Source organism: Asanoa sp. WMMD1127 (assembly GCF_029626225.1).
GTDB lineage: Bacteria > Actinomycetota > Actinomycetes > Mycobacteriales > Micromonosporaceae > Asanoa.
On record NZ_JARUBP010000001.1, the window covers coordinates 2,789,616 to 3,017,677 of the forward strand.

208 protein-coding genes, 1 tRNA gene and 3 pseudogenes (2 of these 212 cut by a window edge) are annotated in these 228,062 nt (G+C 72.0%); 108 read left to right on the plus strand and 104 right to left on the minus strand.

What is annotated here, in order from left to right; translation table 11 throughout:
• From O7635_RS13390 to O7635_RS13405, 4 genes and pseudogenes are all read right to left on the minus strand, one after another.
• A protein-coding gene (locus O7635_RS13390) for a GNAT family N-acetyltransferase (RefSeq protein ID WP_278080734.1) crosses the window boundary here: on the minus strand, nt 1-706 show its 5' portion. Its footprint begins 476 nt before the window's first position; 706 of the gene's 1,182 nt are visible here — the first part of the coding sequence; it begins with the start codon at nt 704-706; its stop codon lies beyond the left edge, outside the window.
• 20 nt (nt 707-726) lie between these two features.
• Nucleotides 727-1,287: pseudogene (locus tag O7635_RS13395) on the minus strand (GtrA family protein); the annotation flags it as partial.
• Nucleotides 1,288-1,357: 70 nt separating this feature from the next.
• Nucleotides 1,358-1,909 carry a GtrA family protein gene (locus O7635_RS13400; protein WP_278080735.1) on the minus strand — a complete coding sequence of 184 codons (552 nt, stop codon included), beginning with the start codon at nt 1,907-1,909 and terminating at the stop codon, nt 1,358-1,360.
• Nucleotides 1,910-2,021: 112 nt separating this feature from the next.
• Nucleotides 2,022-2,777: a sigma-70 family RNA polymerase sigma factor gene (locus O7635_RS13405; protein ID WP_278080736.1), complete on the minus strand. Its 756-nt coding sequence runs from the start codon at nt 2,775-2,777 to the stop codon at nt 2,022-2,024.
• A 403-nt stretch (nt 2,778-3,180) separates the two neighbouring features.
• Here O7635_RS13405 and O7635_RS13410 point away from each other — a divergent pair, with 403 nt between their 5' ends.
• The 5 genes from O7635_RS13410 to O7635_RS13430 all read left to right on the plus strand — a co-directional run bounded on the left by O7635_RS13410 (nt 3,181) and on the right by O7635_RS13430 (nt 8,506).
• Entirely contained in the window at nt 3,181-5,010 is a 1,830-nt protein-coding gene (locus tag O7635_RS13410) for a phosphoenolpyruvate carboxykinase (GTP) (RefSeq protein ID WP_278080737.1), read from the plus strand.
• Nucleotides 5,011-5,058: 48 nt separating this feature from the next.
• Nucleotides 5,059-5,916, plus strand: a complete 858-nt coding sequence (locus tag O7635_RS13415) for a hypothetical protein (protein ID WP_278080738.1) — start codon at nt 5,059-5,061, stop codon at nt 5,914-5,916.
• Nucleotides 5,916-7,070, plus strand: coding sequence for a geranylgeranyl reductase family protein (locus tag O7635_RS13420; protein WP_278080739.1), 1,155 nt, complete (start codon nt 5,916-5,918; stop codon nt 7,068-7,070). Before O7635_RS13415 ends, O7635_RS13420 begins: the two co-directional genes overlap by 1 nt.
• Before the next feature lie 10 nt (nt 7,071-7,080).
• Entirely contained in the window at nt 7,081-7,851 is a 771-nt protein-coding gene (locus O7635_RS13425) for an isoprenyl transferase (RefSeq protein WP_278080740.1), read from the plus strand.
• 181 nt (nt 7,852-8,032) lie between these two features.
• Entirely contained in the window at nt 8,033-8,506 is a 474-nt protein-coding gene (locus O7635_RS13430) for a hypothetical protein (RefSeq protein WP_278080741.1), read from the plus strand.
• 89 nt (nt 8,507-8,595) lie between these two features.
• On the opposite strand, the gene otsB is transcribed toward O7635_RS13430, so the two are convergent.
• From otsB to O7635_RS13445, 3 genes are all read right to left on the minus strand, one after another.
• Nucleotides 8,596-9,420: a trehalose-phosphatase gene (gene otsB / locus O7635_RS13435; RefSeq protein ID WP_278080742.1), complete on the minus strand. Its 825-nt coding sequence runs from the start codon at nt 9,418-9,420 to the stop codon at nt 8,596-8,598.
• Between the two features lie 74 nt (nt 9,421-9,494).
• Nucleotides 9,495-9,851 carry a hypothetical protein gene (locus tag O7635_RS13440; RefSeq protein ID WP_278080743.1) on the minus strand — a complete coding sequence of 119 codons (357 nt, stop codon included), beginning with the start codon at nt 9,849-9,851 and terminating at the stop codon, nt 9,495-9,497.
• 163 nt (nt 9,852-10,014) lie between these two features.
• Nucleotides 10,015-10,452 (minus strand): XRE family transcriptional regulator, encoded by a 438-nt coding sequence (locus O7635_RS13445; protein WP_278085471.1) that lies wholly within the window; start codon nt 10,450-10,452, stop codon nt 10,015-10,017.
• Nucleotides 10,453-10,719: 267 nt separating this feature from the next.
• Here O7635_RS13445 and O7635_RS13450 point away from each other — a divergent pair, with 267 nt between their 5' ends.
• The 3 genes from O7635_RS13450 to O7635_RS13460 all read left to right on the plus strand — a co-directional run bounded on the left by O7635_RS13450 (nt 10,720) and on the right by O7635_RS13460 (nt 13,204).
• Complete coding sequence (locus O7635_RS13450; RefSeq protein ID WP_278080744.1) at nt 10,720-11,076, plus strand: hypothetical protein; 357 nt, start codon at nt 10,720-10,722, stop codon at nt 11,074-11,076.
• Nucleotides 11,077-11,092: 16 nt separating this feature from the next.
• Nucleotides 11,093-11,425, plus strand: a complete 333-nt coding sequence (locus tag O7635_RS13455) for a hypothetical protein (protein WP_278080745.1) — start codon at nt 11,093-11,095, stop codon at nt 11,423-11,425.
• A gap of 387 nt (nt 11,426-11,812) precedes the next feature.
• On the plus strand, nt 11,813-13,204 hold the full coding sequence (locus O7635_RS13460) for a PhoH family protein (protein ID WP_278080746.1): 1,392 nt from the start codon (nt 11,813-11,815) through the stop codon (nt 13,202-13,204).
• Nucleotides 13,205-13,244: 40 nt separating this feature from the next.
• Here O7635_RS13460 and O7635_RS13465 read toward each other — a convergent pair whose 3' ends face one another.
• The gene (locus tag O7635_RS13465; protein WP_278080747.1) at nt 13,245-13,835 is read right to left on the minus strand and encodes a dihydrofolate reductase family protein; all 591 of its coding nucleotides are present in this window, start codon (nt 13,833-13,835) and stop codon (nt 13,245-13,247) included.
• Between the two features lie 220 nt (nt 13,836-14,055).
• On the opposite strand from O7635_RS13465, the gene O7635_RS13470 reads away from it, so the two are divergent.
• The 4 genes from O7635_RS13470 (at nt 14,056) to O7635_RS13485 (ending at nt 17,287) form a co-directional block, all read left to right on the plus strand.
• Nucleotides 14,056-14,739 (plus strand): lytic transglycosylase domain-containing protein, encoded by a 684-nt coding sequence (locus tag O7635_RS13470; protein ID WP_278080748.1) that lies wholly within the window; start codon nt 14,056-14,058, stop codon nt 14,737-14,739.
• A gap of 83 nt (nt 14,740-14,822) precedes the next feature.
• Nucleotides 14,823-15,617: a serine protease gene (locus O7635_RS13475; RefSeq protein ID WP_278080749.1), complete on the plus strand. Its 795-nt coding sequence runs from the start codon at nt 14,823-14,825 to the stop codon at nt 15,615-15,617.
• A 27-nt stretch (nt 15,618-15,644) separates the two neighbouring features.
• Nucleotides 15,645-16,247, plus strand: coding sequence for a rhomboid family intramembrane serine protease (locus tag O7635_RS13480; protein WP_278080750.1), 603 nt, complete (start codon nt 15,645-15,647; stop codon nt 16,245-16,247).
• A gap of 71 nt (nt 16,248-16,318) precedes the next feature.
• Complete coding sequence (locus O7635_RS13485) at nt 16,319-17,287, plus strand: NAD(P)/FAD-dependent oxidoreductase (RefSeq protein WP_278080751.1); 969 nt, start codon at nt 16,319-16,321, stop codon at nt 17,285-17,287.
• Between the two features lie 10 nt (nt 17,288-17,297).
• Here O7635_RS13485 and glpX read toward each other — a convergent pair whose 3' ends face one another.
• Complete coding sequence (glpX, locus tag O7635_RS13490) at nt 17,298-18,320, minus strand: class II fructose-bisphosphatase (protein ID WP_278080752.1); 1,023 nt, start codon at nt 18,318-18,320, stop codon at nt 17,298-17,300.
• A gap of 218 nt (nt 18,321-18,538) precedes the next feature.
• Here glpX and O7635_RS13495 point away from each other — a divergent pair, with 218 nt between their 5' ends.
• Nucleotides 18,539-19,093 (plus strand): DUF4245 domain-containing protein, encoded by a 555-nt coding sequence (locus tag O7635_RS13495; RefSeq protein ID WP_278080753.1) that lies wholly within the window; start codon nt 18,539-18,541, stop codon nt 19,091-19,093.
• Here the strand turns inward: O7635_RS13495 and O7635_RS13500 are convergent.
• Together O7635_RS13500 and O7635_RS13505 are read right to left on the minus strand one after the other, a co-directional pair.
• A complete protein-coding gene (locus O7635_RS13500; protein ID WP_278080754.1) occupies nt 19,090-19,749 on the minus strand; it encodes a hypothetical protein in 660 nt (219 codons plus the stop codon). The two genes, O7635_RS13495 and O7635_RS13500, sit on opposite strands and share 4 nt — an antisense overlap.
• A 77-nt stretch (nt 19,750-19,826) precedes the next feature.
• On the minus strand, nt 19,827-20,606 hold the full coding sequence (locus O7635_RS13505; RefSeq protein ID WP_278080755.1) for a hypothetical protein: 780 nt from the start codon (nt 20,604-20,606) through the stop codon (nt 19,827-19,829).
• Nucleotides 20,607-20,659: 53 nt separating this feature from the next.
• Here O7635_RS13505 and O7635_RS13510 point away from each other — a divergent pair, with 53 nt between their 5' ends.
• Genes O7635_RS13510 through O7635_RS13520 form a run of 3 tightly spaced genes read left to right on the plus strand, consistent with a single transcriptional unit; the run spans nt 20,660 to nt 22,919 of the window.
• A complete protein-coding gene (locus tag O7635_RS13510; RefSeq protein ID WP_278080756.1) occupies nt 20,660-21,835 on the plus strand; it encodes a DNA recombination protein RmuC in 1,176 nt (391 codons plus the stop codon).
• A gap of 14 nt (nt 21,836-21,849) precedes the next feature.
• Complete coding sequence (locus tag O7635_RS13515; protein WP_278080757.1) at nt 21,850-22,293, plus strand: hypothetical protein; 444 nt, start codon at nt 21,850-21,852, stop codon at nt 22,291-22,293.
• A gap of 29 nt (nt 22,294-22,322) precedes the next feature.
• Nucleotides 22,323-22,919, plus strand: a complete 597-nt coding sequence (locus tag O7635_RS13520) for a PH domain-containing protein (RefSeq protein WP_278080758.1) — start codon at nt 22,323-22,325, stop codon at nt 22,917-22,919.
• On the opposite strand, the gene O7635_RS13525 is transcribed toward O7635_RS13520, so the two are convergent.
• Nucleotides 22,908-23,900: a 4-hydroxy-3-methylbut-2-enyl diphosphate reductase gene (locus O7635_RS13525; RefSeq protein ID WP_347405332.1), complete on the minus strand. Its 993-nt coding sequence runs from the start codon at nt 23,898-23,900 to the stop codon at nt 22,908-22,910. The genes O7635_RS13520 and O7635_RS13525 overlap by 12 nt on opposite strands.
• Before the next feature lie 95 nt (nt 23,901-23,995).
• Here O7635_RS13525 and xseA point away from each other — a divergent pair, with 95 nt between their 5' ends.
• Entirely contained in the window at nt 23,996-25,240 is a 1,245-nt protein-coding gene (xseA, locus tag O7635_RS13530) for an exodeoxyribonuclease VII large subunit (protein WP_278080759.1), read from the plus strand.
• On the plus strand, nt 25,237-25,443 hold the full coding sequence (locus O7635_RS13535) for an exodeoxyribonuclease VII small subunit (protein ID WP_278080760.1): 207 nt from the start codon (nt 25,237-25,239) through the stop codon (nt 25,441-25,443). Before xseA ends, O7635_RS13535 begins: the two co-directional genes overlap by 4 nt.
• A 9-nt stretch (nt 25,444-25,452) precedes the next feature.
• On the opposite strand, the gene O7635_RS13540 is transcribed toward O7635_RS13535, so the two are convergent.
• The 10 genes from O7635_RS13540 to O7635_RS13585 all read right to left on the minus strand — a co-directional run bounded on the left by O7635_RS13540 (nt 25,453) and on the right by O7635_RS13585 (nt 37,967).
• Complete coding sequence (locus O7635_RS13540) at nt 25,453-26,226, minus strand: hypothetical protein (RefSeq protein WP_278080761.1); 774 nt, start codon at nt 26,224-26,226, stop codon at nt 25,453-25,455.
• Between the two features lie 110 nt (nt 26,227-26,336).
• Nucleotides 26,337-28,886, minus strand: coding sequence for a valine--tRNA ligase (gene valS / locus O7635_RS13545; RefSeq protein WP_278080762.1), 2,550 nt, complete (start codon nt 28,884-28,886; stop codon nt 26,337-26,339).
• Nucleotides 28,849-30,969, minus strand: a complete 2,121-nt coding sequence (locus O7635_RS13550) for a transglycosylase domain-containing protein (RefSeq protein WP_278080763.1) — start codon at nt 30,967-30,969, stop codon at nt 28,849-28,851. Before O7635_RS13550 ends, valS begins: the two co-directional genes overlap by 38 nt.
• A gap of 119 nt (nt 30,970-31,088) precedes the next feature.
• Entirely contained in the window at nt 31,089-31,463 is a 375-nt protein-coding gene (locus O7635_RS13555) for a hypothetical protein (protein WP_278080764.1), read from the minus strand.
• Between the two features lie 75 nt (nt 31,464-31,538).
• On the minus strand, nt 31,539-32,030 hold the full coding sequence (locus tag O7635_RS13560; RefSeq protein WP_278080765.1) for a helix-turn-helix transcriptional regulator: 492 nt from the start codon (nt 32,028-32,030) through the stop codon (nt 31,539-31,541).
• An 18-nt stretch (nt 32,031-32,048) separates the two neighbouring features.
• Nucleotides 32,049-32,438 carry a hypothetical protein gene (locus tag O7635_RS13565; RefSeq protein WP_278080766.1) on the minus strand — a complete coding sequence of 130 codons (390 nt, stop codon included), beginning with the start codon at nt 32,436-32,438 and terminating at the stop codon, nt 32,049-32,051.
• Nucleotides 32,435-34,273 (minus strand): ABC transporter ATP-binding protein, encoded by a 1,839-nt coding sequence (locus tag O7635_RS13570; protein ID WP_278080767.1) that lies wholly within the window; start codon nt 34,271-34,273, stop codon nt 32,435-32,437. The genes O7635_RS13565 and O7635_RS13570 overlap by 4 nt, the downstream gene beginning before the upstream one ends.
• Nucleotides 34,270-36,033, minus strand: a complete 1,764-nt coding sequence (locus O7635_RS13575) for an ABC transporter ATP-binding protein (protein WP_278080768.1) — start codon at nt 36,031-36,033, stop codon at nt 34,270-34,272. The genes O7635_RS13570 and O7635_RS13575 overlap by 4 nt, the downstream gene beginning before the upstream one ends.
• 27 nt (nt 36,034-36,060) lie before the next feature.
• On the minus strand, nt 36,061-36,537 hold the full coding sequence (locus tag O7635_RS13580) for a methylated-DNA--[protein]-cysteine S-methyltransferase (protein WP_278085473.1): 477 nt from the start codon (nt 36,535-36,537) through the stop codon (nt 36,061-36,063).
• An 11-nt stretch (nt 36,538-36,548) separates the two neighbouring features.
• Nucleotides 36,549-37,967 carry a DNA-3-methyladenine glycosylase 2 family protein gene (locus O7635_RS13585; protein ID WP_278080769.1) on the minus strand — a complete coding sequence of 473 codons (1,419 nt, stop codon included), beginning with the start codon at nt 37,965-37,967 and terminating at the stop codon, nt 36,549-36,551.
• A gap of 120 nt (nt 37,968-38,087) precedes the next feature.
• On the opposite strand from O7635_RS13585, the gene O7635_RS13590 reads away from it, so the two are divergent.
• Together O7635_RS13590 and ychF are read left to right on the plus strand one after the other, a co-directional pair.
• The gene (locus tag O7635_RS13590) at nt 38,088-39,179 is read left to right on the plus strand and encodes an MBL fold metallo-hydrolase (RefSeq protein ID WP_278080770.1); all 1,092 of its coding nucleotides are present in this window, start codon (nt 38,088-38,090) and stop codon (nt 39,177-39,179) included.
• 952 nt (nt 39,180-40,131) lie between these two features.
• A complete protein-coding gene (ychF, locus tag O7635_RS13595; protein ID WP_278080771.1) occupies nt 40,132-41,217 on the plus strand; it encodes a redox-regulated ATPase YchF in 1,086 nt (361 codons plus the stop codon).
• Between the two features lie 5 nt (nt 41,218-41,222).
• Here ychF and O7635_RS13600 read toward each other — a convergent pair whose 3' ends face one another.
• Nucleotides 41,223-41,687 carry a GNAT family N-acetyltransferase gene (locus tag O7635_RS13600; protein ID WP_278080772.1) on the minus strand — a complete coding sequence of 155 codons (465 nt, stop codon included), beginning with the start codon at nt 41,685-41,687 and terminating at the stop codon, nt 41,223-41,225.
• Between the two features lie 29 nt (nt 41,688-41,716).
• Between O7635_RS13600 and O7635_RS13605 the strand changes: the two genes are divergently transcribed.
• Complete coding sequence (locus O7635_RS13605; protein ID WP_278080773.1) at nt 41,717-41,977, plus strand: YciI family protein; 261 nt, start codon at nt 41,717-41,719, stop codon at nt 41,975-41,977.
• Here O7635_RS13605 and O7635_RS13610 read toward each other — a convergent pair.
• Nucleotides 41,970-42,338: a PH domain-containing protein gene (locus O7635_RS13610; protein ID WP_278080774.1), complete on the minus strand. Its 369-nt coding sequence runs from the start codon at nt 42,336-42,338 to the stop codon at nt 41,970-41,972. The genes O7635_RS13605 and O7635_RS13610 overlap by 8 nt on opposite strands.
• A gap of 46 nt (nt 42,339-42,384) precedes the next feature.
• Here O7635_RS13610 and O7635_RS13615 point away from each other — a divergent pair, with 46 nt between their 5' ends.
• Entirely contained in the window at nt 42,385-43,143 is a 759-nt protein-coding gene (locus O7635_RS13615; RefSeq protein ID WP_278080775.1) for an SDR family oxidoreductase, read from the plus strand.
• Here the strand turns inward: O7635_RS13615 and O7635_RS13620 are convergent.
• Both O7635_RS13620 and O7635_RS13625 read right to left on the minus strand, forming a co-directional pair.
• The gene (locus tag O7635_RS13620; protein WP_278080776.1) at nt 43,115-43,312 is read right to left on the minus strand and encodes a hypothetical protein; all 198 of its coding nucleotides are present in this window, start codon (nt 43,310-43,312) and stop codon (nt 43,115-43,117) included. The two genes, O7635_RS13615 and O7635_RS13620, sit on opposite strands and share 29 nt — an antisense overlap.
• Nucleotides 43,313-43,319: 7 nt before the next feature.
• Nucleotides 43,320-43,631 carry a 4a-hydroxytetrahydrobiopterin dehydratase gene (locus O7635_RS13625; protein ID WP_278085474.1) on the minus strand — a complete coding sequence of 104 codons (312 nt, stop codon included), beginning with the start codon at nt 43,629-43,631 and terminating at the stop codon, nt 43,320-43,322.
• Between the two features lie 180 nt (nt 43,632-43,811).
• Here O7635_RS13625 and O7635_RS13630 point away from each other — a divergent pair, with 180 nt between their 5' ends.
• Nucleotides 43,812-44,249 carry a (deoxy)nucleoside triphosphate pyrophosphohydrolase gene (locus O7635_RS13630; RefSeq protein ID WP_278080777.1) on the plus strand — a complete coding sequence of 146 codons (438 nt, stop codon included), beginning with the start codon at nt 43,812-43,814 and terminating at the stop codon, nt 44,247-44,249.
• 46 nt (nt 44,250-44,295) lie between these two features.
• Here O7635_RS13630 and O7635_RS13635 read toward each other — a convergent pair whose 3' ends face one another.
• From O7635_RS13635 to O7635_RS13660, 6 genes are all read right to left on the minus strand, one after another.
• A complete protein-coding gene (locus tag O7635_RS13635; RefSeq protein ID WP_278080778.1) occupies nt 44,296-45,345 on the minus strand; it encodes a succinate dehydrogenase/fumarate reductase iron-sulfur subunit in 1,050 nt (349 codons plus the stop codon).
• Nucleotides 45,345-47,255, minus strand: a complete 1,911-nt coding sequence (locus O7635_RS13640; protein WP_278080779.1) for a fumarate reductase/succinate dehydrogenase flavoprotein subunit — start codon at nt 47,253-47,255, stop codon at nt 45,345-45,347. The genes O7635_RS13635 and O7635_RS13640 overlap by 1 nt, the downstream gene beginning before the upstream one ends.
• Before the next feature lie 10 nt (nt 47,256-47,265).
• Entirely contained in the window at nt 47,266-48,069 is an 804-nt protein-coding gene (locus O7635_RS13645) for a hypothetical protein (RefSeq protein ID WP_278080780.1), read from the minus strand.
• A gap of 120 nt (nt 48,070-48,189) precedes the next feature.
• Nucleotides 48,190-48,807, minus strand: coding sequence for a hypothetical protein (locus O7635_RS13650; protein WP_278080781.1), 618 nt, complete (start codon nt 48,805-48,807; stop codon nt 48,190-48,192).
• A gap of 10 nt (nt 48,808-48,817) precedes the next feature.
• The gene (locus tag O7635_RS13655) at nt 48,818-50,200 is read right to left on the minus strand and encodes a metallopeptidase TldD-related protein (protein WP_278080782.1); all 1,383 of its coding nucleotides are present in this window, start codon (nt 50,198-50,200) and stop codon (nt 48,818-48,820) included.
• Nucleotides 50,200-51,627, minus strand: coding sequence for a TldD/PmbA family protein (locus O7635_RS13660; RefSeq protein WP_278080783.1), 1,428 nt, complete (start codon nt 51,625-51,627; stop codon nt 50,200-50,202). The genes O7635_RS13655 and O7635_RS13660 overlap by 1 nt, the downstream gene beginning before the upstream one ends.
• Before the next feature lie 202 nt (nt 51,628-51,829).
• On the opposite strand from O7635_RS13660, the gene O7635_RS13665 reads away from it, so the two are divergent.
• From O7635_RS13665 to O7635_RS13675, 3 genes are all read left to right on the plus strand, one after another.
• Entirely contained in the window at nt 51,830-52,849 is a 1,020-nt protein-coding gene (locus tag O7635_RS13665; protein ID WP_278080784.1) for an ABC transporter permease, read from the plus strand.
• Nucleotides 52,850-52,858: 9 nt separating this feature from the next.
• Nucleotides 52,859-53,854, plus strand: coding sequence for an ABC transporter permease (locus tag O7635_RS13670; RefSeq protein WP_278080785.1), 996 nt, complete (start codon nt 52,859-52,861; stop codon nt 53,852-53,854).
• Between the two features lie 126 nt (nt 53,855-53,980).
• A complete protein-coding gene (locus O7635_RS13675) occupies nt 53,981-55,744 on the plus strand; it encodes an ABC transporter substrate-binding protein (RefSeq protein WP_278080786.1) in 1,764 nt (587 codons plus the stop codon).
• A 44-nt stretch (nt 55,745-55,788) separates the two neighbouring features.
• Here O7635_RS13675 and O7635_RS13680 read toward each other — a convergent pair whose 3' ends face one another.
• Together O7635_RS13680 and O7635_RS13685 are read right to left on the minus strand one after the other, a co-directional pair.
• Entirely contained in the window at nt 55,789-56,592 is an 804-nt protein-coding gene (locus O7635_RS13680) for a DNA-formamidopyrimidine glycosylase family protein (protein ID WP_278080787.1), read from the minus strand.
• A 2-nt stretch (nt 56,593-56,594) separates the two neighbouring features.
• On the minus strand, nt 56,595-58,592 hold the full coding sequence (locus O7635_RS13685) for a prolyl oligopeptidase family serine peptidase (protein ID WP_347405279.1): 1,998 nt from the start codon (nt 58,590-58,592) through the stop codon (nt 56,595-56,597).
• A gap of 78 nt (nt 58,593-58,670) precedes the next feature.
• Here O7635_RS13685 and mshB point away from each other — a divergent pair, with 78 nt between their 5' ends.
• From mshB to O7635_RS13705, 4 genes are all read left to right on the plus strand, one after another.
• Nucleotides 58,671-59,564 (plus strand): N-acetyl-1-D-myo-inositol-2-amino-2-deoxy-alpha-D-glucopyranoside deacetylase, encoded by an 894-nt coding sequence (gene mshB, locus O7635_RS13690; protein WP_278080788.1) that lies wholly within the window; start codon nt 58,671-58,673, stop codon nt 59,562-59,564.
• 5 nt (nt 59,565-59,569) lie between these two features.
• Nucleotides 59,570-60,028, plus strand: coding sequence for a hypothetical protein (locus O7635_RS13695; RefSeq protein ID WP_278080789.1), 459 nt, complete (start codon nt 59,570-59,572; stop codon nt 60,026-60,028).
• A gap of 174 nt (nt 60,029-60,202) precedes the next feature.
• Nucleotides 60,203-62,104: a VanW family protein gene (locus O7635_RS13700; RefSeq protein WP_278080790.1), complete on the plus strand. Its 1,902-nt coding sequence runs from the start codon at nt 60,203-60,205 to the stop codon at nt 62,102-62,104.
• A 42-nt stretch (nt 62,105-62,146) separates the two neighbouring features.
• On the plus strand, nt 62,147-62,611 hold the full coding sequence (locus O7635_RS13705; protein ID WP_278080791.1) for a hypothetical protein: 465 nt from the start codon (nt 62,147-62,149) through the stop codon (nt 62,609-62,611).
• Here the strand turns inward: O7635_RS13705 and O7635_RS13710 are convergent.
• Complete coding sequence (locus O7635_RS13710; RefSeq protein ID WP_278080792.1) at nt 62,580-63,563, minus strand: GNAT family N-acetyltransferase; 984 nt, start codon at nt 63,561-63,563, stop codon at nt 62,580-62,582. The two genes, O7635_RS13705 and O7635_RS13710, sit on opposite strands and share 32 nt — an antisense overlap.
• An 81-nt stretch (nt 63,564-63,644) precedes the next feature.
• Between O7635_RS13710 and fdxA the strand changes: the two genes are divergently transcribed.
• From fdxA to O7635_RS13725, 3 genes are read left to right on the plus strand one after another with little or no spacing between them, the layout of a single operon-like run.
• Nucleotides 63,645-63,971 (plus strand): ferredoxin, encoded by a 327-nt coding sequence (gene fdxA / locus O7635_RS13715; RefSeq protein ID WP_239126749.1) that lies wholly within the window; start codon nt 63,645-63,647, stop codon nt 63,969-63,971.
• A 5-nt stretch (nt 63,972-63,976) separates the two neighbouring features.
• The gene (dapC, locus tag O7635_RS13720) at nt 63,977-65,080 is read left to right on the plus strand and encodes a succinyldiaminopimelate transaminase (RefSeq protein ID WP_278080793.1); all 1,104 of its coding nucleotides are present in this window, start codon (nt 63,977-63,979) and stop codon (nt 65,078-65,080) included.
• The gene (locus O7635_RS13725; RefSeq protein WP_278080794.1) at nt 65,073-65,771 is read left to right on the plus strand and encodes an SIMPL domain-containing protein; all 699 of its coding nucleotides are present in this window, start codon (nt 65,073-65,075) and stop codon (nt 65,769-65,771) included. Before dapC ends, O7635_RS13725 begins: the two co-directional genes overlap by 8 nt.
• On the opposite strand, the gene O7635_RS13730 is transcribed toward O7635_RS13725, so the two are convergent.
• On the minus strand, nt 65,729-66,049 hold the full coding sequence (locus O7635_RS13730; RefSeq protein ID WP_278080795.1) for a nitroreductase/quinone reductase family protein: 321 nt from the start codon (nt 66,047-66,049) through the stop codon (nt 65,729-65,731). The two genes, O7635_RS13725 and O7635_RS13730, sit on opposite strands and share 43 nt — an antisense overlap.
• Nucleotides 66,050-66,134: 85 nt before the next feature.
• Here O7635_RS13730 and O7635_RS13735 point away from each other — a divergent pair, with 85 nt between their 5' ends.
• Nucleotides 66,135-66,761, plus strand: coding sequence for a nucleoside/nucleotide kinase family protein (locus O7635_RS13735; protein WP_278080796.1), 627 nt, complete (start codon nt 66,135-66,137; stop codon nt 66,759-66,761).
• On the opposite strand, the gene dapD is transcribed toward O7635_RS13735, so the two are convergent.
• Nucleotides 66,758-67,708: a 2,3,4,5-tetrahydropyridine-2,6-dicarboxylate N-succinyltransferase gene (dapD, locus tag O7635_RS13740; RefSeq protein ID WP_278080797.1), complete on the minus strand. Its 951-nt coding sequence runs from the start codon at nt 67,706-67,708 to the stop codon at nt 66,758-66,760. The two genes, O7635_RS13735 and dapD, sit on opposite strands and share 4 nt — an antisense overlap.
• A 24-nt stretch (nt 67,709-67,732) precedes the next feature.
• Here dapD and dapE point away from each other — a divergent pair, with 24 nt between their 5' ends.
• Nucleotides 67,733-68,806, plus strand: coding sequence for a succinyl-diaminopimelate desuccinylase (gene dapE / locus O7635_RS13745; RefSeq protein ID WP_278080798.1), 1,074 nt, complete (start codon nt 67,733-67,735; stop codon nt 68,804-68,806).
• On the opposite strand, the gene O7635_RS13750 is transcribed toward dapE, so the two are convergent.
• Nucleotides 68,803-68,964 carry a hypothetical protein gene (locus O7635_RS13750; protein WP_278080799.1) on the minus strand — a complete coding sequence of 54 codons (162 nt, stop codon included), beginning with the start codon at nt 68,962-68,964 and terminating at the stop codon, nt 68,803-68,805. The two genes, dapE and O7635_RS13750, sit on opposite strands and share 4 nt — an antisense overlap.
• Before the next feature lie 182 nt (nt 68,965-69,146).
• Between O7635_RS13750 and O7635_RS13755 the strand changes: the two genes are divergently transcribed.
• Both O7635_RS13755 and O7635_RS13760 read left to right on the plus strand, forming a co-directional pair.
• Nucleotides 69,147-69,944, plus strand: a complete 798-nt coding sequence (locus O7635_RS13755; protein WP_278080800.1) for a TIGR00730 family Rossman fold protein — start codon at nt 69,147-69,149, stop codon at nt 69,942-69,944.
• A gap of 3 nt (nt 69,945-69,947) precedes the next feature.
• On the plus strand, nt 69,948-70,484 hold the full coding sequence (locus O7635_RS13760) for a TIGR00730 family Rossman fold protein (protein WP_278080801.1): 537 nt from the start codon (nt 69,948-69,950) through the stop codon (nt 70,482-70,484).
• A 52-nt stretch (nt 70,485-70,536) separates the two neighbouring features.
• Here the strand turns inward: O7635_RS13760 and O7635_RS13765 are convergent, their stop codons facing one another.
• Nucleotides 70,537-71,715, minus strand: a complete 1,179-nt coding sequence (locus O7635_RS13765; protein WP_278080802.1) for a Fic/DOC family N-terminal domain-containing protein — start codon at nt 71,713-71,715, stop codon at nt 70,537-70,539.
• 122 nt (nt 71,716-71,837) lie between these two features.
• Between O7635_RS13765 and O7635_RS13770 the strand changes: the two genes are divergently transcribed.
• Both O7635_RS13770 and O7635_RS13775 read left to right on the plus strand, forming a co-directional pair.
• Entirely contained in the window at nt 71,838-75,302 is a 3,465-nt protein-coding gene (locus tag O7635_RS13770) for an ATP-dependent DNA helicase (protein ID WP_278080803.1), read from the plus strand.
• Complete coding sequence (locus tag O7635_RS13775) at nt 75,299-78,613, plus strand: UvrD-helicase domain-containing protein (RefSeq protein WP_278080804.1); 3,315 nt, start codon at nt 75,299-75,301, stop codon at nt 78,611-78,613. Before O7635_RS13770 ends, O7635_RS13775 begins: the two co-directional genes overlap by 4 nt.
• Here O7635_RS13775 and O7635_RS13780 read toward each other — a convergent pair.
• The gene (locus tag O7635_RS13780) at nt 78,585-79,181 is read right to left on the minus strand and encodes a TetR family transcriptional regulator (RefSeq protein ID WP_278080805.1); all 597 of its coding nucleotides are present in this window, start codon (nt 79,179-79,181) and stop codon (nt 78,585-78,587) included. The two genes, O7635_RS13775 and O7635_RS13780, sit on opposite strands and share 29 nt — an antisense overlap.
• A gap of 63 nt (nt 79,182-79,244) precedes the next feature.
• Between O7635_RS13780 and O7635_RS13785 the strand changes: the two genes are divergently transcribed.
• On the plus strand, nt 79,245-80,054 hold the full coding sequence (locus tag O7635_RS13785; RefSeq protein ID WP_278080806.1) for an SDR family oxidoreductase: 810 nt from the start codon (nt 79,245-79,247) through the stop codon (nt 80,052-80,054).
• Here O7635_RS13785 and O7635_RS13790 read toward each other — a convergent pair.
• On the minus strand, nt 80,051-81,244 hold the full coding sequence (locus O7635_RS13790; protein ID WP_278080807.1) for a M20 family metallopeptidase: 1,194 nt from the start codon (nt 81,242-81,244) through the stop codon (nt 80,051-80,053). The two genes, O7635_RS13785 and O7635_RS13790, sit on opposite strands and share 4 nt — an antisense overlap.
• A 10-nt stretch (nt 81,245-81,254) precedes the next feature.
• Complete coding sequence (locus tag O7635_RS13795; RefSeq protein ID WP_278080808.1) at nt 81,255-81,662, minus strand: pilus assembly protein CpaE; 408 nt, start codon at nt 81,660-81,662, stop codon at nt 81,255-81,257.
• A 35-nt stretch (nt 81,663-81,697) separates the two neighbouring features.
• Here O7635_RS13795 and O7635_RS13800 point away from each other — a divergent pair, with 35 nt between their 5' ends.
• Genes O7635_RS13800 through nudC form a run of 4 tightly spaced genes read left to right on the plus strand, consistent with a single transcriptional unit; the run spans nt 81,698 to nt 86,164 of the window.
• Nucleotides 81,698-82,543 carry a hypothetical protein gene (locus tag O7635_RS13800; protein ID WP_278080809.1) on the plus strand — a complete coding sequence of 282 codons (846 nt, stop codon included), beginning with the start codon at nt 81,698-81,700 and terminating at the stop codon, nt 82,541-82,543.
• A gap of 50 nt (nt 82,544-82,593) precedes the next feature.
• Nucleotides 82,594-83,889 (plus strand): pitrilysin family protein, encoded by a 1,296-nt coding sequence (locus tag O7635_RS13805; RefSeq protein ID WP_278085475.1) that lies wholly within the window; start codon nt 82,594-82,596, stop codon nt 83,887-83,889.
• Complete coding sequence (locus O7635_RS13810) at nt 83,886-85,205, plus strand: pitrilysin family protein (protein WP_278080810.1); 1,320 nt, start codon at nt 83,886-83,888, stop codon at nt 85,203-85,205. Before O7635_RS13805 ends, O7635_RS13810 begins: the two co-directional genes overlap by 4 nt.
• On the plus strand, nt 85,202-86,164 hold the full coding sequence (gene nudC, locus O7635_RS13815) for an NAD(+) diphosphatase (RefSeq protein ID WP_278080811.1): 963 nt from the start codon (nt 85,202-85,204) through the stop codon (nt 86,162-86,164). Before O7635_RS13810 ends, nudC begins: the two co-directional genes overlap by 4 nt.
• 18 nt (nt 86,165-86,182) lie before the next feature.
• Here the strand turns inward: nudC and O7635_RS13820 are convergent, their stop codons facing one another.
• Entirely contained in the window at nt 86,183-86,428 is a 246-nt protein-coding gene (locus O7635_RS13820; protein WP_278080812.1) for a mycoredoxin, read from the minus strand.
• A 72-nt stretch (nt 86,429-86,500) separates the two neighbouring features.
• On the opposite strand from O7635_RS13820, the gene O7635_RS13825 reads away from it, so the two are divergent.
• The 3 genes from O7635_RS13825 to O7635_RS13835 all read left to right on the plus strand — a co-directional run bounded on the left by O7635_RS13825 (nt 86,501) and on the right by O7635_RS13835 (nt 89,562).
• On the plus strand, nt 86,501-88,681 hold the full coding sequence (locus O7635_RS13825; RefSeq protein ID WP_278080813.1) for an ATP-dependent DNA helicase UvrD2: 2,181 nt from the start codon (nt 86,501-86,503) through the stop codon (nt 88,679-88,681).
• Nucleotides 88,682-88,806: 125 nt separating this feature from the next.
• The gene (locus tag O7635_RS13830) at nt 88,807-89,058 is read left to right on the plus strand and encodes a hypothetical protein (RefSeq protein WP_278080814.1); all 252 of its coding nucleotides are present in this window, start codon (nt 88,807-88,809) and stop codon (nt 89,056-89,058) included.
• A gap of 132 nt (nt 89,059-89,190) precedes the next feature.
• The gene (locus O7635_RS13835) at nt 89,191-89,562 is read left to right on the plus strand and encodes a WhiB family transcriptional regulator (protein WP_278080815.1); all 372 of its coding nucleotides are present in this window, start codon (nt 89,191-89,193) and stop codon (nt 89,560-89,562) included.
• A gap of 1,382 nt (nt 89,563-90,944) precedes the next feature.
• Here O7635_RS13835 and O7635_RS13840 read toward each other — a convergent pair.
• A complete protein-coding gene (locus O7635_RS13840; RefSeq protein WP_278080816.1) occupies nt 90,945-91,556 on the minus strand; it encodes a hypothetical protein in 612 nt (203 codons plus the stop codon).
• Between the two features lie 15 nt (nt 91,557-91,571).
• Entirely contained in the window at nt 91,572-92,102 is a 531-nt protein-coding gene (locus O7635_RS13845; RefSeq protein WP_278080817.1) for a M48 family metallopeptidase, read from the minus strand.
• Between the two features lie 515 nt (nt 92,103-92,617).
• Here O7635_RS13845 and O7635_RS13850 point away from each other — a divergent pair.
• The 3 genes from O7635_RS13850 to O7635_RS13860 all read left to right on the plus strand — a co-directional run bounded on the left by O7635_RS13850 (nt 92,618) and on the right by O7635_RS13860 (nt 95,608).
• Nucleotides 92,618-92,785, plus strand: a complete 168-nt coding sequence (locus O7635_RS13850; protein WP_170215861.1) for a DUF5679 domain-containing protein — start codon at nt 92,618-92,620, stop codon at nt 92,783-92,785.
• A 212-nt stretch (nt 92,786-92,997) separates the two neighbouring features.
• Nucleotides 92,998-94,242 carry a hypothetical protein gene (locus O7635_RS13855; protein WP_278080818.1) on the plus strand — a complete coding sequence of 415 codons (1,245 nt, stop codon included), beginning with the start codon at nt 92,998-93,000 and terminating at the stop codon, nt 94,240-94,242.
• Nucleotides 94,243-94,279: 37 nt separating this feature from the next.
• On the plus strand, nt 94,280-95,608 hold the full coding sequence (locus O7635_RS13860) for an AarF/ABC1/UbiB kinase family protein (RefSeq protein ID WP_278080819.1): 1,329 nt from the start codon (nt 94,280-94,282) through the stop codon (nt 95,606-95,608).
• Between the two features lie 41 nt (nt 95,609-95,649).
• On the opposite strand, the gene O7635_RS13865 is transcribed toward O7635_RS13860, so the two are convergent.
• Entirely contained in the window at nt 95,650-96,930 is a 1,281-nt protein-coding gene (locus O7635_RS13865) for a zinc-dependent metalloprotease (protein WP_278080820.1), read from the minus strand.
• 103 nt (nt 96,931-97,033) lie between these two features.
• On the opposite strand from O7635_RS13865, the gene O7635_RS13870 reads away from it, so the two are divergent.
• The 6 genes and pseudogenes from O7635_RS13870 to O7635_RS13895 all read left to right on the plus strand — a co-directional run bounded on the left by O7635_RS13870 (nt 97,034) and on the right by O7635_RS13895 (nt 106,115).
• On the plus strand, nt 97,034-98,047 hold the full coding sequence (locus tag O7635_RS13870; protein ID WP_278080821.1) for a PDZ domain-containing protein: 1,014 nt from the start codon (nt 97,034-97,036) through the stop codon (nt 98,045-98,047).
• 55 nt (nt 98,048-98,102) lie between these two features.
• Entirely contained in the window at nt 98,103-101,108 is a 3,006-nt protein-coding gene (locus O7635_RS13875; protein WP_278080822.1) for a UPF0182 family protein, read from the plus strand.
• A gap of 80 nt (nt 101,109-101,188) precedes the next feature.
• Nucleotides 101,189-101,262: transfer RNA gene (locus O7635_RS13880), tRNA-Met, on the plus strand.
• Nucleotides 101,263-101,497: 235 nt separating this feature from the next.
• Nucleotides 101,498-102,665 (plus strand): annotated as a pseudogene (locus O7635_RS13885) (IS3 family transposase).
• 191 nt (nt 102,666-102,856) lie between these two features.
• Complete coding sequence (locus O7635_RS13890) at nt 102,857-104,491, plus strand: hypothetical protein (protein WP_278080823.1); 1,635 nt, start codon at nt 102,857-102,859, stop codon at nt 104,489-104,491.
• A 4-nt stretch (nt 104,492-104,495) separates the two neighbouring features.
• The gene (locus tag O7635_RS13895; RefSeq protein WP_278080824.1) at nt 104,496-106,115 is read left to right on the plus strand and encodes a hypothetical protein; all 1,620 of its coding nucleotides are present in this window, start codon (nt 104,496-104,498) and stop codon (nt 106,113-106,115) included.
• Nucleotides 106,116-106,154: 39 nt separating this feature from the next.
• On the opposite strand, the gene O7635_RS13900 is transcribed toward O7635_RS13895, so the two are convergent.
• Nucleotides 106,155-109,247 (minus strand): BTAD domain-containing putative transcriptional regulator, encoded by a 3,093-nt coding sequence (locus tag O7635_RS13900; RefSeq protein ID WP_278080825.1) that lies wholly within the window; start codon nt 109,245-109,247, stop codon nt 106,155-106,157.
• A 200-nt stretch (nt 109,248-109,447) separates the two neighbouring features.
• Between O7635_RS13900 and O7635_RS13905 the strand changes: the two genes are divergently transcribed.
• A complete protein-coding gene (locus tag O7635_RS13905; RefSeq protein WP_278080826.1) occupies nt 109,448-115,600 on the plus strand; it encodes an RHS repeat-associated core domain-containing protein in 6,153 nt (2,050 codons plus the stop codon).
• Between the two features lie 44 nt (nt 115,601-115,644).
• Here the strand turns inward: O7635_RS13905 and O7635_RS13910 are convergent, their stop codons facing one another.
• The 8 genes from O7635_RS13910 to O7635_RS13945 all read right to left on the minus strand — a co-directional run bounded on the left by O7635_RS13910 (nt 115,645) and on the right by O7635_RS13945 (nt 125,038).
• The gene (locus O7635_RS13910; RefSeq protein WP_278080827.1) at nt 115,645-118,866 is read right to left on the minus strand and encodes an FG-GAP-like repeat-containing protein; all 3,222 of its coding nucleotides are present in this window, start codon (nt 118,864-118,866) and stop codon (nt 115,645-115,647) included.
• A gap of 81 nt (nt 118,867-118,947) precedes the next feature.
• A complete protein-coding gene (locus tag O7635_RS13915; RefSeq protein WP_278080828.1) occupies nt 118,948-119,769 on the minus strand; it encodes a MetQ/NlpA family ABC transporter substrate-binding protein in 822 nt (273 codons plus the stop codon).
• A gap of 13 nt (nt 119,770-119,782) precedes the next feature.
• Entirely contained in the window at nt 119,783-120,424 is a 642-nt protein-coding gene (locus O7635_RS13920) for a methionine ABC transporter permease (protein ID WP_347405333.1), read from the minus strand.
• Nucleotides 120,425-120,435: 11 nt separating this feature from the next.
• The gene (locus O7635_RS13925) at nt 120,436-121,410 is read right to left on the minus strand and encodes an ATP-binding cassette domain-containing protein (protein WP_278080830.1); all 975 of its coding nucleotides are present in this window, start codon (nt 121,408-121,410) and stop codon (nt 120,436-120,438) included.
• Between the two features lie 160 nt (nt 121,411-121,570).
• Complete coding sequence (locus O7635_RS13930) at nt 121,571-122,800, minus strand: ABC transporter permease (protein ID WP_278080831.1); 1,230 nt, start codon at nt 122,798-122,800, stop codon at nt 121,571-121,573.
• Nucleotides 122,797-123,453, minus strand: a complete 657-nt coding sequence (locus tag O7635_RS13935) for an ABC transporter ATP-binding protein (RefSeq protein WP_278080832.1) — start codon at nt 123,451-123,453, stop codon at nt 122,797-122,799. The genes O7635_RS13930 and O7635_RS13935 overlap by 4 nt, the downstream gene beginning before the upstream one ends.
• Entirely contained in the window at nt 123,450-124,517 is a 1,068-nt protein-coding gene (locus O7635_RS13940; protein ID WP_278080833.1) for a peptidoglycan-binding domain-containing protein, read from the minus strand. Before O7635_RS13940 ends, O7635_RS13935 begins: the two co-directional genes overlap by 4 nt.
• Entirely contained in the window at nt 124,514-125,038 is a 525-nt protein-coding gene (locus tag O7635_RS13945; protein ID WP_278080834.1) for a hypothetical protein, read from the minus strand. Before O7635_RS13945 ends, O7635_RS13940 begins: the two co-directional genes overlap by 4 nt.
• Before the next feature lie 134 nt (nt 125,039-125,172).
• Here O7635_RS13945 and O7635_RS13950 point away from each other — a divergent pair, with 134 nt between their 5' ends.
• The 5 genes from O7635_RS13950 to O7635_RS13970 all read left to right on the plus strand — a co-directional run bounded on the left by O7635_RS13950 (nt 125,173) and on the right by O7635_RS13970 (nt 130,399).
• Nucleotides 125,173-125,829: a response regulator transcription factor gene (locus O7635_RS13950; protein ID WP_278080835.1), complete on the plus strand. Its 657-nt coding sequence runs from the start codon at nt 125,173-125,175 to the stop codon at nt 125,827-125,829.
• A complete protein-coding gene (locus tag O7635_RS13955) occupies nt 125,826-127,022 on the plus strand; it encodes a HAMP domain-containing sensor histidine kinase (RefSeq protein ID WP_278080836.1) in 1,197 nt (398 codons plus the stop codon). Before O7635_RS13950 ends, O7635_RS13955 begins: the two co-directional genes overlap by 4 nt.
• Before the next feature lie 89 nt (nt 127,023-127,111).
• Nucleotides 127,112-128,500, plus strand: coding sequence for a serine/threonine-protein kinase (locus tag O7635_RS13960; RefSeq protein ID WP_278080837.1), 1,389 nt, complete (start codon nt 127,112-127,114; stop codon nt 128,498-128,500).
• Nucleotides 128,501-128,514: 14 nt separating this feature from the next.
• Nucleotides 128,515-129,801 (plus strand): hypothetical protein, encoded by a 1,287-nt coding sequence (locus O7635_RS13965; protein ID WP_278080838.1) that lies wholly within the window; start codon nt 128,515-128,517, stop codon nt 129,799-129,801.
• Nucleotides 129,782-130,399, plus strand: coding sequence for a class F sortase (locus O7635_RS13970; protein WP_278080839.1), 618 nt, complete (start codon nt 129,782-129,784; stop codon nt 130,397-130,399). Before O7635_RS13965 ends, O7635_RS13970 begins: the two co-directional genes overlap by 20 nt.
• Here the strand turns inward: O7635_RS13970 and ligD are convergent.
• The gene (ligD, locus tag O7635_RS13975) at nt 130,396-131,820 is read right to left on the minus strand and encodes a non-homologous end-joining DNA ligase (RefSeq protein ID WP_278080840.1); all 1,425 of its coding nucleotides are present in this window, start codon (nt 131,818-131,820) and stop codon (nt 130,396-130,398) included. The genes O7635_RS13970 and ligD overlap by 4 nt on opposite strands.
• Entirely contained in the window at nt 131,817-132,005 is a 189-nt protein-coding gene (locus tag O7635_RS13980) for a hypothetical protein (protein ID WP_278080841.1), read from the minus strand. The genes ligD and O7635_RS13980 overlap by 4 nt, the downstream gene beginning before the upstream one ends.
• Before the next feature lie 83 nt (nt 132,006-132,088).
• Here O7635_RS13980 and O7635_RS13985 point away from each other — a divergent pair, with 83 nt between their 5' ends.
• The 5 genes from O7635_RS13985 (at nt 132,089) to O7635_RS14005 (ending at nt 137,046) form a co-directional block, all read left to right on the plus strand.
• The gene (locus O7635_RS13985) at nt 132,089-132,943 is read left to right on the plus strand and encodes a helix-turn-helix transcriptional regulator (protein WP_278080842.1); all 855 of its coding nucleotides are present in this window, start codon (nt 132,089-132,091) and stop codon (nt 132,941-132,943) included.
• 74 nt (nt 132,944-133,017) lie between these two features.
• On the plus strand, nt 133,018-133,953 hold the full coding sequence (locus O7635_RS13990; protein ID WP_347405280.1) for an NADP-dependent oxidoreductase: 936 nt from the start codon (nt 133,018-133,020) through the stop codon (nt 133,951-133,953).
• An 87-nt stretch (nt 133,954-134,040) separates the two neighbouring features.
• A complete protein-coding gene (locus O7635_RS13995; RefSeq protein ID WP_278080844.1) occupies nt 134,041-134,580 on the plus strand; it encodes a PadR family transcriptional regulator in 540 nt (179 codons plus the stop codon).
• The gene (locus O7635_RS14000; protein WP_278080845.1) at nt 134,577-135,290 is read left to right on the plus strand and encodes an ABC transporter ATP-binding protein; all 714 of its coding nucleotides are present in this window, start codon (nt 134,577-134,579) and stop codon (nt 135,288-135,290) included. Before O7635_RS13995 ends, O7635_RS14000 begins: the two co-directional genes overlap by 4 nt.
• 1 nt (nt 135,291) lies before the next feature.
• Nucleotides 135,292-137,046, plus strand: coding sequence for an FtsX-like permease family protein (locus O7635_RS14005; RefSeq protein ID WP_278080846.1), 1,755 nt, complete (start codon nt 135,292-135,294; stop codon nt 137,044-137,046).
• Here the strand turns inward: O7635_RS14005 and O7635_RS14010 are convergent.
• Together O7635_RS14010 and O7635_RS14015 are read right to left on the minus strand one after the other, a co-directional pair.
• On the minus strand, nt 137,043-137,489 hold the full coding sequence (locus O7635_RS14010) for a GyrI-like domain-containing protein (protein ID WP_278080847.1): 447 nt from the start codon (nt 137,487-137,489) through the stop codon (nt 137,043-137,045). The genes O7635_RS14005 and O7635_RS14010 overlap by 4 nt on opposite strands.
• Before the next feature lie 313 nt (nt 137,490-137,802).
• Nucleotides 137,803-137,934 carry a hypothetical protein gene (locus O7635_RS14015; protein WP_278080848.1) on the minus strand — a complete coding sequence of 44 codons (132 nt, stop codon included), beginning with the start codon at nt 137,932-137,934 and terminating at the stop codon, nt 137,803-137,805.
• 143 nt (nt 137,935-138,077) lie between these two features.
• On the opposite strand from O7635_RS14015, the gene O7635_RS14020 reads away from it, so the two are divergent.
• Together O7635_RS14020 and O7635_RS14025 are read left to right on the plus strand one after the other, a co-directional pair.
• The gene (locus O7635_RS14020; protein ID WP_278080849.1) at nt 138,078-138,830 is read left to right on the plus strand and encodes a sensor domain-containing protein; all 753 of its coding nucleotides are present in this window, start codon (nt 138,078-138,080) and stop codon (nt 138,828-138,830) included.
• A 331-nt stretch (nt 138,831-139,161) separates the two neighbouring features.
• Nucleotides 139,162-139,581: a hypothetical protein gene (locus O7635_RS14025; RefSeq protein ID WP_278080850.1), complete on the plus strand. Its 420-nt coding sequence runs from the start codon at nt 139,162-139,164 to the stop codon at nt 139,579-139,581.
• 4 nt (nt 139,582-139,585) lie between these two features.
• Here the strand turns inward: O7635_RS14025 and O7635_RS14030 are convergent, their stop codons facing one another.
• Together O7635_RS14030 and O7635_RS14035 are read right to left on the minus strand one after the other, a co-directional pair.
• Entirely contained in the window at nt 139,586-139,870 is a 285-nt protein-coding gene (locus tag O7635_RS14030) for a hypothetical protein (RefSeq protein WP_278080851.1), read from the minus strand.
• Nucleotides 139,867-140,730 carry an alpha/beta hydrolase gene (locus O7635_RS14035; protein ID WP_278080852.1) on the minus strand — a complete coding sequence of 288 codons (864 nt, stop codon included), beginning with the start codon at nt 140,728-140,730 and terminating at the stop codon, nt 139,867-139,869. The genes O7635_RS14030 and O7635_RS14035 overlap by 4 nt, the downstream gene beginning before the upstream one ends.
• A gap of 98 nt (nt 140,731-140,828) precedes the next feature.
• On the opposite strand from O7635_RS14035, the gene O7635_RS14040 reads away from it, so the two are divergent.
• Nucleotides 140,829-141,329 (plus strand): CGNR zinc finger domain-containing protein, encoded by a 501-nt coding sequence (locus O7635_RS14040; protein WP_278080853.1) that lies wholly within the window; start codon nt 140,829-140,831, stop codon nt 141,327-141,329.
• Here the strand turns inward: O7635_RS14040 and O7635_RS14045 are convergent.
• The gene (locus O7635_RS14045; RefSeq protein WP_278080854.1) at nt 141,326-141,871 is read right to left on the minus strand and encodes a TetR/AcrR family transcriptional regulator; all 546 of its coding nucleotides are present in this window, start codon (nt 141,869-141,871) and stop codon (nt 141,326-141,328) included. The two genes, O7635_RS14040 and O7635_RS14045, sit on opposite strands and share 4 nt — an antisense overlap.
• Before the next feature lie 83 nt (nt 141,872-141,954).
• Between O7635_RS14045 and O7635_RS14050 the strand changes: the two genes are divergently transcribed.
• Nucleotides 141,955-142,389, plus strand: a complete 435-nt coding sequence (locus O7635_RS14050; protein WP_278080855.1) for a hypothetical protein — start codon at nt 141,955-141,957, stop codon at nt 142,387-142,389.
• Here O7635_RS14050 and O7635_RS14055 read toward each other — a convergent pair.
• Complete coding sequence (locus O7635_RS14055) at nt 142,337-144,241, minus strand: BTAD domain-containing putative transcriptional regulator (RefSeq protein WP_278080856.1); 1,905 nt, start codon at nt 144,239-144,241, stop codon at nt 142,337-142,339. The genes O7635_RS14050 and O7635_RS14055 overlap by 53 nt on opposite strands.
• Before the next feature lie 83 nt (nt 144,242-144,324).
• Here O7635_RS14055 and O7635_RS14060 point away from each other — a divergent pair, with 83 nt between their 5' ends.
• Complete coding sequence (locus tag O7635_RS14060; protein ID WP_278080857.1) at nt 144,325-145,200, plus strand: alpha/beta hydrolase; 876 nt, start codon at nt 144,325-144,327, stop codon at nt 145,198-145,200.
• 96 nt (nt 145,201-145,296) lie between these two features.
• Nucleotides 145,297-146,241 (plus strand): hypothetical protein, encoded by a 945-nt coding sequence (locus tag O7635_RS14065; RefSeq protein WP_278080858.1) that lies wholly within the window; start codon nt 145,297-145,299, stop codon nt 146,239-146,241.
• Here the strand turns inward: O7635_RS14065 and O7635_RS14070 are convergent.
• The gene (locus O7635_RS14070; protein WP_278080859.1) at nt 146,238-147,545 is read right to left on the minus strand and encodes an ABC transporter substrate-binding protein; all 1,308 of its coding nucleotides are present in this window, start codon (nt 147,543-147,545) and stop codon (nt 146,238-146,240) included. The genes O7635_RS14065 and O7635_RS14070 overlap by 4 nt on opposite strands.
• Nucleotides 147,546-147,583: 38 nt before the next feature.
• Nucleotides 147,584-149,650, minus strand: a complete 2,067-nt coding sequence (locus O7635_RS14075; RefSeq protein WP_278080860.1) for an NPCBM/NEW2 domain-containing protein — start codon at nt 149,648-149,650, stop codon at nt 147,584-147,586.
• A 91-nt stretch (nt 149,651-149,741) separates the two neighbouring features.
• On the opposite strand from O7635_RS14075, the gene O7635_RS14080 reads away from it, so the two are divergent.
• Nucleotides 149,742-150,638, plus strand: a complete 897-nt coding sequence (locus O7635_RS14080) for a sugar ABC transporter permease (protein ID WP_278080861.1) — start codon at nt 149,742-149,744, stop codon at nt 150,636-150,638.
• The gene (locus tag O7635_RS14085) at nt 150,635-151,450 is read left to right on the plus strand and encodes a carbohydrate ABC transporter permease (RefSeq protein ID WP_278080862.1); all 816 of its coding nucleotides are present in this window, start codon (nt 150,635-150,637) and stop codon (nt 151,448-151,450) included. The genes O7635_RS14080 and O7635_RS14085 overlap by 4 nt, the downstream gene beginning before the upstream one ends.
• On the opposite strand, the gene O7635_RS14090 is transcribed toward O7635_RS14085, so the two are convergent.
• The gene (locus tag O7635_RS14090) at nt 151,418-151,912 is read right to left on the minus strand and encodes a hypothetical protein (RefSeq protein ID WP_278080863.1); all 495 of its coding nucleotides are present in this window, start codon (nt 151,910-151,912) and stop codon (nt 151,418-151,420) included. The two genes, O7635_RS14085 and O7635_RS14090, sit on opposite strands and share 33 nt — an antisense overlap.
• Nucleotides 151,913-152,122: 210 nt before the next feature.
• Between O7635_RS14090 and O7635_RS14095 the strand changes: the two genes are divergently transcribed.
• The 3 genes from O7635_RS14095 (at nt 152,123) to O7635_RS14105 (ending at nt 155,235) form a co-directional block, all read left to right on the plus strand.
• Complete coding sequence (locus tag O7635_RS14095) at nt 152,123-153,793, plus strand: metallophosphoesterase family protein (RefSeq protein WP_278080864.1); 1,671 nt, start codon at nt 152,123-152,125, stop codon at nt 153,791-153,793.
• 90 nt (nt 153,794-153,883) lie between these two features.
• Nucleotides 153,884-154,483 carry a hypothetical protein gene (locus tag O7635_RS14100; protein WP_278080865.1) on the plus strand — a complete coding sequence of 200 codons (600 nt, stop codon included), beginning with the start codon at nt 153,884-153,886 and terminating at the stop codon, nt 154,481-154,483.
• Nucleotides 154,480-155,235, plus strand: a complete 756-nt coding sequence (locus O7635_RS14105) for a sulfite exporter TauE/SafE family protein (protein WP_278080866.1) — start codon at nt 154,480-154,482, stop codon at nt 155,233-155,235. The genes O7635_RS14100 and O7635_RS14105 overlap by 4 nt, the downstream gene beginning before the upstream one ends.
• Here O7635_RS14105 and O7635_RS14110 read toward each other — a convergent pair.
• The 5 genes from O7635_RS14110 to O7635_RS14130 all read right to left on the minus strand — a co-directional run bounded on the left by O7635_RS14110 (nt 155,232) and on the right by O7635_RS14130 (nt 160,464).
• Nucleotides 155,232-155,978, minus strand: coding sequence for an SDR family oxidoreductase (locus O7635_RS14110; RefSeq protein ID WP_278080867.1), 747 nt, complete (start codon nt 155,976-155,978; stop codon nt 155,232-155,234). The two genes, O7635_RS14105 and O7635_RS14110, sit on opposite strands and share 4 nt — an antisense overlap.
• Entirely contained in the window at nt 155,975-157,315 is a 1,341-nt protein-coding gene (locus O7635_RS14115; protein WP_278080868.1) for an MFS transporter, read from the minus strand. Before O7635_RS14115 ends, O7635_RS14110 begins: the two co-directional genes overlap by 4 nt.
• Nucleotides 157,312-158,406: an Ldh family oxidoreductase gene (locus tag O7635_RS14120; protein WP_278080869.1), complete on the minus strand. Its 1,095-nt coding sequence runs from the start codon at nt 158,404-158,406 to the stop codon at nt 157,312-157,314. The genes O7635_RS14115 and O7635_RS14120 overlap by 4 nt, the downstream gene beginning before the upstream one ends.
• 152 nt (nt 158,407-158,558) lie before the next feature.
• The gene (locus O7635_RS14125; protein WP_278080870.1) at nt 158,559-159,305 is read right to left on the minus strand and encodes an IclR family transcriptional regulator; all 747 of its coding nucleotides are present in this window, start codon (nt 159,303-159,305) and stop codon (nt 158,559-158,561) included.
• A gap of 10 nt (nt 159,306-159,315) precedes the next feature.
• The gene (locus tag O7635_RS14130; protein WP_278080871.1) at nt 159,316-160,464 is read right to left on the minus strand and encodes an erythromycin esterase family protein; all 1,149 of its coding nucleotides are present in this window, start codon (nt 160,462-160,464) and stop codon (nt 159,316-159,318) included.
• Between the two features lie 119 nt (nt 160,465-160,583).
• On the opposite strand from O7635_RS14130, the gene O7635_RS14135 reads away from it, so the two are divergent.
• Nucleotides 160,584-163,973, plus strand: a complete 3,390-nt coding sequence (locus O7635_RS14135) for a phosphodiester glycosidase family protein (RefSeq protein ID WP_278080872.1) — start codon at nt 160,584-160,586, stop codon at nt 163,971-163,973.
• Here O7635_RS14135 and O7635_RS14140 read toward each other — a convergent pair.
• Nucleotides 163,957-164,430 (minus strand): Lrp/AsnC family transcriptional regulator, encoded by a 474-nt coding sequence (locus O7635_RS14140; RefSeq protein WP_278080873.1) that lies wholly within the window; start codon nt 164,428-164,430, stop codon nt 163,957-163,959. The two genes, O7635_RS14135 and O7635_RS14140, sit on opposite strands and share 17 nt — an antisense overlap.
• A gap of 112 nt (nt 164,431-164,542) precedes the next feature.
• Here O7635_RS14140 and O7635_RS14145 point away from each other — a divergent pair, with 112 nt between their 5' ends.
• Nucleotides 164,543-165,790 (plus strand): amino acid permease, encoded by a 1,248-nt coding sequence (locus O7635_RS14145; RefSeq protein ID WP_278080874.1) that lies wholly within the window; start codon nt 164,543-164,545, stop codon nt 165,788-165,790.
• A gap of 294 nt (nt 165,791-166,084) precedes the next feature.
• A complete protein-coding gene (locus tag O7635_RS14150) occupies nt 166,085-167,134 on the plus strand; it encodes a LacI family DNA-binding transcriptional regulator (RefSeq protein ID WP_278080875.1) in 1,050 nt (349 codons plus the stop codon).
• Here O7635_RS14150 and O7635_RS14155 read toward each other — a convergent pair.
• Entirely contained in the window at nt 167,131-168,165 is a 1,035-nt protein-coding gene (locus O7635_RS14155) for a substrate-binding domain-containing protein (protein WP_278080876.1), read from the minus strand. The genes O7635_RS14150 and O7635_RS14155 overlap by 4 nt on opposite strands.
• 14 nt (nt 168,166-168,179) lie before the next feature.
• Nucleotides 168,180-170,561, minus strand: a complete 2,382-nt coding sequence (locus O7635_RS14160) for a glycoside hydrolase family 3 N-terminal domain-containing protein (RefSeq protein ID WP_278080877.1) — start codon at nt 170,559-170,561, stop codon at nt 168,180-168,182.
• Between the two features lie 341 nt (nt 170,562-170,902).
• Between O7635_RS14160 and O7635_RS14165 the strand changes: the two genes are divergently transcribed.
• From O7635_RS14165 to O7635_RS14180, 4 genes are all read left to right on the plus strand, one after another.
• Nucleotides 170,903-172,240 (plus strand): extracellular solute-binding protein, encoded by a 1,338-nt coding sequence (locus O7635_RS14165; protein ID WP_278080878.1) that lies wholly within the window; start codon nt 170,903-170,905, stop codon nt 172,238-172,240.
• Nucleotides 172,237-173,163, plus strand: coding sequence for a sugar ABC transporter permease (locus tag O7635_RS14170; protein WP_278080879.1), 927 nt, complete (start codon nt 172,237-172,239; stop codon nt 173,161-173,163). The genes O7635_RS14165 and O7635_RS14170 overlap by 4 nt, the downstream gene beginning before the upstream one ends.
• A 1-nt stretch (nt 173,164) precedes the next feature.
• Complete coding sequence (locus O7635_RS14175; RefSeq protein ID WP_278080880.1) at nt 173,165-174,064, plus strand: carbohydrate ABC transporter permease; 900 nt, start codon at nt 173,165-173,167, stop codon at nt 174,062-174,064.
• A 72-nt stretch (nt 174,065-174,136) separates the two neighbouring features.
• On the plus strand, nt 174,137-176,011 hold the full coding sequence (locus O7635_RS14180; protein ID WP_278080881.1) for a transketolase: 1,875 nt from the start codon (nt 174,137-174,139) through the stop codon (nt 176,009-176,011).
• On the opposite strand, the gene O7635_RS14185 is transcribed toward O7635_RS14180, so the two are convergent.
• From O7635_RS14185 to O7635_RS14195, 3 genes are read right to left on the minus strand one after another with little or no spacing between them, the layout of a single operon-like run.
• Nucleotides 176,008-176,421 carry a VOC family protein gene (locus O7635_RS14185; RefSeq protein WP_278080882.1) on the minus strand — a complete coding sequence of 138 codons (414 nt, stop codon included), beginning with the start codon at nt 176,419-176,421 and terminating at the stop codon, nt 176,008-176,010. The genes O7635_RS14180 and O7635_RS14185 overlap by 4 nt on opposite strands.
• 10 nt (nt 176,422-176,431) lie before the next feature.
• Nucleotides 176,432-176,857: a helix-turn-helix transcriptional regulator gene (locus O7635_RS14190; protein WP_278080883.1), complete on the minus strand. Its 426-nt coding sequence runs from the start codon at nt 176,855-176,857 to the stop codon at nt 176,432-176,434.
• Entirely contained in the window at nt 176,854-177,756 is a 903-nt protein-coding gene (locus O7635_RS14195; protein ID WP_278085476.1) for a hydroxymethylglutaryl-CoA lyase, read from the minus strand. Before O7635_RS14195 ends, O7635_RS14190 begins: the two co-directional genes overlap by 4 nt.
• 158 nt (nt 177,757-177,914) lie before the next feature.
• Between O7635_RS14195 and O7635_RS14200 the strand changes: the two genes are divergently transcribed.
• A complete protein-coding gene (locus O7635_RS14200) occupies nt 177,915-178,199 on the plus strand; it encodes an adhesin (RefSeq protein ID WP_278080884.1) in 285 nt (94 codons plus the stop codon).
• Here O7635_RS14200 and O7635_RS14205 read toward each other — a convergent pair.
• Both O7635_RS14205 and O7635_RS14210 read right to left on the minus strand, forming a co-directional pair.
• Nucleotides 178,195-178,989: pseudogene (locus O7635_RS14205) on the minus strand (pentapeptide repeat-containing protein); the annotation flags it as partial. The gene O7635_RS14200 and the pseudogene O7635_RS14205 sit on opposite strands and share 5 nt — an antisense overlap.
• A complete protein-coding gene (locus O7635_RS14210; protein WP_278080886.1) occupies nt 178,989-179,336 on the minus strand; it encodes a helix-turn-helix domain-containing protein in 348 nt (115 codons plus the stop codon). The gene O7635_RS14210 and the pseudogene O7635_RS14205, both read right to left, overlap by 1 nt.
• Before the next feature lie 78 nt (nt 179,337-179,414).
• Here O7635_RS14210 and O7635_RS14215 point away from each other — a divergent pair, with 78 nt between their 5' ends.
• On the plus strand, nt 179,415-179,951 hold the full coding sequence (locus O7635_RS14215) for a TetR/AcrR family transcriptional regulator (protein ID WP_278080887.1): 537 nt from the start codon (nt 179,415-179,417) through the stop codon (nt 179,949-179,951).
• 7 nt (nt 179,952-179,958) lie between these two features.
• Here the strand turns inward: O7635_RS14215 and O7635_RS14220 are convergent, their stop codons facing one another.
• Nucleotides 179,959-180,573: a DedA family protein gene (locus tag O7635_RS14220; RefSeq protein WP_278080888.1), complete on the minus strand. Its 615-nt coding sequence runs from the start codon at nt 180,571-180,573 to the stop codon at nt 179,959-179,961.
• 93 nt (nt 180,574-180,666) lie between these two features.
• Here O7635_RS14220 and O7635_RS14225 point away from each other — a divergent pair, with 93 nt between their 5' ends.
• Entirely contained in the window at nt 180,667-181,017 is a 351-nt protein-coding gene (locus O7635_RS14225) for a UBP-type zinc finger domain-containing protein (RefSeq protein ID WP_278080889.1), read from the plus strand.
• A gap of 43 nt (nt 181,018-181,060) precedes the next feature.
• Here the strand turns inward: O7635_RS14225 and O7635_RS14230 are convergent, their stop codons facing one another.
• The 7 genes from O7635_RS14230 to O7635_RS14260 form a co-directional block, all read right to left on the minus strand.
• Nucleotides 181,061-181,906 (minus strand): xanthine dehydrogenase family protein subunit M, encoded by an 846-nt coding sequence (locus O7635_RS14230; RefSeq protein WP_278080890.1) that lies wholly within the window; start codon nt 181,904-181,906, stop codon nt 181,061-181,063.
• Complete coding sequence (locus O7635_RS14235; RefSeq protein ID WP_278080891.1) at nt 181,903-184,278, minus strand: xanthine dehydrogenase family protein molybdopterin-binding subunit; 2,376 nt, start codon at nt 184,276-184,278, stop codon at nt 181,903-181,905. Before O7635_RS14235 ends, O7635_RS14230 begins: the two co-directional genes overlap by 4 nt.
• 10 nt (nt 184,279-184,288) lie before the next feature.
• Complete coding sequence (locus O7635_RS14240; protein ID WP_278080892.1) at nt 184,289-184,891, minus strand: (2Fe-2S)-binding protein; 603 nt, start codon at nt 184,889-184,891, stop codon at nt 184,289-184,291.
• Between the two features lie 205 nt (nt 184,892-185,096).
• Nucleotides 185,097-186,209: a VWA domain-containing protein gene (locus tag O7635_RS14245; RefSeq protein ID WP_278080893.1), complete on the minus strand. Its 1,113-nt coding sequence runs from the start codon at nt 186,207-186,209 to the stop codon at nt 185,097-185,099.
• A complete protein-coding gene (locus O7635_RS14250; protein ID WP_278080894.1) occupies nt 186,206-187,120 on the minus strand; it encodes a MoxR family ATPase in 915 nt (304 codons plus the stop codon). Before O7635_RS14250 ends, O7635_RS14245 begins: the two co-directional genes overlap by 4 nt.
• 26 nt (nt 187,121-187,146) lie before the next feature.
• A complete protein-coding gene (locus O7635_RS14255; protein WP_278080895.1) occupies nt 187,147-190,206 on the minus strand; it encodes a hypothetical protein in 3,060 nt (1,019 codons plus the stop codon).
• Nucleotides 190,203-193,226, minus strand: coding sequence for an FtsX-like permease family protein (locus O7635_RS14260; RefSeq protein WP_278080896.1), 3,024 nt, complete (start codon nt 193,224-193,226; stop codon nt 190,203-190,205). Before O7635_RS14260 ends, O7635_RS14255 begins: the two co-directional genes overlap by 4 nt.
• A gap of 115 nt (nt 193,227-193,341) precedes the next feature.
• Here O7635_RS14260 and O7635_RS14265 point away from each other — a divergent pair, with 115 nt between their 5' ends.
• Complete coding sequence (locus O7635_RS14265) at nt 193,342-193,590, plus strand: hypothetical protein (protein ID WP_278080897.1); 249 nt, start codon at nt 193,342-193,344, stop codon at nt 193,588-193,590.
• Between the two features lie 4 nt (nt 193,591-193,594).
• On the opposite strand, the gene O7635_RS14270 is transcribed toward O7635_RS14265, so the two are convergent.
• Nucleotides 193,595-194,875: an ABC transporter substrate-binding protein gene (locus tag O7635_RS14270; protein WP_278080898.1), complete on the minus strand. Its 1,281-nt coding sequence runs from the start codon at nt 194,873-194,875 to the stop codon at nt 193,595-193,597.
• A gap of 87 nt (nt 194,876-194,962) precedes the next feature.
• Between O7635_RS14270 and O7635_RS14275 the strand changes: the two genes are divergently transcribed.
• Nucleotides 194,963-195,793, plus strand: a complete 831-nt coding sequence (locus O7635_RS14275) for a phosphoribosylaminoimidazolesuccinocarboxamide synthase (RefSeq protein WP_278080899.1) — start codon at nt 194,963-194,965, stop codon at nt 195,791-195,793.
• A gap of 8 nt (nt 195,794-195,801) precedes the next feature.
• On the opposite strand, the gene glpK is transcribed toward O7635_RS14275, so the two are convergent.
• Nucleotides 195,802-197,259, minus strand: coding sequence for a glycerol kinase GlpK (gene glpK, locus O7635_RS14280; RefSeq protein ID WP_278080900.1), 1,458 nt, complete (start codon nt 197,257-197,259; stop codon nt 195,802-195,804).
• 47 nt (nt 197,260-197,306) lie between these two features.
• On the opposite strand from glpK, the gene O7635_RS14285 reads away from it, so the two are divergent.
• Nucleotides 197,307-198,242 carry a ribose-phosphate pyrophosphokinase gene (locus O7635_RS14285; protein WP_278080901.1) on the plus strand — a complete coding sequence of 312 codons (936 nt, stop codon included), beginning with the start codon at nt 197,307-197,309 and terminating at the stop codon, nt 198,240-198,242.
• Here the strand turns inward: O7635_RS14285 and O7635_RS14290 are convergent.
• A complete protein-coding gene (locus tag O7635_RS14290) occupies nt 198,239-199,201 on the minus strand; it encodes a hypothetical protein (RefSeq protein WP_278080902.1) in 963 nt (320 codons plus the stop codon). The genes O7635_RS14285 and O7635_RS14290 overlap by 4 nt on opposite strands.
• 505 nt (nt 199,202-199,706) lie before the next feature.
• On the minus strand, nt 199,707-200,585 hold the full coding sequence (locus tag O7635_RS14295; RefSeq protein ID WP_278080903.1) for a LysR family transcriptional regulator ArgP: 879 nt from the start codon (nt 200,583-200,585) through the stop codon (nt 199,707-199,709).
• Nucleotides 200,586-200,656: 71 nt separating this feature from the next.
• Here O7635_RS14295 and O7635_RS14300 point away from each other — a divergent pair, with 71 nt between their 5' ends.
• Both O7635_RS14300 and O7635_RS14305 read left to right on the plus strand, forming a co-directional pair.
• Nucleotides 200,657-201,253: a LysE family transporter gene (locus tag O7635_RS14300; RefSeq protein WP_278080904.1), complete on the plus strand. Its 597-nt coding sequence runs from the start codon at nt 200,657-200,659 to the stop codon at nt 201,251-201,253.
• 167 nt (nt 201,254-201,420) lie between these two features.
• A complete protein-coding gene (locus O7635_RS14305; protein ID WP_278080905.1) occupies nt 201,421-201,942 on the plus strand; it encodes an SsgA family sporulation/cell division regulator in 522 nt (173 codons plus the stop codon).
• Here the strand turns inward: O7635_RS14305 and O7635_RS14310 are convergent.
• Both O7635_RS14310 and O7635_RS14315 read right to left on the minus strand, forming a co-directional pair.
• Nucleotides 201,927-202,298 (minus strand): STAS domain-containing protein, encoded by a 372-nt coding sequence (locus O7635_RS14310; RefSeq protein ID WP_278085477.1) that lies wholly within the window; start codon nt 202,296-202,298, stop codon nt 201,927-201,929. The genes O7635_RS14305 and O7635_RS14310 overlap by 16 nt on opposite strands.
• Before the next feature lie 2 nt (nt 202,299-202,300).
• Nucleotides 202,301-202,780, minus strand: coding sequence for an ATP-binding protein (locus O7635_RS14315; protein WP_278080906.1), 480 nt, complete (start codon nt 202,778-202,780; stop codon nt 202,301-202,303).
• A 146-nt stretch (nt 202,781-202,926) separates the two neighbouring features.
• Here O7635_RS14315 and O7635_RS14320 point away from each other — a divergent pair, with 146 nt between their 5' ends.
• The 3 genes from O7635_RS14320 to O7635_RS14330 are packed head-to-tail and all read left to right on the plus strand — an operon-like array spanning nt 202,927 to nt 207,141.
• A complete protein-coding gene (locus tag O7635_RS14320) occupies nt 202,927-205,191 on the plus strand; it encodes a SpoIIE family protein phosphatase (protein ID WP_278080907.1) in 2,265 nt (754 codons plus the stop codon).
• 18 nt (nt 205,192-205,209) lie between these two features.
• Nucleotides 205,210-206,493: a DUF5931 domain-containing protein gene (locus O7635_RS14325; protein ID WP_278080908.1), complete on the plus strand. Its 1,284-nt coding sequence runs from the start codon at nt 205,210-205,212 to the stop codon at nt 206,491-206,493.
• A gap of 9 nt (nt 206,494-206,502) precedes the next feature.
• A complete protein-coding gene (locus O7635_RS14330; protein ID WP_278080909.1) occupies nt 206,503-207,141 on the plus strand; it encodes a response regulator transcription factor in 639 nt (212 codons plus the stop codon).
• 9 nt (nt 207,142-207,150) lie between these two features.
• On the opposite strand, the gene O7635_RS14335 is transcribed toward O7635_RS14330, so the two are convergent.
• Nucleotides 207,151-207,750 carry a DUF5709 domain-containing protein gene (locus O7635_RS14335; protein WP_278080910.1) on the minus strand — a complete coding sequence of 200 codons (600 nt, stop codon included), beginning with the start codon at nt 207,748-207,750 and terminating at the stop codon, nt 207,151-207,153.
• Nucleotides 207,751-208,006: 256 nt separating this feature from the next.
• On the opposite strand from O7635_RS14335, the gene O7635_RS14340 reads away from it, so the two are divergent.
• Nucleotides 208,007-209,164, plus strand: coding sequence for a SigB/SigF/SigG family RNA polymerase sigma factor (locus O7635_RS14340; RefSeq protein WP_278080911.1), 1,158 nt, complete (start codon nt 208,007-208,009; stop codon nt 209,162-209,164).
• Here the strand turns inward: O7635_RS14340 and O7635_RS14345 are convergent.
• The 6 genes from O7635_RS14345 to aroA all read right to left on the minus strand — a co-directional run bounded on the left by O7635_RS14345 (nt 209,152) and on the right by aroA (nt 215,145).
• Entirely contained in the window at nt 209,152-209,862 is a 711-nt protein-coding gene (locus O7635_RS14345; protein WP_278080912.1) for an ATP-binding protein, read from the minus strand. The genes O7635_RS14340 and O7635_RS14345 overlap by 13 nt on opposite strands.
• 65 nt (nt 209,863-209,927) lie before the next feature.
• Nucleotides 209,928-210,803: an SDR family NAD(P)-dependent oxidoreductase gene (locus tag O7635_RS14350; protein WP_278080913.1), complete on the minus strand. Its 876-nt coding sequence runs from the start codon at nt 210,801-210,803 to the stop codon at nt 209,928-209,930.
• 110 nt (nt 210,804-210,913) lie between these two features.
• Nucleotides 210,914-211,870, minus strand: coding sequence for a hypothetical protein (locus tag O7635_RS14355; RefSeq protein WP_278085478.1), 957 nt, complete (start codon nt 211,868-211,870; stop codon nt 210,914-210,916).
• 161 nt (nt 211,871-212,031) lie between these two features.
• Nucleotides 212,032-212,826, minus strand: coding sequence for a histidinol-phosphatase (gene hisN / locus O7635_RS14360; RefSeq protein WP_278080914.1), 795 nt, complete (start codon nt 212,824-212,826; stop codon nt 212,032-212,034).
• Nucleotides 212,827-212,840: 14 nt separating this feature from the next.
• The gene (gene rsgA / locus O7635_RS14365; protein WP_278085479.1) at nt 212,841-213,854 is read right to left on the minus strand and encodes a ribosome small subunit-dependent GTPase A; all 1,014 of its coding nucleotides are present in this window, start codon (nt 213,852-213,854) and stop codon (nt 212,841-212,843) included.
• A 10-nt stretch (nt 213,855-213,864) separates the two neighbouring features.
• On the minus strand, nt 213,865-215,145 hold the full coding sequence (gene aroA, locus O7635_RS14370) for a 3-phosphoshikimate 1-carboxyvinyltransferase (RefSeq protein WP_278080915.1): 1,281 nt from the start codon (nt 215,143-215,145) through the stop codon (nt 213,865-213,867).
• A gap of 88 nt (nt 215,146-215,233) precedes the next feature.
• On the opposite strand from aroA, the gene O7635_RS14375 reads away from it, so the two are divergent.
• The 7 genes from O7635_RS14375 (at nt 215,234) to O7635_RS14405 (ending at nt 219,550) form a co-directional block, all read left to right on the plus strand.
• Nucleotides 215,234-215,947 (plus strand): SOS response-associated peptidase, encoded by a 714-nt coding sequence (locus tag O7635_RS14375; RefSeq protein ID WP_278080916.1) that lies wholly within the window; start codon nt 215,234-215,236, stop codon nt 215,945-215,947.
• Between the two features lie 227 nt (nt 215,948-216,174).
• Entirely contained in the window at nt 216,175-216,564 is a 390-nt protein-coding gene (locus O7635_RS14380; RefSeq protein WP_203708743.1) for a WhiB family transcriptional regulator, read from the plus strand.
• 30 nt (nt 216,565-216,594) lie between these two features.
• Nucleotides 216,595-217,209 (plus strand): alpha/beta family hydrolase, encoded by a 615-nt coding sequence (locus O7635_RS14385; protein ID WP_278080917.1) that lies wholly within the window; start codon nt 216,595-216,597, stop codon nt 217,207-217,209.
• 274 nt (nt 217,210-217,483) lie between these two features.
• The gene (locus tag O7635_RS14390) at nt 217,484-218,320 is read left to right on the plus strand and encodes a sigma-70 family RNA polymerase sigma factor (protein ID WP_278080918.1); all 837 of its coding nucleotides are present in this window, start codon (nt 217,484-217,486) and stop codon (nt 218,318-218,320) included.
• A 6-nt stretch (nt 218,321-218,326) separates the two neighbouring features.
• Entirely contained in the window at nt 218,327-218,587 is a 261-nt protein-coding gene (gene rsrA, locus O7635_RS14395) for a mycothiol system anti-sigma-R factor (protein WP_278080919.1), read from the plus strand.
• A gap of 250 nt (nt 218,588-218,837) precedes the next feature.
• On the plus strand, nt 218,838-219,053 hold the full coding sequence (locus tag O7635_RS14400) for a biotin/lipoyl-binding carrier protein (protein WP_278080920.1): 216 nt from the start codon (nt 218,838-218,840) through the stop codon (nt 219,051-219,053).
• Nucleotides 219,050-219,550, plus strand: coding sequence for an N-acetyltransferase (locus tag O7635_RS14405; protein ID WP_278080921.1), 501 nt, complete (start codon nt 219,050-219,052; stop codon nt 219,548-219,550). The genes O7635_RS14400 and O7635_RS14405 overlap by 4 nt, the downstream gene beginning before the upstream one ends.
• On the opposite strand, the gene O7635_RS14410 is transcribed toward O7635_RS14405, so the two are convergent.
• Nucleotides 219,540-220,094 (minus strand): TetR/AcrR family transcriptional regulator, encoded by a 555-nt coding sequence (locus O7635_RS14410; RefSeq protein WP_278080922.1) that lies wholly within the window; start codon nt 220,092-220,094, stop codon nt 219,540-219,542. The genes O7635_RS14405 and O7635_RS14410 overlap by 11 nt on opposite strands.
• A 110-nt stretch (nt 220,095-220,204) precedes the next feature.
• On the opposite strand from O7635_RS14410, the gene O7635_RS14415 reads away from it, so the two are divergent.
• Nucleotides 220,205-221,818, plus strand: a complete 1,614-nt coding sequence (locus O7635_RS14415) for an MDR family MFS transporter (RefSeq protein WP_278080923.1) — start codon at nt 220,205-220,207, stop codon at nt 221,816-221,818.
• 51 nt (nt 221,819-221,869) lie between these two features.
• Here the strand turns inward: O7635_RS14415 and O7635_RS14420 are convergent, their stop codons facing one another.
• Together O7635_RS14420 and O7635_RS14425 are read right to left on the minus strand one after the other, a co-directional pair.
• Complete coding sequence (locus O7635_RS14420) at nt 221,870-222,166, minus strand: hypothetical protein (RefSeq protein WP_278080924.1); 297 nt, start codon at nt 222,164-222,166, stop codon at nt 221,870-221,872.
• A 49-nt stretch (nt 222,167-222,215) separates the two neighbouring features.
• Nucleotides 222,216-222,536 carry a hypothetical protein gene (locus O7635_RS14425; RefSeq protein WP_278080925.1) on the minus strand — a complete coding sequence of 107 codons (321 nt, stop codon included), beginning with the start codon at nt 222,534-222,536 and terminating at the stop codon, nt 222,216-222,218.
• Nucleotides 222,537-222,694: 158 nt separating this feature from the next.
• On the opposite strand from O7635_RS14425, the gene O7635_RS14430 reads away from it, so the two are divergent.
• Both O7635_RS14430 and O7635_RS14435 read left to right on the plus strand, forming a co-directional pair.
• Entirely contained in the window at nt 222,695-223,729 is a 1,035-nt protein-coding gene (locus tag O7635_RS14430) for an SIS domain-containing protein (protein ID WP_278085480.1), read from the plus strand.
• A gap of 19 nt (nt 223,730-223,748) precedes the next feature.
• A complete protein-coding gene (locus O7635_RS14435; protein WP_278080926.1) occupies nt 223,749-225,251 on the plus strand; it encodes a sensor histidine kinase in 1,503 nt (500 codons plus the stop codon).
• A gap of 32 nt (nt 225,252-225,283) precedes the next feature.
• Here the strand turns inward: O7635_RS14435 and O7635_RS14440 are convergent, their stop codons facing one another.
• Entirely contained in the window at nt 225,284-226,738 is a 1,455-nt protein-coding gene (locus tag O7635_RS14440) for a glycosyltransferase family 39 protein (protein WP_278080927.1), read from the minus strand.
• A 331-nt stretch (nt 226,739-227,069) separates the two neighbouring features.
• Between O7635_RS14440 and O7635_RS14445 the strand changes: the two genes are divergently transcribed.
• Nucleotides 227,070-228,062 carry the 5' portion of a nitrite/sulfite reductase gene (locus O7635_RS14445; RefSeq protein ID WP_278080928.1) on the plus strand. 693 nt of this gene lie beyond the right edge of the window, so the window shows 993 of its 1,686 coding nt (coding positions 1-993); its start codon is at nt 227,070-227,072; its stop codon lies off the right edge, out of view.

A 228,062-nucleotide genomic window follows, 5' to 3' on the forward strand; every position in this document is an offset into this window, starting at 1 on the left:
GCGGGCCGGTGTGCAGCAGGGTGTCGGCCGACAGCTCGCCGAGGTGGTCGTCGATCCGGTACGACAGGGCGCCGGCGACCTCGCCGTCGACGTGGGCGGTGACCACCCATTTCCGGTCGTCCCGCAGGGAGACGGCGCGGAAGTCGGGGAACACCGCGAAACCGTGCCGCTCGTCGAGCAGCCGCAGGGTCAGCGCGCGCAGGTCGGCGTAACCGTCGGCGATCCGGCGCCAGCGCAGTTCGCCGGGCAGGTCCGCCCGGAGCAGGTCGCCGAGACCGTCGGGGGAGAACGTGGCGGACCGGTGCTGCGGCAGGCTCACGTAGCCGAACCGCGCGTAGAAGGACGGTCGGAACGGGTAGAGCGCGGAGACCGGGTTGCCCTCGTCGCGCATCTCCTCGAGGAGCTGGTTGAGCAGCGCGCGGACGAAGCCGCGGCGGCGGGCCAGCGGGTGCGTCGCGACGCCCGCTACGCCGGCCATCGGCAGGACCATGCCGCGCACGTTCTGCTGCATCGGGATGGCGGACGCGGCGGCCAGCGTGACGCCGTCCTCCTCGGCGACCAGCGTGTGGTTGCCCGAGTGGTAGGGCAGGAACTCGCGGTAGTGCGCGGAGACGGCCTGCTCGGTCGGCGACTTGTCGAACGCGTACGACTGGAGCGGGAACGACGTGGTGAGCCGCTCGTCGCCGCTGACCCGACGGATTCTCAACGGTGGCGGCGGGCCGTGCCGGCGGACTCGAACTCCTCGACGACCTCGGCCAGCTCGGCGACCGGGTCGAAGGTGGCGATCACGTCACCGTCGACGGGGTGATGGCTGTGCTGCCTGACCGGAGCGACCGCCGGGGCAGCCGGCTCGGCCGCCGGCCGGAACACGAAGGTCCGGTAGGTGTAGAACCGGAAGATCGTGGCCAGCCCCAGCCCGAGGAACTTGAAGACGTTGAGCCAGAGCAGGCTGTGCGTGCCCAGGCCGTATTTCGCGATGCCCAGCACGCCGAGCTCGATCACCAGGCCGGTGGCGTTGAACAGCACGAAGAGCGCGGTCTCGCGGCGCATGGCCGACTTGGGCCGGTCGCGGTAGGTCCAGTGCCGGTTCATGAAGTAAGACGTGATCGTCGCGAAGACGGTCGCGACGACGTTGGCCTTCAGCTGCCCGTTGTGGAAGACGGTGAGGGCCAGGGCATTGAACACCACGAAGTTGATGACGGTGTTGATGCCACCGACGATGCCGAACTTCAGCGCCTCACGAACGAGTTTGTTCCAGCGCTCAGGCAGGTGTCGGTCCACGCGCATTGGGCCACCTTACGGGAGATGGGCGGTTCAGTTGGGGCCAACGGTGGTGGTTGCGGGGGAACTCACTCCCCTAGTCACCCTTGGTCACGGGCACTGAAGCGGACGGTGTCGGTGGTGCTGCCGCCGCGTCGATGAAAACGAACCGCCGGTAGGACCAGAAACGGAAGAGGGTGCCGACCGCCGTGCCGATGAACTGGCCGGAGATGTTGTCGGCGAGCGCCGTCTGGAACACGCTCGGCCAGAAATTGCCGAGGATGTAATGGCTGATGCCCAGGCAGGCCAGGCCGATGCCGAGACCGACGGCATTGAAGAAGAAATAGAGCACGTATTCGCGGCGCAGGCCGTTGCTGGCGCGGTGTCGCCAGGTCCAGAACCGGTTGCCGACGAAGGCGAGGCTCGCGGCGATGACCGTGGAGATCGTCTTCGCGATCAGCGGCGGGGTGCCCGCGCCGGAGATCAACAAGTTGAAGATCAGCAGGTCGACCAGGAACGCGATGCCCCCGACCGTGCCGAATTTGCCGAGCTCTTTGACCAGGTGACCGAACCTGTCGCGCAGCCGCGCCACCACCCCTTGCGGGGCGGCCGAAGATGACGACTCGTCGTCGGCAACGGTTGCGGACACGGCCCGAGACTACCGTCTGTGCGCATCCCTCGTTCGGTACGCCGGAAACGTTAACCAGACGGTGATCCACGCCGGGCGGCGACGGGATTGGCCCCGGCGCCGCCCGAAACGATCACCCCGCGGCGGGCAGGTCGGCGAGCTCGTCCAGCGCGGCCCGGCAGTCGGCGCAGGTGGCCAGGTGGCCGTCGACCGAGCTGCGGGCCCGCCGGGCCAGCCGCCCGCGGAGGTAGCCGGCGAGCCGCGCCGCGACCTGCCGGCACGCCGGCGCGGCGGCCGGCGCCACGTGCTCCTGCAGGTAGATCTGGCGCAGCCGCTCCCGGGCACGGAAGGCCAGCGCGGCGACCCCGCCCGGGGTCAGGCCCAGCCGGCCCGCCACCTGGGCCGCCGACTCGCCCTGGACGGCGGTGTGCCAGAGCACCGCCCGCCAGCGCTCGGGCAGTCGGGCGAAGGCCCGGGCCGCGTAGAGCCGGTCGAGCTGAGCCACCGTGGGGTCGGCGAAGGGCACGCCGGCCTCGTAGCGGCTCAGGTCGTCGGTGAACTCGACCCGCTGTTCGGCGCGGAGCCGGTCGTACCGCAGGTGCTTGAGCGTTGTGTAGAGGTAGGGCCGGAACGCGCGGGCGGGGCCGCGACCGGCACGGAGCGTGGCGAGCACCTTGGCGAACGTCTCGGCGACGAGATCGTCCGCGTCGGCCCGGTTGCGGACCAGGGTGCCGGCGAGCCGGCGGACCCCTCCCGCGTGTCGCACATAGAGAGTGCCGTAGGCGCCGGTATCGCCGGAGCGCACGGCTTCGACAAGATCCGCGTCGGTGGGCTCGTCGTCGCCGTCGGTGGGTTCCGGTCGCTGGTCGGTGGTGGTCGGGCTGGTCATGCCGCCTCCAGGGGGAGGAATGGGGCGGAAATGCCTATTTGGAACGTGAGGGAGAAAACCCTCGTTATGAGGAAAAGCGTAGGTCACTCCGTAGCGTGAGGGAAGAGGCGTTTTGGCAGCCCGGGGCACCGATGGGTGGGTCTCCGGTGTCCGCTGCGCACAGATGTCACCGACCCGGATGAGGGACGTCGATGGGCCGCCTGCGCGAATCTGCGCGGAAGAGCGCGACTTCCAGCGTGGAATTCCAAACCCACCGTCCCTTGTGCAGATTTTCACAACCGGCCACGCTGCCCTTAACGAGCATTCGGTTTAGTCTGAGTTGAACCCCGAGATGCACTGGCGTGGCGCGAGCCCGCCCTGGTTTGTGCACCCATAGGTCAGCGTCGACCGCTAGGAGTTCACAATGACTGCAAGTCCGGCCACCCTTCCCGGCGCCGACGAAGCCCCGACTTCGCATCCCCGACTGCTCGCCTGGGTCGCAGAGGTTGCCGAGCTCACCACACCCGATCGCGTGGTGTGGGTCGACGGGTCCGAACAGGAGTGGACCCGGCTGACCGACGAGCTCGTCGAGGCCGGCACGCTCGTCCGTCTCAACCAGACAAAGCGTCCCAACTCGTTCTGGGCGCACACCGACCCGACCGACGTCGCCCGGGTCGAGGAGCGCACCTTCATCTGCTCGGTCGACGAGGCCGACGCCGGGCCCACCAACAACTGGATGGCGCCCGACGAGATGAAGCGGGTGATGACGGACCTCTACCGCGGCTGCATGCGCGGTCGGACGATGTACGTCATCCCGTTCTGCATGGGACCCCTCGAGGCCACGAACCCCATGTTCGGCGTCGAGATCACCGACAGCGCGTACGTCGTGACCTCGATGCGCATCATGACGCGGATGGGCACACACGTTCTCGAGGCGATGGGCGACGACGCCGACTTCGTGCCGGCGCTGCACTCGCTGGGCGCGCCGCTCGAGTCCGGCGAGGCCGACGTGCCGTGGCCGTGCAACGAGACGAAATACATCTCGCATTTCCCGGAGACCCGCGAGATCTGGTCGTACGGGTCGGGCTACGGCGGCAATTCGCTGCTTGGCAAGAAGTGCTACTCGTTGCGAATCGCCAGCGTGATGGCGCGTGACGAGGGCTGGCTCGCCGAGCACATGCTCATCATGAAGCTGACCTCGCCCGAGGGTGTCGTCAAATATGTCGCGGGCGCGTTCCCGTCGGCCTGCGGCAAGACCAACCTGGCGATGCTGGAGCCCACCATCCCGGGCTGGAAGGTCGAGACGATCGGCGACGACATCGCCTGGATGCGGTTCGGCGACGACGGCCGGCTCTACGCCGTCAACCCGGAATATGGTCTGTTCGGCGTCGCGCCGGGCACGGACTACCGGACCAATCCCAACGCCATGCGTACGCTCGCCCGCGGCAACTCGGTCTTCACCAACGTCGCGCTGACCGACGACGGCGACATCTGGTGGGAGGGCATGGGCGAGCCGCCCGCGCACCTGACCGACTGGAAGGGCGGGTCCTGGACGCCGGACTCCGGCGAGCTGTCGTCGCACCCCAACAGCCGGTTCTGCACGCCGATCGAGCAGTGCCCGATCATCGCGCCGGAATACACGGACCCGAAGGGCGTGCCGATCGACGCGATCCTGTTCGGCGGCCGGCGCAAGACCACCGTCCCGCTGGTGACCGAGGCGCGCGACTGGGTGCACGGCGTCTACCTCGGCGCGACGCTCTCCTCGGAGACCACCGCCGCCGCGGCCGGCCAGGTGGGCGTGGTGCGCCGCGACCCGATGGCGATGCTGCCGTTCATCGGCTACAACGCCGGCGACTACTTCGCGCACTGGATCGAGATGGGCAAGGGCGCCGGCGCCGACACGGCCAAGCTGCCGAAGATCTTCTACGTCAACTGGTTCCGGCGCGACGCCGACGGCGGCTTCCTGTGGCCCGGCTTCGGCGAGAACTCCCGCGTGCTCAAGTGGATCGTCGAGCGCATCGAAGGCCGTGGCCAGGCGGTCGAGACCGCGATCGGCCACGTGCCGACGCCGGAGGCCCTCGACGTCTCGGGCCTCGACATCGAGCCGGCGCAGCTGGCGGCCGCGCTGCGCGTCGACGCCGACGAGTGGCGGGCCGAGATCCCGCAGATCACCGAGTGGTTCGAGAAGTTCGGCGACAAGCTGCCGGGCGTGCTCTGGGCCGAGCTCGACGCCCTCAAGGCCCGCCTGACCTGATGTCGCTTCGGGAGGCCCTCTTCGGCGGGCCTCCCTACACTCACGGGCATGCCCCCGACGGTGCGCGCGCTCGTCGCGCTCCTCTATGCCACGGCCGCCGCCACCGTCGTGGTCGAGCTGGTCAACTGGGCGTACGCGCCGGAGCAGGGGTTCGGCCTGGCAGTGCGCACGGGCTGGGCCCTGCTGCGTTCCTTCGGCTTCCTGATCCTGGTCTGGCACGTGCGCCGCGGCCGGGCCGGCGCGCGCCCGCTGGGCCTCATCCTCGCCGTCACCACCGTCTTCGCCGTCGGCCGGCTGATCGTGCCGCGCTCGGGCGTGCCACCACTGCCCGGCGCGGTCGGCTTCGCGCTGCTGACCGCGCTCTGCGTGGCCGTGGTGGTGCTGCTCTACCGCGCGCCCGCCGTCGGCGCCCACCTCGTGCGGCATCCGAGCCGTCTGGTCATCGACCGGCGCGGCATCGGCTGGCAGGAGGGCGTGCCGCGGCGCCCGCCGGTTGCGGCCTGGACGCTGACCGCCCGGGTCGCCGCCTTCACCTATCCGGCGCTGATGACGGTGCCGGCGCTGTTCGCGCTGGGGCACGGCGGGCTCGACCGCCTGCCGCTCGTGCTCGGGTGGCTGGTGTTCGCCGTCGCGGTCGGCAACGTGCTGCTGCCCATCGCCATCTTCCTGATGCGCGACCGGGCCTGGGCCCGGGTCTCGTTGGTCGTCGTCACCCTCGTCGTCGTGCTGGTCGACCTGCCACTCTGTTATGTCCTACTCGGACTCGACGGCCTCGTCCGCGACGGCGGCCCGCTGCTCGTCGCCGCGGCCGTCACGCTCTGGGGCGTCGCGCGCTCGCGCACGGCGGCGAGCGCCCCGGTTCCCGCGCCGCGCACGGAGGCACCCATGCCGGATACGGTTCGCTGATGATCGATTACGACGTGCTCGTCGTCGGCGCCGGCCCGGCCGGCGCGACCGCGGCGGTGGCCGCGCGCCGCGCCGGCGCCTCGGTGCTGCTGCTCGACCGCGCCAGCTTCCCGCGCGACAAGACCTGCGGCGACGGCATCGCGCCGCACGTGCTGGACGTGCTCGGTGCGCTCGGCGTCGAGGACGTCGCGGCGGGCTACGCCCCGGTGCGGTCGCTGAGCCTGGAGACACCGGACGGCACCGCCGGCGGCGAGCTGCGCCGGCCGGACTACACGATCCCGCGGTACGTGCTGGACGCGCGGATCGTCGACGCCGCCGTCGACGCCGGGGCGGAGCTCCGCCGGCACGCGGTCCGCGCGATCACGGTCGAGGCCGACCGCGTCGTCGTGGACGACCGGTTTGCCGCGCGGGTGGTGATCGGGGCCGACGGGGCCGGCTCGGTGGTCCGGCGGGCAATCGGCCACCGGCCCAACAAGGGTCGCCACCTGGCCGTCGCGATGCGCGGTTACGTGGCCTTCCCCGGCTTGGCCGATCAGCGGATCGTCACCTCGGGGCCGCGGTGGCCCGCGTACGCCTGGGCGTTCCCGATCGGCGATGGCACGGCGAACGTGGGCTACGGCGAGGTGATGCGGGGTCGGCCGCTCAGCCGGGCGCACCTGCTCGAGCGGATGGCCGAGCTGCTGCCGGAGATCGACCTGGCCGACGTCACCCGCCTGCGCGCCCATCACCTGCCGCTGTCGACCTGGCGGCCGCCGCACCGGGCGGGGCGCGTGCTGCTCGTCGGCGACGCCCAGTCGTTGATCAACCCGTTCACCGGCGAGGGCATCTTCTACGCGGTGCTGTCGGGCTCGCTCGCCGGGCACGCGGCCGCGGTGGCGCCGGCCCGGGCGGCCCAGGTCTACGCGGGGGCGCTGCGCCGGCGGCTCGGCCGGCACCTGCGCCACAGCGCCGCGGCGGCCTGGCTCGCGCGTACCCCGGCGGTGATCCAGGCCGCGGTCCGGGCCGCCGGCAACGACCGCCAGGTCTTCGACTCGATCGTCGAACTCGGTCTTGGCGACGGTCTGTTACAGGCCCGTACGCTGGGGCGCATCGCCCGCGAGTTGACCGTTCGGACAGAACAAGCTCGTCCGTTCGTCCATGGCGGAGGTCGCTAGTCTGCAAGTGATGAATCTGCGTGATCTCGTCTATTCGATCTACGAACGGCGGCTGACGTCCCGGCTCGCCGGCAAGCCGGTGCCCCGGCATGTCGGCGTGATGTGCGACGGCAACCGCCGGTGGGCCAAGGAGATGGGATACGTCGATCCCAACGACGGCCACCGGGTCGGCGCGGCGAAGATCAAGCACTTGCTCGGCTGGTGTGACCAGGCGGGCATCGAGCACGTCACGCTCTATCTGCTGGCCACCGACAACCTCCGGCGGCCGGCGGCCGAGCTCGACCCGCTGGTGCAGATCATCGAAGACCTGGTCGTCGAGCTCGCCGAGGACGCCAACCCGTGGCGGCTGCGCATCGTCGGCGCCCTCGACCTGCTGCCGGCCCAGACCGCGGCCACGCTGAAGGCGGCTCAGGAGCGCACCCGCGACCGGGTGGGCGGGGCCGAGGTCAACATCGCGGTCGGCTACGGCGGCCGCCGCGAGATCGCCGACGCGGTGCGCTCGCTGCTGACCGAGCACGCCTCCCGCGGCGGCACGCTCGAGGAACTGGCCGAGGTGCTCGACGTCGACCACATCGCGGAGCACCTCTACACCCGGGGCCAGCCCGACCCCGACCTGGTCATCCGCACGAGCGGCGAGCAGCGCCTGTCCGGCTTCCTGCTCTGGCAGTCGGCGCACTCCGAGTTCTACTTCTGCGACGCCAACTGGCCCGACTTCCGCCGCGTCGACTTCCTCCGCGCGCTGCGCTCCTACGCAAGCCGCCAACGCCGCTACGGCGCTTGATCTCTGCCGTCTTTCGGCCGCTCGATCGGTTGTCCCTTGCTCTGCAGCCAGATACGCAACACCCCTCGGCCGGCCTGTTGCGTGTATGGCTGCAGAGCAAGGGATGCCAGCGGTTTGCGGGCGGTTGGAGGGCCCGGACGCCCCTGGCGTCCGTCGATGCCGCACGGCACACTTGCTCACCATGAGGCTGCGCGGGGTCGTCCAGGTCGCTCTCGTGATCACCGCCGGCGCACTGGCGCTCGGCTGCACGTCCGCGGTGGACCGTCAGGCGGCCCCGGTGCCGTCGTCGTCCGCGCCGCCGGCTGGACCGACGGCGGCCGCGCCCACGGCGCCGGCCAGTGGCGCGCCGACCGCGACCAGCGTGCCGGGCACCGAGATGACCCCGCCTCAGGACCGCAACGTCTGTGGGCGGGTCCGCACGGCCAGCAACGACTACTCGCGCTCCTATGACAACGCGGCCCAGGCCGACAAGGCGATGGTCGGCAGGAAGTGGTCGGGCTTCATCCGCGAGCGGGCGGGGGAGGCGGTCGACCCCAAGCTGCGGGCGGACCTGACCAAGGTGGCCGACGAGATCGACCGCTGGCGGCCGGGCCAGCCCGATCTCCGCGCCTACACCAGCCTGCTCAACACCGCCTGCGCCCGCTGGGGCGTCTAGCGTCTGTCCTGCCGATCAACGGTGAGCCGAGACGGAGTCCAGGCGGCAGCTCGGTCCGTCGCAGGCCGCGTTGACCGGCCGGGCCGGCCTTAGGGCGCCACTGAGCCGGCGGCCTCGTCGAGGAAGTCGCCCAGGGCCTCGGGGGAGTCGAAGGTCAGGTCGGCGGCGCTGGCCACCGCCTGGCCGGTTTCCGGGTTGGCGACCGCAACGCAGACACCGAAGAACGACGGGTCGCCTTCGGCACGGTCGCGCAGGGCCGCGAAGGCCTTGAGGTCGGAGACGTCGTCGCCGAAGTACCAGGCGCAGCCGGCCGACGCGACCGCTTCGCCGATGACGAGGCCCTTGTCGCGGTCGACCGGTGGCTTGAGCTCGAGCACCATCCGGCCGACCTGGACCCGCAAGCCCAGCCGCTCCGCCTCGGCGTTGCCCCAGCGCTCGACCTCGTCGGCCAGCTCCGGCGCGGTGCGGTAGTGCAGCGCGACCGACAGGCGCTTGTATTCGATGAGGATCTCGGCCGGCAGCTCGGCCCGCGCCCGGTCGGCCAGGTCGGCCATCGCCGGCACCCACGGCAGGGCGGCCGGCTCCGTCACGGTCGGCCCGGCGCCGTGGCTGTGTTCGAGGCCGTAGAGCCCGTAGAGGTCGACGTCGGCCTCGCCCAGGCGGTCGCGAAGGAAGTCGACCGGGCGGGCGGAGACGATGGCGACCCGGCGGACGACCCGGGCCAGTGACGAGATCGCCGACAGCGCCGCGGGCACGGGGCGAACCGCTGTCGGGTCGTCGGCCACCGGGGCCAGCGTTCCGTCGAAGTCGAAGAAGAGCACACACTCATCGGCCCGGTCGGCGGTCAAGCGCCATGCGCTCTCCGCACTCAGCGGGCGGTCATCGCGCCCGTGGCCCTGTTCTGACCCCCGCACAGGAAAAAGCCTACCGGGTGATGCGCGCCGCCGGACCCGACGGATCACCCGGTTGACAATGGGCTGCTGTGCAATTACCGATCTTGCTGTCGGCCCGCCCGCTGGGCGAACGGGACGACGGCGCCCGCTTCCGGGTCGTGGCTGAGCAGGTAGCCCTCCACGAATCCGGCGTTGCGGTCGCCCGTGTGCGCGTCGAGCTCGTTGAGCCGGGCGGCCACGAACTCGGCCAGTGCGGTGATCCTGGCGGTGACCCGTGCGTACATTTCGGCGAGCACCGCGACGACCGCCCCCACCGACGCCGCCGCGATGGTCGCCATGTTGAACGCGGTCGGCATTTCGCTAGTTTCCAGTACCCCGACAGTGATGTTGGCGGTCGCGAACAGCGTGACCGAGACGGCCGCGATGACGACCGCCCCCCATTTCAGGGCCATGAGACAGACCCCTCCTCCTGTGTCCCGCAGGGCTTGGTTGACCTCCCGGTGCTCCCCACCCGACCCGAGCCCAAGCAGTACAAAGGCGCACGCTACTGCGCTGCGCCGCTAAAGATCGTGCCAATCGCCACATGCGTCGCAGCTTTGTTCACTATTTGCGGAACTAGACGGCCTTTCCGCGCCGATACCGGCCCGATGGCGGCAATGGCCGATACGCGAGATAACGAATGGTTTCCCTAATGTGGAACTTTTCCGCGTCGGGAACATTGGGGTCGACCAGCCGGCGCAGCAACGCCTCGACGTCAGGGTCCATCGGCGGCGCGGCGGGCGTGGGCCGGCCCGGGGTGGTCGAGTCCCAGCCGAGCACGCCGAACGCGACCGTCGGATTGAGGCCCAGGCCGGTGCAGAAGGCAACCACCCGCTCGGCCGCCGGGTCGCTGGCCCAGTCGGCGCGTACCCACCGGTTGATGGTCTGTCGGGACACGCCGGTGCGACGGGACACTTCGGACCCGCTCCAGGCGCGGGTGGCCCGCGCGTCGTCGAGCGCCTTGCGGACGAATGCGGCGAACGCCATCTTGCGCCCGGGGGAGGTGTCAGGCACCGGGTGACGGTACGGCCAGTTCTCGATCTTCCCACCCGTCGAGCGAGGCGTGTAACGCGTGCGTGACGGGCCGAACTGCTCGCCGGTAAACGATCGGCGGGGCTCCGCGGGCGGCGTCACGTGGTCAGACTAGGCCGACGGGGGTTCCGTGCTAATCGCCCGAAAAGCCGATGCTGTCACGTGCGTGATACGCCTTACCCTCTGTCACGTGAACGAGACGATACGTGCCAATAGGCGTCACGTGAACGTGACAGAGAGGTCCCCACGATGAGCGAGCTGGCCACCCGGGAACAGGCGTTCGGGCTGATCGCCGCCGGCGTCGCGGCCGGCATCACCGCGCCATGGCGGCTCTACCTGGCCCGCGGGGCCCGGTACGTGTCGCTGCAGGTCGCCGACATGACGGAGTGGGACGCCTGGCGGCTCCACCTCGGCTGCCCGGACCTGCGCATCCGGGTGTACGACACCGGCGCCGAGCTGCGGCGCACGTCGGTCGCCGAGGTGGTCATCGACCGCTGCCGGGTCGCCGTCGAGCTGGTCGAGGAGGTGGGTGTCGACGACATCGACCACCTGCTGGCCGGCCATCCGCACCTCGAACAGGCGCCCCGCTACCCCGACGAGCGGTGAGGGGCAGCACGTACCGATGACGGTCTACTTCTCCATCATGCTGGTCCTGGTCCTGGGCTCGGGCAGCTACGCCGCCGGGCGGCTGCACGGGCGGGTCGGCTACCGGACGGGATACCGGCAAGGCTTTTTCGACGGCGACCGGGGCGCAGTGCATCGCCGGCGCCGGGAGGTGCGAGCGGTGGACGGCACGAACCGGGCGGGACCGCGGCAACGGTCCGCATCGGACGCGCCGACCACCAGGATCGGTTCGGGAACCACCTATCTGAGCGCCTCCTTCGTGGAGACCACAACCGACGGCGGACGGCATTCCGCGGGGGCTCGCGTCATCGCCAGCCAGCCCGCGGGGTGAGTGGTCATCCACGAGCGCTGACCGTCCCGTGGCAGGACGGTTCAGCGCACCCAGGGATCGGGCCAGTCCGGTGGCCTTGATCCCGACGGCCGCGACGCGTGAGGGGCGCGCGTCGCCGCCGGTGGCCGGCCCGGCACGCGCCAGCCGGGCCGGCCAACCCCAACGCGAATTCGGGGTAAACGACTGGCCCTTACTTCGGCGTGTACTTCCCCCCGATGGCTTGCGCCGGTTAGCGTCTAGCCATGGCGAGGGGTCATCCCACGCCAGCCGGCCGGCCCGGACCTGCGACGACATCGCCACGGGGCCCGCATCCGACCCCGTGCTCCCGGGCACCGGACGAGGCGGAACACGCGGGCGGTCCGGGTGCACGCTCGCCGGAGCAGGCCTGTGACGACTCAGCGCACCACTTCCCGGGCCACCCAGGACACCACGGCCGCGGCCGGCCGCGCCCCGCGCGGGCGCAAGGCCGCCGCGAAGGAGGACGGGCCAGCCCGGCCGGTCTACGTCCTGGACACCTCGGTCCTGCTGTCCGACCCCGCGGCCTTCCGCCGCTTCGACGAGCACGAGGTCGTGCTCCCGCTGGTGGTGATCACCGAACTCGAGGGCAAACGCCACCATCCTGAGCTGGGCTGGTTCGCGCGGCAGTCGCTGCGCATGCTCGACGAACTGCGGATCAAGCACAACCGGCTCGACCAGCCGGTGCCCATCAACGACCTCGGCGGGACGCTGCGGGTCGAGCTCAACCACTCCGACGACGGGGTGCTGCCGCCCGGCTTCCGCAACGAGTCCAACGACGCGCGGATCCTCTCGGTGGCCCTCAACCTCGCGGGTGAAGGGCGCCAGGTGACGCTGGTCAGCAAGGACATGCCGCTGCGGGTCAAGGCGGCCGCCGTGGGCCTGCTGGCCGACGAGTACCGGCACGGTCAGGCCAGCGATCCGACGTGGACGGGCATGGCCGAGATCGAGGTGACCGACGACGACGTCAACGAGCTCTACGGCGGCGCCGACCTGGCCCTCGACGCGACGGCCGAGCTGCCCTGCCACACCGGCCTGGTGCTGCATTCGTCGCGCGGCTCGGCGCTGGCCCGGGTGATGCCCGACAAGGTCGTCCGGCTGGTGCGCGGCGACCGCGAGGCGTTCGGGCTGCGGGGCCGCTCGGCAGAGCAGCGGATCGCGCTCGACCTGCTGCTCGACGAGTCGGTCGGGATCGTCTCCCTGGGTGGACGGGCCGGCACGGGCAAGTCGGCGCTGGCGCTGTGCGCGGGGCTCGAGGCCGTGATGGAGCGGCGCCGGCACAAGAAGGTGATCGTCTTCCGCCCGCTCTACGCGGTCGGCGGCCAGGAGCTCGGCTACCTGCCCGGCAGCGAGACCGAGAAGATGTCGCCGTGGGCCCAGGCGGTCTTCGACACGCTCGGCGCGGTCGTGCACGAGAACGTGCGGGAAGAGGTGCTGTCCCGCGGGATGCTCGAGGTGCTGCCACTGACCCACATCCGGGGCCGGAGCCTGCACGACGCGTTCGTCATCGTCGACGAGGCCCAGTCGCTGGAGCGCGGTGTTCTGCTCACCGTGCTGTCCCGGATCGGCCAGGGCTCGCGGGTGGTGCTCACCCACGACGTCGCCCAGCGCGACAACCTCCGGGTCGGCCGGCACGACGGCGTGACCGCGGTGATCGAGGCGTTGAAGGGCCATCCGCTCTTCGCCCACGTCACGTTGACCCGCTCCGAGCGCTCGGCGATCGCCGAGGTGGTCACGGACCTGCTGGAAGACATCCCGAACTAGGTGGGGGAGGGCCCCGGGCAGCCGGGGCCCTCCGTCCCCACTACTTCTTGACCTTGAAACGCAGGTGGGTGACCCGGTTGCCCTGCACGGCCTCCAGCGGCCCTTCCAGCTCCACCGGGATGTTGCCCAGTTGGCTGAAGAACGGCGTGCCGCCGCCCAGGATCACCGGGACCAGGTCGACCCAGACCTCGTCGACCAGCCCGGCGTCGAGCGCCTGGCTCGCGATCGTGCCGGAGTTGAGCCCGACCGTCTTCCCGCCACCGAGCTCGTACGCCTTCGTGATCGCGGCCTCGATGCCGCCGGTCTCGAACGCGAACCACTTGTTGTCCTCGAAGCCTGCCGGCGGGTTGTGGGTGAGCACCACGGTGGGCACCTGCAGTGGGTGCATGCCGCCCCAGGCGTTGGTCATGTCGAACAGCTTGCGGCCGACGACGAGGGCGCCCATCTCGCCGGTCCACGCCTTCTGGTGGTCGTAGCTCTGCTGGGTCATGCGGAACGTCATCTCCGGGTTGCCGGTGGGCATCTCGACGTCGCCGTTGCCGTACCAGGCGAACAGGTGCTCGAACCCGGTCTCACCCGGGCCCGAGACGTAGCCGTCGATCGACATGCTGGCGCCGGTGCTGACCTTCATGGTGGATCCTCCTCGATGGATGACTCGCTTCTGCCCATGCGTCGCCCGGGGAACCCGCAGATCGACAGGTAACCGAAGATTTTTTGGCCGCGGGCAGTTCGCCCGATCTTGTACGCCTTTAACCCGTGACCCAGATCACACAATGGTCTCCCTATTTCCCTCTGGACTCACTGTGCGCAATGGTGTCTGGGTTCTTGTCCCCGACGAAGGGAACCACTTCGTGACTCGGCTTTGGAGCCGGTACGGGGTTCGGGCGTTGGCGGTCGGCATCCTCGTCGCGGGGGTGGGAGGCGGCTACTACCTGGGCCAGGACCGGACAGTCCAGCAGCAGGGGATCGATGCGCAGTTCGCCGCCGAGGCACAGCAGGCCGAGAACGCGCTGCTGAAAGAGCACCACCTCGACCACGAGTCGATGATGGCCCAGCGCCGTGACGCCGAGGCGCTGGCCGCCAAGCGCGCGCAGGCCGCGGCCAAGGCGGCGGCGGAGCGGGCCAAGCGGGCCGAAGAGGCCAGCCGCAAGAAGCGCGAGCAGGCGAAGGAGGCCGAGGAGCCGCCGAAGGCCAAGCCCTACACCGGCCCGATTCCGGAGTCCTGCAACGAATACAGCGGCAACCGCAAGATCGGTTGCGCGATGCTGCTCGACTCCGGCTTCAAGATCGACCAGATGCCCTGCCTCGACAAGCTCTGGAGCCGGGAGAGCGGCTGGAACGAGAAGGCGCTCAACGAGGGTTCCGGCGCCTACGGCATTCCGCAGGCCAAGCCCGGCAACAAGATGGCCACGGCCGGCGACGACTGGCAGACCAGCCCGGCCACCCAGATCAAGTGGGGCCTCGGCTACATCAAGGGTCGCTACGACGACCCCTGCGGCGCCTGGGCGCACTCGGAGGACGAGGGCTGGTACTGACCGGCTCTGCAAAACCTGAGGCAGAGGGTGCGAACACTCGCGTTCGTACCCTCTGTGGCATTTGTGGGCTCTAGTGTCAAGCCATGCGGGGGTGGCGTTTTCAGAGCGCGTTGCTGGTGACCATGGCGGCGATCCTGAGCCTGGTCGGCGGGCCGGCGTGGGCGGACGACGGTAACGAGCGCATCGTCGGCGGCAGTCGCGTCGACGAAGGCACGTACCCCTGGGTGGTCCGCCTCTCCGTCGGGTGTGGTGGCTCGCTGGTCGCGCCGCAGGTGGTGCTGACCGCCGGGCACTGCGTCAAGCGGACCGGCGCCGACACCAGCATGCGGATCACCGGCGGCTCGGTCGACCTGGAGTCCGCCCAGGCCAGGACGATCCGCTCGAAGTACGTCTACCGGGCGCCGGGCTACATCGACGCGGCCCGCGGTGACGACTGGGCGCTGATCCAGCTCGAGCAGCCGTTCGACCTGCCGACGCTGACCCCGGCCCCCGACGCCACGTACGACGCGGGCCGGTTCACCGTGATGGGTTGGGGTTCGACCCGCGAGGGCTCGCTGACCCAGCAGCGCCGGCTCCGCGCGACCGAGGTCGACTTCGTCGCCGACGCCTCCTGCGGCCGCAAGTACGCCCGGATCGGCATGGAGATCGTCGGATCCGACATGATCTGCGCCGCCCGCAGCGGCAAGGACTCCTGCCAGGGTGACTCCGGCGGCCCGCTGGTGCGCCTCGACGCGACCGGCTCCTGGCTGCAGGTCGGCATCGTGAGCTGGGGCTACGGCTGCGCCCGCAAGAACTACCCCGGCGTCTACAGCCAGGTGTCCACGTTCGCACCGGAGATCGCGGCGGGTCTCGCGGTGCTCCGGGCCCGCTTGGCGTGAACGGTTCTCGCCTGGTACCCCTTGTGCGTGTCCCAGGACTGGACGACCGAACCGGACCGGCTGCGCTTCGGCAGCGAAACGTTCTATGCCGCCGTCGGGCGGGCGTTCGTGGCGATGTGCGCCGTCGTGCCGGTGCTGTTCGCCATCGAGGCCCTCGACTACTGGCTGGGCCTCGGCCTCGACCCGCGGGGCGGGATCATCCCGCGCAACGTCTACGGCCTCGACGGCATCGTCTTCTCGCCGCTGCTGCACGCCGGCTTCGACCATCTCTACGGCAACAGCATCCCGCTGATCCTGCTCGGCACGTTCGTGCTGGCCGCGGGCTCCCGCCGGTTCATCTGGTCGACCGCGTTCATCATGCTCGTCAGCGGTCTGGGTGTGTGGATCGTCGGCGACCCCGGCACGGTGGTGGTCGGTGCCAGTGGGGTGATCTTCGGCTATTTCGGGCTGCTGTTGGCCCGGGGGATCGTGGAACGCACGTGGTGGAACCTCGGGGTCGTGGTGCTGGTCGGGCTCCTCTACTGGTGGCAGCTCTTCGGCATCCTCCCGTCGGACCCGCACGTCTCGTGGCAGGGCCACCTGTTCGGGTTCCTGGGCGGCGCGGTCGCCGCCGTGGTGTTCCGCCGCTGACGGGTCCTTGCCGGCACGGCGGCGCTGTGCCTACCGTCGATGTCAACCTCCCGGAAGGGCATTGGTGAGCCATGCGGGAAATCGACGTCGCGATCATCGGCGCGGGTCCGTCGGGACTCTTCGCTGCCTACTACGCCGGCTTCCGTGGGCTGTCGGTCGCACTGATCGACAACCTGCCGGAGCCGGGCGGCCAGGTCACCGCGATGTACCCCGAGAAGCAGATCTACGACGTCGGCGGCTTCCCGAGCATCAAGGGCCGCGAGCTGGTCGCCAACCTGGTCGAGCAGGCCGCGCCGTTCCGGCCCGAATACCTGCTCTCGACCCGGGCCGATCACCTGTCGTACGCCGACGGCCAGCCGGTGCTCCGCCTGTCCAGTGGCGACGACGTGCGTTGTGGCGCCGTGCTCATCACCGGCGGGATGGGCAGCTTCAAGCCGCGCCCGCTGCCGGCCGCCGAGACGTTCGCCGGCACCGGCATCGTGTTCTTCGTGCCACACCTCGCCGACCTGGCGGGCCAGGACGTGCTGATCGTCGGCGGCGGCGACTCGGCGTTCGACTGGGCCTTGGCCCTTGAGCCGCTGGCCCGGTCCGTGACGCTGGTGCACCGGCGCGACCGGTTCCGGGCGCACGCCGCCACGGTCGCCCGGGTGCAGGACCTGAGCGTGCGGATCGTGGTCAACGCCGAGGTGGCCAAGATTCACGGCGAGAACGCGGTGACCCACGCCGACATCGCGGTCAAGGGCGGCGAGACCGAGACCATCCCCGTCGACACGGTGGTGGCGGCGCTGGGCTTCACCGCCGACCTCGGACCGCTGGCCGACTGGGGCCTCGACCTCGACAAGCGGCACGTCAAGGTCGACAGCACGATGGCCACCAACCTGCCGCGCGTGTTCGCGGCCGGCGACATCACCGAATATCCGGGCAAGGTGCGGCTGATCGCGACCGGCTTCGGCGAGGCGGCGACCGCGGTCAACAATGCCGCGGTCGCGATCGACCCGGACGCGCACCTCTTCCCGGGTCACTCGTCGGACAACGGCTAGGCCCCCTGGCTCAGCTCAGCTCCGCGATCGGCCGGCCGTCGAAGTCGACGGATGAATAGAGCGCCAGCTTCTCGAGCTGGTGATAGGAGTCGATGATCCGGATCGTGCCGCTCTTGGACCGCATCACTATCGACTGGGTGTAGGCGCCGCCCGCCCGGTAGTGCACCCCGCGCAGCAGGTCGCCGCCGGTCACGCCGGTGGCGACGAAGAACGCGTTGTCACCGGACACCAGGTCGTCGGTGTGCAGCACCCGGTCGAGGTCGTGCCCGCCGGCCAGCGCCTTCTCCCGCTCGGCGTCGTCGCGCGGCCACAGCTTGGCCTGGATCGCGCCGCCCATGCACTTGAGCGCACAGGCCGCGGTGATGCCCTCGGGCGTACCCCCGATGCCCATCAGCACATCGACCTCGGAGCTGTCGCGGGCCGCGTAGATCGCGCCCGCGATGTCGCCGTCGGAGATGAACCGGATCATGGCGCCCGCCTCGCGCACCTCCTGGACCAGCCGCTCGTGCCGCGGGCGGTCGAGGATGCAGACCGTGACGTCGGAGACGCTGGACTTCTTGACCTTGGCGATCCGGCGGAGATTTTCGCCGACGCCGGCGTTGATGTCGACCACGTCGGCGCAGTCGGGGCCGACGGCCAGCTTCTCCATGTAGAAGACCGCGCTCGGGTCGAACATCGCGCCCCGCTCCGCGACCGCCAGCACCGCCAGCGCGTTGGGCATGCCCTTGCTCATCAGCGTGGTGCCGTCGATCGGGTCGACGGCCACGTCGACCTCGGGGCCGGTGCCGTCACCGACCTCCTCGCCGTTGAACAGCATCGGGGCGTTGTCCTTCTCGCCCTCGCCGATCACCACGACGCCGCGCATCTGGATCGAATTGATCAGCTTGCGCATCGCGTCGACAGCGGCGCCGTCGCCGCCCTCCTTGTCGCCCCGGCCGACCCAGCGGCCGGCGGCCATCGCCGCCGCCTCGGTCACCCGGACCAGGTCGAGAGCCAGGTTGCGGTCGAGATCCTGCGGAACGCGTTCACTCATGCCGCCGCCTCCCTTCGGTCGGCTGAGCAAGAACACGGTCGGCTGAGTTGACTGCGCTCACTTCGTTCGCTCATGGCGGCCTCCTCGCGTCGCGGCGCTGCAGTAAGCGGGTCGGTCGTTACCTGTGATCCTGGCATGACCGCCCGCTGAACGTCCGTTCGGGTCGGCGTGTCGACCCGGTGTGGTCGCGCCGGCCGGCGCTCGGCACAATTGCCTTCGTGGAGCAGCAGGCCAGCCAGAGCGAGGTCGTCGAGTCGGCCCAGCGCAGCGAGCGCCGGCCGCGCGACATGGTGATCTCGATGCTGGTCCTGCTCGTCCCGATTCTCCTGGCGTTCGGCGTCTACCGGGTGTTCTTCGACGGACACGACCCGATCCCGGTCGACGCGTCCGTGGCGATCGACGACGCCCGGCACGCCAACGCCTTCCCGGTGCTCGTGCCGGCCGGGCTCGGCGACGACTGGGTGACGGTCAGCGCCCGCTGGCAGGAGGTCGACGGCGGCAAGGCCCTGCGCCTCGGCCTGGTCACCCCCGACGGCGACGGCGTGCAGGTCGTGCAGACCGACGCCGAGCCCACGGCCTTCATCCCGGCCGAACTCACCGCCGACGCCCGGCCCGAGGGCGCGGTCGACGTCGCGGGCGGTTCGTGGCAGTCCTACTCGACCCGGCCGGGCGAGCGGGCCCTGGTCAAGCTCGACCCCGACCGCACCGTGATCGTCGTGGGCGAGGCCGACGACGGCGAACTGCGCACGCTTGCCGCCGCGTTGAAGCCCTAGAACCACCAGCCGCGCAGGAAGCGGACGCCGAGCAGGATGGTGACCAGGCCGGGGCCGGCGGCGAGGGCGGCGGCGGACACGCGATAGACCATGCGGTGCCGCACGAGCTCCGCGCCATTGCCGACGACGACCACGCCGGCCGCGACCATGAACCAGGCCCACCAGCGTGGGCTCGGGTCGAACCAGCCGAAGCGCATCGCCTGGAACGCCAGGCCGAGGCCGACCGCGACGGTGGCCAGCATCACCAGCGTGCGGTGGAACGAGCGGCCCAGCGGGTCGTCCGGGCGCCAGTAGTAGCTGCCCGCGATGGCCGCCGCCGGCAGCGCGATCAGCAGCGGCCAGAACCGCGGCACGTCGCCGAACATCAGCATGACGCCCACCGCGAACGCGATCAGGCCGAGACCGGCGACCGCGTACGCCAGGATGCCGCCGCCGCGGCGCACCAGCGAGACCAGGCCGGCCGCCGCGATCAGCGACGTGGGGATCACCACGAACAGTGACCACCAGCGGAAGTCGTGCGCCGCCTGGGCGAGGCCGCTGACCAGCGCGCAGGCGAGCAGTGCGAGGCCGCCGCCGGCCAGCCAGGGGGCCGCGCCGCCGGTCGCCCGCCGCGGTGCGGGGGTCGGGGTCGAGGTCTGCGGATAGGTCGTGGTCACGTCACCTACTGTGCCGACCGCGAACCCCCGGCACCATCCCGCTAGCCCTACCCGGGTGGGTCGGGCCGGCGGGTGGATCAGAAGTCGCCGCCCCCGAAATCGCCGCCACCGAAGTCGCCGCCGCCCCAGTCGCCGCCACCGCCGTCGCCCCCGTCGTAGCCGCCACCGTCGCCGCCGTCACCGCCGCCGTCGTCGTAGCCGCTGCCGTCCTGGAAGCCCTCCTGGTAGCCGGCGTCGTAGCCGTAGCCGGGATCCGCGAACGCCGGCGAGAAAAGCGCGTCGGCGATCAGCAGGCCACCCACCGCGCCCGCGGCGCCGGCTAGCGCCGGGCGCCACCAGGGCTGGGAGTACCAGCCGGAGGGGACGGGACGGCCCTGGTAGTGGCCGCCGGGGTAGTAGTAGGGCGTTCGGTTGCTGGGCTGCGGGCCCGCGCTGAACGGCTGGCCCTGCACGTCGACCGTGCGCTCCTTGGTGAGCGTGCCTACGCCGCGCGCCGACGCCAGCTGCGGCAGCTCGGGACCCGGGTCGATGCCCATGGCCGTGCGGGCCGCGCGGATGTAGGTGAGACCTTCGAGCGCCGTCTCGCGGGCCAGCTCGTACTGCCGGGTGGACCGGGCCTGCTCCAGCTGGCTGCCCGCCGCCGTGTAGCGCTCGCCGGCGTCGGCCAGCGCCTGCCGGACGGCCGGCTCGTCGCCGTGCAGGTTCATCACCTGCCCGCCGAGCCGCTCGTACCAGCGCTGAGCCTCGGCCCGCGCGTCGCCCAACTCCCGTTCGCGGCGGCCGGCCACCGCCCGCTGGTAGTAGAACACCAGCGCGATGACGATCACCAGAAGCGCGATCAACCACAACCAACCCATGACACGACGGTACCCATCCTTGTCATGTCGTACCTGTTTGGCAGAGTTACCGAATGGACCTTTCGACGGTGGTCGTGGTGGTTGTCTGCCTGGCCATCGGCGCCGCGGCGGGGTGGTTTGCGGCGGTTTCCCGGTCCGCGACCCGGATTGCCCGACTCGAGGCGACCATCGACTCGGCCCGCGAGGGCGAGGGACGCCTGGAGCAGTCGATGCGGGCGCTGTCGTTCGAGGCCACGGTGCAGTCGCAGGAGGCGGTGGCCCGCGCGGTGGCGCCGCTGCACGAAACCCTCCACCGCTACGAGCTGCGGGTGGCCGAGCTGGAGCGTGACCGGGTCGACGCCTACGCCGAGCTGCGGGAGCAGGTCCGGGCCATGTCGAGCGTCTCCGGCGAGCTGCGCACCGAGACCAAGCAGCTGGTGGCCGCTCTGCGGGCGCCGCAGGTGCGGGGGCGCTGGGGTGAGCACCAGCTCCGGCGGATCGTCGAGGCGGCCGGCATGCTCGAGCACTGCGACTTCTCCGAGCAGGTCACGGCCGCGACCGACCACCAGGGCGTACGCCCGGACCTGGTCGTGCGGCTCCACGGCGGCCGCAGCGTGGTGGTCGACGCCAAGGCCCCGTTCGACGCCTACCTGACCGCGATGGAGGCGCGCGACGAGCGCACCCGCGACCACCACCTCGACGCCCACGCGCGGCAGCTCCGGGCCCACGTCGACGGGCTGGCCGCCAAGTCCTACTGGGCCGCGTTCACCCAGTCGCCCGAGTTCGTCGTGCTGTTCGTGCCGGCCGACCCGTTTCTCGACGTGGCGCTGCAGCGCGACCCGACGCTGCTCGAGCACGCCTTCGCCCGCAACATCGTGCTGGCCACGCCGGCGACGCTGGTGGCGCTGCTGCGCACGGTCGCCTACTCGTGGCGGCAGGAGGCGCTGGCCCGCAACGCGGTGTCGGTGCACGAGCTGGCCCGCGAGCTCTACGGCCGGCTGGCCACGCTCGGCGACCACGTCGGCAAGCTGGGCTCGGCGCTGGGCACGGCGGTCACCTCCTACAACCGCGCGGTCGGCTCGCTCGAGGCCCGCGTCCTGGTCAGCGCGCGCAAGCTGGCCGATCTCGGCGTCTCCGGCGACGACCTGGTCGCGCCGCCGCAGGTGGAGACCACCCCGCGCCAGCTCCAGGCGCCCGAACTCGTCGAAGGGGGAACCGAGCCGGCGGTGGCGCGCGTCCCATTCCAATGACACACTTCGACGTCATGCGACGGCTCACGGTGCCACTCGTGGCGGTGTTGGTGGCGGCGCTCGCCGGCTGCTCGGCGAGCCGGGGTGGCGGCGGGCCGGCGCCCACACCGCAGCCCTCGGTCTCGACGTCGACCGCGCCGGCCGGCACGCCGAGCCCGTCGCCGTCCTCCGCGCCCGCCACGGCGCCGCCGCCCACCGGCCGCATCGCGTCGCCCCGGCCCGAGGGCCCGCGCCCGTCCGGCGCGCAGACACCCAAGACGGTCAACGTGACCGGCACCGTCACGGCGGGCACCGAGCCGGGCTGCCTGCTGCTGGAGGGCTACCTGCTGGTCAACGCGCCGACGAGCCTCGTCTACGAGGGCGTGCGGGTGAAGGCGACCCTGGAAGTGCGGGGCGATCTGGTCAGCACCTGCATGCAGGGCACACCGGCGATGATCACGTCGGCACAGCGCCTATGACATTACATCCGTAATGTAAACTGGGTGGCGTGAACCTGCTTCGCACCGCCATGACGTACGAGCGCGGGGTCTGGGTCAGCCTCTTCCGCTGGATCCTCCGCCGCCCCGACCCGGCCGGTCCCGGCGCCCGGTTCGGCTACAGCGCCACGACCACGCCAGTGCTGCTTGCGTTCATCGGCGTGTCGATCGTGGAGATCCCGATCCTGCACTTCCTGCTGCCGTGGCGGACCGTGCAGATCGTGGCGTTCGTGATCAGCGCGTGGGGCCTGCTGTGGATGGTCGGGCTGCTGGGTGCGCTGCGCGTGCACCCGCACCTGGTGCAGGCCGAAGGCATCCGGGTGCGCTCGGGGTTCACCGTCGACGCGTTCGTGCCCTGGTCGGCGGTCGCGGAGATCCGCACCCGCAACCGGCCGCTGGAGAAGAGCAAGGGCCTGCAGTACGAGGAGACCGCGGGCGGGCTGATCGGCAAGGTGGTCGTGCTGGGGCAGACCAACGTGGAGCTGGTGCTGACCGCGCCGACCGAGGTCGGCCTGCCCCGCGGCCCGATCAGCGAGCTGCACTTCTGGGCCGACGACCCGCGCGACCTCGTGGCCGCGGCCCGTGGGCGTCTGGTGTCAGTCGGCTGACGCGGCGGCGGCCCGGGCGGCGGCGGCCGCCTTCATGTCGCGCTTGAGCTCCTGCGGCAGCGAGAATGCCAGCCGCTCGTCGACCGTGGTGACCTCGGAGACGTCCGCGAAACCGCGCTCGACCAGGTGGTCGAGGAGCTGGTCGACCAGGTCTTCCGGGACGCTGGCGCCGGAGGTGACGCCGATCGTGGTGGCGCCGGCCAGCCAGGCGTCGTCGACCTCGGTGGCGTAGTCGACCAGGTGGGCCGCCCGCGCACCGGCGTCGAGGGCGACCTCGACGAGCCGGACCGAGTTGGAGGAGTTGGTCGAGCCCACGACCAGCACCACGTCGCAGTCGGGCGCGATCTGCTTGACGACCTGCTGCCGGTTCTGCGTGGCGTAGCAGATGTCGTCACTCGGCGGCGACTGCAGCAGCGGCAGGCGCTGCTTGAGCCGGCCCACCGTCTCCAGGGTCTCGTCGACCGACAGCGTGGTCTGCGACAGCCAGACCACCTTGGCGGGGTCACGCACGGTCACCTTGTCGACGCCGTCGGGGCCGTCGACCAGCTGGATGTGCGCGGGCGCCTCGCCGGAGGTGCCGATCACCTCTTCGTGGCCCTCGTGGCCGATCAGCAGGATGTCGTAGTCGTCGGCGGCGAACCGCCGGGCCTCCTGGTGGACCTTGGTGACCAGAGGGCAGGTCGCGTCGATGGCCTTGAGCTGGCGGGTCTTGGCCTGCTCGTAGACCTCGGGCGCGACGCCGTGGGCCGAGAAGATCACGGTGGCGCCCTCGGGCACCTCCTCGTTCTCCTCGACGAAGATCGCCCCGCGGCGCTCCAGCGTGGCCACCACGTGCTTGTTGTGCACGATCTGCTTACGCACGTAGATGGGCGCGCCGTAGAGGTTGAGCGCCTCTTCGACGGTCTGCACGGCGCGGTCGACGCCGGCGCAGTAGCCGCGCGGGTTGGCCAGGAGCACACGCTTGCGGGTGGGTTCCTCGATCACCAGCCAATCGTACGTGGCGGGTGCGTCCCCGGCAGAATGTCGTGCGCCGGCAGTGCGCACCGCCACCCCCTGCCCCGCCGTAGGGTGGTGCGGTGACCACGCCCGAGCCCAACGGCATCCCGAAGAGCACCGCGGAGGAGCCGTGGCCGGTGCGCGTGGTGAGCCAGAAGATCAGCGGCTGGATCGCCAAGCTGGGCTGGGTCTGGGTCGACGGCCAGGTGGCCCAGATCAGCCGGCGGCCGGGCGCGACCACGGTGTTCCTCACGCTGCGTGACCCCTCGGCCGATCTCAGCCTCACCGTCACCACCAACCGCGACGTGCTCGACCTCGGCGCGCCCAACCTGGAAGAGGGCGCCCGGGTCACGCTGCACGCCAAGCCCGACTTCTTCCCGGCGCGGGGCACGCTCAGCCTGCGGGCCGACGAGATCCGCCAGGTCGGCCTGGGCGAGCTGCTCGCCCGGCTCGAGCGGCTCAAGCGGCTCCTGGCCGCCGAAGGGCTGTTCGACCCGCGGCGCAAGCGGCGCCTGCCGTTCCTGCCGGCCCGGATCGGGCTGATCACCGGCCGCGCCTCGGCCGCCGAGCGCGACGTGCTGACCAACGCCCGGCGGCGCTGGCCGTCGGTCGAGTTCCGGCCGGTCAACGTGGCCGTGCAGGGCCCGACCGCGGTGCCGCAGATCGTCGACGCCCTCAAGGTGCTCGACGCCGACGAGACCATCGACGTGATCGTCATCGCCCGGGGTGGCGGCGGGGTCGAAGACCTGCTGCCGTTCTCCGACGAGGCGCTCTGCCGGGCGGTGTTCGCCTGCCGTACGCCCGTGGTCAGCGCCATCGGCCACGAGACCGACACGCCGCTGCTGGACTACGTCGCCGACGTGCGCGCCTCGACCCCGACCGACGCGGCCAAGCGGATCGTGCCCGACCTCGGCGAGGAGATCCGGGTCATCGGCCAGGCCCGGCAGCGCCTCGACCGGGCCGTCACCGGCCTGCTGGACCGCGAGCAGCACCGGCTCGAGGCGATCCGCTCCCGCCCGGTGCTGGCCCGGCCCGACGTGATGATCGAGCAGCGGGCGCTCGACGTGTCCGCGCTGCGCGACCGGGCCGGGCGGAGCTTCGACCACCGCGTCCGCGCGGCCGACGACGAGCTGCGGCACACGGTGGCCCGCCTGCGCGCGCTGTCGCCGGCGGCGACCCTCGACCGCGGCTACGCCATCGTGCAGAACCGCGCCGGCCACGTCGTCCGCACGGCGACCGAGGTGGCCAAGGGCGACGTGTTGCGGGTCCGCCTGGCAAGCGGCGAACTGTCGACCACAGTGGACGAAACTGAGGAGCACGGGTGACCGACGAGAAGCTGAGCTACGAACAGGCGCGCGCCGAGCTGGCGTCGGTCGTCGAGAAGCTCGAGGCGGGCGGCATCTCGCTGGAGGAGTCGCTGGCCCTGTGGGAGCGCGGCGAGCGCCTCGCCGACATCTGCCAACACTGGCTCGACGGCGCCCGCGAACGCCTCGACGCCGCCCGCCAACGAGCCGGCGCCGAGGCGTAGCGGGGCGGCTCAGCTCTCCTTGATCTGATCGGCCGGGGGCGCCTTGGGCTGCGTGACGTTGTCGAAGTCGAAGAACTTGATCGTCGTCTGCTGCGCCTTGATCTTGCCCGCGCCCGGGATGTCCAGCACCATCGAGCTGAGCCGCTCCTCGCTGTCCAGCGTGATCGTGACCGGCACCGCCTTGGCCTTGTCGCCCAGCGCCGCGAGCGTCTCCGCGTCGGTGACGTCGAGGTCGTTGCTCTTGGTCAGATCGACGGTGCCGGTGAAGGTGTTGGGCGCCGTCTCCTTGAGCTCGGTGACCTGCTTGGCGATGCTGCTGCCCATGGCCTGGGCGCCCGCGGCCGCGAGCGAGCCGACGTCGGCCTTGGCCTGCTCCTGCGTGATGTGCCGCCACCCGCTCAGGGCGTCGGCGAAGCCCTGCAGCTCAGGGTCGTCGCCCGGGTCCAGGCCGAAGTCCATCTTCATGTAGATGTCCTTGCTGATCTGGACCATCTCGATGGTGAACTCCTTGCCCTCCGCGGCGCCCTTCATCGTCATCGACATGCTGTCGGACGGCTGGTGCCGCACGCCTTCGGCCTTCATGCCGGCGGCGTCGATGCTGAACTTGAAGCTGCTCTGCTCCATCTTCTTGCTCGCGGCGTCGATCCGGGCGGCCGGGTCGGCGGGCGCGGACGTGGTGGCGGCGCCCGGCGAGCCGGCGCCCGACGAGTCGTTGGCCTGACCGCAACCGGTCAGCGCGATCAGAACGGCAGCCGAAACGACCGCCAACTTGGGCGTACGCAAGGAAAGCTCCAGGGAATCTGCGACGTGGAAGTGCCGTAGCGTAGCCGCAGCCCCGTGCCCCCGGTGCCCCGACGGACAAGCCGGGCGGGCTTCCGTCGGGGCTCGCTCGATCAGAACGCCGAGGCGACCACGAGTTCCGTCGTGCGGTCGGGGAGCAGGTCGAGCTTGCCGATGCGGCCCGCCGCCTTGAGGTCGTCGGCGGCCTGGGACAGCAGCTCCAGCATCGCGGCCGGGCCGAGCACCTCGGCCAGCGGCACCTCGGTGCGCATCGACACCTTGCGCTCCGACTTGGCCCGCCGCACCTGCGACAGCGCCTCGCCGGTGAGCTGCAGCAGCTCCGGCGTCGCGTCACCGGCCGCCGCTGCCACCTCGTGCACCGTCGGCCACGGCGCCCGGTGCACAGATCCGTAGCGCCACCACGACCAGACCTCTTCGGTGACGAAGGGCAGGAACGGCGCGAAGAGTCGCAACTGGACGGACAGCGCGGTGGCCAGCGCCGCCCGGGCCGAGCCGCAGGCCGCCGTGTCGCCGTATGCCCGTTCCTTGACCAGCTCGATGTAGTCGTCGCAGAACCGCCAGAAGAACGACTCGGCGACCTGCAGGGCGGTCGTGTGGTCGTAGGCCTCGAAGGCCGCCGTGGCGGCGCCCACCACCTCGCGCAGGCCGGCCAGCATCGACCGGTCGAGCGGCTCGGTGACGCTGCCGCCGGCCGCGCCGAGCCCGAGGGCGAATTTCGACGCGTTGAGCACCTTGGTGGCCAGCCGCCGGCCGATGCGGATCTGCGTCGGGTCGAACGCCAGGTCGGTGCCGGGCCGCCCGCTCGCCGCCCAGTAGCGCACCGCGTCGGAGCCGCTGTCGACCAGCAGGCCCATCGGCGTGACCGTGGTGCCCTTGCTCTTCGACATCTTCTTGCGGTCGGGGTCGAGGATCCAGCCCGAGAGCACGGTCTCGCGCCAGGGCAGCACACCGTGCTCGAAGTGGGACCGCACCACCGAGGCGAACAGCCAGGTGCGGATGATCTCCTGGCCTTGCGGTCGCAGGTCCATCGGGAACACCCGGCCGAACAGGTCGGGGTCGGTCTCCCAGCCGCCCACGATCTGCGGCGTCAGCGATGAGGTGGCCCAGGTGTCGAACACGTCGGGATCGGCCGCGAAGCCGCCGGGCACGCCCCGCTGCTCGTCGGTGTAGCCCGCCGGCACGTCGCTGGACGGGTCGATCGGCAGCCGGTCCTCGGTCGGCGCCAGCGGGCGGTCGTAGTCGGGCCGGCCGTCGGCGTCCAGCGGGTACCAGATCGGCACCGGGACCCCGAAGAAGCGCTGCCGGCTGATCAGCCAGTCGCCGGTGAGCCCGCCCACCCAGTGCTCGTAGCGGTGCCGCATGTGCGGCGGCAGCCAGCGCAGCTGCCGGCCCCGCTCGAGCAGCGCGTCGCGCAGGTCGGCGTCGCGGCCGCCGTTGCGGATGTACCACTGCCGGGTGGAGACGATCTCCAGCGGCGAGTCGCCCCGCTCGTAGAACTTGACCGGGTGCGTCACCGGCCGCGGCTCGCCGATGAGGTCGAGCGACTCGGAGAGCAGCCCCACGATCTCGCGCCGGGCCTGGTTGACCGTGCGGCCCGCGAGCGGCGCGTAGCGCTCCGGGTCGACGCCGGGCGGTGGCTCGGGCAGCAGCCGCCCGTCGCGGCCGATCACCACCCGGGTGTCGAGCCGCAGCTCCCGCCACCAGGTCACGTCGGCGAGGTCGCCGAACGTGCAGACCATCGCGATGCCGGTGCCCTTGTCCTTCTCCGCCAGCGGATGCGCGTGCACGGGCACCTCGACACCGAACACCGGCGTACGCACGGACGCGCCGAACAGGTGCGTGTAGCGCTCGTCGTCGGGGTGCGCCACCAGCGCCACGCAGGCCGGCAGCAGCTCGGGCCGGGTGGTCTCGATGTAGACCGGCTCGTCGCCCGGGCCGTGGAAGCGCAGCCGGTGGTAGGCGCCCGGGCGCTCGCGGTCCTCGAGCTCAGCCTGGGCGACGGCGGTGCCGAAGCCGACGTCCCACAGCGTCGGCGCCTCGGCGGTGTAGGCCTCGCCGCGGGTCAGGTTGCGTAGGAAGGCCCGCTGCGAGGCGAGGCGGGCGTGGTGGCCGATCGTCGTGTAGGTCATCGACCAGTCGACGGACAGCCCGAGCCTGCGCCACAACGCCTCGAACGCCTGCTCGTCCTCGACGGTCAGTCGCTCACACAGCTCGATGAAGTTGCGCCGCGAGATGACCGCCGGGTTCTTGCGGTCGGCGTCGTCGACCGGCGCCGCCGGTGGCACCCAGGACGGGTCGTAGGGGAGTGACGCGTCGCCGCGCACGCCGTAGACGTTTTGCACCCGGCGCTCGGTCGGCAGGCCGTTGTCGTCCCAGCCCATCGGATAGAACACCGTCTTGCCGCGCATGCGCTGGAACCGGGCCACGGTGTCGGTGTGGGTGTAGGAGAAGACGTGGCCCATGTGCAGCTCGCCGGATACGGTCGGCGGAGGTGTGTCGATCGCGTATACGTCGGACCGGGCCTTCGACCGGTCGAACGCGTACGTCCCCGCCTCCTGCCACCGGCGCGACCATTTCTCCTCGAGACCGTCCAGGGACGGCTTCTCAGGGATACCGGCGCGCCTGTTCGCCGTATCCGTCATGGGGCCAGGGTACCGCCGGGCTCGAGCCATTTTCGAAGGCCACGGCCGTGCTCGGCGGGGTGAAACCCCGTTCCGGCTGACCGTTGACGGCCCGGCCGAGCACGTGGGCGACGGCGGCGATGACGTCCTGCTGCACGGCCGCGCCCACGCCGTCGGCGGGCCGGCTCGGGTTCGCCGCGATGCCGGCGACCGCGGCCTGCGGCGTGAAGCCGACGAACGACTCCGTGGCGTTGCCCTCGGCGCTGCCCGTCTTGCCGGCCACCGGCCGTCCGCCGAGCATTGTGGACACCTGGGTGGCGGTGCCGCCGTCGCACTGGCCGAACGCGCCCCGCTGGCCGACCGGGCACCGGGCGGCGTCGACGGCGGCCCGGGCCACGTCGGGCTCCAGCACCCGCTTGCAGGTCGGCTCCGCGGCCGCCACCTTCTTGCCGTTGGCGTCGGTGATGCCGGTGACCGGTAAGGGAGCGCAGTAGGTGCCGTCGGCCGCGATCGTCGCGTACGCGTTGGCCAGGTCCAGTGGCGTCGTGTCGGCGACCCCGAGGGTGAAGGATCCCCAGTCGTCGGCGTCGTTACTGGCCCGCTCGGCGTCGGACTTGGCCCGGAACTGGATCCCGAGCCGCTGCGCCATCTCGACCGCCTTGGCCGCGCCGACCTGCTCCTCGAGGCGCACGAAGTAGGTGTTGACGGAACGACCGAACCCGGTCCACATCGTACGGTAGCCGTCCATCCATGATGGATTGTCGTTGGCCGGGCAGTAGAAGCCGTCGCAGGAGGCGGGTCCGCCGTCGGCCCAGTGCGTCCTCAGCCGGCTCGGCGCGTCGAAGCCCGTGTCGAGTGTCTGCCCGGCCTCCAGCGCGGCCAGCATCGTGAAGAGCTTGAACGTGGAGCCGGCCTGGTAGCCGGTGACCGACGACCCGCCGGCCACCAGCTGGTCGACCGTGTCGCCGGGCTTCTTGTCGAGGCTGTAGTGGCGGTTGACGGCCAGCGCGAGCACCCGCCCGGTGCCCGGTTGCACGGCGGCGATGGGCAGGGCGCGGGGCGAGTCGTAGTCGTACACCTCGGTCGCCGCCTTGGTCGCGGTCTCCTGCACCTCGGGGTCCATCGACAGCGTGATCCGGTAGCCGCCGTCGCGCAGGGCCGCCAGCCGTTGCTGCGGAGTGTCGCCGAACGCCTTCTGCTGCTGCCACCACGACACGAAGTAGTCGCAGAAGAAGCGGCTGTCGGCCGGGGTGGCGGCGGTGCAACCGTTGGGCACGCTGCCGGGATCGAGCCGCAGTGGCTGGCGCTTGGCCTGGTCGGCGTCGGCCGCGCTGACGTGGCCGGCCTTGACCATCGAGTCGAGCACGTAGCCGCGGCGGGCCTGGGCGGCGGCCTGGTCGCCGTGGATGGGGTCGTAGGCGTCGGGGGACTGGACGAGCCCGGCGAGCAGGGCGGCCTGGGGGAGGGTCAGCTTGTCGGGCGTGGTGGAGAAGTAGGTCTGCGCGGCGGCCGCGATGCCGTACGCGCCGGCGCCGAAGTAGACGATGTTGAGGTAGCGGGCGAGGATCTCGTCCTTGGTCAGGGCGTGCTCGACCGCGACGGCGTACCGCATCTCCTGGATCTTGCGACCCACGCTGTCCTGCGTCGCCGCGGCCCGCTCCTCGTCGGTGGCGCGGGGGTCGGTCTTGAGCACATTCCGGACATATTGCATGGTCAGCGTGGACGCGCCCTGCTGAGTCTCGCCGCTGCGCCCGTTGGCGACCAGGGCCCGCAACACGCTCCTGGGGTCGACCGCGCCGTGCTCGTAGAAGCGGGTGTCCTCCGCGGCGACGATCGCCTGCCGCATGACGGGCGCGACGTCGGCCAGGGCCACGTCGGTCCGGTTGAGATCCGCGAACGTGGTGATCAAGGTCTTGCCGTCGGCGGCGTAGAGCCGGGACGCCTGCGGCACGCTGGGCTGGGCCAGCGCGGTCGGCAGGTCGGTGGTAGCCACCGCGACCCGGGTGGCGACAAACCCGGCCAACAGCCCACTCGGCAACGCCGCGGCCGCCACCAGCACTCCCACGATGCCGGCCCCGATCGCCAGCCGCGTCCACTTCGCCATGGGCGCCCCTCCCCGAGTGATCCCTCACTCAGGATCGGCACCTTCAGGTGGAATGCCCAGCTATCGGGCCAAACTCACACCGCGCTGCCAGCAACCGCCCAGCCGCCTGTCAGCGCAGGTCAAGAGCAGGTCGACACGATCTCCGGGTACGCCTGGCGGTGCGCGCACGCGACGCATTCATAGACGTGGTGCCCGCCGCAGGCGCACGGCCGCCACCAGCGTCGCGGCCCGGCCAGGGAGAAGGGCTCGCCGCAGCCGAAGCAGTTCGCGGGGCTCGCGTCCATGCTGAGCAGGTCCCGCCGCGCGAAGCGGTAGCTGACCAGCCGCGGGTCGGCCGAGTAGCGCACCATGCTCCTGGCGAGGTCCGCCGGGTCGTCGACGACGAGGTGGGTCTGCCGACCTGGGCCGCAATCGGACCGCCAGGTCAAGGTGATGTGCCAGGTGCTGCGCCACACGTCCGCCGGCGCGGGAATCGTGGCGGGTCTGAGATCCATGAGGACGATCGTCACGGTCAACTCCATTGAGGTGCCGTGCCCGGGCACCGTGAGATGCCCGGGCACGGCGGTTCGTCAACTGAGAGGCACGGTGGGCACACGCCGGCGACTGCCCCTCGCCGATGTGGTCATCGTGCGCAGGCCGGGTTCGGCCTTGCCGGCCGGGCGACCGAGCCGGGCGTGCCAGGCCTGGTGCGCTCGGGCGTCGCCAATCACCGCGCCGCACTCGCCGCAGATCCGGTCGGCCGGACGGGCGATCAGCCGACGCAGCGGCCGGTCGGGTTGGTCGATCGGGTTGACCTTGTTCTGCGCCCTGGCCCAGAGCGGGTACCAGACCGACTCCAGCTCATCGGGCTCGACGCCCAGCGTGTTGAGCAGGATCTCCAGGTTGCGCCACTTCGGTGGCTTGTCGGCGTTGAAGATCCGGCTGATGGTGGACGCCGAGATCCGCCGTCGGCACTGGGCCGCGATCTCTCGGTACGCCGGCTCCTGGGCGCGCCGATAGGTTGCCCGCAACAGTCGCAGCAACTCGTCGAGGTGCTCGTTGGGTTCGATTGGTTTGACCATGATGCGCGGATCCCGCCGCTACACCTCCGTCCGACGCGCGTCGGCGGTGGAGAGCCGGCCGGCCACCTCACCGGCCACCAGGCCCGCGAGGCCGGCGCCCAGCGCCGCCTCGGCGAGCCCGTAGCCCAGGAGGACGAGGACGGCGCCGAACACGGCGATGGCCGAGCCGACGACAACGGTCGGCGCAGGGCCGGAGTCTCTGATGATCCGGCGAGCGACCTGGTTGCCGACCAGGGCCAGCCCAGCCGCCCAGAGCAGCGCGTCCTGCAGCGGATGCCCCGCCACCAGCAGCGCCGTCGTGGCGCCGAGCACGAGCAGGGCCGGCAGGACGACCGGCCACGTGGAAGCGGGTCGGGGCCGTGGATCCGCCGAAGCGGCGCGGGTTGCGCGCCCCGCCGGGGGTTTCACAGCAGCGAGTCCTGCCACTGGCTGTGCAGGCGGGCGTAGCGGCCGCCGCCGGTGATGAGGCGGGAGGGTGGGCCGTCTTCGACCACGCGGCCGTCGTCGATGACCAGGACGCGGTCGGCGATCTCCACCGTTGACAGGCGGTGGGCGATGACCAGGGCCGTGCGGTCCCGCAGGATCGTCCGCAGCGCCCGCTGGACCAGGCGTTCCGTCGGCACGTCCAGCGACGACGTCGCCTCGTCCAGGATCAGCACCCCCGGGTCCGCCAGGAACGCCCGGGCGAAGGCCACGAGCTGGCGCTGGCCCGCCGACAGCCGGCCCCCGCGGCGGTGCACGTCCGTGTCGTAGCCCTGGGGCAGCGCGGCGATGAACTCGTGTGCGCCGATCGCGCGGGCGGCCGCCACCAGGTCCGCGTCGGTCGCGTCCGGGCGGCCGAACCGCAGGTTGTCGGCGACCGTGCCGGCGAACAGGTGGTTCTCCTGCGTGACCATCACGACCGCGCGCCGCAGGTCGGGGTCGGTCACCTCGCGCAGGTCGACTCCGTCGAGCCGCACGGTGCCGGCCACCGGGTCGTAGAAGCGGGCCACCAGCTTGGCCACTGTGGACTTGCCGGCGCCGGTCGCGCCGACCAGGGCCACGATCTGGCCGGCCGGGATCTCGATGCTGAAATCGCGCAGCACCGGCGGGCCGTCGCGGTAGCCGAACGTCACCTGGTCGAACAGGATCGCCCGACCGCCGGCCACCACGGGCAGCGGCGTCGCGCGGATCGGCTCCGGCACGGCCGGGCGCTCGTCCAGCACGCCGGCCAGCTTCTCCAGGGCCGCCGTCGCCGACTGCAGCGCGTTGTAGAACTGGCTCAGCTCCTGCATCGGCTCGAAGAACCGCCGCAGGTAGAGCAGGAACGCCGCCAGCACGCCGATCGCTGTGCGGCCGTGCAGCACCTGCCAGCCGCCGAACGTCAGCACGCCGGCGATCGCCACGTTGCCGATCAGCTTGATGCTCGGCGAGTAGACCGCGATAAGGCGAAACGCCTTCAGCGACGCGCCGCGGTAGTCGTCGTTGAGGACGTCGAAGATCTGCTGGTTGCGCGGCTCCCGACGGAACGCCTGTACCGCCCGGATGCCGCCCAGGGACTCCACGAAGTGGACGATCACCAGGGCCACTGCTTCCCGCGTACGGCGGTAGGCAATGGCGGAAGCGAGCGCGAACCAGCGGGACAGCCAGAGGAGGAACGGGAACGTCAGCAGTGTCACCAGGGCCAGCGGCGGGTCGAGGTAGAGCAGCACGCCGGCCACCGACAGCACCGACAGCCCGGCCAGCACCAGGTCGTCGATGCCGCCGTCGACGAGCTCGCTGATCGAGTCCATGTCGCTGGTCAGTCGGGCCACCATCCGGCCCGACGTGTAGCGCTCGTGGAAGCCGATCGACAGCCGCTGGAAGTGGTCGTAGACCCGTTGCCGCAGGTCGCGCAGCACGTCCTGGCCGATCCGGGCGGAGAGGCGGAGGAAGCCGCGCTTGCCGAAGTATTCGGCCAGGGCGGCCGCCACGAAGGCCAGGCCGACCTGGACCAGGATCGTCGGGTCACCCTGGCGCAGCGGCGGAATGCCCCGGTCGATCGCGAGCATGACGAGGAACGGGCCGGCCATGCCGGCGGCGCTCTGCAGGAGGAGCAGGGCGATCGTGGCGGCCAGGGCGCGCCGGTGGGGGCGCACCAGCGATGCCAGCAGCGACCGGCTGCGGACCCGCAGGCGCGCGACGGCCGCCGGGTCCGCGGCTTCCGCGGCGGTTCGGTCCGCGTCGAGCTCGGCGGCGCGGCCCCGCCACGAGTGCACCGTCATGCGGCGTCCGCGATCGCCGCCGCTTCCGAGAGCACCGCCCGGTACGCCGGCACGGTGGCCAGCAGCTCCGAATGCGTGCCGACCGCGGCGATCACCCCGCCGTCGAGCAGCGCCACCCGGTCCGCCAGCGCGATCGTCGACGGCCGGTGCACCACGAGCAGCGCGGTCGTGTCGGCCAGCACGCCGGCCAGCGCCTTCTCGACCAGCGCCTCCGTGTGCACGTCGAGGGCCGACAGCGGGTCGTCGAGCACCAGCACCCGCGGTCGGCTGAGGATCGCCCGGGCCAGCGCCAGCCGTTGCCGCTGGCCGCCGGACAGCGACAGGCCCTGCTCGCCGACCCGGGTGTCGAGGCCCCACGGCAGGTCGTCGACGAAGTCGGCCTGGGCCAGCGCGAGCGCCTCGTGGATCTCGTCGTCGGTGGCGTCCGTGCGGCCGAGCGCCAGGTTCTCGCGCACCGACATCGAGAACAGGGTCGGCTCCTCGAACGCCACCCCGACCACCTCGCGCAGCGACTCGAGCCGCAGGTCGCGGATGTCGCGCCCGTCCAGCGTGATCCGGCCCGAGGTGACGTCGTAGAGCCGCGGCACCAGCGAGACCAGCGTGGTCTTGCCGCAGCCGGTGGTGCCGACGACGGCGAGCGTCTCGCCGGGGCACACGGTCAGGTCGATGCCCCGCAGCACTGGCACGTCACTGCCCGGATAGCTGAACCGGACGTCGTCGAAGCGGACCTCACCGCGTACGGCACCGGCCGGTCTCGCGTCGGGCCGGTCCACGATGGATGGTGGTGCGTCCAGCACCTCGTAGATCCGGTCGGACGCCGTCATCGCCTCCTGCGCGTTGCCGATGATCCAGCCCAGCGACTCGATCGGCCAGATCAGCATCAGCTGCAGCGTGACGAACGCGACCAGCTCGCCGATCGTCAGCCGGCCGGCGGCGACCTCGACCGCGCCGGCCACCAGCACCGCGGCCAACGTCAGGTTGGGCACCAGGTCGAACTGGGCCGACGTGCCGGCGAGCTGGCGACCCTTGTCGACGGCGGTGTTGCGCAGCCGGTCGGCGCCGACGCCGAACTGCGCGCTCATGAAACGTTGCCGGCCGAACGACTTCACCGTGCGCAGGCCGCGCGCCGTCTCCTCGACCTGGGTGGCCAGGTCGCCCTGCTCGTCCTGCATCCGGCGCGAGGTGCGCAGGTAGGTGCGGGTGAACCGCCGGCTGACGATGGTCAGCGGCACGGCGCTGCCGGCGACCAGCAGGCCGAGCGGCCAGTGCAGGCGGATCAACAGGCCCACCACCACGGCGTACGTGGCGAGGTTGACGAACAGGAACAGCAGGCCGAAGGAGAGGAAGCGCCGGATCACCGAGAGGTCGGCGGTGACCCGGGCCAGCAGTTGGCCGCTCTGCCAGCGATCGTGGAACGCGACCGGCAGCCGTTGCAGGTGGGCGTAGATCTCCTGCCGGATCGTCGCCTCCATGCCGAGCGCCTGGCTCGACTGCGACCAGCGCCGGATGAAGGTCAGGGCGGCCTCGGCGATGCCGAACAGCAGCGCGAGCCCGCCCAGGAGGAACAGGCCGCGCGCGTCGCGGTGGGCGATCGGACCGTCGACCACGCGCCGGACGACCAGCGGCACCGCGATGCCGACGGCGGTGCCGGCCAACGCGGCGAGGATCAGACCGACGAACTGCCGCCGGTACGGGCGGAGGTAGCGGCGCAGCCGCCACAGGTTGCGTACCCCTGACTGATGGTCACGTCTGGTACGCACCCCGTGACGGTAAACGCTGCGACCGGCCTAACGCGACTCGTGCCCGAGAAGCCACTTTTTCACTTCGAGCCCGTAGCGGTAGCCGCCGAGCGTGCCGTCGGTGCGCAACACCCGGTGGCAGGGCACGAACGGCACGATCGCGTTGCGGGCACAGGCCTGCGCGGCCGCCCGGATCGCGGTCGGGTTGCCGACGAGCTCGGCGAACTCGCGGTAGGTGACAGGTTCGCCCGGCTTGACCGTGCGGAGCGCCTCCCAGGCGGGACCGAGGAACGTGCCGCCGCTGCGCTGCTCGACCGGCACCGCGTCGAGCGCCGTGAGATCACCGTCCAGATAGGACGTCACGGCCGCGGAGATCGGGCCGAGGTCCGCGCGTGGCCGTGGTTGCCCGCGCAACGAGGGGTGTACGAGGGCCAGGAGCTCGTCGACGTCCGCGGTGAAGCCGGCGGCGCGCACCACGCCCGCGTCGGTCGCGACGATGGTCAGGGGGCCGGTCGGGGTGGTCATGGTGGTCGTGTTCACGCGTTCCTCCAGAGACGGATCAGGGCGTACGAGCGCCAGGGCCGCCAGCTCGCGGCGTGCGCTTCGAGGGCTTTGGGCTCGTCGGGCAGGCCGAGGTGCTGCGCGCCGCGGCGCACGGCGAGATCGGTGGGCAGGAAGACGTCCGGGTCGCCGGCGGCCCGCATGGCCACGTAGCCGGCCGTCCAGGCGCCGATGCCGGGCAGGGCGACCAGGCTGTCGACCAGCTCCTCGCGGTCGGCGCCGAGGTCGAGGTCGACGGTCCCGTCCGCGACCGCGCCGGCCAGGCCGCGGATCGTCGCCCGGCGGGCGGCCGGCATCGGGAACGCCTCGTCGGGCAGCGCGGCGACGGTCGCCGCGTCCGGGAAGCCGGGTTGGCCGGCGCTCTCCGCGATGCGGCCCAGGATGGTACGGGTCGCGGCGACGGAGATCTGCTGCCCGACGATCGCGCGGACCGCGGTCTCGAAGCCGTCGACGGCACGGGGTACGCGTACGCCCGGCTCCTTCTCGACCGTCTTGGCCAGCGCCGGGTCGGCCTTGAGGGTCGCGTCGACCGCCTCGGGGTCCGCGTCGAGATCGAGCAGCCGTCGGCAGCGGGCGACCGCGGGGGCCAGGTCACGGACGTCCTTGAGCTTGAGCGTGGCCGCCACGTGAGCGCCCGAGCCCTGGCCCGGGATCGGCGTCAGGGCCACCTCGCCGCAGCCGTGTGGGAGCGTCAGGGTGCGGCGGTACGTGCCGTCGGTCACCTCCTCGACGCCCGGGATCGCGCGGTCGGCCAGGAACTCGAGCAGGGCCGAGGCGTGCAGCGGTGGGCGGTAGGCGAGGCGCAGGTTGACCACACCCGCCTCGCCCGGCTTCTGCTTCGCCTGGCGCAGCGTCGAGGGCGGGCCGCCGTACACCTCCTTGATCGTGTCGTTGAACTGCCGCACGCTGCCGAAACCCGCCGCGAACGCGATCTCGGCGAGCCCGAGGTCGGTCGTCTCGACCAGGATCCGGGCGGTCTGGGCGCGTTGGGCCCGAGCCAACGCCAGCGGGCCGGCGCCGAGCTCCTCGGTGAGCATCCGGTGCAGGTGGCGCTCGGTGTAGCCGAGTCGGGCGGCGAGCCCCGGCACCCCCTCGCGGTCGACCACGCCGTCGCCGATCAGCCGCATGGCCCGGCCGACCGTGTCCGCTCGGACGTCCCACTCGGGTGAGCCCGGCGCGGCGTCCGGCCGGCACCGGCGGCAGGCCCGGAAGCCGGCCCGCTGGGCGGCGGCGGCGCTCGGGTAGAAGCGCACGTTCGCCCGCTTCGGCGTGATGGCCGGGCACGAGGGCTTGCAGTAGATGCCGGTCGACGTCACGGCCGTGTAGAACCAGCCGTCGAACCGCTGGTCGCGGCTGTCGACTGCCCGGTAGCAGCGCTCGAACTCCAGTTCCATGCTGTCGATCCTGCCTGCTTCGGGCCCGGATGGCTCGCGGGTTTCGGACATCGCCGTGGCCGCGCCTCGGCTCAGCGGAGGCTCAGGTTTTTGTCGGGGCGTTGTTGCACACTTGTGGTCATGGCGAAGAAGTCGGCATGGACAGCAGTGGGCCTCCTGGGTGCGGCCGCGGCGGCGCTGGCCTGGGCGGCGCGCGACGTGCCGCGGGCGATGGGCGCGCGCCCCGACGAGCGTCGGGTCGCCCCGTCGCCACAGTGGCGCGACGGCAAGTTCCACAACCGGGTCCCGGCCCGCACGATCACCCAGCCGGCCGGCTCGATGCTGGGCTCGTTCCTGCGCGACCGCGAGCGCCGCAAGCCCCGCCTGCCGATTCCGCTGGTCGCGAGCACGGGCGCCACGTCGACGGGCCTACACATCACCTGGTACGGGCACTCGTCCGCGCTCGTGGAGATCTCCGGCGACCGGGTGCTGTTCGATCCGGTATGGAGCGACCGCTGCTCGCCGTCGCACCTGGTCGGCCCGCGCCGGCTGCACGAGCCGCCGGTGGAGCTCCACGAGCTACCCGCCCTGTCCGCGATCGTGATCTCCCATGATCACTACGACCATCTCGACCTGCCGACGATCCGCGAGCTGTCCCGCACGTCGTCGGCCCCGTTCGTGGTCCCGCTGGGCGTGGGCGCCCACTTCGCCCGCTGGGGCATCCCGGCGGAACGCGTCATCGAGCTCGACTGGGACGAGTCGATCACGGTCGCCGGCCTGACCCTCACGGCCACGGAGGCCCGCCACTTCTCGGGCCGAGGCCTGAACCGAGACGAAACCCTGTGGGCGTCGTGGGTGGTCAAGGGCCACGGCCGCTCGGTCTTCTACACGGGCGACTCGGGCTACTTCGACGGCTACGCGGAAATCGGCGCGGCCTACGGCCCGTTCGACGTGACCCTGATGCAGATCGGCGCCTACGGCGACGGCTGGCCCGACATCCACATGACCCCGGAAGACGCGGTCCGAGCCCACCACGCGGTCCGCGGCAACCTCATGATCCCGCTGCACTGGGGCACCTTCGTGCTCGCCTTCCACGACTGGTCCGAACCAGCCGACCGCCTCTGGTCCGAAGCCAAAGCCGAGGGTGTGACCTTGGCCGTCCCCCGCCCCGGCGAGCGAGTCGACGTCGACGCTCCGCCAGCGGTCGACGGCTGGTGGCAGTCGATCGCCTGATCTTTGGTCCAAGGTCGTCGGGCGGCACCGTCTGGATCACCTTCACGCCCGATCCCAATGATCAAGCGCTAGGCGTTGCTCGCCAGCGACCTGTCGACTTGCCCGCACCCCCACGCCCTCTCGAGAGCGGGACGCGCGGCTGGCCGTGATCGCTGGTTGCCGTGGCAGCCGGACCTCGGCGGGCGTCGGGCAAGAATCAGGCGGCCTAGCCGACTCAGTGCACCCCCGGACGACCCACCGCCCTGCACCTCCGCGGGGCCCTGGTTGTCCGGGAGCGGCCGGACCCCACGGGCGTTGGCAGGATTCTGACAGGCCGGGCCGACCCCGCCCTTTCGAGTTCGGCGTGTGGCCGGCCCCGGCCCGTGCGCTGGCAAAAGTTCGCAGGCCACGATCCACCACCCTGGTTCTCCCGAGGCGCGGGTTCGTGGTCGGCCCGTGATCGCTGCTTGCTGCGGCGGCCGGACCTCGGCCGGCGTTGGCAAGATTTAGGCTGGCCGCCAGCCAAGACCGGGGCCCGTCGCGCCGGCGTTTGTGGCCGTCCGCGTGATCTGCGGGCGGGCGCACCGTGGCCCTCACCACATGCGCTTGCAGCCGGATGGGTGGCGGCGGGCGTCATTGCTGATCTGCGTCGAGGTGGGCGCGCGCGCCATGATCAAGTGCGACGCGTTCGGTGATGAGCCGATTCGATCAGGGCACCCGTCGCGGACCCAGGCAAGCCGCGCAGCCGGCGGAGCCACCTTCCGCGAGCGCACATGCTTTGGCATGTGCGTACATGCCAAAGCATGTCGGCTCGTAGAACACCACCGCCGGCCGCGCGCTCAACGCGGCCCGGATGATGCGTCGATCGCCTTCGCCCGTCCTGGGCATCGGCCGCGGAGGGCACGCATGATCGCCCAGCAGGTGGCGCAGCCGCGGGCGACCCCTTCGAGAGCGCTGCGTAAGCTGGTCTGTTGTGAGTCTGACCATCGGGATCGTCGGCCTGCCCAACGTCGGCAAGAGCACGCTGTTCAATGCGTTGACGAAAAATGACGTGCTGGCGGCGAACTACCCATTCGCGACCATCGAGCCGAATGTCGGTGTCGTCGGGCTGCCCGATGGGCGGCTGGCCAAGCTGGCCGCTCTCTACGACTCGCAGAAGATCGTGCCCGCGCCCGTGTCGTTCGTCGACATCGCGGGGCTCGTGCGGGGCGCATCGAAGGGGCAGGGGCGGGGCAACGCGTTCCTCGCCAACATCCGCGACGCGTCCGCCATCTGTCAGGTCGTGCGGGCCTTCTCGGACCCCAACGTGGTGCACGTCGACGGCAAGGTGTCGCCCGCCGACGACATCGAGACGATCAACACCGAGCTGATCCTCGCCGACCTGCAGACGATCGAGAAGGCGCTGCCGCGGCTCGAGAAGGAGGCGAAGCTCCGCAAGGACCGCGCCGGGATCGTGGCCGCGGCCAAGGCCGCGGGGGAGCTGCTCGACCAGGGCACCACGTTGTACGCCGGTGCGGCCGCCGCCGGCATCGACGTCGCCGAGCTGCGTGAGCTGCACCTGCTGACCACCAAGCCGTTCCTCTATGTCTTCAACGTTGACGAGGAGGAGCTCAACAACGCCGCGTTCCTCGACGAGCTGCGGGCCCTGGTCGCCCCGGCCGAGGCCGTCTTCATGGACGCCAAGGTCGAGTCCGAGCTGATCGACCTGCCGGAGGACGAGGCGCGCGAGCTGCTGGAGTCGATCGGCCAGCCGGAGCCGGGCCTGGACCAGCTCATCCGGGTGGGCTTCCGCACGCTGGGGCTGCAGACCTACCTGACCGCCGGCCCGAAGGAAGCCCGCGCCTGGACGATCCCGACCGGCGCCACCGCCCCGGAAGCCGCCGGCGTCATCCACTCCGACTTCCAGCGGGGCTTCATCAAGGCCGAGATCGTCTCCTACGACGACCTGATGGCCGCGGGCACCATGGCGGCAGCCAAGGCGGCGGGCAAGGTCCGCATCGAAGGCAAGGACTACATCATGCAGGACGGCGACGTCGTCGAGTTCCGCTTCAACGTCTGAGCCGGCTACAGGCCGATCCGGTATTCCACCAGGACCGGGTGCGGAGCGAACGGACTCCGGCTGCGTCGCTCCGTCGCGGACCAACCCATCTTCTCGTAGAAGCGACGGGCCCGATGGTTCTGTTCGAAAACGCGCAGCCACGCCGACGGGTGGCCGGCCGCCACGAAGCGTTCGATCAGTTCCGCATGGACCTCCCCGGCCAGGCCGGTGCCCCACGTCGACACGGCCGTGCCGAAGTGGAGCAGCTCGTCGGAACGCATGGCCGCGAACGCCTCGATGGGGTCGCGGCCCACGACGAGGACGTCGACGTCCGGGCTCGCCACCTCGGCCGCCCAGCGCGCCGAGATCGCGGCGCGCGGGAACGGGTGCTGGGACTGCGGGAAGATGTGCGCCAACGCGAGCTGGGCACCGGCCTGCTGCACGTCGACGAGTCCGGCGACGTCAGCCAACGTGGCCTCACGGAGCAGCATGGGGCATCCAACGTACCTAGGATGGGCGGATGTTTCTGCTCGAACTCGCTTTCGACGACAACCCGGAGCGGCTGCGGCACCGGCCCGCTCACCGCGAGCTGCTCGCGGACCTCAAGAAGCGTGGCCTGGTCGCGATGGCCGGCCCCTACGCCGACGAGTCCGGTGCGCTGCTGATCTTCGACGTGGCCACCGAAGCCGAGTTCGAGGAGTTGGTCGCGGCCGACCCCTACTACCGCGCCCCCGGTGTCACGATCGCCGCCAAGCGCGAATGGAACCCCGTCGTCAGCTGATGTAGTGCAGCACCACGTTGTGCACGTGGTGGGCCTTGTCGGCGCCGCGGAACTCGACCTCGTAGGTGTGGGCGCCCACGTTGATCGCGATCGAGCCCGTGGAGAAGAACGCGCCGCCCCAGGACTTGTTGGAGACCACGCTGACACTGGTGATCTTGCCGTAGGGGACGCTGGTGATGGCGACCTTCTTGCCCACGAACGACTTGTCCTGCACGATCACCCGGCGGCTGGTGAGGCCGATGAAGCCCGTCCCCGTGCCGATCGCGTCGTAGACCGCGATCACTTCCTCGCCCGGCAGCAGCCCGCTCTCGATCTGCCGCAGCTGCTCTTTCCGGTCGTACTTGGCATTCGTGGCCGTCATGTTTCTCACGCTAGGCAGCACGGTCAAGCCCCGGCATGCTGTCGCCATGAGTCTTGACGGTGTGGTGGCCCTGGTGACCGGCGGCTCGCGGGGCATCGGGCGGGCGACCGCCCAGCGGCTCGCAGAGCAGGGCGCGACCGTGGTCGTGCACTACGGCTCCGACAAGGCCGCCGCCCAGACCACGTTGGACAGCCTCCGAAGCGGGAACCACGAGATGCGGCAGGCCGACCTCAAGGACCCGCACCAGATCACGGACCTCGTCGACCAGATCGTCGCCACCCACGGGTCGATCGGGATCCTGGTCAACAACGCCGGGGTGTACGAGCGGCACGCCGTCCTCGAGACCGACTACGCGCAGTGGCAGGACGCGTGGCGGCGCACGCTCGACACCAACCTGGTCGGGCCGGCCAACCTCATCCACGCCGTCGTGCCGCACATGGTCGCCGCCGGCGGTGGGCGGATCGTCAACGTCACCTCGCGGGGCGCGTTCCGGGGCGAGGCCACCCACCCGGCGTACGGCGCGAGCAAGGCGGGACTCAACAGCCTCAGCCAGTCGCTGGCCAAGGCGCTCGGGCCGCACAACATCTTCGTGACCGCTGTCGCGCCCGGCTACGTCGACACCGACATGGCGGCGCCCTATCTCAACGGGCCGCGTGGGCAGGAGATCCGGGACGAGACGGCGATCGGGCGGGTGGCGACGGCCGAGGAGGTGGCGAGGCTGATCGTGTTCCTGGCGACCCCGGGCACCGAGTCGATGACCGGCGCGGTGGTCGACATCAACGGCGCTTCCTACCTGCGTACGTGACGGCGATCGCGGCGACCAGGGCGGCGAGGCAGCCGCAGAGGCCGGCGGTGCCGATCGCCGAGTCCGTGGCCTCGTAGCCGTCGGTGAGGATCCACGGCGAGGCGGCGCCGATCAGGCAGCCGAAGAGGGTGGCCGCGAGGACCCAGAGGAGCTGGCGACGATAGGCCACCGGGTGACTACTTCTCGTCGAGAACCAGCCGGTAGGCGTCTTCGATGCGCGCCGCGAGAGTGACCTCGCGCTCCGTGATCGACACCCCGTCGGCCGCCGCGAGCTTGACCTGTGTGTAACCATCCAGACGGCGGATCTCAGCGCGCAGGTGCAGGGCGTCGGCGCAGACCTTCACCCGCTCAGTGAGGTCGCTGTGTTGCGAGTTGTCGAGCAGGAAGACCCGCTTGAGCTGCTTGTCTTCGCGCGTCCAGCCGGCCAGCAGGGCGAGCGCGTCGGATAGGTAGTCGCCACGGGACCGCCCGTTCCACAGGGCTCGCATCCACACCTCCCAGGCGTCGTTGCCGGCTTGTGGCCAAATCGTCGCCATCTCGTCATGGTTCGGTGCCCTAAGTCTTTCGCTGACCGGCCCCCATGTCCACGCCCACATTTCCCCCTTGTGGTGACCTAGGGGACGGCTCCGGCACCCGAAACGGCAATTCGTCTGGCACCCTGGTTGGTCGTGCACGCCGAACGTCCTAGCCCGTCCGCCAGCCGGGGGAACGCTGCCATCCGCGTCATCGTCGGTGCCGCTATCGTTGCTGAGCGTAAAGTTTTGGCCTGCGCCCGGGCACATCCTCCCGAATTAGCCGGCATGTGGGAGTTCCCCGGGGGCAAAGTCGAGCCCGGTGAGTCCGAAGCCGAGGCACTCGTGCGGGAATGCCAGGAAGAACTGGGTGTGCGGATCGCGGTTCGTGATCGCATCGGCGACGATATCCCGTTGGGGCACCGCCGTACCGTATTGAAGATTTTCGCCGCACGACTGGTTGACGGGCAGCCGAGCCCGCTGGAGCATGCGGCGCTGCGCTGGCTGACCCGCGACGAGCTCGACGACGTGCCCTGGCTCCCGGCCGACGCGCCGATCGTGGAAGCTCTCCGCGCCGGCCCCTGGCTCGAATAGCGCAACGGCCCCCGGCCGAAGCCGGGGGCCGCACGCAAAGGAGAGCTCAGTCCTGGTCGGGGTGCGCGTAGTTGAGATCGCGCGGACGCAGCGGGAACTCCACGTCGTCACCGAACGGCGACGCGGCGCCCGAGCGGTCGAACGCGGCCTCGCTGACGCCCAGGCGGCCGTTGGCGCCGACCGCCGGAAGCTGCGCCGGCGCGAGCCGCCGGTGCCAGTTGACGCCTCGTTCCACTTCCTGCTCCTCGCTGCGTTCGTGTGCGTCGGGCAGGTCCACGCCCGTGCCGGAGGGACCACCGGGCACCGAGTGGGCCGAGCCCGACTGCACCAGCTCGTCGTCGTCGGGGTGCCGACGGAAGATCTTGCTGCCCAGCCACACCAGCGGATCGAACTTACGGTCCACCACGCGCTCCTTCATCGGGATGATCGCGTTGTCGGTGATCTTGATGTGCTCAGGGCAGACCTCGGTGCAGCACTTGGTGATGTTGCAGTACCCGAGACCCTGATGCTGCTGAGCGTACGTCTTCCGGTCGTCCCGCGCGTCGAGTGGATGCATATCCAACTCCGCGGCGCGGATGAAGTAGCGCGGGCCCGCGAACGCCTTCTTGTTCTCCTCGTGGTCGCGGACCACGTGGCAGGTGTTCTGGCACAGGAAGCACTCGATGCACTTGCGGAACTCCTGCGAGCGCTCGACGTCGACCTGCTGCATCCGGTACTGGCCCGGCGCCAGGTCCTCCGGGGGCGCGAACGCCGGCGTCTCACGGGCCTTCTCGTAGTTGAAGGAGACGTCCGTGACCAGGTCGCGGATCACCGGGAAGGTACGCAGCGGCGTGACCGTGATGGTCTCGTTCTCCTCGAACGTGGACATCCGGGTCATGCAGCCCAACCGCGGCATGCCGTTGATCTCCATCGAGCACGACCCGCACTTGCCGGCCTTGCAGTTCCAGCGGCAGGCGAGATCCGGGGCGTCGGTGGCCTGCAGCCGGTGGATGATGTCGAGCACGACCTCACCCTCGTTGACCTCGACCTGGTAGTCCTGCAGGTCGCCGCCGGTCTCGTCACCCCGCCAGACCTTGAATTGGCGCTTCGTTCCCATTACTTGCTCACCTTCTGCGCCGGCGCGTCCAGGTCCGCCAGCTCCGCCTCGGTCACGTACTTCGCCAGCTCGGTGCGGTCGAACAGCTCGGCCAGCTCCGCCCGCATCTTCGGCAGCGGCTTGTGCTCGAGCCGCACCTTGTCGCCGTCGAGCGAGCAGACGAGGTTGACGGTCCGCCACTTCGCGGACATCGCGGGGAAGTCCTCGCGGGTGTGGCCGCCCCGCGACTCCTCCCGCTCCAGCGCCGCCTTCGCGGTGCATTCCGAGACCACCAGCATGTTGCGCAGGTCGAGCGCCAGGTGCCAGCCCGGGTTGTAACGCCGGCCGCCGGCTGCGCTCACCTTGGCGACCCGCTCGCGCAGCTCGGCCAGTCGGGCCAGCGCGTCCTCGAGCTCGCCCTTGCGGCGGATGATGCCGACCAGGTCACCCATCACGGCCTGCAGATCCTGCTGCAGCTTGTACGGGTTCTCGCCGGTGTCCCGGGACAGCGGGGCGAGCGCCGTGTCGACGGCCGCCTCCACGTCGGTCGCCGCCACCGCCGGGCGCTTCTCCATGCCGTCGACGTAGCGGGCCGCGTATTCGCCGGCGCGCTTGCCGAAGACCAGCAGGTCCGACAGCGAGTTGCCGCCGAGCCGGTTGGAGCCGTGCATGCCGCCGGACACCTCGCCGGCCGCGAACAGGCCCTGCACGTGCCCCATCGCCGCGCCCGAGTCGGGGTCGACCTCGACGCCGCCCATCACGTAGTGGCAGGTCGGGCCGATCTCCATCGGCTCCTTGGTGATGTCGACGTCGGCCAGCTCCTTGAACTGGTGGTACATCGACGGCAGGCGCTTCTGGATGTAGTCGGCCGAGCGGCGCGACGCGATGTCGAGGTAGATGCCGCCGGCGGGCGTGCCACGGCCCTCCTTGACCTCGTTGTTGATCGCGCGGGCAACCTCGTCGCGGGGCAGCAGCTCCGGCGGGCGCCGGTTGTTGTCCGGGTCGGTGTACCAGCGGTCCGCCTCCTCCTCGGTCTCCGCGTACTGCTTGCGGAAGACGTCGGGGACGTAGTCGAACATGAACCGCTTGCCCTCGGAGTTCTTGAGGACGCCGCCGTCGCCGCGGACCGACTCGGTGACCAGGATGCCCTTGACCGAGGGCGGCCAGACCATGCCGGTCGGGTGGAACTGCAGGAACTCCATGTTGATCAGCGTGGCGCCGGCGCGCAGCGCGAGCGCGTGGCCGTCGCCGGTGTATTCCCAGGAGTTCGAGGTGACCTTGTAGGAGCGGCCGACGCCACCGGTCGCCAGCACCACCGCCGGCGCCTGCAGCAGCAGGAAGTCGCCCGACTCGCGGTAGTAGCCGAACGCGCCGGCCACCTTGTCGCCGTCGAGCAGCAGCTCGGTGATCGTGGTCTCGGCGAACACCCGGATGCGGGCGTCGTAGTCGCCGAACTCCTTCTTGTCCTCCTGCTGCAACGACACGATCTTCTGCTGCAGCGTGCGGATCAGCTCGAGGCCGGTGCGGTCACCGACGTGCGCGAGCCGCGGGTACTCGTGGCCGCCGAAGTTGCGCTGCGAGATCTTGCCGTCCGGCGTGCGGTCGAACAGCGCGCCGTAGGTCTCCAGCTCCCAGATCCGCTCCGGGGCCTCCTTGGCGTGCAGCTCGGCCATCCGGAAGTTGTTGAGGAACTTCCCGCCGCGCATGGTGTCGCGGAAGTGCACCTGCCAGTTGTCGCGCGCGTTGGCGTTGCCCATCGCTGCGGCGGCGCCGCCCTCGGCCATGACCGTGTGGGCCTTGCCGAACAGCGACTTGGAGATGATGGCGACCCGCTTGCCGGCCAGCCGCGCCTCGATCGCCGCCCGCAGGCCGGCGCCGCCGGCGCCGATCACGACGACGTCGTAGTGGTGTCGTTCGATTCGCTCAGTCATGTCAGTCGCCTCAGTTGATGAACCGGGGATCGCCGAACCAGCCCGCCGAGACCGCCATGACGTAGAAGTCGGTGATCGCGAGGGTGGCCAAGGTGATCCACGCCAGTTGCATGTGCCGGGTGTTCAGCTTGGACACGAAGGTCCAGAAGCGGTAACGCACCGGGTGGCGGGAGAAGTGCTTCAACCGGCCGCCCGCGATGTGCCGGCAGGAGTGGCAGGAAAGCGTATAGGCCCAGAGCATGACCACATTCCCGATGAGAATGAGGTTGCCGAGCCCGAAGCCGAATCCCTCGGGGCTGTGGAAGGCCTTAATGGCGTCCCAGGTGTTGATGACCGAGATGATGGCGGCGGCGTAGAACGCGTAGCGGTGGGCGTTCTGGAAAATCAGCGGGAAACGCGTCTCGCCGGAGTAGGTCTTGTGCCCGTCGGGAACCGCGCAGGCCGGCGGCGACAACCAGAACGAGCGGTAGTACGCCTTGCGGTAGTAGTAGCACGTCAGCCGGAAGAGCAGCAGGAACGGCAGCGTGAGGGCCGCCTCCGGGATGATCCACCAGCTCGGCAGGAAGGTGCCGAACTCCGCCGCCTCGCCACACCGATCGGTGAGACAGGGCGAATAGAACGGAGTCAGGTAGTGGTAGTCCTCGACGAAGAACCACTTGTGCATGTAGACCCGGACGGTCGCGTAGATGACCCAGGCGCTCAGCCCGATCACGGTGATGAGGGGCGCGAACCACCATCGATCCGTACGCAACGTCCGAGCCGAAATCGAGGCGCGCGCCCGCGCCCCGCCCGGCCTCGTTGCCGTTGTCGTCATGAAGTCTCCCGCAAGGTTCTTTGGGCCGCTGGCCGGCGCGTGACGGTGCACACGTTACGCGCAGGAAAACGAGCGGCTCGCAGAGGTGCCAGCGGGTGTGATCAATCTGGTGGAGCGCGCTCAGAGATCGGGCGCGGCGAGTCGGCGCACCGTCGCGGCGCAGTCCCAGTGGCGGTCCTCGAGCCGGCCCACGACCGGGTCGCCGTCGTCGTCGACGGGCGCGACGAAGAACGCGGGAGCGCCGGTGGCGACCTGCCGGTCGAGTGCGTCGGCATAGGCGGTGCGGGCCGTAACGAGCGCTGACCACCCCTCGGCGACCCGGTCCGGCCGGTCCTCGTCGGTCCGCCGGCTGATCTCGTCGAGGAACGGCTTGACCGCCGCGTTCTCGTTGCGGATGGCGACGGCCCGCTGCCGCGGGTTGGCCGCGGCGCCCGGCGGGGCGACCCGGTTGAGCCGCACCTCCAGCGCCCGGCAGGCGTCGCCCATCCGCACCCGACCGGATCCGCCGTCGCCGACCGCGTCGGCGACCCGCACGAGCCCGACCGCGCCGGCGCCGCAGGCCACGAGCACCAGCACCACCGCGGCGACGACCCCGCCGAGGATCAGGCGCCGCCGCCGCTTGTCCACATTGTCCGTTTCGGGGGCATCGGCAGGCGGCTCGGGCGCGGGCGAGATCGGTGCGGTCGCCTCGGGCTCGCTGGGCGACCTCGGGTACGGCGGGGGCGGCGGGGTCGTCATGCGGATCAATCTATCCCGACGCGCCACCCGTGAAGTTCCACGAAGCCAGCCGCAGCGACGGGCCGGTGAAGCCGAAGACGTCCCAGCTGTCGGCCGGCGTGATCGCGTTGCCGCCCACCCCGAGCACGGCGCCCGGACCCAGCGCCAACGGATAGGACTGGGTGAACCGGAAGTTCCGGACGGGCCGGGTGATCTCCCCGTTCTCCACCAGCCACACCCCGTTGCGGGTCAGACCGGTCACCACCAACGTCTTCGGGTCGAGCACCCGGGTGTACCAGAAGTCGGTGACCAGCAGCCCACGCTCCATCGTGGACAGCAGCGCGGCGGTGTGCCCGTCGGCGGCCGGCCCGGCCACGGCGGCGGTCGGCGCCGCATCGTCGGGCACGAGCCGCAAATTGGTCGGGACGGGACCCCATGAGCTGCTGCCGCCCCAGCTGTGCCCGGTGGAGACCGCGTGCCCCTCGGCCGCTGTGCGTCGGTCGTGCGCGACACCGAGCGTGATGCCGTCGCCGACGAAGGTCACGGCCCGCTTGGGCGTCCCCTCACCGTCGAACGGGATGCCGGCGCCCGCCGTCATCGTGACGTCGTCGGAGATCGTCACGGCCGGGTCGAACTGCGCGGCGCCCAGCTCGGCGAACGAGCGCCGCTCGTTGTGCAGCTTGCCGTTGAACCCGTACATGGCGAAGTTGGCGAGCAGGTCGGCCACGGCGGTCGGTTCGAGGACCACCTCGTAGCGGCCGGGCGGCAGCTCGATCGGATCGGCGCCGGCCCGGGCCTTGCGGGCGGCCCGCTCGCCGAGCACCGCGCCGTCGACGTCGGCGAGCCGACGCGAGCCCAGCCGGGCGACGCCGTCAGCGCCGGGCACCCGGGCGATGCCGTCCATCGCGACCTCGGTCGCCCGGCCGTGCACCGCTTGGCCCGCACTGTTGCCGAACGCGCCGGACCACAGCAGGGTGCGGCAGTAACCGGCGGTCTCCAGCCCTTCGGCCGCGTCGACGAACGCGCGCACCCGCTGCGCCCGGTCCGCCGGGGTGGCCTGCGCGGTGGCCTCGTCCCACGCGCCGTCTGCGGGCAGCGGCGCGGCGGGCGCGAGGCCGGGCCAGCCGGGGTCCACCGGGGTCAGCGCGGCCGCCGCGATGGTGCGCTCGACCAGGCCGGTCAACCCGGTCGCGTCGACGACGGTGGTGGAGCCGCCGACCGTGCGGCCGTCGAGATGCACCCGCAGCCGCACCGTCGTGGTGGCGTCGGCGACGTTCTGGTGGATCCCGGAGTTGGCGAACCGGGTCAGCGCCAGCGTGGTGTGGTCGACCAGCACCTCGGCCTGTGCGGCGCTGCCGGCCAGCCGCTGGACCAGGTCGACCACCCGGCCCGCGAGTTCGAGTTCCGCCGACATCAGCCCGTCACCCCCACGCGTACGCCGGTGAATCGCCCAGGTGCCGCCGGGTGACCTGTGTGCCCGGTCTGACCGGGCTGGCCCTTGCCGCAGTTCGGGATGCCCCAGTCCGTCACCTCCGACGAGAGCATGTCCATGGACTGCCAGAACGTCGGGCCGATCCCGGTGTAGGTCGGGTTGCGCAGCATCCGGCCGATCCGGCCGTTCTTGATCTCCCAGCCGATCTCGCAGCCGAACTGGAAGTTGAGCCGTCGGTCGTCGATCGACCAGGACCGGTTGGTGTCCATGAAGATCCCGTCGTCCGTGGCGGCGATGATCTCTTCGAGCGTGTGCGGCCCTGGCTGGAGGCCGACGTTGGTCATCCGCACCATCGGCAACCGCGCCCAGCCGTCGGAGCGCACGCTGCCGGCGTAGTCGAGGCCGGCCACCGACGCGGAGTCGCGACCGGACAGCACGCCGACCCAGACCCCCTCGTGCACCGCGTAGCGGGCGGCCGCGGGCGTGCCCTCGTCGTCGTAGCCGAAGCTGCCGAGCGCGCCCGGGATCGTCGGGTCGATGGCGATGTTCATCAGCTCCGAGCCGTAGCGCATCGAGCCGAGCCGGCTCAGGTCGAGCCACGAGGTCCCGGCGTACGCGGCCTCCCAGCCGAGGATCCGGTCGAGCTCGATGGCGTGCCCGACGGACTCGTGGATCTGCAGCGCCATCTGCTCGCTGCCGAGGATCAGCGTGGTCTCGCCGGCCGGGCACGGGTCTGCGGTGAGCAGCTGGCGCGACTCGACGGCCACGCGGGCCGCGTTGCCCGGCAGGTCGAGGCCGGTGAGCAGCTCCCAGCCCCGGGTGCCGTACTGGTTGCCGTAGGACCGGCGCTGTGACTCGCCCTCGCCGATCGAGGTCGCCGCGATCCCACCGCCGCACTCGCGGAACCGCTGGTCGATTCGCGCCCCCTCGCTGGAGACGAACCATTTCGCGGTGTCCCAGATCCGGTAGTGGCTCTCGGCCTGGTCGGCGCCGTGCTCGCGCATCGTGGCGGTGAGCCCGACCAGCAGGTCGGCCTTCTCGGACAGCGGCACGCTCAGCGGGTCGACCTCGCAGGGCGACGACCACGAGCCGGACGCCGGCGGCAGGGGAATGAGGCCGGTCGCCGGACCGGGCACGCGGGCGCTGGCCGCGGCGATCTCGGCGGCCCGGGTGCCGGCGAGGCGGGCGGCCGCGTCGGTCATGTCGGGCACGGCGAAGAAGCCCCAACCGGAGCCGACCAGCGCGCGTACGCCGACTCCGGCGTCCTCGTCCTGCGACAGCTCTTCGATGTCACCGTTGCGCGCCGACATGGACTCGGTGCGGCGATGCATCACCCGGGCGTCCGCATAGCGCGCCCCGGCATCCAGAGCGGCCTGGACCGCGGCGGCAGCCGCGTCGAAATGGGTCACCCGGCGGAGCCTAAGTCACGATTGCGTCGCGGTCGCGAACCTTCTCGCCACATTCCGCGTCCTCGATGCAGAGTCGTTACCACGCACCAGGCTGACAGGGTTGATCGCTGTAGCTTACTTTCAGCGCCAACGGTCGGATGCAACTTCCTTTCGCGGTCGAAGCGTCCACTGCACAGTGCACGACCCGGAAGGGAGGTGACCGATGACCGATGGCGCCACCGGGCCGACCGGTCTCGCGGTCGCGTCGCCCGAGGAGCCCATCGGCGGCCAGCCGGCCGCCGGCGCCGACAAGTCCGTCGTCGGCCGCTCGCCCGGCCAGCTCGCATGGCTGCGCCTCCGCCGGGACCGCACGGCCTGGGCCAGCGGCATCGCGCTGCTGGTCTTCGCCCTGCTGGCGATCGCCGCGCCGCTGATCGAGCGGCTCTACGGCAAGGGCCCGCTCGACCGGTTCACCGACAAGCTCGACCGCAACGGCAACCCGCTCGGCTACCTCGGCGGCATCAGCGCCGAGCACTGGTTGGGCATCCAGCCGCGACTCGGCCGCGACATCTTCATCCAGATCATCTACGGCATGCGTACGTCGCTGATCGTCGCGCTGACCGCCGCGTTGTTGACCATCGTGCTCGGCGTGGTCATCGGCATCGTCGCCGGCTACCTCGGCGGCAAGGTCGACGCGGCGCTGAGCTGGCTGACCGACCTGACCCTGGCGTTCCCGTTCTACATCTTCTGCTTCGCGTTCGTGCCGATCGCGGTCGCGCAGCGCTACGGGCCGACCGACCAGGAGGACTCCTGGTTCAGACCCCTGCTGCTGATCATCGTTTTCGTGCTCTTCAACTGGACCTACAGCGCCCGGCTGGTGCGCGGCCAGGTGTTGACGCTGCGCGAGCGGGAGTTCGTCGAGGCGGCCCGCGCCTCCGGGGCCCGGCTGCCGCACGTGCTCTTCCGCCAGCTGCTGCCCAACCTCTGGGCGCCGATCCTGGTCACCTTCTCGCTCAACGTGCCGGCGCTGATCACCGCCGAGGCGGCGCTCTCCTTCCTCGGCATCGGCATCCTCGAGCCGACGCCCGACCTCGGTCGCCTGATCTCCGACAGCGTCAACTACATCCGTGACGACCCGGCGTTCACGCTGACCGGTGGCATCACGCTGTTCGTCCTGGTGCTCGCGTTCAACCTGTTCGGCGACTCGCTGCGCGACGCCCTCGACCCGAAGTCCGACCGGTAGGGGGCGACGGTGCTGCGGTTCTTCGTCAAGAAGGCGCTCCTCGCGGTCGCCACCCTGTTCACCGTCAGCGTGCTGACCTTCGGCCTGTTCTTCGCGGTGCCCAACAACCCGGCCGAGCTGATGTGCGGCAACCGCAAGACCTGCACCCAGCAGCAGCAGGAGAGCATCGCCCGCCGGATGGGCCTCGACAAGCCGGTGGTCCAGCAGTACGCCGACTTCATGGCCGGCATCGTCAAGGGCCGCACGTTCGGCGAGGGCGACGCGACCCGGGAATGCCCGGCGCCGTGCCTGGGCTACTCGTTCCGCAACGACGAGCCGGTCCGCGACATCATCGGCCGCACGCTGCCGGTGACGCTGTCGATCGTGTTCGGCGCCGCGGTGGTGTGGCTGCTGATCGGCGTCTCGGTCGGCATGATCTCCGCGCTGCGCCGGGGCACGATCTTCGACCGGGGGGCGGTCGGGTTCTCGCTCACCGGCGCCTCGATGCCGATCCTGCTGTTCGGCCCGCTCCTGTTGATCATCTTCGTCTACGAGACGGGTCTGCTCGGCTATCCGAGCTACACACCGATCACCGAGAACCCCGGCAAGTGGGCCGCGGCGATGCTGCTGCCCTGGCTGGCGCTCGGTTTCATCAACTCCGCCAGCTACGCGCGGTTGGCCCGCGCGCAGATGCTGGAGACCCTGTCCGAGGACTTCGTGCGCACCGCGCGGGCCAAGGGCATGACCAAAATGCGGGTGTACGGGCGACACGCACTGCGGGCCGCGATCACGCCGATCGTCACGATCGCGGGCCTCGACCTGGGCACCTACCTCGGCGGCACGGTGGTGACGGAGACCATCTTCGGCTTCACCGGGCTGGGCAAGGCATCGCTCAACGCGGCGATCAACCTCGACATGCCGCTCGTGATGGCGACGGTGCTGCTCGCCGCGCTGTTCATCGTGGCGGCCAACTTCGTCGTCGACGTCCTCTATTCGTTCATCGACCCCAGAGTGCGACTGGCATAGACCTCACGGGCGCGTGTCGGCGTGGGCCGTGCCGACACGCGCCCGTGACCTGAAAGAAATGTTCGTCCTAAAGGCTCAGTGCGGAGGTTTCTTGCGAACCTCCGAGGGATTGGGAGGGAGTGACCGATGCGTCCACCACGGACGTTGCGGCGGTTGACCGCCGCCACCGGCGCCGCGCTGCTGCTGGCGGCGACGCTGGCCGCCTGTTCGAAGAACACCGGCGAGTCCGGCGAAGAGAACCAGGATGTGGTCGAGAGGACCGGCGCCATCTCGACCGACCCCAAGGAGTCGCAGGGCCCCGCGCCCGAGGTCCAGGGCGCGACCAAGGGCGGCATACTGAAGATCATTCAGCAGGCCGACATGGAGCACATGGACCCGCAGCGGACCTACGTCGTCAACGCGATGGCGCTGCAGCACCTGATCGTCCGCAACCTGACCCAGTTCCGTGAGGACGGCAAGGGCAAGCTGACGCTGGTCGGCGACCTCGCCGAGGACCCGGGCAAGGACGTCAACGGCGACTGCAAGACCTGGGAGTACACGCTCAAGAAGGGCGTGAAGTACGAGGACGGCACCGAGGTCAAGGCCTCCGACGTGGCCTACGGCATCGCCCGGTCGTTCGAGGAGACGATCGACGGCGGCCCCACCTATGTCCAGGAGTGGCTGGCCGACAACCCGACCTACAACGAGGTCTACAAGGGCCCCTACACCTCCGGCAACACCAACGTGCCGGGCCTGACCGTCAACGGCGACTACGGTCTCAAGTTCGAGTTCAAGAACCCGCACTGCGACCTGCCGTTCGCGCTGAGCATGGGCACCTCGGTGCCGGTTCCGCCGGCCAAGGACACCAAGCTCGACTACGACAAGCGGATCTTCTCGTCCGGGCCGTACAAGATCAAGGAGTACGTCAAGGACAGCAAGATCGTCCTTGAGCGCAACGAGAACTGGGACGCCAACACCGACCCGATCCGGCACAACTACCTCGACGGCGTCGAGGTCGAGATCGGTCCGGACGACGCGGCGCAGACCGAGCGGGTCATCGCCGGCGGCGCCGACGCCAACGCGATCGCGTACGACAACGTGCCGCAGTCGCTGGTGAGCAAGGTGCAGGGCGACCCGGCGCTCAAGGAGCGGACGATCGACACGCCGAACCTGTTCGTCTGGTACCTGGCCATCAACAACCAGAAGGTCACCGACATCAACGTCCGGCGCGCGATCGGCTGCGCGCTCGACAAGCAGGGCATCCTGCTGACCCAGGGCGGTGACGCGGCCGGCCGGTTGACCAACAACCTGCAGGCCGACACGACGATCGGCTACACCGAGATCGCCGACCCGACCGGCTGCGGCCCGACCGGCAACCCGGAGAAGGCCAAGGAGATGCTCGGCGGCAAGAAGATCAAGCTAGCCTTCATGTCGCGTGACACGGCCTTCGGCCAGCAGACCGCGCCGGTGCTCAAGGACAGCCTGGAGAAGGCCGGCTTCGAGGTCGTCGTCTCCTACATCGCGCAGCCGAACCACAACCCGACCGCGCGTACGAAGGACAACCCGTACGACATCTACATCAGCAACTGGGGCGCGGACTGGCCGAGCGGCGCGTCCACGATTCCGGTGCTGTACGACGGTCGCAAGATCGGCCCGCAGGGCAACTCGAACGTGTCGTACTTCAACGCCGACGACGTCAACTCGGCCATCGACGCCGCGTCGGCGCTGCCGGCCGGCGAGGCGGGCGACGACTGGGCCAACATCGAGAAGACCATCGTGGAGAAGTACTACCCGGTGGTCCCGATCTACCAGTCCAAGACCTTCCTGGTCATGGGCGACAAGGTCGGCGGGGTGTTCCACTCCGACTCGATCGGCACGACGGTCTACTACAACGCCCACATCAAGCAGTAACCGCCGTTGAGAGAAAGAGGGGCGTCCAGCCGGGCGCCCCTCTTTCACAACTTCTGGTCGACCGGACAGAACCAGGTCGTACGCCCGCCGTAGACGCCGTGGGCCATCGCCGCGCCGTCCCGCGGGCACCGGGCCTCCGGACCGCGCAGCTTGAGCGTCGGCAGGGTGTGCACACCGCCGCCGGCGACCGAGGTGCGGATCGCGTAGCGGGTCGCCCGCAGCAGCGCCGCCACCTCGTCGGCGGTGAGCTCGTCGACCGGCTTGCCCGGGTGCACCTTGGCCCGCCAGAGGATGTCGTCGGCCAGCAGGTTGCCGATGCCGGCGACCGCGTGCTGGTCGAGCAGGCGGGCCTTGACCGGCGCGGTGCCGCGGCCCAGCATCCCGCGGAACTGGGCCGGCGTGATCTCGGTGGCGTCGGGGCCGAGCAGCTCGACCGGCGGGTCCAGCCGCACGCGGCCCAGCCGGCGCGGGTCCACCAGCATCAGCCGGCCGCCGTCGGCGAACATCAGCGCGAACCGCGCGTAGCGGTAGTCGCCCGCCGCCCGGCCGCGTTCCCAGTAGTCGCCGCCGTCGACCTCGGCGCCGTCCGGGTCGGCCACCACGATCTTGCCGGACATGCCGAGGTGGATGCCGAGGACCGGGCCGTCGCCGGACGTCTCGCACCACATGCTCTTGCCGCGGCGGTGCGCGACCGTCAGCCGGCGGCCGAGCAGCGCGGCCCGGATCTGCCCCGGCGGGTGCGGCCGGCAGACCCAGGTGTCGTGGTCGTCGACGTCGACGATCTCCCGGTCGAGCGCCGCCCGCGCGATCACCGACCGCGCGTTCTCGACCTCGGGAAGCTCCGGCACTCTCAGACAGTACGGCGGAGGAAGTCGAGCTCGGCCGGCAGGCGGCGGGCCGGGTCGGCTTCGCGGAGCAGCTCGTGCGGGCGGTTGGTCCGCGTGAGCACCGTGGACAGCCGCTTGACCTGGTCGGACTCCTCCGGGTCGCCGGGGTCCGCCACGATCAGCAGCGGGCGGGCCGACGAGCGGTCGGTCGCCGGCTCGCCCGCGACCTCCAGCAGCGAGTGGTGCGCGTAGATCTCCGGGCCGTCGACCGGCTGACCGAGGTAACGCTCGGCGTAGGCCGTGCCGCACAGCGCCCAGTCGACGATCGGTCCCTCGGCCACCGCGCAGGTGAACACCTCGGGCCGGCGCAGCACCGCGAGCGTGGCCAACCAACCGCCGAACCGCCGGCCGCGCACCGCGACCCGGGCGAGATCGAGGTCGGGGTGCTTGCCGCTGAGCGCGGCCAGCGCGTCGGCCTGGTCCGTGAGCATCACGTCGGCGAGCCGCCGGTGCACGACCTTCTCGAACGACGGCGCGACGCCCGGCGTGCCCCGGTTGTCGACGGTGACCACCGCGAAGCCGTTGTCGGCCCACCACTGGCGCTCGATCCAGGCGCTCCGCTCGGCCCGCACCTCCTGGTGCCCCGGGCCGCCGTCGATGTCGAGCAGCACCGGCAGCCGGCGTCCGGCCACGTGCCCGGTCGGGTAGACCACGGCGGCCGGCAGCCGACGGTCGGTGACCCGCTCCAGCGCGGGGCGGGGCGTGGCCGGCGGTTCGGCCGAGCGCGGTTCGAGCCGCGCGACCTGGTGGTCGCCCTTCCAGACGGTCCACCGCGTGCCGGTGTGGTCCAGCGAGCGGGCGCCGATCACCAGCACGTCGCCGCCGACCGCGCCGGTGTGCCAGCCCGGAGCCGTGGTCAACCGGCGTGACTCGACGCCGCCACCGCCGATCGCCGTGCGTACGCGGAAGAGGTGTTGCTCGCTCGGCTCGCCGTCGCTCGCCTCGACCAGCAGGTCGGGAGAGCCGCCCGGCCCGGGCATCCGGCCCACCACCCGGCGCAGGTAGAGCGAGGGCGGGGTGAGCAGGGTGCCGTCGGCGAACAGGCAGCGGGCGTCGTAGCCGTCATGGGCGAGCTCGCCGCCGACCAGCACCCGGCCGTCGGGCAGGTGGCAGGGCGTGCCGGCGACCGGCTCCACCCAGCGCGGGTCGGCCAGCTCGGCATGCACCTGGGTCTCGCCGGTGCGCGGGTCGACGGCCAGCACCAGACCGTGCTGCTGCATCCGGCGCAGCACCGTGATCAGCGGACCGCCCTCGACCCAGTCGACGGCGACCAGATAGGGATAGGTCTCCCGGTCCCAGTGCACGTCGACCCAGCCGCCGTCGAGGTCGAGCAGGTGCAGGCTCACCTCGGCGTTGGTGCCGCCGGCCAGGGGACGGGCGATGGTCACCGGTGGCTCGCCGACCTCGACCCGGGCGACCCGGGTGTCGTCGACGCGGGCGGCGAGCAGGGACTGCCCGTCCGGCGACCACCAGTAGCCGCGCCGCCGGTCGAAGTCGCGCCGGGCGACCTCCTCGGCGCGGCCCCAGCTCACCCGGGTGCCCTCGCCGGCCAGCAGCACGTCGCCGCCGTCGGGCTCGATCACCCGCAGCTCGCCGGCCGCGCTCAGGTAGGCGATCCGGGCCCCGGTCGGGTCCGGTCGGGCGTCGGTGACCGGGCCGCTCGCGGTCACCTCGGTGACGGCGCCGGTGCGCAGGTCGACCCGGCGGAGCGTGCCGTCGGTGACGAGGGCGGCGACCCGGCACTGTGGGTCGGCCGCGTACGCGTCGACGGGGCCGTCGGCGACCAGTCGCTCGGTCGCGCCGTCGGCCGACAGGTCGAGCGTCCAGAGCGCGTCGGTGGGATCCTCGGGGCCGGCGGAGCGCAGGAACAGCACTCGCGAACCGTCGACGGCGACGGTGACCTGGTGCGGCGCGCCACGGGTGAACAGTGCGGTCCGGGCTGCCAGCTCGGGAAACTCCACATCCCGGATCGTATGGGGTCCAAGGGGCTGGTGAGAGTCGTTCCCGGAGGCCGCCGAAGACCCGCGTAGAGTGGCCCGGTGGCTCGACGACTACTGCTGGTGCACGCCCATCCGGACGACGAGTCGATCAGCACCGGCGCGACGATGGCGCACTACGCCGCCCAGGGCGCACAGGTCACGTTGGTGACCTGCACCCTCGGCGAAGAGGGCGAGATCTACGTTCCTGAGCTGGCGCTGCTCGCCGCCGCGGAGGCCGACCAGCTGGGCGGCTACCGGGTGGCCGAGCTGCGGGCCGCGTGCACCGCGCTCGGTGTCGCCGACGTCCGCTTCCTCGGCGGCGCCGGCCGCTACCGCGACTCCGGGATGATGGGCCTGCCGACCAACGACAACCCGCGCGCGTTCTGGCGGGCCGACCTCGACGAGGCCGCCGGCTACCTGGTCGAGGTGATGCGGGAGACCCGGCCGCAGGTCATGATCACGTACGACGAGCACGGCTTCTACGGGCACCCCGACCACATCCAGGCCCACCGGGTCGCGATGCGGGCCGCGGAGCTCGCCCGGGCCGAGGGCGTCGGGCCGCAGAAGATCTACTTCCTGGCGATGCCGAAGAGCGTGCTCGAGGCCGGGCTGCACGCGTTCGCCGACTCCGTGGGCAACCCCTTCGAGGGCGTCGAGAGCGCCGACGACTTCCCGTTCGGCACCGCCGACGACCAGATCGCCGCCCGGATCGACGGGACCGAGCAGCACGACGCCAAGGTGGTGGCGCTCAAGGCGCACGCCACCCAGATTCCCGACTCGTCGTGGCTCTACGCGCTGGCCGGCGACTTCGGCAACGAGTTCATGGGCGTCGAATACTTCACGCTCGCGCTCGGCGAGCGCGGCCCCGGCGACGGGCCCAACGGCTGGGAGAGCGACCTGTTCGCCGGCATCGCCGCCGACGAGCCCGCCCCGGCGGAGGCCGGCTCGAGGTGAGCAGCGTGTCCAGCCCGACCGAGCACATGTCACCGGCGGAGCCGCCGGAGCCCGCGGCGCCGCGGCCGAGCCGCGACCGCGGTGTGGTGGCCGTGCTGCTGACCATCGCCGGCTTCCTGCTCACGCTGCTGCTGTCGGCGCTGACCGCTGTGCTCGAGCTGCTGCTGATCAGCGTGCGGATCGGCGGCCAGCTGATCGGCGTCTCGGCCGTGCTGGCCCTCGTCGGCAACCTGTTCGTCGGCTGGTTCGCCTACCGGTCCACCAAGAGCAAGTGGGCGGTCCTGCCGGCCGCCCTGATCTGGCTCGCGATCACCCTGCTGGCCGCCGGTCGGACTACAGAGGGTGACTATCTGATCACGTCGGATAACTGGGTGGGCTGGGCGATGATCGGCCTCGGGTCGCTGGCCTGGACCATCGTCGGCATCCGCCTTGTGTCTTCCCCACCTGCGAAAACGCTGTACTGAACCCCGCGTTTCGGCAGCCTCACGGATGGTGAGCGGCGCCACCTGAGGGTGTCAGTCCCGAGATCTTTTCGTTACAGTCGGTGGCGGCCTGACAAGTCCGACAAATGCTTCTTGCGCTGATCTGTGCCCGCCAGCGGTCCAGGTGCCTCGGGAAGCAGAGCCTTGAGGGAATCCATGCAGACCGCCCCCCAGAGCAAGAAGCGTCGCCGGCTAGCCGTCGGCGGCGCCCTGCTCACCCTGCTGCTGATCGCCATCGGCGTACTGGCCGGCTTCGCGTACAAGGGTGACGTCCCCCGCGGCACCTCCGTGCTCGGCGTCGACATCGGCGGCCTGAGCCGCTCGGCCGCCACCGCCCGCCTGCACAGCGGCCTCGACGGCCGGCCCGGGCTGGACAAGCCGATCACGGTGCACGTCGCCGGCGACGCCAGGTCGGTCGACGCCCAGGTCACCCCCGACCAGATCGGCCTCGCGGTGGACGTCGACGCGACCGTGGCCGCCGCGGCCGACGGTGGTCCGCACCTGTGGGGCGGCAACACCGTGACTCCTACGGTCAGCCTCGACAACGCCAAGCTCGACGCGGCCCTGCGGCCCACGGTCGAGCGGGCCACCTTCGACGCCGCCACCCCTGCGTCGATCACGTTCGACGGCGTCACCCCCAAGATCACCTACCCCTCGCCGGGCAAGGCCGTCGACCTGCCGAAGGCGGCCGACGCCGTCAAGTCCGGCTGGGTCGACTCGATCACGGCCGCGGGCGTCGCCGCCGGCGGGACCGTCCCCAGCCCCGGCCAGCCCGGCGCCACCAGCGTCTCGGTGCCGCTGGTCGAGGTCGACAACGCCAAGGGCCGCGCCGCGGTCGACCAGCTGATGGACTCGCTGGTCGAGCCGGCCGTCGCCGCCCCGGTGACGGTGCACTCGCCCAAGGGCGACGTCAGCATCACGCCGGACATGATCGCCAAGAGCCTGAAGATCACCGGCGCCGCGGACGGCACGGTCACGCCGTCGGTCGACCCGGGCGCGCTGCGTACCGCCATGGGTCCGGCCATCTCCAAGATCGAGTCGTCGCCGCCGTCGGCGGTCAAGGGCGAGGGCGCCACCCAGCAGGTGCTGGTCAGCGCGGCCGGCGGCGAGTACGTCGACGGCGGCAAGCTCGCCACCGACGTGCTCGGGGTGCTGCCCAAGAGCGGGCCGCGCACCGTCGACGCCACGCTGAACCCGGCGCCGGCCCAGGTCGCCGACGCCAACCTGGCGAAGATGGGCGTCAAGGAGAAGGTCTCGACGTTCACCACCAAGTTCACCGGTGGGCTCGACGAGCCGCGGGTGAAGAACATCGTCCAGGTCGCCAAGAAGGTCGACGGCGCGGTCGTGAAGCCCGGCGAGACGTTCTCGCTGAACGGCTACACGGGCTGGCGCGGCTACGAGCAGGGCTACGTCGACGCGCCCGTGATCGACAACAACAAGCTCGTGCCCGCGGTGGGCGGCGGCATCTCGCAGTTCACCACCACGCTGTTCAACGCCAGCTACTACGCCGGCCTGAAGGACGTGGAGCACAAGCCGCACTCGTTCTACATCTCGCGCTACCCGTCGGTGATCGAGTCGACGATCTTCTGGCCGAACCTGGACCTCAAGTTCCAGAACACGACGCCGTACGGGATGTTGATCGACACGTCGTACACCAACGACTCGATCACCGTCTCGATGTGGAGCACCAAGGTCTACGACAGCGTCAAGACCGAGTGGGGCCCCAAGCGCGACGTGACCAAGCCTGAGAGCAAGACCCTGCCGGCCGGCCCGCAGTGCATCGCGACCTCGGGCAGCGACGGCTTCACGCAGGACGCCTACCGCGTCATCCACAAGGACGGCAAAGAGGTGCAGCGCGAGAAGTTCAGCTGGCGCTACGATGCGGAACCGCGTTACGTCTGCGAGAAGCCGTCCGACGAGGCCAAGGCGACGACCGAGTCGCCCGACAGCCAGTCGGAGCAGCAGTCGACCGACGAGCCGGTCGCGCCGGTGACGCCACCGACCGACTCGGGCTCGGGCACGAGCTCCGGCTCGGGCTACGGCGGCTGGGGCAACTGACGCCGACTTGACGCGAGCACGGCATCGCGTAGGAGGCGTTGGATGAGAAACCGCTGGCTGCGGATCGGCGCACTGGCCGGCGCGCTGTTCGCGATCAACCTGGTTGCCAGGGGGGTCGCGAACTTCGCGTTCGACGGCGACACCGACATGCAGGACCGCACCTCGCTGGTGTTCTTCGGGGTCGTCGCCCTGGTGCTGGCCGCGGTCGCGTTCCGGTGGGGACGCGACCGCCCGGTCGGGGTGTTGCTGGCCGACATGGCCGCCGCGGTGCTGATCGCCTGCCTGGCGACGGTGCTGCTCGGTCCGGCGGTGTTCGGCGCCAACCCCGTCGGCGGCGGCGCGGGCGAGTTCTTCGCCCAGATCTGGCTCTACGCCGGGTTCAGCGCCGCCGGCTTCCTGCTCGGCTACCTGCTGCTGGTGGTGCTGGCCAAGGACTACCGGTCGCGCCAGCTCGCCGCCTATTCGAAGGCCAAGCTCAGCAAGCCCCGTCGGGTGGTCCGGCGCTGACCGCGCCGGGCTGCTCGCGGGTCAGATAGCTGTGGTGGGTGGTGAAGCCCAACGTGCCGTAGAGCGCGACCGCCGCGGTGTTGCGCTCCTCCACCTGGAGGAAGGCGTGGGTCGCGCCGAGCTCGGCGGCCCACCCGGCCAGCGCGGCGGTGACCGTGCGGGCCAGGCCCCGCCGCCGGTGTGACGGCACCACCTCGATCGAGGCCAGGTGCAACCAGCGCCGCTCGTCGCCGACCACCGCGCCCCGACCGGCGGCGACCAGCGTGTCGCCCTCGTGCAGGCTGGCGAACCGCACCTCGGGCGGCGCGGTGAGCACGTGCCGGGCGGCGGGCGGGAGGCTCCGCTTGCGCGCCTCGTAGATCGCCAGCCACTCGTCGCTCGGCGCCTTGGCCAGCGACACGCCCGGCTGCTCACCGTCCCGAACCAGTGGCGCGAGCGGCGCGGTCTGCACCAGGGTGAGCGGGCGGGCGGTCCACCCGCGGGCGTCCAGCGCCGCCCCGACCGGCGCCGCGAGCGGCAGCGGCGTGTTGATCAGGGCCGGCTGGCCACGTTCCGCGTACCACGCCTCGATCGCGTCGATCGCGGCCTCCAGCGGCCGGTCCGGGTCGCCGATCGGCAGCGCGGAGTTGGCCCGCCCGGTCCAGCCGTCGGCGCTGCGCAGCAGCCAGTCGCCCAGGTGGCCGCGGATCGGCGCGGGCCAGGCCGCGTCGGCGGCCAACTCGAGCGCGATCACGTCGGCGGCGGTCGGGCGCCGCTGCGGCGGCACCCGCTTGGCCCGGTGCACCTCCGACAGGGGTACGACGATCGTGCCGTTTGCGGTGGCCACCGTGAGGTTGCTCTCGTCGACCGCGACCAGCTCACCGAGCGCGTCTGAGTAAAGCGGACGACCCTCGCGCATACCGACAATCCGCCGGATCACCACACGGTGTCCCACATCCTGCCGTCGGAGCACGATCGACCCCCCTCCACGCGAGATACTAGGCTCTTGAACGTCGCGGGTGATCGCGGCGTGGCTTGCGGAGGAGAGAAACCCGTGACCTACATCATCGCGGAGCCGTGCGTCGATGTGCTCGACAAGGCGTGCATCGAGGAGTGCCCCGTCGACTGCATCTACGAGGGCAACCGGATGCTCTACATCCACCCCGATGAGTGCGTTGACTGCGGGGCCTGTGAACCGGTCTGCCCGGTCGAGGCGATCTTCTACGAAGACGACGTGCCGGAGCAGTGGAAGGACTACACCACGGCCAACTACGAGTTCTTCGAAGATCTAGGTTCGCCCGGTGGCGCCTCCAAGGTCGGCAAGATCGAGAAGGACCACGCCGTCGTGGCCGCGCAGCCGCCGCGGGAAGGCGAGCACTGACCGGCGTGCGGGTCTCGGCCACCCTGCCGGACTTCCCGTGGGACCTGCTGGAGCCGGCCAAGGCGGTCGCCGCCGGGCATCCGGACGGCATCGTCGACCTCTCGATCGGCACGCCGGTCGACCCGGTGCCGCCGGCGATCCAGGAGGCGCTGCGCACCGCGGCTGACGCGCCCGGCTACCCGCTGACCGCCGGCACGCCGGCCGTGCGCTCGGCGATCCGGCGGTGGGTGGCCCGGGCCTGCGGCGCGACCTTCGACGACATCGGCGTGCTGCCGACGATCGGCTCCAAGGAGCTGGTCGCCGGGCTGCCGGCGCAGCTGGGGCTCGGCGCCGGCGACGTCGTGGTGATCCCGCCGGTCTGCTACCCGACCTACGAGGTCGGGGCGCGGCTGGCCGGTGCCAAGGTCATGCGGGCCGACTCGCTGGTCTCGCTCGGCCCGGCGACCGACGTCAAGCTGATCTGGGTCAACTCGCCCGGCAACCCCAACGGCCGCGTGCTGCCCCCGGCCCACCTGCGCAAGGTGGTCGACTGGGCGCGCGAGCGGGGCGCGGTGGTGGCCAGCGACGAGTGCTACCTGACGCTCGGCTGGGAGGTCGAGCCGACATCGATTCTGTCGCCGTCGGTCAACGGTGGCTCGCTCGACGGCCTGCTGGCGGTGCACTCGCTGTCGAAGCGGTCCAACCTGGCCGGTTACCGGGCCGGCTTCGTGGCCGGCGACCCGGCGCTGGTGGGTGAGCTGCTGGCGGTGCGCAAGCACGCCGGCCTGATCGTCCCGCAGCCGGTGCAGGCCGCGATGGTGGCCGCGCTCGACGACGAGACGTCGGCGACCGAGCAGCGCACCCGCTACGCCGCCCGGCGTGGCGTGCTGCGCGACGCGCTCGAAAAGGCCGGCTTCGAGATCTCCCACTCGGAGGCCGGGCTCTACCTGTGGGCGTCGCACGACGAAGACTGCTGGTCGACGGTCGACCGCCTGGCCCGGCTCGGCATCCTGGTCGCGCCCGGCGCGTTCTACGGTCCCACCGGTGAGCGGCACGTGCGGGTGGCGCTGACGGGCAGCGATGAGCGCATCGCCGCGGCCGCGGAGCGCCTATCCTCAGTGGATGGCTGATCCGGTCGTCGCGGTGCGGGGCGAGGCGGTGCACGAGGTGCCGCCGGAGCTCGCCCGGTTCTCGGTCACGGTGGTCGCGCGCGACAAGGACCGGGAGACGACGCTGCGCCGACTGGCCGAGCGCGCCGACGCCACGCGGGCGTTGATCGACGGCTACGGCGCCGCCGTGGAGCGCCGCGAGTCCGGCAACCTGCAGGTCTATCCGGAGCGCAAGCGGGCCGGGGAGAAGGTCGCCGCCTACCACGGCAGCGTGACCACGACCGTCACCGTCACCGACTTCGGTGTGCTCGGCGACCTCATGCTGCGGCTGGCCGACCAGGACCAGACCTCGGTCGGTGGCCCGTGGTGGGAGCTGCGACCGGGCAGTCCGGCGCACCGGGCCGTGCGACGGGCGGCGATCGACGACGCGATCGTCGTCGCCCGCGACTACGCGGCCGCCCTGGGCGCGCGGATCACCGCGCTGGTCGAGGTGGCCGACGCCGGGATGCGGCCACAACCCATGTACGCACGGGCGGCCGCGACCGACGCGATGGAAATGGGCGGCGGGGCTCCGGTGGTCGACCTCGATCCGCAGGTGCAGACCGTGCACGCCGCGATCGAGGCCCGCTTCACGATCAGCGAGCCGACCGCGTTAGCCCAGACCGCCGGTCACGAGTCCCGGACCTCGACCGCCACGTCGACGCCGGGGTAATAACGCCGCACATCGGACGCGCCGTACTTGGTGCTGAACTCGCCGACCACCCGGTCCACCTGCTGCTGGTCGGTGATTAGGCGGGCCTTCGCCGAGGCGGAGTTGAGCTTGATCGTCGGGTTCTCGCGGAGGTTCTTGTACCACTGGCTGCCCGCACCGCCGACCGGCAGCAGGAAGGTGGACTTGCCTTCCCGGACGAACCACACCGGGATCGAGTGCCCCTGCCCGGTCCGCCGGCCGATGGTGGTGATCTCGATCTCCGTCGCTTCCGCTGCCATCGCACACACCTCCTACCGACCACGGTAGGTCGGTGACCCCCCAGGCGCGCCGATACGCCGTAACGGGCGTGCGATAGTTCCACGCGTGACGGCGTACCCCCTCGACGAGCTCGTGGCCCGGGCCGCCGCGCTGGCCGATCTCGGCCCGCGCCGGCTCCTGGGGATCGTCGGCGCTCCCGGCGCCGGCAAGTCGACGCTGGCCGCCCGCCTGGTCGAGGCGATCGGGCCGACGGCGGTGCTGGTGCCGATGGACGGCTATCACCTGGCCGAGGCCGAGCTGCACCGGCTCGGCCGGCACGAGCGCAAGGGCGCGATCGACACGTTCGACGGCGCGGGTTACGTGTCCATGCTCGGCCGGCTCGCCGCGGGCGGTCCGGAGACGGTCTATGCGCCACAGTTCCACCGCGAGATCGAGGAGCCGGTGGCCGGGTCGATCCCGGTGCCGCCGGAGGTCCGCCTGGTCGTGACCGAGGGCAACTACCTGCTGGTGCCGGAGGAGCCGTGGTCGGGCGTACGGCTGCTGCTCGACGAGGTCTGGTACCTCGACCTCGACGAGCAGGAACGCCTGCGGCGGCTGGTCGCCCGGCACATGGCCTACGGGCGCAGCCAGGCCGAGGCCAAGGCCCGCTCCTACGGCAGCGACCAGGTCAACGCCGAGCTGATCGCCCGAACCCGCAACCGCGCCGACCTTGTCGTGCGACTGACCGGTTAGTCGTTGGCGTGCAGGGCGGCGTTGAGCTCGATGCCCTTGCCGGCCCGCGGACGGGCCTCCAGCGCGCCGGTCACCGAGTTGCGCCAGAACAGCAGGTTGTCGAGGCCGGCCAGCTCGCGGGCCTTGACCACCCGGCCGTCGGGCAGCGTGATCTTCGAGCCGGCGGTGATGTAGCAGCCCGCCTCGACCACGCAGTCGTCGCCGAGCGAGATGCCGATGCCCGCGTTGGCGCCGAGCAGGCAGCGCTCGCCGATGCGCAGCTTGTCCTTGCCGCCGCCGGAGAGCGTGCCGAGGATCGACGCGCCGCCGCCGATGTCGGAGCCGTCGCCGACCACCACGCCGGCCACGATCCGGCCCTCGACCATCGACGTGCCGAGCGTCCCGGCGTTGAAGTTGACGAAGCCCTCGTGCATCACGGTCGTGCCGCTGGCCAGGTGGGCGCCGAGCCGCACCCGGTCGGCGTCGGCGATCCGGACACCCGCCGGCACCACGTAGTCGATCATGCGCGGGAACTTGTCGATGCCGTAGACGGTGAGCTGGCGGCCGGCCAGCCGCTCGGCGACGCGCAGCTCGTCGACCCGGTCCGGCGGGCACGGCCCGGCCGAGGTCCAGGCGACGTTGGCCAGCATGCCGAAGATCCCGTCGAGGTTGAGCTCGTTGGGTCGGACGATGCGGTGGGAGAGCAGGTGCAGCCGCAGGTACGCGTCGGCGGCGTCCTTGATCGGGTCGGCCAGCGAGCCGAGCTCCACGACGACGATCTCGGTGCGCAGGCCCGGCAGCGCGCGCTCGCCGACCGCGCCGGCCGCGGGGCCGAGCAGGGCGGCCGGATCGCCGGCGGGGCGGGCGCCGAGCCCCAGGTTGCCCGCCGGGAACCAGGCGTCGAGCACCTGGCCCTCCGCGGTGCTGGTCGACAGGCCGATTCCCCAGGCAGGCTGCTCGCTCGTCACGGTTATGACGGTAGCGTGCGAGATATGACCAACCCGCTTACCCCCGCCGTGTTGTCGGATCCGGTCGAGCTGACCCGCGTGCTGGTCGACATCGAGTCGGTGTCGCTGCACGAGAAGGTCATCGCGGACTGCGTCGAGCAGGTCCTGCGCGGGACGCCGCACCTGCGGGTGGAGCGGTTGGGCAACACGGTGATGGCCCGCACGGAGCTGGGTCGGTCGCAGCGGGTGGTGCTCGCCGGCCACCTCGACACGGTGCCGATCGCCGACAACCTGCCGGCCCGGATCGAGGGCGACATCATGTACGGCTGCGGCACCTCCGACATGAAATCCGGTGTCGCGCTCGCCCTCCAGCTGGCCGTCGAGCTGCCGGCGCCGCGCTACGACCTGACCTACTTCTTCTACGAGGCCGAGGAGATCGACTCCGCGTACAACGGGCTGACCCTGGTGTCGAAGAGCCATCCCGAGTGGCTGGCGGCCGACTTCGCGGTGCTGCTGGAGCCGACCCACGGCGTGGTCGAGGCCGGTTGCCAGGGCACGATGCGGGTCTACGTCTCCACGGTCGGCAAGCGGGCCCACGCGGCCCGGTCCTGGCGCGGCGTCAACGCGATCCACGCGGCCTCGGGCATCCTCGATCGGCTCGCCGACTACGAGGCGCGCCGGGTCACGCTGGACGGTTGCGACTACCGCGAAGGGCTCAACGCGGTGCGGATCAACGGCGGAGTGGCCGGCAACGTGATCCCGGACCGGTGCGAGATCGAGGTCAACTACCGGTTCGCGCCGGACCGGTCGGTCGAGGAGGCCGAGGCCCACCTGCGCGAGCTCTTCGACGGCTACGAGATCACGATGATCGACGCGGCGCCGGGCGCGCTGCCGGGTCTGGGCGCGGCTCCGGCTCAGGAGTTCCTCGACGCGGTCGGCACCGACCCGATCGGCAAGCTGGGCTGGACCGACGTGTCACGGTTCGCCGCGATGGGCATTCCGGCGCTCAACTTCGGACCGGGTGACCCCAACGTGGCGCACGCGGTCGACGAGCGCGTGGAGATCCCACTGATCCGCGAGGGTGCGGCGACCCTGCACCGCTGGCTGGTGGACGGCTAGGAGGCCGTCGGCACAGCGTCGGTCGGGTGCATCTCGATCGTGGGCTCGTCGTCTTCGTCGGCGATCGGCGCGATGCGGGTGAGCCGGCGCTCGGCCACGACCGCCCGGATGCGGCGGTGCATTTCGCGGCGCTGGCGGATCTGGTCGAAGCGGGTCATCGTGGCTCTCCTCCCCCCAAGGTGCCCGGCCAGGCCGGGCGGCCCTGCATACCCGGTATTCGAAAGATAAGACGCCCCACAAGCGAATTCGGTTGCGGTTACACGGGTGTGAATTTCTCGCCGCACCCGGTCGGGCGGGCCGGAACCCGGCCGTCGGGTCGCGTTTGGCTACCGTGGTGACCATGACCTACGGAAACCGCGCTCCGGAGCGCCACCGCGGCGCGGTCACGCTGCGCCGCGACGCGATCCCGGGCAGCACCGCCGACCAGCGCCTGCTGGACTCCCGTACCCGCGCGGACTGGAAGACCAAGGACGCCTGGCGCGCGCTGCGCATCCTCTCGGAGTTCGTCGAGGGCTTCGACACGCTCGCCGACCTGCCACCGGCGGTCAGTGTGTTCGGCTCGGCGCGGAGCAAGCCGGAGAGCCCGGAATGCGTGCTGGCGGAGCAGGTCGGCGCCGCGCTGGCCCGCGCCGGCTACGCGGTGATCACCGGCGGCGGCCCGGGCGTGATGGAGGCGGCCAACCGCGGCGCGACCGAGGCCGGTGGCCTCTCCGTGGGCTTGGGCATAGAGCTTCCGTTCGAGCAGGGCATCAACGACTGGGTCGACATGGGCATCGACTTCCGCTACTTCTTCGCGCGGAAGACCATGTTCGTCAAGTACGCGCAGGCGTTCGTCGTGCTGCCCGGCGGCTTCGGCACGATGGACGAGCTGTTCGAGGCGCTGACGCTGGTGCAGACCGGCAAGGTGACCCGGTTCCCGGTCGTGCTGATGGGCGAGTCCTACTGGCAGGGCCTGCTGGAGTGGATGCGCACCACGCTGCTGGCCGACGGCAAGATCGGCGAGGCCGACCTCGACCTGGTCTGCGTCACCGACGACATCGAGGCGGCCGTCCGCTACATCGTGGACGCCGACGCGGCGCTGGCGGCCGAGCAGGAGGCGCTGCAGGAGGCCGCGGCCAGCCGGCGCGGCGACAGCTGAGCCATGGCCGCCGTCTGCGTGTTCTGCGCGTCGTCGCAGACCCTCGACCCGCGCTGGACCGACCTGGCCCGCGAGGTGGGCGGGGCGCTGGCCCGGGCCGGCCATGTGCTGGTCTCCGGCGGCGGCCGGGCCGGCATGATGGGCGCGGTCGCCGAGGGCGCCCGCGCCGCCGGCGGCCACACGATCGGCATCATCCCGCAGTCGCTGGTCGACCGGGAGATCGCCGACACCCACGCGGCTGAACTGGTCGTCACCGACGGCATGGCCAGCCGCAAGAACCTGATGATCGAGAAGTCCGACGCGTTCCTCACCCTGCCCGGCGGCATCGGCACGCTGGACGAGCTGTTCGAGGTCTGGACCACCGGGATGCTGGGCGTGCACGACAAGCCGGTCGTCCTGCTCGACGCCGACGGCTTCTACGCGGGCCTGCGCACCTGGCTGGAGTCCCTGGCACCGACCGGCTTCGTCCGCCGGGAGTCCTTGGACCGCATGGTGGCCGTCGGCACGGTTGCCGAAGCGGTGGCGGCCCTGCCGCGCTAGGGGGTGTCTCGTGGATCATGCCGGGGCACCACCCTGACCCACGAGACACCCCCTAGTCGGACTCGATGATCCGGAGAACTTCGGGCGCGGCGAACACGCGCCCGTAGCGGCGACCGGTGCGCTCCCGAAGTATGCCGAGTTGAACGAGGCGGTTGATGGCCTTGTTGGCACCCGGATATGTCGCGTTGTAACGCGCCGCCGCGACCTTCGGGGTCAACAGTGGATATCCGATCAAGTCCTCGGTGATCGCGGAGACCAGCCGCCCTGAGGCGTCCGAACTTCGGATGGTGTTGAGCGCGCGGTCGCGCCAGTCGTGGAGTGCTTCGATCTTGGTAACGGCGCGGGCTGCTTGCGCTCTCGCCGCTTCGCTGAAGAACCTGACCCACGCGTCGAATTCACCGGTGATGCTGCACTGGAGTAAATGATCCTGGTAATCACGACGTCGCCGCTCCAGCCATGGCGACAAGTTCAGGAGGGGAAACCGAAGCTCCCCTGCTATCGCCAACTGCAGCACGCACACGAGCCGGCCAAGGCGGCCGTTGCCGTCGTTGAACGGATGCAGCGTCTCGAACTGGTAGTGACCGAGAGCCATCTTGACGATGATTGGGTAGCTGTCGACGCTGTTGATCCACTCAGCCCACCCCTCCACGCCTGCTCTGAGCTGGTCACCCGGCGGTGGAGGGACAAATCGCGCGTCGGTGACTCGTCCGCCGTCAGTTCCGATGAAGACCTGAGTCGTACGAACGCGGCCGGCTTCACTGGTGTCCGCGCGCGTTCCGCGGACCAGAACTCGTTGGAGGCCCTCCAGCATGCCAACGGTGATGGGTTTGTCCTCAACCCATTGAAACGCCATCTCTGCCGCTTCGACGTAGTTGACGACCTCCGCGACTGAGGCCGACAGCTCGTCTCGGTCCAGAAAGTCGGCTTCGAGAACGTCGTCCAGGGCGGCGAACGTTCCTTCCAAGGCTGAGGTGCTGACCGCCTCGCGGCGGATGGCCGGACGCGCCAGGAGTGCGGGATTGGGAAGCCGTAGGGCCGCTTGATCGAGGCGGGCAACCGCCGCCGTGGCCTGGGTGACCGCGAGGTAGGTCTCCTGCGACAAAGGCAAGGTCGATGGCAGCGGATGTGGCAGGAACGCGACGTGATCGTACTGTTCGTCGTATCTGGGGTCCCAGCCGCTGATCTGGACAAGCTCCCCGACAGGGGATGTTTCGAACGGCTTCGCAAGCACGAATTAAACTATCGCGTCCCAAAGTTTATTTCTAGTCCGTCAAATGAAACTCGCGCTGAGGTCGTCGCTGGGACGGGTGGGGCTGGTGTGGCTTGTCGGACCCGCGTGGTTCGATGGGCGGCATGCAGGCGTACCGGCTGGTTCGCCGGGCGCCCGCGCCGGAGGAGCCTCGGGCCGACCGGCTCGACCCCCTTCAGGCCAACGTGGTCGCGCACACCGACGGCCCGTTGCTGGTCTTCGGCGGCCCCGGCACGGGCAAGACCAGCACCCTGGTCGAGGCCGTGGCGGCCCGGGTGGCGTCCGGTGTGGATCCCGAGCGGGTGCTGGCGCTGACGTTCAGCCGGCGCGGCGCCGGCGCGTTGCGTGACCGGATCGAGGCGCGGATCGCCGCCGGCGACGGCCGGGTCGTCCACGAGCCGCTGGTCCGCACGTTCCCCGCCTACGCGTTCGGCATCCTGCGCCGGGCCGCCGCCCTGCGCGGCGAGCCGTCCCCCCGCCTGCTCACCGGGCCCGAGCAGGACCTGGTGATCCGCGAGCTGCTCGACGTAGTCGGCCCCGACGGTGAAGCGGACGACCCGATCGGCTGGCCCGAGCACCTGCGGCCGGCGCTGCGCACCCGGGCCTTCGCCGAGCAGCTGCGTGACCTGCTGATGCGGGCCGCGGAGCGGGGGATCGGCCCGGTCGAGCTGGCCCGGCTCGGCGAGCGGCTCGGGCGTGACGACTGGCCGGCGGCGGCCCGGTTCCTGCGCGAATACGTGGCCGTGCTGGCGCTGCGCGACGTGACCACCCGCGGCTCGGTCGCCTACGACGCGGCCGAGCTGGTGCGGGCCGCGACCGGGCTGCTCGACGACGACCCGGAGCTGCTCGCCGCCGAGCGGGGCCGGCTCGACATCGTCTACGTCGACGAGCTCGCCGACACCGACCCGGCCCAGCTCGACCTGCTGCACCGCGTGGCCGGTGGCGGCCTGCCCCTGGTGGCGTTCGCCGACCCCGATTCCTCGACGTTCGCCTTCCGGGGCGCCGACCCGGCCGGGGTGGCGGGCTTCGCCCACCGGTTCCGCACCGCCTCGGGCGCCGTCGCGCGTACCCTCACGCTGCGCACCGACTACCGCTCGGCCGGGCCGCTGTTCGAGGCCACCGGCCGGGTCGCCCGCCGGCTGCGGGGCCCGGTCGGCCATCGCCGCGCCCTGCCCGCCCCCGACGCGCCGCCCGGCTCGGTCGAGGTGCGCACGTTCCGCTCCCGCACGAGCGAGGCCGCGTTCCTCGCGCACGCGCTGCGCGAGGCGCACCTGCTCGACGGTGTGCCGTGGTCGCGGATGGCGGTGCTGATGAGGTCGACCACGCTGCAGCTGCCGGCGCTGCAGCGGGCCCTGCACTCGGCCGGCGTGCCGACCGTGGTGCACGCCGAAGACCTGCCGCTGCACCAGCAGCCGGCGGTCGCGCCGCTGCTGCTCCTGCTGCGCTGCGCGCTCGAGCCGGAGCGGCTCGACGAGGAGGCGGCGGTAGCCCTGCTGCACTCGCCGCTAGGTGGCGCCGACCCGCTCGCCGAGCGCCGCCTGCGCCAGGGCCTGCGGACCCTCGCCCTCGCCGCCGGCGACCGGCGGCCCTCCGGCGAGCTGCTGGTCGAGGCGCTGCGCGACCCGGCCGAGCTGGCCGCCGTCGAGCGCCGCTGGGCCGCGCCGGCCAAGTCGGTCGCCCGGCTGCTCGCCACGGCCCGCGAGGCCGCCGCCGAGCCCGCCGCCACCGCCGAGGACGTGCTCTGGGCGCTGTGGCGGGCGACCGGTCTGGGCGAGAGGTGGTACGGCGCGATCGTCCGGGCCGGCCGCGCCACCGGCGAGCCCGACAACGGCCCGCGCTGGCGGGCGGCCGCGGCCGATCGTGACCTCGACGCGGTGGTGGTGCTCTTCGACGCGGCCGCGCGGTTCGTCGACCGGCTGCCCGGCGCCCGCACCGAGGTGTTCCTCGACCACGTGCTGGGCCAGCAGCTCCCGGCCGACACGATCGCGCCGAGCGCCGACCGGGGCGCGGCCGTGCGACTGCTGACCGCCCACGCGGCCAAGGGTCTCGAGTGGGACCTGGTGGCGGTGGCCGGCGTGCAGGAGGGTGTCTGGCCCGACCTGCGGCTGCGCGGCACGCTGCTCGGCTCGGAGCGGCTGGTCGACGTGGTGTCCGGGCGGGCCGACGAGACCGGGGTGGCCGCGTCGCTGGTCGGTCAGGCGTCGGCGCTGCTCGACGAGGAGCGCCGGCTGTTCTACGTGGCCGTCACCCGCGCCCGGCACCGGCTGCTGGTCTCCGCCGTCAACTCGTCGGCCGTGGGCGGCGCCGACCACGAGGAGCAGCCGAGCCGGTTCCTGCACGAGCTGCTGGGGCCGGGTGGCGGCGGCGAAGGCGAGGCGCCCGACGAGCCACCCCCGGACGAGCCGCCCCCGGGCGGCGAGCCCGACGACGATCTGCCGCCGGACCCCGACGACCTGCCGGTGGACGCCGACGGCCGGGTGGTCTGGCCCGACGACGAGTGGCCCGAGGTCACCCCGCCCGGCGGCGCCGCGCGGGCCCCGGCGCCCCGCGAGGCGGTCGACGACGACACCGACGACCTGCCGCTGGCCCGGCCGCCACGGGCGATGACGCTGCCCGCGTTGGTCGCCGAGCTGCGTACCGCCGCCACCGACCCCGCCGCGTCACCCGGCCGGCGGCACGCCGCGGCGGCCGAGCTGGCCCGCCTCGCCGCCGCCGGCGTGCCGGGCGCCCACCCCGACGACTGGTGGGGACTGCGCCCGCTCTCCGACGACCGCCCGCTGGCCGACGAGGGCGAGCCGGTGCGGGTCACGCCGTCCACCATGGAGAGCGCGCTGCGGTGCAGCCTGCGCTGGCTGCTCGAGCGGCACGGCGGCGCCGGTCCGGCCACCGCGGCGCAGGGCATCGGCAACCTCGTCCACGCGGCGGCGATGCTGGCCGAGGACGCGGCGGCCGACCGCGAGCGACTGATCGAATACGTGTCGGCCCGGTTCGACGCCATCGACCTGGCCGCGCGCTGGCTGGCCGGCTCCGAGCGCGAGCGGGCCGAGGCGATGGTCGACAAGCTGCTGGTCTGGCTGGCCGCCAACCCGCGCCGGCTGCTGGCGATCGAGCAGGAGTTCGCGGTCCGGCTCAACGACCCCACGCGCGACATCGAGCTGCGCGGCCGGGTCGACCGGCTCGAGGTCGACGCCGAGGGCCGGCTGGTCGTGGTCGACCTCAAGACCGGCCGCACCAGCTCGACCAGCGAAGATCTGGCCGAGCATCCGCAGCTCGCGGCCTACCAGGCGGCGGTGCAGGCGGGCGCGTTCGACGCGCACGGCTCGCAGCCCGGCGGCGCGGCCCTGGTGCAGCTGGGCACCAGCGCCAAGGCGGCCAAGGAGCAGGTCCAGCCGTCGCTGGCCGAGCACGACGACCCGGGCTGGGCCCAGGCGCTGGTGCGCCGCACCGCCGACACGATGGCCGCGTCGACGTTCCACGCGATCGCCAACAGCCGCTGCCGGGTGTGCCCGGTGCGCACGAGCTGCCCGATCTCGGGCAAGGGACGCCAGGTCGTGGAGCCGCCGTCGTGAGCCAGCCGTCGTTGTTCGCCACCGCGCCCGCCCCGCGCCGGGCCGCGTCGGCCGGGCCCCGCTACACGCCGGTCGAGCTGGCCCGCCTGCTCGGCATGCGCTACGCGCCGACACCCGAGCAGTCCGCGATCATCTCCGCCCCGGTCGAGCCGCTGATGGTCGTGGCCGGCGCCGGTTCGGGCAAGACCGAGACGATGGCAGCCCGGGTGGTCTGGTTGGTGGCCAACGGCTACGCCACCCCCGACCAGATCCTCGGCCTCACCTTCACCCGCAAGGCGGCCGGCGAGCTCGCCCACCGGGTGCGGATGCGGCTCGGCCAGCTGGTACGCCGGCTCGGGCGGGCCGGCGACCTGTCCGGCGAGGCGACCATCTCGACCTATCACTCGTACGCCGCCCGGGTCGTCACCGAGCACGGCCTGCGCTCGGGATACGAGCCGGCGACGCGGCTGCTGACCGAGGCGTCCCGCTGGCAGATCGTCGACCTGATCGTCCGCAACTACGACGGCGACATGTCCGATGTGGAGCGGGCGGCCAGCACGGTCACCGACGCCGTCCTCGCGCTCTCGGCCGAGCTGGCCGAGCACCTGGTCACGCCCGACGAGCTGGCCGGCTGGACGGGCCGGTTCTTCGCCGAGGTGCAGGGCCGGCCCGGTCGGGTCTACGCCGACGTCAAGAAGGCCCTCGGCACCCAGCAGGCCCGGCTGGCCCTGCTGCCGATGGTGCGCGCGTTCGCGCAGCGCAAGCTCGACTTCGAGGCGATGGACTTCGGCGACCAGATGGCCCGGGCGGCGCTGGTCGCCCGCGACCATCCCGAGGTGGGCACGATCGAGCGGGCCCGCTACCCGATCGTGCTGCTCGACGAGTTCCAGGACACCAGCCACGCCCAGGTGGTGCTGCTGCGCTCGCTGTTCGGCGGCGGCCACCCGGTGACCGCGGTCGGCGACCCCTGCCAGTCCATCTACGGCTGGCGTGGGGCGAGCGCGGGCACGCTCGAGCGGTTCCCGCACGAGTTCGCCCGCGCCGACGGCCGGCCGGCCCGGTCGCTGACGCTGACCACGAGCTGGCGCAACCGGCCCGAGATCCTCGGCGTCGCCAACCAGCTCTCCGCGCCGCTGCGGGCCGCCGGCGCCCAGGTCGCCGAGCTCGCACCGGCCTACAGTGTCGACGAGCCGATCCGCGGCCGGGCCACCGTCCACTGTGCCCTGCTGCCGACCGTGGCCGACGAGGCGGGCTGGATCGCCGACAGCGTGCTGGCCGCCTGGCGCGGCGCCGCCCGGATGGCCGACGCGCTGCCCGAGGACATCCCGCTGGAGCGCCGGCCCACCACCGCCGTGCTGGTCCGGGTGCGCAGCCAGATCCCGATGATCGAAAACGCGCTGCGCTCCCGCGGCCTGCCGGTCGAGGTGGTCGGCCTCGGCGGCCTGCTCGACACCCCCGAGGTCCGCGACGTGGTCAGCACGCTGCGGGTGCTCGCCGACCCGACCGACGGCGCGTCGCTGCTGCGGCTGCTGACCGGCGCCCGCTGGCGGATCGGCCCCCGCGACCTGGTGGCCCTGCACCGGCGGTCCCGCTCGATCGCGGCGGCCCGGCGCGACCTGGCGGCGCCCGAGGGCGAGGATCCGGTCGTCCCGGACGCGCTCGACGAGGCGACCCTGGTCGAGGCGCTGGCCGATCTCGGCCCGGCCCAGCTCTACTCCGCCGAGGGCTATGCCCGGCTCCACGCGTACGGCCATGAGCTGGCCCTGCTCCGTTATCGCATCGACCAGCCGCTGCCCGACCTGATCGCCGACGTCGAACGGACCATCGGGCTCGACGTCGAGGTCGCGGTCCGCGCCGGCACCGGCGGCCGGGGCGGCGACGCCGGGCTGGCCCGCGGCCACCTCGACGCCCTCGGCGACGTGGCGGCCCGGTTCGCCCGCGACAGCGACGGCGGCGCCCTGCCCGGCTTCCTGGCCTATCTCGCGGCGGCCGAGGACGAGGAGCGCGGCCTCGAACCCGGTGAGGTCGAGGTGGTCGAGGGCGCCGTCCAGGTGCTGACGGCGCACGCCGCCAAGGGTCTCGAGTGGGACGTGGTCGCGGTGGCCGGCCTGACCCGCGGCGTCTGGCCCGGCGTGGCCCGGTCGTCCGACCACTACCTGCACGGGCTGGGAGTGCTGCCGTTCCCGCTGCGCGGCGACGCCGGCGGGCTGCCCCGCTTCCCGCTCGACGACGCCGGCGACCAGCGCGAGGTGATGGCGGCGCTGACCGAGTTCACCGACGAGTGGAAGGCCCACGACGAGCGCGAGGAGCGCCGGCTGGCCTATGTGGCCGTCACCCGGCCGCGACGGCTGCTGCTCTGCTCCGGCTACTGGTGGGGCGAGGGCGTCAAGCGCCCGCGCGGGCCGTCCCGGTTCCTGGTCGAGGTGCACGACGCCTGCGTCGCCGGGGGCGGCGAGGTCGACGCGTGGGCGCCGGAGCCGGCCGGCGAGGCAAACCCGCTGGCCGACGAGACGCCGCGCGCCGAGTGGCCGGGCGACCCGCTCGGGCCGCGCCGCCCGGCGATGACCGAGGCGGCGGCCGTCGTCCGCCGGCTGATGACCGAACCCGACGCCGACGCGCTGCTCGACCCGGAGGCCGCCGACGACGCCGACCGCTGGCGCCGCGAGGTCGACCTCCTGCTCGCCGAACGCGACCGGCTGGTCCGCGGCCCCGGTCCGCTCGAGGTGGTGCTACCCGACCACCTGACCGTCTCGCAACTCGTCCTGCTGCAGCGCGACCCGCAGGCGCTGGCCCGCACGCTGCGCCGCCCGATGCCGTCCCGACCCGACCCGTACGCCCGCCGGGGCACCGCCTTCCACACCTGGCTCGAGCAACGGTTCGGCGCCGTCCGGCTGCTCGACGTCGACGAGCTGCCCGGCGCGGCCGACGAGGACGCGGCGCCCGACGAGGCGCTGGCCGAGCTGCAGGAGCTCTTCCTCGCCAGCGACTGGGCCGACCGCACCCCGGTCGAGGTCGAGGTGCCGTTCGCCACGGCCGTGGGCGGCGTCGTGCTGCGCGGCCGCATGGACGCCGTCTTCGCCGACCCCGGCGGGCGCTTCGACGTCGTCGACTGGAAGACCGGCCGCCGCCCGACCGGCGCCGACGAGCGGGCGGCCGCGATCCAGCTGGCCGCCTACCGCCTGGCCTGGGCCACCCTGGCCGGCGTGCCGGTCGACCGGGTCCGCGCGGCCTTCCACTACGTCCGCGACGGCGAGACGGTCCGCCCGGTCGACCTGCTCGACGCCGACGGGCTGGCCGCCCTGGTCACCGCCCTACCGACCGTGGCGACCTGATGGCGGCGACGGCCCGGTCATAGAGCTCGCCCAGGTCGGCCTGCCCGTCGGCGGCGATCCAGGCGTCGGACGCGGTGTCGACACAGGACAGCACCGCCGACACGATCGCGGAGGCGGCGAACGCGGCGTCGGGTCCGGCGATGTGCCGGGCGACCAGCGGCACGAGCGCGTCGCGCCAGTGCTGGCGCTTCTCGAAGAGGCGGGCGCGCAGCGACGGGGTCTCGTGCATCATGCGGGCGATGGCCAGGTCGGCCACCGGGTCGTTGAACGTCTCCGGCTGCGCGTCGACCAGCGCGCCCCGCAGCGCGTCCCACGGGTCCTCGCTGTCGGGTCGCACGGCCAGCGCCCGCGCGACGGCATCGCCGCGGGCGGCCAGGTCGCCCAGCAGCACGTCTTCCTTGCTGCCGAAATAGCGGAAGAACGAGCGGCGCGAAATGCCGACCGTCTCGACGATCTGGTCGACCGTCGTGGCGTCGAAGCCCTGCCGCACGAAGAGCGCGCGGGCCGTGGCGGAGATCTCCGAGCGGAGCGCGGCCCGCTGGCGCTCCCACGCGGTCGTCTTCGCCATGGCACCGATCTTACATACGATGTCATCTTGGCACTGAGTGCCAACTAGGCGTACGGTGTCGGCATGGCCATCGCCTATGCCACCCAGACCGTCCTGATCACCGGCGCGAGCTCCGGCATCGGCCGCAGCTTCGCCGTCGCCCTCGCCGCTCGCGGGGCGGACCTCGTCCTCGTCGCCCGGCGCGCCGACCGGCTCGAGAGCCTCGCGGCCGAGCTGCGCGCGCGGCACGGCGTCACGGTGCACGCCATTCCCTTCGACCTGTCGGCGCCGTCGGCCGGCGCCGACCTGCGGGCCGCCACGACCGCGCGCGGCATCCGCTTGACGAGCCTCGTCAACAACGCCGGCTTCGGCTCGTTCGGCCCGTTCACCGACGAGGACCCGGCGCACCTCGCGCGGGAGATCGCCGTCGACGTCTCCGCGCCGGTCCAGCTCACCGCGGCGTTCCTGCCCGAGATCCTGGCGACGGGCGACGGCTTCGTCATCAACGTCGCCAGCCTGGCGGCCTACGCACCGTCGCCGCGGATGGCGGTCTACGGTGCCGCGAAGGCGTTCGTGCTCAGCTTCACCGAGGCGCTCTGGGCGGAGCTGCGCGGCACCGGCGTCACCGTGTTCACCCTGTCGCCCGGGGCCACGAGCACCGAGTTCAACCAGGTCGTCGGCACCGACGACGCGACCGCCGGCGCACGGATGCGCGCTCCCGAGGCGGTGGTGGCCACCGCGCTCGCCCACCTCGACCGGTGCGACCCGGGCCCGAGCGTCGTCGACGGGCGCGGCAACCGGCTCAGCGCCGCCGCCGCACGCCTGCTTCCTCGTCGCACCACCGTCAGCCTGATGAGCCGCATCACCGATCCACGGCGGCGGGCCCGCGCCTAGGGCTCGCGGGCCAGCCGGCGGAAGGCGAGCTCGGCTAGCAGGGCGCTGCCGTCGGGGACGACGGCGTCGTCGAAGAGGGCGTCGGCCGAGTGGTTGGTCGGCGCGGTGGCCGGGTCGCGGTCGGGCGGGCAGGCGCCCAGGTTGAGGTAGGCGCCCGGCACCTTCTCCAGCACGAACGACATGTCCTCGGAGCCGGTCTTCGGGTTGAGCAGCCACTGGTAGCGCTGGTCGCCGAAGACCTCGCTCGCCGTCGCGGCCGCGAACTCGGCCTCGGTCATGTCGTTGACCACCGCGGGATAGCCGCGCTCGAACTCGACGTCGACCTCGAGGCCGTGCGCGGCGGCCAGGCCGCGGACGACCTCTTCGGTGCGGCGCACCAGCTTCTCCCGGGCCGGCGCGGAGAACGAGCGCAGCGACGCCGCGAACTCCGCGGTCGCCGGGATGACGTTGTCGACCGTGCCCGCGTGGAACTGGCCGACCGTCAGCACCACCGGGTCGAAGACGTCGAACCCGCGGGTCACCATCGTCTGCAGGGCCAGCACCATCTCGCAGGCGGCCGGGATCGGGTCGCGGGCGCGGAACGGCGTGGACCCGTGCCCGCCGGCGCCGCGTACCCGGATCTTGCAGGTGTCGTGGGCCGCGCCGAACACGCCGCGTCGCCCGAAGAACAGGCCGCGCGGGAAGACCGCTGAGACGTGCAGGCAGTACGCGGCCACGGGCGGCGCGCCGGCCGCGGAGAGCAGCCCCTCGGCGAGCATCGGCTCCGCGCCGCCGGGGCCCTCCTCGCCCGGCTGGAACATGAAGACGACGTCGCCGGGCAGCTGGTCGCGGACGGCGCTGAGCAGCCGGGCCGCGCCGACCAGGATCGCCGTGTGCAGGTCGTGGCCGCAGGCGTGCATGGCGCCCGGCACCGTCGACGAATAGGGGAGCCCGGTGCGCTCGGTCACCGGCAGCGCGTCCATGTCGCCGCGCAGGAGCACCGCCGGGCCGGGGCGACCGCCGCGCAGCACCGCGACGACCGAGCTCAGCGCGCGCCCGGTGGTGACCTCCAGCGGCAGGGCGGCCAACGCGGCCAGCACCGTCGCCTGTGTCTCCGGCAGGTCCAGGCCCACCTCGGGTCGCTGGTGCAGCCGGCGGCGCAGGTCCACCAGCTCCGGGCCGATCTGTTCGGCGGACTCCCGGAAGTTCATCGGGCTCCTTTCAGTCGACGCCCAACCTGATCAGGTCCAGCAACGCCGTGCCGTACGCCTCCTCGGCGGTGGCGGCCTCGAACGCGAGCCGGCGGCCGCCGACGGTGATCTCCACCCGCCAGCCGGCGCCCGTGCGTTCCAGCAGGTGGAACGTCCCACCCAGCAGTTCGCGGAGCTGGTCCTCCCGGGGCAGCCAGATCGCCTCGTCCTGTTCGAGATCGTCCATTGCCCACTCGGTGGTGCCGTTGAACCCGATCATCGGGCCCTCGGGCAGGTCGTGCACGGCGATGACCATGTTGCTGAGCACGAAGACCTCGTCGTCGAGGTCGCGGTCGGGGATGGCGAAGCGGTCGCCGGGCGCGGGCTTCCAGCGCAGGCCGGCGTCGCGCAGGCGGAGGGCGAGCGGCACGGGCAGCACGCCCTCCATGGTGCCTCGGGTGCTTCACTAGGCGTATGCCGAACGCCGAACGCTTCCCCTCGGGTGCGGTGACTCGGCTCGGCCCGCCGCCGCCGGACCTGCCGCCGCCGCCCGAGGCACCGTCCGATGGCACGCCGCGGCGCCGGCTCTGGTGGTTCGCCGGTGTGGCCGCCCTGATCCTGGTCACCGGCCTGGTCGCGGTGCTGGTGGCCCGGCCCGGCAGCGGTGACGGCCTGCTGGCGGACAAGCCCGAGGCGCCGGTCGACGCGCGGCCGCCGCTGGCCCGCGCGTGCCCGCCGCCGCCCGACGCGCCGAGCGGCGCCGCGAGCGCCCCGCCGGCGCCGTCGCCCGCGCCCACCGGCGCGCGGACCGTCGACGAGACCACCGGCATCTCGTACCCCGCCTACGGGCCGCCCTGGGAGGCGTGGACCACGGTGTGGAACGCCGGTGAGCTGGAGGTGCCCTACAAGGTCGGGCAGCACTTCGTCACCGAGCAGGACTACGACGGCGCGAGCGACTACCACGCCTCGGTCCTCTCCGGCGCGGTGCCGGCGGCGACCAACGACGCGTTCACCTTCGACCTCGAGTGCGTCGGCCGGCAGGTGGCCGCGGACGCCCGGGCGCACTACTACCCGCAGCCCAACGAGCAGGAGCTGATCCGCGACGAGCGCACCGTCCTGGGTGGACGGCCGGCCTGGGTGACCGTGTTCCGGCTGCACTTCTCGTCGCCCGGGCTGCGCGCCCGGTCCGAGCTGGTGGCGCTGGCCTGCATCGATGTCGGCAAGCCGACGGCTGCGGTGCTCTACGTCTCGGTGCCGGAGACGCACCGGCAGTGGGACTGGGTCGCCGACGACGCGTTGGCCGGAATGCGGCCGGTCTGACGGTCGCGTTCGCCGCCGAGCGCGCTAACCTCGGCCGTGTGGCCCGCAAAATGAAGATCCCGGCGACCAAATATCCGGTCGAGCGGTTCACGCTCGACAACGGCCTGCGGGTGGTGCTGGCGCCCGACCGCAGCGCGCCCGTGGTCGGCGTCGCCGTGGTCTACGACGTCGGCATCCGCAGCGAGCCTGAGGGGCGCACCGGTTTCGCGCACCTCTTCGAGCACCTGATGTTCCAGGGCTCCGAGAACCTCGAGAAGCTCGCCCACTTCCGGCACGTCCAGGGCGCGGGCGGCACCTTCAACGGCTCGACCCACCTCGACTACACCGACTACTTCGAGACGCTGCCGTCCGGCGCGCTCGAGCGGGCGCTGTTCCTCGAGGCAGACCGCATGCGCGGCCCTCGCCTGACGGAGGAGAACCTGCGCAACCAGGTCGACGTGGTCAAGGAGGAGATCCGGGTCAACGTGCTCAACCGGCCCTACGGCGGCTTCCCCTGGCTGAAGCTGCCGCCGGTCATGTTCGACACGTTCCCGAATGCGCACGACGGCTACGGGTCGTTCGAGGACCTGGAGAGCGCCACGGTCGCCGATGCGGCCGAGTTCTTCTCCCGCTACTACGCCTGCGGCAACGCGGTCCTCTCGGTCGCCGGCGACCTCGACGTGGCCGAGGCCACCGAGATGATCCAGCGGCACTTCGGCGACGTGCCGGCCCGGCCCGCGCCGCCGCGGCCCGACTTCGACGAGCCCGACCTGACCAGCGAACGACGCGAGTCGTACGCCGATCGCCTGGCCCCCTTGCCGGCGGTCGCCGCGGCCTGGCGCGTGCCGAACCCGATCGACGACTTCGCCGCCTACCTGCCCTACGTGGTGCTGGCCGAGGTGCTCACCGACGGCGACGCGTCGCGACTGGTCGAGCGGATGGTGCTGCGCGACCGCACGGTCACCAGCCTCGGCGGCTACCTCGGGTTCATGGGCGAGCCGTTCGAGGTGCGCGATCCGACCGCGGCGCTGCTGCAGTTCCACCTGCCGCCCGGCGGCGACGTCGACAAGGTGCTGCGCACCGCCGACGAGGAGCTGGAGCGGCTGGCCGGCGACGGCATCGGGGCCGAGGAGCTCGGCCGCGTGCAGGCCCGGATGGCCACCCACCTGCTCCGCGACACCGACGCGGTGCTCGGCCGGGCGCTGCGGATCGCCGTGCTCGAGGAGCAACGCGGCGAGCCCGAGCTGATCAACGAGCTGCCGCGGCTGATCGGCGAGGTCACGGCGGACCAGATCCGCGCGGCCGCGGCCACCCTGACCCCGCAGCGCCGGGCGTCCATCGAGGTCATTCCCGGAGGCGGACAGTGAGCGATGTGAAGCGGTCGTTGCCGGCCCTGCTGCCGGCGGCGCCGATCAAGCTGCCCGGCGAGGCTGAGCGGCGGCTGACCAACGGGCTGACCGTGATCGCGATCCGTCGCCCGGCGGTGCCGCTGGTCGAGGTGCGGTTGCGCGTGCCGTTCGCCCGTGCCAACCTGGCCCGCGGCGCGATGCTGTCGCAGACGCTGTTCTCCGGCACGGCCGAGATGTCCACCGTGGACATCGCCGCCGAGCTCCAGGCGGTCGGCGGCGGGCTGGCGGCGTCGGTCGACCCCGACCGGCTGATGATCAGCGGCAACGGCCTGGCGGCCGGCCTGGGCCGGATCCTGGAGATCATGGCCGAGGTGGTCGACGGGGCCGCGTACCCGAGCGACGAGGTCGCCACCGAGCGGGACCGGCTGGTCGACAACATCCAGGTCGCCAAGAGCCAGCCCGCCCACCTGGCCCGCGAGGCACTGCTGCAGCGGGTCTACGGACGCCACCCGTACGCGGTGCAGACGCCCGAGCCCGAGCAGGTGCGCACGGTGCGGCCGGCCCAGCTGCGCGCGCTGCACGCCGAGCGGGTCCACCCGGCCGGCGCGACCCTCGTGCTCGTCGGCGACTTCCAGGTGAAGCGGGCCCTCGACACGGCCGAGGCGGTGCTCGGCTCGTGGAACGGCGGTGGCAAGGACGTGACGCTGCCCGCCGCGCCGGCGCCCGCGCCCGGCCCGGTGCTGGTGGTCGACCGGCCCGACTCGGTGCAGTCGTCGCTGCGGATGGCGTTGCCGGCGGTGCCGCGCACGCACCCCGACCACGCCGCGCTGCAACTGGCCAACCTGGTGTTCGGCGGCTACTTCTCGTCGCGCTGGGTGGAGAACATCCGCGAGGACAAGGGCTACACGTACGGGCCGCACTCCTTGGTCGATCACTCGGTCGCCGGCTCCGTCGTGCTGGTCTCGGCCGAGGTGGCCACCGAGGTGACCGGGCCGGCGCTGCTGGAGACGCTCTACGAGCTGGGCCGGCTGGCGACCACGCCGCCCGGGGCCGAGGAGCTGGAGCAGGCGCGGCAGTACGTGCTGGGCACGCTCAAGCTGGGCATGTCGACGCAGGCGGGGTTGGCCAGCCTGGCCAGCACCTACGCCGGCGCCGGGCTGCGCCTCGACTTCCTCAAGGACTACACGGCGCAGCTCACGGCCGCGACCCGGGACGACGTGGCCGCGGCCGCGGCGAAATACCTGGCGCCGTCGGGGGCGACCACGGTGATCCTCGGCGACGCGGAGAAGATCGAGGCGCCGGTCGCGACGCTGCGCGAGGTGGAGCTGGGATGACCGGCGCGCCACCCCTGGCCCGGGCCACGCTCGACCGGGCGGGGCACCGGCGTTCGGATCCGCACTGGCTCGAATCCGCCTGGCCGACCGCCCGCCTCCTGCCCGTGGACTCGTCGGCCGGCACCGCGCTGTTCCGCGACGTGGTGACCGGCGACGCCGCCGACGCCGCGGTCGGCGCCGTGCTGTCGGTGGTGCTGCTCGACACGTCCGGCGTCGACCGCTCGGCCGCCGTGTTCCTCGGTGTGGAGCCCGACGGGGTCGCGGTGTTCGCGATCGACGGGCCGCTGCCGGACGTTCCGGGGACCCGGCCGGCGAACCTGCGCGACGTGGGGCACCGGCTGGACGACCGGGACGCCGGGCTGCTCACCACGGCGCTGGCGATCGTCAACTGGCACGTCCGGAGCCCGTACTCGCCGCAGACGGGGCAGCCGACCACGGTCGGCGAGGCCGGGTGGTCCCGGGTCGACGCGGCCGGCAACCAGACGTGGCCGCGTACCGACCCGGCGATGATCGTGTTGGTGCACGACGGCGTCGCGGGGCCGGACGGGCGCTGCCTGCTCGGCAACAACGCGACCTGGCCGAAGCAGCCGGGGTTCCGGCGGTTCTCGTGCCTCGCCGGTTACGTCGAGCCGGGGGAGTCCGCCGAGGCGGCCGTGGCGCGCGAGGTCGCGGAAGAGGTCGGGTTGACGCTGGACCGCATCGACTACGTGGCCAGCCAGGCGTGGCCGTTCCCGGGGTCGCTGATGCTCGGCTACACGGCGACCGCGGACGCGGCGCAGCCGTTGAAGGTCGACCCGGCCGAGATCACCGAAGCCCGCTGGTTCACCCGCCGCGAGGTGCGCGCCCTGCTGGGCGGCGAGACGGTCAACCTCGGTACGCCCGACGAGCCGGCGGTCATGACGCTGCCGATGCAGGTCTCGATCGCCTATTACCTGATCACCACGTGGGCGGGTGCGTGACCCGCCCACGCGCCTGGTCTATGCCGCTTCGAGACTCGACAGGTGCTGCTTGACCTGGGTGATCGAGGGGTTGGTCATGGCGGTGCCGTCGTCGAAGCGCAACGTGGGGACGGTCTGGTTGCCGCCGTTGACGCTCATCACGTAGTCGGCCGAGGCCGGGTCCTGCTCGATGTCGATCACCTGGTACGCGATGCCCTCGCGGTCGAGCTGGGACTTCAGGCGGTGGCAGTAGCCGCACCACGAGGTGGAGTACATGGTCAACATCGAGTGTTCCTCCGGGGGTAGGGGGGTCTCCATTCGAGAGAACGTCAGACCGGGCTGTCATGATTCCTGACTGTGGCGGTTGACTCTCCGGCGGAGCAGGTCCTGGCGGGCCTCGACCCCGAGCAGCGCACCGCCGTGACGGCGCCGGCCGGCCCGGTCTGCATCCTCGCCGGCGCCGGCACGGGCAAGACCAGGGCGATCACTCACCGGATCGCCTACCGGACGCTGCGGGGCGAGACGGCGGGGCGGCACGTGCTGGCCGTCACGTTCACCGCGCGGGCGGCGGCCGAGATGCGGGCGCGGCTCGCGGCGCTGGGGGTCGCCGGGGTGCAGGCGCGCACGTTCCACGCGGCGGCGCTGCGCCAGGTGCGCTACTTCGCGCCGCGGCTGCTGGCCGGGCGCGAGCTGCCCGAGCTGATCGACAGCAAGGCGCGGCTGGTCGGTTTGGCGGCGGCACGGGTCGGCGTGCGCACCGACCGCACCGGCGCCCGCGACCTGGCCGGCGAGATCGAGTGGGCCAAGTCGTCGCTCGTCGAGCCCGGCGAATACGTGGTCGCGGCGGCCAAGGCGACCCGCGAGACGCCGTTCGAGGCCGGCAAGGTGGCCGAGGTGTTCGCCGCCTACGAGCAGCTCAAGCGGGGCAACGGGGTGATCGACTTCGAAGACCTGCTGCGGGCGGCGGTCTGGGGGATCGAGGAGCACTCCGACGTCGCCGAGCAGGTGCGCGCGCAATACCGGCATTTCGTGGTCGACGAATACCAGGACGTCAACCCGCTGCAGCAGCGGCTGCTCGACGCGTGGCTCGGCGGGCGCGACGACCTGACCGTGGTCGGCGACGCGTCGCAGACGATCTACTCGTTCACCGGGGCGACCTCCGCCTATCTGATCGACTTCCCGCGGCTGCGGCGGTCGCCGGTGGTGGTGCGGCTGGTCCGCGACTACCGGTCGACGCCGCAGGTGGTGGGGCTGGCCAACGCGGTGATCCGGCAGGCCCGGGGCGCCGAGGCGCGGCTGCGGCTCGAGCTGGTCGGCCAGCGACCGTCCGGCGCCGAGCCCGAGCTGCGGATCTTCCAGGACGAGCCGGGGGAGGCGGCCGCGGTGGCGGCCCGCTGCCGGCAACTGATCGCGTCGGGCACCCCGGCGCGCGAGATCGCGGTGCTGTTCCGGACCAACGCGCAGTCCGAGACCTACGAGAAGGCGCTGGCCGAGGCCGAGGTGCCCTACGTGGTGCAGGGGGCCGAGCGGTTCTTCGAGCGGTCCGAGGTGCGGCAGGCGCTGGTGGCGCTGCGGGCCGCGACCCGGTCGGCCGACCCCGGCGAGCCGCTGGTGCGGTCGGTGGCGGCGGCGCTCGAGGCGGTCGGCTGGGCGCCCGACCAGCGGCCCGGCGGTGGCGCGGCCCGGGAGCGGTGGGAGGCGCTGGCGGCGCTCCTCGCGCTGGCGGAGGAGTTCGGCGCGACGCCGACGCTGCTGCCGATCGGCGAGGGCGCGGTGTCTTCGCGACCGCCGACGCTGGCCGACTTCGTCGACGAGCTCGGTCGGCGGGCGGCCGCGCAGCACGCGCCGACCGTCGAGGGCGTCACGCTGGCGTCGCTGCACTCGGCCAAGGGGCTCGAGTGGGACGCGGTGTTCGTGGTGGGGCTGTCGGACGGGACGCTGCCGACGACCTACGCCAAAACGCCCGAGCAGGTCGAGGAAGAACGCCGGCTGCTCTATGTCGGGGTGACGCGGGCCCGGGAGTGGCTCTGGCTCTCCTATGCGATCTCCCGCTCGCCGGGTGGCCGGCCGCGGCGGCCGTGCCGGTTCCTGCCACAGTTCGACGGGCGTTCGGGGGGCGGCGCGGGCGGTGGTCCCGGCGGCTCGGCGGTATCCCGGTTGAGTCGCAAACCCGACAGCCGGCCGCCGCGGATCGTCTCGTGCCGGGTCTGCGGCGCCACGCTGCTGGGCGGCGCCGACCGCAAGCTCGGCCGGTGCGCGACCTGTCCGTCCGATCTGGACGAGGAGCTCCTCGACCGGCTCCAGCGCTGGCGGGCGCGCGTTTCCGCAGGTCAGCGAGTTCCGGCATACGTCGTCTTCACTGACGCGACACTCGTGGCCATCGCCGAGCGCAAACCGGCGGCGCGCGCCGACCTGATCGCCATCGCTGGCATCGGCCCGCGCAAGCTCGCCCTCTACGGCGACGCCGCGCTGGCCCTCGTAGCGGGCGCGGCGGTTGATGATCTTGAGCCAGAAAAAACTTCTGCGAATGACCCGTAAAACCGTTTGCCCTCCCGAGAGGGGGAGGCATAGCCTCAGAGCACACCTGGGGAGAGCGCTGCTCAACCCTGGTTAGGCAGAAGATCTACCGGCGCAAGACGAGTCCGCAGAAGGAGGTGGCCCCGGTGGCGATCAACAACACGACCCGACCGTGGTCGCCGAGCGCTGCCGTGAGCCCGATGGAGGCCACGCGCCTTCACTCGGCCACGTTGGCTCCGATCGCTCCGGCATATCAGGCCCAGGCTCAGGCCGAGCTGCTCCTGGTGCCCGCTGCCGTCGCGTTCAAGGGGACCAATGTGTCCACGGTCAAGGGTATTCGGGCCGCCCAGGGCGGCATGGATGTCCGCGGCGTTCCACCTCGAAGTAGGCCGGTCTAGCAGACCTAGACCTCCGGCTCACTTCGAGGCCGCGGAACCCGCAAACCGGGATCCGCGGCCTCAGTTTTTTGCTCCACCAGTTGTTCCAAGACCGGTCCACAAGACCGAACGCGAGAGAGAGGTGACCGGGCGATGAGCCTGGCCTTGGCCAATCCGGACGCGAAGAGCGTCGGGTTGGACGCGGAACTGCCCTGTCGGAAGTTCGACCCGGACCTGTGGTTCGCCGACGCCCCGACCGAGCTCGAGCTGGCCAAGTCGCTCTGCGGGGACTGCCCGCTGCGCGTCGAGTGCCTGGCGGGCGCGGTCGAGCGTGCCGAGCCCTGGGGCGTCTGGGGCGGCGAGATCTTCGAGCGCGGTGCGGTCGTGCCCCGCAAGCGGCCCCGTGGTCGCCCGCGCAAGGAAGACGTCGCCCGAGACGCCGTCCTCCGAGTCGAGGTAGAGGCGCGGTTGGCAGCCGAAGGGCTCGCCGACCAGCCGCGCGTCGCCGTCCGACTGGCGGCCTGACATGCCGACGGTCCGCGAAACCCCCACCCATCACGAGAAGCCGAGATACGCAGCCATGACCACCACCGTGAACGGAGCCACCGACATGAATCTCATCCAAGAAGCGTTGTCACGAGCGCGAATGCGCCTGCCTCAGACCGGCAGGAAGACGCGCTCTGAGGCAACCCGATCCGCCCGAACCATCGCCATGCAGGCCCGCCACCAGTCGGCGCGCCAGATGGGCGGCTGGTAGTCCGGATCCCTTTCCCGCGCGGCCCGCTCCCTTCATCGGGGGCGGGCCGCACCCTTTCTTCAAGATCGAAGATCGCGGTCCCGGGTCCGCGGTGGTCCGGACCGTCGCTCCCGCCGGAGACCGTTCGCTCCGCTTCACTGCCACCTCCGCCGTGGGTCAACCCCTGCCGCGCGTCTGATCGTGTGCGTCCCGCCAGGGCGAACGACCGCGACGCCCACGATCAGGTGTGGCGCACCTGGGCGACACGCCGTGGGATCCCCAGACGGGATGCACAGGATCAAGCGGGTGCCGCTCTGGTCTCCTGGTCCGCCGCACATGATCATCCGGCCTGCCACGGCCGCCGCGAGGTCGACGGTCCGCGGCCCCCTCGTCGTTCGGCACCTCGGCGGAGACCGCGTCGAGGCATCGGTCGGCACCGGGTCCCGCAGCCGGCCGCGGTTTCCCGCGGGTGAAGTGGCCGATGTGGCCAGATGGCTCGGGCCGGCCAGCGGCGCCACCTTGGTGGGGGCGTGCTGTGCCGGTTCTTGGTAGGCGCGTGCCGTGGCAGCTTCTCGGTGGCGAAGCTGGCCCAAGCACCCGCCGCCCGGCCTGCCCCGACGCGCTGCTGCCGGCCCGCGAGGCTGGCGGCCTGGCTGTTCCTTCTCGTCGGCGTCGCCCTTGGCCGCGCTACGGGGTGAAGGGCAAGCCGAGTGGACCGGCACCGGCGATGAGCAGCGCCCGGCGACGCAAGCCCATCGGGCCGAGGGGTCTTGCCTCCGGCGCACACGTGAAAACACGTAGGCACATGCTTCGGCACGTGCGCCCGTCAGGCGTAGTGGTCGCCCGGGGCGAGCGGTGAGATCATCCAGCCGGTTCGGGGGGTGACCTCGACCTCCTCCGACCGCCACCGGAACGACCCGGCGTCGCCACGACCTAGGCGGCGGAGAGGCTGCCGGGACGACCGACCGGGCGTCGCCAGGACCTAGCGGGGGAGAGGCCGCCGGGACGACCGACCGGGCGTCGCCAGGACCTAGGCGGGGGAGAGGCCGCCGGGACGACCGACCGGGCGTCGCCAGGACCTAGCGGGGGAGAGGCCGCCGGGACGACCGACCGGGCGTCGCCAGGACCTAGCGGGGGAGAGGCCGCCGGGACGATCTCGCGTCGCCGAGACCTAGGCGGGGGAGAGGCCGCCGGTGAGGAGGGCGCGGGTGGCATCCCAGCCTTCGACGGCCGGGTCGAGGGTGGGCAGGTCGGCCGGGCCGCGCAGGCGGCGCCACGGCGGGGCTGTCGCGACCTCGGCCGGGTTCGGGGCGTGCGGGCGGATCGACGTCGCGGCCGTCTCGCCGTCGAGGTCGATCTCCGGCAGCCAGGCCGGCGCCGGCAGGCGGGAAGCCACCCCGAGCAGGCCTGGGCCCTCGGCCGGGGCGATGGCGAGGGTCTTCGTGGTCAGCGGCCGGAACAGCTTGCCCAGGATCAGGCCGGGCAGGTCCGGGACGTCGGCGGCGATCACGGCGGCTTGGTCGTAGCCGTCGGCCGCGGCCGCCGCGAACGTGGCGTTGACGGTGGTGTCGGGTACCTCGTACACCTGCATCGAAGGCCAGGCCACCGCGTCGGCGAGCGGACGGTCGGCGGGGGTGGCGGCGATCGCCGGGTCGACCTCGTTGAGGGTCGCGAGCAGGTCGACGACGTCCTCGGCCAGGGCGTGCCGCCACTTGTCGAGGCCGATGCCGGGCGGCGCCCAGACGACCGGGGTGAGCAGGACGACGATCACGCGACGGGTCACGAGACCCAGGTTATTTCAGTCGGCGAGTACGAGGCCCGTCGTGGCCGCCACGCCTTCGAGGTAGCCGCGCGCCCGCTCCGTCTTCGGGTAGCGACCCACGAGAGCCCAGAAGCGCGTGTTGTGGCTGGGGACCACGAGGTGGGCGAGTTCGTGGAGGAGCACGTAGTCGATCACCCAGTCAGGCATCTCCTGAATCCGGTGCGAGATGCGGATCGTGCGGTCGGCGGGCGTGCAGGACCCCCAGCGGCCGTTCTGGTTGGTCACCCAGCGGACGCTGGCCGGTTGGGCGGCCCGGGCGTACTCGGCCAGGTACTGGCCGATCAGGCGCTGCGAACGGGCCTGCAGCTCGGCGTCGCTGCGGCTGAGGCGCTGCTCACGGGCGGCCAGGCGGGCGAGCATCTTGTCGACCCACTCGGTCTCCTCGGCGCGGGAGAACTGGTCGGGTATGAGCACGACCACGCGCTCACCGTCGCGGTAGGCGGACACCGTCCGGCGCCGGCGCTGAGAGCGCCGTACCTCGACGACCGGCTTCCGCGTGGCGGCCATTACCGCACCCCGGAGCCCCGGGTTCCGTTCACGAAGGCACGCTAACCGGTAGGTGCCATGCCGCCGCAAGGGCCAACACACACGGTCACGCCGGGAAAGTGCTGGTTCACGGCGGGGCGTCCGGAAAAAATTTCGCGGGTACGCCGGTGGCGGTGGGTCCGCTGCGCCCCGAGGGACCTTACGGCACACGGTAGGGGATCCCGGGGGCGGATGTGCCGTAATCGGCGTGATCCCGCTCGCAGGAGGGCTTTGGTCGGCGTGTCCCGAGCGAATCTGACTAATCCGGCCGAGTCCGACATGCACACTCGTCCCCGTCAGGTGTCGCATCGCACTACCTGCGGGGCCCCGCCGCTGGTGATGATCGGGTTCCTGACATGGAACCGCCCGCATGTGGGTAGGGTCCGCGGACCGGCGGTCACACGTGTGACCGCGGAGAACGCCCCGACGCCGGTGCACGTGTGCCGCGCCCGGGCACTCGCCGGGACCAATCCGGCGAACAAGACTAGGAGGGCATCGTGGCCGACAAGGCCCAGACCTACAACGGGTACTGCGTCAAGTGCAAGGAAAAGCGCGACTTCACGGGCACCGTCGAGGTGTCGAAGACCGGTATGAACATGGCCAAGGGCAAGTGCCCGGTGTGTGGCACCACCGTCAACCGGATCCTCGGCAAGGCGAAGGTCTGACCGGGAACCGCGTTTCGCGGGAGGGGGCGGCCGTCACGGTCGCCCCCTCCGGCGTATCGGACAAACACGCAGTGTCATGAAAATCGGGTGCCCCGATTACCGGCTGGTTGTGGATAACTCGCCGGAAGCTGTGGATAACCCCGTGTACAGGACCCGCCACCTGTGGACAACGAGCCGAATGGCCCCAGGTGACGGTGACATTCTGTTACTCCGTGACGACGATTGGGTTGCTCCGCCCAACGCTCCTGCCGGGCCTCACCCGCATCCGCCGCGGCCCGCGCACGATCCAGTTCGGCACCGACGCCTGGGGCGCGGTGCTGGTCGAGCTACCTGACGAGCGCGCCGCCGCGGTGCTCGACCTCCTCGACGGCGCTCACACCGAACGCCAGGTCCTGGCCACGGCCTTACGCCGCGGCGTGCGCCCGAGCGACACCCGCGAACTGCTCGCCACCCTGCACGCCAGCGGTCTGGTCGTGCCCGCACACACCCTGGCCACCACCGCACCCCACCTCCGCGCGGAAGCGGCCGCCCTGGCCCTCCGCCAGGCGGCGCAGCACCTCTCCGGCCAGTGGGCCCGGCGTGGCCCGTTGCCCGATCGCCGCGATGACCGGCCGGGGTCGCCGTCGGTGACCCGACCCGCTCCGCACGGCTCGGCCGCGGTTGGGCGTGGCTCCGGGCTGGTGGGGTCGGCAGGAGAGAACACGCTCGGTGGGCGCGGACCCGGGCAGGGTGTGGCCGCGTGGGAAGGCGAGTCCGGCTCGCACCCGCCGACATCGCCACTGACGCCGGCAGAGACCTTGCGGCGGCGGGCCGCCGCGAGGGTGCTGGTCAGCGGTCGCGGACGGCTGGCGGCGCCGATCGCGCTCACGCTTGCCCGCTCCGGGATCGGCCAGGTCCGGCCGGACCTGCCCGGGACGCTCGACCCGGCTGAGGCGGCGGCGGCCGGCCTGGACCCGGCCGCGGTCGGCAAGCCGAGAAGCCAAGCCGTAGCGGCGGCGATAGCCGCGGCCGGCGCGCGCCCGGGCACCACGAAGCCACAGGTCGTCGTCCGGGTCGGCGCGGATCAACCGGCCCAGCTCGCCGCCGCCGCGGCCCGGCGGCGTGGTCAGGCGATGCTTTCCGTCGAGGTCCGCGACGGCATCCCCGAGATCGGCCCATTCGTCCCACCGGACGGATCGCCGTGCCTCGCCTGTCGAGACCTCCACCGCACCGACCGCGACCCGGCCTGGCCGGACATCGCCGCCGGGCTCGCCACCAGCCGATCCGAGGAGGAGGCCTGCGACCTCGTCACGATCATGGCGGCCGCGGCGTTCGCGGCGGGTCAGGTGCTCGTCTGGACCGACGGCGGTGACCCTGTGACAACCGCCACGGCCGTGTCGCTGGTCACCCTCGCCGACCTGCGATGGCGCCGTTGGCCGGCACATCCGCGATGTTCCTGCGTACGCAGCGAATTTTGATCTTGGGTGTCCGTAAACTGTCAGTCACAATGATCTGGTGAGCGACATCCCTCGCCAGGCCGTCACCCGGGCCGCCAAGCTCGCTTCCCTGCCACTCGGCTTCGCCGGGCGGTCGATGTTGGGGTTCGGCAAGCGGATGACGGGCATGGCGTCCGATGCCATCTCCGCCGAGCTGCAGCAGCGCACCGCCGAGCAGGTGTTCAGCGTGTTGGGGCAGCTCAAGGGTGGTGCGATGAAGTTCGGGCAGGCGCTGTCCGTCTTCGAGGCGGCGCTGCCCGAGGAGATGGCCGGACCCTACCGCCAGGCCCTGACCAAGCTGCAGGAGGCGGCCCCGCCGCTGCCCGCCGCCAGCCTCCACGGGGTGCTGGCCGACCAGCTGGGCCCGGAGTGGCGCAACCGGTTCCTCGAGTTCGACGACACGCCGACGGCGGCCGCGAGCATCGGTCAGGTCCACAAGGCGCTCTGGAAGGGCCGCACGAAGGCGGGCCGGCCGGTGGCGGTCAAGATCCAGTACCCGGGCGCCGGTGACGCTCTGCTGTCCGACCTCAAGCAGATCTCCCGCCTGGGCGCCATGTTCAAGGCGATCCAGCCGGGCCTCGACATCAAGCCGCTGCTGGCCGAGATGCGCGAGCGGATCAGCGAGGAGCTCGACTACGAGCTCGAGGCGAAGGCGCAGAAGGCGTTCGCCGCGGCCTATGCCGGCGACGACGAGATCCTGATCCCCAAGGTCGTCGCGGCGGCGCCGCGGGTGCTGGTCACCGACTGGATCGAGGGCACGCCGCTCTCGAAGATCATTGCCGGCGGTACGGAGGAGGAGCGCGACCTCGCCGGCGCCCGCATGGCGACCCTGCACTTCTCGGCGCCCGCCCGGGCCCGGATGCTGCACGCCGACCCGCACCCCGGCAACTTCCGCCTGATGCCCGACGGCCGCCTGGGCGTGGTCGACTTCGGCGCCGTCGCCCGGCTCCCGGAGGGCCTGCCGGAGCCGGTCGGCCGCCTGACCCGGCTGGCGCTGGCCCACGAGGCCGACGCGGTCGTCGAAGGGCTGCGGGCCGAGGGGTTCCTCAAGCCCGACCAGGAGATCGACGCGGAGGCGGTGCTCGACTTCCTGCTGCCGATGCTGGACCCGCTGGCCCACGACGACTTCCGGTTCACCCGCGCCTGGCTGCGCGCGGAGGCCGCCCGCCTGGCCAGCCCCAAGTCGCCGGCCTTCCAGCTGAGCCGCCAGCTCAACCTGCCGCCGTCGTACCTCCTGATCCACCGGGTGACCCTCGGCTCGATCGGCGTCCTCTGCCAGCTCGAGGCCAGGGCTCCCTATCGCGCGATCCTGGAGAAGTGGCTGCCGGGCTTCGCTCCCGTGGCATAGCGAAACGGCCCGGCACACCGCCGGGCCGTTCGCACGAAAAGCTAATCTTCGTCGCCCTTTGTCGGCGGGTTCTCCTTCGGACCCTCGCCGCCGAAGTCGATGTCGCCCAGGTCGTCGAAGTCGCCCAGACCGCCGTTGTCGAACTGCGAACGGGCGAACGCCTCCGGGTCGGCGAAGTCCTCGCCCGACGGCAGCAGGTCGGGGTGGTCCCACAGGCCGTCGCGGCCCTGCACGCCCCTGTGCTCGGTGACCGCCGCCCACAGCGCCGCGGCCTCGCGCAGCCGGCGCGGCCGCAGCTCGAGACCCACCAGCGCGGCGAACGTCTGCTCGGCCGGCCCACCGGCGGCCCGGCGGCGCCGGAACGCCTCGGCCAGCCGCACCACGTTGGGCAGCCGGTCGCCGACGGCCAGGTCGACCACGTGCCCGACCCAGCCCTCGACCAGGGCCAGGGTGGTCTCCAGGCGCGCCAGCGACTGCTTCTGGGTGGGCGAGTCCTCCGGCGTGAAGATGCCCTCCAGCGCCAGCTCCTGCATCGACTCCGGGTTGGTCGGGTCGATGCGACCCATCGCCTCCTCGATCGCCTCACGGTTGACCGTGATGCCGTTGGCGTAGGTCTCGACCGCGTTGAGGATGTGGCCCCGCAGCCACGGCACGTGCTCGAACAGCCGCTGGTGGGCGGCCTCGCGCAGCGCCACGTAGAGCCGCACCTCGTCTTCGGGCAGCTCCAGGCCCGCGGCGAACTCGCGGATGTTGGCCGGGATCAGCGCGCCGGTGCCGGCCGGGCCCAGCGGCAGGCCGATGTCGCCGGCCGAGAGCACCTCCGCGGCGAGCGAGCCGAGCGCCTGGCCGAGCTGGCCGCCGAACAGCGCGCCACCGAGCGTGGTGACCATCGACTGCATCGGGCCGAGCTGGGCCCGGGCCTCCGGCGGCACCAGGTCGCCCATGGCGTTGACCATGCGGCCGGCGACCGGGTTGCAGAGCTTCTGCCAGACGTCGAGCGTCCGGTAGATCCACTCGTTGCGGTTCCAGGCGACCGCGGTCTTCACCCCCGACGGGAGCGCGACCGCCTGTTCGAGCCAGAGGTCGGCGAGCCGGAGCACCTCTTCCACCGCGTTCCGCTCATAGGGCGAGACGGCGGGGTCACCGGCCTGGGACAGCTGTGCGGCGGCTACCTGGCGGGCCAGGTCCCAGTTGACCGGGCCGGAGCCCGGCGCCGCGAGCAGCTGCTGCAGCTGCGCCATGAACTGCTGCATCTGCTGCGGGTCGTTGGGGTCCGGCGGCTGGCCGCCCGGGAGCGCGAAGCCAAACGGAATATCAGGCACATGTCAACGGTACGCGCGTCGAGCGCGGGCGACCGTACCGCATGCTTAAGCCCAGGGAGAACTCGGGGAACGCCATTCAGGGACGCTCGGTACGCTTCCCGCCATGAAAAGTCGTGGCGTGACGGTTCTGCTCGGTGCCGTGATCACGGTGCTGCTGAGCTTCGGGGTGCTCTCCGCCCCGGTTCCGTACGTCGTGCTCAGCCCCGGCCCCACCGTCAACACCCTGGGCAAAGAGGCCGACAAAGAGGTCATCCAGATCACCGGTGCGCAGAGCTACAACTCGGCGGGGCAGCTGCGGCTGACCACGGTCAAGGTGGCGCCCGAGACCAAGCTGCTCCCCGCGATCGCCGGCTGGTTCTCCGACGACGAGGCCGTCGTACCCCGGGAGTTGATCTATCCGCCCGACCAGACCGAGCAGCAGGTCGAGCAGCAGAACGCCGAGGACTTCCAGGCCTCGCAGACCAGCGCCGAGACGGCCGCGCTGACGGAGCTCGGCTATCCGATCCAGGTCGCGGTCAAGACCGTCGCCGGTGACGGGGCGGCCTACTCGCTGCTCAAGCCCGGCGACGTGATCACCTCGGTCGACGGCAAGCCGGTCCGGACGGCGCCCGACCTGACCGACGCGATCCGGGCGAAGCCGGCCGGCAGCTCGGTCACGGTCGGCTACACCCGGGCCGGCCAGGCAGCCGAAGCGAAGATCACGCCGAAGACGGTCGACGGGCAGCAGCGGATCGGCGTCGAGATCGAGCAGAAGCAGCCGCACCCGTTCGACCTCAAGTTCGACCTCGAGGACATCGGCGGTCCCAGCGCCGGCCTGATGTTCACCCTCGGCATCATCGACAAGCTGGGCGCCGACGACCTCACCGGCGGCAAGATCATCGCGGGCACCGGCACGATCGACGACCAGGGCAACGTGGGCCCGATCGGCGGCATCCCGCAGAAACTGGTCGGCGCCAAGGACGCCGGCGCGGTCGCCTTCCTGGTGCCCGCCGACAACTGCGAAGAAGCGAAGAAGAACGCGGTCGACGGCCTGCCGCTCTACAAGGTGGGCACGCTCGACGAGGCGCTCAAGGCGCTCAACGCGCTGAAGAGCGGCAGCACCGCCCCCATGTGCTAACCCCCCGTAGTCTGAACACCGCCCCCTGAGCTAACCAAGCGTTGCGGAGCCAACTGTGGTCATGCGTAGCAGTCCCCTGCCGAGAATGAGCCGCCGTGGCCGCGTGACGGTCGGCGTGCTGGTCGGCGTCTTCGTGTTGTTCACCCTGCTCGGCTGGGGCGTCAACGCGTGGACCGACTGGTTGTGGTTCGACGAGGTGCACTACACCGGCGTCTTCAGCACGGTGCTCACCACCCGCCTGCTGCTGTTCCTCGTGGTCGGCGCGGCGATGGCGGTGGTCATCGGAGGCAACCTCTACCTGGCCTACCGGCTCCGGCCGCTGCTGCGCCCGCACTCGTCGGAGCAGCAGACGCTCGACCGCTACCGGATGGCGCTCTCGCCTCGGATCGGCATCTGGATCACCGTCATCTCGGTGGTCGTCGGCCTGTTCGCCGGGCTCTCGGCGCAGGGCCGCTGGGACACGTGGATGCTGTTCCGCAACGCGCAGCCGTTCGGCACGAAGGACCCGATCTTCAACATCGACATCGGGTTCTACGTCTTCCAGTACCCGTTCTACCGCTACCTGCTCGGCGTCGGCTTCACCGCCGTCGTGCTCGCGGTCATCGGCTCGCTGGCGGTCCACTACATCTTCGGCGGCGTGCGCCTGCAGGGCGGCGGCGACCGCATCACCAACGCGGCCCGCGCCCACCTGACCACGCTGGTCGCCGTCTTCGTGCTGTTCAAGGCCGTCGCCTACGTGCTCGACCGGCGCGCGCTGCTGCTGTCCTACAACGAGGGGGCCAAGGTCTACGGCGCCGGTTACGCCGACGTCAACGCCCTGCTGCCGGCCAAGGAGATCCTCGGCTACATCTCGATCGTCGTCGCGATCGCGATCATCCTGTTCTCCAACGCCATCATCCGGAACCTGGTGTGGCCGGGCGTCTCGCTCGCCCTGCTCGGCATCTCCGCGGTCGCGATCGGCGGCATCTACCCGTCGGCCGTGCAGAGCTTCGAGGTCAACCCGAGCACGCTCGACAAGGAGCGGCCGTACATCAAGAACAGCATCGAGGCGACCAGAGCCGCGTTCGGGATAGACAAGGTCGACATCAAGGCCTATCCCGGCGTGAGCCAACCGCCACCGGCGAGCCTGGCCACCGACACGTCGATCGTGCCGAACATCCGGCTGCTCGACCCGCAGCTGCTCTCCGAGACCTACACGCAGCTCCAGCAGGCCCGCGGTTTCTACAACTTCGGCGACAAGCTCGACATCGACCGGTACAACGTCAGCGGCAACACCCAGGACTACGTCGTCGGCGTACGTGAGATCAACTACCGCACGGGCCTGACGGCGCAGCAGAGCAACTGGCTCAACCGGCACACCATCTACACCCACGGGTACGGCGTGGTCGCCGCGCCCGCCAACCGGGTCTGCAACGAGCAGCCGTACTTCGTTTCCGGCTTCCTGGGCGACGAGGGCAGCGACGGTTGCCAGTCGGCGACCGAGGAGATCAAGACCAGCCAGCCCCGGATCTACTACGGCGAGCAGATGGAGGACGGCGACTACGCCGTCGTCGGCTCGCGGGGCAACGGCAGCAACGCCGAGTTCGACCGGCCGACCGGCAACAACGAGCAGTACTACACGTACGACGGCACGGGTGGTGTCCCGATCGGCTCGTTCGTCCGCCGGCTGCTCTACACGGTCAAGATGCAGGAGACCAACTTCCTGCTCTCCGAGGCGGTCAACGACAACTCGAAGCTGATGTACGTGCGTAACCCGCGCGACCGGGTCGCCAAGGTCGCCCCATTCCTCAAGCTCGACGGCGACCCGTACCCGGCGGTGGTCGACGGCCGGGTGGTCTGGATCGTCGACGGCTACACGACCGCCGCGACCTACCCCAACTCGGAGCGGGTCAACCTCCAGTCGGTGACCAGCGACGAGCTGACCGGCAGCGGCGCCGTGGTGGCGCAGGCCCGCGAAGAGATCAACTACATCCGCAACTCGGTGAAGGCGACCGTCGACGCGTACGACGGGACGGTCAAGCTCTTCGAGTGGGACGACCAGGACCCGGTGCTGAAGGCGTGGAACAAGGCCTTCGGGGGCAACCTGATCACGCCGAAGGCGGAGATCCCGCAGGAGCTCAGCGACCACCTCCGCTACCCCGCCGACCTGTTCAAGGTGCAGCGCGACCTGCTGGCCCGCTACCACGTGAGCGAGCCGAACGAGTTCTTCTCGGGCCAGGACTACTGGGAGGTCCCGAACGCGCCGGACGACCCGGACAGGGGCCAGAAGCAGCCGCCGTACTACCTGATGACCCAGCTGCCCGGGCAGGACGACCCGCGGTTCCAGCTGACATCGGCCGTGACACCACGGGGCCGGCAGAACCTGGCGGCCATCATCAGCGCGTCCTACGTCCAGGGCCAGCCGAAGCTGGAGGCCCTGGAGCTGCCCGACCAGTCGGTGGTCTCCGGCCCCGTGCAGGTGCACCAACAGATGACCAACGCGACGGACGTGCGTGGCCAGCTGTCCGTGCTGGCCGCCGACGGCAAGGCCACGGTGCAGTACGGCAACCTGCTGTCACTGCCCTTCGACAACGGCATGCTGTACGTCGAGCCGGTCTACGTGAAGTCCAACCAGCAGAACGCGTACCCGCTGCTGCAACGCGTGCTGCTGTCGTACGGCGACGGGTCCAACGCGGTCCTGGCCAGCAACCTGGAGCAGGGCATCAAGGACCTGGTGGCGAAGGGCGACGCGCAGAGACAGCAGGCGGGCCAGCCGCCGAGCGGTCAGCCGGAGCAGCCCCCGCCGCCGCAGACGGGCGACCAGCCGCCGGCGATGTCGCCTGAGCTGACGGCGGCGGCCCAGCGGGTGTCGGCGGCGATCGACGAGGCCAAGGCCGCTCAGGAGTCGGGCGACTTCACCCGCTACGGCAAGGCCCTGACCGACCTGGAAGCGGCCATGGACGCGTTCCAGGCGGCCCAGCGGGCGGCCAACAACAACCGGCCGGTGAACAACACGCCGACACCGACACCCACGGCCACGGCGCCACCGCCGACGACGACCCCGTCCGCGCCGGCGGGCTGAGGTTCGAAACGGGGGTCGGCGGCCACGCCGGCCCCCGTTTTGGCACCCAGCCACAGCTTGCGCTAGTGTTAACAGGCCGACGCGGGGTGGAGCAGCTCGGTAGCTCGCTGGGCTCATAACCCAGAGGTCGCAGGTTCAAATCCTGTCCCCGCTACAACCCTGAGGGGCCCCTGCTTCGTGGCGGGGGCCCTTGCCATTTGGGTTGTATCCATGCCTTTAGCGAGCTTCGCTCGCTGGCCCTTGGGGGAGCTTCGCTCCACCCACGCCCCCTCAAGATCGCGGGTGCTTGCGGTTCATGGGGTGCTTGCGGTTTGTGGGGTGTTTTGAGCTTGACCCGCTTTCCCGGACACCTGATCTGAGGCGAGACTGTCGCCGAGGGAGGAGTTCGGATGCCTGCACCACACCCGCCGGAGTTCCGTGAGCGTGCGATCGAGTTGGCCCGGTTGAGGGAGCAGCCGATCGCGCAGGTCGCGAAGGGCTTGGGGATCTCTGAGTCGTGTCTTCGGAACTGGTTGGCCCAGGCCGACCGGGACGATGGCAGGCGTGAGGGTCTGACCAGCGACGAACGCAAGGAGCTGGCGGCGCTGCGTAAGGAGAAGCGGCGTCTGGAGGTCGAGAACGAGATCTTGCGCCGGGCCGCGGCGTACTTCGCGCGGGAGAACGTCCTCCCAAAATGATCTACCCGGTCGTCGTAGAGCTCACCGCTGTCGGCATACCGGCGGCGGTCTGCTGCCGGGTGCTGGGCGTGTCGAGGGCCGGGTTCCACGAGTGGCGCCGGCGGGGCCCCAGCCAGCGGGCGATGGCCGATGAGGCGCTCACGCAGACGATCCGCGACATCCATCAGATGTCCCGCGGCGCCTACGGCGCGCCGCGGGTCCATGCCGAGCTGCGGCTGGCCGCCGGTATCCGGTGCGGCCGTAAACGGGTTGCTCGGCTGATGCGCGCCGACGGCCTTGAAGGGATATATCGCAGGCGGCGCAAGGGTTGCACCGTCAAGGATCCAGCTGCTACACCGTCGGCAGACCTGGTCAACCGCGGTTCGTCGCCGACCAGCCCGACACGTTGTGGGTCACCGACATCACCCAGCACCGCACCAGCGACGGCTGGGTCTACTGCGCCGTCGTCCTGGACGTGTTCGCCCCGCCGGGTCGTGGGCTGGTCGATCGCCGACCACCTACGCGCGGAACTGGTCGTGGACGCCCTGGACATGGCCCGCTGGCGCCGCCGACCAGCGGTCGGGCAGACGATCGTGCACTCCGACCACGGCACCCAATACACCAGTTGGGCGTTCGGGCACCGGCTGCGCACGGCCGGGCTGCTCGGCTCGATGGTTCGATCGGTGACTGTTACGACAACAGCCTGGTCGAGTCGTTCTTCGGGTCGATGCAGCTCGAGCTCCTCGACCGCCAACCTTGGGGCACCCGTCAGGAGCTGGCCAACGCCATCTTCGAGTGGATCGAGGCCTGGTACAACCCGCGCCGGCGGCACTCCGCCCTTGGCAACCTGTCCCCGATCGACTACGAACGACACCACACCGATCTCGCCACCGCGGCGTGATCACCACACCCGAAGTGTCCGGGAAACCGGGTCAAGCTCAGTTTGCGGTTCGTGGGGTGTTTGCGGTTCGTTGTTAGTTGCTCTTTGTTCGCCCCTTGATCAATTGGCGGGGCGGGGGTCGGTCGTCCGCTCTGTCCGGGCTTGCTCACTCGGGGCAACGGGAGGTGTCCGCGGGTGATACCAATCTGTCCATGTCTCGATCCCTCGTCCGCGGGCTCATCCGCGGGACGTTGACGCTCGCCGTGGTCGCCACCGCGACCGTCGCCGGCGGCACTGTGGCGCAGGCCGCCACACCACGCATCACGATCTCCGCGCTCTCGTTCGCGGAGTCCACTGTCGACGCGACCGCGGGCCCCGTCACCAACGTGCTCACGTTCACGGTCAAGAACACCGAGCCGGAGCCCTTCAATCTCGGCGGCACCGTCACCCTGCGGATGCGCAGCACCGTGACCGGCGAGTTCCTGGGCCACGAGCGAGTCGCGCGGTTCGACTACGACTATTCCTACGGCGAGATCGAGCGCGTGTCGGGCACGCTCGCGGAGGCGACGTTCGCCTACCACGTGCCGGTGCGGCGTTACTCCGACTCGGCCACGGCGACCTGGGAGGTCACCGAGGTCGACCTCTACGGGAGCACCGTGCGCGCGACCGTCGGCCGCGCCAAGCTGAGCACCTTCCCCGGCTACCGCTTCACGGTGCACACGCTTCTCGACGCCTCCGCACCGACGTTCGACCACCTCGACATGAACAACGGGCGCCAGCCTTACTTCTACGTCAAGGACGAGCCGTCGGGCTTCGGGCTCACCACGACCATCTACGACGGGGAGTCCGGCTTCTGGAAGGGCTCCGCGAAGATCGTGGGTCCGGGCGGGCAGAGCGTCACCGCGCCGATCACCTGGGGGAGTAGTCCCTACAGCACCGCGCTCACGTGCGGCGGCATGGGCAGCGGCGACGACGACGGCACCCGCATGCCATGCAACATCGACTTCACCTTCCCGGTGGGTACGAACCCGGGCAGCTGGCGGGTGGCGCAGATCGTCCTGTTCAACAACGCCGGCGGCCGCGCCACGTTCAAGAACCCGGCCGCGCCGTCGCTGGTCGTCACCTCGAACTCAACCCTGTCCGCGAGCGACTTCGTCGTCGACCCGAACCCGGTCGACAACTGGCGTGGCGCAGTGACCGTCGAGCTGTCGATGGCGGTCACCGGTGCCAGCCGCGGCATCTCCCAACTCGACGTCGACTTCAGCTCCGGATGCGATTCGCTGGGGCAGCCCTACACTCGGCCCGACGGCCGGTTGGCGATCCAGGTGCGGGTGGATCAGGGATATTGGTACTTCCACGACTGCGAGCTGACCAATCTCGTGCTTCGGGACGGTGCCGGCAACCTCGCCCTCTACGGCGACTACCTGGCGGCGCCGGACCCGCAGATCTCCATCGAGTCCGTGCCGAGCACGGAGCCGCCGACGGCGTTGAGCGCGACCTTCGACCCCGCGTCGATTCCGCACAGCGAGCTGCAGGACCGGGTCATCACGCTCACCGTGCTGGCCGAGAACAAGGTCGCGCCGGTCAGCAGCATGCCCGTCTACATCTACGACGCCGACGGGAACATCGTCTACCAGTCGAGCGGCGGCAGCGCGCAGCAGGCCGCTGACGGCACCCTTACCGACTATCTGCGCTTCAGCCCCTGGGAGATGGAGCCCGGCGATTACACGCTCGGCTTCGAGCTGTTCGACCGATCCGGCCTTCGGAGCTATTGGAACATGCCGGACGTGGCGAACAGCAACACGTTGCCGGGTGGTCCGGTGGTCCTGCGAATCACGGAGGGCTGACCCGATGTCTCGATCGCTCATCCGCGGGATGTTGACGCTCGCCCTGGTCGCCACCGCGACAGTCCTTGGCGGAGCCGGCGCACAGGCCGCGACGCCACGGTTGGCGGTGTCGGCGCTCTCCTTCGCGCAGTCCACCGTCGACGCCACGCAGATCTACACGACCGTCAACCGGCTCACCTTCACGGTCACCAACACCGACCCCGACGCGGAGACGGTCGAGGGTGTCGCGACACTCCGCGCGCGCAGCACGGTGACCGGCGAGCTGGTCGGCCACGAGCGCACCGTGCACTACGGCATCGACCGGGACTGGTACGACGCCAGCTTCGTCTCCGGCACGCCGCAGGAGTCGACGTACGAGTACGCCTTCGTGGTGCCGCGCTACTCCGATGCCCCGACCACGTCCTGGGAGGTCACCAAGGTCACCATCGTGGCCGGCGAACGCGAGACCACCGTCTCGGCCGCCAAGCTGCAGGCTTTCCCCGGCTACCGGTTCACGGCCGCGACGATCGTCGACTCGTCCGGCCCGACCGTGGACATGCGGAACCCGCCGACGACGTCCGCCTCGTTCCTCTACGTCAGCGACCAGGCCGTTTCCTACAACTACCAGTTCACCATCGACGAACGGGGCGCGAGCTTCTGGAAGGGCACGCTGAAGGTCGCCGGCCCGGGCGGTCAGAGCGTGACGACACCGTTCCAGTGGGAGCGGAATCTCGACTCCCGCGGGGTCGTCATGTGCGGCGACAACGAGATTGGCGGCGGACAGACCGTCACCTACGCGCGGTGCTCGATCCGCGTGACGCTGCCGGCCGGCGCGAACGCCGGCAACTGGCGGATGTCGCAGTTGGTCGTGTTCAACGACGCCGGCGTCCGCACGACCTACCAGAACCCGACGGCTCCGTCGGTCACGGTGACGTCCAACTCGACGGTGCGGGCGGTCGACTTCGCCGTGTCGCCCAACCCCGTCGACAACTGGCGCGAGGACGTATCGGTCGAGCTCTCCCTGGCGGTCACCGGCGCGCAGCGCGGCGTGGCCAGCCTCAACGTCTGGTTCGAGGAGGGCTGCCAGCAGTGGGGCGGGCCGATCGCCAAGCCGGAGGGCCGCATCGCGCTCCAGGTGCGGGTCGCCAGGGGCACCGCTGAGTGTGCGCTGACCGGTCTCACGGTCGTCGACGGGATCGCCAACGCCGCGGTCTACGGGCCGCGCTTCGGTGCCCCAGACCCGCAGATCCAGATCAGACGGATCCCGGCCGCCGAACCCCCGACAGCACTGAGCGCGACGCTGGCCCCTGCGACGCTGCCGCTCAGCGAGCTCTTCAACGGGCCGGTTGTGCTCACCGTCGACGCCGTGATCAACACAGCTCCGGTTGTCAACCTGGAGACCTTCGTCTACGACGCCGAGGGAAACGTCGTCTACGAGGGGTGCTGCAGTGGCGAACAGGCGGCGGACGGCACCGTCACCACCGACCTCTGGCTCGGCTGGAACGGCCTGGGCGTCGGTGAATACACGATCGGCTTCACCCTGACGGACGCCATCGACGCTACCTCCAGCTACGGCGTTCTGGGCGACCCCGCGAGCCAGCCGGTGCCCGGCGGCCCGCTGGTCTTCACCGTCACGGACGGCTGACCCGGCGCAGGCCCGCCTGCGAGGGCGGGCCTGCGTCCGTCAGCGGGCCGCGGTCGGGTCGAGATCGGCGAGCCGGCCCCGGACGGCCACCGCCTCCGGCACGCCGAGCTCGGCGAAGATGTCGAGGGCGGCCCCCCACCGGGCCCGAGCGGCGTCGTCGTCGCCACGGAGCACGTCGGCCAGGCCCAAGCCGTCGAGTGCGAGTGCCTGCTGGTAGCGGTCGCCGGACTCCTCCGCGATCGTGAGGGCCTCGTGGTGCCGCGCGGCCGCTTCGGTGGTGCGGTTGAGCGCGTGCAGGACCCGGCCGAGGTCGTTGAGGCACTCTGTTTCGCCGCCGCGGGCGCCGGTCCGGCGGAAGAGGTCGAGCGCCTCCTCATGTCGGGCGAGGGCGCCGGCCCAGTCGCCCGTGCGCGCGAGGACGAGCCCGATGTTGCCCAGCGCGTTGGCCTCACCGCGGGTCCCGCCGGTCTCGCGGTGGGCCTGGAGTGCCTCGCGGAGGTGGTCGAGCGCGTCGAGGGGCCGGTCGGCCTCGATGAGCAGCAGTCCGAGGTTCGTCAGGATGTGCGCGACGGCGGACCGGTTGCCGGTCGCCCGGGCCTGCTCGAGGGCCTCGCGGAAGGAGCGCTCGGCCAGCGACCAACGGCCGGTCTGACCGCCGACGATGCCCAGGTTGATGAGCGCGCTCGTCACGCCGCTGTGGTCGCCGGCGGCACGATAGAGCGCCAGCGCGGCTTCGAGATGGGCCTGGGCGTCGTCCCACCGGCCGAGGTGGAGGTCGACGAGGCCCAGGCCACCGACCGCCCGTGGGCCCACGTAAGGGCCCTCCACCTCGCTCTCCACCACGAGGGCCTTGTGCATGAGCTCGTCGGCGGAACGGTAGCGACCACGGTTGAAGTCGTTGAGCCCGAGATCGTTGAGCGCGCGCGCCTCCGCCGCGCGGTCGCCGGACTCGACCGCGGCGTCGAGGGCCAGCCCGTTGAGCCGCTCGGCGTCGGCGAACAGTCCACGGACCACCAGGTGCCGCTGGAGGACCGCGGCGACCGAGATCGGGTAGGCCGGCCAACCGTTGTCGAGCGCCCAGCGGGCGGCCGCGAGCAGGTTGGGCAGCTCGGCGTCGAGCAGCGCCGTCGCCCGCGCCGGGTCGTGGACGTCCGGGACCGCCGTCGAGGGCCGTATCTGGCGCGGTCGCCGGAACCGCTCGTGCGGATACAGCTCCTCGCAGGCGAGCCAGGCGGCGTAGCGGTAGTGCTCCAACAAGCGCCGCGGCGCCGCCGCCCGTTCGTCGGTCGACTCGATCCGCCCGGCCAGCTGGGCCGCGTACGCGCGCACCAGGTCGTGCATCTCGTAGCGCTCCGGGCGGGGCTGGCGCAGCAGGTTCGCCTCGAGCAGCCCGGCCAACAGCCGGTGCGCCGCATGGGGCGCCGCATCGGCCAGGGCCGCGGCCGCGAGGGCGTCGATGTCCGGCCCCATGTGCAGCCCGAGCAGCCGGAACATTCGCCGTCGATCGTCGTCCAGCTGCAGGTAGGACATCTCTATCGCCGCGGTCACACTCCGGCTGCCGGCGTCGAGCTCACCCAGCCGCTGTTGGTGGTCGCGCAACCGGGCGGTGAGACTGCCGGGCGTCCAGCCCGCTCGACCGCGCAGGCGGGCGCCGGCGATGGCGATCGCCAGCGGCAGGTGTCCACAGAGCCGGGTGATCTCGGCGAGCTCCGCGGTCGGCGCGGCGCTGCCGCTGACCCGCGCCAGCAGCGCCGCCGCCTCGTCCGGGGCGAACGGGTCGAGTGGCACCGGCTCGGCGTCGTCGAGCCCCGGGAGCTGGATGCGGCTGGTGACGATCGTGAGGCAACCCGGCGTCCCCGGGAGCAGCGGGATCAACTGGCGCTCGTCGGCCACGTTGTCGAGCAGGAGCAGGACGCGTCGACCCGCGAGCGTGGTGCGCCAGAGGGCCGCCCGGTCGTCCAGCTCCTCCGGCACCATCGCGCCCGGCACACCCAGCGCCCGCAGCATGCGGTCGAGTGCGTCGCCGGGCGCCATCGGAAGGCCGCCGGGCGTGAATCCGTGCAGGTCGACGAAGAGCTGCCCGTCGGGGAAATGTGGGCTCAACCGATGCGCGGCGTGCACCGCGAGCGCCGTCTTGCCGATGCCGGCCATGCCCTCGACGACGACCAGGCGGGGAGTGGACGGCGGTCCGGACGCGTCGCCGGGCCAGCCTGCCGTCAGGCGGGCCAGTTCGGGGCGCCGACCGGTAAAGGTGGCCAGGTCGGCCGGAAGCTGTCGGGGCCGCCCCGGCCCGCCGCGCCGATCCGGCGCGTCGCCGACCGGCCGGTCCGCGCCGGGGGTCGGCCCGCGCTCGACCGCGGCGGGCGAAGGGGGCGCCGGCGTGCCGAGCGTGGGGTCGTCGCGCAGGATCGCCCGGTGCAGTCCCCGCAGGTCGTCGCCCGGGTCGAGGCCGAGCTCGTCGGCGAGGGCGCGCCGGGCCCGGTCGTAGACCCCGAGTGCCTCGCCGGTGCGGCCGCCCCGGTGCAGCCCGAGCATCAGCGCGGCCACCAGCCGTTGGCGCTGGGGATGCGCGTCCACCAGCGACAGGAGCTCGTCAACGAGCTGCCGATGGCGACCGAGCCGGAGCAGGGCGTCGGCCCGATCTTCCGCCGCCAGCAGCCGCGCCTCCTCGAGATGCCCGCAAAGCCGGAGGCGGATCGGGTCGGTGGTGACGCCGGCCAACGCCGGTCCGCGCCACAGCGCGAGCGCCTCACCCAGCAGCGCGGCCTCCTGCTCCGCCGATCGCGTGGCGCGGGCACGCGCGACGAGGTCGCGGAAGACGTGCGCGTCGACGGCCGCCCGGTCGGCCCGGAGCTGGTATCCGGACGGCTCGCCGATCAGCTCCGGATCGCCGTCGCCGGCCCGGTGGCCGTCGAACACCGCCCGGAGCCCGCTGACGTAGGTGTGGACCATGGCCCGCGCGCTGGCCGGTGGCCCGTCCGGCCACATGAGGTCGATCAGCCGCGACACCGGGACGAAATGGTTGACCTCGAGTGCCAGCACGGCGAGGAGGAAGCGCTGCTTGCGCGGGCCGAGGCTGACGGGTCGGTCGTCGACCGAGCCGGTCACGGGACCGAGCAGTCGGATCCGCACCAGGCGCCTCCGTCGGTCCCGGCCGCGGCGGCGGCGTGGCGAACGGCATGGAGAAAACGTGGAGCGGACGCGGAGCGTCCACCCTCACCGTACACACGACGGTCATCGATGTGTGACCGCGTGTGCGCACGGAGGAGGGGACAGTGCGAAGGACACGAGGAACTGTCGGGGGGAGACGGTTCGGGGCCGCGGCAGCCGCGGTGCTGGTCGGCCTGACGTCACCGGTGGTGGCCGCCACACCGCCGGACCCGGCCGCGGCCGCGGCCATGCGACCCGGGTGGGTCACAGAGCTGGAGTCCCGCCAACCCTTGCCCGGCGCCGTGCCGTGGCGCGGTTCGAGCGCGGCGCCCTTGGGCGCCAGCAAGCCGACGCCGACCCCCGAGGTGGCCTTCCCGGCGGCCAACCGCTGGGAGGTCCGGCTCGGCGCCGCCGGCGTCGCCGCCGCGCCGACCGGCGCACGGGCGGCCGCCAAGCCGACGGTCCGGGTGGCCGCCAAGGCGGGCGACACCGCCGGCCGACCGCTGCGCATCGACGTGCTCGACCGGGCGACGGCCCAGCGGGCCGGCATCTCCGGTTACGCCTTCACGGTGACCGACCTGGGGGAGTCGCGGGCGAAGCTGCCGGCCACCCTGTCGGTCGACTATGCCGGGTTCGCGGCGGCCTACGGGTCGAGCTATCCAGACCGGCTCCGCCTGCTCGCTCTTCCGGGGTGCGCGATCGCACAGCCACGGGCAACGGACTGCCGGCTCACTGGTCGCGCACTGCCCGCGCGCTTCGACCGGGCCACCTCGACACTGGTGGCCGACGTCGCGGACGTCGTGGCGGGTGGGGAGTCCGCGGTGTACGCGCTCGCCTCGGCGCCCGGCGGTGACGAGGGCACGTTCGCGGCCACACCGCTGTCGGTGTCCGGCCGGTGGCAGGTCGCGCCGGGCTCGGGCGAGTTCAGCTACTCCTACCCGATCTCGGTGCCGGCGCCGGCTGGCGGCAGCCCACCGTCGGTCGGCCTGGGCTACTCGTCCGGCGCGATCGACGGGCTCACGGTGGCAAGCAACACCCAGGCCTCGCCGACCGGGCTGGGCTGGTCCGACTTCGCCAACGCGTTCATCGAGCGCCGCTACGAGCCCTGCTACGTCGAGGTGAAGACCAGCGACCTGTGCTGGAAGGGTGACAACGCCACGATCTCGCTGGCGGGCATCTCCGGGCCGCTGATCCCCAAGAACGACGCGGGCACGGAGTGGGTCGTGCAGTCCGATCCGGGCTGGCGGATCCAGCGGCTCACGGGGGCGCCCTACACCACGATCCACCAGGGTCAGCACTGGAAGGTCACCGGTCCGGACGGCACCGTCTACTTCTTCGGTTACGGCCACATGCCGGGGCAGCAGACCAACTCGATCCTGGCGGTGCCGGTGCTCGCCGACCACGCCGGCGAACCCTGCCGCGGCCGCAACGACACGGTCGGCGGCTGCGACCAGGGCTGGCGGTGGTATCTCGACCGCGTCGTCGACCCGGACGGCAACGTCTCGTCCTTCGTGTACGACCGCGAGACCAACCACTACAACACCGTCGGCGGCATCGGTGGCAACAAGCCCTACCACCGCGGCGCGCTGCTCAAGGAGATCTACTACGGCGGCCGTGACTGGGACTCCGCGAACTATGCCGGCCGGGTGGTCTTCGAGCTGCAATGGCGGTGCGGGTTCCTGGTGCAGAACTGTCCGGAACCGGTTCCCAACGCGGGGACTGCGGCGTTCCCCGACGTTCCTTCGGACCTGATGTGCACGGCCGACGCGGCCTGCACCGTCTACGCGCCCTCGTTCTTCCTGACCAAGCGGTACGCGGCCGTGCGGTCGGAGGTCCGGATCGGCACGGTGTGGGAGAAGGTCGCCCAGCACAACCTCTATCACAGCTTCGGCACCGGGGCGGACGGCGTGGCCCGCAAACTCCAGTTGGAATCGATCCAACAGGCCGGCATCGCGTTCGGGAAGCTCAACGCGTATCCGCACACGAGGTTCACCTACAAGTGGAAGGACAACCGCGCCGACCACGACGCGAACATCCCCAAGGCGATGCGGCACAACCGGATCGACACCATCACCAACCCGTTCGGCGCGCGGACCACGGTGACGTACGGCAGCAACCGGTTCTGCGACCAGAACTACGACCCGCACCCGCGCTGGGACGAGAATGTGCGGGACTGCTTCCCGCAGCGGGTGGTCGACGGTGACTTCAGTCGCACCGGTGTCTTCCACAAGTACCTCGTCTCGTCCGTCACCGAGCTGCCGGGCGACGGGACGCTGCTGACCACGGCGTACAACTACGAGGGCGACCCCGCCTGGGCCTTCGACTCCAGCGCGTTCGCCCGGGACGAGGACGAGTTCGGCTGGTCGGCCTGGCGCGGTTACGGCACGGCGACGATAACGAGGGGTGACGCGAAGACCCGCCTGCGGATCTTCCGCGGCTGGGACCAGGACCCGATCCTGAAGAAGGACGGCGACGACTGGGTGCCCCTCGAGAAGCGCGACGTGACGGTGACGACGTTCGACGGACAGACCTCGTTCCGGGACCATCGCGCGTTGGCCGGCAAGACCCTGGAGGAGGAGCAGTACGGCACCCGGGCCGACGGTTCGGGCAAGGTGCTGCAGAGCCGCCGTTACGGCTACGAGCGCCGGACCACCCACCAGGCCGAGGACTACCTCTACGCGGCGGAGTGGGTCGGTCAGACGTCCACTATGGAGACGGTGCACGCGTCCGCCACCGCGAGCCGGCAACGGCGCAGCACCACGACGTACAACGCCCACTTCCAGCCGACCAGCGTCCACGAGGAGGGCTGGCTCGACACCGGCGGCGACGAACGCTGCACCATCACGACCTACGCCGACAACCCGGCGCTCGGGATGTTCAACTATCCGGCGGTCAACAAGAGGGTCGCGGGCGGCTGTGACTCGGCTACGGTCCTCACGCTCGCGGAGACCTACTACGACGGAAGCACCACGCTCGGCGCCGCGCCCCAACGTGGCAACCCGACCCGCCAGCGCACCCAGGTGGAGGCCGGCCGGTGGAGCGTCGTGGCGACCGAGTACGACGCGCTGGGGCGGGCGACCAGGGTGACGGACCCCACCGGAGCGGTGAGCACGACGGCGTACGCGGTGGCGGCGGGCGGCAAGAGTGCCCACGCCGCTGTGCGGACGACGATCACCAACGCCTTGGGACACACCGCCACCACCGAGTGGCACCCGCAGTTCGGCGTGCCCAAGCGGGAGGTCGACGTCAACGGCCGGATCACCGACTACAGCTACGACGAGTTCGGCCGGCTGACCGCGGTCTGGCTGCCGACCGAGCCGTTGGCGTTCGCGGAACCCTCGATCAAGTTCGCGTACGACGTGCCGCGCCGAACGGTGCGGACCCAGCGGCTGGTGTCCGAGGAGCGGTGCTGCGAAGGGGCGCGATTCGAGGACTCCTGGGTGGTCTACGACGGGCTGTGGAGGGAACGCCAGACGCAGCTGTTGTCACCCGTCAACGGCTACACGATCGTCTCCGGGCAGACCTACGACGACCAGGGCCGGGTCCGTGACGAGATCGCCGAACAGGCGGTGGCGACGACGCCGGGCTCCTACATCGGCAGCACGACGTGGCAGAACCTGACCCGGCACCAGTACGACGAGCTGGGTCGGACCCTCCGCACCGAGCGGTTCCACGGTTCGACGCCGTACGCGACGACGAGGACCGCCTACGGCCTCGACACGGTCACGGTCACCGGACCGGACGGCCGCCAGGCCCGCGAGCAGGTCGACGGGCTCGGTCGGCGGATCGCCGCGGCCGAGCACGACGGGCAGGGCTGGGCGGCCAGCACCTACACCTACGACCTGGCCGACCGGCTGTTGACCGTCAAGGATCCGGCGGGCAACCAGATCGGCTACAGCTACAACCTGGCGGGCTGGCGGACCGGCCAGTCCGATCCGAACCGCGGCGGCGCGCTGTTCGGCTACGACGACGCCGGCCGGCAGACCGTCGTCGCGGACGGCCGGGGCACGATCGTCACCAGCTACGACGGGCTGGGTCGCACGACGCAGCGCCGCGCGGGCTCGGCCACCGGGCCGCTGCTCGCATCGTGGAGCTACGACACGGCGGCCGGCGGCAAGGGCCAGCCCCATCGCGTCACCACCCATACCGCCGAGGGTGACTGGGTCTCCGAGGTGGCGGGCTATGACGACAAGGGCCGTCCGACCGGTACGCGGATAACAGTGCCCGCCGGGATTCCCGGTCTGTCCGGCACGTACGCCTACGGCCAGTCCTACGACCGCGCCGACCGGGTCGTCCGGCAGACGTTGCCGGCGATCGGTGGACTGCCGGCCGAGGAACTGGTCACCGATTACAACAGCCTGGGGCTGCCGACCCGGCTGGCGGGGCTGACCGAGTACGTGTGGAACGTGGGATACGACGATCGCGGACGCAAGACCTCGGTCGGCATCGGGCCGCGACCGGGCGGCGGCACCTGGCTGGCGCGGCGCTGGACGTACGACGACGACCAGCGCGCCAGCGGCACCGAGACGTACCTGGCCGGCTCCGCGGCGCCGAACGGGATCGTCGCGGCCCACACGATGTCGTTCGACCGCACCGGCAACGTGACCGAGAACCTGACCCGGCTGCACGACAAGAGCTGGCGCGAGTGCTACGGATACGACGCGCGGAGCCGGCTCGTCACCGCGCACACGGTCGACTCGACCACCTCGTGCGCCGCGGGCCAGGCCGGCACCGGGGCCCAGCCGTACGCGCACACCTATCGATACAGCGTCGACGGCCGGATGCTCGAGCGGGTGGAGGACGGCGTCACGACCGGCTACACCTATCCGGCGACCGGCGCCGCCCGCCCACACGCCCCCACCAAGGTCGGCGCCGACAGCTACAGCTGGAACGGCGTGGGGGCGTTGACCAGCCGGACGGTCGGCGGCCGCACCGAGACCCTCGGCTGGGACGTGCAAGGCCGGCTCGCCTCGGTCTCCGGACCGGGCGGGCGGACCGCGTACGTCTACGACGCCGAGGGCCAGCGGCTGCTGCGGCGCACGCCCGACGGTCGGGCCACGCTCTACCTGCCGGGTCACGAGGTCACCGCGAACGCCGCCGGCACCTCGGTGACGGCCGTGCGCACGTACACCTTCGAAGGCCAACTGGTCGCCACTCGCGGACCGGGTGGTGTGCAGTACCCGGCCTCCGCACCGGGTGGCTCGGTCGAGCTGGCCGCCACCTCCGGCACCACACCGACAGCGACACGCGCCTACACCCCGTACGGCCGGGTCCGCGCCTCGAGCGGTGGACTCGACACGGAGCGGGGGTTCCTGGGCCAGTTCGCGGACGCGTCGACCGGGCTGTCGTACCTCAACGCGCGGTACTACGACGCGACGATCGGGGTCTTCGTCTCGGCCGATCCGTTGTACGACACCGCGCGACCGAAGACGCAGAACCCGTACGCCTATGGGGTCAACAACCCGACCACCTACGCGGACCCCAGCGGCACGTACTCGGCGCAGATGTGGGGCTTGGAGCGGCAGAACGCCCAGTTGCGCGCACAGAACAAGGAGCTGGTCGCGCACATCGGCCGCCTCGGCAACCACATCGAGGACCTGCAGGGCATCATCCGCAAGCAGCAGAAGCAGATCAACCAACTGCTGTCCTACGTGGCGGCGCTGGAGGCGGAGATCTCCCGGCAGGCGAGCATCATCCAGCAGCTCCAGGAGCGGGTCGCCTACCTGGAGCGGGTCGTGGCCGCTCAACGGCAGGAGATCAGCCGGTTGCGGCGGGTGGTCGCGCAGCAGGCGGGCATCATCCGGTTCCAGGCCCGGGTGATCCGCTGGCAGGCCGGCGTCATCACCTACCAGCGGGGCGTGATCGGCCAGCTGGTCGACCACGCGTTCCTGCCCGGCGCCCGCCAGGGCGTCCTCGACAGCATCGACAACTTCCGCGGCATCCCGTCGTGGGAGGGCTCGCGGGTGGAGTTCCTGGAGTGGAAGGGCCGCTGGCTCTGGATCAGCAGCGCGATCGGCCTGAAGTCGCACGAGGTCGGGAACATCATCGACGACCAGCTGGCGCAGGGAGTGAGCCGTGACTCGATCGACCGCGGGCTCGACTTCCTCTCGATGATGGCCATCACCACCCAGGGCGAGCAGGCGCGGATGGAGGCCCAGGCCGAGGTCCTGGGAATCCTCAGCGACCACTACGCGCAGATGGAGGAGGACGCGAACGACGCGCTCGGCTTCATCATCGACACGGGCTGCTTCGCCGCCGGCTGGTTCCCCGGCCTCGGCGAGGTCTCCAACGTCGCCTGTTACGGGGAGGACGCCTACAGCTACTTCAACGGTTGACCGGAAAGCGGGCGGCGCGGGTTCTCCGCGCCGCCCTCGCCCGGTCAGGTCACCGGTTCGCCGCTCGAGTACGACATCCGGCGCAGCTCGCCCTCGCGGTTGCCGACGTAGAGCTCGTGGCCCTGGCCGGCGCTCACCCGCAGCGGGGTGGTGCCGGGTTCCATGTGCCGCTCCACCTTCAGCGACGTCGTGTTGATCATGTCGACGCCGCGGTCCGTGCCGGCGAAGAGCACGCCCGCCGTCTTGTCGAGGCTGAGCGACCACACGCCGTACGTGTTGATGGTTTTCACGTGCTGTTTCGTGGACTTGTCGAAGACCATGACGCTCGGGTGCACGCCGCCACCGCCCAGGTTGCCGACGTAGACGTGCTTGTCGTCCACCGCCACCGAGCGGGGCTGCGTCGCGGTCGGGATCTCGACCTTCGGCTGCACCGTGACCTTGACCCCGTTGTCGTTCAGGATGCCCAGCGCGTTGACCTTCGGGTCGTACGACTTGTTGTTCATCGCCAGGTAGACCGTGTTGGTCTTCTCGTCGACGGTGACGTCGACGGGACCGGGCCCGACGTGCACGGGCGCCAGCAGGGTGTCGGTCGCGCCGTCGATCAGCTCGACGCGCTCCCGGTACCAATTGGTGACGTACACCCGGTTGATCCTGGTGTTGACCGCGATCTCGCCCGGCCCCTGCGTGATCGGGATCGTCGCCTTGACCGTGAGGCTGTCGAGGTCGATGACCGCCACGCTGTAGCTGAGTGGGCCGTTGTTGACCAGGTAGAGCTTGCGGGTGACCGGGTTGACGGCCATCGAGGTCGGTTCATGGCCGACCGGGATCCGCTTGATCTCCCGCAACGTCTTCCGGTCGAGCACGACCAGTTCGCCCATGGTCGGCTGGCCGTGTGGGTCGTCGTCGGGGTGGTACGAGTGCGTCACGTAGACCCGCGCGGCATCGTGCACGACCGTCGACGCGCCGGTGTGGGTGCCGGCCGGTGTGGCGCCGAAGGTGAGCGTCCGGTCCGGGTAGGCGGCCTGCTCGGACGAGGTGGCGATCTCCTCCAGCTCCTCCTGGGTGAGCTCGGCCGGGCTCTCGTCGTCGTTCGTCGCGACCGGCCGGCGGAAGTCGAGGTGGTGCCAGTCGTCGTGGTCCTCGAGCACCTGCATCTCGGTGCCGGCGGGCTGTTCCTGGACGTCGTCGGTGCCGTCCGCGACCGTCGTCTCGCACATGTAGTCGGCACCGGCGTGGATGACCTTCTCGCCGGTCAACCCGCGCTGGATCACCGTGCCCGGCTTGTCGTCGCCGGCCGTCGGCGACTCGATGGTGCCGTTCTTGCCGGAGAACACGCAGATGCCGCCGAGGTCGCCGTTGATGTCCTCGTCGACATGGGCGTCGGGTTCGAGCACACCGTCGTTGTCGAGGTCGTCGTCGTCGAAGTTCCAGTTCAGCGGCCGGCCGGTGCCCCACTGCTGGATTCCCGAGGCATACCACGAGGTCTGTACGCCGTCGTCCTGGATGCCGGTGGCCTCGTCGAGGTCCGACTGGTCGAGGTCGGGGTGCGCGCCGAGCGAGAAGTCGAGCCGGTTGCCCGGCATCAGCCCGTACGGGAATGCGTAGTTCATGATGCTGATGTAGTTCGGCTTGAAGTTGCCGTCCTCGGCACCACCGTGGTGAAGACCGAGGCTGTGGCCCAGCTCGTGCATGAACGTGGCCGCCTGGCCCTCCGGCTTGCCGATGTTCCCGTTCACGTTGCCCAGGCTGATCATGAAGTCCTTGCCGAACCCGGGCGCGAGGCCGGCGTAGTCGTCGTTGGTGCTGTGCAGCTTGTGTGCCCACAGCACATAGTGGACCCACGGCCGCCACTCGTCGCGCAGCTTGTCGGTCCCGCCGAAGTTGTTCCCGTTGAGGTTCGACCCGTCGCGGATGTCGCTGAAGTCCGCGTAGATGTCCTTTTCGGACGTGCTGATCGTGTTCTCGTGCGGTAGCTGGTCACCGGGCAACGTCACCAGCACGATGCCGCCTGTGCCGGCGCCCGGCGAGCCGGGGAACGGGCACTTGGACGTCGGCGGCAGCGGCGCGTTGTGGAAGGCGTTCTTCACCAGCTGGAACATCGCGTCCGCGGGCTTGTGCACGTGGCCGCCGTCGTCGGCCATCCAGTCGTTCTTGGTGAGGATGGTCCGGCGGCACGGGCCGAACCCGTACGGCGCCGGTGACAGGCTCAGGTTGCCGAACCTGTCGTAGACGCCGCGGCGTTCGACGGTGTTGGGAATGCCGTCGGCGTCGACGTCAGGGCTGCCGCCAACCGCGAGGAAGTCGCCGCTGTCGAAGCCCGTCCCGTCCAGCCAGAAGACCTCTTGGCTGGCGCGATCGAAGATGTGGATGTCGCCGCCCGCGTCCTCGGCCACCAGCACCTCGTCGTAGCCGTCGCCGTCGACGTCACCGGCGGCGAAACCGTCGTGCTCGTCGTACGAGGTGTCGACGATCTGCCCTACTGGTTGGAAGCTTCCGCCACCTACGACCGGTGCGCCGCGGTAGGCGAAGATGTCGACGTCGTGCCCGACATCACCGGCGATGAGCACCTCGACGTCACCGTCGCCGTCGACGTCGCCCAGCGTGAACGCGTCGTCGGCGTTGAAGCCCGTGTCGAAGAACCCGGTGACGAACTCCGATCCGTCCATCCGGCGCACGTAGAGGTCGCCGTTGCCGTCGCCGACGTACATGATCTCTTCGACGCCGTCACCGTCGAGGTCGCCGGCGGCCAGCATGTCGTGCTCGTCGAAGTTGGTGTCGAACCTCGAGAGCAGGTCGCCGAACTCGTTGTAGACCTCGATGCCACCGTCCTCGTCGCCGGCGATGATGATCTCTTCGACGCCGTCGCCGTTGAGGTCGCCGGTCGCGAGGTCGTCGCCCTCGTTGGCGTACGCCGCGAACGGATCGCGACCGACGCCCTCGTTGAAGACGGTGACGCCGCCGGTCGCCGTGCCCATGACGACGACTTCCTCGACGCCGTCACCGTCGACGTCACCGGTGACGAGCTGGTCGTCGCCGTTCATGAACGTCGGGAAGCGGTCGACGGAGTCGTTGCTGTCGGCCGCGTAGACGTTGACGAAGCCCTCGTTGTCGCCCGCCTGATAGATGAGCGCACCGTTGGGAAGCGACGTCACCGCCGCCTGCGCGCCGACCGGCCATGCGACCAGCAGCGCCGACGCGACGCCCGCGACGGTGCCGACCGCCAGGGCACGCCGGGCCGTACCCCTGCGCCTTCCGATGAATGTCATGCGGCTCAGCCTGCGACGGGCAGTGGTTCACCGGCCCGTGCCCGGTCGCGAACTGCCGGTCAATTGCCGGTCGCCGCTCGGTCAGAAGGCCGGCAGCACGGACCCCGCGTACTTGTCCTCGATGAACTTCTTGACCTCGGGCGAGTGCAGGAGCTTCTCCAGTTTGACGATCCGCGGGTCGTTCTCGTCGCCCGTGCGCACCACGACCAGGTTCGCGTACGGGTTGTTCTCGCCCTTCTCCAGCGCCAGCGCGTCCTTGGCCGGGGTCAGGCCCGTCTCGATCGCGTAGTTGCCGTTGATGACCGACGCCGCGGTGTCCTCCAGGCTGCGGGGCAGTTGCGCGCCCTCCAGCGCCTCGAACTTCAGGTTCTTGGGGTTCGACGCGATGTCCGCCTCGGTGGCCTTGACGCCCGCGCCGTCCTTGAGCGTGATGATGCCGTTGGCGGCCAGCAGGTTCAGCGCCCGCCCCGAGTTCGACGGGTCGTTGGGTATGGCGACCACGCCATCGACCGGCAGATCGGCCACGCTGCCGACCTTCTTCGAGTAGAGGCCGAGCGGCTCGATGTGCACCGGCTTCAGCGCCGTGAATTCATAGCCCTTCGAGGCAACTTCCTCGGAGAGGTACGGGACGTGCTGGAAGTAGTTGGCGTCCAGCTGCTTGTCCTGCAGGGCCACGTTGGGCTGGATGTAGTCGTTGAACTCGACGATGTCGAGCTTGAGTCCCTCGGCCGGCGCGAGCTTGTCCGCGACGTACCGGAGGATCTCGCCGTGCGGCACCGGGCTGACGCCGACCTTGAGCGGCGCGTCGGCGGAAGAGGCGGCGGAGTCCGAGCCACAGGCGGCCATGCCCAGCCCCAGGACGAGACCGGCGGTGGCGAGGACGGTGGCGATGGTGCGACGCACGATGAGTGCCTTTCTACTGGTGTGACAAACGCCGGGCGACGAAGTCGCCGAGCATCTGGGCGAGCTGCACGAACACGACGAGCAGCACGACGGTGGCGATCATGACTTCGGTCTCGAAGCGCTGGTAGCCGTAGCGGATGGCCAGGTCGCCGAGCCCGCCGCCGCCGACCACGCCGGCCATCGCCGAGTAGCCGACCAGGGCGATCACGGTGATCGTGAGGCCGGCGACCAGGCCCGGGCGCGCCTCGCGGAGCAGCACCTTGACGACGATCTCGCGGCGGGAGGCGCCCATCGCCCGCGCGGCGGCGATCACGTCGCGGCTGACCTCGCGGATCGCGGTCTCCACGATGCGGGCGTAGAACGGGATGGCGCCGACGACCAGCGGCACGATGGCGGCCGAGGTGCCGATCGTCGTGCCGACCACGGCCCGGGTGAACGGGATGATGGCGACGAGCAGGATGATGAACGGCAGCGACCGTCCGATGTTGACGATCAGGCCGAGCAGCGCGTTGACCGGGCGAGCCGCGAGCAGGCCGCCGCGGTCGGTCAGCACCAGCGCGACGCCGACCAGCAGGCCGCCGACGGCGGTCAGCAGCGTGGCGACCAGCACCATGTAGGCGCTCTCCTTCGTCGCCTCCCACAGCAGCGGGAACATCTCGGTCCAGGTCACGGGTGCACCTCCACGGCGACGGCGCCGGCGCGGAGCTGCCGCACCGCCGCCTCGTTCGCCGACGGCGGGCCGGGCAGCGCGATCCGCAGCCGGCCCGCGCGCCCGCCGGCCAGCGTCTCGACGGCACCATCGAGCAGGCGTACGTCGACGTCGTGCGCGCGGGCGACGTCGGAGAGCAGCGTGCCGTCGCCGACGACCGTCAGGTCGACGACCGTGGCGCCGGGGAGGTCCGGCGGTGGTCCGAGCCGGAAGATGCCGCGGGCGAGCGCCGAGTCGGGCCGGGCCAACAGCTCGTGCACCGGGCCCGCCTCGGTGATCCGGCCGTCACTCATGATCGCCACCGAGTCGCAGATCCGCTTGACGACCTCCATCTCGTGCGTGATCAGCAGGATGGTCAGGCCGAGGCGCTGGTTGAGGTCACGCAGCAGCGCCAGGATCGAGCCGGTCGTCTCGGGGTCGAGCGCCGAGGTCGCCTCGTCGGAGAGCAGCACCTTGGGCTCGCCGGCCAACGCCCGGGCGATCCCGACGCGCTGCTTCTGACCGCCGGAGAGCTGCGCCGGATACGCGTCGGTGCGGTCGCGCAGGCCCACCAGGTCGAGCAGTTCCGCGACCCGGGCCGCGCGTTCCCGCCGTGGCACGCCCATCACCTCGAGCGGAAAAGCGACGTTCCCGGCGGCGGTACGCGACGACAGCAGCGCGAAATGCTGATGGATCATGCCGATCCGCTGCCGGGCGGCCCGCAGGCCGGTCTCGTTGAGCGCGCCGAGGTCGACGCCGTCGACGGTCACGGTCCCGGCGTCGGGCCGTTCGAGCATGTTGACGCAGCGCAGCAGCGTGCTCTTACCGGCGCCGCTGCGCCCCAGCACGCCGAAGACCTCGCCGGCGCGCACGGTCAGGTCGACACCGGCCACGGCGGCGACCTCGCCACCACGGCCCCGGTACGTCTTGCGTAGACCGTCGATGCGGATCACGGTGGGGTTCGCCGTCCTGACTTCTGGAGACACGGTCGTGGACCCGCGTGATGCGGATCCACGACCACTCACCGTGCAGCCTGGAGGCGGTTTCACTCAACCGAACGTGAGCAAACCCACATATCCTACTAGTTAGGTGCAGTATCAGCGGCCTCATCCGTCACGGTGCTGCCAACGCCTCCGTCGGGGAGAGCCGGGCGGCCCGGATCGCGGGGTACAGCCCGGCGACGCCACCGATCAGCACGGTGGCCGCCAGCCCGCCGGCCGTCGCCCAGCCCGGCACCGTGGTCGGCCAGTGCTGGTAGGCCGCGTACCCCGTGGTCACCAGGACCCCGAGCAGGATCCCGCCGACGCCGCCGAGGGCGGACAGCAGCAGTGACTCGGCCAGGAACTGGGTGCGGACCTGGCCCCGGGTGGCACCCAGCGACCGGCGCAGGCCGATCTCGCCACGCCGTTCGAGCACCGAGATGACCATCGTGTTGGCCACCCCGACGCCGCCGACCAGCAGGGCTACCGCGCCGAGGCCGAGCAGCAGCCCGGTGAACGCCGCGCCGGCCGCCTGCTGGGCGCGCAGCGCGTCGGACGGACGGGAGACGTCGACCTCGTTCGGCGCCTCGGGGTTCGCGGTCGGGCCGAGGACCGCGCGGACCGCCTCGACCTGGCTCTCGGCCGACCGGGTGTAGACCGTCGTCGGATGCCCGTTGAAGCCGAACAGCCGCTCGGCCACCGGCCAACCCATGATCGCGGCGCTGTCCAGGTTCTCGGCCAGGGCGACCGGCGCCAGGATGCCCACGACCACGAACCGCTCGCCGCCCACGATGATCTCGACCTCGGGCCCGGCCCGGCTGATCCCCAGCCGCCGCGCGGCCGCGTCGCCCAGCACCACCGCCGGATACTGTTGCGTGGCCTCGTTCAGCCACACTCCACTTCGGAGCGTCGCGGACACGGCCGCCGGCAGGTCGAGCCGGGCGGCATAGGTGGCCAGGCCGTTGGTCTGCGCCGCCGGGATGCGGTCCGACCGATAGACGCTTGCGCCCTCGACGACGCCGATCGCCGACGTGGACCGCACGGGCCCGATCCGCTCGATCATCGACTCCGCCGCCGGCGGCAGGCTGGCGTCCTCGCCGAAGATGGACTGGCCCGGGCTGACGGTCAGCAGGTTGGTGCCGAGCGCCGCGAGCTCCCGGTCGAGGTCCGCCCGCGACGACGACGAGATGCCGACCACCGCGATCATCGCCGCGATCCCGATCGCGATACCCAGCGCGGACAGCAGGGCCCGCGTCGGCCGGGTCCGCAGGCCCACGGCCCCGACCCGCACCACGTCCCGCAACCCCATCCGCGCCGGCGAAAGCCGCCCGGACCGCCCACGGCGCCGCACCGCCTCGCTCATGACGCCACCACCTCGCCGTCGTGCATGCGGATCTGGCGCGGCAGCTCGGCGGCGATGTCGCGGTCGTGGGTGATCACGACGACGGTGGTGCCGCCGGCGTGCAGGTCACGCAGGAGCGCCAGCACCCCGGCGCCGGCGGCCGAGTCGAGGTTGCCCGTCGGCTCGTCGGCGAGCAGGACGGCCGGCTCGCCGACCACGGCCCGGGCGATCGCCACCCGCTGCCGCTCTCCGCCCGACAGCTCGTGCGGCTCGTGGTCGAGCCGGTGGGCCAGGCCGACCCGGTCCAGGGCGGCGGCCGCCCGGCGGCGGCGTTCGGCGCGCGCCACCCCGGCGTACAACAGGCCGTCGGCGACGTTGTCCAGCGCGCTGACACCGGGGGCCAGGTGGAACTGTTGGAACACGAAGCCGATGCGGCGGGCGCGCAGCGCGGACAGCTGCCGGTCGGAGAGCCGGGACACCTCGTGCCCGTCGATGGTGACCGAGCCCGCCGTCGGGGCGTCCAGCGTGCCGAGCAGGTGCAGCATCGTCGACTTGCCCGAGCCGGACGGCCCGACGATGGCGACCAGCTCCTGCGTGCCCAACGACAGGGTGACGTCGCGCAACGCCGTCACGCCGCCGGGATAGACCTTCGAGACGTCGCGCAGTTCGATCATTTCGGCATCCCCACGGTGGCGCCCTCGACGATCCCGTCGCCGCTGACCTCGACGCGGCCGCCGGCGAAGAGCCCGGTCTCGACGCGGGTGTAACGGCTCGTCGCCCCCGATACCAGCTCGACGCCGTAGCCACCCTCGGCCAGTGCCACCAACGCGGCCACCGGCACGGTCAGCACGTCCTCGTGCTGCGCCGCCGTGAAGGTCACCTCGACCGCCGCGACGTCGAGGCCGGCGCCCGCCTTCCCGTCCGTCAACGACACCTGCGCCTCGATCTTGGTCTCCGGCTCGCCGTTGGGGTCGTCGCTCGCCTCGATCACGGTGTAGACCCGCCGCACCGCGCCGTCGACCCGCTTCCCGTCCGGCAGCTCCACGGAGACCGCCGTGCCCTTCCGGGCCAGCCGCTGCTCGCCGATGTCGAGCTGCACGGTGATCACCCGGCTGGTCCCGGTGTACGCCAGCACCTCCTGCCCCGGCCCCGCACCGCCGCCGAGCTTCGCCGTGACGCTGTCGACCCGGATCGCGGCCGGCGCGAAGACGACCCGGCCCAGCTCCACCCGCCCGGTCTCCGCGACGCCGAGATCCTCCTGCCACTCGCGCACCGCGGACGCCGTGGCCGAGGTGTAGGAGTCGTCGGCCGTGAACCCGTCGTAACCGAGGGCCCGCAGGTTGGCCTCCAGCTGCCGCACGTCGGCGCCCTCGTCGCCCGCCCCGAGCGCCCGGTACGCCGGCAGCCCGCCGTACAGGAGCACCACCGGGTCGTCGTCCACCCGATAGATCGGCTTGCCACGGGCGATGACCGACCCGGCGTACGGCAGGGAGGTGACCGTGCCGGCCAACCGCCCCGTCAGCGCCGTCGTGTCCCCGTAGCCGAGCGTGCCGTCGACGCTCTGCGTGTCGTCGAGCGTCTCCCGCGTCACGGTCGCCGTCGCGGGCGGCCCTTCCGCCGCCGGCGCGCCCTCTGAGCCGGAGCCCGACCCGAAGCCGATCGTGGCCGCGGCCGCGGCGCCGACTGCGAGCACCGTGACCGCCCCGCCGACGACCTTCGCACCGCGCCGCCCCGTCACTTCGGCTCTCCGAGCTTGTCCTCACACGCCTTCTGGGCCTTCTCGAAGTCCGGGTCCGAGCCGACCTTGCCGTCGATGCGGATGCCGGCCTCGTCGGGCGCCGGGTCCGGGAAGCTCTCGACGCCGTTCTCGCGCATGCACTGCGCGTGAGCCAGCATCCGCTCCCGCATCTGCGGGTCGGGCTTGCCCCCACCGGGCCCGGACGGCGCGTACTCCTTGCACGCCTCCTGCGCGGCCTCCACGTCGACGCCCTTGTCGGCGTTGATCCGCTGGCTGATCCGGCCGCCGTCGAACTCCGGATCCGGCATGTCGACACCGTGCTCGCGCATGCACTGCGCGAACTTCAGCGCCCGCTCCTGCATGTCCTCCAGCGGTGGTTCGCTGCTGCTCGCCGCCGCCGTGGGTGTGCCGCCGACCGAGGCGATCGAGCCGTCGTCACCACCGGCGCCGCCGCAACCGGCCAGCGCCAGCAGGAAGGCGATCGGGACCGCCGCGTACGCCGGGCGGAGCCTTCTCTTCATGACCTCTCCCCAGAACGGGCGGGCCGCCTGGACGCGACCCGCTGTGCCGGCGAAGTCAACGCCCCGGCCTGTTTCGGCGGCGCTTCCGAAACCGCTAACAGCGAAGAAACAGGTTGGCTCGGCACCATGGTGCGATGCGCATCCTGGTGGTCGAGGACGAACGGCTGCTCGCCGAGGCGATCGCCGAGTGGCTGCGCGACGACGCGCACGCGGTCGACGTGGCGCTCGACGGCGAAGCGGCGCTGGACCGGCTCGCCGTCAACGACTACGACGTGGTGGTGCTCGACCGCGACCTGCCGAAGGTGCACGGCGACGAGGTGTGCCGGGCCATGGTCGGCTCCGACACCACCGCCCGGATCCTGATGCTGACCGCGGCGGCCGAGGTCCATGACCGGGTCGCCGGCCTGTCGCTGGGCGCCGACGACTACCTGCCCAAGCCGTTCGCGTTCGCCGAGCTCGCGGCCCGGGTGCAGGCCCTGGGCCGGCGGGCCCGCCCCGCCCTGCCGCCGGTGCTGCGCCGGGCCGGCATCCTGCTCGACACGGCCCGCCGCCAGGTGTTCCGCGACGACCGCTACGTGCCACTGTCCAAGAAGGAGTTCGGCGTGCTGGCCGAGCTGCTGCGGGCGGAGGGCGCGGTGGTCAGCGCCGAGCAGCTGCTGGAGAAGGTCTGGGACGAGAACGCCGACCCGTTCACCTCGGCGGTGCGGCTGACGGTGTTGAAGCTGCGCCGCAAGCTCGGCGACCCGCCGGTCATCGAGACGCTGGCCGGAGAGGGGTACCGGATCTCATGAGACGCCTCACCCTGCGGACCAGGCTGACCCTGGTCTACGGCGGGCTGTTCCTGGCCGGCGGCCTCGTCGTGCTCGGCGTGACGCACCTGCTGGTGGAGCAGCAGATCCCCCGCGGCAGCTCCGTGATGGTCAAGAGCCAGGTCGGTCCGGGCGCCCCCGCCGACACGCTGTTCTTCCGGACCGCGGAGGGCCAGCAGATCCCGGCGGCCGATATGCCGGAGTTCGTGGCCGAGCAGCAGGCCCAGGTCCGCGACGAGGCGCTCACCTCGCAGGTCACGCAGGGCGGCATCGCGCTCGGTGTCGTGGGTGGCGCCGCGATCGGCCTCGGGTGGTTGATCGCCGGCCGGGTGCTGGCCCCGCTGCACCGGGTCACCGACACCGCCCGCCGGATCGCCCGCGGCGGCGACCAGAGCCTGCACGAGCGGATCGGCCTGCGCGGTGGCGACGACGACGTCAAGGAGCTCGCGGACACGTTCGACTCGATGGTCGAGCGGCTCGACCGATCGTTCGCGAGCCAGCGGCGGTTCGTGGCCAACGCGTCCCACGAGCTGCGTACCCCGTTGACGTTGAACCGGGCCCTGGTCGAGGTCGCGATGAACCGCCGTACCGCCTCGCCGGACGTGACCCAGCTCGGCGAAACCCTGCTGGAGATCAACGGCCGCCAGGAACGGCTGATCAACGGCTTGCTGCTGCTCGCCCGCTCGGAGCACGAGGTGGTCGACCGGCGCGAGATCGACCTGGCCGACATCGCGACCCACGTGGTGGCGCAGTCGGCGCAGGAGGCGCGGGCGGCGTCGGTGACGTTGAGCGAGGCGGCCGGCCCGGCGCCGACCGTCGGTGACGCGGTGCTGCTCGAACGGCTCGCGCAGAACCTGGTCGAGAACGCGATCCGGCACAACCGGCCGGGGGGCTTCGCCCGGATCACGACGCGCGCCGTTCCCGGCGGCGGGACCGAGATCGAGGTGGCCAACACCGGTGCGGTGATCCCGGCGTACGACATCCCCGGTCTGTTCGAACCCTTCCGCCGGTTGGACGCGGATCGCCTGGTCACGGCCAAGGGCGCCGGTCTGGGGCTCTCGATCGTGCGCTCGGTGGCTCGCGCGCACGGCGGCGAGGCCACCGCCAGACCCAATCCGGGTGGCGGGCTGGTCGTCACCGTGCGACTGCCCGTGGTCCCGTCAACGGAACCGTAACGGGGCCGCGCAGAGGATGTCAGAGGACAACCTTCGCCCTATGATGGTCCAGGTTGGTGCTTGACCGAGCCGGTGCGGCGAGGTGGGAGATGACCGATCCGGACGTGGTGATCGCGGGGCGCTACCGCGTCGTGCGATCCCTGGGCGCCGGCGGCATGGGCCGGGTCTGGCTGGCCCGCGACGAGGTTCTCCACCGCGACGTCGCGGTCAAAGAGGTGCTGCTGCCGCGCTGGCTCGCCGCCGACGAGCAGGAGGAGCTGCGCCGCCGCACATTGCGCGAGGCGCGCGCGGCCGCCCGGCTGAGCCATCCGAGCGTGATCCGGATCTACAACATCGAGTACGACGGCGAACGGCACTGGATCGTCATGGAATACGTGCGATCCCGGTCGTTGCTGCAGGTGCTCCGCGACCACGGCGCGTTGCCGGTCGACGACGTGGCCGGCATCGGGCTGGCCGTCCTCTCCGCGCTCGACGCCGCCAACCGGGTCGGTGTGCTGCACCGCGACGTCAAGCCCAGCAACGTGTTGATCGCCGACGACGGGCGCGTCGTGCTCACCGACTTCGGCTCCGCCCTTCTCGACGAGAACGCCGGCGCGATCACGCACAGCGGGGTGATCGTCGGCACGCCGCAATACATCGCGCCGGAACGGGCCCGCACCGGCATCTCGACGCCCGAGTCCGACCTGTGGTCGCTGGGCGCGACGCTCTACCACGCGGTCGAGGGACGCGGGCCGTACGCCCGGCCGACCATCATGGAAACCCTGGTGGCGCTGGCCAACGAACGCCCCGACGCGATGACCCGGGCCGGTCCGCTCAGGCCGGTGATCGAAGGTCTGCTGCGCAAGGACCCGCGGGCCCGGCTGACACCCTCCGAAGTGGAGCGCCAACTGGCCCGGATCGCGGAGGGCCCGACCGTGCGCCTGTCGGGCGCCGCCGGGCGGGGCTGGCGGCCGCGGCGCTGGCAAGGGCTGGCGGCCGCCGCCACGGCGGCCCTCATGGTCAGCGCCGTCGCGCTCGCCGCCGACGCCGACGACGGGCGCGGCCGCACTCCGCCCGCCGTCACCGCGCCGACCGGCACGGGTGGGATGGCCGAGACCGAGCAGAGCCGGCTGCCCGCCGGCTACCGCTGGTGGTACGACCCCACCGGGATGCGGGTCGCCTACCCGGCGGGGTGGGAGATGCTCCGGGAAGGCTCCGACGCGATGCTCTTCCGGTCGCCCGACGACCGGCGGACGCTGCGGGTCCGCACGGGCGAGGACCCCAACGCCCCGCGCGGCTACCGGCTGGTTCGCGAGACGGCGACCGAAACGGACTACGTGTTCGAGGGAGCGTCCGGGCCCATGCGCGGGCGCGACCTCGTGGTCGACGCGCCGGGCCGCTCCTACCTCGTGCAGTGGCGCACACCGCAGGCCGACTGGCAGGCGAGCCTGCCCAGCTTGGACGTGATCACGCAGAGCTTCCGCCCGGCGGGCGGCTGAACCGGGATGGTGGCATGGCGCGGAATCGACTAGCCCCTGGCCGGCGGACGCTGGCCGTCTTCACGGTGGTGCTGACCGGCCTGGTCGCCGGATCGCTGGCGATCGGCCGCGTGCGCACCGAGGCGCCCACCGCCGCGCCGGCCGCGGCGGTGGCGCCGCCGGCTCCGGCGGACGCGGCGGTCGCGTTGCAGGCGGCGCTCGGCTACCACTCGATCCTGGCGGCCGACATGATGCGCAGCCGACTGCGCGGCGACGAGGACCTGGCCCGGGCGGCCGAGACCGCGGTCGCGCGCAACACCGACGACATGCGCGAGCTCGTCGCCGCGTTGCTCGGCGCCGCGCGGGGCGAGCAGTTCCGGCTGCTCTGGTCCGCCCACGTGGCCGCGCTGGCCAACTACTCGCGCGGCGTGGCTGACGAGGACAACGGCGCCCGCGACGCGGCCCGGGCCACACTGTCCACATTCGAGGGTGACCTGGCGGGGTTCCTGTCCGACGGCTCGCAGGGGCGGCTGCCGCGCGAGGCGGCCAAGGCGGCGGCCTACCTGCACGTCGACCACCTGATGCAGCAGGCCGACGCGTTCGCGGCCGGTGACTACGCCCGGGCGGACCAGCTCTACCGCGAGGGCTACGCGCACACGTTCGCCCTCGGCGAGACCATCGCCACCGCGCTGCTCGGCCCCCGTGCCGCGGCCGCGCTCCGGGCACCGGCCTGGCGGCTGCGGTCCCAACTCACCCTGCTCCTCGGCGAGCACGTCGCCCTGGCCGTGGCGGCCACCCGGGCCGGGGTCACCAACGCGCCGGACTTCGCGGCCGCGGGGGAGGCGGTCAACGCCAACACCCGTGACCTGGCCGGCGCCATCGACGCCCTGTTCGGCGCCGCGGCGGCGCAGCGGTTCCAGTCGCTCTGGGCGGACCATGTCGAGCAGCTGGTGGCGTACACCGGCGGTGTGGCGTCGGGCGATCGTGCGCGCCGCGAGGACGCGGTCGGCCGGCTCACCGGGTTCGAGCAGCAGTTCGCCGCGTTCCTGAGCGACGCCACGGGTGGCCGGCTGCCGGTGACGGCGCTCGCCCGCACGCTGCTGATGCACGACCAGATGCTGATGGCGCAGGTCGACGCCTACGTGGCGAAGCAGTACGAGCAGGCGCACGAGAGCGCGTACGCCACCTACGGGCACATGGGCGAGGTGGCGAGGGACCTGGCCGAGGCGTTCGGTGGCACGGTCGGCGCGCGGCTGCCGACCGGCGGATCGCAGACGGGGCTCGGCGGCATGGCGGGCGCGCATGCGCATGGTTCGCGCTGACGCGCTGCGCGGCAGCGGACTGGTCGCGGTCCTACTGGCGCTGGTGGGGACGCTGACGGCGAGCGCGAGCCAGCCGGTGGCGGTGTCCCCGCCTGTGTCGGGGCCCGCCGTGCCGTTGGCGGTCGACTCGTTCCGGTCCAGCCGCAGCTATTCGGCCGTCGCCCCGCCGGTGCGGCTGCGCATTCCGGATCTGGGCATCGACACGTCGTTGGGCAGGTTGGGCCGCAACCGGGACGGGACCGTGGCCGTGCCGGCGGATCCCGCCCAGGCCGGCTGGTACGCCGAGGGCGCGCGACCCGGTCAGCCCGGGCCGGCGGTGATCCTCGGCCATGTCGACTCCACCGACGGTCCGGGGGTCTTCTACGACCTGACCCGGCTGCGCGCCGGCACCCGGGTGTCGGTGGACCGCGCGGACGGGACGCGGGTCGAGTTCCGGGTGACGGGGCAGCGGCAGGTGGCCAAGACCCGCTTCCCGACCGACCTCGTCTACTCGCCGACGCTCGAACCGTCGCTGCGCCTGGTGACCTGCGGCGGCACGTTCGACCGGACCGTCGGGCACTACCGCGACAACGTGATCGTCTTCGCGGACGCACCCTAGTTCTCGAGGCGCGCGTCGGTGGCGTCCCGGTCGGCGCGGAGCCCCTTCCAGGACGGCTGGCGCAGCTTGGCGTCCGGGGTCCAGGACCGGAAGGCGACGTCGGCGACCAGGACGGGCCGCAGCCACTCGGCGCCGCGGGCGTGCTGGCGGGGCACCGGGCCGTCGAAGGGAGCGCTGGTGGCCTTGAGCTCGGCGAACCGGGACTTGAGGTCGTCGAGCGCCGCCTGCGACAAGCCCGTGCTGACCTGACCGACGTAGACGAGCCGGTCGTTCGCGTCGTACATGCCGATGAGCAGTGACCCGATCTCCCGCCGGCCGGGCTTGTAGCCGGCCACGACCACCTCGGCCGTGTTGGTCAACGGCACCTTGATCCACGCCGGCGACCGCCGCCCCGGCTGGTAGGGCGAGTCGAGCCGCTTGGCGACGACGCCTTCGAGGCCGAGCTCCCGGGCGGCGTCGAGCAGCGCCGGCCCCGCGTCGCCGGTCCAGTAGGGCGGGGTGTCGACCGGATCGCCGGTGATGTCGAGCCGCTGGAGGGCGTCGCGGCGCTCGGCGTACGGCAGCTGGGTGAGGTCTGTGCCGTCGAGGTGGAGCAGGTCGAACAGGTAGAACCGGACCGGCATGCCCTTGATCGGTGTGCTGCTGCGCATCCGCTGCTGGAGAGCGGCGAAGCTGGGCAGGCCGTTGCGCCCGAGCACGACGATCTCGCCGTCGAGCACGGCCTGCCGCCCGTCGAGCATGCCGCGGAGGGCGGCGAGCTCCGGATAGGTCGCCGCCACGTCCTGGTGGTTGCGGGTCAGCAGGCGCAGGTCACCGTCGAGATAGGCGATCGCGCGTACGCCGTCCCACTTGAACTCGAAACCCCAGCCGTCTTCCTCCGTCGGCAGCGGGCCGAGGGTGGCCAGCATGGGCTCGAGCTGGCTGGGCATGCTGGCCTGCTGAGGCTCTTCGGCCGGCGTGGGGCTGTCGTGGGTCGGCGCCACGGCGAGGCCGAACCGGTCACTGACGAGGCGCACGGGCCGCAGGTCGAGCACCGGCCAGGTCGGCGGCAGCGCGACCTCGGCCGCCTTGGGGTTGGCGGTGACGTAGTAGGCCCGGTGGGTCAACGCCGCTGCCACCGCGTGCCCGACGTCGAGGTCGCCGCCGGCGAGCCGGGTCAGCTCGCCGACCTGCCGGAGCTCGTCGGGGTCGGCGTCGCCCAGCGGCAGCAGGACCATGGTGCGGGTGGCCATCAGGTACATGAGCTGCTTGACGTCCCAGTCGTCGGCGAGCGCGGCGAGCGCGTTGGCCAGGCAGACCGCCGGCACACCGACCTGGCGGCCCTCGGCGTTGATCTCGGAGATGAGCTCGGCGGCGCCGATCTGCCCGTGCGCGTAGGCCAGCAAGGCGGACCCGTCGTAGATGGCGGCGATGTCGGTCACGCGGCGCGCCCGCGCCCGAGCATCCGCTTGGCATCGTCGAGCGCGGCCTCGGGAATGGGCCGGGACAATTCGGCCCGCCACCGCGCGCGGCCGGCCTCGGTGACCTCGAACCCGGCGTTACGCAGCACCTCGTCGAGCGTGGGATCAGTCATCCCCTCGCCGTCACGCGCCACACGCCCGGCCACGCCCTCATCCTACGATCAATATGCGCTCCGTCGATACCGTCACTCCGCGCGGTGACCTGCTGGCCGAAGAGCACACTTGAGCGGTGGGTCGTCACGAGTTCGGCGCCGCCGTGCGCCAGTTGCGGGAGAGCACGAAGCCCGCTGCTGTCCTGATGCCGACCGGCCGTCGGCGGGTACAGGGTCTCCGGAGGGAGGAACTCGGCGAGCTCGCGGGGATGTCCGCGGACTACGTGCGCCGGTTGGAGCAGGGACGCAGTCATCCATCGCCGGGGGTCGTGAGCGCCATCGCCCGCGCCCTGCGGGTCGGGCGGGCGGATTACGAGCGGCTGTGCGCGCTGGCCGGGTACGCCGCCGCGGACGGGCAGGTGCCGAACGAGGTCGGTCCGGGTGCGAAGCGCCTGCTGGAGCGGTTCACGGACACGCCGATGTTCGTCTCCGACGCCGCCATGAACGTGATCGCCGTGAACAGCGCTTTCATGGCGCTCAAGCACTGGGATCTCACCGGGGACCCGTGGGACTGGAACGTCGCCTGGCGGACCTTCTGCGATCCGTTCAGCCGTTTCCAGCAGTCCACGGCTGACGCGACCGACCATCAGGCGATCCACGTCGCGCGGCTGAGGAGCGTGCTGTTGCGCTACCCCGGCGACGCGTCGCTGGCCGCTCTGGTGGACGAGATCCGCAGCCGAAGCCCCCTGTTCGACACCCTGTGGCGGGCGCCGCGACCGGTGGATGCCTACGACAGCAGTGCCACGTTCGTCCACCCGGATGCCGGTTCCGTGACGCTCGTCGGCAGCTTGCTCGCCATTCCCGGCGACGATCTGGGGGCTCTGCTGCTCACCGCGGCGCCGGGCTCGGCCGACGCGGCGCGGCTCGCCGAGATCGTGGACGCCGGCGAGGAGCCGGCCATCATCAAGGTGGGCCGAACCGGCCCAGGTTGAGCGCGCCGGATCCTGCGACCTTTGAGACGTCTCCAGCAACGCGAAGACGGAAGCAGGTGCAGCATATGAAGGCAATGCGTTTTCACGAGTTCGGTGGTCCCGATGTCCTGCGTTACGAGGACGTCGCGCAGCCCACTCCTGGCGCCGGTCAGGTCCGGATCCGGGTCGCCGCGACATCGTTCAACGGCATCGACGGCAACATCCGCGCGGGCTACATGCAGGACCCGATCCCGGTCGCGCTCCCACACACGCCCGGCATCGACGTCGCGGGCACGGTCGACGCGCTCGGTGCCGGCGTGGCCGGCCTCGCGGTCGGCGACCAGGTGATCGGCTTCCTGCCGATGACGGAGGCCGGAGCGGCCGCGGAGCACGTCATCGCGCCGGCGGAGATCCTGACGGGGGCACCCAGGAACTTCCCGTTGGTCGACGCGGCGGCGCTGCCCGTGACGGGCCTGGCCGCGTGGCAGGCGTTGTTCGACCACGGCAACCTGACCACCGGTCAGCGACTGCTGATCAACGGCGCCGGCGGAGCGGTCGGCGGGTACGCCGTGCAGCTGGCCAAGGAGGCCGGTGCACATGTGATCGCCACGGCCGGCCCACGCGACGCCGAGCGCGTCAAAGCGATGGGCGCCGACGAGGTGATCGACCACACCACCACGGACGTGACGGCGGCCGTGACCGAGCCGGTCGACCTCGCACTCAATCTGGCCCCGGTTGCTCCGGAGCGGCTGGCCGCGCTGGTCACCCTGATCCGGGACGGTGGCACGCTGGTCAACACCACCGTCTGGATGCCGGCTCCGTCGGACGCGCAGCGCGGTGTGCGCGGCATCGACCTGTTCGTGCGCAGCGACGCCGACCAACTCGCGGACCTGGCCGCTCGCGTCAGCACCGGTGAGTTACGGGTCGAGGTCGCCCAGCGGGTCCCGCTCGCGGAACTGGCGACCGTGCACGCCCAGGCCGCCGCCGGCGCGCTGCCCGGCAAGACCGTCATCGTCGCCCCCACCGCCTGACCGGGACCCCGGTGACGGTGGTGTGCGGGGTGAAGGTTGACATGCCCTATAGATAGCCGTTAGCTATAGACGATCACGGCGAGGGGTGTGCTTCCGGTGCAGGACGTGGTGCTGGCCATGCTGGCCAAGGAGCCGGCGCACGGCTACGACCTGCGCGCCCGTCTGCGTGTCGCGCTGGGCCCGCTCGGCGACGCGATGAACGCTGGGCAGATCTACGTCACGCTGGGCCGGCTGACGAAGGCCGGGCTGGTGACTTCGCGGCGCTCCGACGGCCTGCCGGACCGGCCTGACCGCTGGGTCTACACGCTGACCGCGGCCGGGCAGCAGCGGGTGGCTGCCTGGCTCGCCGAAGTGAGCTGGCCGAAGCCGGACCTCACGGAGTTCCATCTCAAACTCGTGTCCGCCGCGGCGGCCCGGCTCGCCGATCCGGTGGCCCTGGTCGACGCGCAGCGGCGCGAGGTGCTGCGCCGACTGCGCGACGCCCAACGGTCCGCACTGGACCGGTCGGTGGACCCGGTCGCCGGATTGCTGCTGGAGGGTGTCGTGCTGCGGCTGCGGGCCGACCTGGACTGGCTGGAGGCTTGCGAACGCGTGTGGACTGGGCGCGACCGGCGGGCCGAGTCGTGACGGCGCTGCGCGCGCGCCGGCTGACCAGGCAGTACGGCCACGACAGCGGGCTGGTGCGGGCGGTCGACGAGGTCGACCTGGACGTGCCGGCCGGGCAGACGCTCGCGGTCATGGGGCCGAGCGGCTGCGGCAAGTCCACCTTGCTGCACCTGCTCGGCGGGCTGCAACGGCCCACCGGTGGCGAAGTGTGGCTGGCCGACCGGCGGATCGACACGATGAGCGAACGCGCGCTGGCCCGGCTGCGCCGCGACAGCGTCGGGTTCGTCTTCCAGGCTTTCCACCTGATGGACGAACTGACCGCGGTCGAGAACGTCGAGCTGGCCGCGCTATTGGCCGGGCAGTCGCCTGGCCGAGCCCGCAAGCGCGCGCTGTACCTGCTCGACCGGGTCGGGCTGGCCGACCGGGCCACGCACCTCCCCTCGGCGCTCTCCGGCGGCCAGCGGCAACGCGTCGCGGTGGCTCGCGCGTTGAGCAACGAGCCGCTGGTGGTGCTGGCCGACGAGCCCACCGGCAACCTGGACAGCGCCGCCACGCTGGAGGTGCTGCGACTCTTCGAGGACCTGCGCTCGGCGGGACAGACGCTCGTAGTGGTCACCCACGACGCCCGCATCGCTGCCGTGGCCGACCGGGTGATCGCCATGCGTGACGGCGCGCTCGCCGACGACACCCGGCTCGCCGCCGCTGGCACGATCTACAGCGGATTGCGTTGACGTGCTCGGTCGTCTCCTGCTCGTCGGCCGGCTGCTGCTGCGCGACCTGCGCGGGCGGCCCGTCGAAGCGGTCCTGCTGATCGTCGCCATCACCGCCGCCTCCGCCACGCTGACCCTCGGGCTGACGCTCGCCGAGGTCGCCGACCGGCCCTACCAGCAGACCCGCGCCGCCACCGCCGGCCCGGACGTGATCCTGACTCCGCTGGCGACCGGGCCGGCCGCGTTGGACGAGCTGAGGCGCCGGGCCGAGGCGCCGGGTGTCGCCGACCACAGTGGTCCGTTCCCGATCGCCTACCGGACGATGACCGTGCACGGCACGTCGGCACACGTCGTCGTCGAAGGCCGGGACAGCGCGCCCGTGTCGGTCGACCGGCCCGTCGTGACCGACGGGAGCTGGGTGCGACCCGGCGGTGTGGTCGTCGAGCGTGCGTTCGCCGACGCCCTGGGCGTCCGGGCCGGCGACGTGGTCAGCGTCGACGGCCACGCGCTGCGGGTCACGGGGACCGCGGTGACCGCCGCGCGAGCGACCTATCCGTACGCCGGCTGGCACTACCCGGGCAGCGTCCTGGTCGAGCGCGGCGGCCTGATCTGGGTCGACCGTGGCGACATCGAGACGCTCGCGGGCGGCCAGGAGCTGTCGTACACCCTCAACCTCAGGCTCGCCGACCCGGCGGCCAGTGCCGCCTACCGCGTCGGCACCGAGGTGACGACCTGGCAGCACGTCAACCACATGAACGGCCTGCTCTACCGGGACGCGCGTACCGCGCTGCTGGTCGGCAGTTGGCTGCTCAGCGGCATGGCACTGGCCGGTGTCACCGGCATCGTCGCGGGCCGGATCATCGGCCAGCGGCGCCGGGTCGGACTGCTCAAGGCCGTCGGCGCCGGCCCGGCGATGATCGCCGCCGTCCACCTCGCCGAGTACCTCGCGATGGGGCTCGCCGGGGCCGTGATCGGCATCGCGGCGGGCTGGTTCGCCGCACCCTTGTTGATCACCCCCAGTGCCGGGCTCATCGGGTCCGTCACCGCCCACCCGCCGGCCACGCCGACGGTAATCGCGGTGACGGCTTTCGCCCTTACGATCGCGGTGGCCGCGACGCTAGTGCCGGTGGCGCGGGCCGTGGCGACCAGCACCGTTCACGCCCTCGCGGACGCCGCCGCACCACCGCGGCGACGGCGGTGGCGGATCTGGCTGTCGCGAAGGCTGCCGACCGCGCTGCTGATCGGAGTGCGGATCAACGCGCGCCGACCGCGCCGCGCCCGGTTGGTCACCGTCAACAGCCTCATCACCACGACCGCGCTGGTCGGCATGCTCGTGGTCAGCAGGCACGTGGAGCAGTTCGACCTCGGTTACACGGAGCTGGCCAACCCGCGCAGCGAGCGGCGGGACCAGGCGGCCCTCGTCGTCATCGTCGTGCTGTGCGGGCTGGCGCTCGTCAACGCGGTCGTCAGCACCTGGGCCGCGGTGCTCGACGCCCGCCAGCCGCTGGCCGTCGCGCGGACCCTCGGCGCCACCCCCGCGCAGGCCACCGTGGGCCTGGCGGTGGCGCAGCTGCTGCCCGCCGTTCCGGGGGTCGCGGCGGGGATACCGGCCGGGGTCGGGTTGCTCTCGTTGGTCAGCCGCGACGAGGTCTCGTACCCGCCCGGTTGGTGGCTCCTCGCGACCGCGCTCGGGGTGCTGCTCGCGATCGCGGTGCTGACCGCCGTTCCCGCGCTGGCCGCCGCCCGCCGCCCGGTGGGAGACACCCTCCAGGCTTAGGGTCTGTCGCCCTTAGCGATCGGCTGGATGACCTGGGTCTGCCAGGTGGCCGGGTCGGGATGGTCGCCGGGGTCGGTCAGGTAGATCTCCCGCGGCGGCCCGCCGGCCCGGTGCCCTTCGGCGTCGAGCCAGCGCTCGATCGCGGCGTAGGTGTCCGGCAGGGTGTCGTAGGGTCCATGGTGGATGGTCACCGCGGCGGGCCCGGCCGGAATGGTCAGCAGTTCGAGGTCGTCGTCGAGCGGCCCCGACGGCGCCGCCGCGACCGGGAACCCGGCCTCGAGGAGCACCGTGCCCATGCCCATCTCGGGATAGCGGGTGAACGGCGGTCCCGCCAACGCCACCGCCTCGCGCTGCGCGAACGCGAAGACCGCCGGAAGAACCTCCCCGAGCGCGGCCGCGATGGCGTCGCGGGCGACCCGCCGCCGGATCACCAGCGCTTCCATGGACGGTTGATCGGCAAGCGTTATGTCAAGGTCCACAATGTTCCTCCGAAGGATGCTCATGCGGTAGAGGCCGACACACGGTGCGGCCGCCACGGACGTGGCCGCGTGGACGACGGCGTCGCCGCCCTCGCGAAAACCGCGCTCCCGATAGGCCCGCGGCGTCGTGCCGAAGTGCCGCCGAAACGCCCGGGTGAACACCTCGTGGCTCGCGAACCCCCGCGCCCGCGCGATCCCGGCGATCGACCGTTCGGTCGACAACAGGTCCGCGGCGGCCCGGACGAGCCGAACCCGGGTGGTGTACGCCTTCGGCGTCTCACCGGTCAGCGCCCGTAGCCGCCGGTGCAGGTCGAACCGGGACCGGTGCGCGGCCCCGGGCGAGCACCGACAGCGACACGTCCCCGTCGCTCCGGTTGGCCAGGGCCAGCAGGCGCAACAGCTCCGTCATGCCGCTCAACGTACGCGAACGGCGGGGCCACGCGCCTTGACGAATCTTGCGCAACCGTCTCGACCGCGGTGAGGGCAGCCCTACTGTCAACCGGCAAGCTGACGGGATGGGGGCGGCGCGGGTCGATGCCTAGCGTCAATGGCATGACTACCGCCATCGTTTCCAGCCCGGTCCCGACCACCACCGCGCATCGTGGCATCGTCCGTCAACTGCTGACCGACTCCGCGTACGCCATCGTGGGTTTCCCGCTCGCCGTCGTCGGGTTCGTCGCCGTCGTGGTCGGCCTGACGGTGGGTGCCGGCCTGATCGCCATCGGCGTCGGCCTGCCGGTCCTCGCGGGAGCGCTGCTGCTCGCCCGCGGCCTCGCCGACCTCGACCGGGTGACCATCGGCCGGGTCGTCCGCCGGCCGGTGATCCGACCCGCCTACCGGGCCGCCGCAACCGACGCCGGACCGGTCCGACGCATGCTCACCGTCATCGGCGACGGCCAGTCCTGGCTCGACGCCCTGCACGCGATGATCAAGTTCGTCCTGTCGATCTTCGCGTTCGTGGTCACGGTCACCTGGTGGGCCGCCGCGCTGGGTGGCGTCTTCTCCTGGGCATACGACTGGGCCATTCCCCGCAGCCCCGGCAACACCGACCTCAACACCCTGATCGGCCTGGGCAGCGGAACCGGGCCACGCCTGCTCCTGCACACTGCCATCGGCGTGTTCGCCCTGCTCACGCTGCCGTTCGTGGTGCGGGGCGTGGCGCTGCTCCAGGCCGGCGTCAGCAAGACGATGCTGTCCGACGTGGCCGCGCTGCGGAGCACGACCGCCACCGTCGCAAGCCCCGCCGAGCAGCGCCTCACGCAGGTCACCATGGAACTCGCCGCAGCGCGACGGGACCTTCGCTAGCATGCCCGATCCGCTCAGGACCTGACCGCGGAGGCCGGAACAAGGCCTTCGCGGTCAGTCGTCGCATTGACGGCGGGGTACGGTTCGCGAGTGACGTTCGGGCGAGGGCGGGTCACCCGGCGTTCCGGGATGACGCCGAGGCCGCCGGCGTCCGGGCCGAGGGGGAGCGGCTCCTCGCCCTGGCCCAGGCCGGCGCGCCGCCGTTCGACGGCCGGTAGCTCGAGTTCCAGCCCGATCCGGCGTGGGACGCGACGGCACTGCCGCACTGGTGGGAGCTGCCCGCGACCGCGACCTGCTGGGGACCCGACTACTTCCGACCAGGATGGCTGACGTGATCGATGCCGAGCTGGTGGGGTTCTGGGACACGCGGCCCTACGACTACGGCGTCATGGAGTCCAGCTCGCTGGTGCTGAAGGCCGACGGCACCGGCTGGACCGAGTGGAGCAACGCCGCGCGGGCGATGTCGGTGAGCAGGTTCACCTGGGACTGCCCGCGGGCCGGCACCCTCGAGCTGCGCTTCACCACCATCATCTCGGGGTCCTGGGCGCCGGGTCAGGCCGGCCTCGCGTCCATTGAGGACCACAGGTCCGACGACACGGTGCTGCGGACCACCTATGCGATCGACCGCGACTCGACTGACATGGTCGACAGCGATTTCGCTGCCATCCACTTCGGACAACCGATCGAGTTCAGCCACGACTACGGGCTCGTGCGACGCGACATCCACGCCGGCGACGACCCGGAAGCCTGATTCCTCAGCGGTGCCGCACGTCGAAGCCCATGGTGCCGAGCACCTTGACCGCGCCCGTACGGCCGCCCTCGAAGTCGCCCGAGGCCAGGCGTTGGCCGGTCGCGAACTCGTACGCCGTGCCCAGGATCGCCTTCGGCGGGTAGCGGCGGTCGCCGTCCACGAGCTCGTACGTCGTCGTCGGGGCGAAGCCGTGCTCGGCGAAGAAGCGGTCCGGGCCCAGCCGGTCGTACTCCTTCATCGCGCGCTTGACGTCCTTGTCGGAGACCTGGTTCCAGGCGGGTGTGGTCATCGGATCGTCCTTTCCAGGAAGCGGTCGACGAGGCCGGCCACGGTCGCGAGCTGGCTCTCCAGCAGGAAATGGCCGCCGTCGATCAGGTGGATCTCGGCGTCGTGCGCGTCGGCGGCGAACGCCTCGGCGCCGGCCGGTGCGAAGATGCCGTCGTTGCGGCCCCAGACCGCCAGCACCGGCACGCCGCTGTCGCGCAGGTAGGCGTGCAGCTTCGGGTAGAGCGCCACGTTGCCCGCATAGTCCGCGAACAGCCGCACCTGCACCGCGTCGTTGCCGGGGCGTGACACCAGCGCGTGGTCATGCTGCCAGGTGTCCGGGCAGACGACGCTTTCATCGGGTACGCCGTGCAGGTACTGCCAGCGGATCATCTCGAGCGTGAGGGCCTGGCGGACACCGGCCTCGGTGGACGGAGACGGGTCGGCCCAGAAGTCGCGCACGGGCGCCCAGAACTCGTCGACGAAGCCCGACTCGTAGCCGTTGCCGTTCTGCGTCACGATCGCCGTCACCGCGGCCGGGTCGGCGATCGCCAGCCGCCACCCGATGGGCGCGCCGTAGTCGTGCACGTAGATCGCGTAGCGGCCGACGCCGAGCTCGCGCAGCAGCCCGCGGGTCAGGTCGGCCAGCGCGTCGAAGGTGTAGTCGAACTCGTCCGCCGGTGGCGCGTCGGAGAAGCCGAAGCCGAGATGGTCCGGCGCGAGCACGTGGTAGCGCGTCGCCAGCAGCGGGATCAGGTCGCGGAACATGTGTGAGCTGGTCGGGAAGCCGTGCAGCAGCACCACCGTGGGCGCGTCGCGCGGTCCGGCCTCCCGGTAGAAGAGCCGCCGGCCGTCGACCTCGACCTGCCTGTAGTGAACGGTCATTTTTCTAACCCCCGTCAGAGCCATAGGCGGTTACATCTAGCCACCCTCCACCGATCCGACTAACCTGTCAACAGGTTCGCGGAGGTTAGGTGCGGAAAATGTCGGACGAGGATCTGCTGCTCGCCATACTCAACAGCACACCGGTCGTCGACGGAGAGCGGCTCGACGCGCTCGCCGATCCCGCGGCGGCCCGCGACTGGCTGATCCAGGCCGGCGGCCGCGGCACCCGGCGCGAGCGCCAGCACGTCCTGGCCGCCCGCGACGCCCTGCAAGCGGTGATCCGCGGCGAGGCGCCGCCGGACACACTGGCCCCGCTGCTCACGGGTGTCACGCTGGAGCCGGCGATGACCCCCGACGGCATCACCTGGAACGCCGACGTCCCCGCCGACCGCGACCTGGCCGTGCGCGCGATCCTCACCTGGGACGCCCTGGCCAAGCAGAGCCCGGGGCGGCTGCGGCCGTGCGCCAACGACGAGTGCCGGCTCTATCTGCTCGACCGCAGCCGCACCAACACGGCTCGCTGGTGCTCGATGGCCATCTGCGGCAACCGGATGAAGGCGCGCCGCCACTACCAGCGGGCCCGCGCGGCAACCAGCTAGAACAGCAGGTCGGCCGCCCGACGCAGGACGTCGCGGCGCGGGTGGGCGCCGTGGTCGGCGGCGAGGAAGTGTTCGCCGATCGCGAGGCAGAACGCGAGCAGGGCGCGGGCCTCGACGTCGGTGGGGTCGGCGTGCAGCGTGCCGATCAGCTCGCGCAGCAGGCCCATGCGGCGGTTGTCGACCCGGCGCAGGCGCTCGGCCACCGCCGGGTCGCGGCGACCCCAGTCGCGTACCGCCAGGTCGATCGGCAGCAGCCGGTCGCTCGAGAAGGTGAGCCGGCCGGCCCGCGTGATCATCGTGCGTGGGTCGCCGCCCTCGCGCTCGACGCGGTCGAGCACCTCGTCGGTGCTCTCCCGCTCCCACGTGTCGAGCATGGCCTCCAGCAGCGCTTCCCGGTCGGCGAAGAACCCGTAGAAGCCGCCCTTCGTCACGCCCAGCCCTTTGGCCAGCGCCTCGATCCGCACGGCGTCGGGGCCGCCGTCGGCCAGCGCGCGCAGGCCGGCCTCGATCCACTGCTCCCGCGTCGTGCGCAGCGCGCCCATCCTCTGCCACCTTCTATATACGCCACCGTATAACAGCGCTAAGCTGAGGTTATACGGTAGCGTATATCCTGGGAGGCGCGGCGATGGACTACACCGACGAGTTCAGCCTGGCCACGACGGCCGAAGCGACCCCCGAGCAATGGGCGCGTGCCATGTTCGGCGACGTGCCCAGCCTCGGCGAGATTTTCATCTGGCGGGTAGTGCTCGGCCTCCGCCTGCGCCCCGAGCGCTCGCCCGAGACCGTGGCCGGTTGGGTGATCGACGCGCGCGGCGACGACTGGATCCGGCTCGTCGCCGACTCGTGGCTCATCAGCGCCAACCTGGTCGTCCACGCGCGCGCCGGGTCGGTGTCGCTGACGACCATCGTCCGGTACGCGCACCGCGTCGCCCAGCTCGCCTGGCCACCGCTGTCCACCGTCCATCGTGGACTCGTGCCACGGGTGCTGCGCGCCGCGGACGCCCGGATCAGAGCGCGGCAGCCAGTCGCGCCAGATGGTCGGCAACCGGCCCGGCGGTGAGCATCCCGCTGCCGGCGCCGGCCAGCTCGCCGGCGGCCGGCAGCAACGCGGCGTGCGCGCGGGCGATCCGCTCACGGTCACCCACGCGGATCGCGGCCCGACCGACCAGACACCAGAGCGCCTCCTGCACCAGATCCGGCGGCGGATCCGGCGCCTTCCGCAACGCGGCCGCGGCCGCATCCACCCGCGTCAACAGCAAGGGCCGAACCCAGGGCAGGTACGGCCCCCAACCTCCATCACTCGATCCGTCCGCGGTCAGGTCCAGCGGCTCGTCGTGCCAGAGCCGCAAACACAGCAAGGACAAGGGAAGCAGGCCCTGCTCGACCCCCGGCATCCCGGCGCCGCGCAAGCTGTCCGCCGCACTGCGGTAGGCCGCCTCCGCCGGCGCGCCGCCGGCCGCGAGCTGCAACGCCGCGTACCAACCCGTGAACGCGCCCACCAGGGGCCGCCCGTGCCGTGCGGCGAGGCGGTCCGCCGCCGCCGCGTGCTCGTCCGCCGCCGCGAAGTCGCCGACCGCGGACCGGGACTGCAACCGCACCAGATGGCCGAGGATCTCGAACGACGCGAGCCCGTGCCGGGCCGACAGGTCGACCAGCTCCACGCCGACCCGGTCCCGCTCCGGCGCCAGCCCGCACCGCTCGAAGGTCTGCAGGTAGACCCCGTTCAGCGCGAACGCGAGCAGCCCGTGGTCACCCAGCCGGCGGGCGATCCGCTCGGCCTCCTCGGCCGCCGCCCGCCCGCGTGGGTCACCGGTGCCGCGCGACTCGACCGCGATCGTGGCCAGCAGCCGGGCCCGGACCGACTCCGGCGCGGCCGGCGGCAGGGCGGCCAATGCCCGCGCCGCGGCGGCCACGACCCCGGCGGCCTGCGCGGGGTCGTCGGAGCGCGGCCAGCTGGCGGGCACGTCGTAGCCGCCGATCACCCGCGCGGTCAGCTCCGGGTCGCCCAGCCGCTCCGCCGCCTCGATCGTGGCCAACCGCTGGCCGCGCGCCGCCTCCAGCCCACCGCCGACGGCCAGGCCGCGCAGCAGGTCCACTGTGGATTCCAGTCGGGCGGGGGCGGCGGACGACACGGTGCGGTCGTACGCCGCCGCCACCGTCGACCACACGCCCGGCGCCTCGGGCGGCCCCGCCTGCTGGAGGATGTCGGTCTCCAGGCGGCGCAGCTCCGGGCCGGGGTCGATGCCGAGCTGGTCGCGCAGCAGGTCGCGGGCCCGGCGCAGCACCGCGAGGGCGTCGGCCTGCCGCTGGGCCCGCCACAGCGCGGATGCCAGCAGCCGCCAGGCGTTCTCCCGCCACGGGTGCGCGGCGACGTGGGCGTCGAGGTCGGGCACGGCGTCCGCGGCCCGGCCGGCGGCGAGCAGCGCCTCGGCGCGCAGCTCGACGGCGTGCAGCCGGAGCTCCTCGAGCCGGGCCCGCTCGGCCCGGGCCCAGGGCTCGTCCAACCCGGCGTACGCGGGCCCGCGCCACCAACCCAGCGCCGCCTCCAGCCGATCCAGCTCGGGCCGCGCCTCGACCGCCGCCTCGAACCGCCAGGCGTCGACGGCGTCCGGCTCCGCGCGCAGCGCGTACCCCGGGCCCTCGGTGACCAGCAGCGTCGGTGCGGTGCGGGGTGGCCGGTCGGGCTCCAACGCCCGGCGCAGGGCCGCCACGAAGGTGCGGACGGCGCTCACCGCGCCCGCCGGTGGGTCCTCCCACAGGTCGTCGACCAGCCGGGTGACCGGGACCACCCGGCCGCGGGCGGCGAGCAGGCGGCCCAGCACGGCGCGATGCCGGGGCCCGCGCAGGTCGACCGGCACGCCGGTCGTCGACCAGGCGACGACCGGGCCGAGTACGCCGAAACCGACAGGCACGCAGGTCAACGTAGCGCGCTCATCGGTTGCTCATCCGCCATCGGCACGCTTGGCCTCGACCGATCAGGAGAGGACCTTTGATCATGAGTACGATTCCCGGCTTCACCCCGCACCGCGTGCCCGTGGACGGTGACGTGGCGCTCTCGGCCGCGGTGGGCGGTTCGGGTCGCCCGATCGTGCTGTTGCACGGCTTCCCGCAGACCCACCTGATGTGGCGGCACGTCGCCGCGGATCTGGCCGCCGACCACACGGTGATCTGCCCCGACCTGCGCGGCTACGGCGACAGCGACAAGCCCGCGGCCCGGTCGGCCGACACCTACTCGAAGCGCACGATGGCCGCCGACGTGGTCGCGCTGGCCCGGGCGCTCGGCCACGAGCGGTTCGCCCTCGTCGGCCACGACCGGGGCGCGCTGGTCGCGTTCCGCGCCGGCCTCGACCACCCGTCGACGATCACCCATCTGGCCAGCCTCGACGTGCTGCCGACGCTGGACATGTGGGACGTGCTGCACGGCGTCGACGCCGCCGTGGCGTACCACCTCTATCTGATGGCGCAGCCGCCCGGCCTGCCGGAGCGGATGATCGAGGCCAGCGCGGACGCGTTCTTCGGCTCGTTCCTCGACGCCTGGGCGGGGGACCAGGGCGCGGTCCCGCCGGAGGTACGCGCGCACTATCTGGCTGCCTCCCGCGCCGCGGTGCCGTCGATCGTGGCGGACTACCGGGCGTCGGCGGGCATCGACGTCGCGCACGACCGGGCGGACCGGGCCGCGGGGCGCCGGCTGAGCATGCCGGTCACGGTGGTGCAGCAGGACTGGGGCGCGGCGCTCGGCTACGACGCGGCGGCGCTGTGGGGGGCCTGGGCGCCGGACCTGGTGCACCGCACGACCACCGCCGGCCACTTCATGGCCGAGGAAGCGCCGGGCGAGATTGTCAAGGCCGTACGCGAATTGGTGAATCGCTGAACCCGATCGGGGTCCGCCGCACACGGCGTCCGTCGTGCCTGCCCCGGATCCGGCCCTACGGTGGACGGCGATGCCGTAGGGAAGGGGTCACCACCCGTGCGCGAGGTTTCGGAGTCTCCGGAGGATTGGCAAGAGGACGAGGTCGACGGTGATTCGCTGCCGACCGTCCACCGACGGGTGATGCTGACCGACCTGCCGCCGAGTGGGTTGGCCGACATCGCCCGCCGGCTCAAGCTGTCGAGGCCGGATCCACTTCCGGAGGCGGCGGTACGCACGGAGCCCGGCCCCGACCTCCCCAACCGGGTGGAGTCCCAGGCTGACCGCGCCCGCCACGCGGAACCGGACCCCGAGCCGCCGACGGTCCCGATCCCGGACCCGCGCACCGACCCCGACCTCCTGACCGCAGCCGACTTCGACCACGACCTCGGTGGCGGTGTGCCCGCCGAGCCCGACCCCGAGGTCGCGCCCGGCACGCCCGAACCGGCGCACCGGGCAGCCGAGCCGGCGCTCGAACCGCCACCGGTGCTGTCGATCGAGCCCATTCCGCCGTTCCCGCCCGACGATCCTGGGCCATGGCTACGGACCGAGCCGGATGCGACCCCCGAACCCGATGCCGACGTCCAGCCCGAGCCGCAGCTCATGCTCCGGGCCGACCCGCCACCGGACCCGGCGACCGGGCCGGTGCTGGCCGGCCTGCCGGTGGCCGAGCTCAACGAGCTGGCCACCACCCTCTTCCAGCGGGTCGTCGACGGACCGGCCGACGCGTGGCGGCAGCCGGCCGAGGCCGAGCTGCCGGCCACCGAGGAGCTCTACGACCACCTCTGCCGGGCCGAGGTGCGCCGGATCGACGCGTTCGTCTATCGGGTCGACGGCCAGAAGCCGGTGGTGGTCGTGCGGCCCTCCACCGCTCCGGCGGAGGCCCGCACGTTGCGCCGGATCGTGCGCCGGACCGACGTGTGGATCGGCGTGCCGATCTCGACGGTCCTGCACCCACCGACCGACCTGCTCGACGCCGTCTACTACGCCACCGACGGCACCTAGTCGATAAAGATCGACTTCTTCTGGCTCTCGACGCTCTTCAGGATGGTGGCGGCGTCGCCGGGCTTGCGGATGAACTCCTGGAACGCCGGGATGATGACCGTCGACGCGAAGTCCGGCCGGGTGTCGCGGTCGAGGAACTGGGCGATGTTCTTGGCGCTGCCGACCAGCTCTGCCGACTTCTTCTGCAGCGTCGAATAGGCGCTGGTGTCGGCCTTGGTGTTGGACGAGATGAACGGCTCGCCGAGCTTGCTGGCCTCGGCCGCCGCGGCCGGGCTGGCCAGATAGGCCAGCAGCTTCTTGGCGCCGCCCTCGTTGTCGGGCTCGGCGCTCATGCAGAAGCCGTCGATCGGCGCGTCGATGGCGTCGGACCCGATCGCCGGGTCGACCGCCGGGAAGGTGAACAGGTCAACGTCCTCCCGCTCGTTCTGCGGGAACTGGTCGATGAGGAACGTGCCGAGCAGGTACATGCCGGCCTTCTTCTGCTGCAACGCCTGCGCGGCCTCCTGCCAGGTGCGGCCGAGCGAGTCCGGCTGGTGCAGCGGCAGCAGCTGGGCCCAGGTGTCGAAGACCTTCTTGACCTCCGCGCTCTCCCAGGACCCCTTGCCGGCCATCAGGTCGATGTGGAACTGGTAGCCGTTGATCCGCATGTTGAGGATGTCGAACGTGCCCATCGCGGGCCAGCCGTCCTTGTCGGCGAACGCGATCGGCGCGAGCCCGTCGGCCTTCATCTTGTCGGCCAGCGTGGCCAGCTCGTCGAGCGTGGTGGGCGGGGTGTAGCCGCGCTCGGTCCAGACGCTCTTGCGATAGAACATCGCCCACGGGTAGTAGGACTGCGGCACGAAGTATTGCTTGCCGTCGTCGCCGGTCGACGCCGTCTTGAACGAGTCGGCGACCCCGTCGAGCGGCCACACGTCGCTGATGTCGCCGATCAGCCCACGCCGGGCGAAGAACCGCATCCGGTAGCCGGCGAACCAGGAGAACACGTCGTCCGGGTTGCCCTGCAGGTAGTTGTTGATGTTCTCCTGGAACGTGTTGTGGTCGATCTCGTTGAGCTTGACCGTGAACCCCGCGTTCTTGGCCTGGAAGTCGGCCACCGCGGCCTGCCGCTGCTTGGCGAACGTCGAGCCGACCTCGTTGGACCCGAACGTCACCTGCCCGCCGCTCTCCCCGCCCGACCCGCCGTCGTCGTCGGAGCCGCAGGCGGCGAGGGCGGGCGCGGACGCCAGGGCGGCGGCGCCGAGGAGCACGGATCGTCGGGGCACGGGCATGCCGAAGAGTGCCGGGGAAGGGGACTGCTGTTTCATCTGATCCTCCGTTGGACGAGATGGGGTGGTGCGGAACGTCAGCAGAGGAGGCGGGCGTCGGCCCAGTCGGCGTGGTCGTAGTCGATGCCGTTGCCGCCGTCGCCGACCACGAGGCGCAGCGCGCCGCGGCCGGTCACGTCGACGTCGGCGACCGCCGGGCCGGAGGCGACCGTGACCGCCGGGCTGGTCCAGAGCGTGACACCGTCGGCCACGACCGAGAAGACCACGCGGGCGGTGGCCGACGTGACCTCGGCGTCGATGCCCGCGACGGCGGTGAACCGCTCGCAGGACCCGCCGAGGTTGACGGTCAGATCGGCCGGCGCGTGCGTGCCGATGCCCCGAACGTAGCTGACCCCGCCCACGGTCGGCACCGCGCCGTCACCGGCGGCCTGCTCGCCGTTGGACTGGTCACGCTCGGCCGGACCCCAGCCGTTGGCGCCGCTGAAGGCCGGGTTCGAGCCCGTGCCGGGCGCGGTGCAGGTCAGCGTCGCCGCGCCCCAGTCGGCGTGGTCGTAGTTGGCGCTGTCGCGGCCATCGGTGACGCGCAGCTCCAATGTGGTGTATCCACCCGTGGCCACCGACAGGCGGGTCGGGCCGTCGGCCGCCCGCTTGATCCCGCTGTGGGCGAGGAGCTTGCCGTCGCCGTACACCTGGAAGCGGGCGGAAGCGGCCGCGTTGGTCACCTCGTCGTCGATGCCGACGGAGGCGGCGAACAGCGGGCAGGCGCGACCGAGATAGAGGTGGACGGCGCTGTCGGCGTGGACGCCCACGCCCTTGGCGAAGGTGGCGCCGTTGATGGTCAGCGGGCCGCCGTCGCCGGCCGCCTGCTCGCCGTTGGCCCGGTTGCGCTCGGCCGGGCCCCAGAAGTTGCTGGACGCCAGCCAGGCCAGGTCGCCGACCTGGTGCGTGCCGGCGGCGGGCGCGGCGGCCAGCCCGCCGGACCGGTTGACGCGGAACATCGCGACACCATGGGCCGGCACGGTCGCCGACACGGGACCCGCGGAAGAAGAGGTGGCGCCGGTCCACAGGTTGCGCAGGGCGTAGGAGCTGGAGCCGCCCAAGCCGACCTCGGCGGCCGAGGTGGTGATCGTGGCGCTGGCCGCGGACCGGTTGAAGAGCACGACCGCGGCGCCGCCGTCGCTCATCGGCTTGGCCCACACCTCGGTGTCGCCGAAGTCGCGGACCTTGCGGCCCTGTGACCCGCCCCAGTCCTGGTTGACGGCGATGACCTCGGCGTTGCGGATGATGCCGAGGGTTTGCGCGGACATGGACCGCAGGTCGTTGCCCAGCAACAGCGGCGCGTTGAGCAGCGCCCAGAGGCTGAAGTGGGCCGTGTATTCGGTCGCGGTCATCCCGCCGTTGCCGACCTCGAGCATGTCGGGGTCGTTGAAGCCGTTGTTGCGGGCGAACGGCTCGAGGCCGACCTGCTGGTCGAGCAGCGAGAGCACGCTGCCCCAGGTGTCGGTGATGTCGCCGGTGGTGCGCCACAGGCTGCCGCCGACCTGGGGAGCGAACACCCACGGCTCGGCCAGGCCCCAGTTGCAGATGCTGTAGACGATCGCCCGCCCGGAGGCCTTGAGCGCGTCGCCCATCGCCTTGTAGCGCGCGGCGTCGGGCCGGCCCTGGTTGTTGCAGTTGTCGTACTTGAGGAGGTCGACCTCCCACGCGGCGAACGTGTTGGCGTCGATCACCTCGTGGTCGAGGCTGCCGGGCAGGCCCTGGCAGGTGGCGGTGCCGGCGGACTCGTAGATGCCGAGCTTGAGCCCCCGGGCGTGCACGTAGTCGGCCAGCGCCTTGATGCCGCCCGGGAACCGGGTCGGGTGCGGCTGCAGCCGGCCCTGCGCGTCTCGGGTCGACGCCATCCAGCAGTCGTCGATGTTGACGTAGCGGTAGCCGAGGTCGTCGAGGTTGTTCGCCACGATCGCGTCGGCGGTCTGTTTGATCAGGTTTTCGTCGATGTCGCATCCGAACCGGTTCCAGCTGTTCCAGCCCATGGGCGGCGCGGTGATCGGGACCACCGGGGTGGCCGCGTGCGCCGGGGCGGTGACCGTCAACGTGGCCGCGGCGAGCAGCGCGGCGGCCAGGAACGACAGCGGCTTTCGCATGATCAGCACCAATCTTCGCGCCGCTACAACGTTACGTCAGTAAATATTGATGGTTACGATCATGCAAGGGCCTGATCAACGAGGAGGCGCCATGCGCATGCGAAGGCGACTGCGGCGCAGACGGTTGACCGTGCGCGACCGGGGCGTCGTCGGCCTGATGATCGGCGTACCGCTGGTGTTCGTGGTCCTGCTGGTCTGGCTCCCGGCGCTGGCCTCGGTCGCGCTGTCCTTCTCGCGGTGGGAGGGGTTCGGCGGGATCGGCAGCATCGACTGGATCGGCGTCGAGAACTACCGCAACATCGCCACGATCTACCCGCCGTTCTGGCCGGCGATCTGGCACAACCTGATCTGGGTCGGCTTCCTGTTCCTGATCCCCACGCCGCTCGGCATGTTCCTGGCGGTGCTGCTGGACAAGGAGATCCGCGGCAGCCGCTTCTACCAGACGGCGTTCTACCTGCCGGTCATCCTGTCGCTGGCGCTGACCGGCTTCATCTGGCAGCTCATCTACTCCCGCGACCAGGGGTTGCTCAACGCGGTGCTCGGCACCCAGGTCGACTGGTACGGCGATCCGAACGTCAACCTGTGGGCGGTCCTCGTCGCCACGGCGTGGAAGCACACCGGCTACATCATGCTGATCTACCTGGCCGGCCTGAAGGCGGTCGACCCGGGGCTGCGCGAGGCGGCGCGCGTCGACGGCGCCAGCGAGTCCCGGACGTTCTTCTCGGTCATCTTTCCGGTGCTCCGGCCGATCAACCTCATCGTCCTGGTCATCACGATCATCGAGTCGCTGCGCGCGTTCGACATCGTCTGGATCGTCAACAAGGGCCGCAACGGCCTGGAGGTGATCGCGGCCCTGGTCGCCCAGAACATCATCGGCGAGGCCAGCCGGATCGGGTTCGGCTCGGCGCTGGCGACCATCATGTTGCTGATCTCGTCGCTCTACGTCGTCATTCATCTGCGCGCCACCACGAGGGGAGACGACCGATGAGACCCCGGCTCGTGCTGCACGCGTTCCTGGCCGTGATGGCCGTCGGCTGGCTCGTCCCGTTGCTGTGGGGGCTGTTCAACTCGCTGCGCGACTACAGCTACACCGGCACGCACGGCTACTTCTCGTTCGGTGGCTTCACGTTCCAGAACTACGTCGACGCCTGGCAGCGCGCAGAGTTCGGCGAGAAGTTCCTCAACTCCCTCTACATCACGGTGCCGGCCGTCGTGCTGACGCTGTTCCTGTCGGCCTGCGCGGCGTTCGTCATCGCCCGCTTCAGCTTCAAGCTCAACCTCACGCTGCTCGGCATCTTCGTGGCCGCCAACCTGTTGCCACCGCAGGCGTTGCTGATCCCCGTCTACCGCGCCTTCCGCGAAGTCGACCTGCTCGACACGTACACCGGGCTCGTGCTCGTCAACACGGCCTTCCAGTTGGGCTTCTGCACGCTGGTGCTGAGCAACTACATGAAGACCATCCCGCACGAGCTGTACGAGTCGGCGGAGGTCGACGGCGCCGGCGTGGCCCGGCAGTTCTTCCGGCTGACCCTGCCGCTGGTGCGGCCGGCGCTGGCCGCGCTGACCACGCTGCAGGTGACCTGGATCTACAACGAGTTCTTCTGGGCCACCGTGCTGCTCTCCGACGGCGACAAGTTCCCGATCACGAGTTCGCTCAACAACCTGCGCGGCGAGTTCTTCACCGACTACAACCTGCTCTCGGCGGGCTCCATCATCGTCGCGCTGCCGACGCTGCTGGTCTTCTTCGTGCTGCAGCGGCAGTTCGTGTCAGGACTCACCCTGGGTTCCACCAAGGGCTAAGGGCAGGACAGAGTCCGGCAGCTTGCCGGTGGGGCGGTAGACCACGCACATGATGACGCGGTCGCCGTCGGCCCAGGTTTCGGCGGTGGGTAGCACCGGATAGAAGTCGAGGCCAGCGCGGCCCGCGCCGTGCCACAGGCGGTCGAACGCCTGCCCGCAGCGCGACCAGGCCAGCGCGGCCACGGCCGGCCGGTCGAACGGGCCGTCCGGCGCGTGCACGAACCCGTACGCCTGGTTGTCGGCGCCGTCCACGCACGGCACGTAGACGACGACGCGGTCGTTCGCCCGGCGGTCGTACACCGGATCGTCGAAGCACTCGGTGGCCTCGATGGTGAGCACGCCGGTGGTCTCGGCGTCGAGGAAGGCGTCGGTCTTCTTCACCGGCGCGGCGGGCGGTGTGGCGAACAGGGTGCTGAGCGAGAGCACGCTGGCCGCCAACCCGACCCAACGGTTAACGGACACCCCGGGACCGTAGGCGGGCCCACTGAACGCCGGATGTCCGGCCGGCGGCGCCGGGATGGCCGGCGTCCAGCGGGCTATCAGGCGGCTTGCAGTTCACCCCGAGGCCACGTCGAGGTCCGGTGGCCGTCGCTCTGCTTTGGCTCAATGCGCGTTGTCCCACCGCGCTCCTGCCGGTGGCAGACGACCCGATCCCTGAGGGGGGACACGAAGTTGACTGAGGTCAAGAGGCCCTGGAGCACGGGGCGTCGCCGGGCGGCCATCGCCGCCATCGGCGCCGCCGCGCTGTTCGCCGGTGGCGTCGCCTTCGGACCGACCGCGTTCGGTGACGCGGCCCCGACCAAGTTCCCGGCCGCGGAGTACTACAAGCCGACCCCGGTGCCGGACCGCATCATCCTGATCCCGACCGACAAGCCCGCGACCAGCCAGCGCGTCTCGTGGCGGGCCGAGGCGTCCGCCGAGTGGGCGCAGGCGCAGATCCTCGAGGCGCCCAAGGCGCTCGGCGACGTCGCGCCGGCCGCCGGCGCGGTGCGCACCGTGCGGGCGTTCGCGAACACGCCGGTCAACACGTCGCTGGGGTACGCCTCGACGTACCACAACGTGGAGTTCACCGAGCTCAAGCCCGACACCCGCTACACGTACCGGGTCGGCGACGGCACCAACTGGAGCGAGTGGATCGACTTCACCACCGCCGCCGCGGGCTTCGAGCCGTTCTCGTTCATCTACTACGGAGACGCGCAGAACTACATCGACAGCGCCGTACCGCGGGTGTTCCGCCAGGCGTTCGCCGACCGGCCGCAGGCCAAGGCGATCGTCAACGCCGGTGACCTCATCGACTCCGCCAACAGCGAGGAGCAGTGGGGCCAGTGGTACAAGGCCGGCGGCTTCATCGACGGCCAGATCAACAACATCTCGGTGACCGGCAACCACGAGTACAGCGGCAGCAACCTGTCGTCGTTCTGGGCGCCGCAGTTCCCGTACCCGGAGAACGGCCCGGCGTGGGGTGACCAGGCCGCGCTGGAGTCGACCGCCTACTACACCGACTACCAGGGTGTGCGGTTCATCGGGCTGAACACCAACGTGCAGAGCATCCCAGAGGTCATGGCGGCGCAGACCGCGTGGCTCGAGGGCCTGCTCAAGGACAACCCCAACAAGTGGACCGTGGTGACCTTCCACCACCCCGTCTACTCGACCGCCGAGGGCCGCAACAACCCGATCGTCCGGGCGCAGTGGGGTCCGCTGTTCGAGAAGTACGGCGTGGACCTGGTGCTGCAGGGCCATGACCACACCTACGGCCGGGGCGGCACGACCGCCTCGAAGCAGACGGCACTGGTGCACAACAGCACCGTCTACGCCGTCTCCGTCTCCGGCGGCAAGATGTACGACGTGGACGGTTCCGTGTGGACCGACAACGGCGCCGACATCATGGCCAAGACCGAGGACGCCCAGCTGTACCAGATGATCGACGTCAAGGCGGACTCGCTGACCTACGAGGCCCGGTTCGCCAACGGTCAGCACTTCGACGGCGTGGTCGTCCGCAAGAACGACGCGGGCCAGCGCACCGTCAACGAGTGGCGCACGCCGGAGACCACCACCGGTGAGCACGTGCAGGTGAGCACCACCTCGCCGAAGGCCGGCAGCAAGCTCGGTGTCACCGCCTACGGCTACGACCCCGGCGAGTCGGTCGACATCTACCTGCGCAAGACCAGCACCGCCGAGGGCAAGCCGGGCATCCTCGTCGCCACCAAGAAGGCCGACGAGCTGGGCCGGTTGACCTACTCGTTCGCCCTGCCGGGCAGCGCTTCCGGTGGCAGCCGGCACACCGTCTACCTGGAGAGCCGCAACCAGCGGATCTCCAGCCCGGTGATCACCGTCCAGAAGTAACAGCTCGGTGCGGGCCGGCCTGTTCGCGGGCCGGCCCGCTCTCGGCTCACGGTTTGCGGGTTGCGGTTTGCGGTTTGCGAGGAGAAATCGTTGAGACGGTTGGTTTTCGGCGCGCTCGGCGCGCTGGCGCTCGTCGGGCTGCTCGGCAGTCCGGCCGCCGCCCACCCGTTCGGCCCACCGTCGACGGCGCGGGTCACCGTGCACGGCTCGTCGCTGACGCTGGTCTGGCACGCGGCCGAGGACGACTGGGTCGCGCTCGGCCAGTCCGTCGGCGCGTTCGACGACCCGGCGACCGACGTGACGGGCGAGCAGAAGCTGCAGCGCTCGGCGGCGGTGCACGCCTATCTGCTGGAGCGGATGACCGTGCGGCAGGCCGGCCAGCCGTGTCCCGGCGAGTTGGGCGAGCTGACCGATCTGCTGACCGAGGGCGCCACCATCGAGTACGCGTGCCCGGCGCGGGTCGACGAGGTGAGGATCCGGCTGGCCGCGCTGATGGACCTCGACGAGGCGTACCGCACTGTGCTGGTCGGCGATTCCGAGGCGCTTTTCACGGTCACGACGCCGGAGCAGCAGTTGCGGTTCACCGGGTCGGCCGGCCGCGGCGCGGTGCTGTGGATGGCCGTCGGCACGGGCGTCGTGGTGTTGGTCGGCGTCGCGTTCGTGCTGTGGCGCCGCCGGAGGTCCGCGTGACCGGGCTCGACGGGCTGGACAACCGGCTGATCACCCTCTTCGACGGCGGCGCCGTCTTCTGGCTGTTGCTGCTGGTCGCGCTCGGCGTCGGCGCGGCGCACGCGGTGGCCCCTGGGCACGGCAAGACCATCACCGCGGCGTACCTGGTCGGCACGCACGGCCGCTACCGCGACGCGCTGCGGCTCGGCGTGATCGTCGCGGTGATGCACACGTTCTCCGTGCTGGTGCTCGCCCTGGTCTGGGTGGGCCTGAGCATGTCGATGAGCACCAGGTCGCTCACCGCCTGGCTGCAGGTCGCGGCCGGCCTCGTGGTGATCGCGGTCGGTGGCCGCCTGGCCTGGCGCCAGCTCCGGCACCGCCACCAGCACGCCCACGGCCACTCGCACGCACACCCGCACGGCCACTCACACGGCCCGGACGAGGCGACCGATCCGTGGTCGCGTCAGGGCCTCGTCGCCCTTGCCCTCTCGGGCGGCCTGCTGCCGTCACCGTCGGCGTTTCTGCTGCTGGTCAGCGGTCTGCTCACCGGTCGCTCGGTGGACGCCCTGGTCCTCGTGCTGGCGTTCGGCGTCGGCATGGCGGTCACGCTGACCGCCGTCGGGATGGTCACGGTCCGCGGCTTCGGCGCCCTGGCTGCGCGCACCCGCCGGTGGGCGGCCGTCGCCGCCTGGACCCCCGCGGTCGCGGGCCTGGCGGTCGCCACCGCCGGCTTCCTCTACGTGGCGATGGCCGTCTCGGTGCTGACCGCCTAGTAGCGCACGTGTTTTCCGCCGTCGACGATGATGGTCTCGCCGGTGACGTCGTCCATGGTGAGCAGGCCGAGGACGGCCTGGGCGACGTGTTCCGGGGTCGCGACCCGGCCGAGCGGGATCTGTGGCTCCTCAGCCGCGCGCCGGGTGGCGAAGCCGGACTCGCCGTGCAGGCTCGTCTGCCAGCGGGTGTCGACCGTGCCGGGCGCCACCGCGTTGACGCGGACCTCCGGGGCCAGCGCGGCCGCCAGGTTGCGGGTCAGCTGCAACAGGGCCGCCTTGCTCACGCCATAGGCGATCGACGAGCCGCCGGCCCGGTACGCCGAGATGGAGCTGACGTTGACCACGGCGCCCCGGGCGGCCCGCAGCGCCGGGGCCAGGGCGCGCACGCAGCGGTACGGGCCCACCACGTTGACGTCCAGGATCTCGTGCCACATCGCGTCGGTCAGGCCGTCGAGGTCGGCGTGCTCGACGGCGTGCGTACGCGCGGCGTTGTTGACCAGCACGTCGACCCGGCCCAGCTCGCGCAGCACCCGGTGGGCGGCCGCCCGGACCTGCGTCTCGTCGCCGACGTTGAGCGGCACGGCCAGTGCGCCGATCTCGGCCGCCGTCGCCTTGGCCTCCGCGGCCGAGTGGGCATAGGTGACGGCGACCTCGGCCCCGGCCGCGGCGAGCGACCGCGCGACGGCGCGACCGATGCCCGTGCCGCCGCCGGTGACCACCGCCACCGCGCCGGTGAGGTTCACGACGCCCGCGCCGGGGTCGCGGCCGGCTGATCCGGCTCGTGGTGCACGGCGCCGATGTCGATCGTCCGGCTTTCCTTGGCGAACAGGAACGCCACCAGGGAGACGGCCGCGGTCGCGATGATCCAGAGCGCGACCAGCCACGGCGAGCCGTCGCCCTCGCGGAGCAGGGCCGCGGCCACCAGCGGCGAGAAGCCGGAGATGGCGGCGCCGATCTCGCGGGACGCGGCGAAGCCGGTGTAGCGCACGCCGGCCCCGAACAGCTCGGCGTAGAAGGCCGGCTGCACCGCGATCATCGGCGCGAAGCCGACGCCGCCGGCGATCGCCAGGCCCAGCCAGATCAGCACGGGCTCGGCGGTGTTGACCAGCCAGAAGAACGGGAACGCGAACACCGCGGTGAACACCACGCTGAAGACGTTGAGCGGCTTGCGGCCGATCCGGTCGCTGAGCGCGCCGTAGAACGGCTGACTCGCGGTCACCACCAGGCCCATGATGATGACGCCGGTCAGCGCGGTGGCGCGGCTGAGACCGAGCTCGTCGGTCACGTACGCGACGATGAACGTGGCGAAGATGTAGACGATCGCCGTGTCGCAGATGTGCGCGCCGATGCCGACCAGGAAGCTGCGCGGGTAGCGGCGGAGCGTCTCCACCACCGGCGTCGGCACGACGGTGCGGCTCTGCTCCATGCGGCGGAACACCGGCGACTCGGTGACGCGCAGCCGCACGTACAACGTCACGAAAATCATCAGGAAGCTGAGCAGGAACGGGATCCGCCAGCCCCAGGACTCGAGCTCGCGGTCGGGCAGCAGGCCGACGAGGAGGAACGCGACCGTGCCGAGGATCAGTCCGATCTGGACACCCGTCTGCGCGAACGACGCGTAGTAGCCGCGCTTTCCGGGCGGGGCGTGCTCGGCCAGCAGCGTCGAGGCGCCACCGAACTCGGCGCCGGCGCCGAGGCCCTGGCAGATCCGCAGCAGCACCAGCAGGATCGGGGCGAGCACACCGATCTGGTCGTACGTGGGCAGCAGGCCGATCAGCCCGGTTCCGATGCCCATCACCAGCGTGGTGACGATCAGGGTGGTGCGGCGGCCGATCCGGTCACCGAGACGACCGAAGACGAAGCCGCCCACCGGGCGGAACAGGAACGCGACGCCGAACGTGGCGAATGCGACCAGCGTGCCGACCGTCGGGTCCGCGTCCGGGAAGAACAGCTTGTTGAAGACCAGCGCGGCGGCGGTGCCGTAGATGAAGAAGTCGTACCACTCGAGGGCGGTGCCGACGAGCGAGCCGGTGACCACCCGGCGCAGCTCGGTCTGTTTGGCGTGCGCGGGCTCGGTCATGGCGTGCTCCCTTCGGAGTCGAGGTCGGGGCCGCCCGGCAGGTCGGCCAGCGCGCGCCAGGTCGCGCCGGCCAGGGGGATGCCGTCGCGGGTACGGGTGGCGCGGGTCGCGGCCTCCTTCTCGCCCGGCACCAGCACCGGCCGGTCGCCGGTCGGCTCGGTGCCGGCGAGCCGGCGGCAGAAGCGTTCGGTGCTCTCGCGGAACTCGTGCGCGGGCAGGAAACGGGCGATGTCGACGGCGACGAACACGGTGCCGTTGGTGGCGTCGTAGCCGGGCAGGCTGGAGACGCCCGCGCCCGAGAGCAGCCCGCCGACGATCTCGATCATGACGCTGAGCGCGTAGCCCTTGTGGCCACCGAACGGCAGCAGCGCGCCGCCGGCGTAGAAGTCGCCGGGGTCCGTGCTCGGCGCGCCGTCGGCTCCGACCAGCTGCCCGTCAGGCACCCGGTCGCCGCGGGCGGCGGAGAGGGCCAGCTTGCCCTCGGCGGTGGCGGCGGTCGCGAAGTCGGTGACCACCGCGGGTCGGCCGGCGGCCCTCGGTGCGGCCCAGGCCAGCGGGTTGGTTCCGAGCAGCCGTTCCCGGCCGCCGTACGGGGCGACGGTGGAGTCGGCGTTGCACACGGCGATGCCGATCGCGTCGGCGTCGGCGATCCGCTCGACGTACTCGCCGAGGCGGCCGACGTGGTTCGCGTTGCCGACGGCGACGACCGCCGTGCCGTGCCGGGCCGCGAGGTCCAGCGCGGTGTCGACGGCCGCGTGGGCGGCGAGCTGGCCGAAACCGCGCCGGCCGTCGACGCGGGCGGTGCTCCCGTCGTGGGAGTAGACGACCGGTCGGGCGAGCGGGTCCAGCGCACCCTGCCGCACCGCGGCCAGATAGGGGACCAGGCGGCGGACGCCGTGCGAGTCGTGGCCGCACAGGTCGGCGTCCACAAGGGAGCAGGCCACGGTCGCGGCGATCTCGTCGGCTGCGCCGGCCCGCCGCAGGATCGTGGTCGCGAGCCGGGTCAGGGTGGCGGCGTCGACCCGGTGGGTCGTGTCGCCGGCGGGGTCGGCCTGGGGCGCGGTCGACCACTTGAGTCCGTCATCACTCATCGCTTCGCCTCCTCGGAGTCGGCGTTCCATGTGACGGAATGGCGTTCCAGAGGATGTGCATGTATCTATGCCCGGCGATCCGGGTCGCAAACCCGGGGTTTGTCGCGAGGTCTGGGCCGCGCCGCAGCCCGGTCAGGACCTCGCGACAGACCCTAAAGCTGGGCGCCGAGGGCGCGGGACACCTGGTGAGCTGCGGCGATGACCGCGTGGCCAAGGTCCGCGTACCCGCCGTCGAGGTCGTGGGTGAGGGCCACCGCGCTGATGCCGCCGATCGCGGCGCCGGTGTGGTCGCGGACCGCGGCGCCGCACGCGCCGACCCCGGGCTCGTTCTCCTCGTGGTCCTCGGCCCAGCCCCGCCGCCGGGTCCGCGCGATCTCGGCGAGGAGATCGGGCAGCGCGGTGATCGTGTGCGGGGTGCGGGCCGGCAGGCCGGTTCGACCGGCCAGCTCGCCGACCTCCGCGTCGGTGAGCGTCGCCAGGATGGCCTTGCCGATCGAGGTGCTGTGCAGGTGCAGGCTCATCCCGACCCGGGAGGCCAGCTGGTAGGGCTTGCCGGCGTCCAGCTTGGCCACGTAGACGGCCTCGTCGCCGGCCTTCAGCGCGAGGTGCACCGTGTGGCCGGTGCGGTCCCGCAACGCCGCGAGGGACGGTGCCACCCGGTCGGCGAGGTCGACGCTGCGCATGACCCGGCCCGCGAGCGCCACCATGCGCGGGCCGCAGCGGTAGCCGCCGTCGCCGGTCGGCTGGGCCAGCCCGCGGTCGACCATCACCCGCAGGATCCGGTGCACGGTGGCCTTCGGCAGGCCGGTCACCTGCGCGATGTCGGCCAGCCGGTCGTGCTCGACCAGCGCCTCGAGCACGTCGAACGCCTTGTCGGCGGCGCCCGCACGGTCGGTCACAACCGTCAATCTAAGGGATGTGCAGCACCGCGTCGCACCGTGCGACCGTCTCGGCGTCGAGCGGGAAGTAGCCCTGCTCGGGCTTCGGGTCGGTGCGCATGGTCAGGTTCGCCGTCAGCTCTGCGGTCAGGTCGGCGCGGTCGACCAGCGTCGGCCCCATGCGTGGCAGCGCGGCCTCGAAGGTGCCCGGTTGCGGCGCGGCCAGGTCGAGCGCAGCGCTGGCGCCGAGGCTGCCGATGATGACGGCGTAGCGCTCCCCGAGCAGGGCGGAGACGATCGAGCCGGCCGACGCCCACTCCAGGTCCATGCCGGCCAGCTGCCAGGTGCTGGGCTGGCGCTGCAGGTGGCGGTTGTTGGCGAAGACGAGGGTGGGCCCGCGGTGCTGCTCGGCCGCCCGGATGGCGAGCAGGTTGCGGGCCATCCAGGCGTCACGGACGCCGAGCAGCCGGGAGGTGCGCACCGCCTGGAGCGCCGGCGCGGCCGCCTCCGCGTGGTAGCCGAGCAACCGGATCGCGGTGTCGGCGTGCAGGTCGGCCCGGCGCCACTCGGCCAGCGAGGAGGCGGCCACCAGGCGGGGCGCGTTGGCATAGAGGGCGGTGCGCAGGTCGTCGGCGATCGCGCGCAGCCGCAGCGCTTCCGGCGAGCGACCGATCGACCGGCTGTGGTCCATGATCGCGGCCGGGTCGGTCCACCGCTCTTCAGGCCCGATCAAGGCGTCAAGGTCCGCCGGCGGGTCGACATGGTCGCCCACGTAGGCGAGCACGTGCGCGAGAAACCGCCGCGGACTCGGCGCGCCGGTCATCTCGAGCGCCGCGTCGAACCCGTGGAAAGTCAGCCGCTCGGTCTGCGCCCGGCCGGCGTTGTAGGCGCGCATCCACTCGAGCAGCTCGCGGTTGCCCGGCAGGGCCCCGAAACCGTGGCTGAACCCGTCGACCAGCACCTGCTCGATCGGCAGGTCACCACCCTGGACGTACGCGTCGGCAACCAGCCCCGCGACCCGATCCGACTCGTAAGCGACCGACCTGAACCCCGCGGCGACCAACTCTTCGAAGATCTCGTTCCGTGCGTACGCGAACCGCGGCTCACCATGCGTCGGCTCACCGAGCGCCAACAGGTCCGCCGGGCCCGCGCGGTCAGCCAGAAACGCCGAAACCGTCATGGGTCCGGACGTTACCGGTCTGTCCGGCCCGCGACGGTGACCGCTCGGCACGTGAAGTTTTCCTTCACGTTGACGTTCGTCTCTTGAAAATATCTCCGTCATCCGGTTGGCTCGCCGGCATGGGTCTCCGTCTATCCGCCGGCCGCCTCGGGCCGGTGCTGTTGCCGCTGCTGGTCACCGTCGTCGCGCCGGGGCCCGCGGCCGCGGCGCCGGTCGATGCGCCGTCCTTCCGTGCCCCGGCGACTCAGGTCCTGTCGGCCGCGGCCGTCGACGCGTCGGTCGAGACCGACCGGCGCACGCGACCGGTCGCGCCCGGTCTGGAGCTCACCTCGTTCGACCGGCTCGACGCCGACGGCTGGATCCGGGCCGACGCGCTCACCGCCGACCTCGGTGGATCCGGCCTGTCCGTCGGCTACGTCAACACCGGCGCGGTCGCCCGGACGGCACCGCTGCGCGGCGTGGTCGACCAGGCCGGCGCGGTGGCCGCCGTCAACGGGGACTTCTTCGACATCAACCAGTCGGGCGCCGCGCAGGGGATCGGTGTGCGCGACGGCGAGCTCGTGCAGTCGCCGGTCGAGGGTCACCACGACGGCGTCGCGGTCGGGCCCGACGGGGTCGGCCGGGTGGTCCAGTTCTACTTCGCCGGCACCGCGACGCTGCCCGGCGGGCCGGTCACGCTGACCCAGTTCAACAACATCGTGCAGGCCGGTGGCGTGGGCGTGTTCACCGCGCTGTGGGGCGACTACGACCGCGCGCGGGCGGTGGCCGGCGCGGCCCGGGTGACCGAGGTGGCCCTGGTCGGCGGCCGGGTGGCCACCGTCGCGGCCGCCGCGGGCCGGGGGGCGGTACCGGCCGGCACCACGATCCTGCTCGGCCGGGACGCGGGCGCCGACGCGCTTGCCGGGCTGCGGGTCGGTGACGAGGTCGAGGTGACCTACCGGGCCCGGCCGTCCGACGACCGGGCGGTCGCCGCCGCCGTCGGTGGCAACCGGGTGCTGGTCAAGGCCGGCGTGCCACAGGACATCGGCGACGTGACGCCCGAGCCGCGCACCGCGGTCGGCTTCTCCGCCGACGGCAAAAAGATGATCATGTTGACCGTGGACGGGCGGCAGGCGGACAGCCGCGGTGTGACGCTGACGGAGCTCGGCCGGCTGATGGCGTCCATGGGCGCGCACGACGCGCTGAACCTCGACGGCGGTGGCTCGTCGACGCTGGTCGCCCGCGAGCCGGGCGGGGCCACGGTGCGGGTGGAGAACGCGCCGTCCGACGGGTCGGAGCGGCCGGTGCCCAACGGGTTGGCGATCTACGCGCCGCAGGGGAGTGGGCGGCTCACCGCGTACTGGGTGAAGACCGCGATCGACCCCGCGGCCGCGCCGGGCATCGGGCCGGTGCGCGGCGGCCGTCCGGACCGGGTGTTCCCGGGGCTCACCCGGCGGCTGACCGCGGCCGGCTACGACGAGACCTACGGGCCCGCGGCCGGCGCGCCGACGTGGCGGGCGACCCGGGGCACCGTGTCTGCGGACGGCGTCTATCGCGGAGTGTTGCCGGGTGACGCGACCGTGACGGCCGTGCGCGGCGGGGCACGGGGTTCGATCGACCTCGTGGTGCTCGGGCCACTGTCCAGGGTGGACGCGACCACCGACAAGGTGGCGCTCGACGCGGCCGGCGCGAGCGGGACGTTCGGCGTGGTGGGTTACGACGCGGAGGGCAACGGGGCGCCGATCGAGACCGGTGACGTGCGGCTGGCGTACGACCGGTCGCTGGTCGAAGTGACTCCCGGCGCCAACGGGCACTTCACGGTGAAGGCGGTCGCCGACGGTGGGGCCGCACTCGTGACGGCGACCGTCAACGGGCAGAGCACGGTGGTTCCGGTGACGATCGGGCTGACCGACGTGCCGGTCGCGACGTTCGACGACGCGGCGGCCTGGAAGTTCAGCGCCGCGCGGGCCACCGGGTCGGTCGCGCCGGCCCCGGGCCACACCGGCGACGGGCTGCGGATGGCGTACGACTTCGGCCAGTCGACCGGCACCCGCGCCGCCTACGCCGACCCGCCACAGTGGATCCCCGTCGACGGGCAGCCGCAGGCGTTCGGCATGTGGATCCATGGCAACGGCAAGGGCGAGTGGCCGAGCCTGCACCTGCACGACGGGCTCGACCAGCAGCACGTGCTGCGCGGGCCCTACATCACCTGGACGGGCTGGCGCTACGTCGAGATGGCCGTGCCGCCGGGCGTCCAGTACCCGGTGCGGATCCGGCGCTTCTACGTCGCGGAGACCGACCCGGCCGAGGCCTACCAGACCGACATCGTCATCGACGACATCGTCGCCCGGGTGGCGCCGCCCGTCGACGTGCCACCGGAACCGCTGCGCACCGACCGGGTGGTGCTGCGCGACGGCACCGTGGACGGCGCGCCGTGGCGGCTCGCGGTGCTCTCGGACGCGCAGTTCGTCGCCGCGGAACCCGACAGCACGCAGGTGCAGCGGGTGCGCCGGACCCTGCGCGAGATCCGGGCGGCCCGGCCCGACCTGCTGGTGATCGACGGTGACCTGGTGGACACGGCCTATCCGGCGGACTTCGCCCTGGCCAAGCAGATCCTCGACGAGGAGCTCGGCGGGACGCTGCCGTACTACTACGTGCCGGGCAACCACGAGATCATGGGCGCGCCGATCACCAACTTCACATCGGTCTTCGGGCCGACGTCGCGGGTCGTCGACCACAACGGGACGCGGCTCGTCACCCTCGACACGAGCACCGGGAGCCTGCGCGGGAGCGGCTTCGACCAGATCCTCGCGCTGCGCGCGGCGCTGGACTCGGCCGCGACCGACCCGGCGATCGGTTCGGTGGCGGTGTTCCAGCACCATCCGCCGCGGGATCCCACCCCGGCCAAGGCCAGCCAGCTCGGCGACCGCAAGGAGGCCGCGCTGATCGAGCGATGGCTGGCGGAGTTTCAGCACCGCACCGGCAAGGGCGCGGCGTTCGTCGGCGCGCACGTCGGCACGTTCCACGCCGACCGGGTCGACGGCGTGCCGTACCTGATCAACGGCAACAGCGGCAAGGAGCCCTCGACCGCGCCGCACCTGGGCGGCTTCACCGGCTGGACGATGCTCGGCATCGACCCCGTCACGCCGGCCGAGGTGGCCCTGGCCCGCCTCAACCCGCTGGCCGAAGGTCCACGATGGATCTCGGCGGAGGTCAACGCGCACACGGACGCGGTCGACCTGACCGCGCCGGCGACGGTCGTCGTGGGCCGGCCGGTGACGGTGACGGCGACGCTGACCCAACCCGGCGGACGGGTGGTGCCGGTGGCCGCGCCGGTGACCGCGCAGTGGTCCGGCTCGCCGGACGTGCACGTCGGCTCGCTGCTGGGCGTACGACTGACCGATCGCGCCTGGTTCGACCCGGCGACGGGCCGGCTGACCGCGCTGCGATCGAGCGGCACGGTGACGCTCGCCGTGACCGTCAACGGTGTCAAGGCGACGGCGACGATCGCGCTCAGCCGAGCTGACTGAGGGGCAGCGCGCCGCGGGTCTTGACGGTGCGGATGGCGAACGTGCTGTGCGCCTCGACGACTGATTCGATGGTCAGGATCTGGTCGATCAGCAGGCGTTCGTACGCGGCCAGGTTCGCCGCCGCGGTTTCGACCAGGAGGTCCGCCTGCCCGGAGATGACGTGGCAGGCGACGACCTCCGGGATGGCGGTGAGCGCCGCCTCGACGCGGGCGGCGTTCTCGCGGGAGTGGCGGTCGACCCGCAGCTGGATGAAGACGGTCAGGTCGAGGCCGAGCCGGGCGCGGTCGAGCTCCGCGCGGTAGCCGGCGATCAGCCCGTCCTCCTCCAGCGCCCGCACCCGGCGCAGGCAGGCCGAGGGGGAGAGGGCGACCGCCTCGGCCAGGTCGACGTTGGCGATGCGACCGTCGTGCTGGAGGCGTTCGAGGATCGCCCGGTCGGTGCTGTCGTAGGGTGCCATTCGCACATGATTGCGCCTTGTGGCGCGTTGGCGCAACGCGGTTGCGTGGCCGTGCGTCAGAGCGGGCAGATTTGCCATCGCGTGCGGCGCGTTTCTTGCCAGACTGCGACCCATGACCAGCGACATCGGTATCGCCCGCGGCACGGCGCTCTACATCGGAGCGTTGCTCGGCCCCGGTCTCCTGCTGCTGCCCGGGCTCGCCGCCAGCCAGGCCGGCCCCGCCTCGGTGCTCGTCTGGGCCCTGCTGCTCGGCGCCTCCGCCCTGTTCGCCGTGGTGTTCGCGGCCCTCGGCGTGCGGCACCCGTCGGCCGGGGGCGTCTGGGGGTACGCCACCGCCGGCCTCGGCGCGCGGGCCGGCCGCGTGGTCGGCTGGTGCTTCCTGGCCGGGGTGATCAGTGGCGCTCCCATCGTCTGTGTGGTGGGCGGCAACTACGTGGCCGAGCTGACCGGCGGGGGCGTACGCGTCGCCGCGACCACGGCGGCCCTCCTGCTCGTGGGTACCCTCGCCGTCACCGCGCGCGGCGTGCGTACCTCCTCGACCGTCCAGTTCGGACTCGTCGCGCTGCTGCTCGTGATCGTGACCGGCGCCGTGGTCGGCGCGGCACCGGCCGCGCAGGCCGCCAACTGGACGCCGTTCGCGCCGCACGGCTGGGGCGCCCTGGGTCCGGCCGCCGCGACGCTGATGCTGGCCTTCGTCGGCTGGGAGGCGATCGCGCCGCTGACCACCCGGTTCGCCCGCCCACGCCGGCAGCTTCCGTTGGTGATCGGCATCGCGTTCGCGGCCACCGCGGTCGTCTATCTGGCGCTCGGCGTGGTCACCGTGGCCGCGCTCGGCGACCGCGCCGGCACCGAGGTGCCGCTGGCCGCGCTGCTCACCATCGCGCTGGGCGCCAGCGGGCCGGCGGTCGCCGCCGTCGGTGCGGTCGTGCTCACGGTCGGCGCGGTGCTGGCCTACATGTCGGGCGCCGCGAGCCTGGCCCGGGCGCTGCGCCCCACGGAGGCCACCGTGCCCCGCTGGATGGCCGCCGCGATCCTGGTCTCGGGGGCCGTGCTGATCGGTCCGCTGGCGACGGGCTGGATCGACCTCGCCACGCTGGTCAACGTGCCGACAACGTTCTTCCTGGTGGTCTACCTGGGCTGCACGGCCGCGGGTTGGCGCCTGCTGCACGGGATCCCGCGGCTGTGCGCCGGCGTGGCCTGCCTGGCGGTGACGGTGGTGCTGGCCTTCTGCGGCCCGGCCCTGCTCCCGGCCGCCCTGGTCACGGTGATCGCCGCCGCCACTGCCCGCCGCGGGCCGGCTGCCCACGAAGCCCGGGAACCCCTCGATGGCGCCGACAGCCCCTCGATGGCCTCCGGCTAATCCCGCCAGCGGCGCCGTCGGGGGTTCCAACCGGCTGCCGGCCGACCGGCTGTGGCGCCGCACCAAGCCGGTATGGAGAGCGCCGCCCTGCCCCTGCACCAGGCTTTGCTCTGCAGCCATATACGCAACACCTACCGGCGGGGGTGTTGCGTATATGGCTGCAGAGCAAAGCGGCGCGCGCAGGGGGAGGGCGGCGGGGGCCGGAAGGTGGTCGCAGGGGGAGGGTGGGGGGGCCGGAAGGTGGTTGCTGGGCCGCGGCGGGCGCGGTTAGGCTCGGTCGAAAGTTTTTCGACCGTGGGGGGACAGGTGCCGGCTGAGGTCGGGCCGCGGGCCACGCTCGCGATGGTGGCCGAGTCGTGCGGTGTGTCGCTGCCGACCGTGTCCAAGGTGCTCAACGGCCGCGCGGACGTGGCCAGTGCCACCCGTGCCCGGGTCGAGGAGGCGCTGCGGCAGCACAACTACCGTCCTCCGGGGGCGCGCAGTCGGGGCACGCCCGCGACGACGCGGACGATCGAGCTGGTCTTCGACGACATCGCCAGCGCCTACTCGACCGAGGTGCTGCACGGCGTCACCGACGGTGGCGACGAGCACGGCGTCGACGTCGTCACCCGCAAGTTCCCCGCGCTCAGCGAGCGACCGCCCCGCAACGATGCGGCCTGGGCCCGCCGGCTCGTCGACGCCGGCCGAAGAGGGCTGATCGTGGTCACCTCCGAGCTCACCTCGCGCCAGCTCGCCGCGTTCGACCGGGTCGGGCTCGCGCTGGTCGTCATCGACCCGGTCAACCTGCCGCGCACCGACGTGGTCAGCGTCGGGGCGACCAACTGGAGCGGCGGTCTCGAAGCCACCGAGCACCTGATCCGGCTGGGGCACCGGCGGATCGCGTACATCGGTGGTCCGGTCGCCTCCTCGCCCAGCCGCGCGCGGCTGCACGGCTACCGGGCGGCGCTGGAGAACGCGGGCATCCCCGCCGATCCGCGGCTGGTGCGCGACGGCATGTTCGACTTCCCGTCGGGGCTGGCGATGGGCGCCGAGCTGCTCGACGCGCCGGACCGGCCGACCGCGGTGTTCGCCGGCAGCGACGAGACGGCGATGGGCGTGCTGGCCGCGGCCCGCGCGCGCGGGGTGCGCACGCCCGAGCAGCTGAGCGTCGTGGGGTTCGACGACACCTACCTGTGCGAGATGGCGACGCCGGCCCTCACCACGGTGCGGCAGCCGCTGCGCGAGATGGGCCGGGTCGCCCTGCGTACGCTGCTGCGCATGATCGCCGGCGAACCGCTCGACTCCCACCATGTCGAGCTCGCCACGACCCTCGTCGTGCGGGAGTCGACGGCGCCACCGGGCTAGATCCGGGCGGTGGAGCCGCGCACGATCAGCTCCGTCGCCAACTCCACGTGGTGGGAGTCCAGCTTCTCGCCGGCCGCCAGGCGCAGGGCGGTGCGCAGCGCCACGCCGCCCATCTCGCGCAGCGGTTGCCGCACCGTGGTCAGCGGCGGTGACGACAGGCGCGCCACCTCGGTGTCGTCGAAACCGACCACGCTGAGGTCCTCCGGCACCCGCAACCCGCGGGCCCGGGCCGCCTCGATCACGCCCGTCGCGGTCTCGTCGCTGCCGGCGAACACCGCGGTCGGCGGCTCCGGCAGGTCGAGCAACGCGGCGCCGCCGGTGAGGCCGTCGCGGTAACGGAAGTCGCCGGTGTGCTGGTATTCGTCGGGGACCGGGACGCCGGCCGCCTCGAGCGCCGCCCGGTAGCCGTGCATCCGGGCCTGGTTGGGCGCCGACCGCGCGGAGCCGCCGACGTAGCCGATTCGCCGGTGGCCGAGCGCCAGCAGGTGCTGGGCGGCCGCCATCCCGCCGGCGAAGTTGGTCGAGCCGACGCTGGTCAACCGGTTGCGCTGCAGGTTGAGCGGGTCGATGACGACGAGCGGCAGGTGGGCGCGGGACAGCGCGGCCAGGTCGGCGGAGGTCAGCTCGTCGACCACCGCGATGACCGCGCGCCGGCCGGCGGCGGCCAGGTCGCGGGCCCACCCGCGCGGCCGGTCGGGCTCCGCGCCGGCACTCGCCCGCGGCCGCGTGCTCACGGCGACCGCGACGCCCGCCTCGGCGCCGGCTTCGAGCACACCCTGGATGATCTCGGTGGAGTACGCGTTGAGGTCGCCCTTGAACATCAGCTCGATGCGGGCGGTGGCCGGGCTGCCCTTGGCCACGGGCGACCGGCGGCCGATGTAGTCGTGCTGTTCGAGCAGCGACTCCACCAGCGCGCGGGTCTCCGGGCCCACGTCGGAGCGCCCGTTGACCACCTTGGACACGGTGGTCACCGAGACGCCGGCCGACTTGGCGACGGTCGCCAGCGTCGCGCGGCCATCCTTGGGCGGCACGGGCCTTCCTCCCATCACGGACCAGCGTCGCCCAAGGGCACGATGGACACTGGTGTGTCGAAGCGCCGGTCGTGTCCGACGACGCGGGTCGGGCCGACGAGCCGTACCGTACCGTGACACGGCAGGTCACCCGCGGAACTGCCGACCAGCACGTCGACGTCGCCGGCCTCGACGATGCGCCGCAGGTCGCGGTCGGTGAACGCCGTGCGGTCGGTGTGCACGTCGAACCGCACGTCCGCCGCCGCGCCCGGCGCGAGCTCCACCCGGGCGAAGCCCGTCAGCTGCTTGACCGGCCGGACCACGCTGGCCACCACGTCGTGCAGGTAGAGCTGCACCACCTCGGCGCCGGCCCGGTCGCCGGTGTTGCGCACCCGGACCGTCACCGCGAACTCGCCGTCGGTCGGCGCCGTCGGCGCCGAGAGCCGCAGGTCGTCGACGGCGAACGTGGTGTAGGACCGGCCGTGCCCGAACGGGAACAGCGGCACCGGGTCGAGGCTGCTGATGTCGGTGCTCTCGGCGCCGAGCGGCGGCTGCAGATAGGTGCCCGGCTGCGCACCAGGGTCGCGCGGGATCTGCACCGGCAGCTTGCCGCTGGGTTGCACCCGTCCCGAGAGCACGCCGGCGATCGCCGCGCCGCCCTCTTCGCCGGGCATGAACGCCTGCACCAGCGCGGCAGCCCGGCCGTGCAGCTCGCCGAGGGCGTACGGGCGGCCGGAGACCACCACGACGACCACGGGAGTGCCGGTGGCCAGCAGCTCGGCCAGCAGGTCGGCCTGCACACCGGGCAGCCTCAGGTCGGGGGCGTCGCAGCCCTCGCCGGACGTGCCGTGCGCGAACAGCCCGGCCAGGTCGCCGACGAACGCGACGCAGACGTCGGCCGAGCGGGCGGCCTCGACGGCGGCGGCGAAGCCGGACCGGTCGTCGCCCTGGATCTCGCACCCGGGCGCGAAAGCGACGTCCACATCGGGCAGTTCGGCGCGCAGCGCGTCGACGGCGGTCGGCACCTCGATGCCCAGGCCCAGCCCTGGGTGGCGGGGCAGCACGTGGTTGGGGAAGGCGTAGCAGCCCATGAACGTACGCGGTTCGGCGGCGCACGGCCCGACCACCGCGATCCGGCCGGCGCCCGAGAGCGGCAGCGCGGCGCCCGGGTCGAGCAGCACGACGGACCGTTCGGCGATCTCCCGGGCCAGCGCCCGGTTGGCCGCCGAGTCCAGCTCGACCGTCGCGGCACCGGCGACCGAGGCCTCGGGTGTCCACTCAGGATCGAGCAGACCCAGCTCGACCTTCTGCGTGAGGGCGCGGCGGGCGGCCCGGTCGACCAGCTCTTCCTGCACCTCGCCGGCCCGCACCAGGGCGGCCAGCGCCGCGCCGTAGCCGATGGTGTCGGGTAGCTCCACGTCGATCCCGGCGGCCAGCGCCAGCGCGCCCGCGTCGGCGTCGTCGGCGGCGATGCGGTGCATGCTGGCCAGGAACGGGATCGCCCAGTAGTCGGAGACGACGGTGCCGGTGAACCCCCAGTCGTCGCGCAGGACGTCGGTGAGCAGCCAGCGGTCGGCGCCGGCCGGCACGCCGTCGACGTCGGCGTAGGAGTTCATCACGGAGCCGGCGGCCGCGGTGGCGACGGCCGTCTCGAACGGAGGCAAGATCACGTCGATCAGCTCGCGCCGGCCCATCGACACCGGGCCGTGGTTGCGGGCGCCGCGGGAGGCCGAGTAGCCGGCGAAGTGCTTGAGCGTGGCGAGCACGCCGGCGCTCTGCAGGCCGCGCACGTAGGCCGCGCCGAGCATCGAGACCAGGTGCGGGTCTTCGCCCATCGTCTCCTCGACCCGGCCCCAGCGGTAGTCGCGCACGACGTCGAGCACCGGCGACAGTCCTTGGTGGACACCCACGGCGGCCATGTCGCGGCCGATCGCGGCCGCCATCCGCTCGATGAGCTCGGGGGAGAAGGTCGCGCCCCAGGCGATCGCGGCCGGATAGACCGTCGCGCCGTAGGTGGTGAACCCCGTCAGGCACTCCTCGTGCACCAGGGCGGGGATGCGCAGCCGGTGCGCGTCGAGCACGACGTGGTGCTGGCGCACCAGCTCCGCCGCGCCGTCGGCCGCGGTGATCGGCGCGCTGCCGTAGACCCGGGTGAGGTGGCCGAGACCGTGCCGGCTGGCCTCGTCGAGGGGGAGGTCGCCGGCGGAGAAGACGTCCTGCATGGGCGCGACGTTGTGGTCGGGCGCGAAGACCGGCTCCGTCTCGTCGTGCAGGTCCTTGCGGGTCCACCGGCTGCCGAGCTGGGCGATCTTCTCGTCCAGCGTCATCGCGGCCAGCAACAGCTCGACCCGCTCGGCCACCGGCCGGCCGGTGTCGTGCCAGGGTTGGGTCGCGACCTGCGCGGGTTGGGTGACCACGGGGGTGCCTCCTTCGCGCAAGCTAGGGGTACGTCTTCGAAACTTTCGAAGTTTGCGGTGCTCGCCGCGAACCCGCCGGTCACCGGCCGGACACGTCGACATGCCTTGCGCTGGCCTTACTTTCGCCCATCAGAACGGCGGCTTCAAGCCCTTGACACGTCGATGGCGGAATCCTACGTTGACTTGAAAATTCTACGTTAATTTGCGAGATCACCGGCCGAAAATTCCCTGTCCGCGCATCCGTGCGCATGGCTGTGGGAGCGCTCCCCCATGACCGGTGACCCCTCGCCCCCTCGATCGAACCGCCGCGGCCGCCGCGGCACACGAGTACGGAGGTCAGCGTGGAGCGCAACATCCTGTCCCGACGAAACTTCCTGGGTCTCTCCATAGGCGCGGCCGGCGCGGCCGCGCTCGCCGCGTGTGGCAGCGCCGGGCCGAGCAGCAGCACCGGTGGTGGTGGCGGCGCCGGCGCCGCCAGCTACTGGTTCCTCACGGGCACACCCGGCGAGGGCATCCGCACCAACACGGTCAACCGGTTCAACCAGGCCAACCCCGACAGCAAAATCACCGCGACGACGTTCCAGAACGACGCGTACAAGACGAAGATCAAGACCGCCATCGGCGCCGGCCAGGCTCCGACGATCATCTGGGGCTGGGGCGGCGGCACCCTGCGCACCTACGCCCAGGCCGGTCAGGTCGAGGACCTGACCTCGTGGTTCGGCGAGAACGCGGCGGTCAAGGACCGGCTGTTCCCGTCGTCTTTCGGCGCGGCCACCATCGACGGCAAGATCTACGCGATGCCGGCCGAGACAGTCCAGCCGATCGTCCTGTTCTACAACAAGCGCGCCTTCGACAAGATCGGCGCACAGCCCCCGCAGACCTGGGGCGACGTGATGGACCTCGTGCCGAAGTTCAACGCCCAGAACATCGCGCCGTTCTCGCTCGGCGGCCAGTCCCGCTGGACCAACATGATGTGGCTCGAGTTCCTCTTCGACCGGATCGGCGGCAGCGAGGTCTTCCAGGCGGTCTTCGACGGGCAGAAGGACGCCTGGTCGCACCCGGCGTCGCTCCAGGCGCTCACCATGATCCAGGACCTGGTCAAGGCCAACGGGTTCATCAAGGGCTTCTCCTCGATCACCGCCGACTCCAACGCCGACCAGGCATTGCTCTACACCAACAAGGCAGCGATGATGCTGCACGGCACGTGGACCTACGGTGGCATGGCGGCGGACGGAGGCGACTTCGTGTCCAGCGGCAGCCTCGGCTACATGAACTTCCCGCCGGTCGACGGCGGCAAGGGCGACGTGTCCGACACGGTCGGCAACCCCGGGCAGTACTACTCCATCTCCTCCAAGGCCACAGCCGAGCAGAAGGAGACGGCGAAGAAGTTCTTCAAGGAGGCCGTGCTCGCCGACGCCGAGGTCAAGGAGTGGATCGACGCCGGCGCGGTGCCGATCGTCAAGGGCACCGAGAGTGCGTTCGGTGCCACGAAAGACGCCGACTTCCTCAAGTTCGTCTACAACACCTCGGCCAACGCCAAGACCTTCGCGCAGTCGTGGGACCAGGCGCTGAGCCCGACCGCGGCCGAGAAGCTGCTCGACAACATCGCCCAGCTCTTCCAGCTGAAGATCTCGCCCCAGCAGTGGGTCGACAACATGAACGGGACGATCGGGCAATGACATCCCTCGCTCCGCCCGCCCCGCGGAGGAGTACGACCACCGCCGCCCAGGGCGGGCGGAGCGGGTCCATCACCTGGCTGGCGTTGCCCGCGTTCCTGATGTTCGTCGCGTTCGCGATCATCCCGCTGGTCGGCGTGCTGGTGCTCAGCTTCACGCAGTGGGACGGCATCGGCGACATCCACCCGGCGGGCTTCGACAGCTGGCGCAGCGTGCTGGGCGATCCCCAGTTGGTGCACGCGCTGTGGGTCACCTTCCTCATCATGGCGCTGTCGTGGGCCTTCCAGACACCGCTGAGCCTCTTGATCGGCGTCTACCTGGCCGCGCAGAGCCGTTACCGCGAGATCCTCGCGGTGATCTACTTCGTGCCGCTGCTGCTCAGCTCGGCCGCCCTCGCGATCACCTACAAGGCGCTGCTCGACCCGAACTTCGGGTTCGGCGCCGGCCTGGGCGTCCCGTTGCTGCAACAGGACTGGCTGGGCCGCGACAATCTGGCGCTCGGCGTGCTCGTGTTCGTGGTCTCCTGGCAGTTCATCCCGTTCCACTCGCTGATCTACCAGAGCGCCGTGCGGCAGATTCCCAAGGCGATGTTCGAGGCGTCCGAGATCGACGGCGCCGGCCGGCTGCGGCAGTTCTTCAGCATCACGTTGCCCCAGCTCAAGTACACGGTCATCACGTCGTCCACGCTGATGGTGGTCGGGTCGCTGACCTTCTTCGACCTGATCTTCGTGCTCACCGGTGGTGGGCCGGGCGATGCCACCCGCGCGCTCGCGCTCGACATGTACAAACGTGGCTTCCAGGCCAGCCTGATGGGCCCGGCGAGCGCGATCGCGGTGATCCTGGTGCTGGTCGGCCTCGGCCTCGCGTTGCTGCTGCGGCGCCTCGGCGGCCGCGACGCGACCGAGAGTCAGATGGAAGGCATGTGACGTGGCGACGACTCTGACGACAGCACCTGACCAGGCGACCCGGCCCGGCACGCCGCAGCGGGCCGGTCGGGGCGGCCGGCGCCGGATGGTCAACCTGCCGGCCGGGTTCGCGGGGCTGATCTGGCTCGCGATCGTGCTGATCCCGCTCTACTGGATCCTCATCACCAGCCTCAAGACGCAGGCCAACTACTTCCTGAGCAACCCGTTCGCCCCGCCGACCGAACCGACTCTCGACAACTACCGGATGGTCATCGAGGCCGACTTCGTCCGGTACTTCGTCAACAGCGCGATCGTCACCGCCGGGGCCGTCATCCCGGCCGTGCTCATCTCGTTCATGGCCGCCTACGCCATCGTGCGGGCCAGCAACGGCAGCCGCTTCCTGCGCGCGGTCAACTCGGTGTTCCTGATGGGTCTGGCGATCCCGCTGCAGGCGGTGATCATCCCGGTCTACCTGATCATCATCCGGCTCAAGATGTACGACACCCTGCTCGCCATCATCCTGCCGTCGATCGCGTTCGCCATCCCGCTGTCCGTGCTGGTGCTCTCCAACTTCATCCGGGACGTGCCGCGCGAGCTGTTCGAGTCGATGCGGATGGACGGCGCCTCGGAGTGGGGCACGCTCTGGCACCTGGCCTTCCCCTTGGTGCGGCCGGCGCTGGTCACGGTGACCATCTACAACGGACTGTCCATCTGGAACGGTTTCCTGCTGCCGCTGATCCTGACCCAGAGCCCGACGCAGCGCACGCTGCCGCTGGCGCTCTGGACCTTCCAGGGGCAGTACAGCATCAACGTCCCGGCGGTGCTCGCGTCGGTGGTGCTGACCACCCTGCCGATCCTCGCGCTCTACGCGGTCGGCCGGCGGCAGCTGCTCAGCGGCCTGACGGCCGGTTTCGGCAAGTAGATCCAGGTTCAACCGCCCTGCCCTGGGTATGCGGCTCGGATTAGGAGGATCTACCGCCGCGAAGGGGACATCGTGAGCACCAGCGAAGCGACCATCGCCGACCTGTCCACCGCCCGCGAGGTGGCCCGGCAGCTCCGGGTCGACTCGGTGCGGGCCAGCACGAGCGCCGGTTCCGGCCATCCCACCTCGAGCATGTCGGCCGCCGACCTGCTCGCCGTGTTGATCACCCGGCACCTGCGCTACGACTGGGACAACCCGGGTAACGACGCCAACGACCACCTGATCTTCTCCAAGGGCCACGCGTCGCCGCTGCTCTACTCGGTGTTCAAGGCGGTCGGCGTGGTCTCCGACGAGGAGCTGATGTCCGGCTACCGGCGGTTCGGGCAGCGGCTCCAGGGCCACCCGACCCCGGTGCTGCCCTGGGTCGACGTGGCCACCGGCTCGCTCGGCCAGGGCCTGCCGGACGGGGTGGGCATCGCGCTGGCGGGGCGCTACCTCGACGAGGTGCCGTACCGCGTCTGGGTGCTCTGCGGCGACAGCGAGATGGCCGAGGGGTCGATGTGGGAAGCGCTGGACAAGGCCGCCTACTACCGGCTCACCAACCTGGTGGCCATCGTCGACGTCAACCGGCTCGGCCAGAGCGGCCCGACGGAATGGCAGTGGAACCTCGACGCGTACGCCCGGCGGGCCGAGGCCTTCGGCGCCCGGGTGCTGACCATCGACGGGCACGACCTCGAGGCGATCGACGAGGCGATGCGCGCGGCGACCGACCGCACCGACGACCGCCCGACGGTGATCCTCGCCCGCACGCTCAAGGGCCGCGGCTTCAGCGAGGTGGAGAACCTCGAGGGCTGGCACGGCAAGCCGCTGCCGAAGGAGATGGCCGAGCGGGCTATCCGCGAGCTCGGTGGCGAGAGCGACCTGGTGGTACGCGGCCCGATGCCGGTCGACGAGGCGCCGGCCGTGCGGTCGGCGAGCACGAGCGAGCCGGAGCTGCCCCGCTGGGACGTCGGCGCGAAGGTCGCCACCCGCCGGGCGTACGGCGACGCGTTGACCGCGCTCGGCGGCAGCAACCCGCGGATCGTGGCCCTCGACGGCGAGGTCGGCAACTCGACCTACTCCGAGGAGTTCGCCAAGGCGTTCGGTGACCGGTTCTTCGAGATGTACATCGCCGAGCAGCAGATGGTCGCCGCCGCCGTCGGGTTCAACGTGCGCCACTACATCCCGTTCGCGTCGACGTTCGCGGCGTTCCTGTCCCGGGCGTACGACTTCATCCGGATGGCGTCCATCTCGCGCTCGAACATCCGGCTGGTCGGCTCGCACGCCGGCGTCGAGATCGGCGCGGACGGGCCGTCGCAGATGGCGCTCGAGGACCTGGCGATGATGCGCGCCGTGCAGGGCTCGACCGTGCTCTACCCGTGCGACGCGACCAGCACGGCGGCGCTCGTGAAGTCCATGGTGGACCTCGACGGGGTCAGCTACCTGCGGACGACCCGCGGCGCGTACCCCGTGATCTACGAGACCGGCGAGGCGTTTCCCATCGGCGGCGCCAAGGTGCTGCGGTCCGGGCCCACCGACGCGGTCACGCTGATCGGCGCCGGCGTCACCCTGCACGAGTGCCTGACGGCGGCCGACCGGCTGGCGGCCGACGGCATCCAGGCCCGGGTGATCGACCTCTACTCGGTCAAGCCGATCGACACGGCGACGCTGCACGAGGCGGTGGCCGCCACGCACGGCCGGATCGTGGTCGCCGAGGACCACCACCCGGAGGGCGGGCTCGGCTCGGCCGTGGCCGACGCGCTGCTCGCGGCCGGCTCACCGGCGCTGCGCCTCACCCACCTGGCCGTGCGCGAGATGCCGGGCTCGGGCTCGACGGCGGAGCTGCTCGCGGCCGAGGGCATCGACGCGGACCACATCGCCGCCGCCGCCCGGGCGCTCGCCAGCTAACGCCGCTGGCTGAACCGGACCATGTTGCCCGAGGGGTCGCGGAAGGCGCAGTCGCGCACGCCGTACGGCTGGTCGATCGGCTCCTGCAGCACCTCGGCGCCCGACGCGCGGATCTTCTCGAACGCGGCGTCGCAGTCCGCGACGTCGAAGATCAACGCCGACAGCGCGCCCTTGGTCATCAGCGTCCGCAGCGGCTCCTGGTCGGCGGGCGCCTTGCTGGCCACCGGGTCGAGCCCGATCTCGATGCCGGGCTGGCCGGGCGCGCCGATCGTGACCCAGCGCCAGGGCATGCCCCAGTCGGTCATGTCGACGTCGTTGCGGACTTCGAGGCCGAGCACGTCGCGATAGAAGGCCAGGGCCTCGTCGTGGTCCTCGACGATGATGAAGCAGTGCGAAAGCGTCGGGTTCATGCCTGCGACGCTAGGCCCCGGCGGCGGCCCCTCGCTTCTCCGTTCCTGCTCGGGTCGGCCGGGTCAGCCGCTTGGCGAAGCAGGCCGGCACGGCCGCGAGCCGCGAGTGGTCGCGGGCCCGGTATGCCGACGGGCTCATCCCGACGAGCTCGGTGAACCGCGCGCTGAACGAGCCGAGCGAGGTCGCGCCGACCGCCACGCAGACCTCGGTGACCGACAGGTCACCGCGGCGCAGCAACGCCTGGGCCCGCTCGATCCGCCGCGTCATCAGCCGCTGGTAGGGCGACTCGCCGAACGCCGCCCGGAACTGCCGCGAGAAGTGCGACGGCGACATCAGCGCCGTGCGGGCCAGCGCGGGCACGTCGAGCGGGCGCGCGTAGTCGCGGTCGATCTGGTCCTTCGCCCGGCGCAACAGCACCAGGTCGGCCTGGTTCACGACACCAGCCGGGTACGCGGCCCCGCCCGCAGCACACCCGACGGCAGCTCGCGACCCACCACCCGCTGGGCCAGCGCCGCCGCCTCGACCAGCGCGTCGAGGTCGATCCCGGTGTCGATGCCCATGTCCTCGAGCATGTGCACCACCTCCTCGGTGGCCACGTTGCCGGTCGCGCCCGGGGCGTAGGGGCAGCCGCCCAGCCCGCCCACGCTCGCGTCGAACTCGGTGATGCCCAGGTCGAGCGCGGTAAGGATGTTGGCCAGCGCCGTGCCCCGGGTGTTGTGGAAGTGCAGCAGCACCGGGATGTCGGGCTGGCGCTCGCGGACGAGGGTGACCACGTCGGTGACCCGGCGCGGGGTGGCCATGCCGGTCGTGTCGCCGAACGCGATCCGGTCGGCCCCGTCGGCGACCACGCGGTCGACGATGTCGGCGACCCGCTTGGGGTCGACGTCGCCCTCGAACGGGCAGCCGAAGCTGGTCGCGATGATCACCTCGGCGCTGGCCCCGGCCCGGTGGAGCTCGTCGACGAGCGCGGCGATGTCGTCGAGCGACTCGGCGGTGGAGCGGTTGACGTTGCGCTTGTTGTGCGTGTCGCTGGCCGAGACGACGACCTCGACCTCGGTGAAGCCGGCAGCGAGGGCGCGCTGGGCGCCGCGCGAGTTGGGCACGAGGGCCGAGTAGCGCACCGCCGGCGACTTGCGTACCTCGGCCCACACCTGGTCGGCGTCCGCCATTTGGGGGATCGCCCGGGGGTGTACGAACGAGACCGCCTCGATCCGCCGTACGCCCGTGTCGGAGAGCGCGTCCAGCAGCTCGATCTTGGCCGCGGTGGGCACCGGATCCTCGTTTTGCAGCCCATCACGGGGTGCGACCTCGCGGATCGCGACAGAGCCGGGCATGGGGTTCATGAACTCATGTTAAGTCGCGTTCGGGTTGCGGGATCCGGCCCCGCAGGGTTACGTGGGTCTTGGACGGCCGCAAATCCGCTCGCCGTTGGGGACGGCCCTGTCAGCTGCGGTCTCAACACTCCCCTGCCGCTCAACTGGAGGGTTTCACCATGCTCGCAGTGACCGACAACGCCGTCGCGGTGATCCGCGACCTCACCGGCCAGCAGAACCTGCCGGACGGTGCCGGCGTACGCATCGCGTCCGACCCGACTCAGGGCGCGCTCACCATGAGCCTCGCCACCTCGCCGCAGGAGGGCGACCAGGTCGTCGACCAGTCCGGCGCACGGCTGTTCCTCGACGGCGAAGCCGCCCGGGTGCTCGACGACAAATCGCTGGACGCGGCCGTCGATGCCAACGGGGCGGTCCAGTTCGAAGTGGGCGAGCAGCTCAGCTAGCGCTCGTCCAGTGGGCCGGGCGGCGCAGTCCGCGCGGCAGCGCCGTCCGCCCGTCCCCTCTCGCGGATTCCAGCTGCGGCTGGGTGAGGAAGAGCGCGGTGGCCAGCCTGGCCCCGCGCAGGTCCGCGTCGCGCAGGTCGGCCCCGATCAGGTCGGCCCAGCCGAGGTCGGCGTCGCGCAGGTCCGCGCCGATCAGATAGGCGCCGCGCAGGTTGGCTGCCCGCAGGTCGGTGCGGCGCAGGTCCTTGCCGACGAGGTCGGCCCCCCGCCGCTCCCGGCGCGCTCCGGGGGCGGTCCTACGCACCGTGGCGCTGGCCCGGACCAGCAGGTCGTTGACGGCCGCCCAGTGCGGGGCGACGTCTAGCTTGGTGAGCCCGTCGGCGCTCAGCTCGGTCAGCGTCTCGGTCTGGTCGCGGGCCGTCGCCAGCGCTCTGCTCTGGGCGGCCGGCAGCTTCAGGTCGAGGGCGGCGGTGAGGTACCACAGCAGCTCGTGCAGCTCGCGCATGACCGGGAACGCGGTGAACATGGGGCCGGCCAGCTCGGGGTGCGCGCGCCAGTCCCCGCCGGCACTTTGCGTCAGGTGTTGGCCCGCGCCGAAGCAGTCGTAGACGGTGCAGCCGCGGAACCCTTCGGTTCGCAGCTTCTGGTGGATGCCGCAGCGGAAGTCGCCGCCCAGGTTGGGGCAGGGCTGGCGGGCCGGCTTGTCGATGGCGAAGTCGACGGAACGGGCGAACGCCGGCACGACGCAGCACAGGCCCACGCAGCGGGCGCAGTCGGCGGTCAGCTCCACTAGCCGGCGACCCGCTCGTCGTACGCCGCGCGCGCCGCCGCGATCTCCGCCCGGTGCCGCTCCGCCCAGGTGGTGAGGGTGACCAGGGCGTCGTAGATCTCCCGGGCCAGGTCCGTCGCCTCGTATTCGACGCGGGGCGGAACGGTCGGATAGACCGTGCGCTTGAGCAGCCCGTCGCGTTCGAGGTTGCGCAGCGTCAGGGCGAGCATCCGCCGGCTGATGCCGTCGATCGACCGCTCGAACTCGGTGAACCGCACCGGGCCCTGGGCCGCGGCCACGATGATCGCGATGCTCCACTTGCCGCCGACGCGGTCGAGCACCTCGCGGGCGGTGCACTCGTCGGTCATACCCCCATCGTCACAGAGCGCGGGCGCCGGTTACAACTCGTGCACCCATGGCCATTTGCACACTTGTACAATCACCGGATGGGAAATCGGGAGAGCCTCATCGCCGGGGCCAAGCAGTGCCTGCGCGACATCGGCTACACCCGCACGACGGCGCGCGACATCGCCACGGCGGCCGGGGTGAGCTTGGCGGCGATCGGCTACCACTTCGGCTCGACGAAGGAGCTGCTCAACCAGGCGCTGATGGAGGCGCTGGCGGAGTGGGGGGCCGAGCTGGCCGGCACGCTGGAGGCCACCGACGGCTCGGCGGAGGCCGTCTGGGCGGCGGTGATCGCCTCGGTGCGGGGGCAGCGGCCGCTCTGGACGACCCAGTTCGAGCTGGCGGGCCAGGTCGACCGGCTGCCCGAGATCCACGAGTTCCTGGTCGCCGGCCAACGCCAGGGCCGCGCGGAGCTGGCGGGCCTGCTCGGCGCCGCCGAGGGCGAGGAGGCGCGACTGCTCGGCGGGCTGGCCCAGGCATTGCTCGCGGGCCTGGCCATCCAGTGGCTGATCGACCCCGACGGCGCCCTGACCGCCCCCGACCTGACCGCCGCCCTCCGCCTGGCCGCAGCGCGGTAGCGGCTTGCTATTGGCTGCGGCGTTCGCGGACGCGGCGGTAGACCGCCCAGGCGATCAACCCGGCCACCACGACCGCGGCGATGGCGATCGCGCCCCATTTCCCGATCGCGCCCTCGATCATCTGGTACGAGTTGCCCGCGAGGTAGCCGATGAGCACCGAACCGACTCCCCAGACCACGCCGCCGGCCGCGTTGTAGGCCAGGAACCGCCGGTAGTGCATGTGCGAGACGCCGGCCAGGAACGGCACGAAGGCGCGCAGGAACGCGATGAACCGCCCCAGGAAGACCGCCGGGCCGCCGCGTCGGGCCAGGAACGCGCGGGCCGACTCCACCTGTTTCTCGCGTCTGCGCAGCCACTTCACGCCCAGCAGCCGATATCCCCACCGCGAGCCGATCTCGTAGCCCACCGTGTCACCGAGGATCGCCGCCACCACCACGATCGCGGACATCCAGTAGATGTTGACGTGGCCGAGCCCGGCGGACACGCCACCCAGGATCGCGGCGGTCTCGCCGGGCAGGATGAAGCCGAAGAAGAGCGCGTCCTCGGCGAACACCACCACGCCGACGATCACGTAGACGATGATGGCCCGCTGGTCGACCAGGCTGTTGAGCACGTCGCTCACTGGGCGATCTTACGCGGAGTGATCAGGCCCTCACGTGAGAGCGCGGGCGATCCGGGTACGGGATCATTGCACCTGACGGCGAGGAGGACTGCTGTGACCGAACCACTCGTGCGCACCGAGGTGCCCCCGTCCGGCACCGGCTGCGCGGAATGTCTGGCCAGCGGCGGCTGGTGGCTGCACCTGCGCCGCTGCGCCACCTGCGGCCACATCGGCTGCTGCGACAACTCGCCGGCGCAGCACGCCACCGCCCACGCCACGGGCGACGAGGGACACGCGATCATCCAGTCGTACGAGCCGGGCGAGGACTGGTTCTACGACTACCGCAGCGGCGAGTTCCTCGAGGGCCCGGAGCTCGCGGAGCCCTGCAGCCACCCGCTGGACCAGCCGGCGCCGGGTCCCAAGGGCCAGGTCCCCAAGGACTGGCAGCGCCACCTCAACACCTAGGGGGTGGCCCCCGGCGCGCGGAGCGCCAGGGGCCACGACGGCTTCAGAGCAGGCTGGCCACGGCGCGCCTGGTGAGCACGCCGGCCAGGTGGCGGCGATAGTCGGCGCTGGCCGACACGTCGTCGCCGGGCCGGCTGCCGTCGGCCGCGCGGGCGGCGGCCGAGCCGATCGCGTCGGCACCGTCGGCGCCGGCCAGGGCCTCCTCCGCGGCGGTGGCCCGCAGCGGCGTCGAACCCATGTTGGTCAACCCGACCCGGGCCTCCGCGATCGTGCCGTTGTCGCGCCGGACCATGGCCGCCACGCCGACCAGGGCCCAGCCCTGCGCCACGCGGTTGAACTTCTCGTAGGTGCCCACCCAGTCGCCCTGCTTGGGCACGCGCACGGCGACCAGGACCTCGTCGGGGCCGACCGCGCTCTCCAGGTAGTCGACGAAGAACTCGGCGGCCGGCACGACGCGCCGCCCGTCGGGTCCCGCGATCTCCATCTCCGCGCCCAGGACCAAGGCCACGGCCGGCAGGTCGCCGGCCGGGTCGGCGTGCGCCAGCGAGCCGGCGAACGTGCCGCGGTGCCGCACCTGCCGGTCGGCCACCGTGGCGGTGGCCTGCGCCAGCAGCGGCGCGTGCTCGGCGACCAGCGGGTCGCGCAGCACCCGGGCATGGGTCACCATCGCGCCGATGACCAGCGCGTCGCCGTCTTCCCGGACGTGCCGCAGCTCCTCGACGCCGCCGAGGTCGACCAGCGTGCTCGGGGCGGCGAACCGCATCCGCAGCAGCGGGATGAGGCTCTGCCCGCCGGCGATCACCTTGGCGTCCTCGCCGCCGTCACGCAGCGCCGAGATCGCCTCGTCGACGGTGGTCGGCGCGGCGTAGTCGAACGACGGGGGGATCATGCCGCACCTCCCTGGATAGCCCGCCAGACGCGCTCCGGCGTGCACGGCATCGCGACGTCGGAGACACCCAGCGGGCGCAACGCGTCGACGATGGCGTTGACCACCGCCGGTGTCGAGGCGATGGTGCCGGCCTCACCGACGCCCTTGGTCCCCAGTGGATGGTCAGGGGCGGGGCTCTCGGTGCGGTCGGTGACGAACGTCGGCAGGTCGGCCGCCGTCGGCAGCGTGTAGTCGACGAACGTGCCGGTCATCAGGTTGCCGTCGGCGTCGTACACCGCCTCTTCGAAGAGCGCCTGCGCGATGCCCTGCGCGATGCCGCCGTGCACCTGACCCTCGACGATCAACGGGTTGATCACCTTGCCGATGTCGTCGACCGCCACGTATTTCCGGATCGACACGCGGCCCGTCTCGGTGTCGACCTCGGTCGCGCACAGGTGGGTGCCGTGCGGGAAGGAGAAATTGACCGGGTCGTAGACCGCGTCGGCGTCGAGCGTGGGCTCGATGCCGTCGGGCAGGTCGTGCGCCGCGAACACGGCCAGGGCGCAGTCGGCGAGCGTCTTGCCGCCGTCGGGGTTGCCCCGCACCCGGAACTGGCCGCCGGTGAACTCCAGGTCGGCCGGGTCGCATTCCAGCATGTGCGCGGCGATCGGCTTCGCCTTGTCGACCACCTTCTGGCAGGCGTTGTAGAGGGCGATCCCGCCGACCGCCAGCGACCGGGAGCCGTAGGTGTCGAGGCCCTTGTAGGAGGTGCGGGTGTCGCCGTGCAGCACCTCGATGTCGTCGAACGGCACGCCGAGCTGGTCGGCCACGATCTGGCTCCACGCCGTCTCGTGACCCTGGCCGTGCGGTGACGTGCCGGTGACCACCTCGACGCGGCCGGTGGGCAGCATGCGTACGCTCGCCGTCTCCCACCCGCCGGCGCCGTAGCGCAGCGAGCCGAGCACCCGCGACGGCGCCAGCCCGCACATCTCGGTGTAGGTCGAGATGCCGATGCCGAGTTGCACCGGGTCGCCGCTCTCCCGCCGGGCCCGCTGCTCCGCCCGCAGCTCGTCGTAGCCCAGCAGCTCCATCGCCCGGTCGGTGGCCTTGCCGTAGTCGCCCGAGTCGTACTCCAGGCCGGCGACCGTGGTGAACGGGAACTCGTCGGCGTTGATCCAGTTGCGGCGGCGTACCTCCATGGGGTCGAGGCCCAGCTCGGTGGCCAGCTCGTCCATCAGGCGCTCGATCGCGTAGGTGGCCTCCGGCCGGCCGGCGCCGCGGTAGGCGTCGGTGATCGTGGTGTTGGTGAACACCCCGACGCACTCGAAGCGGTAGGCGGGGAACTTGTAGATCGCGTTGTACATGAACGCGCCGAGGATCGGCACGCCGGGGCCGACGAGGCCCATGTAGGCGCCCATGTTGGCCAGCAGCTTGACCCGCAGGCCGGTGACGGTGCCGTCGCGCCGGGCGGCCAGCTCGAGATCCTGGATCATGTCGCGGCCGTGGTGGGCCGAGACCAGGCTCTCGGAGCGGGACTCCGTGTATTTCACCGGCTTGCCGAGCCGTTTGGCCGCGATGAACGCGATCAGCTCCTCGGGCGTCACCTGCAGCTTGCCGCCGAAGCCGCCGCCGACGTCGGGCGCGATGACCCGCACCTTGTGCTCGGGCGTGCCGGTGACCACGGAGATGAGGAAGCGCAGGATGTGCGGGATCTGGGTGGCCGACCAGATCGAGTAGACGTCGCCGGTCGGGTCGACGACCACGCTGCGCGGCTCCATGAACGCGGGGATCAGCCGCTGCTGCACGTAGCGCCGGCGGATCACCACCTCGGCGTCGTCGATCGCCGCGCCCGCGTCGCCGCCCGTGCCGGCCTCGGCCGAGTCGAACACCCAGGTGTAGCCCTTGTTGGTGCCCTTGTCGGCGTGCACCAGAGCGGCGCCGTCGGCGACGGCCTCTTCCATGTCGAGCACGGCCGGCAGCGCCTCGTAGTCGACCTCGATCGCGGCGACCGCGTCGAGCGCCGCCGCGCGGGTCCGGGCGGCGACCACGGCGACCGCCTCGCCCATGAACCGCACCTCGTCGACCGCGATCGGCGGCCGGTCGGGCAGCACCATGTCTTCCGTCACCGGCCAGGCGCAGGGCAGCGAGCCCTGGACGTCAACGACGTCGCGGCCGGAGAACGCGGTGACGACGCCCTTGACCTCGAGCGCCGGTGACACGTCGACGTTGGTGATCCGGGCGTGCGCCATCGGGCTGCGCAGGATCGCCAGGTGCACCATGCCGGGCAGGGTGACGTTCTCGGTCCAGGTCGTGCGGCCGGTGATCAGCCGGGCGTCCTCTTTGCGCCGGCGGGCCGCCCCGACCTCGGTCGGGGGAGTCTCGGTGACAGTCATCGGCCCTCCCTCACGGCACCGGCTGGGGTACGGCCTCGTCGGGCACGTTCTGCCTGGGCAGGCCCGAGTCGGGTGTCTCGCCCTCGCCGGCGAGCGGTGTCGGTGGGGCCGGCTCGGCGTCGCCGCCCGAGCGGCGGATCTCCGCGCCCGCCTCCTGCACCGCGCGCACGATGTTCTGGTAGCCCGTGCACCGGCAGAGGTTGCCCTCCAACCCTTCGCGGATCTCCGTCTCGCTCGGATCGGCGTTGTCCGCCAGCAGGTCGACCGCCGCCATGATCATGCCGGGGGTGCAGAACCCGCACTGCAGACCGTGCGCCTGGTGGAACGCCCGCTGCACCGGGTGCAGCGTGTTGTCGGGGCCGGAGAGCCCCTCGATCGTGGTGATCTCGCGACCGTCGGCCTGCACGGCCAGGACCGCACAACTCTTGACACCCTGCTGTCGCCCGTCGGCGTCGCTCATCAGCACGGTGCACGCGCCGCAGTTGCTGGTGTCGCAACCGACCACGGTGCCGACCTTGCCGAGGTGCTCACGGAGATGGTGGACGAGCAGGGTGCGTGGTTCGACGTCGTCCTCGTATTCGACGCCGTCGACCTTCATCGATACCCGGGTCATCAAGCCTCCCGGCTTGCTCCACTGCGGCCGGTGGGAGGCCGGCGCGCATGCTCAACTGCGGGGATGGGCGCGTCACACCCCGGCTGCGTCGCCGCGCGCGCCTCCTCTCTCCACCGCGGTCAGCGGGCGGCCAAGGTCATGCGCGTCGCCTCAGCCAATCTCTTCGGGCGCGGCACCGCAAGAGGTGAGTGTGAAATGGAGCACGCTATTTCGCGATGACCCGCACGAGCGCGTCGAGCGCCTCGACGGTGTGCCCCGCCACGAAATCGTCCAGGTGGGGCAAAGCGGCCGCCATCCCGCCCGCCAGTGGCGCGAAACCGGCCTTGCCGCGGTGGGGATTCACCCAGACCAGCCGGTACGCCAGGCGGGCCAGCCGGTGCGTCTGCGCGGCCAGGGCGGCGGGGTCGCCGCGCTCCCAGCCGTCGCTGAACACCACCACGACCGCGCCCCGGGCGGTGCCGCGCTGTCCCCAGCGGTCCAGGAAGGCCTTGAGCGCGTCGGCCAGCCGGGTGCCGCCGTGCCAGTCCGGGATCGCCACCGACGCCGCCTGCAGGGCCGCGTCCGGGTCGCGGTGGCGCAGGGCGCGGGTGATCCGGGTCAGCCGGGTGCCCAGCGTGAACACCTCGGTCCCGGTCGGGCGGCGGCGCACGGCGGCGTGGGCGAAGCGCAGGAGCGCGTCGGCGTACGGGCTCATCGAGCCGGACACGTCGACCAGCAGCACCAGGCGCCGGGGCCGGTCGCGGCGCCGCCGGCGGGCCAGCCGGGCCGGTTCGCCGGCGTTGCGGAGCGCGGCGCGGACCGTACGCGTCCGGTCGACCTCACCGCCCCGGGCCGGCTCGCGGCGGCGGGTGCGGCGGGTCGCGGTGGCCGGTCCGAGCAGGGCCAGCAGGCGCCGGACCTCGTCGCGTTCGCGCGGGGTGAGCAGGGCGAAGTCGCGCTGGCGGAGGATCTCGACGGTGCTGGTGGACAGCCCGAGGACGTGCGCCTCCTCGTCGACGGCCGCGCCGGGCGCGCCCGACGTGTACGGCGCGGCGACGCTGGGCAGCGCCGGTGTCGTGTTGACGGGGGTGCCGCGGGCCGGCCGCCGGCCGCCGAAGTAAGCGGCGAACGCCGCGTCGTAGATCGCGAGGTCGTCGGGTTCGGCGCAGAGCGTCTGCCGGCCAGCCCAGTAGACGCCGGCCGGGGCGGCCGGACCGAGGGCGTCGACCGCCCGCAGCATGGTCTGCACCCGGTCGGGGCTCGCGGCGACACCGGCGTGCCGAAGCGTGCGGGCGAACCCGACGAGCAGCGCGGTCAGGTCGAGCCCGGCGCCGGTCATGGCCGGGCGGCGACCAGCGCGTCGAGGCCGTTGGCCCGGACCCGCGTCACGTCCTCGCGGTACTTGAGGACCGCGCCGAGGGTGGCAGCCGCGGAGTCGGGGTCGAGTTGGCGGGCGCCGAGCGCCACCAGCGCGCCGGCCCAGTCGATCGACTCGGCCACGCCGGGCGGCTTGATCAGGTCGAGCTCGCGCATCCGGCCGGCGGCCGTGGCGACCTCGGCGGCCAGGCGCTCGGTGACCTGGGGGAGCCGCTCGCGCAGGATGGCCACCTCCCGCTCGAAGCCGGGGTGCTCGACCCAGTGATAAAGGCAGCGGCGCTTGAGCGCGTCGTGCACCTCGCGCGTGCGGTTGCTGGTCAGCACGGTCAGTGGCGGGGTGGCGGCGGCGATCCGGCCGAGCTCGGGCACGGTGATCGCGGCCTCGGCCAGCACCTCGAGCAGGAACGCCTCGAACTCGTCGTCGGCCCGGTCGACCTCGTCGACCAGCAGCACGCAGGGGCTGTGCTCCAACGCCTGCAGCAGCGGCCGGGCGATCAGGAAGCGCCGGTCGTAGAGCCCGGCCTCGATCGCGGCCGCGTCCGGTCGCGTGCCGGTGGCGGTGGCGGCCGCGGTCGCCGCCGCCTCGGCCGCCCGCAGGTGCAGGATCTGCCGCGGGAAGTCCCAGTCGTAGAGGGCCTGCGCGGCGTCGAGCCCCTCGTAGCACTGCAGCCGCACGAAGCGGGCGCCGGTCGCGGTGGCCAGCGCCTGCGCGAACGCGGTCTTGCCGACCCCGGCCTCGCCCTCCAGGAACAGCGGCCGGCCGAGCTTGAGGGCCAGGAAACCGGCCGTCGCCAGGCCCTCGTCGGCGAGGTAGCCGGTCGACGCCAGCGCCCGCGACAACGCTTCGGGGGAGTCGGGCAGCGAGGTCGTCACGGTGCCAACTATGCCAGCCCGACCTGTCAGAACGGCGCGGAGCGCCGCCGCCGGAACACCGCCAGCGCCAGCGGCAGCACCGCGCAGGCCGCCCACGCCACCGCGAGCGCGAGCGGGTCCGGGAGGACCGGCATCGCCAACGGCCACGCGTCGTCCAGGAAGACGGGAGTGGCCAGCCCGGCGACCGCCCAGGCCGCGACGGCGAGCAGCGGACCCGCGACCACGCCGAACACGACGGGCCACAGGTCGACCCGGCGGGCGGCGGCGCGCAGCGCGGGCGCGGCGATGCCCTGCGCCCGCAGCACCCGGCCGCGGGCCGACCGGGCCGCCCGCTCGGTCGCCGCGACCAGGGCGAGGCCGAGCAGCACGAGCAACACCGCGAAGCCGCCGGTGACGAGCTCGTAGCGGGCGGCCAGGGCGGCGCCGGAGCGGTCGGCGTGGTCGGCCAGCTCGCCCACCGCGTGGGTGGCCAGCACGGTCAGGCCCGCCTCGGCCAGCCGGCGGTCGGCGTCGGCCGGCGCGTCGGGGCCGATCCAGACCTGCGGGGCGCCGCCGGCCAACATCGGCGCCGCCCGGTCGAGATAGTCCAGGTCGACGAGCAGACCCGAGGCGCCGACACCGGGCAGCGTCGACTCGGCGCCGACCGCGGTCGCCGGCGCCGGGCGGGTGCGCCCGGGCGACACGACCGCCCAACCGGTGTCGGTCTCGCGGGCGATGGCCGAGGTGGTCCGCAGGATCGGCAGCACCTCGGGGACGTCGGCCACCACCAGCCGTTGCGGCGCGTTGCCGGCGGCCATCTCGACGGTGAGGCCGGCCGCACCGGCGGTCAGCCTCGGGGCGGTCACGGTGGCGTTGTCCTCGGTCGACGCCCGCCAGCGCGCCGGGTCGGCCAGCACCTCGCCGCCGGCGACCACCTGGTCCGGCCCGAGCTGGCCGACCTCGTGCACGGTCAGCCGCATCGTCGCCGGCACCCGCTCGATCTCGACGGCGACGAGCCGGCATCCGGTGCGGCACGACGGCAGGTTGCCGGTGTAGCGGTGCCGTCCGAACTGGACGTCGCCGAGGGCCACCGTGCGCTCGCCCTCACCGGGCGGCTGCACGACGGCCCACAGCTCGGGCTCGGCACCCTCCCGGTATGTGTCCCGCGCGGGATCCCAGGTGGGCATCTCCATGGTCGCGTCGACCTGGATCCGGTTGCCGGTCACCAGCACGGACGGTGCGACCGGCGGGCGGAGCCGGCCGAGCGCGTCGGCGGGCAGGGAGCCGGGCGGTGCGACCGTCACGAGCCGTTCCGTGTCGACCGCGGCCGTCGGCGGGCCCGAACCGGTCGCGGGAATGAGGACCGCGGCCATCGCCCAGCGGCCGTCCGGGTCGGCCGCGCGTACCGCTGACCGCAGGGTGCCGCCGCTGACCAGGTTGACGTCGAACACCCGGTCGGCGCCGAGCTCGATGCCGGCCCGCCGCGCCCGGGCGGCATCGCCCGCGTCGACCGCGAGGACCGTGAAGCAGAGCAGGGCCGCGCCGAGCACGGCCAGCGTGACCGCGCGCCGGGGCGCCGCGCGGCGGGACAGCTCGATGCCCGCCAGCGCGCCGGGCAGCCGGCCGGCGGTCAGGGCGCGCCGGCCGGACCGGCGGGCGGCGGGCGCGAGCAGGCGGCCGGCGAGCAGCGCGCCGGCCAGGATGACCAGGACCGGCGCGAGGGTGGCGGGCCCGCCTTCGACGGGTGCGGCCCCGCTGCGTGCCTCGACGACCGTGAACGCCGCCAACGCGACCACCATCGCGTCGACGGTCACCGACCGCCACGCCCCGCCCGGGCGCGTCACCTTGCGCAGCAGGTCGATGGCCCGGCCGGTGACCACGGCGCGGTAGGCGAGCGCAACCGCCAGCACCGCGCCGGCGACCGCCACGAGCGCGAAGCGCCACGCGCCGAGACCGAGGTCGACGTCGCCGCCGGGCACCGCGTACGCGCCGACGAACTGGCCGGCCAACCAGCCCAGGGGCGCGCCGGCCACCACGGCCACCGCGTCCGGGCCGGCGGCCAGCCACCAGCGGTGCGGCACCGGCAGGCCGCGCACCGCCACCTGGCCCAGCTCGGTGCGCCGCTGCTCGGCACCGGAGGCGGCGGCCAGGAAGATCACGAACCAGCACAGCGGGACGACCGCCACGGCCAGCCAGGGGACCAGCGAGCCCACCGCCGACCGGCTGGCCTGGATCCGCGCGATCAGCTGGTCGGTGCCGAAGACGAAGCTCGCGTCGAACTCGGACGCCTTGGCCCGCAACCCGTCCAGCTCGGCCGGGTACCCGTCGACCCAGTCGACGGTCAGCCGGGCCGGGTCGGCGACCAGGTCGTAGGACATCGCCTCGGGTGCCTCGGCCGGGTCGACGGTGAAGAGCCCGGCGGTGGCCCGCGACGTGTAGACCGGCTCGACGCCGACCTGCCCGTTGGTCGCGTTGCGGATCACCTGCGGGTCGGTGAACAGCCCGGGCGGGAACGGCGGCACCGGGCCCCAGTAGGCGGCGATCGGGTCGACCGGCCGGTAGACCCCGACGATCGAGAGCGGCACCGCGTCGCCGAGCCGGACGAGCATGTTGGCGCCTTCGACCGGCTGGAAGACGGACTGGCGGAACGAGACCGCGTCGCCGACCCGGACGCCCAGCTGGTCCGCGCTGTGCGCGCCGATCATCACCTCGCCCCGGCCGGCGGGGCACCGACCGGCGTCCAACGTCACGTGTTCGCAGACGCCGTCGCGGTAGGCCAGCTTCCAAGCGATCTCGGGCGTACGCGGTGCGATGTCGAAGGAGGCGCCGAAGACGACGTCGAAGCCCGGGGTGGCGAACGTGTTGCCGCCGAGCCGCTCGAACGCGTCGCCGGCCGCCGCGGCGTCGGTGTCATTCGGGGGCGCGAAGCTCAACAACCGCTCCTGCGGTGTGGCGGCGGCCACCTCGTTCTCCACGATGGACCGCTGCGCGGCCGCCGTGTAGGCCGGCCCCGCCACCGCCGCGGCCACCGGCAGCATGCCGAGCAGCAACAGCACGCCGGTGCGCCCGCGGGCCGCCCGGAGCAGGTCGACGATCACGGCGATCATGTCGGCTCCCCACCGCCGCGGCGCGGCCGGCCCGATGCCAGCGCCACGACCAGGGCGAAGACCAGAGCGGCAGCGGCCGCGGCGAGCAACAGCGGACCGGGTCGCACCGCGGCCGGTGCCGGCAGCACGTCCCAGCCGTCGGGGAAGGCCGACAGCGGCGCCGCCAGCACGGTGCGGGCGGGCAGCGCGGCGAGCACACCCGCGACCAGCGCGACGGCGGCCACGATCAGGTAGCCGCCGAACAGCGCCCGTCGCGCGGTGCGGGTGGTCAGTCCCTGCCGGCGCAGCGCGGCGAGCTCGCCGGTGCGCGGGCGGCGCTCGACCGCCACGATGACGCCGAGCGCGCCGGCCGAGAGCAGCACCATCAGTGCGGCGGCGAACAGCTGGAAGCGGATGGTCGAGGGCGGGGCCTGCTGCGCGTAGCGCTCGGTCAGCTTCGCGATGGTGCCGCCGCCGAAGGTCGCCACGCCGTGCGCGGCGAGCCGGTCGGCCAGGTCGGCGGGCGCCGCGCCGGTCGCCCACACCTGGAGGGACTCGCCACCGCCGAGGTCGGCGGCCATCAGGTCGGCGGTCTCCAGGTCGACCAGCACCGCGTCGCGACCGACGAGGGGCAGCGTGCGGGCGGCACCGGCGACGTCGACCGGAACCGCGCTGCCCGGGAAGGCGATCACGTGCGGGTCGGAGGCGGCGAACTCGTTGGTCCGGGTGCCGGCGGCGACGGCGGGCAGCCGGTCCGGGTTGTCGTCGACGAAGACGAGCGGGTCGCTGCCGGCCGGCGGCCCCGGCGTGACCACGAGGCCGTCGGGCGTCACGGACACCGTCGCGGGCGCCGGACCGGCGCCGACGCCGGTGCGCCAGCGGGACCGGTCGGCGAACGCCGCGGTGTCGATGCCTCCGCCGGCGCCGCGCAACGCGGCGAACAGCACCGCGTCCGGGGCCGGATATTCCGGCGGCGTCGACCCGGCGGCCGGGGGTTCGGCCACCACGCCCGTGCCGGTGACCCCGAACGAGACGAGCCGGCAGCCCTCGGCGCAGCCCGGTGCTTCGCGCTCGTAGTCCCTGGTGGCGCCGGCCACCGTGCCGAAGTCGACGGTGACGGTCGAACCGTCGGTGGCCTGGAAGGTGGCTTCGACGGTGGCGCTGCCGCGCTGGGCGGCGGCGGTCAGGGTCAGGTCGGCGCCGGTCACGGTCAGCGGCGCGGGTGCGGCCGGGCGCAACCGGGCGGCCACCGCCGCGGCGTCGGCGCCGCCGTAGTCACCGCGCCATCGGGCGACGGCGGCCAACCGCGTCGCGTCGACCGCCAGCACGCCGAGGCGGGGGGAGGCGACGACGGCCATCGCGAACCGGCCCTCCGGGTCGACCGCCCGGGTCGCCGCGAGCAGCTTGGCCCGGCTCGGCGCGGTCACCATCAGTACCCGGTCGGCGCCCACCTCGGTGGCCGCCCGCTCCTGCCCGGACCGGTGACTGGTGTCCGATGTGGTCACCGCGACGCAGAACAGGGTGACCGCCGCGGTCAGCAGTGCCGTCAGCCGGGGCACGGCCGGGCGGCGGGCGAGCTCGGTGGCCGTGAACGCGAGGCCGAGCCGGCCCGCCCGCAGCGCCCGCCGGGCCACCTGCGCCGCCACCGGCGGGACCACCCGGGCCAGCACCACGCCCAGCGCGAGGGCGAGCAGTGCCGGGGCGAGCAGGGCGAGCCAGGTGCTCTGCTGCACGGCCCCCTCGGCCTGGGCCGGTTCGCGGCTGGCATAGGACCAGGCCTCGTAGGCACCGGCGAGGGCGAGGATGACCAGCACGCCCTCGACCGCGCCGTAGCGCCAGCCCGTGTGCCGGGGCGGCACCGCGCGCATCAGCAGGGCCACGGGCGCGGCCAGGGCCCGGCGCTCGGCGATCGCGGCGGCCGCGATGGCGCCGACCACCGTGACCGTCGCGGCCGCGACCGAGAGGAGGTCGGTGGTCGCGGGTGACGTCTTCGCGATGCCCGCCCCGGCCCGCAGTGGGATGACCGCGAGCAGGCCGACCAGCCCGCCGGCGAGCATCGGCACCGCGCTCTGGCCCAGGGTCAGCGCGAGCATCCGGGCCCGGCCGGCGCCGCGCAGCTTGAGCAGGCCGATGTCGCGGTGGCGTTCGAGCGCGCCGTGGCGCACCGCCAGGAACAGCGCGATCCAGCAGAACGCGAGCAGCTCGACCAGGCTGATCGGCACCGCGTACACGATGTCGAGCTGGCTGTTGTAGATGGTCACCGCGAGCACCCGCAGCGCCGTCTCCGGCTCGTAGCCCCGCGCGCCGAGCACCGGGGTGGCCCGGACGATCTGGTCGCGCACCGCCAGGGGAGCCGTGTGGGCGAACAGCTCGCGGCCGCCCACCGCGTCGACGATCAGCGTGCTGGTCTGTGGCCGGGCGGCCACGATGGTCTCGGGTGTGGTGAGCAGCGGCCCGGGCTGCTGGCCGCCGGAGTCGAGCAGGCGGGCGCCGGCCCAGTAGTCGGCGTAGGGATCGGCGATCCGGTAGACCGCGGTGACGGTGACGGGAGTCTTCTCGTAGCCGGGCGTGTAGGCGAGCGTGCCGCCGGGCTCGACGGCGAACTGCCGGGCGGTGGCCTCGTCGACCGCCACCTCGCCGGGCCGGCTCGGGCAGGCGCCGTCGAGGACGACCTGCTCGCAGAACCCGGTGCGGTGGACGAGCAGCACGTTGGTGCTCCGGCCGCCGCGCACGATCGAGCCGTTGACCAGGAAGGTGCCGTGGATGCTCAGCGCCGGGAGGCCGAGCGTCTCGTCGACGTCGCGCTCGGCCTGGCTGACCGCGTCGGGTCGCAGGTCGCGCTGGTCGACCGCGCGCCGCATGGTCACCGATCGGGAGCTGACCGGCGCCGCCTCCGCGGCCGCGGAGGCCAGGTCGCGGGTGGTCGCGGCGATGTATTGCGGCGCGGCGGCCGCGGCGCCGGCGGAGAGCACGGTCAGCAGGAACAGCGTGACCGCCGGGGCACGCCGGCTGGCCAGCGCACGCAGGATCAGCCCGAACATCCCCGCTCCTGTCCCCAGCCCGGCGGCGGCGCGCGGGCACCTTTGGTGGACGCCGCCACCGTGCGCAGAGGTTGTCACACTCGCGGAACTTGCGCGGGCCCCCCAGGATGGCTGCATGGAACTCGTCCGAAAATGGTTCGCCCGTGTTGGCGCCGTCCTGACCACCGTGAGCCTCGCGGTCTTCGTCCCCGCGGTCGCCTGGGCCAGCACCTCCGGCGGCTACGAGGTGATCGAGGCGGCCCGCCGCGGTCGCCGGGGCGGCGTCGGCTTCTTCGGTGTCGCCGGTCTGCTCTGCTGCCTCGTCGTGGTCGGCGGCATCGTGCTGGCGGTCGTGCTGGTCAGCCGCAACCGCAAGCGCCGTTAGCCGGCTAGCTAGCCAGCGCCGTGGCCGCCGCGCGGGAGAACTCCGCCGCGGCGTCCTCGGGGCTGTATTTCTCCGTCGCCACCGTCGCGGCCGCCGCGGCCAGCAGCTCGCGCAGGCGGGCGTGGCCCGGCGGTGGCGGCGCCGGCGACGGGCCGATCCGGTCGGCCATCGCGTTCTCGAACTCGTGGGCCGTGCGGGCCGCCCCCTCGGCCAGGTCGGCGCCGTTGGTCTCGCGCAGCTCGAGGTTGGGCGCGAAGCCCCGGTCGTCGCCGAGCAGCCGGGCGGCCTGCGGGTCGTTGACCAGGAAGTCGATGACGTCGGCGACGGCCGCGGGGTCGCGCGTGCCGCGGTAGCCGGCCCAGTAGTAACTCGCCCGCGCCCACTGCGCGCGGGCGTCGCCCGGGCAGGCAACCAGCGCCAGATCGTCGTCGTCGACGTGCTGCTGCCAGGCCGCCAGCTGGCCCGACCGGCCGAACGCGGCCACGGCCGTGCCCTGCGTCAGGGCGCGTTCGCCCGTCGGCTTGCCGGGCCCGGAGATGGCGTCGTCCCAGCGCGCCTCCTGCCACATGGCGAACCAGCGGGCGGTGTCGCCCGCCGCGAAGCCCGGAGCGCCCGCCCGGTAGAGCTCCTTGCCCTGCGCCCGCAGCCACATCCAGTAGGCGTCCAGGTCACCGGAGGCGTCGGCCAGGCCGGCGACGTCGCCGCCGCTGCGCCGGTCGACGTCGGCGGCCCAGGCGAACAGCTGCGGATAGGTCATGCCGTTCTTCGGCTCGGCCACGCCGAGCTGCTTCACCCGGCTCCGGTTGTAGATCATCGCGGCCGTCTCGGCGCCCGAGGCCACCGCGACCACCTTGCCGCCGACCGTGCCGTAGTTGGCCAGCCCTGGCGGGAACGTGGTCACGTCGATCCGGTTCTCGGCGACCGGCGCGGTCAGGTCGAGCAGCAGCCCGCGGCCCGCGTAGTCGACCAGCCGGCTGTCGTCGATCTGGAACAGGTCAGGCGCGTTGCCGCCGACGGCCTGGGTCGACAGCCGGTCGTAGTAGCCGGACGCGCCCTGCCAAGTGATCTTGAAGGTGGTGCCCGGGTGCCGGGTCGTGTAGAGCTTGAGCGCCGCCTCGGTGCGCTCCGCCCGGCCCTCGTCGCCCCACCAGAACACCGACAGCGTCACCGGACCGGTGGACTCGTCCGTCCGGCCCCCCGAGCAGCCGGCGACCAGCAGCGTGGCGGCGACGAGCAGGGCCATCGCCCGCCGGCGCGGCAGAGCCAGCTCGATCCGCCTGCGCACGCACCCCTCCTCGCGCGTAAGTTACTGGATCGTCAACTAGACAGCCCGTACCGACGGGGTGTCAACCGCCCGTGATCTACTGAATCCGTGGAGCTGGTGCACCAGGGCAAGGTCCGTGACGTCTACGCCGACGGCGACGAACTCGTGCTGGTCGCGTCGGACCGGCTGTCCATCTACGACGTCATCCTGCCCACCCCGATCCCCGACAAGGGCGCGATCCTCACCCGGCTCTCGCTGTGGTGGTTCGACCAGCTCGCGGGCATCGTGCCCAACCACGTGATCTCGGCGACCGACGTGCCGGCCGAGTTCGCCGGGCGGGCGATCCGGGTCCGCCGCCTCGACATGCTGCCGGTCGAGTGCGTCGCCCGGGGCTACCTCACCGGCGGGGGCAAGCAGGAGTACGACCGCACGGGCACCGTCTCCGGCGTCGCGCTCGAGCCGGGCCTGGTCGAGGCGGCCAAGCTGCCCGAGCCGGTGTTCACGCCGTCGACGAAGGCCCCGGCCGGCGCGCACGACGAGCCGATCTCCTTCGACCGGGTGATCGCCGAGGTCGGCCAGGAGACGGCCGAGGCGATCCGGGACATCACGCTGGCGGTCTACACGCGCGGCGCGGAGCTCGCGGCCGAGCGGGGCGTGCTGATCGCCGACACCAAGATCGAGATCGGCCGGGCGCCGGACGGCGCGCTGGTGCTGGCCGACGAGGTGCTCACCCCGGACTCGTCGCGGTTCTGGCCGGCCGACGACTACCAGCCCGGGCGGGTGCAGTTCTCGTTCGACAAGCAGTTCGTCCGCGACTGGGCGACCGACGCCGGCTGGGACAAGAAGTCACCGCCGCCCCCGGTGCCGGACGACGTCGTCGCGGTCACCCGGGCCCGCTACATCGACATCTACGAACGGCTCACCGGCGAGTCCTGGTAGGTCGCTCGTCACTCCCAGTCCAGCGTGCGGGCTACGGCCTTGCGCCACTGGGTCCACTCCCGCTCGCGCCGCGCCTGGTCGACGGCGGGCTGCCACTCCTGGTCGGGCTGCCAGTGGGCGCGCAGCGCGTCGAGGTCGGGCCAGAAACCTACGGCCAGGCCGGCCGCGTACGCCGCGCCGAGGCACGTGGTCTCGGTGACCCGAGGGCGCACCACCGGCAGGTCGAGCACGTCGGACAGGCACTGCATGAGCAGGTTGTTGACCGTCATCCCGCCGTCGACCCGCAGGCGGCGCAGGGCCACGTCGGTGTCGGCGTCCATCGCCTCGACCACCTCGCGGGTCTGCCAGGCGCTCGCCTCCAGGGCGGCCCGGGCCAGGTGCGCCTTGGTGATGTAGCCGGTCAGCCCGGCGATCACGCCCCGCGCGTCGCCACGCCAGTGCGGCGCGAAGAGGCCCGAGAAGGCCGGGACGATGTAGCAGCCGCCGTTGTCGTCGACCGACGCCGCCAGCGCCTCGATCTCGTCGGCGCTGCCGATCAGGCCCAGGTTGTCGCGCAGCCACTGCACCAGCGCGCCGGTGACGGCGATGGCGCCTTCCAGGGCGTACGCCGGTGGGTTGTCCCCGACCTGGTAGCCGACCGTGGTGAGTAGCCCGTGGCGCGACACCACCGGGGTCGCGCCGGTGTTGACGAGCAGGAAGCTGCCGGTGCCGTAGGTGCACTTGCCCTCGCCCGGCTGGAAGCAGGCCTGGCCGAACAGTGCCGCCTGCTGGTCGCCGAGCGCGCCGGCCACCGGGACGCCGTCGACCCGCCCACCCCGGGCCGGGCCGTAGACCTCCGCGGACGGCCGGATCTCGGGCAGCATCGCGGCCGGGATGCCCAGCGCGTCGAGCAGGTCGGGGCTCCAGTCGAGGGTGCGCAGGTCCATCAGGAGGGTGCGGCCGGCGTTGGTCACGTCGGTGACGTGCCGGCCGGTGAGGTTCCAGATCAGCCAGCTGTCGACGGTGCCGAACAGCACCTCGCCGCGCTGCGCTCGAGCCCGCAGCCCGTCGACGTTGTCGAGCAGCCAGCGCAGCTTCGGCCCCGCGAAGTAGGTGGCCAGGGGCAGCCCGGTGATCTTCTTGATGTCGGCTTCGCGGTCGGCCAGCGTACGCAGGATCGGTTCGGTCCGGGTGTCCTGCCACACGATCGCGTGATGCACGGGCTCGCCGGTGGCCCGGTCCCAGACGACGGTGGTCTCGCGCTGGTTGGTGATGCCGAGCGCGGCGATGTCGTAACCGGCCACCGCCTCGTCCACCACGGCCCGCACGTTGGCCCAGATCTCGGCCGCGTCGTGCTCGACCCACCCGGGCCGGGGATAACGCTGGCGGTGCTCACGCCGGGCGACGGCGGCGATGCCCCCGTCGGCGTCGAAGACGATGCACCGGGACGAGGTGGTGCCTTGATCGATCGCGGCGACGTAGGGCATGCCGGCCATTGTGCCGGGCTCCCGAGCGCCCGAATAGGATCGAATTCGTGCGCGAGATCGCGGTCTTCAGCGGTGGGGCCCATCCGGAACTGGCCGCCGACATCTGTGAACACCTGGGCGTGCCGCTGCGGCCGACCCGGATCTCCCGGTTCGCCAACGACTGCCTGGAGGTGCAGCTCCAGGCCAACTGCCGGGAGCGCGACGTCTTCCTCATCCAGCCGATCGTCGCGCCGACCCAGGAGAACCTGGTCGAGCTGCTCTTCATGATCGACGCGGCCCGCGGCGCCTCGGCCGGGCGGATCACGGTGGTGCTGCCGCACTTCGCGTACGCCCGATCGGACAAGAAGGACGCTCCCCGCATCTCGATCGGCGCCCGCCTCGTCGCGGACCTTCTCGTCTCGGCCGGCGCCCACCGCGTCCTGGCGATGACCCTGCACTCACCGCAGGTGCACGGCTTCTTCAGCGTCCCCGTCGACCACCTGCACGCGCTGCGCGAGCTCGCGGCCCACTTCCGCGGCGAGGACCTGCGCGAGACGGTCGTGGTCTCGCCGGACCTCGGCAACGCGAAGGAGGCGGCGGCGTTCGCCCGCATGCTGGGCACCCCGGTGGCCGCAGGCGCCAAACAACGCTTCCAGGACCAGGTCCGCATCAGCGCGGTCATCGGCGACGTCACCGACCGCGACGTGATCGTCCTGGACGACGAGATCGCCAAAGGCAGCACGGTCATCGAGCTCGTCGACCACCTCCACCAGCTCAAGGCCCGCTCGATCCGCCTGGTCTGCACCCACGGCCTCTTCGCCGACGACGCCTTGGACCGCCTGGCGGCCCTGGAGGGCGTCCGCGAGATCGTCTGCACCAACACGGTCCCGATCCCGGTGGAGAAACGCATCCCGCAGCTCACGGTCCTGTCGGTGGCGCCGGCCCTCGCCGAAGCCATGCGCCGCATCCACAACGGAGAGTCGGTCAGCGCCCTGTTCGCTTAGTCGGGCACCTCTTCGTCGTCCGAGGCAGGCAGACCCCGACGGCTCATCAAGCTCTTCAGCTGCGCCTTGGTGAGGGTCTCGGAAGGAAGCAACCACGGTGCTTCCTTGCGCAGTTTCGAGACCAGACTCTCCCACATGAGCATGGTTTCGGGCCGGTCGTAGGCCTGTACTGCCCGACCGAGGTGTTCTGTCGCCTTCGCGATCAAGTTGGCCATCGTCTGGAGTTCCCGCGGATCTTCGGTCTCGAGGAACTTCTCCGAGGCTTTGAGTGCTTCCAGGCCCGTCAGCACGGCCATCGAGACGCGGAAGACCATGCACGTGGCGTAGAGCGCAGCAGGGTTCTCCACTTCGTGGTTGATATCCGGACGGCTGAACGAAGTGCGCGGGGAGTGGGCCTCGATCGCAATCTTGACCCGCGGGTCAAACAGGCTTTCCAAGCAATTCCGGAGGCTGTCCTGGCCCGCCTGGATAAGGCTCGCCGCCGTTTCTCCTTCCTGGCCGACCCATGCTTCCAAGCCGTCCGAGAATCGGCTGTAAGCCTGGATCATTTTCTCGACGCCATAGCGGAGAAAGCCTTCTGGCGGTTCATCGTCGTCCGGCGGATCCTCCGACCACGCGTATTCGAGCAGCCGAAGTGCCTCCAGTTCCTGCGCCAGTTGTTCCTTCCGTTCCTCAGCCAGCGGGTTCCTCGCGAGATAGTTGCTGAAGGCCGACTCGCTCATGCCCAGAGCCGTACGGATCTCCTTCAGGGAGACGCCGCGGGCGCGAGCCTCGTGGACCAGCTCCCGCTCGATCACTCTGGCGTGTGCGGCAACGGATCGCGCGGCTTTGATCATCTCGGTCATGCGTTCCTGACCATCGAGCGGAGCGCCGCCATTGGTCAACCTCCGTGTCGTGCTGAGCGAGAACCGAGAGATCGTCCGACGCACTTCGAACGTCTCGTTGTCAACGGTGAACACCCAGCCAGGTTCCGTGCACGGGACGCCTGGCCACTGGTCTGCGTCGTCTGTTCGCACAGGGCTCATCGTATTCACGGCGGCAAGCGCCGAGTCGTGACCGCACTTCACGAGGCGTGAATCCAACTTCACACACCGGGGGGCGGTCGTGTTCGTGACCCACCCGCCGGTATGGGAAAACGGATGTAGCCCGCCGCCTTCACGACAGGGCGGCGATGAGGGGAAGGGTCGGGTGACGTTCTGTGCCTCCAACGCGCAATTCGGCCGATGCGGACCGCGCTGTAGGGCAGGATCCGGGTCAGCTTGTTTTCAAGACTGCCGCCGGCGCGATCATCGGTGTTCTGCTGACCCTCTTGGGGGTCGCGGCTTTTCCGGCGTCCGTCGGGCCGGTGGCCGTCGTGGCAATTACTACGATCGGAGCTGTCGCGGGAGCTGCGATTGGAGCGCTGCGCACAATTCGGATTCGAAAGTCCGCGGGCCGAAGCCGGGACGGTTCGGCCGACGACCATTAGCGCAATGCGGCCGCGGCGGCCGAGCGGACGGCACGCGTCAATAGTCCGAGGACCGTGGAGTCGAGCTTCCAGTGTTGCCAGTAGAGCGGCACGTCGAGGTGGTGGGCCCCGGCCAGGCGGACCACGCGGCCTGCGGCCAGGTCGGGCTCGGCGAGTTGTTCCGGCATCAGGCCCCAGCCGACGCCCAGGCGGATGGCTTCCGTGAAGCCCCACGCCGACGGGACGTAGTGGGTTGGCGGGTCCGGCGGGCGCGGCGTCAACAGGCGCAGGAAGCGGTGTTGCAGCCGGTCCTTCCGGTCGAGGACCAGCATCGGGGCCGCCGCGAACTCGGTCGCGGTGCCGCCCGACGGGAACCAGCGCTCGGCGACCGCCGGCGCGGCCGTGGCGACGTAGCGCATCGCGCCCAGGCGTTCCGCGCGACACCCCTGCACCGCCTCGCGTTGGGCGGTGACCGCGGCCATCACCGCCCCGTCCCGCAACAGCTCCGCGGTGTGGTCCTGGTCGTCCTCGCGTACGTCGAACAGGATCCGGTCCCCGGCGCCGACCAGCGCGGGCAGGAACCAGGTGGCCAGCGAGTCGGCGTTGACCACGATCGCGGCGCGGGACCACGGTGCGTCGGGTCGGCCCGCCGCGGCCAGGGCCTCGCGTTCCAGGACCGCGATCTGGCCCGCGAGCCGGAGCAGCGGGCGGCCGGCCGTCGTGGCGCGGCAGGGTTTGGCCCGGCGCAGCACCACCTGGCCCACCGCCTGCTCCAGCGCCTTGATCCGTTGGCTGACCGCGGACGGGGTGACGTGCAGGACCCGCGCCGCGGCCTCGAAGCTGCCCTCGTCGACCACCGCGGCGAACGTCGCGAGTTGCGTCGAGTCCAGCGCCATGATGAGAAATTCTAAACAAGCATGAAAAACCTGAGCTGGAGTACGCCGCCCGCCCCACCTACCGTTTGGCCATGCTCACCTCCGTGCTCGCCGGCTTCGCCAACTCGATCGCGCTCATCGCGGCGATCGGGGCCCAGAACGCGTTCGTGCTGCGCCAGGGGCTGCGCCGCGAGCACGTGTGGGCGGTGGTGATCACCTGCGCCGTCTCCGACGCCTTGCTGATCGCGCTGGGCGTGGCCGGCCTCGGCACCGCGATCGCGGACCGGCCGGTGCTCCTGCAGGTCGCCAAGTGGTGCGGGGCCGCGTTCCTGCTGAGCTACGCGGTGCTGGCCGCGCGCCGGGCGCTGCGGCCCGCCGCGCTGCGGCCCGGTGCGGCCGGCCCGGCCACGCTGCGCGCCACCCTGGTCGCCTGCCTCGCCTTCACCTACCTCAACCCGCACGTCTACCTCGACACCGTGCTGCTGCTCGGCGCGGTCGCCAGCCAGCACGACTACCGCTGGGTCTTCGCGGCCGGCGCCGCGGCGGCGAGCGCGGTCTGGTTCGCCGCGCTGGGCGGCGGTGCGCGCAAGCTCGCGCCGGTGCTGGCCCGCCCGGCCGCCTGGCGCGTCCTCGACGGCACGGTCGCCGCCATCATGGTCGCGATCGCCGTCGGGCTGGTTCTCGCCTGACCTGGTGGGGTCCATCCGCGACGGTCCCTCCAACGGGACCGAGAATCCATGGGTTGCGCGCACGCGGTGTGCGACCCCACCCTCTTGACACACGGCACCATTCACGCAACACGATCGGGTGAGCCACCGATCGGTGGGGTGCACGACCGGGTGAGAGGGGGACGGCCATGGAGCGCGAGCCGGTTCCGGCGGTCGACGGACCGGGCGGAGAACAGTCGCGGCGGCCGGCCGCGGTCGCGGTGGAGACGGTGGTGCGCCTGCTGGCGCCGGACGCCACGGGCATCCCGGTGCGCTGCGGCCTGCACTACGACCCCGGCGATCCCTATGCGGTGCAGGTCCGCTTCTTCCTCGACCGCCGCCGTCGCGAGGCGGTCTGCTGGTCGTTCGCGCGCGAGCTGCTCGCGTCGGGCCTCGACGAGCCGAGTGGCCTGGGCGACGTGCGGATCTGGCCGTGGCGCACGACCTCCGGCGACGCGGTCGCGCTGGCCCTGAGCTCGCCCGACGGCCAGGCGCTGCTGGAGGCGCCGCGGTCGACGGTCGCGGCGTTCCTCGACGACACCTACGCGCAGGTGCCGCGCGGGCGCGAGTCGGATCGGCTCGACATCGACGCCGACGCGTGGCTGAGCGGGCAGCTACTACCTGAGCTACCCGAGCAGGCGGACCCCGATCACGATCAGGACGGCCGATAGTCCAGGGCGTCGCCCACCCCGGCGATCTCGATCACCCGGGCCACGTGCCCGTTCGCGCCGGTCAGCCGGAGCCAACCGCCGGCCTCCGCACAACGCCGGTCGCCGCGGACGAACACGGTCAGTCCCGCCGAGTCACAGAACCGCAGCGCGCCCAACTCCACCAGCAGCCGTGGTGTGCCGCCGGCCGCCAGCGCGGTGATCCGTTCCAACAGCTCCGGCGCGGTCGACATGTCGAGCTCGCCCGCGAGCCGCACCCGCACCAGATCGCCGGCCGGCTCGCTGAAGATCAGCAACGGCGCGCTGTCGGTCTCCTCGATCCGCGGGCCCCCGGCGGCCTGCCGGGGCGCCGGATCCATGCTCACTTCGCGCGCTCCGCACCACCGGACACCGCGCTTCCGACGCCGTCGCCCAGAGCGGTGGTGATGCGCACGGTGGTGCCGGTCGGGCCGGTGGTGACCTCCATGGTGTCGCTGAGCTGCTCGGCCAGCCACAACCCCCAACCGCCGGCCGTGCTCGGCGACGGCCGCTGGTGATTGTCGAGCCGCTGGGCCCCGATGCCGCCGCCACCGTCGGAGACCTCGCACACGAGCGCCGCCCCGGCGTGCCACAGCCGCAGCTGGCCGGCGCCACCGCCGTGCCGCACCGCGTTGGTGATCAGCTCGTTGACCGCGAGCACGAAATCGTCGAGGCGCTGCTCGCGCAGGCCGGCGGACTCGGCGCAGGCGGAGAGCGCATGCCGCAGCCCCGTCACCTCGCCCCGGGCGAACGTCTCAGCGAGCAGCAACCGGCCGGTGGCGGAAACGACCGCCTCCGGCCGAGGGTGCCCGTCGTCGGTCATGTGCCGCCTCGGAAGTGCGAGTTGGTGGCTCTTCATCACACTACGTCCTGCCGACCGGACCCGCATCCGCCCCAGCCAGGCCGGCCCTGGTGGCGCGCGTCGCAAGGGCGCGCCACGACGGCCGGGTCTGTGGGATCGTCGGGAGCGTGCCGGACAACCGGATGGCCCCCGGAGCGGACGGCCCGCTGGCCGCCCTGATCGACGCCGCGGTGGCGGTGTTGGCGGAGCGACTGGAGTGTTCACCGGGAGAGGCGAGGGAGCGGCTGCGCGCGCTCGCCGACGGCTCCGGCGTCTCCGAGACCGAGGCCGCCGCCGCCGTGCTCGACAGCGCGCGGGCCCCGGCCCCGAGCACCCCGGCACCGTTCGACCAGGTGCGCCGGATGGCCAGCGCCGCCGCCGCGGAGGCGGCCGCGATGGCCGCGCGGGCGCTGGCCGCGCCGGGCCGCGAACCCCTGGCCGACCTGGCCGGCGTTCTCCAGCAGCGGCTGGCGCACGAGGTGGGCGCCGACGCGGTCGCCGTGTACGCCGTCGAGCCCGACTCCTCCCTCCAGCTCGTGGGCGCGGCCGGCGTCCCACCGGCCGTGGTCGACGCCTGGAGCCGCGTGCCCGCGCACCCGCCCACGGAGGCCGGCTACGTCGCGCGTACCCGGGAGCCGTTGTTCCTGCCCGACCGCACCGCGACACCGCCGCACTACCTGTTGGTGGGCGGACCCGGCGCGGAGTGGCCGTCCCGCGCGGTGGTGCCCGTGGGAGGCGCGGCCGCCGCGGCCGTCGTGGTCGCGTTCTTCGTCAAGCAGCAGCAGTTCCCGCCGCCGGTCCGCGAGACGGTGAGCCAGGTCGTCGACACCGTCGCCGGCGAGATCACCGAGCGGCTGCGGGCCCACCCGCACCAGGCCGGCTGGATCACCGACGCGCAGGAGATGCTCGACGCGATGCCGGGCCAGGTCGGCGTCTCCGTGCCGATTCGGGACGCGGCGGGCGACATCGTCGACTGGGTGCTGGTCGCGGCCAGCCCCGAGGCCACCGACGTGGCCGGCCTGCGCGGGCGGGAGCTGGTCGGCAGCAGCATCGCCACCCGCTACCGCACCGTCGTCGGCACCGAGCTGTGGCACTCGCTGAGCCAGGTGCTGGAGTCCGGCCGGCCGCGGGAGGTGGGCCCGTTCACGTACACCCCGCAGGTGCCCGGCATCGAGACCGCCGTGTTCACCGTGCGGATCTCCCGGTTCGGCGGCGGCGTGCTGCTCACCTGGTCGCGGCACGACGAGGAGCGCCGGCTGGCCGCCCGGATCGCGCAGACCGAGCGGCTCGGCCGGCTCGGCTACGGCGAGTGGGACCTGAGCACCGGCACGGTCTACTGGTCCGAGGGCCTCTACGCGATCTTCCGGCGCGACCCGGAGAGCGGCCCGCCGACGCTCGAGGAGGCGGCCGGGCAGCTGCACCCGCAGGACGCGCCCCGGATCGCGCCGCGGCTGGCCCGGGTCTTCGAGGACGGCCAGTCCGCCGACCTGCACTACCGCATCCTGGTCGGCGGCGAGGAGCGGCATGTGCGCGCCCGGTTCGAGACCGTCCGCGACCGGACCGGCCGGGTGCTCAAGGTCTACGGCATCGTGCAGGACGTGTCGGCGCGAGAGGCCGCCGCGCGCGACCGGGCCCGGCTCGTCGACGTCGAGGCCGAGCTGGCCGACCGCCTGCGCAGCCAGCAGAACGAGCATCGGCTCGTGGTCGCGCTGCAGCAGATCATCCTGCCGATCCCGACCGGCGTGCTGCGCCTGCCCGGGCTCGACGTCGCGGTCCGCTACCTGCCGGCCGAGGTGACGAGCCGGGTCGGCGGCGACTGGTACGACGTGGTCGAGCTGCCCGACGGCCGCAGCCTGGTCGCGGTCGGCGACGTCGCGGGGCACGGCATCGCGGCGGCCGCCACCATGGCCCGGCTGCGGCACTCGGTGGCGGCCCTCGCGGTCACCAGCACCGAGCCCGGCGAGCTCCTGCGCTATCTCAACCGGATCGTGCACGACGACGCCGCGGAACCCACGGCGACCGTCGTGGTGGCACACTTCGACCCGGAGACGCGCCAGCTGACCTGGGCCCAGGCCGGCCACCCACCGCCGATCCTGGTCTCCGACGGCACCGCGTCGGCGCTCACCCGCCCGGCCGGGATGATCGTCGGCGCGCGGCCCGACAGCACGTACGACACCGTCACGACGACGCTGGCCGAGGGGGACACGGTGCTGCTCTACACCGACGGCCTGATCGAGCGCCGCGGCGGCTACGACAGCGACTGGCTCGGCCCGCTGCTGCGCACCGTCGCCGACACCGCCGCGCTGCCGATCGACCGGCTGATCGCGCGCCTGCAGCCGGCCAACCCCGGCGACGACACCTGCGTCGTCGCCCTGCGTCTGCGCCCATCGTGAGAACCGGGTGAGAACCGCGTGAGAACCGCGACGGCCGGCGGGCTGCAGGGCCCGCTCTGGCGCGCGCTCGTGGTGTTCCGGTTCGCCTCGCTGGCCTTCGCGCTGGCGCTGATCGCCGGCAACGTCAGCGACTACGAGCGGCCGCTGGCGGCGATCCCGGTGGTCGTGGTGCTGATCGGCTGGACGATCGCGGCGAGCGTGCTGTTCGCCCGCCCGGAACGGCGTCACTGGCCCCTGCTGATCACCGATCTCGCGGTCACCGCGGCCGTGCTGCTCTCGGCCGAGTGGGTGATCGGCCCGGCGGCACTCGGCGCGGGCACGCCGGGGCTGGCGGTGGCCTGGTTGGCGGCGCCCGTGCTGGCCTGGGCGGTGGCCGGCGGGCGCCGGCTGGGCATCCTGGCCGCCCTGCTGATCGGGCTCGCCGACATCGCCGTCCGGCCGCGGCTCAACCAGGCGTCGGTCACCGGCACGAGCCTGATGCTGCTGGCCGCCGTCGGCGTCGGGCACCTCACCCGGCTGGCCGCGGTCGCGGAGGAGCGGCTGCAGCGGGCGGTCGAGCTCGAGGCGGCCACCCGGGAGCGGGAACGGCTGGCCCGGGACATCCACGACTCGGTGCTCCAGGTGCTCGCCCTGGTCCGACGGCGGGGCGCCAGCCTCGACGGTGAAGCCGGCGAGCTGGCCCGGCTCGCGGGCGAGCAGGAGGCCGCGCTGCGCCGGCTGATCGCCACGGGCGCGCCGCCACCGTCGGCCAGCGGCGCCGTCGACCTGGGCGCGCTGCTGTCCGCGTACGCCAGTGACGTGGTCTCCGTGGCCGCGCCCGCGACGGCCGTGTCGCTGCCGGTGGAGGTGGCCACGCAGGTCGCCGCCGCCGTCGGCGCGGCGCTCGACAACGCCGCTCGGCACGCGGGCGCCACCGCCCGGGTCTTCGTGCTGGTCGAAGACGAGCCGGACTCCGTGACCGTGACCGTCCGGGACGACGGCGTGGGCATCGCACCCGGCCGGCTGGCGGCGGCGGAACGCGAGGGGCGGCTGGGCGTCGCGCAGGCGATCCGCGGCCGGGTCACCGACCTCGGCGGCACCGTCCGCATCCACTCCGCCCCGAACCAGGGCACCGAGATCGAGCTCCGGATCCCCAGGGTCCGTCCGGCGGATCATGCCGGCACTCCGGCGGGCCCAGGCGGCGCCCGACCGCACGTGGGGAGGGGGCAGATACAACACCGGTATCCGCCCCCTCCCCACGCACGCCCGGACGCCGCCTGGACCTCGCCGGAGCACCACCCTGATCCGCCGGACGGACCCTAGGCTGTCCGCATGATCCGGGTGATGGTGGTCGACGACCATCCGATGTGGCGCACCGGTGTCGCGCGGGACCTCGCGGAGGCCGGCTACGACGTGGTGGCGACGACGGGGGAGGGGCGGCAGGCGGTCCGGATCGCCGGCGCGACCCGGCCTGATGTGGTGGTGCTCGACCTGCAGCTGCCGGACGTCTCCGGTGTCGAGGTCATCCACGGCCTGCGCGCGGCGCTGCCCGAGGTGCGGGTGCTGATGCTGTCGGCCAGCGGCGAACAGCAGAGCGTGCTCGACGCGGTGAAGGCGGGCGCGACCGGCTACCTGGTCAAGTCAGCGGCGCCCGACGAGTTCCTGGCCGCGGTCGCCCGCACCGCCGCCGGTGAGGCCGTATTCACGCCGGGCCTCGCCGGGCTGGTGCTGGGCGAGTACCGCCGGCTGGCGGCCGCGCCGGAGCCGGCCCGGGACGCGCCCGCGTTGACCGAGCGCGAGACCGAGGTGCTGCGGCTCGTCGCCAAGGGACTGTCCTACAAGCAGATCGCCGAGCGGCTGGGCGTCTCGCACCGCACGGTGCAGAACCACGTCCAGAACACGCTCGGCAAGCTGCAGCTGCACAACAGGGTCGAGCTGACCCGCTACGCCATCGAGCAAGGGCTCGACTGAGACGAGCCCTCACTCGTACGGCGGCTCCTCGGTCTCGTGCATGGCCAGCTCCTCGGCGCTGGCGCCGCCACCGGCCGCGCCGGCGTCCTGCGCGATCGAGTCACCCTCGTCGTCGAAGAGTGCGCCCTCGGGCTCGTCCTCGCCCGCATATTGGGCCGGGTCGACCAGACGCCCTATGGGCCGCCCGCCGGTGTCGAGGTCGAGGCCGTCGTTGTCGTAGACGGACACCTCGGAGTTGGGGTCGCTGGTCGGCCCGTCGTCGAGCACGTCGGCGTCGAGCTGTGCCTGGGCCCGCTCGGTGCCCAGGTCCTCCTCGTCGCGGATCTTCTCGTCGCCGGGTGTGGCCAGTGGGTCGTCGACCTGCTCGTCGAAGTTCTCGCGGGCCAGCTTGTAGTCCAGCGACTCGCCCTGCTCGGCCTCCTCCGCGGTCGTGCCGAAGCGGTCGACGGCCAGGGGCGACTCGACCGGCAGGGCCGCCGGGTCCGCGCCGTCGGCCTCGCGCCCGGTCTCCACGTCGTCATAGGCGGTCGAGTCGTCGTCGGCGGTGCCGGGCAGGCCTTCACCCTCCGGATCCGACCAGGGCTCTGGGTACTCGTCTTCGCGGCGCATACCGGCCCTTCTACCCCCGTCCGGCCCGGGACAACCCGGAGATCGACGTTGTGATGGATGCCTCGAAGCAACTAATACGTTCGGTTTTCATTGCTCCGCGCGCGCGGCCCGACGTATGGTCGCGTTGAGGGGACGGCCCCACGGCGGCGGTCTCCGGGGTGCTCATGACGCGGGCATCAGCCAGCACATTCCACAACCGGTGCCGACTCTCCCCGCCCCACCAGGGCGGTGGCGAGGCGAACGAGGAGGCTGCGCGATGACCCTTCACAGCGGTGCGTCCGCTACCGGTGAGCTCGACCTGCCGGCCCTCGACGCGGTCGCCATGTCTTATGCCCACCGTGCGGGAGATGATGCACGGCAGGAGGCGCGGGAACGGCTCGTCCGCTCGGCGATGCCGTTCGCCGGAAGGTTGGCGAGGCGCTACCGGGGCCGGGGTGAACCGATGGACGATCTGGAACAGGTCGCCCGGCTGGGACTGCTGAAGGCTGTCGACCGTTTTGACCCCCAACGAGGGGCTTTCACCGGCTTCGCCGCGGCCACCATCATCGGTGAGCTGCGCCGGCATTTCCGGGACCGCACCTGGGGCGTCCACGTGCCCCGGCGGATGCAGGAGCTCAGCATCGAGGTCAACCGGGCGTCCACCGAGATGACGGCCAAGCTGCGCCGCTCGCCCACCGTCGCCGAGCTGGCCGAGCGGCTCCGGGTCGACGAGGAGGACGTGCTGGCGGCGCTCGAGACGGCGGCCGCGTACACGCCGCTGTCGTTGAACATGCCCGCGCGGGCCGAGAGCGAGGCGGAGCTCGGCGACCTGATCGGCGGCGCCGACGTGGGCCTGGAGGCCGTCGACGACCGGCTGACCGTGGCCAGCCTGCTGTGCCGGCTGCCCGAGCGCGAGCGGCGCATCCTGGCGCTGCGGTTCTACGGCAACAAGACGCAGACGGAGATCGCCACCGAGCTGGGCATCTCGCAGATGCACGTGTCCCGCCTGCTGTCCCGGGCTCTGGCCTGGCTGCGCGAGGCGATGCTCAGCGACGCGCCCCGGCAGTGGCAGGCCGGCGTCGCGCCCGGCGACCACCACGAGATCTCCGTGCGCCGTCACGAACAGGGCGGCCTCGTCCGGCTGGACGTCAGCGGCGAGGTCGACCGGGACACCGCCGAACCCCTGCGCGCCGCGCTGCTGGAGGCCGTCGAGGTGGCGGCCGGGCACGGGGAGTCGGGTGAGGTGGCGATCAGTCTCGCCGCGGTGCCGATCATCGACGCGGCCGGGGTGTCGGCCCTGCTGACCGGCTACGAGGCCGCGCGGTCGGCCGGCGTCCGGCTGCGGATCGGTGACATGCAGGTCTACGTGCGGCGCACGCTGCGGGTGGCCGGGCTGGCGCCGATCATGACGGCGCCGCACGATCAGTCGTCGTAGTCGGGCGCGACCACGGACCAGACGACCTTGCCGTCGGGCAGGTCGGTGACGCCCCAGCGCAGGGCCACGGACTCGATCAACAGCAGCCCGCGGCCGCCGTACGACGTGGTCGGCACCGGGCCGGCGTAGACGGGCAGCGCCGTCGACCAGTCGCGGACCGACAGGTGCAGATGGTCGCCGTCGACGCCCCGGCCCACCAGCACCGTCATCGCCGTGTGGGCGTGCGCGACCACGTTGTTGACCAGCTCGGTGACCACGATGCAGGCCGGACCGGCCACGGCCGGCAGCTCCCAGCGCGCGCACGCCTCGGTGACCAGCTCCCGGGCCCGGCGGGCGGCTCCCGTGAGCGGCTCCAGGTCGGCGCGGAGCAGGTCGTCGGCGGACAGCCGGTCGGCGTGGTCCGCGAGCCGGAAACCCACGGCGCGCCAGGGATCGGCGAACGCCTGGGGCACGCTGATCGCCGGGTGCCCGGCGGGCCAGTCCGCGGTCTCCCGGGCCACCTCGCCGAACGTCGACAGCACGGTCGGATCGTCGATCCGCATCCCGGTCACCTGGATCACCGCCGGTGTGCGGTCGGCTACGACGGACAGCAAGGCGCCACGCAGCGCCTCGGCCGACGTCGGGTCGAGCACGCCCTGGAGTCGGACGATCGCATAGGGATCGTCGGCGGCCACCAGAAAATGCACGTCGGTCGGCATGATCGCTCCATTGTGCATGTCGGGGACGTCCGTTCGCGCCGCACGTGGGCAGTGACGAGTTTCTGTCACCATCGCCGGCTCCGTGCGTGCCTGGTGACGGCGGCGATGGTGCCCGCGGCGGTGCCGGCGGCCAGCCCGAGCATCGCGGACACCCGCAACGTCGCGGCACGCCGGTCGGCGATCTGGATCGGGGCCGGGCGCCAGGTGAACCGGAGCAGGGCGGCCGCGCCACCGGCGTACGCCTCGCGCCGTGGCCGGGTCAGCAGCCGCACGATGGTGTGGGCCGCCACCTCCGGCGGCTGGACCGGCGGTGGCGGCGCGATGCGCCGGCCGGCGGCGTAGCGCCGAAGCGGCGCCGACGTGCCGGCGGGCAGGACCGTGCAGATGGCGATCCGCCGCTCGCCGGTGACCCGCAGCTCCTGGCGCACGGTGTCGGCGAGGCCGCGGACGCCCTGCTTGGCGGCGTTGTAGATCGACTGGTACGGCATCGCGATGGCGGCCAGCGCGGACGCGTTGTTGACCAGCACGCCGCCGCCGCCCGCGCGCAGGTGGGGCAGCGCGGCCCGCATCCCGTACGCCGCGCCCAGCAGGTTGACCTCGATGACCCGGCGGAGCTGGGCCAACGGGATCTCCTCGAACAGCCCCACCGCGCCCGTCGCCGCGTTGTTGACCCAACCGTCGAGACGGCCGAAAACTGCGACGGCCGTCTCGGCGAGGCGCTCCACCGCGACCGGGTCGGTCACGTCGGTGGGCACCACCGCCGCCTCGCCACCGAACGCCCGGCAGCGTTCGGCGACCGCGTCCAGCGCCGGCTCACCCCGGGCGGCGAGCACCACCGTCCCGCCGCTGCGCGCCAGCTCCAGCGCGGTCGCCGCGCCGGTGCCACTGGAGGCACCGGTGATCACGACGACGGCTTCGCTGAGCGGGCGGGTAAGCGCCATGCAGGTCCGATACCCCGTCCGGGGCGGCTCCATGCGGACCGGTTTGCCCCGACCCCGGCCCGCTCGAAACCGAACCGACGCGACGAGCCGTTCGTGCGGTGCCTCAGGGCCTACCGCCGGGCCGGGCCGGAGCGGGCCGCTGGTCCGGCCGGCATCGGCCGGGCGACCGCGGTGCGGGCCGCGACGTGCCGGGCGGCCAGCGCCCGGGCCTTGAGGGCGCGCGGGCCGGCGGTGAGGGCGCGCGGCCGGGCCGGCTCCTTGGTGGCGTGGTGGTGTTGTGGCTCGGCATAGCGGGTCAGGCCGATCACCGCCGCCAGGGTGATGAAGAAGCCCAGGGCGGCCACCCATTCGCGCCCGGGATAGATCTTGTCGCCCAGGAACAGGAGGCCGATCGCGGCGGCCGGCACGGCGGCGGCGGCGTCCATCGACGCGACCGCGGCGGTGGTCGAGCCGCGCTGCATGGCCAACCCGATCAGCAGCTGGCCGAGAAGCGACGCGCCGATCAGCACGTAGAGCAGGGGGCTCGAGACGAACTCGGCGATCGAGTGGCTCGAGGCGAGCGGGCGGCCGGCCACCGCCGCGGCGGAGAAGGCCATGCCGGCCAGGCTGCCCAGGGCCACCGAGCCCGGCGCGCCGTGCAGCCGGGCGGCGAAGACGCCGGCGACCGCGATCGCGGCGAGCCAGCCCAGCAGCGCGCCCAGGCCACCGGAGCCGATCCCGTGCGCCGTCGCGGGCTTGGCCGAGATGACCAGCGCGAACAGGCCGCCGAAGAGCAGCGCGAGCAGGCCGACCTCGGCCTTGGGCAGCTTCCACCGCAGGATCAGCACGCCACAGACCGCCGTCACGCCGAGCCCGGCCGAGGCCGCGGACTGCACCAGGAAGAGCGGCAGGTCCCGCCGGGCGACGAAGGCCAGCAGGAAGCCGACGATCTGGAACGCGACCCCGTAGAGATAGACGCGCTGACTCGCCAGCCGCATCAGCAGCTTGGGGTTGCACGAGGTGTGCAACTTGGTGCGGGACGCCGCTACCGACTGGAGCAGGTTCGCGACCCCGTACGCGATCACCATCGCCGCGAGGAACGACCAACTGGTGGACAGCACCCGGGCACAGTAACGGAGGTTCCTGGCATTGCGCTCGGCGACCGGCCGAACCCGCTGACCTGCGACTACGGCCGGTATTTCGATCAAAACGGCAGGTCAGAGATGATCTCGGGAATCCGGACAACCGGTCAGCTCAAGCGGGTAAGCACCTCTTCGTGAATTTTTCCGTTGGTGGCCACCGCGCTCCCACCACCCGGACCGGGTCGCCCGGCCAGGTCGGTGAAGCTGCCGCCGGCCTCGGTCACGATCGGGATCAGCGCCGCCACGTCCCACAGCGACAGCTCGGGCTCGACCATCACGTCGACGGCGCCCTCCGCCACGAGCATGTAACCGTAGAAGTCGCCGTACGCCCGGCTCCGCCAGCTCTGCCGGATCAGGTCGAGGATCGGGTCCAGGCGACCGGTCTCCTCCCACCCCGGCAGGCTGGAGTAGCAGAAACTGGCGTCACCGATCCGGCGTACGCCCGAGACCCGGATGGGTGTCGCCGCGGCGGTGTGCCGGCCGGCGAACGCGCCGTGGCCCGCCGCGGCCCACCACCGCCGACCGAGCGCGGGTGCGGAGACCAGTCCCACCACCGGCTGGTCGCCCTCCATCAGCGCGATCAGCGTCGCCCAGATCGGCACGCCGCGGATGTAGTTCTTGGTGCCGTCGATCGGGTCGATCACCCACTGCCGGTGGCCCGGGCCGGCGGCCGCCTCCGAGGCGCCGAACTCCTCGCCGAGCACGCTGTCCCGCGGCCGGGTGCGCCCGAGGGTGGCCCGCAGGGCGCGCTCCACGGCCTGGTCGGCGTCGGAGACGGGGGTCAGGTCGGGCTTCGACTCGACGCGGAGGTCGAGGGCCCGGAACCGGTCCATGGAGATCTTGTCGGCGGTGTCGGCGAGAACGTGGGCGAGCGAGAGGTCGTCCGCATACCGGGGGGCCATGGCGGCAGACGTTACTAGGAATCGGTGTCTTCGCCGGCTCGGGAGGCGAGCAGGCGGCGGTAGGAAGCGAGGCGGCGCGGGTCGGCGTTGCCGGCGGCGACCCAGGCGTCCAGCGCGCAGTCGGCCTCGGTCGGAGTGTGCTCGCAGTTCGGCGGGCAGTCGACCGTCCCCTCGACGAGGTCCGGGAAGCCGTGCAGCAGGCTCTCCGCGGAGACATGGGCCAGACCGAAGCTGCGTACGCCGGGCGTGTCGATGATCCAACCGGCGTCGCCGGGCAGCCGCAGCGCCACCGCGCTGGTCGAGGTGTGCCGGCCACGGCCGATCGCGCTGACCGCGCCCACCGCCCGATCGGCCTCGGGAACGAGCCGGTTGACCAGCGTCGACTTGCCCACGCCGGAGTGGCCGACGAGCACGCTGATCCGGTCGGCCAGCCGCTCGCGGACGGCGGCGAGGTCGGAGTCGGGGCGCACCAGCACGTGCGGCAGGTCGAGCTCGGCGTAGTAGTCCAGCACCTCGTCGGGCCCCGCCAGGTCGGCCTTGGTCAGGCAGAGCAGCGGGTCGATGTCGGCGTCGTAGGCGGCGACCAGGCAGCGGTCGATGAAGCCCGTGCGGGGCGGCGGATCCGAGAGCGAGCTGACGATCACGAGTTGGTCGGCGTTGGCCACGACGACGCGTTCGAGCCGGCCCTCGGGGGTGGTGTCGTCGTCGTCCGCCGTGCGGCGCAGCACCGAGGTGCGCTCGGCGATCCGGACGATCCGGGCCAGCGCGCCGGCCGCGCCCGAGGTGTCGCCGACCAGCGCCACCCGGTCGCCGACGACGACGGACTTGCGGCCCAGCTCGCGCGCCCGCATCGCGGTGACCGGCGGGCCGTCGCCCATCTCGACGGTGTAGCGGCCGCGGTCGACCGCCATCACGAAGCCGTCGATCGCGTCGACGTGCTTGGGCCGGGTACGCGTACGCGGGCGGGAGGAACGGCCGGGGCGCACCCGCACGTCGTCCTCGTCGTACTCCCGCCGCTTGCCCGCCAGTGCCTTCTCCCTACTTGCCGGTCACCATCGCCGACCATAGTGCCGGGAAGTCGGGCATGGTTTTCGAGGTACACGCCACGTCGTCGAGTTCGACACCCGGCACGGCCAACCCGACCACCGCGGCCGCGTGCGCCATCCGGTGGTCCTCGTAGGTCCGGAACACCCCGCCGGTCAGCGGCCGGGGCTCGATCTCGAGCCCGTCGGCGGTGTCGGTGACCTTCGCGCCGAGCGCCGTCAGCTCGCGGGCCAACGCCGCCAACCGGTCGGTCTCGTGGCCGCGGATGTGCGCGACCCCGCGCAAGCTCGAGGGCGAGTCGGCCAGCGCCGCCAGCGCGGCCAACACCGGCGTCATCTCGCCCACCTCGGACAGGTCGGCGTCGAGTCCGTGCACCACGCCGGTGCCGCGCACGGTCAGCCCGTCAGTGCCGAGGCTGACCTCGCCGCCCATCTGGTCGAGCAGGGCGCGCAGGCGGTCGACCGGCTGGGCGCTGCTGCGCGGCCAGCCGAGCAGGGTGACCGAGCCGCCGGTGACCAGCGCGGCGGCGAAGAACGGCATGGCGCCGGAAAGATCGGGCTCGATCGTCCAGCCGCGGCCCGTCAGCTTGCCAGGCTCGACCGACCAGACGTCGCGGGCCGAGTCGTCGACGCCGGCGCCGACGGCCCGCAGCATCTGCACCGTCATGCGGACGTGCGGCGCGGACGGCACGGGCGGCCCGACGTGCCGCACGACGACGCCGCGGTCGAAGCTCGGCGCGGCCAGCAGCAGGCCGGAGACGAGCTGGCTCGAGGCCGACGCGTCGAGCACCACCTCGCCGCCGGCCACCCGGCCGGTGCCGCGCACGGTCAGCGGCAGGCTGCCGGTGGCCGGGGCGTCGATGCTCACGCCAAGCGAGCCGAGCGCGTCGATCAGCGGGCGCAGGGGGCGCTGCCGCACCGACGGGTCGCCGTCGAAGGTCACGGGGCCCTGCGCCAGGCCGGCGAGCGCCGGCATGAACCGCATCACCGTGCCGGCCTGTCCCACGTCGACGTGGGCCGGGCCCTGCAGCGTGTCGGGGCGGACCACCCAGCGGTCGTCGTCGACCGTGGAGACGTTGACGCCCATGGCGCGCAGGCCGCCGGCCATCATCTCGGTGTCGCGGGCGCGCAGCGGGTGGGCGAGGGTCGACGGCCCCACCGCGATGGCGCTCAGCACGAGCGCGCGGGCGGTCATCGACTTGGAGCCGGGCAGCCGGACTGTCGTGCTGACCGGCTGGGCGGCGGTCGGCGCGGTCCACGGCAGGTGTGCGGTCACGCTCCCAGTCTGCCGGTCGCCAGACCGGCGTCGCGATCGACATTCGGCGGTCCCGTGTGCCGGGACGACGTGCGCTAGCGTTTCCGGCATGTGCGGGCGGTACGCGACCACGACGGACGCGCCTGACCTCAGCGTGCTCTTCGACGCGTTCGACGACACCCGGGACGGCCTGGTCGCCGATTACAACGTGGCGCCGACCGACCCCGTGCCGATGGTGCGGATGTCCCAGAGCGTGGGCGGCCGCACGCTCTCGGTGGCCCGCTGGGGGCTCGTGCCGCACTGGGCCGGCGACACGAAGGGCGCCGCCCGCATGATCAACGCGCGGGCGGAGACGGTCGCGACGACCCCGGCGTACGCCCGGTCGTTCGCCGGCAAGCGCTGCCTGGTGCCGGCCGACGGCTGGTACGAGTGGGTCCGCACGCCCGGCGGCGGCAAGCAGGCCTATTTCATGACCGCGCCCGAGCCGATCGTGTTCGGTGGCCTGTGGTCCGCCTGGGGCGACCAGAAGCTGCTCACGTGCAGCATCGTCACGATGGCCGCGCTCGGCGACCTGGCGTTCGTGCACCACCGGATGCCGCTGGTGCTGGCGCCGGAGCGGTGGGCGGACTGGTTGGCCGGCGGGGGCGAGCCCGAGGTGGTGCTGGCCCCGCCGAACGACGCGACGCTGGCCGGCATCGAGATCCGTCCGGTGGGCCCGGCGGTCGGCGACGTCCGCAACGACGGCCCCGGCCTGGTGGCGCGGGTGGCCGCGCCGGCGCTCGGTGCGCCGCGTGAAGAGCCCGTCGAGTTGACCCTTTTCTGATCTTCGATTTACGCCGGTTGATTTTTCCCTTTCCCTCGTCCTTGTTGGCATTTTGCGACGTCGAGTTTGCGCATGTTCGTTGCAACCTCTTGTCTCCGAGGTCGCGAGTGCGATAGAACACAGCGCCGGCAATGGGTGCCTTCTCGCACCGGGCGACGACACCCATTGATCACTGATCTTCGTCACTGATGTGCGAAAGCCGGCCCCACGGGGGAGGTGGGTTGCAGATGACTCGGGCGCGTATGCCACGCCCGCATGAAGTCGCCGCCGCACGTCGAGATCCACGACTGCTGCGCGCGTCGGCCGAACGACAACTCGACGAAGCCTGGCGCACCCGAGGTGTGTGCCAATCCGTCGATCCGGAGACGTTCTTCCCGGCGCCGAGCGAGCCGGCCGACACCGCCATCGCGCTGTGCCGCACCTGCGACGTGCAGGGCGCGTGCCTGGCCTGGGCGCTCGAGGTCGGCGACTGCCACGGTGTCTGGGGCGGCACCACACCGCGCGAGCGGCGGGCGATGCTGGTCGCCTGGCGCGGGCAGCTCACCCGGGGCGCCGAGACCATCGACTCGGGGCCGCCGATGCGCGACCTGTCGCTCGAACTGGTGCCGGTCAGCTGACTCGACGCCCCTGGCCCGCAGAATGGGGCCATGGGGGTCACACAGATCGCGACACCGCACGGTCCGGCCGTCGCGGAGACCGACGAGGTCGACGGCCGGCCGGCGGCGTTGCTCGTGCTCGGGCACGGCGCCGGTGGGGGCGTCGAGGCGCCGGACCTGATGGCGGTGCGCCGCGCCGCGGTGGCGGCCGGGATCACCGTCGTACGGGTGACGCAGCCCTACCGCGTCGCCGGCCGGCGTGCGCCCGCGCCGGCCGCGCAGCTCGACGCGGCCTGGTCGGCGGTCGTCCACGAGATCGTCAAGGGCTATCCCGACCCGCCGCCGCTGGTGGTCGGCGGGCGGTCCAGCGGGGCCCGGGTGGCGTGCCGCACGTCGGTGGCGCTCGGCGCGGCGGGCATCGTCTGCCTGGCCTTTCCGCTGCACCCGCCGGGGCGCCCGGAGCGGTCCCGGGCCGACGAGCTGCTCACCGGCGTGCCCACGCTGGTCGTCAACGGCGACCGGGACCCGTTCGGGGTTCCGGACCCGTCGCCGGGCGTCGAGGTGGTCGTGCGACCGGGCCAGCGCCACGACCTGCGCGGCGACCCGCGCGGCCTGGGTCAGTTGGTGGTGGAGTGGCTGCGCGGCAAAGGCTGGGCGCGCGCGTAACCCTTTGCGTGAGTGAGTCGTTGCACCCAGTGAGCCAGGCATGCCCTGGGGACTCCCTCCACGAGTCCGCGGACCCCCCGGTCCGCATCACCTCCCAGGCCCACCTCGCCTCGGGGACTTGTCCCCGAGGCGAGTGGGTTGAAAAATTGGGCGCAGACCACCTCGCCTCGGCCCCGAGGTCGCCGGTATGAGTTGCGGGCGACGGTCGAGTGGACCCGAGCTGACCTGCTGGAATGTAAGGCCGCCTCCCGTTGTTACAGCCGTCGAACGCGAAATGACGGCAAGGGGGCTCTTCCCAGTGCAAGCAGCTACGCGGGGCGACCGCGACACCGGCCGGTTCAGGGCACTTCTCTCGGCGCCCGAATGGCCGGCGAGCGACGTTAGTCACGGCCTGATCGGGGGCAACCAACCCACAACTGAGACTGTCGAGGGCGCTCGCCGCGTATCCTCGTCGGGACAGTTGAGGGGGGACGTGCGCTTGACGCAGCCGGAGAAGACCCGAACCGAGGAGCCGACTGACGAGCGGCGGGCCCGATTCGAGCGAGACGCGCTGCCTTTCGTCGACCAGCTCTACGCGGCGGCCCTGCGGATGACCCGCAACCCGGCCGACGCGGAAGACCTGGTCCAGGAGACGTTCCTCAAGGCCTACGCCGCCTTCCACCAGTTCGAGGAGGGCACCAACCTCAAGGCGTGGCTCTACCGGATCCTCACCAACACCTACATCAACTCCTACCGCCGGCGGCAGCGACAGCCCGTCCAGGCGCCGACGGAGGAGATCACCGACTGGCAGCTGGCCAACGCCGAGTCGCACACGTCGAGCGGTCTGCGCTCGGCCGAGACCGAGGCGCTCGACCGCCTGCCGGACAGCGACGTCAAGGACGCGCTGCAGCAGCTGCCGGAGGAGTTCCGGCTGGCCGTCTACCTGGCCGATGTCGAGGGTTTCTCCTACAAGGAGATCGCCGACATCATGAACACGCCGATCGGCACGGTCATGTCGCGACTTCACCGTGGCCGCCGCAACCTGCGCAACCTGCTGGAGCGCTACGCTGCGGATCGAGGCTTCACCCGCACCCCTTCGGGTGACGCCGCAGCTGCCCGCCAGGAGGTGTGAGGAACCGTGAGTTGCGGTAACCCCCACGAGACCGACTGCAGCGAAGTGCTCGAAGAGGTCTACCTCTACCTCGACCTGGAATGCGCCGACGACCGGCGCGACCTGATCCGGGAGCACCTCGACGAGTGCTCGCCCTGCCTGCGTGAATACGGCATCGAGCAGGAGGTGAAGGCGCTGGTCGCCCGTTGCTGCGGCAACGAGACCGCGCCGGCCGAGATGCTCGCGCGCCTGCGCAGCAAGCTCACCGAGCTGCGCACCGAAGCCTGAAAGCCCGTCGCCGGCCCTCTGCATCACGGGCCGGCGACGTTTGGCTTGTTCAGGAGTTGGGGCGCTTGCCGTGGTTGGCGGCGCTCTTCTTACGAGCCTTCTTCTTGCGCGACTTCTTAGCCATGCTGGACCTCCGCTTACTGAGCGATCCCGACGATCCTAGTCGGCCGGGCCAGCGCCACACGGACGGCCGCCGCGTGGTTGGATGCTGACGCGGCCCCAACGGCCGCGTGCCGTAGGGAGGACCGCGATGGCTGACGAGATCCGCGCCGAGATGGTGGCCAACGTGTGGAAGGTCGTCGCGTCGGCGGGCGACACCGTGGCCGAGGGCGACACCCTGGTCATCCTCGAGTCGATGAAGATGGAGATCCCGGTCATCTCGGAGTCCGACGGGGTCCTCAAGCAGCTCGCCGTCAACGAGGGCGACGTCGTCCAGGAGGGCGACCTGATCGCCGTCATCGAATGACGGTCCTGGTGCGCTCGGCGACGCCCGCCGACTTCCCGGCGATCGCCCGGTTCACCGTCGACGCCTACCGCGACGACGGCCAGCTGGCCGGCGACCACGGCTACGACAAGAAGCTGGCCGACGTGGTGACCCGGGCGGAGGCGGGGGAGCTGCTGGTCGCGGCCGACGAGTCGACCGGCCAGGTGCTCGGCGCGGTCACCTTCGTGTTGCCCGGCACGGCGTACGCCGAGGTGTCCGGCGACGGTGAGGCCGAGTTCCGGATGCTCGCGGTCGACCCGGCGGCGCAGGGTCGCGGCGTGGGCGAGGCGCTGGTGCGGGCCTGCGTGGAGCGGGCGACGGCGCTCGGCTGCGACGCGGTCGTGATCTGCGTGCGGAGCTTCTCGGCGCCCGCCAAGAGGCTCTATGCCCGGCTCGGCTTCGTCCGCATCCCGGAGCGCGACTGGTCGCCCTTCCCGGGCGTCGACCTCGAGGCGCTGCGGCTGTCGCTCACGAGCTGACCCGCGGCCGCCAGAGGTCTTCGGCCACCTCGATGGCGACCCGCTTGCGCTCGGCGAGCGGGATGTCCTGCTTGATGGCGAACCAGCTCCCGTGCACCGCGAACAGCGCCAGCGCGGCCCGCAGCTGCTGGGCCGGGTCGTCGGCGTCGTCGGCCATCAGCGAGGCCACGCGCAGCATCAGGTCGCGCATGTCCTTGCCGGCTGACATGGTCTTGGCGACCGTCTGGTTCTGCTCGAAGAACCGCATCACGAACGGGTGGTTGCTGGCGAAGAACTCGTCGGCGTAGCGGGACAACAGCTCCTGCCGGCGCTCCGGCCCGGGTGGCTGCGTCTCGGCCCACGTGATGATCTCGTTGAGCCGCTCCAGCCGGTCCTGGGCGAAGCTCGAGACGATCTCTTCCTTGCTCTTGAAGTGGTAGTACAGGGCCGCCTTGGTCACTCCGAGCCGCTCGGCGATCTCACGGAGCGAGGTCTTCTCGTACCCGTTCTCCGTGAAGAGCTCGAGCGCGACGGCCTGGATGCGGCCTCGCGTGCTCTCGGTCACTCTGTCTCCCTAACTAACTTGACGGCCGGTTAGTAGCGAGCTTACCGTACGGCTAGTAAGGAGACTAGCCGGGCGGCAAGTAAGTCGCATCACGCTGGGGGGCTATCCCAATGACCACGCAAGCGCCACAGGCACAGCAGGCACTGGCGCCACAGAAGATCCGCGTCATCCTCGCCGGTCTGATGATCGCGATGATGCTCGCGATGCTCGACAACATGATCGTCAGCACGGCGCTGCCGCGCATCGTCAGTGAGTTCGGGGGCCTCGACCACTTCACCTGGGTGGTCACCGCCTACGTGCTCGGCACGACCGTCTCGACGCCGATCTGGGGCAAGCTCGGCGACCTCTACGGCCGCAAGTCCGTCTTCCTTACCTCGATCATTATCTTCCTGATCGGCTCCGCGCTCTGCGGAATGGCCGGCTCGGCGATGTTCGGTGGCGCCGGCGACGGCATGATCGAGCTGATCGCGTTCCGGGCCGTGCAGGGCCTGGGCGCCGGCGGCCTGATGGTCGGCGTCATGGCGATCATCGGTGACCTGGTGCCGCCCCGCGAGCGCGGCCGCTACCAGGGCATGATCGCCGGCATCATGGCGATCGCGATGGTCGCGGGCCCGCTGGTCGGCGGTTTCATCACCGACCACCTGTCGTGGCGATGGGCGTTCTACGTCAACCTGCCGCTGGGCGGCCTGGCGCTGCTGGTCCTGGCCACCCGGATGCACCTGCCGCGCTACCGCACCGAGCACCGGATCGACTACCTCGGCGCCGCCCTGCTCTCCGTCGGCATCACCGCGCTCGTGCTGATCACCACCTGGGGCGGCAACGAGTACGACTGGACCTCGCCGCAGATCCTCGGCCTGGCCGCGCTGACCGTGGTCGCGCTGGTGACCTTCGGCTTCGTCGAGCGCCGCGCGCCCGAGCCGATCCTGCCGCTGCACCTGTTCACCAACCGCAACTTCGCCCTGATCTCCGCGGTCGGCTTCCTGCTCGGCTTCGCGATGTTCGGCGCGATGAACTTCCTGCCGCTGTTCCAGCAGACCGTCCAGGGCGCCTCGGCGACCAACAGCGGCCTGCTGCTTCTGCCGCTGATGTTCGGCATGCTGGTCGTCTCGGTGATCACCGGCCGGGTCATCACCAAGACCGGCCGCTACCGGATCTTCCCGATCATCGGCGGCGTCGCCCTCCTCGCCGGCATGGCGCTGCTCGCCACGATCAACGCCGACACGAGCAAGCTGGTGCTCTCGCTCTACATGGTCGTACTCGGCGTCGGCATGGGCTTCCTCATGCAGACCTCGATGCTGATCGCGCAGAACAGCGTGGAGCAGAAGGACCTCGGCGCCGGCAGCGGCGCGGCCACGTTCTTCAGGTCGATCGGCGGCTCGATCGGCATCGCCCTCTTCGGCGCGCTCTTCGTGCACCAGCTGGCGAAGTCCCCGGCCGGCGGCGCCCTCAGCGGCGGCGACGGCGCGGGCGTCAACCCGACCGCGCTGCACAACCTCCCGGCCCAGATCCGCGACGCGGTGATGACCGGCCTGGCCGACTCGATCGCCTATGTGTTCGTCTGGGCCGCCGTGATCGTCGTCCTCGTGCCGGTGCTGGCCTGGTTCGTCAAGGAGATCCCGCTGCGCGGCTCGGCCGACCGGCCGGCGCCGGACGGCGGCAAGGAGGACACCCCGGCCGACGACGCCGAGGTCGCCCTGGCCAAGGCGGAGGCCGTCGCGGACTGACGCTTCGCCGCCCGCGAGCGCCCCCGGCCTGCGGGCCGGGGGCGTCTCCGTTCACCGGTGTCCGCGGCCGGTCACGCGCGAGGGCGCCCGGCGGCGGACGGCCGCCACGACGCCGAGCGTGCCGAGGCAGACGAGCAGGCTTGCGGCCACCGCCGGCAGGGCGTAGGTGTAGGCCAGCAACGCGGCCGCCACGCGCGGACCCCAGGTGCAGGCCGTGGACGTCGCATCGTCGCCGGTGCACGGCCCCGGCGCACGCTCGGGCCGGGTGACCACCCACAGAGCACAGGTCGCCAGCACCGCGACATGCCCGGCGACCAACCGGAGCGCCGCTTTCGCCGTGCGATCCATGGCCGCGACGCTAGCGGGACCGGCCGAAGCGGCGCGTGAGCCCGCATGCCTAGGGCCGGTCCTGCCGATCAACGCGGCTGTCGACGGGCCGAGCCACCGTCAGACGCCCCCCGGGTCGGGCCCGGCACCGAGCCACGACCGCCACCACCGCCAGGCACACCACGAGGCTGATCAGCAGTGCCGGGACGCCGAACATGGCGATCAGGAGGCGGGCGCTGTCGCGGGGTGCCGGCACGCAGCCGAAGCCGATTCCTTCGCACTGGCCGTCCGGGTTGTGGTCCGGCAAGGCGAACGTGCCGGCGCAGGCGAGGGCCAACAGCGCCGCGTGGGCGGCGGCCACCCACAGCGCCGCCTTCCCGCTCCGATTCATGGCGCGACGTTAACCGCGGCACGCCAACCAACGCCTGAGCCCGCGACCCCAGAGGTCCACCGCCGGCTGCTCGGAACGTTGCGATATCGAAGAGTTTCGTGCAGAATCGAGCAGGAATCGCGCAGGGGAGGCACACCATGGGAGCACCGGGCGCCGGGATGGCCGCCGACATCGCCGAGCAGCCGGAGGTGTTCGCCGGGTTGCTGGAGCCGGCGCACGCCGACCCGATCGCCGCTGTCGCGGCCGCGATCGTCGAGCGGCGGCCGCGGCACGTCGTGTTCACCGCGCGCGGCACGTCCGACCACGCGGCGATCTACGGCGCCTACCTGGCCGAGATCCGGCTCGGGCTGCCCGCCGGGCTGGCCTCGCCGAGCGCGGTCACGGTGTTCGGCGCCCGCCCTGACCTGTCGCAGGCGCTGGTCATCGGGGTGAGCCAGAGCGGCGGCTCGTCGGACCTGACCGAGGTGGTCCGGGCCGCCCGCGAGACCGGCGCGCTCACCCTGGCGATCACCAACAACCCCGACTCGGCGCTGGCCGGCGCCGCGGAGCTGCACATCGACGTGGCCGCCGGGCACGAGCGCGCGGTCGCGGCGACCAAGACCTACACGGCGGAGCTGCTCGCGCTGCTCCTGCTCGTCGAGGGCATCCGGGCCGGCGACGGCCGGGTGCCGGCCGACGAGCTGCGTACGCTGGCCGATCTTCCCGCCCTGGCCACCACGGCCCTGGCCGACCCGACGGCGCCCGACCTGGCGCGCCGCTACCGGTTCGCGGCGCGGATGGTCACCACGGGCCGCGGCTACGCCTACCCGACCGCCCGCGAGGCCGCCCTCAAGCTGATGGAGACCTCCTACCTGCCGGCCCTGTCGTTCTCCGGCGCCGACCTGCTGCACGGCCCGCTCGCCCTGGCCGACCCCGACGTCCCGGTGCTGGCCGTGGTCGGCGCGGGCCCGGGCGGAGCGGCAATGCGCGACGTCCTCGCCCGCCTCGGCGAACGCCGCGCCGACGTGGTCACCGTGGGCCCGGCCGACGTGCCCGGCGCCTCGGCGCGGCTGGCGGTGCCCGAGGTCGACGAGCGCCTGGCCCCGCTGCTCGACATCCTCCCGCTGCAGCGCCTCGCCCTGGCGCTGGCCCTGGCCCGCGGCGAGAACCCCGACGCCCCGCGCGGCCTGGCCAAAGTGACCAGCACCTACTGACACGTGGCACGCTTGCGCTGTGTCCACCCTGCGTGACCTAGTCGAAGAGCACACCGCCCTGCGGCGGGGTGACATCGACCATCTGCACCGGATCGCCGGCGAGTGGCAGCTGCTCTCCGACCTGTCCTTCGCCGACCTGCTGCTCTGGGTGCCGGTCGACGACGAGGGCGGCTTCCTCTGCGTCGCGCAGGTCCGGCCGACCACGGCGCCCACGGCCTACCAGGACGACCAGGTCGGCCGGATCGTCGGCGGGCCCGAGGTGGCGCACCTGGACATCGCCTACCGCGAGGGCCGGATCTGGCGCGAGGGCGATCCCGTCTGGTACGGCGACACCCCCGCCCGCCACGAGGCCATCCCGGTGCGGCTGCGGTCGGCCGACGGCGAGAGCGGCGCGGTGATCGCCGTCGTGGGCCGGGACACCAACCTCTCGACCGCGCGTACGCCCAGCCAGCTCGAGCTCAACTACCTCACCACGGCCGACGACCTGGCCCAGATGACCTCGGACGGCACCTTTCCGCCGCGCCGGCATCCGGGCGAGACGACCTCGGCGCCGCGGGTCGGTGACGGGCTCGTCCGCCTCGACGCCAGCGGCAAGGTCACCTTCGCGAGCCCGAACGCGCAGTCCGCGTACCGCCGGCTCGGTTTCGCCGCCCATCTCGTCGGCGAGGACCTGGCCGTGCTGATCAAGCGGCTGGCCGACGACCCGCTGGAGGGCACCGACGCGGCCAACCGGGTGCTGGCGTCGCTGCGCGGCGAGGCGCCGGCCCGCAAGGAGGTCGACGCCCGCGGCGCGACCGTGCTGCACCGGGCGCTGCCGCTGATGCCCGCGGGCGTGCCGATCGGGTCCCTGGTGCTGGTCCGCGACATCACCGAGGTACGCCGCCGCGACCGCGCCCTGATCACCAAGGACGCCACCATCCGGGAGATCCACCACCGGGTCAAGAACAACCTGCAGACGGTCGCGGCGCTGCTCCGCCTGCAGGCCCGCCGCGTCGGCATCCCGGCCGCCCGGGCGGCGCTGGAGGAGTCGGTGCGCCGGGTGGCGTCGATCGCGCTGGTGCACGAGACGCTGTCGATGTCGAGCGACGAGGCGGTCGAGTTCGACGGGATCGTCGACAAGGTCGCCGGCGCGGCCACCGAGGTGGCCAGCACGGAGCTGTCGGTACGGATGCGCCGCGAGGGCTCGTTCGGCGTGCTGCCCGCCGAGATCGCCACGTCGTTGGTGATGGTGCTCAACGAGCTGCTGCTGAACGCGGCCGAGCACGGCTTCGCCGGCGACGGCGCGGTGGAGCCGGAGGTCGTGGTCGCGGTGCACCGGTTCCGCAAGCAGCTGCACGTCACGGTGGCCGACAACGGTCGCGGCCTGCCGCCCGACTTCGACCCGGACAAGGGCGGCCGGCTGGGGCTCCAGATCGTCCGGGCGCTGGCCACGGGGGAGCTGCGCGGATCGATCGAGCTGCGCAACCGGGCTGAAGGTGGCACCGAAGCGGTGCTGGTCGTGCCCTTGGGCAAGGCCCGCTGACGGGTAATTGGCCGAAGGCGGCGGAGCAAGGGTCATCGCGAGGTTAGCAACGCCACGGTCAGGCCGGGCTCGTGCCAGATCTGCCGGGTCGTGTAGGCCGCGCGCAGCGCGGCCCCCTTCTCGCCCGGCACGGCCGCCAGCGGATTGGCCAGGTCCCCGTCGGACAGCAGCCACAGCCGGTCGGCGCCGGCCGCGGCCAGGCACGCCGCCGGGTCACCGCACTCCGTCGCCCGCAGCTCGCCCCGCTCGATCGCCGTCTGCCGGACCAGCACGTCGCGTGGCGCCGCGCCGCCCAGGCCGCGGGCCACGGCGACGTCAAGCATCCGCCAGCCGGCCCGCGGTTCGTAGACGATCCCGTCCCCGGGCTGGGCGTTGGCCCCGATCACCGCGACCGCCGCCGGGTAGTCGACCGGCGCCGTGCGCGGCCATTCGTGGGTCCGCCGGAGGCCCACCTGCGCCGGGGCGCCGAGCACGGCGATCACCGCGACGAGCGCGAGCGCGTGGGCCAGCCGAAGTCGGGTCACGCCGATCGCGGCCAGCACGCACAGCAGCGACACGGTGAAGAGCAGATAGCGCGGCACCCAGAACGGCGCGAGCCGGCCGGCGGTGAACAGCAGCAGCGCTGGCAGCATGACGGACAGGGCCAGCACGGTCGGCCAGCGTCCCCGGGTCAGCGCCCAGCCCACCGCGGCCAGCACTATGAGCGCACCACCGACGGCCGCCGCCTGCAGAACGCTGCCGGGCAGGTCGACGAGGTCGGCCAGTCCGGGTTTGGGGACCCAATTAAGCTGCGCATCCTGCTGACCCCGGCCGCGCCACAGCAGAGGCGACAGCAGCACGGCCACCGTGCCGACCGTCGCCGCGAAGCCGATCACCGCCCGCCGGATGCCGATCGCAGCCGCCGCGTGTCCGGCCACCACCAGCAGCCCGACCACGTTGCACAGCCCGAGCCCGAGCAGGGCGAGCCCGTACCCCACGAAGCGCCAACCGGTCGGTCGGTCCACCGCCCGCACCAGCAGCAGCGTGGCCAGGACGGCGAACAGCGCCGCGAACGCGTACCCCCGGGCCTCCTGGCCATAGCGCGAGGTGCTCGGCACGACCGCGAACAGCAACCCGGCGACCAGGCCGGCCCGGGCGCCGAAGAGACGCGTGCCGAGCTGGGTGGTGAGGGCCGCGGCGCCGGCCATCGCGAGGAGCGACGGCAGTCGCAGGGCCACGACCGAGTCACCGAAGAGCGCGATCCAGCCGTGCAGGAAGACGTAGTACGGGCCGCTGACCGCGTCGATGCCGCCGAGCATCCGCCAGAGGTCGGGCAGCGGGCGGCCGGCGGCGCTCCAGGTCGCCAGCTCGTCGCGCCACAGCGGCGCGCGGCCGAGCTGGACACCGACGATCAACACGGTCAGGACGGCCGGCGCCAGCGGCGCCCACGGCCGCGCGCGGCGCCGCACGTCGACGGCCAGGCGGGCACGATCGAGCTGCTGCGTCATTTGCCGGCTCCCCCGATGCGCCGCAAATGTCACTATTGCCCGATCAGCCTAACGTGAACCAGCCCACACGGGGGCCCGGCATCTGGGACTGCCCGAGGCTTTCGGAGGCTGCTGTGGCAGCATGATGAGCGTGACTGCAACCGCCGATCGTCGAATGGTGATGCTGGGCCTCACGGTCCGCCGCCACGTCGACTACGGCCGCGTTCGCAGTGCCATGTGTCCGGCTCACTGACGACGCCCGACTCACGTCCGGGCGCGTCCGCGCCGGGCATTTCTGTGTCTTCCCGCTCGCGCGACGCGCCGTAGGTCAACCCTTCGGAGGAACGCCGCGATGGCGGTCAGCAGCACCCCAGCCCGCACGCCCCGCCGCGCCCGGGGCGAGGGCCAGTGGGCTCTCGGGCACCGCGAGCCGCTCAACGCCAACGAGCGCACCAAGAAGGACGACGACCCGCTCAACGTGCGGGCCCGGATCGAGAACATCTACGCGCACGGCGGCTTCGCCTCGATCGACCCGGCCGACCTCCGCGGCCGCTTCCGCTGGTGGGGCCTCTACACCCAGCGCAAGGCCGGCATCGACGGCGGTCGCACCGCGGTGCTCGAGCCGCACGAGCTCGAGGACGAGTTCTTCATGCTCCGCGTACGCGTCGACGGCGGCCAGCTCAGCCTCGAACAGCTCCGGGTGATCGCCGAGATCTCCGCCGAGTTCGGTCGCGACACGGCCGACATCACCGACCGCCAGAACATCCAGCTGCACTGGATCCGGGTCGAGGACGTGCCGGAGATCTGGCGGCGGCTCGAGGCGGTCGGCCTGCAGACCACCGAGGCCTGTGGCGACTGCCCCCGGGTCGTGCTCGGCAGCCCGGTCGCGGGCGTGTCCGCCGACGAGGTGCTCGACCCGACGCCGGCCATCGACGAGATCGTCGAGCGGTTCGTGGGCAGCAAGGAGTTCTCCAACCTGCCCCGCAAGTTCAAGTCGTCGGTGTCGTGGCTCGCCGACATGCCCTACGAGGTCAACGACATCTCGTTTCTCGGCGTCGAGCACCCCGACTACGGCCCGGGGTTCGACCTCTGGGTCGGCGGCGGCCTGTCCACCAACCCGATGCTGGCCAAGCGCCTCGGCGTGTGGGTGCCGCTGGCCGAGGTGCCCGAGGTCTGGTCGGGCGTGGTCGGCATCTTCCGCGACTACGGCTACCGGCGGCTGCGGCACCGGGCCCGGCTCAAGTTCCTCGTCGCCGACTGGGGCATCGAGAAGTTCCGCGAGGTGCTGGAGAAGGAATACCTCGGCCGGTCGCTTGTGGACGGTCCAGCGCCGGTGCTGCCGGAC

What these genes read in the sequence shown, in the direction of transcription:
- O7635_RS13405 (WP_278080736.1), bottom strand. Translation starts at nt 2,777, where the DNA reads ATGACCAGCCCGACCACCACCGACCAGCGACCGGAACCCACCGACGGC.
- O7635_RS13410 (WP_278080737.1), top strand. Translation starts at nt 3,181, where the DNA reads ATGACTGCAAGTCCGGCCACCCTTCCCGGCGCCGACGAAGCCCCGACT.
- O7635_RS13415 (WP_278080738.1), top strand. Translation starts at nt 5,059, where the DNA reads ATGCCCCCGACGGTGCGCGCGCTCGTCGCGCTCCTCTATGCCACGGCC.
- O7635_RS13420 (WP_278080739.1), top strand. Translation starts at nt 5,916, where the DNA reads ATGATCGATTACGACGTGCTCGTCGTCGGCGCCGGCCCGGCCGGCGCG.
- O7635_RS13425 (WP_278080740.1), top strand. Translation starts at nt 7,081, where the DNA reads ATGAATCTGCGTGATCTCGTCTATTCGATCTACGAACGGCGGCTGACG.
- O7635_RS13430 (WP_278080741.1), top strand. Translation starts at nt 8,033, where the DNA reads ATGAGGCTGCGCGGGGTCGTCCAGGTCGCTCTCGTGATCACCGCCGGC.
- O7635_RS13440 (WP_278080743.1), bottom strand. Translation starts at nt 9,851, where the DNA reads ATGGCCCTGAAATGGGGGGCGGTCGTCATCGCGGCCGTCTCGGTCACG.
- O7635_RS13450 (WP_278080744.1), top strand. Translation starts at nt 10,720, where the DNA reads ATGAGCGAGCTGGCCACCCGGGAACAGGCGTTCGGGCTGATCGCCGCC.
- O7635_RS13455 (WP_278080745.1), top strand. Translation starts at nt 11,093, where the DNA reads ATGACGGTCTACTTCTCCATCATGCTGGTCCTGGTCCTGGGCTCGGGC.
- O7635_RS13465 (WP_278080747.1), bottom strand. Translation starts at nt 13,835, where the DNA reads ATGAAGGTCAGCACCGGCGCCAGCATGTCGATCGACGGCTACGTCTCG.
- O7635_RS13475 (WP_278080749.1), top strand. Translation starts at nt 14,823, where the DNA reads ATGCGGGGGTGGCGTTTTCAGAGCGCGTTGCTGGTGACCATGGCGGCG.
- O7635_RS13485 (WP_278080751.1), top strand. Translation starts at nt 16,319, where the DNA reads ATGCGGGAAATCGACGTCGCGATCATCGGCGCGGGTCCGTCGGGACTC.
- glpX (WP_278080752.1), bottom strand. Translation starts at nt 18,320, where the DNA reads ATGAGTGAACGCGTTCCGCAGGATCTCGACCGCAACCTGGCTCTCGAC.
- O7635_RS13505 (WP_278080755.1), bottom strand. Translation starts at nt 20,606, where the DNA reads ATGGGTTGGTTGTGGTTGATCGCGCTTCTGGTGATCGTCATCGCGCTG.
- O7635_RS13510 (WP_278080756.1), top strand. Translation starts at nt 20,660, where the DNA reads ATGGACCTTTCGACGGTGGTCGTGGTGGTTGTCTGCCTGGCCATCGGC.
- O7635_RS13515 (WP_278080757.1), top strand. Translation starts at nt 21,850, where the DNA reads ATGCGACGGCTCACGGTGCCACTCGTGGCGGTGTTGGTGGCGGCGCTC.
- valS (WP_278080762.1), bottom strand. Translation starts at nt 28,886, where the DNA reads ATGACGGATACGGCGAACAGGCGCGCCGGTATCCCTGAGAAGCCGTCC.
- O7635_RS13550 (WP_278080763.1), bottom strand. Translation starts at nt 30,969, where the DNA reads ATGGCGAAGTGGACGCGGCTGGCGATCGGGGCCGGCATCGTGGGAGTG.
- O7635_RS13555 (WP_278080764.1), bottom strand. Translation starts at nt 31,463, where the DNA reads ATGGATCTCAGACCCGCCACGATTCCCGCGCCGGCGGACGTGTGGCGC.
- O7635_RS13560 (WP_278080765.1), bottom strand. Translation starts at nt 32,030, where the DNA reads ATGGTCAAACCAATCGAACCCAACGAGCACCTCGACGAGTTGCTGCGA.
- O7635_RS13570 (WP_278080767.1), bottom strand. Translation starts at nt 34,273, where the DNA reads ATGACGGTGCACTCGTGGCGGGGCCGCGCCGCCGAGCTCGACGCGGAC.
- O7635_RS13580 (WP_278085473.1), bottom strand. Translation starts at nt 36,537, where the DNA reads ATGACCACCCCGACCGGCCCCCTGACCATCGTCGCGACCGACGCGGGC.
- O7635_RS13585 (WP_278080769.1), bottom strand. Translation starts at nt 37,967, where the DNA reads ATGGAACTGGAGTTCGAGCGCTGCTACCGGGCAGTCGACAGCCGCGAC.
- O7635_RS13590 (WP_278080770.1), top strand. Translation starts at nt 38,088, where the DNA reads ATGGCGAAGAAGTCGGCATGGACAGCAGTGGGCCTCCTGGGTGCGGCC.
- O7635_RS13600 (WP_278080772.1), bottom strand. Translation starts at nt 41,687, where the DNA reads ATGCTGCTCCGTGAGGCCACGTTGGCTGACGTCGCCGGACTCGTCGAC.
- O7635_RS13605 (WP_278080773.1), top strand. Translation starts at nt 41,717, where the DNA reads ATGTTTCTGCTCGAACTCGCTTTCGACGACAACCCGGAGCGGCTGCGG.
- O7635_RS13610 (WP_278080774.1), bottom strand. Translation starts at nt 42,338, where the DNA reads ATGACGGCCACGAATGCCAAGTACGACCGGAAAGAGCAGCTGCGGCAG.
- O7635_RS13615 (WP_278080775.1), top strand. Translation starts at nt 42,385, where the DNA reads ATGAGTCTTGACGGTGTGGTGGCCCTGGTGACCGGCGGCTCGCGGGGC.
- O7635_RS13625 (WP_278085474.1), bottom strand. Translation starts at nt 43,631, where the DNA reads ATGCGAGCCCTGTGGAACGGGCGGTCCCGTGGCGACTACCTATCCGAC.
- O7635_RS13635 (WP_278080778.1), bottom strand. Translation starts at nt 45,345, where the DNA reads ATGGGAACGAAGCGCCAATTCAAGGTCTGGCGGGGTGACGAGACCGGC.
- O7635_RS13640 (WP_278080779.1), bottom strand. Translation starts at nt 47,255, where the DNA reads ATGACTGAGCGAATCGAACGACACCACTACGACGTCGTCGTGATCGGC.
- O7635_RS13645 (WP_278080780.1), bottom strand. Translation starts at nt 48,069, where the DNA reads ATGACGACAACGGCAACGAGGCCGGGCGGGGCGCGGGCGCGCGCCTCG.
- O7635_RS13650 (WP_278080781.1), bottom strand. Translation starts at nt 48,807, where the DNA reads ATGACGACCCCGCCGCCCCCGCCGTACCCGAGGTCGCCCAGCGAGCCC.
- O7635_RS13655 (WP_278080782.1), bottom strand. Translation starts at nt 50,200, where the DNA reads ATGTCGGCGGAACTCGAACTCGCGGGCCGGGTGGTCGACCTGGTCCAG.
- O7635_RS13665 (WP_278080784.1), top strand. Translation starts at nt 51,830, where the DNA reads ATGACCGATGGCGCCACCGGGCCGACCGGTCTCGCGGTCGCGTCGCCC.
- O7635_RS13675 (WP_278080786.1), top strand. Translation starts at nt 53,981, where the DNA reads ATGCGTCCACCACGGACGTTGCGGCGGTTGACCGCCGCCACCGGCGCC.
- O7635_RS13700 (WP_278080790.1), top strand. Translation starts at nt 60,203, where the DNA reads ATGCAGACCGCCCCCCAGAGCAAGAAGCGTCGCCGGCTAGCCGTCGGC.
- O7635_RS13705 (WP_278080791.1), top strand. Translation starts at nt 62,147, where the DNA reads ATGAGAAACCGCTGGCTGCGGATCGGCGCACTGGCCGGCGCGCTGTTC.
- O7635_RS13725 (WP_278080794.1), top strand. Translation starts at nt 65,073, where the DNA reads ATGGCTGATCCGGTCGTCGCGGTGCGGGGCGAGGCGGTGCACGAGGTG.
- O7635_RS13730 (WP_278080795.1), bottom strand. Translation starts at nt 66,049, where the DNA reads ATGGCAGCGGAAGCGACGGAGATCGAGATCACCACCATCGGCCGGCGG.
- dapE (WP_278080798.1), top strand. Translation starts at nt 67,733, where the DNA reads ATGACCAACCCGCTTACCCCCGCCGTGTTGTCGGATCCGGTCGAGCTG.
- O7635_RS13750 (WP_278080799.1), bottom strand. Translation starts at nt 68,964, where the DNA reads ATGACCCGCTTCGACCAGATCCGCCAGCGCCGCGAAATGCACCGCCGC.
- O7635_RS13755 (WP_278080800.1), top strand. Translation starts at nt 69,147, where the DNA reads ATGACCTACGGAAACCGCGCTCCGGAGCGCCACCGCGGCGCGGTCACG.
- O7635_RS13760 (WP_278080801.1), top strand. Translation starts at nt 69,948, where the DNA reads ATGGCCGCCGTCTGCGTGTTCTGCGCGTCGTCGCAGACCCTCGACCCG.
- O7635_RS13770 (WP_278080803.1), top strand. Translation starts at nt 71,838, where the DNA reads ATGCAGGCGTACCGGCTGGTTCGCCGGGCGCCCGCGCCGGAGGAGCCT.
- O7635_RS13780 (WP_278080805.1), bottom strand. Translation starts at nt 79,181, where the DNA reads ATGGCGAAGACGACCGCGTGGGAGCGCCAGCGGGCCGCGCTCCGCTCG.
- O7635_RS13785 (WP_278080806.1), top strand. Translation starts at nt 79,245, where the DNA reads ATGGCCATCGCCTATGCCACCCAGACCGTCCTGATCACCGGCGCGAGC.
- O7635_RS13790 (WP_278080807.1), bottom strand. Translation starts at nt 81,244, where the DNA reads ATGAACTTCCGGGAGTCCGCCGAACAGATCGGCCCGGAGCTGGTGGAC.
- O7635_RS13800 (WP_278080809.1), top strand. Translation starts at nt 81,698, where the DNA reads ATGCCGAACGCCGAACGCTTCCCCTCGGGTGCGGTGACTCGGCTCGGC.
- O7635_RS13805 (WP_278085475.1), top strand. Translation starts at nt 82,594, where the DNA reads ATGAAGATCCCGGCGACCAAATATCCGGTCGAGCGGTTCACGCTCGAC.
- nudC (WP_278080811.1), top strand. Translation starts at nt 85,202, where the DNA reads ATGACCGGCGCGCCACCCCTGGCCCGGGCCACGCTCGACCGGGCGGGG.
- O7635_RS13820 (WP_278080812.1), bottom strand. Translation starts at nt 86,428, where the DNA reads ATGTTGACCATGTACTCCACCTCGTGGTGCGGCTACTGCCACCGCCTG.
- O7635_RS13835 (WP_278080815.1), top strand. Translation starts at nt 89,191, where the DNA reads ATGAGCCTGGCCTTGGCCAATCCGGACGCGAAGAGCGTCGGGTTGGAC.
- O7635_RS13845 (WP_278080817.1), bottom strand. Translation starts at nt 92,102, where the DNA reads ATGGCCGCCACGCGGAAGCCGGTCGTCGAGGTACGGCGCTCTCAGCGC.
- O7635_RS13870 (WP_278080821.1), top strand. Translation starts at nt 97,034, where the DNA reads ATGAAAAGTCGTGGCGTGACGGTTCTGCTCGGTGCCGTGATCACGGTG.
- O7635_RS13890 (WP_278080823.1), top strand. Translation starts at nt 102,857, where the DNA reads ATGTCTCGATCCCTCGTCCGCGGGCTCATCCGCGGGACGTTGACGCTC.
- O7635_RS13895 (WP_278080824.1), top strand. Translation starts at nt 104,496, where the DNA reads ATGTCTCGATCGCTCATCCGCGGGATGTTGACGCTCGCCCTGGTCGCC.
- O7635_RS13910 (WP_278080827.1), bottom strand. Translation starts at nt 118,866, where the DNA reads ATGACATTCATCGGAAGGCGCAGGGGTACGGCCCGGCGTGCCCTGGCG.
- O7635_RS13920 (WP_347405333.1), bottom strand. Translation starts at nt 120,424, where the DNA reads ATGTTCCCGCTGCTGTGGGAGGCGACGAAGGAGAGCGCCTACATGGTG.
- O7635_RS13930 (WP_278080831.1), bottom strand. Translation starts at nt 122,800, where the DNA reads ATGAGCGAGGCGGTGCGGCGCCGTGGGCGGTCCGGGCGGCTTTCGCCG.
- O7635_RS13935 (WP_278080832.1), bottom strand. Translation starts at nt 123,453, where the DNA reads ATGATCGAACTGCGCGACGTCTCGAAGGTCTATCCCGGCGGCGTGACG.
- O7635_RS13945 (WP_278080834.1), bottom strand. Translation starts at nt 125,038, where the DNA reads ATGAAGAGAAGGCTCCGCCCGGCGTACGCGGCGGTCCCGATCGCCTTC.
- O7635_RS13950 (WP_278080835.1), top strand. Translation starts at nt 125,173, where the DNA reads ATGCGCATCCTGGTGGTCGAGGACGAACGGCTGCTCGCCGAGGCGATC.
- O7635_RS13955 (WP_278080836.1), top strand. Translation starts at nt 125,826, where the DNA reads ATGAGACGCCTCACCCTGCGGACCAGGCTGACCCTGGTCTACGGCGGG.
- O7635_RS13960 (WP_278080837.1), top strand. Translation starts at nt 127,112, where the DNA reads ATGACCGATCCGGACGTGGTGATCGCGGGGCGCTACCGCGTCGTGCGA.
- O7635_RS13965 (WP_278080838.1), top strand. Translation starts at nt 128,515, where the DNA reads ATGGCGCGGAATCGACTAGCCCCTGGCCGGCGGACGCTGGCCGTCTTC.
- O7635_RS13970 (WP_278080839.1), top strand. Translation starts at nt 129,782, where the DNA reads ATGCGCATGGTTCGCGCTGACGCGCTGCGCGGCAGCGGACTGGTCGCG.
- O7635_RS13990 (WP_347405280.1), top strand. Translation starts at nt 133,018, where the DNA reads ATGCGTTTTCACGAGTTCGGTGGTCCCGATGTCCTGCGTTACGAGGAC.
- O7635_RS14010 (WP_278080847.1), bottom strand. Translation starts at nt 137,489, where the DNA reads ATGGAAGCGCTGGTGATCCGGCGGCGGGTCGCCCGCGACGCCATCGCG.
- O7635_RS14015 (WP_278080848.1), bottom strand. Translation starts at nt 137,934, where the DNA reads ATGACGGAGCTGTTGCGCCTGCTGGCCCTGGCCAACCGGAGCGACGGG.
- O7635_RS14020 (WP_278080849.1), top strand. Translation starts at nt 138,078, where the DNA reads ATGACTACCGCCATCGTTTCCAGCCCGGTCCCGACCACCACCGCGCAT.
- O7635_RS14030 (WP_278080851.1), bottom strand. Translation starts at nt 139,870, where the DNA reads ATGACCACACCCGCCTGGAACCAGGTCTCCGACAAGGACGTCAAGCGC.
- O7635_RS14035 (WP_278080852.1), bottom strand. Translation starts at nt 140,730, where the DNA reads ATGACCGTTCACTACAGGCAGGTCGAGGTCGACGGCCGGCGGCTCTTC.
- O7635_RS14040 (WP_278080853.1), top strand. Translation starts at nt 140,829, where the DNA reads ATGTCGGACGAGGATCTGCTGCTCGCCATACTCAACAGCACACCGGTC.
- O7635_RS14045 (WP_278080854.1), bottom strand. Translation starts at nt 141,871, where the DNA reads ATGGGCGCGCTGCGCACGACGCGGGAGCAGTGGATCGAGGCCGGCCTG.
- O7635_RS14050 (WP_278080855.1), top strand. Translation starts at nt 141,955, where the DNA reads ATGGACTACACCGACGAGTTCAGCCTGGCCACGACGGCCGAAGCGACC.
- O7635_RS14060 (WP_278080857.1), top strand. Translation starts at nt 144,325, where the DNA reads ATGAGTACGATTCCCGGCTTCACCCCGCACCGCGTGCCCGTGGACGGT.
- O7635_RS14070 (WP_278080859.1), bottom strand. Translation starts at nt 147,545, where the DNA reads ATGAAACAGCAGTCCCCTTCCCCGGCACTCTTCGGCATGCCCGTGCCC.
- O7635_RS14075 (WP_278080860.1), bottom strand. Translation starts at nt 149,650, where the DNA reads ATGCGAAAGCCGCTGTCGTTCCTGGCCGCCGCGCTGCTCGCCGCGGCC.
- O7635_RS14080 (WP_278080861.1), top strand. Translation starts at nt 149,742, where the DNA reads ATGCGCATGCGAAGGCGACTGCGGCGCAGACGGTTGACCGTGCGCGAC.
- O7635_RS14085 (WP_278080862.1), top strand. Translation starts at nt 150,635, where the DNA reads ATGAGACCCCGGCTCGTGCTGCACGCGTTCCTGGCCGTGATGGCCGTC.
- O7635_RS14115 (WP_278080868.1), bottom strand. Translation starts at nt 157,315, where the DNA reads ATGACCGAGCCCGCGCACGCCAAACAGACCGAGCTGCGCCGGGTGGTC.
- O7635_RS14120 (WP_278080869.1), bottom strand. Translation starts at nt 158,406, where the DNA reads ATGAGTGATGACGGACTCAAGTGGTCGACCGCGCCCCAGGCCGACCCC.
- O7635_RS14130 (WP_278080871.1), bottom strand. Translation starts at nt 160,464, where the DNA reads ATGACGGTTTCGGCGTTTCTGGCTGACCGCGCGGGCCCGGCGGACCTG.
- O7635_RS14135 (WP_278080872.1), top strand. Translation starts at nt 160,584, where the DNA reads ATGGGTCTCCGTCTATCCGCCGGCCGCCTCGGGCCGGTGCTGTTGCCG.
- O7635_RS14140 (WP_278080873.1), bottom strand. Translation starts at nt 164,430, where the DNA reads ATGGCACCCTACGACAGCACCGACCGGGCGATCCTCGAACGCCTCCAG.
- O7635_RS14145 (WP_278080874.1), top strand. Translation starts at nt 164,543, where the DNA reads ATGACCAGCGACATCGGTATCGCCCGCGGCACGGCGCTCTACATCGGA.
- O7635_RS14170 (WP_278080879.1), top strand. Translation starts at nt 172,237, where the DNA reads ATGACATCCCTCGCTCCGCCCGCCCCGCGGAGGAGTACGACCACCGCC.
- O7635_RS14185 (WP_278080882.1), bottom strand. Translation starts at nt 176,421, where the DNA reads ATGAACCCGACGCTTTCGCACTGCTTCATCATCGTCGAGGACCACGAC.
- O7635_RS14195 (WP_278085476.1), bottom strand. Translation starts at nt 177,756, where the DNA reads ATGCCCGGCTCTGTCGCGATCCGCGAGGTCGCACCCCGTGATGGGCTG.
- O7635_RS14200 (WP_278080884.1), top strand. Translation starts at nt 177,915, where the DNA reads ATGCTCGCAGTGACCGACAACGCCGTCGCGGTGATCCGCGACCTCACC.
- O7635_RS14210 (WP_278080886.1), bottom strand. Translation starts at nt 179,336, where the DNA reads ATGACCGACGAGTGCACCGCCCGCGAGGTGCTCGACCGCGTCGGCGGC.
- O7635_RS14215 (WP_278080887.1), top strand. Translation starts at nt 179,415, where the DNA reads ATGGGAAATCGGGAGAGCCTCATCGCCGGGGCCAAGCAGTGCCTGCGC.
- O7635_RS14230 (WP_278080890.1), bottom strand. Translation starts at nt 181,906, where the DNA reads ATGATCCCCCCGTCGTTCGACTACGCCGCGCCGACCACCGTCGACGAG.
- O7635_RS14235 (WP_278080891.1), bottom strand. Translation starts at nt 184,278, where the DNA reads ATGACTGTCACCGAGACTCCCCCGACCGAGGTCGGGGCGGCCCGCCGG.
- O7635_RS14240 (WP_278080892.1), bottom strand. Translation starts at nt 184,891, where the DNA reads ATGACCCGGGTATCGATGAAGGTCGACGGCGTCGAATACGAGGACGAC.
- O7635_RS14245 (WP_278080893.1), bottom strand. Translation starts at nt 186,209, where the DNA reads ATGACCGGCGCCGGGCTCGACCTGACCGCGCTGCTCGTCGGGTTCGCC.
- O7635_RS14255 (WP_278080895.1), bottom strand. Translation starts at nt 190,206, where the DNA reads ATGATCGCCGTGATCGTCGACCTGCTCCGGGCGGCCCGCGGGCGCACC.
- O7635_RS14260 (WP_278080896.1), bottom strand. Translation starts at nt 193,226, where the DNA reads ATGTTCGGGCTGATCCTGCGTGCGCTGGCCAGCCGGCGTGCCCCGGCG.
- O7635_RS14265 (WP_278080897.1), top strand. Translation starts at nt 193,342, where the DNA reads ATGGAACTCGTCCGAAAATGGTTCGCCCGTGTTGGCGCCGTCCTGACC.
- glpK (WP_278080900.1), bottom strand. Translation starts at nt 197,259, where the DNA reads ATGCCCTACGTCGCCGCGATCGATCAAGGCACCACCTCGTCCCGGTGC.
- O7635_RS14295 (WP_278080903.1), bottom strand. Translation starts at nt 200,585, where the DNA reads ATGGCGCTGGACTCGACGCAACTCGCGACGTTCGCCGCGGTGGTCGAC.
- O7635_RS14300 (WP_278080904.1), top strand. Translation starts at nt 200,657, where the DNA reads ATGCTCACCTCCGTGCTCGCCGGCTTCGCCAACTCGATCGCGCTCATC.
- O7635_RS14305 (WP_278080905.1), top strand. Translation starts at nt 201,421, where the DNA reads ATGGAGCGCGAGCCGGTTCCGGCGGTCGACGGACCGGGCGGAGAACAG.
- O7635_RS14310 (WP_278085477.1), bottom strand. Translation starts at nt 202,298, where the DNA reads ATGGATCCGGCGCCCCGGCAGGCCGCCGGGGGCCCGCGGATCGAGGAG.
- O7635_RS14315 (WP_278080906.1), bottom strand. Translation starts at nt 202,780, where the DNA reads ATGACCGACGACGGGCACCCTCGGCCGGAGGCGGTCGTTTCCGCCACC.
- O7635_RS14330 (WP_278080909.1), top strand. Translation starts at nt 206,503, where the DNA reads ATGATCCGGGTGATGGTGGTCGACGACCATCCGATGTGGCGCACCGGT.
- O7635_RS14335 (WP_278080910.1), bottom strand. Translation starts at nt 207,750, where the DNA reads ATGCGCCGCGAAGACGAGTACCCAGAGCCCTGGTCGGATCCGGAGGGT.
- O7635_RS14340 (WP_278080911.1), top strand. Translation starts at nt 208,007, where the DNA reads ATGACCCTTCACAGCGGTGCGTCCGCTACCGGTGAGCTCGACCTGCCG.
- O7635_RS14345 (WP_278080912.1), bottom strand. Translation starts at nt 209,862, where the DNA reads ATGCCGACCGACGTGCATTTTCTGGTGGCCGCCGACGATCCCTATGCG.
- O7635_RS14350 (WP_278080913.1), bottom strand. Translation starts at nt 210,803, where the DNA reads ATGGCGCTTACCCGCCCGCTCAGCGAAGCCGTCGTCGTGATCACCGGT.
- O7635_RS14355 (WP_278085478.1), bottom strand. Translation starts at nt 211,870, where the DNA reads ATGGTGATCGCGTACGGGGTCGCGAACCTGCTCCAGTCGGTAGCGGCG.
- hisN (WP_278080914.1), bottom strand. Translation starts at nt 212,826, where the DNA reads ATGGCCCCCCGGTATGCGGACGACCTCTCGCTCGCCCACGTTCTCGCC.
- O7635_RS14375 (WP_278080916.1), top strand. Translation starts at nt 215,234, where the DNA reads ATGTGCGGGCGGTACGCGACCACGACGGACGCGCCTGACCTCAGCGTG.
- O7635_RS14380 (WP_203708743.1), top strand. Translation starts at nt 216,175, where the DNA reads ATGACTCGGGCGCGTATGCCACGCCCGCATGAAGTCGCCGCCGCACGT.
- O7635_RS14385 (WP_278080917.1), top strand. Translation starts at nt 216,595, where the DNA reads ATGGGGGTCACACAGATCGCGACACCGCACGGTCCGGCCGTCGCGGAG.
- O7635_RS14390 (WP_278080918.1), top strand. Translation starts at nt 217,484, where the DNA reads ATGACGGCAAGGGGGCTCTTCCCAGTGCAAGCAGCTACGCGGGGCGAC.
- O7635_RS14400 (WP_278080920.1), top strand. Translation starts at nt 218,838, where the DNA reads ATGGCTGACGAGATCCGCGCCGAGATGGTGGCCAACGTGTGGAAGGTC.
- O7635_RS14405 (WP_278080921.1), top strand. Translation starts at nt 219,050, where the DNA reads ATGACGGTCCTGGTGCGCTCGGCGACGCCCGCCGACTTCCCGGCGATC.
- O7635_RS14415 (WP_278080923.1), top strand. Translation starts at nt 220,205, where the DNA reads ATGACCACGCAAGCGCCACAGGCACAGCAGGCACTGGCGCCACAGAAG.
- O7635_RS14420 (WP_278080924.1), bottom strand. Translation starts at nt 222,166, where the DNA reads ATGGATCGCACGGCGAAAGCGGCGCTCCGGTTGGTCGCCGGGCATGTC.
- O7635_RS14425 (WP_278080925.1), bottom strand. Translation starts at nt 222,536, where the DNA reads ATGAATCGGAGCGGGAAGGCGGCGCTGTGGGTGGCCGCCGCCCACGCG.
- O7635_RS14430 (WP_278085480.1), top strand. Translation starts at nt 222,695, where the DNA reads ATGGCCGCCGACATCGCCGAGCAGCCGGAGGTGTTCGCCGGGTTGCTG.
- O7635_RS14440 (WP_278080927.1), bottom strand. Translation starts at nt 226,738, where the DNA reads ATGACGCAGCAGCTCGATCGTGCCCGCCTGGCCGTCGACGTGCGGCGC.